General features: G+C 61.6%; 212 protein-coding genes, 1 tRNA gene and 2 pseudogenes (1 of these 215 cut by a window edge). 131 read left to right on the top strand and 84 right to left on the bottom strand.

What is annotated here, in order from left to right:
- Positions 1-14: 14 nt before the first annotated feature.
- From secD to FDM28_RS02675, 3 genes are read left to right on the top strand one after another with little or no spacing between them, the layout of a single operon-like run.
- Entirely contained in the window at positions 15-1895 is a 1881-nt protein-coding gene (gene secD, locus FDM28_RS02685; RefSeq protein WP_138512768.1) for a protein translocase subunit SecD, read from the top strand.
- A gap of 11 nt (positions 1896-1906) precedes the next feature.
- On the top strand, positions 1907-2860 hold the full coding sequence (gene secF / locus FDM28_RS02680; RefSeq protein ID WP_138512766.1) for a protein translocase subunit SecF: 954 nt from the start codon (positions 1907-1909) through the stop codon (positions 2858-2860).
- A 21-nt stretch (positions 2861-2881) separates the two neighbouring features.
- Positions 2882-5515, top strand: coding sequence for a DUF1631 family protein (locus FDM28_RS02675; protein ID WP_138512764.1), 2634 nt, complete (start codon positions 2882-2884; stop codon positions 5513-5515).
- A gap of 18 nt (positions 5516-5533) precedes the next feature.
- Here FDM28_RS02675 and FDM28_RS02670 read toward each other — a convergent pair whose 3' ends face one another.
- The 3 genes from FDM28_RS02670 to FDM28_RS18205 form a co-directional block, all read right to left on the bottom strand.
- On the bottom strand, positions 5534-6031 hold the full coding sequence (locus FDM28_RS02670; protein ID WP_138512762.1) for a Smg family protein: 498 nt from the start codon (positions 6029-6031) through the stop codon (positions 5534-5536).
- An 87-nt stretch (positions 6032-6118) separates the two neighbouring features.
- Positions 6119-7285 carry a DNA-processing protein DprA gene (gene dprA, locus FDM28_RS02665; RefSeq protein ID WP_138512760.1) on the bottom strand — a complete coding sequence of 389 codons (1167 nt, stop codon included), beginning with the start codon at positions 7283-7285 and terminating at the stop codon, positions 6119-6121.
- Positions 7286-7300: 15 nt separating this feature from the next.
- Positions 7301-8518 carry a LysM peptidoglycan-binding domain-containing protein gene (locus tag FDM28_RS18205; RefSeq protein ID WP_138512759.1) on the bottom strand — a complete coding sequence of 406 codons (1218 nt, stop codon included), beginning with the start codon at positions 8516-8518 and terminating at the stop codon, positions 7301-7303.
- A 141-nt stretch (positions 8519-8659) separates the two neighbouring features.
- Between FDM28_RS18205 and def the strand changes: the two genes are divergently transcribed.
- The 8 genes from def (at position 8660) to FDM28_RS02620 (ending at position 16593) form a co-directional block, all read left to right on the top strand.
- On the top strand, positions 8660-9169 hold the full coding sequence (def, locus tag FDM28_RS02655) for a peptide deformylase (RefSeq protein WP_138512757.1): 510 nt from the start codon (positions 8660-8662) through the stop codon (positions 9167-9169).
- A 21-nt stretch (positions 9170-9190) separates the two neighbouring features.
- Positions 9191-10198 (top strand): methionyl-tRNA formyltransferase, encoded by a 1008-nt coding sequence (gene fmt / locus FDM28_RS02650; protein WP_138514223.1) that lies wholly within the window; start codon positions 9191-9193, stop codon positions 10196-10198.
- Positions 10198-10941: an AzlC family ABC transporter permease gene (locus tag FDM28_RS02645; protein WP_138512755.1), complete on the top strand. Its 744-nt coding sequence runs from the start codon at positions 10198-10200 to the stop codon at positions 10939-10941. Before fmt ends, FDM28_RS02645 begins: the two co-directional genes overlap by 1 nt.
- Positions 10938-11297, top strand: a complete 360-nt coding sequence (locus tag FDM28_RS02640) for an AzlD domain-containing protein (protein WP_240791875.1) — start codon at positions 10938-10940, stop codon at positions 11295-11297. Before FDM28_RS02645 ends, FDM28_RS02640 begins: the two co-directional genes overlap by 4 nt.
- Before the next feature lie 227 nt (positions 11298-11524).
- Positions 11525-12718, top strand: a complete 1194-nt coding sequence (locus tag FDM28_RS02635) for a phosphoglycerate kinase (protein ID WP_138512753.1) — start codon at positions 11525-11527, stop codon at positions 12716-12718.
- A gap of 188 nt (positions 12719-12906) precedes the next feature.
- Positions 12907-14340, top strand: a complete 1434-nt coding sequence (gene pyk, locus FDM28_RS02630; RefSeq protein ID WP_138512751.1) for a pyruvate kinase — start codon at positions 12907-12909, stop codon at positions 14338-14340.
- 170 nt (positions 14341-14510) lie between these two features.
- Positions 14511-15593 carry a class II fructose-bisphosphate aldolase gene (fba, locus tag FDM28_RS02625; protein WP_138512749.1) on the top strand — a complete coding sequence of 361 codons (1083 nt, stop codon included), beginning with the start codon at positions 14511-14513 and terminating at the stop codon, positions 15591-15593.
- A gap of 94 nt (positions 15594-15687) precedes the next feature.
- Positions 15688-16593, top strand: coding sequence for a phosphoribosylaminoimidazolesuccinocarboxamide synthase (locus FDM28_RS02620; protein WP_138512747.1), 906 nt, complete (start codon positions 15688-15690; stop codon positions 16591-16593).
- A gap of 6 nt (positions 16594-16599) precedes the next feature.
- Here FDM28_RS02620 and FDM28_RS02615 read toward each other — a convergent pair whose 3' ends face one another.
- The 7 genes from FDM28_RS02615 to trxA all read right to left on the bottom strand — a co-directional run bounded on the left by FDM28_RS02615 (position 16600) and on the right by trxA (position 24917).
- Positions 16600-17646 (bottom strand): ABC transporter ATP-binding protein, encoded by a 1047-nt coding sequence (locus tag FDM28_RS02615; protein ID WP_138512745.1) that lies wholly within the window; start codon positions 17644-17646, stop codon positions 16600-16602.
- 23 nt (positions 17647-17669) lie between these two features.
- On the bottom strand, positions 17670-19871 hold the full coding sequence (locus FDM28_RS02610; protein WP_138512743.1) for an ABC transporter permease: 2202 nt from the start codon (positions 19869-19871) through the stop codon (positions 17670-17672).
- Between the two features lie 72 nt (positions 19872-19943).
- On the bottom strand, positions 19944-20969 hold the full coding sequence (locus FDM28_RS02605; protein ID WP_138512741.1) for an ABC transporter substrate-binding protein: 1026 nt from the start codon (positions 20967-20969) through the stop codon (positions 19944-19946).
- An 11-nt stretch (positions 20970-20980) separates the two neighbouring features.
- Positions 20981-22057 (bottom strand): ABC transporter ATP-binding protein, encoded by a 1077-nt coding sequence (locus tag FDM28_RS02600; RefSeq protein ID WP_138512739.1) that lies wholly within the window; start codon positions 22055-22057, stop codon positions 20981-20983.
- The gene (locus FDM28_RS02595) at positions 22054-23121 is read right to left on the bottom strand and encodes a sensor histidine kinase (protein ID WP_138512737.1); all 1068 of its coding nucleotides are present in this window, start codon (positions 23119-23121) and stop codon (positions 22054-22056) included. The genes FDM28_RS02600 and FDM28_RS02595 overlap by 4 nt, the downstream gene beginning before the upstream one ends.
- Entirely contained in the window at positions 23118-23804 is a 687-nt protein-coding gene (locus FDM28_RS02590) for a response regulator (RefSeq protein WP_138512735.1), read from the bottom strand. Before FDM28_RS02590 ends, FDM28_RS02595 begins: the two co-directional genes overlap by 4 nt.
- 156 nt (positions 23805-23960) lie before the next feature.
- A complete protein-coding gene (gene trxA, locus FDM28_RS02585) occupies positions 23961-24917 on the bottom strand; it encodes a thioredoxin (protein ID WP_138512733.1) in 957 nt (318 codons plus the stop codon).
- Positions 24918-24954: 37 nt separating this feature from the next.
- Between trxA and purE the strand changes: the two genes are divergently transcribed.
- From purE to FDM28_RS02570, 3 genes are read left to right on the top strand one after another with little or no spacing between them, the layout of a single operon-like run.
- On the top strand, positions 24955-25458 hold the full coding sequence (gene purE / locus FDM28_RS02580; RefSeq protein ID WP_138512731.1) for a 5-(carboxyamino)imidazole ribonucleotide mutase: 504 nt from the start codon (positions 24955-24957) through the stop codon (positions 25456-25458).
- A 53-nt stretch (positions 25459-25511) separates the two neighbouring features.
- A complete protein-coding gene (locus FDM28_RS02575; protein ID WP_138514219.1) occupies positions 25512-26696 on the top strand; it encodes a 5-(carboxyamino)imidazole ribonucleotide synthase in 1185 nt (394 codons plus the stop codon).
- A 26-nt stretch (positions 26697-26722) separates the two neighbouring features.
- A complete protein-coding gene (locus FDM28_RS02570; protein WP_138512728.1) occupies positions 26723-27784 on the top strand; it encodes an L-threonylcarbamoyladenylate synthase in 1062 nt (353 codons plus the stop codon).
- A gap of 44 nt (positions 27785-27828) precedes the next feature.
- Here the strand turns inward: FDM28_RS02570 and dacB are convergent, their stop codons facing one another.
- A complete protein-coding gene (gene dacB / locus FDM28_RS02565) occupies positions 27829-29325 on the bottom strand; it encodes a D-alanyl-D-alanine carboxypeptidase/D-alanyl-D-alanine endopeptidase (RefSeq protein WP_138512726.1) in 1497 nt (498 codons plus the stop codon).
- 41 nt (positions 29326-29366) lie between these two features.
- On the opposite strand from dacB, the gene tsaB reads away from it, so the two are divergent.
- The 4 genes from tsaB to pyrF are packed head-to-tail and all read left to right on the top strand — an operon-like array spanning position 29367 to position 32339.
- On the top strand, positions 29367-30116 hold the full coding sequence (gene tsaB / locus FDM28_RS02560) for a tRNA (adenosine(37)-N6)-threonylcarbamoyltransferase complex dimerization subunit type 1 TsaB (RefSeq protein ID WP_138512724.1): 750 nt from the start codon (positions 29367-29369) through the stop codon (positions 30114-30116).
- Positions 30113-30604, top strand: a complete 492-nt coding sequence (gene rimI / locus FDM28_RS02555) for a ribosomal protein S18-alanine N-acetyltransferase (protein WP_138512722.1) — start codon at positions 30113-30115, stop codon at positions 30602-30604. Before tsaB ends, rimI begins: the two co-directional genes overlap by 4 nt.
- A gap of 5 nt (positions 30605-30609) precedes the next feature.
- Complete coding sequence (locus tag FDM28_RS02550; protein WP_138512720.1) at positions 30610-31473, top strand: uracil-DNA glycosylase; 864 nt, start codon at positions 30610-30612, stop codon at positions 31471-31473.
- Positions 31474-31496: 23 nt separating this feature from the next.
- Positions 31497-32339 carry an orotidine-5'-phosphate decarboxylase gene (gene pyrF / locus FDM28_RS02545; RefSeq protein WP_138512717.1) on the top strand — a complete coding sequence of 281 codons (843 nt, stop codon included), beginning with the start codon at positions 31497-31499 and terminating at the stop codon, positions 32337-32339.
- 96 nt (positions 32340-32435) lie between these two features.
- On the opposite strand, the gene FDM28_RS02540 is transcribed toward pyrF, so the two are convergent.
- Both FDM28_RS02540 and exaC read right to left on the bottom strand, forming a co-directional pair.
- On the bottom strand, positions 32436-32810 hold the full coding sequence (locus FDM28_RS02540) for a DUF779 domain-containing protein (protein WP_138512715.1): 375 nt from the start codon (positions 32808-32810) through the stop codon (positions 32436-32438).
- Between the two features lie 263 nt (positions 32811-33073).
- Positions 33074-34597, bottom strand: coding sequence for an acetaldehyde dehydrogenase ExaC (exaC, locus tag FDM28_RS02535; RefSeq protein WP_138512713.1), 1524 nt, complete (start codon positions 34595-34597; stop codon positions 33074-33076).
- Positions 34598-34899: 302 nt separating this feature from the next.
- Between exaC and FDM28_RS02530 the strand changes: the two genes are divergently transcribed.
- The 3 genes from FDM28_RS02530 to FDM28_RS02520 all read left to right on the top strand — a co-directional run bounded on the left by FDM28_RS02530 (position 34900) and on the right by FDM28_RS02520 (position 39984).
- A complete protein-coding gene (locus tag FDM28_RS02530) occupies positions 34900-36903 on the top strand; it encodes a sigma-54-dependent Fis family transcriptional regulator (protein WP_138512711.1) in 2004 nt (667 codons plus the stop codon).
- Between the two features lie 124 nt (positions 36904-37027).
- Positions 37028-38644, top strand: a complete 1617-nt coding sequence (locus tag FDM28_RS02525; protein WP_138512709.1) for a type I restriction-modification system subunit M — start codon at positions 37028-37030, stop codon at positions 38642-38644.
- The gene (locus tag FDM28_RS02520; RefSeq protein WP_206021900.1) at positions 38641-39984 is read left to right on the top strand and encodes a restriction endonuclease subunit S; all 1344 of its coding nucleotides are present in this window, start codon (positions 38641-38643) and stop codon (positions 39982-39984) included. The genes FDM28_RS02525 and FDM28_RS02520 overlap by 4 nt, the downstream gene beginning before the upstream one ends.
- Before the next feature lie 223 nt (positions 39985-40207).
- On the opposite strand, the gene FDM28_RS02510 is transcribed toward FDM28_RS02520, so the two are convergent.
- Both FDM28_RS02510 and FDM28_RS02505 read right to left on the bottom strand, forming a co-directional pair.
- A complete protein-coding gene (locus tag FDM28_RS02510; protein ID WP_138512707.1) occupies positions 40208-40951 on the bottom strand; it encodes a DNA-binding protein in 744 nt (247 codons plus the stop codon).
- Positions 40952-40961: 10 nt separating this feature from the next.
- Entirely contained in the window at positions 40962-41852 is an 891-nt protein-coding gene (locus FDM28_RS02505) for a HipA domain-containing protein (RefSeq protein WP_138512705.1), read from the bottom strand.
- Positions 41853-41983: 131 nt separating this feature from the next.
- Here FDM28_RS02505 and FDM28_RS02500 point away from each other — a divergent pair, with 131 nt between their 5' ends.
- Together FDM28_RS02500 and FDM28_RS02495 are read left to right on the top strand one after the other, a co-directional pair.
- Positions 41984-45262: a type I restriction endonuclease subunit R gene (locus FDM28_RS02500; protein ID WP_138512703.1), complete on the top strand. Its 3279-nt coding sequence runs from the start codon at positions 41984-41986 to the stop codon at positions 45260-45262.
- 1 nt (position 45263) lies between these two features.
- On the top strand, positions 45264-45986 hold the full coding sequence (locus FDM28_RS02495; protein ID WP_138512701.1) for a M48 family metallopeptidase: 723 nt from the start codon (positions 45264-45266) through the stop codon (positions 45984-45986).
- Positions 45987-46057: 71 nt separating this feature from the next.
- On the opposite strand, the gene uvrA is transcribed toward FDM28_RS02495, so the two are convergent.
- Complete coding sequence (gene uvrA, locus FDM28_RS02490; protein WP_138512699.1) at positions 46058-49117, bottom strand: excinuclease ABC subunit UvrA; 3060 nt, start codon at positions 49115-49117, stop codon at positions 46058-46060.
- Between the two features lie 133 nt (positions 49118-49250).
- Positions 49251-49886, bottom strand: coding sequence for a hypothetical protein (locus tag FDM28_RS02485; RefSeq protein WP_138512697.1), 636 nt, complete (start codon positions 49884-49886; stop codon positions 49251-49253).
- Positions 49887-50201: 315 nt separating this feature from the next.
- On the opposite strand from FDM28_RS02485, the gene FDM28_RS02480 reads away from it, so the two are divergent.
- Positions 50202-51389 (top strand): MFS transporter, encoded by a 1188-nt coding sequence (locus FDM28_RS02480; protein WP_138514215.1) that lies wholly within the window; start codon positions 50202-50204, stop codon positions 51387-51389.
- A gap of 24 nt (positions 51390-51413) precedes the next feature.
- Positions 51414-51914, top strand: a complete 501-nt coding sequence (gene ssb, locus FDM28_RS02475) for a single-stranded DNA-binding protein (protein ID WP_138512694.1) — start codon at positions 51414-51416, stop codon at positions 51912-51914.
- Between the two features lie 100 nt (positions 51915-52014).
- Here ssb and FDM28_RS02470 read toward each other — a convergent pair whose 3' ends face one another.
- The gene (locus FDM28_RS02470) at positions 52015-53850 is read right to left on the bottom strand and encodes a TolC family outer membrane protein (RefSeq protein ID WP_138512692.1); all 1836 of its coding nucleotides are present in this window, start codon (positions 53848-53850) and stop codon (positions 52015-52017) included.
- Between the two features lie 156 nt (positions 53851-54006).
- Between FDM28_RS02470 and FDM28_RS02465 the strand changes: the two genes are divergently transcribed.
- Together FDM28_RS02465 and FDM28_RS02460 are read left to right on the top strand one after the other, a co-directional pair.
- A complete protein-coding gene (locus FDM28_RS02465) occupies positions 54007-54711 on the top strand; it encodes a transglutaminase-like cysteine peptidase (RefSeq protein ID WP_240791874.1) in 705 nt (234 codons plus the stop codon).
- 19 nt (positions 54712-54730) lie between these two features.
- Positions 54731-56659: an EAL domain-containing protein gene (locus FDM28_RS02460; RefSeq protein WP_138512690.1), complete on the top strand. Its 1929-nt coding sequence runs from the start codon at positions 54731-54733 to the stop codon at positions 56657-56659.
- Between the two features lie 79 nt (positions 56660-56738).
- On the opposite strand, the gene FDM28_RS02455 is transcribed toward FDM28_RS02460, so the two are convergent.
- From FDM28_RS02455 to FDM28_RS02425, 7 genes are all read right to left on the bottom strand, one after another.
- Positions 56739-61112 (bottom strand): retention module-containing protein, encoded by a 4374-nt coding sequence (locus FDM28_RS02455; RefSeq protein WP_138512688.1) that lies wholly within the window; start codon positions 61110-61112, stop codon positions 56739-56741.
- Between the two features lie 92 nt (positions 61113-61204).
- Complete coding sequence (locus FDM28_RS02450) at positions 61205-61774, bottom strand: helix-turn-helix transcriptional regulator (protein ID WP_206021899.1); 570 nt, start codon at positions 61772-61774, stop codon at positions 61205-61207.
- Between the two features lie 65 nt (positions 61775-61839).
- Complete coding sequence (locus FDM28_RS02445) at positions 61840-63258, bottom strand: HlyD family type I secretion periplasmic adaptor subunit (RefSeq protein ID WP_138512684.1); 1419 nt, start codon at positions 63256-63258, stop codon at positions 61840-61842.
- Positions 63258-65450 (bottom strand): type I secretion system permease/ATPase, encoded by a 2193-nt coding sequence (locus FDM28_RS02440; RefSeq protein WP_138512682.1) that lies wholly within the window; start codon positions 65448-65450, stop codon positions 63258-63260. Before FDM28_RS02440 ends, FDM28_RS02445 begins: the two co-directional genes overlap by 1 nt.
- Positions 65451-65774 carry a hypothetical protein gene (locus FDM28_RS02435; protein ID WP_138512680.1) on the bottom strand — a complete coding sequence of 108 codons (324 nt, stop codon included), beginning with the start codon at positions 65772-65774 and terminating at the stop codon, positions 65451-65453. It lies immediately after the preceding gene.
- A gap of 129 nt (positions 65775-65903) precedes the next feature.
- Positions 65904-67028, bottom strand: coding sequence for a tRNA 2-thiouridine(34) synthase MnmA (gene mnmA / locus FDM28_RS02430; RefSeq protein WP_138512678.1), 1125 nt, complete (start codon positions 67026-67028; stop codon positions 65904-65906).
- A gap of 81 nt (positions 67029-67109) precedes the next feature.
- A complete protein-coding gene (locus FDM28_RS02425; protein ID WP_138512676.1) occupies positions 67110-67616 on the bottom strand; it encodes an NUDIX hydrolase in 507 nt (168 codons plus the stop codon).
- Positions 67617-67739: 123 nt separating this feature from the next.
- Here FDM28_RS02425 and FDM28_RS02420 point away from each other — a divergent pair, with 123 nt between their 5' ends.
- The 5 genes from FDM28_RS02420 (at position 67740) to FDM28_RS02400 (ending at position 73321) form a co-directional block, all read left to right on the top strand.
- Positions 67740-68867, top strand: a complete 1128-nt coding sequence (locus FDM28_RS02420) for a Re/Si-specific NAD(P)(+) transhydrogenase subunit alpha (protein WP_138512674.1) — start codon at positions 67740-67742, stop codon at positions 68865-68867.
- Between the two features lie 58 nt (positions 68868-68925).
- Positions 68926-69246 carry an NAD(P) transhydrogenase subunit alpha part 2 gene (locus FDM28_RS02415; protein ID WP_138512672.1) on the top strand — a complete coding sequence of 107 codons (321 nt, stop codon included), beginning with the start codon at positions 68926-68928 and terminating at the stop codon, positions 69244-69246.
- A complete protein-coding gene (locus FDM28_RS02410) occupies positions 69243-70679 on the top strand; it encodes an NAD(P)(+) transhydrogenase (Re/Si-specific) subunit beta (protein ID WP_138512670.1) in 1437 nt (478 codons plus the stop codon). Before FDM28_RS02415 ends, FDM28_RS02410 begins: the two co-directional genes overlap by 4 nt.
- Positions 70680-70783: 104 nt before the next feature.
- On the top strand, positions 70784-72457 hold the full coding sequence (locus tag FDM28_RS02405) for a long-chain-fatty-acid--CoA ligase (RefSeq protein ID WP_138512668.1): 1674 nt from the start codon (positions 70784-70786) through the stop codon (positions 72455-72457).
- Between the two features lie 111 nt (positions 72458-72568).
- Entirely contained in the window at positions 72569-73321 is a 753-nt protein-coding gene (locus tag FDM28_RS02400) for a 5'-methylthioadenosine/adenosylhomocysteine nucleosidase (protein ID WP_138512666.1), read from the top strand.
- A 43-nt stretch (positions 73322-73364) separates the two neighbouring features.
- On the opposite strand, the gene FDM28_RS02395 is transcribed toward FDM28_RS02400, so the two are convergent.
- Complete coding sequence (locus FDM28_RS02395) at positions 73365-74354, bottom strand: magnesium and cobalt transport protein CorA (protein ID WP_138512664.1); 990 nt, start codon at positions 74352-74354, stop codon at positions 73365-73367.
- 196 nt (positions 74355-74550) lie between these two features.
- Between FDM28_RS02395 and FDM28_RS02390 the strand changes: the two genes are divergently transcribed.
- From FDM28_RS02390 to hprK, 4 genes are all read left to right on the top strand, one after another.
- The gene (locus tag FDM28_RS02390; RefSeq protein WP_138512662.1) at positions 74551-75768 is read left to right on the top strand and encodes an MFS transporter; all 1218 of its coding nucleotides are present in this window, start codon (positions 74551-74553) and stop codon (positions 75766-75768) included.
- Between the two features lie 169 nt (positions 75769-75937).
- The gene (gene hpf / locus FDM28_RS02385) at positions 75938-76267 is read left to right on the top strand and encodes a ribosome hibernation-promoting factor, HPF/YfiA family (protein WP_138512660.1); all 330 of its coding nucleotides are present in this window, start codon (positions 75938-75940) and stop codon (positions 76265-76267) included.
- Positions 76268-76342: 75 nt separating this feature from the next.
- Complete coding sequence (locus FDM28_RS02380) at positions 76343-76810, top strand: PTS sugar transporter subunit IIA (protein WP_138512658.1); 468 nt, start codon at positions 76343-76345, stop codon at positions 76808-76810.
- A 26-nt stretch (positions 76811-76836) separates the two neighbouring features.
- The gene (gene hprK, locus FDM28_RS02375) at positions 76837-77787 is read left to right on the top strand and encodes an HPr(Ser) kinase/phosphatase (RefSeq protein WP_138512656.1); all 951 of its coding nucleotides are present in this window, start codon (positions 76837-76839) and stop codon (positions 77785-77787) included.
- Here hprK and fur read toward each other — a convergent pair.
- Positions 77784-78218, bottom strand: a complete 435-nt coding sequence (gene fur / locus FDM28_RS02370; protein WP_138512654.1) for a ferric iron uptake transcriptional regulator — start codon at positions 78216-78218, stop codon at positions 77784-77786. The genes hprK and fur overlap by 4 nt on opposite strands.
- Before the next feature lie 83 nt (positions 78219-78301).
- Here fur and FDM28_RS02365 point away from each other — a divergent pair, with 83 nt between their 5' ends.
- From FDM28_RS02365 to FDM28_RS02280, 18 genes are all read left to right on the top strand, one after another.
- On the top strand, positions 78302-78856 hold the full coding sequence (locus tag FDM28_RS02365) for an outer membrane protein assembly factor BamE (protein ID WP_240791873.1): 555 nt from the start codon (positions 78302-78304) through the stop codon (positions 78854-78856).
- A gap of 26 nt (positions 78857-78882) precedes the next feature.
- Positions 78883-79686, top strand: a complete 804-nt coding sequence (gene dapB / locus FDM28_RS02360; protein WP_138512650.1) for a 4-hydroxy-tetrahydrodipicolinate reductase — start codon at positions 78883-78885, stop codon at positions 79684-79686.
- Positions 79683-80333, top strand: a complete 651-nt coding sequence (locus FDM28_RS02355) for a MotA/TolQ/ExbB proton channel family protein (protein ID WP_138512648.1) — start codon at positions 79683-79685, stop codon at positions 80331-80333. Before dapB ends, FDM28_RS02355 begins: the two co-directional genes overlap by 4 nt.
- Entirely contained in the window at positions 80334-80762 is a 429-nt protein-coding gene (locus FDM28_RS02350; protein ID WP_138512646.1) for an ExbD/TolR family protein, read from the top strand. It begins immediately after the preceding gene.
- 74 nt (positions 80763-80836) lie between these two features.
- Complete coding sequence (leuS, locus tag FDM28_RS02345; protein ID WP_138512644.1) at positions 80837-83617, top strand: leucine--tRNA ligase; 2781 nt, start codon at positions 80837-80839, stop codon at positions 83615-83617.
- Positions 83618-83622: 5 nt separating this feature from the next.
- The gene (locus FDM28_RS02340) at positions 83623-84123 is read left to right on the top strand and encodes an LPS-assembly lipoprotein LptE (protein WP_206021898.1); all 501 of its coding nucleotides are present in this window, start codon (positions 83623-83625) and stop codon (positions 84121-84123) included.
- A 2-nt stretch (positions 84124-84125) separates the two neighbouring features.
- Positions 84126-84605 (top strand): Lrp/AsnC family transcriptional regulator, encoded by a 480-nt coding sequence (locus FDM28_RS02335; protein ID WP_138512642.1) that lies wholly within the window; start codon positions 84126-84128, stop codon positions 84603-84605.
- A 177-nt stretch (positions 84606-84782) separates the two neighbouring features.
- Positions 84783-85835: an ornithine cyclodeaminase gene (locus FDM28_RS02330; protein WP_138512640.1), complete on the top strand. Its 1053-nt coding sequence runs from the start codon at positions 84783-84785 to the stop codon at positions 85833-85835.
- Complete coding sequence (locus FDM28_RS02325) at positions 85832-86740, top strand: arginase (protein WP_138512638.1); 909 nt, start codon at positions 85832-85834, stop codon at positions 86738-86740. The genes FDM28_RS02330 and FDM28_RS02325 overlap by 4 nt, the downstream gene beginning before the upstream one ends.
- A gap of 146 nt (positions 86741-86886) precedes the next feature.
- Positions 86887-87984 (top strand): DNA polymerase III subunit delta, encoded by a 1098-nt coding sequence (gene holA / locus FDM28_RS02320; RefSeq protein ID WP_138512636.1) that lies wholly within the window; start codon positions 86887-86889, stop codon positions 87982-87984.
- A 23-nt stretch (positions 87985-88007) separates the two neighbouring features.
- Positions 88008-88565, top strand: a complete 558-nt coding sequence (locus FDM28_RS02315) for a hypothetical protein (protein WP_138512634.1) — start codon at positions 88008-88010, stop codon at positions 88563-88565.
- Positions 88566-88610: 45 nt separating this feature from the next.
- Positions 88611-89933, top strand: coding sequence for a glutamate-5-semialdehyde dehydrogenase (locus FDM28_RS02310; protein WP_138512632.1), 1323 nt, complete (start codon positions 88611-88613; stop codon positions 89931-89933).
- A gap of 205 nt (positions 89934-90138) precedes the next feature.
- Entirely contained in the window at positions 90139-91176 is a 1038-nt protein-coding gene (locus FDM28_RS02305) for a GGDEF domain-containing protein (protein WP_138512630.1), read from the top strand.
- Positions 91177-91303: 127 nt separating this feature from the next.
- Positions 91304-92590, top strand: coding sequence for a glutamate--cysteine ligase (gene gshA, locus FDM28_RS02300; RefSeq protein WP_138512628.1), 1287 nt, complete (start codon positions 91304-91306; stop codon positions 92588-92590).
- A gap of 170 nt (positions 92591-92760) precedes the next feature.
- Entirely contained in the window at positions 92761-94629 is a 1869-nt protein-coding gene (locus FDM28_RS02295; RefSeq protein WP_138512626.1) for a potassium transporter Kup, read from the top strand.
- Positions 94630-94692: 63 nt separating this feature from the next.
- Positions 94693-95910, top strand: a complete 1218-nt coding sequence (locus tag FDM28_RS02290; protein WP_138512623.1) for a benzoate/H(+) symporter BenE family transporter — start codon at positions 94693-94695, stop codon at positions 95908-95910.
- A 60-nt stretch (positions 95911-95970) separates the two neighbouring features.
- Complete coding sequence (gshB, locus tag FDM28_RS02285) at positions 95971-96933, top strand: glutathione synthase (RefSeq protein ID WP_138512620.1); 963 nt, start codon at positions 95971-95973, stop codon at positions 96931-96933.
- Between the two features lie 170 nt (positions 96934-97103).
- A complete protein-coding gene (locus tag FDM28_RS02280; RefSeq protein WP_138512618.1) occupies positions 97104-97673 on the top strand; it encodes a PKD domain-containing protein in 570 nt (189 codons plus the stop codon).
- Positions 97674-97719: 46 nt separating this feature from the next.
- Here the strand turns inward: FDM28_RS02280 and FDM28_RS02275 are convergent, their stop codons facing one another.
- Together FDM28_RS02275 and FDM28_RS02270 are read right to left on the bottom strand one after the other, a co-directional pair.
- Positions 97720-98598, bottom strand: coding sequence for a class II glutamine amidotransferase (locus tag FDM28_RS02275; protein WP_138512616.1), 879 nt, complete (start codon positions 98596-98598; stop codon positions 97720-97722).
- A gap of 54 nt (positions 98599-98652) precedes the next feature.
- A complete protein-coding gene (locus FDM28_RS02270) occupies positions 98653-98880 on the bottom strand; it encodes a 4-oxalocrotonate tautomerase (RefSeq protein ID WP_276611854.1) in 228 nt (75 codons plus the stop codon).
- Positions 98881-98917: 37 nt separating this feature from the next.
- On the opposite strand from FDM28_RS02270, the gene FDM28_RS02265 reads away from it, so the two are divergent.
- From FDM28_RS02265 to FDM28_RS02250, 4 genes are all read left to right on the top strand, one after another.
- Complete coding sequence (locus FDM28_RS02265; RefSeq protein ID WP_170211573.1) at positions 98918-100432, top strand: ArnT family glycosyltransferase; 1515 nt, start codon at positions 98918-98920, stop codon at positions 100430-100432.
- 6 nt (positions 100433-100438) lie between these two features.
- A complete protein-coding gene (locus FDM28_RS02260) occupies positions 100439-101260 on the top strand; it encodes a phosphatase PAP2 family protein (protein WP_138512610.1) in 822 nt (273 codons plus the stop codon).
- A 277-nt stretch (positions 101261-101537) separates the two neighbouring features.
- Positions 101538-102497 carry a TerC family protein gene (locus tag FDM28_RS02255; protein WP_138512608.1) on the top strand — a complete coding sequence of 320 codons (960 nt, stop codon included), beginning with the start codon at positions 101538-101540 and terminating at the stop codon, positions 102495-102497.
- On the top strand, positions 102494-103105 hold the full coding sequence (locus tag FDM28_RS02250) for an exopolysaccharide biosynthesis protein (protein ID WP_138512606.1): 612 nt from the start codon (positions 102494-102496) through the stop codon (positions 103103-103105). Before FDM28_RS02255 ends, FDM28_RS02250 begins: the two co-directional genes overlap by 4 nt.
- Here FDM28_RS02250 and FDM28_RS02245 read toward each other — a convergent pair.
- A complete protein-coding gene (locus tag FDM28_RS02245; protein ID WP_138512604.1) occupies positions 103102-103920 on the bottom strand; it encodes a Rossmann-like and DUF2520 domain-containing protein in 819 nt (272 codons plus the stop codon). The genes FDM28_RS02250 and FDM28_RS02245 overlap by 4 nt on opposite strands.
- Before the next feature lie 44 nt (positions 103921-103964).
- Between FDM28_RS02245 and FDM28_RS02240 the strand changes: the two genes are divergently transcribed.
- Positions 103965-104831 (top strand): NAD-dependent epimerase/dehydratase family protein, encoded by an 867-nt coding sequence (locus tag FDM28_RS02240; RefSeq protein WP_170211571.1) that lies wholly within the window; start codon positions 103965-103967, stop codon positions 104829-104831.
- Here the strand turns inward: FDM28_RS02240 and FDM28_RS02235 are convergent.
- From FDM28_RS02235 to FDM28_RS02220, 4 genes are all read right to left on the bottom strand, one after another.
- Positions 104828-105496: a phosphatase PAP2 family protein gene (locus tag FDM28_RS02235; protein ID WP_138512600.1), complete on the bottom strand. Its 669-nt coding sequence runs from the start codon at positions 105494-105496 to the stop codon at positions 104828-104830. The genes FDM28_RS02240 and FDM28_RS02235 overlap by 4 nt on opposite strands.
- A gap of 93 nt (positions 105497-105589) precedes the next feature.
- Entirely contained in the window at positions 105590-106642 is a 1053-nt protein-coding gene (locus FDM28_RS02230; RefSeq protein WP_138512598.1) for a serine/threonine protein kinase, read from the bottom strand.
- Positions 106643-106663: 21 nt separating this feature from the next.
- A complete protein-coding gene (locus FDM28_RS02225; RefSeq protein ID WP_138512596.1) occupies positions 106664-108190 on the bottom strand; it encodes a bifunctional serine/threonine-protein kinase/universal stress protein in 1527 nt (508 codons plus the stop codon).
- Positions 108187-108936, bottom strand: a complete 750-nt coding sequence (locus tag FDM28_RS02220) for a metallophosphoesterase family protein (protein WP_138512594.1) — start codon at positions 108934-108936, stop codon at positions 108187-108189. The genes FDM28_RS02225 and FDM28_RS02220 overlap by 4 nt, the downstream gene beginning before the upstream one ends.
- 135 nt (positions 108937-109071) lie before the next feature.
- On the opposite strand from FDM28_RS02220, the gene FDM28_RS02215 reads away from it, so the two are divergent.
- Positions 109072-109497 (top strand): potassium channel family protein, encoded by a 426-nt coding sequence (locus tag FDM28_RS02215; protein WP_138512592.1) that lies wholly within the window; start codon positions 109072-109074, stop codon positions 109495-109497.
- Between the two features lie 61 nt (positions 109498-109558).
- Here FDM28_RS02215 and FDM28_RS02210 read toward each other — a convergent pair whose 3' ends face one another.
- From FDM28_RS02210 to FDM28_RS02185, 5 genes are all read right to left on the bottom strand, one after another.
- Positions 109559-109987, bottom strand: coding sequence for an organic hydroperoxide resistance protein (locus FDM28_RS02210; protein ID WP_138512590.1), 429 nt, complete (start codon positions 109985-109987; stop codon positions 109559-109561).
- A 56-nt stretch (positions 109988-110043) separates the two neighbouring features.
- Positions 110044-110511 carry a MarR family winged helix-turn-helix transcriptional regulator gene (locus FDM28_RS02205; protein WP_138512588.1) on the bottom strand — a complete coding sequence of 156 codons (468 nt, stop codon included), beginning with the start codon at positions 110509-110511 and terminating at the stop codon, positions 110044-110046.
- Positions 110512-110757: 246 nt separating this feature from the next.
- Complete coding sequence (locus FDM28_RS02200) at positions 110758-111519, bottom strand: ABC transporter permease (protein ID WP_138514209.1); 762 nt, start codon at positions 111517-111519, stop codon at positions 110758-110760.
- A gap of 145 nt (positions 111520-111664) precedes the next feature.
- A complete protein-coding gene (locus tag FDM28_RS02190) occupies positions 111665-112588 on the bottom strand; it encodes an ATP-binding cassette domain-containing protein (RefSeq protein ID WP_138512586.1) in 924 nt (307 codons plus the stop codon).
- A gap of 8 nt (positions 112589-112596) precedes the next feature.
- A complete protein-coding gene (locus FDM28_RS02185) occupies positions 112597-114090 on the bottom strand; it encodes an AMP nucleosidase (protein ID WP_138512584.1) in 1494 nt (497 codons plus the stop codon).
- A gap of 83 nt (positions 114091-114173) precedes the next feature.
- Here FDM28_RS02185 and FDM28_RS02180 point away from each other — a divergent pair, with 83 nt between their 5' ends.
- Both FDM28_RS02180 and FDM28_RS02175 read left to right on the top strand, forming a co-directional pair.
- Positions 114174-114500 carry a hypothetical protein gene (locus FDM28_RS02180; RefSeq protein WP_138512582.1) on the top strand — a complete coding sequence of 109 codons (327 nt, stop codon included), beginning with the start codon at positions 114174-114176 and terminating at the stop codon, positions 114498-114500.
- An 18-nt stretch (positions 114501-114518) separates the two neighbouring features.
- On the top strand, positions 114519-115742 hold the full coding sequence (locus tag FDM28_RS02175; protein WP_138512580.1) for a GGDEF domain-containing protein: 1224 nt from the start codon (positions 114519-114521) through the stop codon (positions 115740-115742).
- Here the strand turns inward: FDM28_RS02175 and FDM28_RS02170 are convergent.
- Complete coding sequence (locus FDM28_RS02170; RefSeq protein WP_138512578.1) at positions 115650-115886, bottom strand: cysteine-rich CWC family protein; 237 nt, start codon at positions 115884-115886, stop codon at positions 115650-115652. The genes FDM28_RS02175 and FDM28_RS02170 overlap by 93 nt on opposite strands.
- 60 nt (positions 115887-115946) lie before the next feature.
- Between FDM28_RS02170 and FDM28_RS02165 the strand changes: the two genes are divergently transcribed.
- Positions 115947-116405 carry a CYTH domain-containing protein gene (locus tag FDM28_RS02165; protein ID WP_138514207.1) on the top strand — a complete coding sequence of 153 codons (459 nt, stop codon included), beginning with the start codon at positions 115947-115949 and terminating at the stop codon, positions 116403-116405.
- An 83-nt stretch (positions 116406-116488) separates the two neighbouring features.
- Here FDM28_RS02165 and FDM28_RS02160 read toward each other — a convergent pair whose 3' ends face one another.
- Both FDM28_RS02160 and FDM28_RS02155 read right to left on the bottom strand, forming a co-directional pair.
- Entirely contained in the window at positions 116489-116932 is a 444-nt protein-coding gene (locus FDM28_RS02160; protein ID WP_138512576.1) for a c-type cytochrome, read from the bottom strand.
- Between the two features lie 133 nt (positions 116933-117065).
- A complete protein-coding gene (locus FDM28_RS02155; protein ID WP_138512574.1) occupies positions 117066-119282 on the bottom strand; it encodes a malate synthase G in 2217 nt (738 codons plus the stop codon).
- Positions 119283-119435: 153 nt separating this feature from the next.
- Between FDM28_RS02155 and FDM28_RS02150 the strand changes: the two genes are divergently transcribed.
- The 5 genes and pseudogenes from FDM28_RS02150 (at position 119436) to FDM28_RS02135 (ending at position 123358) form a co-directional block, all read left to right on the top strand.
- Positions 119436-119735 (top strand): Dabb family protein, encoded by a 300-nt coding sequence (locus FDM28_RS02150; protein ID WP_138512572.1) that lies wholly within the window; start codon positions 119436-119438, stop codon positions 119733-119735.
- Positions 119736-119902: 167 nt separating this feature from the next.
- Positions 119903-120721, top strand: a pseudogene (locus tag FDM28_RS02145) (SdiA-regulated domain-containing protein); the annotation flags it as partial.
- A gap of 75 nt (positions 120722-120796) precedes the next feature.
- Positions 120797-120880, top strand: a pseudogene (locus FDM28_RS18175) (PEPxxWA-CTERM sorting domain-containing protein); the annotation flags it as partial.
- A 194-nt stretch (positions 120881-121074) separates the two neighbouring features.
- A complete protein-coding gene (locus FDM28_RS02140; RefSeq protein ID WP_138512567.1) occupies positions 121075-122271 on the top strand; it encodes a CaiB/BaiF CoA transferase family protein in 1197 nt (398 codons plus the stop codon).
- A 151-nt stretch (positions 122272-122422) separates the two neighbouring features.
- Positions 122423-123358, top strand: coding sequence for a LysR family transcriptional regulator (locus tag FDM28_RS02135; protein WP_138512565.1), 936 nt, complete (start codon positions 122423-122425; stop codon positions 123356-123358).
- Positions 123359-123478: 120 nt separating this feature from the next.
- Here FDM28_RS02135 and FDM28_RS02130 read toward each other — a convergent pair whose 3' ends face one another.
- From FDM28_RS02130 to FDM28_RS02105, 6 genes are all read right to left on the bottom strand, one after another.
- Positions 123479-123760 (bottom strand): hypothetical protein, encoded by a 282-nt coding sequence (locus FDM28_RS02130; protein WP_138512563.1) that lies wholly within the window; start codon positions 123758-123760, stop codon positions 123479-123481.
- Between the two features lie 110 nt (positions 123761-123870).
- Complete coding sequence (locus tag FDM28_RS02125; RefSeq protein WP_138512561.1) at positions 123871-125088, bottom strand: DUF1501 domain-containing protein; 1218 nt, start codon at positions 125086-125088, stop codon at positions 123871-123873.
- A 37-nt stretch (positions 125089-125125) separates the two neighbouring features.
- Complete coding sequence (locus tag FDM28_RS02120; protein ID WP_138512559.1) at positions 125126-126691, bottom strand: DUF1800 domain-containing protein; 1566 nt, start codon at positions 126689-126691, stop codon at positions 125126-125128.
- Positions 126692-126764: 73 nt separating this feature from the next.
- Positions 126765-127580, bottom strand: a complete 816-nt coding sequence (gene proC / locus FDM28_RS02115; RefSeq protein ID WP_138512557.1) for a pyrroline-5-carboxylate reductase — start codon at positions 127578-127580, stop codon at positions 126765-126767.
- A gap of 115 nt (positions 127581-127695) precedes the next feature.
- Complete coding sequence (gene glpK, locus FDM28_RS02110) at positions 127696-129186, bottom strand: glycerol kinase GlpK (protein WP_138512555.1); 1491 nt, start codon at positions 129184-129186, stop codon at positions 127696-127698.
- A 36-nt stretch (positions 129187-129222) separates the two neighbouring features.
- A complete protein-coding gene (locus FDM28_RS02105; protein WP_138512553.1) occupies positions 129223-129984 on the bottom strand; it encodes a DeoR/GlpR family DNA-binding transcription regulator in 762 nt (253 codons plus the stop codon).
- 161 nt (positions 129985-130145) lie between these two features.
- Between FDM28_RS02105 and FDM28_RS02100 the strand changes: the two genes are divergently transcribed.
- The 25 genes from FDM28_RS02100 to FDM28_RS01980 all read left to right on the top strand — a co-directional run bounded on the left by FDM28_RS02100 (position 130146) and on the right by FDM28_RS01980 (position 146888).
- Complete coding sequence (locus FDM28_RS02100; protein ID WP_138512551.1) at positions 130146-131219, top strand: ABC transporter ATP-binding protein; 1074 nt, start codon at positions 130146-130148, stop codon at positions 131217-131219.
- Position 131220: 1 nt separating this feature from the next.
- Entirely contained in the window at positions 131221-132297 is a 1077-nt protein-coding gene (locus FDM28_RS02095; protein WP_138512549.1) for an ABC transporter ATP-binding protein, read from the top strand.
- Positions 132294-133187: a carbohydrate ABC transporter permease gene (locus FDM28_RS02090; RefSeq protein WP_138512547.1), complete on the top strand. Its 894-nt coding sequence runs from the start codon at positions 132294-132296 to the stop codon at positions 133185-133187. Before FDM28_RS02095 ends, FDM28_RS02090 begins: the two co-directional genes overlap by 4 nt.
- Complete coding sequence (locus FDM28_RS02085; protein WP_117178269.1) at positions 133180-133992, top strand: carbohydrate ABC transporter permease; 813 nt, start codon at positions 133180-133182, stop codon at positions 133990-133992. The genes FDM28_RS02090 and FDM28_RS02085 overlap by 8 nt, the downstream gene beginning before the upstream one ends.
- A gap of 12 nt (positions 133993-134004) precedes the next feature.
- Complete coding sequence (locus FDM28_RS02080) at positions 134005-134313, top strand: DUF2160 domain-containing protein (protein WP_138512545.1); 309 nt, start codon at positions 134005-134007, stop codon at positions 134311-134313.
- Positions 134314-134397: 84 nt separating this feature from the next.
- Positions 134398-136128 (top strand): ABC transporter substrate-binding protein, encoded by a 1731-nt coding sequence (locus FDM28_RS02075; RefSeq protein WP_138512543.1) that lies wholly within the window; start codon positions 134398-134400, stop codon positions 136126-136128.
- Positions 136129-136243: 115 nt separating this feature from the next.
- Complete coding sequence (locus tag FDM28_RS02070; protein ID WP_138512541.1) at positions 136244-137851, top strand: glycerol-3-phosphate dehydrogenase/oxidase; 1608 nt, start codon at positions 136244-136246, stop codon at positions 137849-137851.
- Positions 137852-138034: 183 nt separating this feature from the next.
- Positions 138035-138403, top strand: a complete 369-nt coding sequence (gene rplN, locus FDM28_RS02065; RefSeq protein ID WP_007861702.1) for a 50S ribosomal protein L14 — start codon at positions 138035-138037, stop codon at positions 138401-138403.
- Positions 138404-138412: 9 nt separating this feature from the next.
- Positions 138413-138733: a 50S ribosomal protein L24 gene (rplX, locus tag FDM28_RS02060; RefSeq protein ID WP_087496064.1), complete on the top strand. Its 321-nt coding sequence runs from the start codon at positions 138413-138415 to the stop codon at positions 138731-138733.
- A 2-nt stretch (positions 138734-138735) separates the two neighbouring features.
- A complete protein-coding gene (gene rplE, locus FDM28_RS02055; RefSeq protein WP_087496065.1) occupies positions 138736-139275 on the top strand; it encodes a 50S ribosomal protein L5 in 540 nt (179 codons plus the stop codon).
- Positions 139276-139283: 8 nt separating this feature from the next.
- Positions 139284-139589: a 30S ribosomal protein S14 gene (gene rpsN, locus FDM28_RS02050; RefSeq protein ID WP_087496066.1), complete on the top strand. Its 306-nt coding sequence runs from the start codon at positions 139284-139286 to the stop codon at positions 139587-139589.
- An 18-nt stretch (positions 139590-139607) separates the two neighbouring features.
- The gene (rpsH, locus tag FDM28_RS02045; protein ID WP_138512539.1) at positions 139608-140003 is read left to right on the top strand and encodes a 30S ribosomal protein S8; all 396 of its coding nucleotides are present in this window, start codon (positions 139608-139610) and stop codon (positions 140001-140003) included.
- Positions 140004-140023: 20 nt separating this feature from the next.
- Positions 140024-140557, top strand: coding sequence for a 50S ribosomal protein L6 (gene rplF / locus FDM28_RS02040; protein WP_138512537.1), 534 nt, complete (start codon positions 140024-140026; stop codon positions 140555-140557).
- A gap of 11 nt (positions 140558-140568) precedes the next feature.
- Positions 140569-140934, top strand: a complete 366-nt coding sequence (gene rplR / locus FDM28_RS02035) for a 50S ribosomal protein L18 (RefSeq protein ID WP_138512535.1) — start codon at positions 140569-140571, stop codon at positions 140932-140934.
- Between the two features lie 17 nt (positions 140935-140951).
- Positions 140952-141476 carry a 30S ribosomal protein S5 gene (gene rpsE / locus FDM28_RS02030; protein ID WP_138512534.1) on the top strand — a complete coding sequence of 175 codons (525 nt, stop codon included), beginning with the start codon at positions 140952-140954 and terminating at the stop codon, positions 141474-141476.
- A 15-nt stretch (positions 141477-141491) separates the two neighbouring features.
- Positions 141492-141674 carry a 50S ribosomal protein L30 gene (rpmD, locus tag FDM28_RS02025; protein ID WP_138512532.1) on the top strand — a complete coding sequence of 61 codons (183 nt, stop codon included), beginning with the start codon at positions 141492-141494 and terminating at the stop codon, positions 141672-141674.
- 10 nt (positions 141675-141684) lie between these two features.
- Complete coding sequence (gene rplO / locus FDM28_RS02020) at positions 141685-142116, top strand: 50S ribosomal protein L15 (RefSeq protein ID WP_138512530.1); 432 nt, start codon at positions 141685-141687, stop codon at positions 142114-142116.
- 23 nt (positions 142117-142139) lie between these two features.
- A complete protein-coding gene (gene secY, locus FDM28_RS02015) occupies positions 142140-143450 on the top strand; it encodes a preprotein translocase subunit SecY (protein WP_138512528.1) in 1311 nt (436 codons plus the stop codon).
- A gap of 130 nt (positions 143451-143580) precedes the next feature.
- Positions 143581-143694, top strand: coding sequence for a 50S ribosomal protein L36 (rpmJ, locus tag FDM28_RS02010; RefSeq protein WP_012348927.1), 114 nt, complete (start codon positions 143581-143583; stop codon positions 143692-143694).
- A 24-nt stretch (positions 143695-143718) separates the two neighbouring features.
- The gene (gene rpsM / locus FDM28_RS02005) at positions 143719-144084 is read left to right on the top strand and encodes a 30S ribosomal protein S13 (RefSeq protein WP_087496073.1); all 366 of its coding nucleotides are present in this window, start codon (positions 143719-143721) and stop codon (positions 144082-144084) included.
- A 19-nt stretch (positions 144085-144103) separates the two neighbouring features.
- Positions 144104-144508, top strand: coding sequence for a 30S ribosomal protein S11 (gene rpsK / locus FDM28_RS02000; RefSeq protein WP_029706489.1), 405 nt, complete (start codon positions 144104-144106; stop codon positions 144506-144508).
- 81 nt (positions 144509-144589) lie between these two features.
- Positions 144590-145213, top strand: coding sequence for a 30S ribosomal protein S4 (rpsD, locus tag FDM28_RS01995; protein WP_138512526.1), 624 nt, complete (start codon positions 144590-144592; stop codon positions 145211-145213).
- A gap of 106 nt (positions 145214-145319) precedes the next feature.
- Positions 145320-146309, top strand: a complete 990-nt coding sequence (locus FDM28_RS01990) for a DNA-directed RNA polymerase subunit alpha (RefSeq protein ID WP_138512524.1) — start codon at positions 145320-145322, stop codon at positions 146307-146309.
- An 84-nt stretch (positions 146310-146393) separates the two neighbouring features.
- A complete protein-coding gene (rplQ, locus tag FDM28_RS01985) occupies positions 146394-146789 on the top strand; it encodes a 50S ribosomal protein L17 (RefSeq protein WP_138512522.1) in 396 nt (131 codons plus the stop codon).
- Between the two features lie 22 nt (positions 146790-146811).
- Positions 146812-146888: transfer RNA gene (locus tag FDM28_RS01980), tRNA-Met, on the top strand.
- A 95-nt stretch (positions 146889-146983) separates the two neighbouring features.
- Here the strand turns inward: FDM28_RS01980 and FDM28_RS01975 are convergent.
- Positions 146984-147970, bottom strand: a complete 987-nt coding sequence (locus FDM28_RS01975; protein WP_138512519.1) for a sodium-dependent bicarbonate transport family permease — start codon at positions 147968-147970, stop codon at positions 146984-146986.
- Between the two features lie 90 nt (positions 147971-148060).
- On the opposite strand from FDM28_RS01975, the gene FDM28_RS01970 reads away from it, so the two are divergent.
- From FDM28_RS01970 to FDM28_RS01930, 9 genes are all read left to right on the top strand, one after another.
- Complete coding sequence (locus tag FDM28_RS01970; RefSeq protein WP_138512517.1) at positions 148061-148954, top strand: LysR family transcriptional regulator; 894 nt, start codon at positions 148061-148063, stop codon at positions 148952-148954.
- A 50-nt stretch (positions 148955-149004) separates the two neighbouring features.
- Positions 149005-149850 (top strand): ParB N-terminal domain-containing protein, encoded by an 846-nt coding sequence (locus FDM28_RS01965; protein ID WP_138512515.1) that lies wholly within the window; start codon positions 149005-149007, stop codon positions 149848-149850.
- Positions 149851-150015: 165 nt separating this feature from the next.
- Entirely contained in the window at positions 150016-151188 is a 1173-nt protein-coding gene (locus FDM28_RS01960) for an ABC transporter substrate-binding protein (protein ID WP_138512513.1), read from the top strand.
- Between the two features lie 148 nt (positions 151189-151336).
- Positions 151337-152212: a branched-chain amino acid ABC transporter permease gene (locus tag FDM28_RS01955; protein WP_138512511.1), complete on the top strand. Its 876-nt coding sequence runs from the start codon at positions 151337-151339 to the stop codon at positions 152210-152212.
- A 20-nt stretch (positions 152213-152232) separates the two neighbouring features.
- Positions 152233-153216: a branched-chain amino acid ABC transporter permease gene (locus FDM28_RS01950; protein WP_138514205.1), complete on the top strand. Its 984-nt coding sequence runs from the start codon at positions 152233-152235 to the stop codon at positions 153214-153216.
- Positions 153213-154004 carry an ABC transporter ATP-binding protein gene (locus FDM28_RS01945; protein ID WP_138512509.1) on the top strand — a complete coding sequence of 264 codons (792 nt, stop codon included), beginning with the start codon at positions 153213-153215 and terminating at the stop codon, positions 154002-154004. The genes FDM28_RS01950 and FDM28_RS01945 overlap by 4 nt, the downstream gene beginning before the upstream one ends.
- On the top strand, positions 154001-154726 hold the full coding sequence (locus FDM28_RS01940; RefSeq protein ID WP_138512507.1) for an ABC transporter ATP-binding protein: 726 nt from the start codon (positions 154001-154003) through the stop codon (positions 154724-154726). The genes FDM28_RS01945 and FDM28_RS01940 overlap by 4 nt, the downstream gene beginning before the upstream one ends.
- 83 nt (positions 154727-154809) lie before the next feature.
- The gene (locus tag FDM28_RS01935; protein ID WP_138512504.1) at positions 154810-155787 is read left to right on the top strand and encodes a Bug family tripartite tricarboxylate transporter substrate binding protein; all 978 of its coding nucleotides are present in this window, start codon (positions 154810-154812) and stop codon (positions 155785-155787) included.
- A gap of 115 nt (positions 155788-155902) precedes the next feature.
- A complete protein-coding gene (locus FDM28_RS01930; RefSeq protein WP_138512502.1) occupies positions 155903-156850 on the top strand; it encodes an AEC family transporter in 948 nt (315 codons plus the stop codon).
- A 32-nt stretch (positions 156851-156882) separates the two neighbouring features.
- On the opposite strand, the gene FDM28_RS01925 is transcribed toward FDM28_RS01930, so the two are convergent.
- Both FDM28_RS01925 and FDM28_RS01920 read right to left on the bottom strand, forming a co-directional pair.
- Positions 156883-159618, bottom strand: coding sequence for a sensor domain-containing protein (locus FDM28_RS01925; protein WP_138512500.1), 2736 nt, complete (start codon positions 159616-159618; stop codon positions 156883-156885).
- A gap of 216 nt (positions 159619-159834) precedes the next feature.
- Complete coding sequence (locus FDM28_RS01920; protein ID WP_138512498.1) at positions 159835-160752, bottom strand: LysR family transcriptional regulator; 918 nt, start codon at positions 160750-160752, stop codon at positions 159835-159837.
- A gap of 139 nt (positions 160753-160891) precedes the next feature.
- On the opposite strand from FDM28_RS01920, the gene FDM28_RS01915 reads away from it, so the two are divergent.
- The 7 genes from FDM28_RS01915 to FDM28_RS01885 are packed head-to-tail and all read left to right on the top strand — an operon-like array spanning position 160892 to position 166609.
- On the top strand, positions 160892-161602 hold the full coding sequence (locus tag FDM28_RS01915; protein WP_240791871.1) for a substrate-binding domain-containing protein: 711 nt from the start codon (positions 160892-160894) through the stop codon (positions 161600-161602).
- 32 nt (positions 161603-161634) lie between these two features.
- Positions 161635-162663 carry an amidohydrolase family protein gene (locus tag FDM28_RS01910; protein WP_138512496.1) on the top strand — a complete coding sequence of 343 codons (1029 nt, stop codon included), beginning with the start codon at positions 161635-161637 and terminating at the stop codon, positions 162661-162663.
- An 11-nt stretch (positions 162664-162674) separates the two neighbouring features.
- Positions 162675-163358, top strand: coding sequence for a 4-carboxy-4-hydroxy-2-oxoadipate aldolase/oxaloacetate decarboxylase (gene ligK / locus FDM28_RS01905; protein WP_138512494.1), 684 nt, complete (start codon positions 162675-162677; stop codon positions 163356-163358).
- Between the two features lie 10 nt (positions 163359-163368).
- Positions 163369-164295: an amidohydrolase family protein gene (locus tag FDM28_RS01900; RefSeq protein WP_138512492.1), complete on the top strand. Its 927-nt coding sequence runs from the start codon at positions 163369-163371 to the stop codon at positions 164293-164295.
- Position 164296: 1 nt separating this feature from the next.
- Positions 164297-164746, top strand: a complete 450-nt coding sequence (ligA, locus tag FDM28_RS01895; RefSeq protein WP_138512490.1) for a protocatechuate 4,5-dioxygenase subunit alpha — start codon at positions 164297-164299, stop codon at positions 164744-164746.
- A 5-nt stretch (positions 164747-164751) separates the two neighbouring features.
- Positions 164752-165645 (top strand): class III extradiol dioxygenase subunit beta, encoded by an 894-nt coding sequence (locus FDM28_RS01890; RefSeq protein WP_138512488.1) that lies wholly within the window; start codon positions 164752-164754, stop codon positions 165643-165645.
- Between the two features lies 1 nt (position 165646).
- Positions 165647-166609 (top strand): Gfo/Idh/MocA family oxidoreductase, encoded by a 963-nt coding sequence (locus tag FDM28_RS01885; protein ID WP_138512486.1) that lies wholly within the window; start codon positions 165647-165649, stop codon positions 166607-166609.
- Between the two features lie 80 nt (positions 166610-166689).
- On the opposite strand, the gene FDM28_RS01880 is transcribed toward FDM28_RS01885, so the two are convergent.
- The gene (locus FDM28_RS01880) at positions 166690-168192 is read right to left on the bottom strand and encodes a methyl-accepting chemotaxis protein (protein ID WP_138512484.1); all 1503 of its coding nucleotides are present in this window, start codon (positions 168190-168192) and stop codon (positions 166690-166692) included.
- 283 nt (positions 168193-168475) lie between these two features.
- On the opposite strand from FDM28_RS01880, the gene FDM28_RS01875 reads away from it, so the two are divergent.
- Positions 168476-168925 (top strand): DUF2721 domain-containing protein, encoded by a 450-nt coding sequence (locus FDM28_RS01875; protein WP_138512482.1) that lies wholly within the window; start codon positions 168476-168478, stop codon positions 168923-168925.
- A 40-nt stretch (positions 168926-168965) separates the two neighbouring features.
- Here the strand turns inward: FDM28_RS01875 and FDM28_RS01870 are convergent, their stop codons facing one another.
- Complete coding sequence (locus FDM28_RS01870) at positions 168966-171047, bottom strand: molybdopterin-containing oxidoreductase family protein (RefSeq protein WP_138512480.1); 2082 nt, start codon at positions 171045-171047, stop codon at positions 168966-168968.
- 76 nt (positions 171048-171123) lie between these two features.
- Between FDM28_RS01870 and FDM28_RS01865 the strand changes: the two genes are divergently transcribed.
- Complete coding sequence (locus FDM28_RS01865; RefSeq protein ID WP_138512478.1) at positions 171124-172317, top strand: M20 aminoacylase family protein; 1194 nt, start codon at positions 171124-171126, stop codon at positions 172315-172317.
- Positions 172318-172357: 40 nt separating this feature from the next.
- Positions 172358-172963 (top strand): hypothetical protein, encoded by a 606-nt coding sequence (locus FDM28_RS01860; RefSeq protein ID WP_138512476.1) that lies wholly within the window; start codon positions 172358-172360, stop codon positions 172961-172963.
- 15 nt (positions 172964-172978) lie between these two features.
- Here FDM28_RS01860 and FDM28_RS01855 read toward each other — a convergent pair whose 3' ends face one another.
- On the bottom strand, positions 172979-173758 hold the full coding sequence (locus tag FDM28_RS01855; protein WP_138512474.1) for a type III pantothenate kinase: 780 nt from the start codon (positions 173756-173758) through the stop codon (positions 172979-172981).
- A gap of 188 nt (positions 173759-173946) precedes the next feature.
- Here FDM28_RS01855 and icmF point away from each other — a divergent pair, with 188 nt between their 5' ends.
- Together icmF and FDM28_RS01845 are read left to right on the top strand one after the other, a co-directional pair.
- A complete protein-coding gene (gene icmF / locus FDM28_RS01850) occupies positions 173947-177240 on the top strand; it encodes a fused isobutyryl-CoA mutase/GTPase IcmF (RefSeq protein ID WP_138512472.1) in 3294 nt (1097 codons plus the stop codon).
- Between the two features lie 127 nt (positions 177241-177367).
- Positions 177368-180529: a bifunctional diguanylate cyclase/phosphodiesterase gene (locus FDM28_RS01845; RefSeq protein WP_138512470.1), complete on the top strand. Its 3162-nt coding sequence runs from the start codon at positions 177368-177370 to the stop codon at positions 180527-180529.
- A 75-nt stretch (positions 180530-180604) separates the two neighbouring features.
- Here FDM28_RS01845 and FDM28_RS01840 read toward each other — a convergent pair whose 3' ends face one another.
- The 18 genes from FDM28_RS01840 to dbpA form a co-directional block, all read right to left on the bottom strand.
- Positions 180605-184096: a DEAD/DEAH box helicase family protein gene (locus tag FDM28_RS01840; protein WP_138512468.1), complete on the bottom strand. Its 3492-nt coding sequence runs from the start codon at positions 184094-184096 to the stop codon at positions 180605-180607.
- A 39-nt stretch (positions 184097-184135) separates the two neighbouring features.
- The gene (locus tag FDM28_RS01835) at positions 184136-185161 is read right to left on the bottom strand and encodes a nucleotidyl transferase AbiEii/AbiGii toxin family protein (protein ID WP_138512466.1); all 1026 of its coding nucleotides are present in this window, start codon (positions 185159-185161) and stop codon (positions 184136-184138) included.
- The gene (locus FDM28_RS01830) at positions 185158-185769 is read right to left on the bottom strand and encodes a DUF6088 family protein (RefSeq protein ID WP_138512464.1); all 612 of its coding nucleotides are present in this window, start codon (positions 185767-185769) and stop codon (positions 185158-185160) included. Before FDM28_RS01830 ends, FDM28_RS01835 begins: the two co-directional genes overlap by 4 nt.
- A 374-nt stretch (positions 185770-186143) precedes the next feature.
- Positions 186144-186401: a hypothetical protein gene (locus tag FDM28_RS01825; RefSeq protein ID WP_138512462.1), complete on the bottom strand. Its 258-nt coding sequence runs from the start codon at positions 186399-186401 to the stop codon at positions 186144-186146.
- A 56-nt stretch (positions 186402-186457) separates the two neighbouring features.
- Positions 186458-186793, bottom strand: a complete 336-nt coding sequence (locus FDM28_RS01820; protein ID WP_138512460.1) for a DUF5615 family PIN-like protein — start codon at positions 186791-186793, stop codon at positions 186458-186460.
- On the bottom strand, positions 186790-187008 hold the full coding sequence (locus tag FDM28_RS01815; RefSeq protein WP_138512458.1) for a DUF433 domain-containing protein: 219 nt from the start codon (positions 187006-187008) through the stop codon (positions 186790-186792). Before FDM28_RS01815 ends, FDM28_RS01820 begins: the two co-directional genes overlap by 4 nt.
- Before the next feature lie 52 nt (positions 187009-187060).
- Entirely contained in the window at positions 187061-188251 is a 1191-nt protein-coding gene (locus FDM28_RS01810; protein ID WP_138512456.1) for a restriction endonuclease subunit S, read from the bottom strand.
- A gap of 223 nt (positions 188252-188474) precedes the next feature.
- Positions 188475-188756 (bottom strand): type II toxin-antitoxin system RelE/ParE family toxin, encoded by a 282-nt coding sequence (locus FDM28_RS01805; RefSeq protein WP_138512454.1) that lies wholly within the window; start codon positions 188754-188756, stop codon positions 188475-188477.
- Positions 188753-189232, bottom strand: a complete 480-nt coding sequence (locus tag FDM28_RS01800) for a hypothetical protein (protein ID WP_138512452.1) — start codon at positions 189230-189232, stop codon at positions 188753-188755. The genes FDM28_RS01805 and FDM28_RS01800 overlap by 4 nt, the downstream gene beginning before the upstream one ends.
- Positions 189233-189281: 49 nt before the next feature.
- The gene (locus FDM28_RS01795; RefSeq protein WP_138512450.1) at positions 189282-190841 is read right to left on the bottom strand and encodes a class I SAM-dependent DNA methyltransferase; all 1560 of its coding nucleotides are present in this window, start codon (positions 190839-190841) and stop codon (positions 189282-189284) included.
- 54 nt (positions 190842-190895) lie between these two features.
- Positions 190896-191759, bottom strand: coding sequence for an alpha/beta hydrolase (locus tag FDM28_RS01790; protein WP_138512448.1), 864 nt, complete (start codon positions 191757-191759; stop codon positions 190896-190898).
- Between the two features lie 15 nt (positions 191760-191774).
- Positions 191775-192491: an ABC transporter ATP-binding protein gene (locus FDM28_RS01785; protein WP_138512446.1), complete on the bottom strand. Its 717-nt coding sequence runs from the start codon at positions 192489-192491 to the stop codon at positions 191775-191777.
- Complete coding sequence (locus FDM28_RS01780; protein WP_138512444.1) at positions 192488-193264, bottom strand: ABC transporter ATP-binding protein; 777 nt, start codon at positions 193262-193264, stop codon at positions 192488-192490. Before FDM28_RS01780 ends, FDM28_RS01785 begins: the two co-directional genes overlap by 4 nt.
- Complete coding sequence (locus tag FDM28_RS01775; RefSeq protein ID WP_138512442.1) at positions 193261-194232, bottom strand: branched-chain amino acid ABC transporter permease; 972 nt, start codon at positions 194230-194232, stop codon at positions 193261-193263. Before FDM28_RS01775 ends, FDM28_RS01780 begins: the two co-directional genes overlap by 4 nt.
- Complete coding sequence (locus tag FDM28_RS01770) at positions 194225-195145, bottom strand: branched-chain amino acid ABC transporter permease (RefSeq protein ID WP_138512440.1); 921 nt, start codon at positions 195143-195145, stop codon at positions 194225-194227. Before FDM28_RS01770 ends, FDM28_RS01775 begins: the two co-directional genes overlap by 8 nt.
- Positions 195146-195161: 16 nt before the next feature.
- Positions 195162-196358: an ABC transporter substrate-binding protein gene (locus tag FDM28_RS01765; RefSeq protein WP_206021896.1), complete on the bottom strand. Its 1197-nt coding sequence runs from the start codon at positions 196356-196358 to the stop codon at positions 195162-195164.
- A 92-nt stretch (positions 196359-196450) separates the two neighbouring features.
- On the bottom strand, positions 196451-196687 hold the full coding sequence (locus tag FDM28_RS01760; protein WP_138512438.1) for a hypothetical protein: 237 nt from the start codon (positions 196685-196687) through the stop codon (positions 196451-196453).
- 167 nt (positions 196688-196854) lie between these two features.
- A complete protein-coding gene (gene dbpA / locus FDM28_RS01755; protein ID WP_138512436.1) occupies positions 196855-198237 on the bottom strand; it encodes an ATP-dependent RNA helicase DbpA in 1383 nt (460 codons plus the stop codon).
- A gap of 252 nt (positions 198238-198489) precedes the next feature.
- Here dbpA and FDM28_RS01750 point away from each other — a divergent pair, with 252 nt between their 5' ends.
- From FDM28_RS01750 to FDM28_RS01730, 5 genes are all read left to right on the top strand, one after another.
- Positions 198490-198966: a pilin gene (locus FDM28_RS01750; protein WP_138512434.1), complete on the top strand. Its 477-nt coding sequence runs from the start codon at positions 198490-198492 to the stop codon at positions 198964-198966.
- 250 nt (positions 198967-199216) lie between these two features.
- Positions 199217-200023 carry an alpha/beta fold hydrolase gene (locus FDM28_RS01745; RefSeq protein WP_138512432.1) on the top strand — a complete coding sequence of 269 codons (807 nt, stop codon included), beginning with the start codon at positions 199217-199219 and terminating at the stop codon, positions 200021-200023.
- 29 nt (positions 200024-200052) lie between these two features.
- Complete coding sequence (locus tag FDM28_RS01740; RefSeq protein WP_138512430.1) at positions 200053-201054, top strand: sensor domain-containing diguanylate cyclase; 1002 nt, start codon at positions 200053-200055, stop codon at positions 201052-201054.
- Positions 201055-201096: 42 nt separating this feature from the next.
- Positions 201097-202593 (top strand): M48 family metalloprotease, encoded by a 1497-nt coding sequence (locus FDM28_RS01735; protein ID WP_138512428.1) that lies wholly within the window; start codon positions 201097-201099, stop codon positions 202591-202593.
- Between the two features lie 77 nt (positions 202594-202670).
- Complete coding sequence (locus FDM28_RS01730; protein ID WP_138512426.1) at positions 202671-203813, top strand: M14 family metallopeptidase; 1143 nt, start codon at positions 202671-202673, stop codon at positions 203811-203813.
- A gap of 28 nt (positions 203814-203841) precedes the next feature.
- On the opposite strand, the gene FDM28_RS01725 is transcribed toward FDM28_RS01730, so the two are convergent.
- Entirely contained in the window at positions 203842-204282 is a 441-nt protein-coding gene (locus FDM28_RS01725) for an FKBP-type peptidyl-prolyl cis-trans isomerase (protein WP_138512424.1), read from the bottom strand.
- Positions 204283-204374: 92 nt separating this feature from the next.
- Between FDM28_RS01725 and FDM28_RS01720 the strand changes: the two genes are divergently transcribed.
- Entirely contained in the window at positions 204375-205529 is a 1155-nt protein-coding gene (locus FDM28_RS01720; RefSeq protein WP_138512422.1) for an HD-GYP domain-containing protein, read from the top strand.
- A gap of 87 nt (positions 205530-205616) precedes the next feature.
- Complete coding sequence (locus tag FDM28_RS01715; RefSeq protein ID WP_138512420.1) at positions 205617-206183, top strand: cytochrome b; 567 nt, start codon at positions 205617-205619, stop codon at positions 206181-206183.
- A 144-nt stretch (positions 206184-206327) separates the two neighbouring features.
- On the opposite strand, the gene htpG is transcribed toward FDM28_RS01715, so the two are convergent.
- The 5 genes from htpG to FDM28_RS01690 all read right to left on the bottom strand — a co-directional run bounded on the left by htpG (position 206328) and on the right by FDM28_RS01690 (position 211818).
- Positions 206328-208340 (bottom strand): molecular chaperone HtpG, encoded by a 2013-nt coding sequence (htpG, locus tag FDM28_RS01710; RefSeq protein ID WP_138512419.1) that lies wholly within the window; start codon positions 208338-208340, stop codon positions 206328-206330.
- 96 nt (positions 208341-208436) lie between these two features.
- Positions 208437-209696 (bottom strand): esterase/lipase family protein, encoded by a 1260-nt coding sequence (locus FDM28_RS01705; protein ID WP_138512417.1) that lies wholly within the window; start codon positions 209694-209696, stop codon positions 208437-208439.
- Positions 209697-209708: 12 nt separating this feature from the next.
- Positions 209709-210737, bottom strand: coding sequence for a pseudouridine synthase (locus FDM28_RS01700; protein WP_138512415.1), 1029 nt, complete (start codon positions 210735-210737; stop codon positions 209709-209711).
- A gap of 75 nt (positions 210738-210812) precedes the next feature.
- Positions 210813-211061, bottom strand: coding sequence for a DUF3297 family protein (locus tag FDM28_RS01695; protein ID WP_138512413.1), 249 nt, complete (start codon positions 211059-211061; stop codon positions 210813-210815).
- A gap of 22 nt (positions 211062-211083) precedes the next feature.
- The gene (locus FDM28_RS01690; protein ID WP_138512411.1) at positions 211084-211818 is read right to left on the bottom strand and encodes a Crp/Fnr family transcriptional regulator; all 735 of its coding nucleotides are present in this window, start codon (positions 211816-211818) and stop codon (positions 211084-211086) included.
- Between the two features lie 178 nt (positions 211819-211996).
- Between FDM28_RS01690 and FDM28_RS01685 the strand changes: the two genes are divergently transcribed.
- The 8 genes from FDM28_RS01685 to FDM28_RS01650 all read left to right on the top strand — a co-directional run bounded on the left by FDM28_RS01685 (position 211997) and on the right by FDM28_RS01650 (position 221545).
- Complete coding sequence (locus tag FDM28_RS01685) at positions 211997-213949, top strand: AMP-dependent synthetase/ligase (protein ID WP_138512410.1); 1953 nt, start codon at positions 211997-211999, stop codon at positions 213947-213949.
- A complete protein-coding gene (locus FDM28_RS01680) occupies positions 213946-214731 on the top strand; it encodes an ABC transporter ATP-binding protein (RefSeq protein ID WP_138512408.1) in 786 nt (261 codons plus the stop codon). Before FDM28_RS01685 ends, FDM28_RS01680 begins: the two co-directional genes overlap by 4 nt.
- 11 nt (positions 214732-214742) lie before the next feature.
- A complete protein-coding gene (locus FDM28_RS01675) occupies positions 214743-215672 on the top strand; it encodes a branched-chain amino acid ABC transporter permease (RefSeq protein ID WP_138512406.1) in 930 nt (309 codons plus the stop codon).
- Positions 215673-215698: 26 nt separating this feature from the next.
- A complete protein-coding gene (locus tag FDM28_RS01670) occupies positions 215699-216775 on the top strand; it encodes a branched-chain amino acid ABC transporter permease (RefSeq protein WP_138512404.1) in 1077 nt (358 codons plus the stop codon).
- Between the two features lie 58 nt (positions 216776-216833).
- The gene (locus FDM28_RS01665; RefSeq protein WP_138512402.1) at positions 216834-218162 is read left to right on the top strand and encodes an ABC transporter substrate-binding protein; all 1329 of its coding nucleotides are present in this window, start codon (positions 216834-216836) and stop codon (positions 218160-218162) included.
- A gap of 137 nt (positions 218163-218299) precedes the next feature.
- Complete coding sequence (locus FDM28_RS01660; protein ID WP_138512400.1) at positions 218300-219112, top strand: ABC transporter ATP-binding protein; 813 nt, start codon at positions 218300-218302, stop codon at positions 219110-219112.
- 87 nt (positions 219113-219199) lie between these two features.
- Positions 219200-220453 carry a phenylacetate--CoA ligase family protein gene (locus FDM28_RS01655; RefSeq protein ID WP_138512398.1) on the top strand — a complete coding sequence of 418 codons (1254 nt, stop codon included), beginning with the start codon at positions 219200-219202 and terminating at the stop codon, positions 220451-220453.
- A gap of 120 nt (positions 220454-220573) precedes the next feature.
- On the top strand, positions 220574-221545 hold the full coding sequence (locus FDM28_RS01650) for a tripartite tricarboxylate transporter substrate-binding protein (RefSeq protein WP_138512396.1): 972 nt from the start codon (positions 220574-220576) through the stop codon (positions 221543-221545).
- 34 nt (positions 221546-221579) lie between these two features.
- Here FDM28_RS01650 and FDM28_RS01645 read toward each other — a convergent pair whose 3' ends face one another.
- The gene (locus FDM28_RS01645; RefSeq protein ID WP_138512394.1) at positions 221580-221909 is read right to left on the bottom strand and encodes a DUF1840 domain-containing protein; all 330 of its coding nucleotides are present in this window, start codon (positions 221907-221909) and stop codon (positions 221580-221582) included.
- An 83-nt stretch (positions 221910-221992) separates the two neighbouring features.
- On the opposite strand from FDM28_RS01645, the gene FDM28_RS01640 reads away from it, so the two are divergent.
- Complete coding sequence (locus tag FDM28_RS01640; protein WP_138512392.1) at positions 221993-222340, top strand: polyhydroxyalkanoic acid system family protein; 348 nt, start codon at positions 221993-221995, stop codon at positions 222338-222340.
- Positions 222341-222399: 59 nt separating this feature from the next.
- Here FDM28_RS01640 and FDM28_RS01635 read toward each other — a convergent pair whose 3' ends face one another.
- Entirely contained in the window at positions 222400-222654 is a 255-nt protein-coding gene (locus tag FDM28_RS01635) for an acyl-CoA-binding protein (RefSeq protein WP_138512388.1), read from the bottom strand.
- A 140-nt stretch (positions 222655-222794) separates the two neighbouring features.
- Between FDM28_RS01635 and FDM28_RS01630 the strand changes: the two genes are divergently transcribed.
- On the top strand, positions 222795-224402 hold the full coding sequence (locus FDM28_RS01630) for a wax ester/triacylglycerol synthase family O-acyltransferase (protein WP_420852998.1): 1608 nt from the start codon (positions 222795-222797) through the stop codon (positions 224400-224402).
- Here FDM28_RS01630 and FDM28_RS01625 read toward each other — a convergent pair whose 3' ends face one another.
- From FDM28_RS01625 to FDM28_RS01610, 4 genes are all read right to left on the bottom strand, one after another.
- The gene (locus FDM28_RS01625) at positions 224403-225185 is read right to left on the bottom strand and encodes a tetratricopeptide repeat protein (protein ID WP_138512386.1); all 783 of its coding nucleotides are present in this window, start codon (positions 225183-225185) and stop codon (positions 224403-224405) included.
- Positions 225185-225841 carry a TetR/AcrR family transcriptional regulator gene (locus FDM28_RS01620; protein WP_138512383.1) on the bottom strand — a complete coding sequence of 219 codons (657 nt, stop codon included), beginning with the start codon at positions 225839-225841 and terminating at the stop codon, positions 225185-225187. Before FDM28_RS01620 ends, FDM28_RS01625 begins: the two co-directional genes overlap by 1 nt.
- A 3-nt stretch (positions 225842-225844) precedes the next feature.
- Positions 225845-227044 carry a patatin-like phospholipase family protein gene (locus FDM28_RS01615; protein WP_138512379.1) on the bottom strand — a complete coding sequence of 400 codons (1200 nt, stop codon included), beginning with the start codon at positions 227042-227044 and terminating at the stop codon, positions 225845-225847.
- 106 nt (positions 227045-227150) lie between these two features.
- Positions 227151-227626 carry the 3' portion of a phasin family protein gene (locus tag FDM28_RS01610; protein ID WP_138512375.1) on the bottom strand. The gene runs 136 nt beyond the window's last position, so only the last 476 of its 612 coding nucleotides appear in the window; its start codon lies beyond the right edge, outside the window — the gene reads right to left on this strand; the stop codon is at positions 227151-227153.

Below are 227626 nucleotides of genomic sequence, written 5' to 3'. Positions count from 1 at the left end.
AGCAAAGCGCGATCATGAACCGTTATCCGGTGTGGAAGTACGCGATCATTCTGGTCGCGCTGGTGGTCAGTGGCTTGTATGCCCTGCCCAATCTGTTCGGTGAAGCACCGGCGGTGCAGGTGTCTGCGGCCAAGTCTGCCGTGAAGGTGGACTCTGCCGTTTTGGCCCGTGTTGAGCAAGCCTTGAAGGATGCGGGGTTGGCCGCCGATGCGGTGGCTTTGGAAGGCACGTCTATCAAGGCCCGCTTTGCGGATACCGATGCTCAGCTCAAGGCCAAAGACACTATTCAGAAGGCCATCAACCCGGATGCGGCCGACCCGGCCTATATCGTGGCCTTGAACTTGTTGTCCCGTTCCCCCGCGTGGCTGACCGCTTTGCATGCATCGCCCATGTACCTCGGCTTGGACTTGCGCGGCGGCGTGCATTTCATGCTGCAGGTGGACATGCAGGCAGCGTTGACCAAGCGTGCCGAATCTCTCGCAGGGGACATTCGCACGGTGTTGCGTGAGAAAAATGTGCGCCACAGCGGCATTGCCCGCAATGCACAAACCGTAGAAGTGCGTTTCCGGGACGCTGCCACGGCGGATGCTGCCAAGCGCATCATCCAGGACCAATTTGCGGACCTCGAAACCGTGTCTGTAGCCGATGGGGCCGATGTGAAGCTGGTTGCCAGCATCAAGCCGGTGTCGGCCAAGACCATTCAGGAGCAGGCGCTCAAACAGAACATCACCACGCTGCACAACCGGATCAATGAGCTGGGCGTGGCCGAGCCGGTGATTCAGCAGCAGGGTCTGGACCGTATCGTGGTGCAGCTGCCCGGTGTGCAGGACACGGCCAAGGCCAAAGACATTCTGGGCCGCACGGCTACGCTGGAAGTCCGATTGGTGGACGAAGGCACCGAAGCACGCTCCGCCGAAACCGGCAGCGGCCCCGTGCCTTTTGGCTCGGAGCGTTACCTGGACCGCGATGGCCGCCCTGTCATCGTGAAGAAACAGGTCATCCTGACCGGCGAAAACCTCACCGACGCACAACCCGGCTTTGATGGTCAAACCCAGGAGCCCACGGTCAACCTGTCCTTGGATGCAAAGGGCGCCCGCATCTTCCGTGATGTGACCCGCGAGAACATCAACAAGCGCATGGCCATCTTGCTGTTTGAAAAAGGCAAGGGCGAAGTCGTGACGGCTCCAGTGATTCGCTCTGAAATCAGCGGTGGCCGGGTGCAGATTTCCGGTCGCATGACCACGGTAGAGGCTGCGGATACCGCGTTGCTGTTGCGCGCCGGTTCTCTGGCGGCGCCCATGGAAATCATTGAAGAGCGCACCATCGGCCCCAGCCTGGGTGCAGAAAACATTGCCAAGGGCTTCCACAGCGTAGCGTGGGGTTTCACTGCGGTAGCCATCTTCATGTGTGTGTACTACATGCTGTTTGGTGTGATTTCCAGTATTGCGCTGGCTTTCAACCTGTTGTTGTTGGTGGCGGTGCTGTCTATGTTGCAGGCCACGCTGACACTGCCTGGCATGGCCGCGATGGCCTTGGTGCTGGGTATGGCGATTGACGCCAACGTGCTGATCAACGAACGTGTGCGCGAAGAGTTGCGCAACGGCGCCTCGCCGCAGGCCGCCATCCATGCGGGTTACGACCGTGCCTGGGCCACCATCATCGACTCGAACGTCACCACCCTGATCGCCGGCTTGGCCTTGTTGGCCTTTGGTTCCGGTCCGGTGCGCGGCTTTGCCGTAGTGCATTGTTTGGGTATTTTGACCAGTATGTTCTCGGGCGTGTTCTTCTCCCGTGGTTTGGTTAATTTGTGGTACGGTCGTCAAAAGAAGCTGAAAACGGTGTCTATCGGGACCGTCTGGCGTCCGGAGTCCGGCCAGCAGGTCACCACCCCGTAAAGGAATAAGGCATGGAATTCTTCAAAATCCGCCGCGATATTCCGTTCATGCGGAATGCGCTGGTATTCAATCTGGTGTCGTTTGTCACGTTTGTTGCCGCAGTTTTCTTTTTGTTCTCACGCGGACTGCACCTGTCGGTAGAGTTCACGGGCGGCACGTTGATGGAAGTCAGCTACTCTCAGCCGGCCAATCTGGACTCCATCCGCAGCACGGTGGCCAACCTGGGCATCAATGATGTGCAGGTGCAAAACTTCGGCACGGCACAAGATGTGCTGATTCGCATGCCGGTACAAAAGGGCAGCACATCCAGCCAGCAAAGCGACAAGGTGCTGACGGCCTTGCAGGCGGCCGACAGCACGGCAAGCTTGCGTCGTACCGAGTTTGTCGGTCCCCAGGTGGGCGATGAGCTGGCGCATGACGGCCTCAAGGCATTGGCCTTTGTGGTGGTCGGCATCATGATTTACTTGGCCATGCGTTTCGAGTGGAAGTTCGCGGTCGCGGCCATCATCGCCAACTTGCATGATGTGATCATCATTCTGGGTTTCTTCGCCTTCTTCCAGTGGGAGTTTTCCTTGCCGGTGCTCGCCGCTGTGTTGGCGGTGCTGGGGTATTCGGTGAACGAATCGGTGGTGATTTTTGACCGTATCCGGGAAAACTTCCGGCGTTATCGCAAGATGAACACCGAAGAAATCATCGACAACGCCATCACATCTACCATCAGCCGCACGATCATCACCCACGGTGCAACCCAGATGATGGTGCTGTCCATGTTGCTGTTCGGCGGCGCTACCCTGCATTACTTTGCCTTGGCCTTGACCATCGGCATTTTGTTCGGCATTTACTCCTCGGTGTTTGTGGCGGCTGCCATTGCCATGTGGCTGGGCATCCAGCGCGAAGACCTGATCAAAGGTGGCAGCAAGAAAGACACCGATTCGAGCGACCCCAACTCAGGCGCAGTGGTGTAAGTAGTAAAGGTGGCTTGACTCATGGCAATCGGTCCCGTGCTCTCTCCGCGATTGCAGTTGACACGTGCGCTGCGTGAGCGTTTTCTTGCAGAGGCCGGCAAGGCCTTGCTGGAGATCAGTGGCGCAGTCCAGGAGCGCTTGACCACCTTGGTGGATGAGTTGACCAATGCGCGGGATGCCCAGTTGCGCCGCGATATCTGGATGGCCTACAAGCAAAGCCGTCCCCTGTGGATAGACGGCACCACCAAGGCCTGGCGTGAATGCCTGGAGCCGCCCAAGCAGAAAAAATCCTCGGGTCTGGAGTCTGCCGGACTGGAGCTGGTCGGCACCGAGGTGGTGGAGAACAAAATCCTCGCCTCCCGCATGGTGCTGGCAGTCAATGAGAAAGTGCTGCCTCAGCTGGAGGATTTGCGCATTCGCATCAAGTACCTAGAAGGTACAGAGGATTTGGAGGGGCATGACATCTTCCGCCCCGAGGTGTTGGTGCTGTTGCTGGTCGAGCAATGGGCGACCTCCGGTATGCCCGGCGAATCTTGGCCGATGGTCACGGAAGTGGTGCAGCGGCTGTTGATCGAGCGGTTGACGGTGGCCTACAAAAACGCCAATGACTTGCTGATCAGCAAAGGCGTGATGCCGACGATTGAGTTGAAAGACCGCGTGAAGGCTCCGGTCAGGTCTTCTGCGCCTGCTCGCCCGCCGGTTGCCCCTGGCATGCCCAATCCTCCTGATCATGGCAATAGCGCATACGGGGATGTGGGTTACGCCGACCCTGGTTATGCCCCGCAAACCGGGTTTCAGCACGGTGGCGGGTATGGCGGGAGTACGGGTTTTGCGCCTGCAACGGGTCGCGGTGGTTTACCCCCTTCAGGCGGGGGGATGCCCCAGGCTGGGGGAGCTTATGGTGTTCCTTCCGGTGCGGGTGCTTTGGGAGGCGGCGCACCGGTTGCGCGCTCTGGCGGTGGCTTTTTCAGCGGGCGCTTGGGCTGGGGTTCGGGCCCGGCTGCGCCACAGAGCGTTGGTGATGCGGTGCCTGCCTCCGGACCTCAGGCTGTGACTACAGGGGGCTCCACGCCGTTTTGGCGGCAATCGTCCGGTTCTGCAAGCGGTCCTGGACAGGTTTATGGCGCATCTGAAGAAACGCGGATGCTGACCGCCACGACCCCGCTGGCCCGTGCGCGAAGCCGCGCCCAGGGGGTGATTGGGCAAATTCGCCGCCTGTTTGTGACCCACGGCGGTGGCGACTTTGTGGGTACAGAGCACCATGCCCCATCGCCCGCGTTGGCTGCAGCGATGGCTCCTCGTCCAGGCCAGGCGTCCTACGCAGCCGGCGGAACGCTGTACGAGGATTACAGCCCGGCCGGTGTCGCCCGGGTTGCGGGAGACCTGCGCGAGAAAACAGCCGAACTCAAAAAGAAGGCCGAAACCAAGGGCGAAAAAGCCACCATCGAAATCGTGGCCTTGATGTTTCAGGCCATTCTCGCGGAAGAGCGCATACCGCCAGGCATCCGGGTGTGGTTTGCCCGCCTGCAAATGCCGGTGCTGCGTGTGGCGCTGGAAGACCCGGACTTCTTCGGCACCGCTACCCACCCCGCGCGCATGCTGATTGACCGCATGGGCTCGTGCGTCATGGGTTTTGATGCGGTCGGTGTGCATGGCAGCGCCATGGAGGCCGAAATCAAGCGGATTGTGCAAGTGGTGGAGCAGTATCCGGAAACCGGCAAAAAGGTGTACCAGATCGTCTATGACGAGTTCCAGAAGTTTCTCGCCAAGTTCCTGACCGAAAAAGGCCCGGCGCAAAAGGTGGTGGGGGTCGCCCAGCAGGTCGAGCAAAAAGAAACGCTGACGATCCAGTACACCATCGAAATGCGCAACATGCTCAAAGACATGCCGGTGCGCGATGAAATCCGGGATTTCCTGTTCAAGGTATGGGCCGAAGTGTTGGCCGTAGCAGCAGTGCGCAAGGGCCCACAACACGCAGATACGCTGGTACTCAAGAAGTCCGCCACAGATCTTGTCTGGGCCGCCAGTGCCAAGCCGAACCGGGCAGACCGGGCCCGGGTGATTCAAGACCTGCCGAATTTGTTGCTGCGCTTGCGCTCAGGCATGACGCTGTTGGCGATGGCACCCTCCGAGCAGGAAGCCCATGTCAAGCGGATCAGCGATACCCTGGCGGACGCTTTCATGTCCAAGACCCAGGCGATTCCGCAGGACAAAATTGATGCCATGGCCCAGCGCCTGGGCAACTTGGAAGACTTTGTCTCAGAAGACGGCATGGGCGACTTGCCGCTGGATGCCGAGAGCATTGAGATGATGCTGGGTATAGACGCGTCGGCCATCGAAGTGGTCGCCAACGGGGGCTCCAAGCCGACTGCGGCCATGATGGCGTGGGCGCAAGAGCTGCAACTGGGCACTTGGTACACCCTGGACCACAACCATCAAATTACCCAAGTGCAGTTTGCCTGGCGCAGCGATCGCAAACACCTGAATCTGTTTGCCTCTACATCCGGCAAGAGCTTTTTGATCCAGGGCGGGCGGTTGGCAGCCTATTTGCAGGCCGGCTTGCTTCTGCCGCAGGAAGAAGAAGCGTTGACGGTGCGCGCCACGCGGGATGCACTGGCCAAGCTGGAAGCCAACCCGGAGCGACTGCTCAGCTAAACCCGGTGGGTGCAGCCCTCAGTGGGCGATACGGTGTCCTGCATCGTCACACAGTTCGTCCAGCACCAGTGCGTTGGGCTCCTGGCCGAACGACCAGAACACCATCAGGATGATGATTTTCAAGTCCTCCAGCGCTACCGGCGCACGTGGAGTGGCCATGGCGCGGTCCATGACGACCTCGCGGATGTGAGCGGGGAGCACCCCCGCGGCGTCCATAAAACTCAGGTAGCCCAGGCATTGGGCGCCGAGGTGGTTTTGTTCGGGCACGGAATACACCCGTATGCTGCCGGGCGCGGGCAAATGCAACCATGTGCTGTGCACCACCGTCGGTAAATCCGTAGCCATGGGCCGGGCAAAGCGGGCCGCGCTGGAGAGGCCGTTCAGCCAGTCCATGGCCTCGGTGACTTCATCGGCTTCAAAGCCCACCGCTTGCAGTTTGCGCTGCAGATGTGCCGGCTCGGGGCAGGCATCTTCGGCGTAGTAGTTTTCGTAAACAAAGGCGAGGACTTCAAACATGGAAGCCAATATATCGCAGAAAAAACCGCCGCCGTCTGCGGGTCTGAACTGCCCCTCTTTTCTGGGTTTTGGCTGGCGTTTGGAGTTTCAGCAGCGTCCCAGGCGCTGAAACTTGCCGCCGGGTAGCCGTGCTAGCCAGCCGGCGAGTTCCAAGCCCATCAGCAAGGCCTGCAAGGTGGCGGTGTCCATCCCGCTGCGTGCCTGAATGGCATCCAGACCGCAGGGGTCGAAGCCCATGCTGTCCAGTAAGCCCCTCTCCAGACTGGAAAGCGAGGATTCAGCGGGCGATGGATGTGGCTCGCCATGGCCGGACGCATCAGCAGCCGGATGCGCAACCGCGCTGAGGTCCAGCTCTTCCAGAATGTCTTCTGCAGACTCCACCAGCTTGGCGCCTTGCTTGATGAGTGCGTGGCAGCCCCGGGCCTGCGTGGCGTGGATGGAGCCTGGAATCGCGAAGACATCTTTGCCTTGCTCGACCGCCAATCGCGCGGTAATGAGGGAGCCTGATTTCAAAGCAGCTTCCACCACCAATGTGCCTTTGCATAACCCGGAAATGATGCGGTTACGTTTGGGGAAATTGGCAGACAACGGTGGGGTGCCCAGCGGATATTCACTGAGCAGCAAGCCCTGGTCGCAAATCTGGTGCGCCAAGTCGCGATGGCTCTTGGGGTAGACCCGGTCCAAGCCGGTACCCACCACGGCAATCGTGGCAAGGCCGGACGATGCATAACCCGCCAAGGCGCCTTCGTGGGCCGCGCCATCAATACCCAGTGCCAGCCCGGATACGACGGTCAACCCTGCTTGCCCAAGCGCCTCGGCAAATTGCCGCGCGTTTTGCACGCCCTGGGGCGTGGGGTTGCGGCTGCCGACGATGGCAATACCGGTGCTGGCACAGCGCGCAAAGTGGTCTGCCAAGCCCTCTACCCGACCCAAGGCGTAGAGCATCAAGGGCGGGTCTTCGGTGTCCAGCAGGGCTGCGGGATAGTCTGCATCGCCCAGGGTGAGGATGCGTCGACGGCTGGGGTCGTCTTGGAGCCACTGGAGGGTGCTTTCCAGCAGATGCTTCAGCCCTTCAGGGACGCGCAAAAGTGCCTGGGTTTGCCGGGCGGTGACGCACCGGGAGAGTTCGGCTTCGGTCGCTTGAAAAATGGCTTCGGGCAAGCCAAAGTGCTGCAGCAGGGTGCGTGCGGTGACGTCACCCACGCCATCGGTCAGCCCCAGGCGGAGCCAACCTTGTAATTCCGACGCTTCCAAGGCGTTGCCTAGGGTTTAGCGGGGCGACACCAACCGGTCCCCAATGCGCACGCCATCCGTAATTTCAAGAATCAGGGCGTACGACAGGCGTTCGTAGGTGCTGAAGACCATCAACAAGCCGTTGCGCTCATCCGGCAGTTTCATCAGCGGACGGGTGGCATCCGATTTGTCCACAATGCGGGCACCGTCCTTCTGGATCGCCAGCACATGGCCGCGCTCGATGCCATCGCGCAAGCCGAGGTTGATGGCCACCACTTGGTTTTGGGAGGCATTGACGATGGACGTGCTGCCGTACACCGAGACAATGCGCCCGGCCACTTTGCCTTCCGGTGCGTGGGGGGTGTAGCTGGCGAACTGCTTGGGCGGCTCGGGCAGCAGGCGGTCGCCGACGCGCATTTCTTCTTTGGCCGAAATAATGTCGATGGTGGCGGGCACCACGGCGCTGACGGTGGTGCCCTCAGAGCCGATCACATCCGCAGTGGTCTCGCTGCGTGCCAGAGATGCTTTGCCAACGTACTGCGCCTCATAGCCCAGTACCTCTCCGGTGCCGGGATCTTTGAGCGGTGTGGCGTTGCGGAACACGCGGAATAGCTGTTCCTTGCCTTGGTTGTCCAGCAAGGGGGATTCGGTTCCGCGGGCATACGCGCGGTCACCCCGGGCAAGCAGCACGCGCTCTTCCTGGGTCGCCACGATGCGGGCGGCAGCGCTGAGTCCGGCGGCATCCACAATCATCGGCTCGGCCAAAAAGGCTTCGATCACGCTGGTGCGCAAGGCCGGCAGGGCGAAATCAGGCAGGGTCTCAAAGCGGGTGCGCGGGCTGACGCGCACGGTGTTGACGGGGGCCGGCTCATCCGTGGCGCTACCCAGCACCTTCAGGGTGGCCAGCCCGTTGGAGCGCTCCAGCACGAGGATTTGCCCCGGGTAGATGCGGTGCGGGTTTTTGATGTCGTCCAGGTTCATGCCCCACAGCTCGGGCCAGCGCCATGGGCTTTTGAGGAAGAGGGTCGAAATGCCCCACAAGGTGTCACCACTCTTGACGGTGTAGCGCTCCGGTGCGTTGGCTGCCAGCTCACTCAAAGGAACACCCTTTTGGGCGACTGCCTTGGCGGTTTCGCGTTGCCCCGCAGTGATCGGAAAATTCTGTGCCCAGGTGGCGGAAGTGGCCAGCGTGCCCGCCAGTGCAGCCAAAGCCGCAATGGCTAGGCGGGATTTCGCCATTAGGTGTTTCGTCATAGGGTGCAAATCAGAGTGTGAACTTGATAATTTACGCGCGATTTTGCGCTCAAGCCCTTGATTCAGCAACGATTTTGGCCGCCCTGTAATGCAAGCAAGCGTAAAAGTGGCGAAAATACCCACATCTCCAAGGCAGCATTCATGGCTCTACTTCCCATTCTTTGTTATCCCGATCCCCGCCTGCACACCGTGGCCAAGCCCGTCAGCAGTGTGGACGACCGCATCCGCCAACTGACCGCCGACATGTTCGAAACCATGTATGACGCCAAAGGCATCGGACTGGCCGCCAGCCAGATCGATGTCCATGAGCGCGTCATCGTGATCGATGTGTCCGAAGACCGCGATCAGCCCCTGGTCCTGATCAACCCCGAGCTGGTGTGGACCAGCCCGACCACCCACCTCAACGAAGAGGGCTGCTTGTCGGTGCCCGGTATCTACGACGGGGTGACCCGGTTCGACGCGGTGCATTGCAAGGCGCTGGACGCCAACGGGCAGAGCCGCGTGATTGAGGCAGACGGCTTGCTGGCCGTGTGCATCCAGCACGAGATGGACCACTTGATGGGCAAGGTGTTTGTGGAATACCTGTCGCCCCTCAAGCGCAACCGTATCAAAACCAAGCTGATCAAGGCCAAGCGCGAGGAAGCACGCTAAGTGCCGGCCGCGCAGCGCCCCTTGCGTGTCATTTTTGCCGGCACGCCGGAGTTCGCCCGGCTGGCCTTGGCAGAGCTGCATGCCGCCGGCCACACCATTGCTTTGGTAATGAGCCAGCCGGACCGCCCGGCCGGCCGGGGCATGAAACTGCAGGCCTCTGCGGTGAAGCAGTTTGCGCTGGAACACGGCATTCCCGTGGCGCAGCCTCGCAGCTTGCGCCTGGATGGCAAGTACCCGGAGGATGCAGCCGCCGCGCGCCGGGCGATGGCGGACGCGCAGGCCGATGTGATGGTGGTGGCCGCGTATGGCCTCATCTTGCCGCAATGGGTGCTGGACGACATGGCAGCCCCCCATGCGGATGGCCGCGCGCGCTACGGTTGCCTGAATATCCACGGCTCCTTGCTGCCGCGCTGGCGCGGTGCCGCGCCGATTCACCGTGCCATTGAAGTGGGAGATACGGATACCGGCGTCACCATCATGCAGATGGATGTGGGCCTGGACACCGGCGACATGCTGCTCAAAGAAGCGCTGCCGATCGCTGGGGACGACACCACCGCCACCCTGCACGACAAAGTGGCCGCTTTGGGTGCCCGCATGATCGTGTACACGCTGGATCTCGCCACGCAAGGCGCCTTGACGCCCGTGCCGCAGCCGGCAGAGGGCGTGACGTACGCGCACAAGATTGAGAAAGAAGAAGCCCCGATCCGCTGGACGGACGACGCGGTTGGCATCGTGCGCCGCATCCGGGCGTTCAACCCCTTTCCGGGGGCAACGGCTGTGCTGCAGGGCGAAACCATCAAGGTCTGGGGCGCCCGGGTCGGGAGTGGCGATGCTACCGGCGTTTCTGGGCAAATAGTGGCGGTAGCGCCCGATGGTATTGCGGTAGCTGCTATGAATTCCGTAGTGCTTCTCACCGAGCTGCAACGCCCCGGTGGCAAGCGCATGCCGGTGTCCGACTTCGTGCGTGGCATGCCGCTGGAGGTGGGCATGCAATTCGACGTGCTGCCCTCGCCAGCGTCTGCGGCCTGATGTTTTTCCTGCCCGCCAACCGCCGCCATCCGGAATACCGGCGTGGCTTTGCCGAGATGGCGGGTGTGGCGCCCGGCATCGCGGCCTGGGGCTTGATGACGGGCGTGGCCATGGTCAAGTCTGGCCTCAGCACCGTGGAAGCGTTGCTGATGGCCACCACCGTGTTCGCCGGCAGTTCCCAGCTCGCGGCCATGCCGCTCATCCAGGCGGGTGCGCCGATGTGGGTGATTCTGGCCACCGGGTTTTGCGTGAACCTACGTTTTGTGGTCTTCAGCGCGCATTTGCGCCCCTACCTCATGCACCTGCCGCGGTGGCAGCGCCTTATTACCGGCTACTTGTCGGCTGATTTGACCTATGTGCTGTTCACCAAGCGCTACCCCCAGCCGGGCGTGGATGCGGCGCAGAAGCAGGCGCAAATGGCTTATCTCGCGGGCAATGGCGGCATCAACTGGGCCAGCTGGGTCGGTAGCAGTGTGGTCGGCGTGGTGCTGGCGAATTTTGTGCCGACGGCGTGGGGGCTGGGTTTTGCGGGCATTCTGGCGTTGGTGGGCATGTTGGCCTCGCTGGCCAATACCCGCATGCGCTGGGTGTCGGCGGGCGTGGCCGGGTCCGCGGCGGTGGCGGCATTTGCCCTGCCGCTCAAGCTCAATATCCTGGTGGCGATTGCCGCAGCCGTGGCGGTGTGTCTGCTCCTGGAGGCGAACCGCTCTGCTGGCGCCGATACCGGGGAGGCTGCGCCATGAGTTGGTTGCTGGGCGAGACCGATAGCTGGACGCTGCTCACCATTTTGGGCCTGGCTTGTGTGACGGTAGTGGCCCGCTCGTTTTTCTTTATTCTGGACAAAGAGTGGACGCTGCCCACTTGGGCGCAGCGTGGCTTGCAGTACGCACCGATTGCGGCCCTGTCGGCCGTGATCGTGCCGGAAATTGTGATGCTGCAGGGCCAGATGATCCACACGCTGAAAGATGCGCGCCTCTATGCCGTGGCTGGCGGGCTGGCGTATTTTTTCTGGCGGCGCGGGCAAGGGCAGGCGGTATTGGGCACCATTCTGTCGGGCATGGTGGTGTACCTGCCGCTGCACATCGGCCTCGGTTGGTGAAGGCATGGCCCCCACGCTCCACCGCTGCGCGGGTCGCTGCCCCCCAAGGGGTGCGGTTTCAGCTTGGGGCGGCCCTGCGCTGAAACAGCTCCCCCGCGCCAGTGGTGTGGGCGGTACGTTGCCGTTACGAGGCGCTGGCGTGGTGGGCACTTCTACAATGCGGGCTGTTGCCGCGCCGCGCGGGCTGTGCGCCTTAATTCATTTCCACTCTTCCGAGGTTTTTCCCCATGCAAGTGATCCGTTTCTCCGATCTGGTGGCCCAAGGCCAAGTCGCTGGCAAGCGCGTGTTTATCCGTGCTGACTTGAACGTCCCGCAAGATGACGCCGGTGTTATTACCGAAGACACCCGCATCCGCGCCAGCATTCCTTGTATCGAGATGGCCCTGAAAGCCGGTGCCGCTGTCATGGTCACCAGCCACCTGGGTCGTCCCACCGAAGGCGAGTTCAAGCCCGAAGACTCTTTGGCTCCCGTGGCGAAACGTATGGGCGAGCTGATGGGCCGCGAGATCGCCGTGCTGGCGAACTGGACCGACGGCGTGACCGTGGCCCCCGGCCAATTGGTGATGCTGGAAAACTGCCGCGTCAACAAGGGCGAGAAAAAGAACAACGAAGACTTGGCCAAGAAAATGGCCGCGCTGTGCGACATTTTTGTGCACGACGCTTTTGGCACCGCCCACCGCGCGGAAGCTTCGACTTACGGCATCGCCCAGTTCGCACCGGTTGCTTGCGCGGGCCCTTTGTTGGCGGCTGAAATGGACGCCATCTCCAAAGCCCTGCTGGCGCCCAAGCGCCCCTTGGTGGCTATCGTGGCCGGCTCCAAAGTGTCGACCAAGCTCACCATCCTCAAGAGCCTGGCGGCCAATGTGGACCAGCTCATCGTGGGCGGTGGCATTGCCAATACCTTCATGCTGGCCGCCGGTTTGAAAATCGGCAAGAGCCTGGCTGAGCCTGATTTGCTGGCGGAAGCCACGGCCGTCATCGAAGCCATGAAAGCGCGGGGCGCGGCCGTGCCCATCCCGACCGATGTGGTGACCGCCAAAACCTTTGCCGCCGATGCGCCTGCCACCATCAAGGCTGCGACGGATGTGGCCGACGACGACCTGATTCTGGACATCGGCCCCCAAACGGCCCAGACCTTGGCCGACCAGCTCAAGAAGGCCGGCACCATCGTGTGGAACGGCCCCGTCGGCGTGTTTGAGTTTGCCGCGTTTGAGAACGGCACCAAGGTGATTGCCCAGGCGATTGCCGAGAGCGATGCCTTCAGCATTGCCGGTGGTGGCGACACCCTGGCCGCGATTGCCAAGTACGGCATCGAGAAGCAGGTGGGCTACATCTCCACCGGTGGCGGCGCCTTCTTGGAGGTGCTGGAAGGCAAGACCCTGCCGGCCTTTGAGATTCTGGGCAAGCGCGCAGCCGTTTAATTTGCTCCTGAAATAGGATCTGCTCGCGCAGAATTGGCGAGCGCTAGAGGCACTTTTGATGCATCATCAAAAGTGCTTTTTTGTTGGTAACTAGGTATTTACCCGCACGCGGGTATCTTGTGCCTGGCATGTAACCAAGATACATGCTTGCGTGTGAAAATAGGTAACTACCTCTAGGAGACAGATTCATGCCGCGCCGCGCCACCAAAATTGTTGCCACCCTCGGCCCCGCTTCCAGCGATGCCGCCATCCTTGAGCAAATGATCCGTGCAGGGGTCAATGTGGTGCGGCTGAATTTCAGCCACGGCAAGGCGCAAGACCATATCGACCGTGCCCGTTTGGTGCGTGAAGCCGCCCAGCGTGCCGGCCGCGAAGTGGCCATCATGGCCGACTTGCAAGGCCCCAAGATCCGCGTCGGCAAGTTCGCCGAAGGCAAGGTCTTTTTGGAGCAAGGTCAGAAGTTCATCCTGGACGCCGCCCGCACCGAGCTGGGTGACATCGATGCCGTGGGCCTGGACTACAAGTCCCTGCCCAGCGAAGTCAAAGCCGGCGATGTGCTGTTGCTCAATGACGGTTTGATCGTGATCACCGTGGACGCCGTGGTTGGCGACCAAGTGCACACCACCGTGAAGCTGGGCGGTGAGTTGTCCAACAACAAGGGCATCAACAAGCAGGGTGGTGGCCTGACCGCTCCCGCCCTGACCGGCAAGGACATGGAAGACATCCGCACTGCGATGAGCTTCCAGGCCGATTACGTGGCCGTGAGCTTCCCCAAAAACGCCACGGACATGGAAATGGCACGCCAGCTGTGCAACGTGGCTGCAGCCGAATACAACCACAAGCCCGGCCTGATCGCCAAGATCGAGCGCGCGGAGGCCATCCCCAAGCTGGAAGAAATTTTGCTGGCTTCTGACGGCATCATGGTCGCCCGGGGCGACTTGGCGGTGGAAGTCGGCAACGCCGCCGTGCCCGCCCTGCAAAAGCGCATGATCAAGCTGGCCCGTGAGCACGACAAAGTAGTCATCACCGCCACCCAGATGATGGAGTCCATGATCACCAACCCGGTGCCCACCCGCGCCGAAGTGAGCGACGTGGCCAACGCGGTGTTGGACGGCACCGACGCGGTGATGCTGTCGGCCGAAACCGCTGCCGGCAAGTACCCGCTGGAAACCGTGATTGAAATGGCCAAGATTTGCCTCGCCGCCGAAGGCAGCGAGATGGTCAAGCTGGATGCCGACTTCACCGGCAAAACCTTCACCCGCATTGACCAGTCCATCGCCATGGGTGCACTGTTTACGGCCCACCACTTGGGTGCCAAAGCGATTGTGGCCATGACCGACAGCGGCAGCACCGCGCTGTGGATGAGCCGCCATTTGATCCATGTGCCGATTTATGCCTTGACTCCCAAGGTCAGCACCCAGCGCAAGATGACGCTGTACCGCAACGTGCGCCCCCTGCTGATGAGCACCAGCGCAGACCGCGACACCGCTTTGATGGACGCCGAAAAGCACCTCAAGACCCGCAGCATTGTGCAAAAGGGCGACATTTACGCCATTACCTGTGGCGAGCCCATGGGCGCTCCGGGCGGCACCAATATGCTCAAGATTTGCGCAGTGAGCTAAGCCGGTTTTATCGGGCAGATACACAAGGGAGCTGAGGCTCCCTTTTTCATGGGCCCGTTCGGGCGATAGGACGTGGCAATCTCCGGCGGTTAGAATCCGGCAACGGTACAAGTTACCAAGCGGTTACATCAACCGCTGTTGCAGGTTATTAACTTCCTGGGGATAGAAAAATGGCACTCGTTTCCATGCGCGAGCTTCTGGACCACGCTGCGACGCACAACTATGCGATTCCGGCGTTCAACGTCAACAACCTGGAGCAAGTCCAGGCCATCATGGAGGCCGCGAAGGAGACCGGCGCCCCCGTGATCATGCAGGCCAGCGCCGGCGCCCGCAAATACGCGGGTGAGCACTTCCTCAAGCACCTGATCCAGGCGGCGGTGGAAAGCTACCCCTCCATCCCCGTGGTGATGCACCAGGACCATGGTCAGAGCCCCGCGGTGTGCCAAGGCGCCATTGACCTCGGGTTCAGCTCCGTGATGATGGACGGCTCTCTGGAAGCCGATGGCAAGACGATTGCGAGTTACGAGTACAACGTGGACGTTACTCGCAAGGTGGTGGACCTCGCGCACAAACTGGGCGTCACCGTGGAAGGTGAACTCGGCTGCTTGGGCTCGCTGGAAACCATGCAAGGCGACAAGGAAGACGGCCACGGCACCGACGCCATCATGACCCGCGAGCAGTTGCTGACCGACCCCGAGCAGGCCGCTGACTTTGTGAAGCGCACCCAGCTCGACGCCTTGGCTATTGCCATTGGTACCAGCCACGGCGCCTACAAGTTCACCCGCAAGCCTACGGGCGACATTCTGGCAATCGACCGCATCAAGGAAATCCACGCCCGCATTCCCAATACCCATTTGGTTATGCACGGCTCCAGCGCGGTGCCGCAAGAGCTGCTGGCTGCGATCAACCAGTACGGCGGCAAGATGGCCCAAACCTGGGGTGTGCCGGTGGAAGAGGTGCAGCGCGCCATTCCTTTCGGCGTGCGCAAGGTCAACATCGACACCGACATCCGCATGGCCATGACCGCTGCGGTGCGCAAGTTCATGTTCGAGAACCCGGAAAAATTCGATGCCCGCGAGTGGCTCAGGCCCGCCCGCGAAGCCGCCAAGCAGCTTTGCAAGCAGCGCTACATCGAGTTCGGTTGCGAAGGCCGTGCGGCCAGCATCAAGGGCCACAGCCTGCAGGTGGTGGCAGCGCAATACGCGCGCGGTGAGCTGGCCCAGGTGGTGCAGGAGTCCGCAGTCGCTGCCTGAGACGCTGCGGTGCCGCACGCCGGCCCGAACTTGCGATAATCCAAGGCTTCGCCTTCCATTCCGGGGGCGAAGCCTTTTTACTTATGTGGACGCCATGACTTCAGCTTTGCACACCTCCGCCTTGTCTCTTCCCTTGCTTGCCCGCGGCAAGGTGCGTGATAACTACGCAGTGGGCGACGACCGCATCCTGATGGTGGCCAGCGACAGGCTCAGTGCGTTTGACGTGATCATGGGCGAGCCCATTCCCGGCAAGGGCGCGTTGCTGACGCAGATGGCGTTGTTCTGGTTTGAGAAGCTGGGCAAGAACGGCGCCGACGTCTGCCCCAACCACCTGACCGGAGATGCTCCTGAAAGCGTAGTGACTCCCGCAGAGGTGGCGCAGGTTGCAGGCCGTTCCATGCTGGTCAAGCGCTTGAAGCCCCTGCCTGTGGAGGCGGTGGTGCGCGGCTACCTGGCTGGTAGTGGCTGGAAGGAATACCAAGAGAACAGCGCGGTATGCGGCGTGAAGTTGCCTGCTGGCCTGCAAAACGCCAGCAAGTTGCCCGAGCCCATTTACACGCCGGCGGCCAAGGCCGCGGTCGGCGACCACGACGAAAACATCACCTTCGAGAAAACCGTGGAAATGATCGGTCTGGACCTCGCGACCCAGATCCGTGACATCAGCATCCGCATCTACAAGGTGGCGGCCGAGTTTGCGCTGACCAAGGGCATCATCATTGCAGACACCAAGTTCGAGTTTGGCCTGGACAAGGACGGCACTCTGACCCTGATGGATGAGGTGCTCACCCCTGACTCGAGCCGCTACTGGCCGGTGGAAAGTTACCAAGTGGGAACCAACCCGCCCAGCTACGACAAGCAGTTCGTGCGCGACTGGCTGGAGCAGGCATTAGTGGACGGCAAGCCTTGGGACAAAACTCCACCCGCACCCCGCGTGCCGCGCGAGGTGATCGAGAAGACGGCCGACAAGTACCGCGAAGCCCTGCAGCGCTTGACGACCTGATCGTCCTCAAGCCGCTACGACGGATACGCCCCTTTGGCTGATGTTCAAGGTGACATCGTCCTGGGGGGACCAGTGGCCTTGGGCATCTGAGGCCACGACGAAGATGGGCCCCAAAACGGTATCTATCGTCAATTCCTGAAAACTCCCCAGATAGGCCGCTTTGCTCACCGTGCCTTGCAGGCCTGTGCTGTGTCCGGGATTGACGGACCATGCTTCGGGGCGAATCGCCACTTTCACCGGGCCTGCGTTCAAGCGGCGCGGTGTTGAGAGCGTCAAGGGGCCCAATTCCACCGAGCCATTCTCCAGGCATTGGCCATTGAGCAATACCGCTTCGCCCATGAAGCCAGCCACAAACTCCGTTTGCGGGTTTTCGTACAGTTCGCGCGGACTGCCTGCCTGAGCAATCTGCCCTGCGTTCATCACAATGATCTGGTCGCTGACGGCCAAGGCTTCGCTTTGGTCATGCGTCACATAAGCCACCGTCAGTTTCAGCCGCTGTTGCAGTGCCCTGATTTCTTCGCGCATGGACCGGCGTAAGCGTGCGTCCAGGTTGGACAGCGGCTCATCAAACAAGAGGACAGAGGGCTCCAGCACCAGCGCACGGGCCAATGCCACGCGTTGCTGTTGCCCCCCAGACAACTCTGCGGGGTAGCGGCTCTCGTACCCCCCCAAGCCTACGATAGCCATGGCTGAGCGGGCCCGCTCGCCCACCTCCTGTTTGGGGACGCCGCTCACGTTCAGCCCGTAGGACACGTTCTCCAGCACCGACATATGGGGGAACAAGGCATAGCTCTGAAAGACCATGCTCACGTTGCGCTCCGCCGGTCCGAGGTGGGTGACATCGCGGCCGTCAATGAAAATTTGACCGCTGGAGGGCGACTCCAGCCCGGCGATCATGCGCAGGGTGGTGGTCTTGCCACAGCCGGACGGACCGAGGATGGTGGTCAGCGTTCCTTTGGGAACATGAAAGTCAATCGCGTTGACCACCAGAGGGCTGTGGGCGCCGCCGTAGCGCTTGGAGACCTGACGGAAAGAAATGCCTGTGTTGTTCATGGAAGTCGTCATCCGTAAGTATTTCAATGGGCCGTCGCAGCATGGCGGCGGCCAAGTTTGCGTTCACCCACCAGGGCCTGTACCAAGAGGGTGCTGCAGGACATGAGCAGGATCAGCACCGTGCAATACGCCAGTGCCACGCCGTAGTCACCATTGCCGACGCGGCCGATGATGTAGGTAGTGGACAGTTCGTACTGCGCAGTAACCAGAAAGATCACGGCAGACACGGTGGTGATGGAGCGCACAAACGAATACACCAGTGCTGCTACCAGCGCCGATTTGATGAGGGGCAATACCACCAGGCGTAACGTGGTGAGGGTGTTGGCGCGTAGCATCAGGGACGCTTCGTCCAGGGAGCGATCCAATTGCTTGAAGGCGGCAGTCCCGGCACGCACCCCGACCGGCAGGTTGCGGAACACAAAGCACAAGACAATGATCAGCCCGGTACCGGTTAACTCCACCGGCGGTACGTTGAATGCCAGGATGTAGCTGACACCCAGCACCGTGCCCGGAACTGCAAAGGTCAAGAGTGCAGAGAATTCGAAGCTGGCCTTGCCCCGGAACTCTGCACGCGCCAGCAACCAGGCAATCAGCAGGCCGAGGCCCGCGCACAAAGGGGCCGCCATGGCTGCCAGCGACACGGTGGTGAACAGCGAGTTCCAGGCAGTACCTGCCCAGACCACACCGTACTCTCCCCATTGCACGTCAAAGGCCGTGCGGAAGTGATTCAGCGTGAGCGTGTAGTCACGCCCCCATGTCTGGACGAAACCACCGGCGAAGGCAAAGAGGTACACAACCAGCGTGAACACCAGCCAGGGCCCCGCCACACCCAGACATAGCTTGCGGATACCCGCGGGGAGGGGCATGGGCAGACCGGCATCGCCCTTGCCGGCAACCGTGGTGAAACTGCCTTTGCCAAGGACCCTGCGCTGGATGAAGAAGACAGCCAGCGCAAACACCGTCAGGATCAGCGACAAAGCCGCAGCCATTCCGGGGTCCAGGGACGCTCCCACGATGGCAAAAAAGATTTCTGTCGACAGCACGGCGAACTGCCCGCCGACCACGATCGGGTTCCCGAAGTCCGCCATACTCTCGATAAAGCCCACCAGAAATGCATTGGCCAAGCCCGGCTTGAGCAATGGCAGGGTGACGGTCCAAAAAGTCTGCATGCGGCTGGCACGCAGGGTCTGGGAGGCTTCCTCCATCGAAGGGCTCACGCCTTGCACCACACCGCGCATGATCATGAAGGCAATAGGGGTGAAGGCGAACAACTGCGCCAGCCAGACACCAAAGAAGCCATAAAACCAGCGCGTGGGCTCAATGCCAAAAGCCCACTCCAGATATTGATTGAAGAGCCCGGCACGCCCAAATAACAAAATCAGCCCCAAGCCCACCACAAACGGCGGCGTGATGATAGGCAACATGGCCAAAATGTTGAGCGGCTTGGCGAGTGCTTTTGCTTCCCGCTCCGCCCAGAGTGCGATCAAGGTGCCCAGGAACGTGGTCCCCGTGGCGGTGAGCAGTGCGAGACCCAGGGTGTTCCACGCCACACCGCAGCGGCCTTGGCCACTGATACATCCGAGTCCCCAGATGCGGGCAGTGCCGATCCGGTCCCACAGGGCGCTGATGGAGAATAGTCCCTCGTCATTGAGCACGCTGCCCATCAAGGACTTGAGAACCGGGTAGACCACAAACAGCGCCAGCAAGGCGGTGCAACACAACACGGCACCGGCTACGAAGGCGTCACCCTTGAATCCTCCAAGTCGGGCTACGCCGATGGAGAGCAGTGCCAGCAGGCTCACTATCAACACCATGGCGCCCCACCCCATGCCCGGCTGCGTGTAGTCCGTGGCGCCTGCCAATGCAGTGAGCCAATCCCAAGCCCACCCCACCATACCGATGGCAAATCCGCTGATCACCAGCCCGGCCAGCCCAAGGCCTGCCCCACTGCACAACAACAGACCCTGGCGGCGCGGTGTGTGGGCGAATACGGCGGAGGCTGCCAGTAGCAGTCCCCCGAGGCCTATCCCTAGCCAGGGGTGGGCATGGCTCGTCATGTGAGTCCAGCCGTTGGCACTGGCGGCGGAGCCCCAGAGGCCGGGCAGGGCCTCCCACAGGCTCCCCCGTTGAAGAAAATACCAGGGCAGCAGCACAAAGGCCGCAGCGCCCAGAGTGGCCCAAAGGGCAATGACGCGGCGTGTTCGCCACGGGTGAAAAGTGTTCATGTCATCCAGCGTGAGGCAGGGCCCTGCTTGCTGCAGAGCGCAGCGGCGGGCGGGTTAGCAGGGAATGCGGGATTAGCGGGATTGGCCGTTCACATCGCGTTCCCAACGCTGGATCAGACGCTTGCGCTCTGCGGACTGGCCATACTTCGCATAGTCGTAGTCGATCATCTTGATCTTGCGGAAGTCCGGTACGCGCGGGTCCACCTTGGTTTCGCGGTTGGAGGGCAGCTGGAATTGCAGCGTGGCAGCGCCCAGCGCCTGCGCGCCGGGCGTTAAAGCCCAGTCATAAAACTTCTTGGCTGCTTCCAGGTTGCGCGCACCGCGCACGATGGACATGGAGCCAATCTCTGCACCTGTGCCATCGGACGGTGTGATGGTCTCCAGGGGGAAGCCCTGGGCTTTTTCGCCGGGGCCGTCGTGCACAAAGCTGATGGAAATAGCGGCTTCGCCCCTTGCCACGGCCTTGATGGGGCCTACGCCGGAGCGCTGGTAGGTGGCAATGTTTTTGTGCAGCTTGGCCAGGTAGTCATAGGCCTTGTCTTCTCCCATCAGCTGCACCAGCGTGGCAATCATGGTGTAGGCCGTACCGCTGGAGGACGGGTTGGCGGATTGGATTTCGCCTTTGTATTCAGGCTTGATCAGATCCGCCCACGTCTTCGGGATGGGCAGCTTCTTCTTGGCGATCAGCTCGGTGTTGTATCCAAAGCCCAAAGGTCCGGAATAAATGCCCACCGTCTTGTAGCCGGACTGTGCGGCCTGCTTTTGCGCCCAGTCGTACAACTTCGGCAGCAGGGGCGACTTGTACTCCTGAGTCAGGTTTTGTTCGGCAGCCACCAGGTGCGGATCGCCCGTGCCTCCGAAAAAGATGTCTGTCTTGGGGTTGGCTTTTTCGGCCATGAGCTGGGCGACGGCTTCGCCCGAGCCCTTGAGGGTCATATTGACCTTGACGCCTTGGCTTTTCTCGAAGGTGACGGCAATCATGCTGCACCACGGCGCTTGGCCCGAGCAGATGATGTTGACCTCGCTGCCGGATTGGGCATACACACTGGCTTGCGAGAGCGCGATACACGCAGCAGCGATCAGGTGGGTTTTTTTCATGGAAGTCTCCTTTAGTGTTGGACCAGGGGTTCGGATGCGTTGGAAAAAACGGAGGGCAACAGCACGCTGACCCCCTGTGCTGACAAAAACAAGCTGACCGGGGCGCCGCAGGCATAGGCCGCCCCTTGTGACGGAATGAGCACCAATATCTCGCCCAAGGTGGTGTACACCCACACCTCTGTAGAGGAGCCCAAAAAGGCGCTCCGCAAGACTTTGCCCGGCAATCCGGCCGAACTGGCCGGTGCGATGCGCCAGGCGTGCGGGCGCACGACGATGCGCACCGCGCCACGGCGCAGTCCGGGGTCAGGACCGATCTGCAAGGGGCCTAGATGCACCAGACCTTGGGCGTCCACCTCTGCGTCGAAAGTGGCAGCGTCCCCCATGAAGGCGGCAACGAACTCTGACAGGGGGTGCTCATAAAGATCCCGCGGGGAACCGATTTGCACAATCCGGCCCTCTTGCATGACGACGACGCGGTCGCTGACCGACATGGCTTCTGCATGGTCATGGGTGACGTACAGCACCGTCAGTTCCAGCCTCTGTTGCAGGGCGCGGATGTCTTCACGGATATGGCGTCGCAAGTTGCTGTCGAGGTTGGAGAGGGGCTCATCCAGCAACAGGATGCGGGGCTGCAATGCGAGTGCACGGGCCAAAGCTGTGCGCTGTTGCTGGCCACCGGATAACTCGTGCGGCATACGATCTTCCAAGCCTTGCAGGCCGACCAGTGCTAGGGCCTGGGCACTGCGCTCGCGCTGGCTTGCCGCCGACAAGCCTTGCATGCGCAAGCCATAGCAGACGTTGTCTTCCACGCTCTGGTAGGGAAACAGGGCGTAGCTCTGAAACACCAGGCTGAGGTCCCGTTGTTCAGCGCTCTTGGACGTGACGTCTTCCCCGTGAAAAATCAGCTGCCCTTCGTCGGGTGTTTCCAGTCCGGCTACCAGGCGTAGCAGCGTGGTTTTGCCGCAACCGGAGGGGCCCAGAAGCGTCGTCAACCGACGATCTGGAATATGCACGTCCACGCCGTGCAGCGCCCGATAGCCATTGGCGTAGGTCTTGGTTACCCCGCGGATTTCCAGACCGGGCCTCATGCTGGCATCCTCAAGGTGGCTTCCGACAAGGCTGCATGCGGCATCGAGCGGGCTGGTACTGCGGAGTCTTGTGCCATGGCATGCGCAGGCCGGGGCCAGCGGACGACGGCATCGACGCCCACCACTGCGCCTTGTTGGATACGGTTGTAAAGGTCCAGCGTCGCGTGCATGGACACAGCAATTTGTTTGCAGATCGACAGGCCCAGGCCCACTCCGGTGCCTCCGCTGGCCGATTCGAAGGGTTGGAACAGGCGCTCCCGGACTGCTTCGTCCAACCCTCCTGCGTTGTCCCAGACTAAAAGCTCCAGTTCGTCTGGCAGGTGGCGGATGACCACGCCCAGACTGGCTCCGGTAGCGGACTGGCGGATCGCATTGGCCAACAGGTTGCGTAGCATTTCACCGACCAGCCAGCTATCGCTCATGAGCCGTACGGGTTCGGCGTCCAAGGACACTTCCAGCTGCTTGCGGGCGATCAAGGGTGCAAATTCCACCAGAATGTCGCTGGCAAGGTGGTGCATATCCACCAAGCTCCACTGCGCCTGCCGGACCTTTTGCTCCACTTTGGCCTGCGACAGCAATTGATTCGCCAGATGGCTCGCGCGATCCAGCGTGCGCAGCATTTTGGGCAGGGTGTCCGAGGCCGGTAGTTCGCCGGACGTGACACCTTGCACTTGGGTTTTCAGCACTGCCAACGGTGTGCGCAACTGGTGCGAGGCTTCCGCAATGAAGCGTTGCTGTTGCTCCAGGGCATCCCGTTGTTGTTGCCATTGCACATTCAGGGCGTGCACGATGGGTTCCAACTCTACGGCCGGTGTATGGCCCAAGGGCGTTGTTTCCTGGGGTTGACGGCTAGCTACGGTGGTCGTTAGTTCTTGTAGTGGCCGCAGACAATGCCCCGCCAGCCACCACAGGGCTGGTGCGCTAGCCAGTGCCATGCAGACAGCAAGCCACGGTGTCGTGGATCCGATGGCGCCGATCGCTCCCCCCAGTCCGGTGCAGATCACGAACATCAGTAACAACTGCTTCCGCATGGACAGCGCGGCTTTGCCGTTGGTCTGGGTCATGCCGGATCCTTGCTGTCGTGACCCAGTTCGTCCACCAGCAGGTAGCCGATACCGCGCATCGTTAACAAGGCGGCGCCACTGCCTGCCAAGCGCTTGCGCAAACGGTGCGCTAGCAGGTCAATGGCATCGCTTTGATGGCTGGCATCGTCGCCAAAGATGGCCTGGTACAGGTCGTCTTTGGACACCGGGCGGCCCGGCTTGGTGATCAAGGCGCGCAGCATCGCGCTTTCGCGAGGGGCAATGTCCAAAGGGCGTCCTGATCGCAGGAATAACCCCTGGTTCATGTCGAGCTGCAAGTGCCCGCAACGGAAGTCTTCGATGCCCTGGCTGCGGCGCATCAGGGCACGCAGGCGAGCCACCAGTTCTTCCGTGTCGAAAGGCTTGGTCAGGTAGTCATCGGCGCCGAGGGTCAGGCCGGTGACCCGCTCGCCGATGGAGGTGCGGGCCGTGACTACCAGCACCGGCAAGCGCAACCCGAGGTCCCGCATGCGTTGCAACACGTCCAGACCATCCAACCCTGGCAAGCTCAGGTCCAAGATGACCGCGTCGAAGCTGCGTTTGCGCATCCATGCCAGCGCCTCGTGCCCATCGGCACAGCACACCGGCTTGAACCCGCGCGACGCGAGTACACGCCCCAAGGCGTCCACCAGATCCAGATCGTCTTCCACCAACAACACATCCATACCGGTATCGTGCTGTCAGGGGGCTGGCCCCGCAATGGGGTTAGCGCGCAGGTTGAATGAAAGAAACTTGAAATGTGGCAGGCGTTACCTGCGTGTCCATTGGCCCGGAAACGAAAAAACCGCCATCTGGCGGTTTCTTGAGGGGTAAGCGCGGTATCAGTTCAGCGCCATGCTCAGCTTGCGGCGGTAACTGGCCACCAGCTGCGCTTGCGGGTCTTGCTCGGCCACCACCTTGCCCAGTACTTCGATGCCACCGGCTGTTTTGCCGGCAGCTGCCGAGTCCGCTTTGGGCTTGGGCGGGGTGAGCAATTCGAGAATCGCGACAAAGGTTTTGCGCGGCACTTCGCTGTTCCACGCCTTGTCGCGCATGATGATTTCCAGCAGCTCATCCATGGCGCCGGTCCAGTCTCCGCCCACCATCAGCACACGGGCCTTGGCAAGACGGGTGTCGAAGTCCCGCTTGTTGGTGGCAATCACTTCGTCAAACTGGGCGGGTGTCCACAGGCCTTTGTCGTCGGTCAGGACGAACTTGATGGCATCCAGAAACTGCGCCAGTGCCTCGAAGCGCTGCTGCTTGGGGATGTAGGCCAGCGTCGGGGCCAAAGCGGCCTCGGCGTCTTCGATCATGTCGTTCTCAATCAGCAGCTTGACGTAGTCGTAGCGGGCGTCATCGTTGCCGGGGTTCAGCGTCAGCGCTTCGTGCAGCTTTTGCAGGGCGGCGCGTGGGTCACCTGCTTGAGCCAAGGATTGGGCGTCTTCCACATCGGCTTCTGCCTCCAGCACTTCTTCGGAGGGCACGTGCTTGTCCAGAAACTCCTTGAGCTTGCTTTCGGGCACCGCGCCCATGAAGCCATCGGCCGGCTTGCCATTGATCATCAGCACGCAGGTAGGAATGCTGCGGATACCGAAGGCCTGCGCGAGCTGCTGCTCCTGGTCGGAGTCGATTTTCACCAGCTTGAAGCGGCCGCCGTAGTCGGCTTCCACCTTTTCCAGCAGTGGTCCCAGCGTCTTGCAAGGCCCGCACCAAGGCGCCCAGAAATCGACCAGAACGGGCACCTGATGGGAGGCGGCGATGACTTCGGTTTCGAAGTTTTCTAGGGTGACGTCGATCATGGGCAAGTAGCTCGGGGTGAAAAAGTAAAATTCAACAATGAAATCAATTCAAATCGGCGTCGTCATGGGTTCCAACTCGGATTGGGACACCATGCAACACGCAGTCCAGATTCTCCAACAGTTTGGTATCGGCTTCGAGGCGCGCGTCATTTCCGCCCACCGCATGCCTGATGACATGTTCCGCTACGCTGAGGCCGCCGCAGGCCGGGGCCTCAAAGCCATCATCGCCGGTGCCGGCGGCGCGGCCCACCTGCCGGGCATGCTGGCGGCCAAAACCACGGTGCCCGTGCTGGGTGTGCCGGTGCAGAGCAAGGCACTCTCAGGCGTGGACTCGCTGCACAGCATCGTGCAAATGCCCAAGGGTATTCCGGTCGCTACCTTTGCCATTGGCAACGCGGGTGCGGCGAATGCGGCCCTGTTTGCCGTGGCGCTCTTGGCCAATGAAAACCCCGACCTGCGCATGGAGCTGGACGCCTACCGCGTCGACCAGACCCAGACCGCCCGCAACATGACCCTGCCGGTGACCGGCAGCGACGCGTAATGGTGGCACAGGCAGTGGGTGGTTCCGGGATGAAGCTGGGCGGACCCAAGGAAATGACCCTGGGCGGTTCACAGGAAATGACGCTGGGCGTCATGGGCGGCGGCCAGCTCGGCCGCATGTTTGCCCACGCCGCGCAGCAGATGGGTTTTTTCACTGCGGTGCTGGACCCGGACGACAACAGCCCGGCCGGCCGCATCAGCCACCACCATGTGCAAACGGCTTACACCGATGCAGAGGGACTGGCCCGACTGGCCGCCGTGTCTGCCGCCATCACCACCGAGTTTGAGAATGTGCCGGCTGAGGCGTTGAACCAGCTGGCCCAAAGCCGGCCCGTGGCGCCCAGCGGAGCAGCCGTGGCGATTGCGCAGGACCGTGCAGCCGAAAAAGCCCACTTTGTGCAATGCGGCGTGCCTTGCGCGCCGTACGCGGTGATTGAAACCGCCGAGCAACTGGCTGCCATCGATGCCAACCTGCTTCCAGGCATTCTCAAGACCGCCCGCATGGGCTACGACGGCAAAGGCCAGGTCCGCGTGAAGACGCCCGCCGAGTTGGCCGCCGCGTGGGCCGACCTGAAGCAGGTGCCTTGCGTGCTGGAGAAGATGCTGCCCCTGCAGTGGGAGTGCAGCGTCATCGTGGCGCGCGGTGCCGATGGCGCTTGTGTGAACCTGCCGGTGCAGCGCAACTTACACCGGGACGGCATTCTGGCAGTCACCGAGGTGTATGAAGAAAATGTGCCTCCAGCGCTCGCCGAACGTGCAGTGGCTGCTGCGAAATCGATAGCGCAGGGCGTGAACTACGTCGGTGTACTGTGCGTGGAATTCTTCGTGCTGGACGAATCCCACCCCGCCGCCGCAGGCTTAGGTGGCTTGGTGGTCAACGAGATGGCCCCACGCCCCCACAACAGCGGCCACTACAGCATGGACGCCTGCGATGTGTCGCAGTTCCATCTGCAGGTGCGCACGCTGGCGGGCTTGCCCTTGGTGCAACCGCGTCAGCACAGCCCGTCCATCATGCTCAATCTGTTGGGCGACATTTGGCCCCAAGATGGTCGTAACGGCGGTGTGCCTGACTGGTCGGCCGTGCTGGCTTTGCCCGGCACCCATTTGCACTTGTACGGCAAGCTGGACGCCAAAAAGGGCCGCAAGATGGGCCACCTCAACGTCACCGGCGCCAGCATCGAGCAGGTGCGAGCCACCGCGCTGGAAGCGGCGCGCATCCTCGGCATTGCCGCATTCTGAATGCCTGTTAGCGAGTCGCCCCGCGCATGATTGTTTCTGCCTACCAATTCGCTGACGGGGTGGAGCTTGCTCCTGATTCCATAGCTTCTGCCGCAGACGCGGTGCGCGCTGGCGGCCTGATTGGCTTGCCTACTGAGACGGTGTATGGCTTGGGTGCGGATGCGTCTGACCCGGTGGCCGTGGGCCAAATCTTCACTGCCAAGGGCCGACCCTCGGACCACCCCTTGATCGTCCACGTGGCTGCGTTTGACGGCGGCATGGGCGGGGTGGCGCATTACTGCGCCCGGGTGCCTGCGTTTGCGCAGCAGCTCATGTCGGCCTTTTGGCCCGGTCCGCTCACCCTGATCCTGCCGCGCAAAGACGGCGTGGGCGAAGCCGCAGCCGGGGGGCAGAACAGCATTGGCCTGCGTTGCCCGGCCCACCCGGTGGCCCAAGCGGTGTTAGCAACCCTGCGTAAGCCTTCGGACGGCGGGCGCGAAGTCTGGGGCATTGCCGCGCCCAGCGCCAACAAATTCGGCCGTGTGAGCCCCACCACAGCCGCCCATGTGCACAGCGAATTCGGGGACGACTTGCTGATCCTCGATGGCGGCCCCTGCGAAGTGGGCATTGAGTCCACCATCATCGACTGCACTCGGGGTGCGCCGGTGCTCTTGCGCCCGGGCTCCATCACCGCCCAGCAGGTGGAAGACGCTTGCGGATGCAAATTGCTATCAAAAGAAGAGCTAGATGCGCAGCGTCAACAAGCGCCACGGGCCTCTGGGACCCTGGAGTCGCACTACGCGCCCAGCGCCACCGTGCGCCTGATGGATGCCAAAGCCTTGCAATCCGCCCTGGACTTGCTAAGCGGCACCACCCCGCCGGACAAGCGGCCCACCATCGCGCTGTACCACCGCAGCCCGCTGCATGTGCGCTCGCCGCTGGTGGCTGCGCACCGCATGCCGACGCATGCCCAGCCGGCGGCCCACGAGCTGTTTTCCAAGCTGCGGGAGATGGATGCGCAGGGCGTCACGCTAATTTGGGTCGAAACCCCGCCTGACACCCCCGAGTGGGATGGCGTGCGTGACCGTCTGACCCGCGCTGCAGCCTGAAACGGGCCACTGTCGGCACTCTTGCCGACCATCAGCCGGTTTTCTTACTGATCCCGCCCCGCCCAGTCCACCAGCGCATCCAGCGCAGGCCGGGTTTCGTTGGCATTGGCGTGGTTGATGAAGGCCACCAGCACATAGCGCTTGCCGCTGACCGCGTGTACATAGCCCGCCAAGGCCACCACGCCGGTGAGGGTGCCGGTTTTGAGGTGGGCGGTGCCGCTGGTGCGGGTTTTGATGCGCTTGAGGGTGCCGTCCACCCCGGTAATCGGCAAGGACGACATCAACTCCGGCATGAAGGGCGCTGCATAGGTGGCCTGCAGCAAGCGGCCCATGGCCTGCGCGGTGATGCGCTCCTGACGCGAAAGGCCGGAGCCGTTGTCCATGACGGGTGCGTCGTCCGTGCCGATGCGGTCCTTCCACCAGCGCTGCACCAGCGCGCGGCTGGCGGCAAAGCTGCCCGCGGGCAGGTTGGCGTCGGCCACTACATCGGCTGGCAGGCCTTGGGCGTTGCCTGCGACCCGGCCCAGGGTCAGAAACACCTGCTGCGCCATCACGTTGTTGCTGAACTTGTTGATGTCGCGGATCACCTCGGCCAGCGTGGCCGAGTTCACCACCAGCGCGGGCTTGCCGGCTAACAGGGGGGCGGGCACGCTGCCATTGCGCACGGTGCCCAGCACCTTGCCACCCATGCTCTCCCACAGGCCTTGTGCGGCACGCCCCGGATAGGACTTGGGGTCCGCGTAGGCGATGGGCCATACCTTCTCGCCACAGCTCGCGGGGTAGCTGCCGCCGAAGCGGAAGCGCAACGGGTCGGCAAAGTCGCCTTTGAGGGCGCCTCGGTAGTCGCCGCAGTCGGTCGCTGTGCTGTTGAGTGGCACAGTGGTGGGCAGGCTCACGCCAGCTAGGGGCGGGTCGTACTGCACCTGGGCCACTTTGGCGCCGAGGTCCGGGGTGAATGTCATCACTACTGACTTGAAGTTGATCAGCAGGGCGTCCGGCGCCACGTTGTAGGGGCGCAGGGGCTCACCATCGAATTTGGCAGGGTCGGGCTCCGGCAAGTCGAGGGCGCTGCGGTCCAGCACGATGTCGCCGGCAATGGTTTTGATGCCCATGCCCTGCACCCGGCGCAGCAGCAGCCATAGGCGCTCCATTACCAGTTTGGGGTCGCCCAAGCCTTTGACGTAGAGGTTGCCGTTGAGTACGCCGTTTTGCACGGTGCCGTCCACGTACACCGGGGTGGCCCAGGTGTAGGCCGGGCCCAGCAGGTCGAGGGCGGCAATGGTGGTCACCAGTTTCATGGTCGACGCGGGGTTCATGGGGCTGGCACTGCGGTGGGCCAGCCGGGGCGTGGCGCCCCCTTGGGCATCCACCACCAGAAACGACACCGCGTCGCGCGGCACCTTGGCGCGGGCCAGCGCGGCGTCCACCTCGGGGGGCAGGGTTTGGGCGCTGGCGGAGGTGCTCAAAAGCACGGCCCACAGGGCGAATGCAGCCCCGAGGGCGCGACGGGAATCAGGGGAAAGGAAGCGACGAAGATGCATGCAGGCATTATCCGGCCCGCCCCAGCGGGGATAATTCGTGCATGAACCTGTTGGCCCTGGATACCGGAACCGAATTTCTCTCGATCGCGCTGCGCACCGACGGCGCAGAGGGCACGCGCGTGGTGGAGCACCATAGCGCCGGGGGTGCCAAGGCCTCGACGGAATTGATCGCCGCCATCCTCCAGATGCTGGCCGACGCCGGTGTGCGCTTGGACCAGCTGGACGCCATCTGCTTTGGCAGCGGCCCGGGCTCGTTTACCGGTTTGCGCACCGCCTGCTCGGTGGTGCAAGGGCTGGCCTTCGGAGCGGGTGTGCCGGTGCTGGCGGTGGATTCGCTGCTCGCGGTAGCGGAAGACGCCCGTTTCCGCGTGGCGCCCGATGCGCCGGCGCTGCAAGTTATGGCTTTGCTGGATGCGCGTATGGACGAGATGTATGTGGCCCACTATGGCTACACGCAAGGCCAGTGGCAGACCCTACAGCCCAGTGCTTTGCTAAAGCCGCAAGACTTGACGACCCAGAGCGCGGACGTCGGTGTGCCGCACTTGCTAGCTGGCAATGTGTTCACCGTGTACGCGGACCGGCTGCCGGCGCAAGCTCTGCAATCCGCGCAGGTGGTGCAGGCCTTGCCTATGGCGGCTGCCATGCTGCGCTTGGCCCCCGCCATGCTCGCCGCAGGGCTGGCGGTGGATGCTGCCTTGGCCATGCCCCGCTATATCCGCGACAAGGTGGCCAAAACTACTGCAGAGCGGGAGGCTGAAAAAGCAGCCGTTTCCGCAGCAGCCGCGCCATGAGCCCGTACTCCGCAGTGCCCCCCGCTGACGTTACCCATGAGGCCGCGTTTGAACCTTTGCTCGCGGATGACCTGGACAGGGTGCTCCAGGTTGAGCAGCTGGCTTATTCGCACCCTTGGAGCCGCGCCAATTTTGTGGATGCCTTGCACAGCGGCTACCAGGCCCAGATGCTGACGGCCAACGGCCAGTTGCTGGGCTACTTTGTGGCCATGAAAGGCGTGGACGAAGTGCATTTGCTCAACATCACGGTGGCCCCTGAATTTCAGTGCCAAGGCTGGGCCCGGGTGCTGCTGGATGCACTGGCCATCTGGTCGCGCGGGCAGGGCGCGCAGTGGTTGTGGCTGGAAGTGCGCGTCAGTAACGACCGGGCTCTGCGCGTTTATGAAGCCCATGGCTACCGCCGTGTCGGGCAACGCAAAGGCTACTACCCCGCCCATAACGGCCAACGCGAAGACGCGGTGGTCATGAGCCTGTCTTTGGAGCGCTGAACACCATGGCCTTGCAACTCGACGAGCGCCAACGCGCCATGCTGCTGGAGATGGGGGTGCGCGTGTGGCTGCCCGGCACCGCATTTGCTACGGTGGCAGACGATGCGCCGGCGGACCTGGCTCCCACCGTGCCTCCACGCGTAGCGGCTGCCGCGCCCGTGCGCCCTGCGCCTGAGGCCGCGCCGCGACCTGCCGCTCCTGTTGTGCCGCCCGCCAGCCGTCCTGCTCCTCTGCAGGCGGCTCCGGTCGCGGCAGTCGTACCCGTTCACCCTTCGGCTTTGGCGGCTCTGGATTGGAATGGCCTGGCGGATACCGCCGCGGCCTGCGAGTCCTGCGGCCTGTGCGCCGGCCGCAAACACGCCACCTTGCAACCCGCACAGCAGGCGCAAGCGGATTGGATGGTGGTGGGCGACCCGCCTGAGGAAGACGAAGACAGCGCAGCCCAGGCCTTTGTGGAAGCGCCGGGCCAGCTGTTGGATAACATGCTCAAGGCCGTGGGCGCCAGCCGCACCGGCAGTGGTGCGCAAGGTGCTTACGCCACCAATGTGGTGAAGTGCCGCCCGCCCCACGGCCGCAACCCCCAGCCGGCCGACCTGGCCCAATGTGCGGCCTACCTGCAGCGCGAAATCGAGCTGGTGCAGCCGAAGGTGATTTTTGCCGTGGGGCGCTTTGCCATCCAGACCGTGTTGTCAGAGCATGGCGCCCTCGCGACCCAGCCGCTGGGCAAGTTGCGCGGCACGGTGTACCGCTACCGGGGCATTCCGGTGGTGGTGAGTTACCACCCCAAGCTGCTGCTGCGCAACAGCGCTGACAAAGCCAAGGCCTGGGCCGATTTGTGCCTGGCCATGGACACCTTGACCTCTTCTTAAAGCCGCTTTCTTAGAATAGCCCCATGACCTTTCTTGACCAGTTGCGCACCGCCGAGCGCCAAAACGGCTCCTTGTTGTGCGTGGGCCTGGACCCGGAGCCTGCCAAGTTTCCGGACCATATCCGGGGCGATGCCAGCAAGATTTACGACTTCTGCGCCGCCATCGTCGATGCCACGGCTGATTTGGTGAATTCTTTCAAACCCCAGATCGCCTACTTCGCCGCCCATGGCGCTGAGGCCCAGCTCGAAAAGCTGATGGAGCACATGCGCCGTACCGCGCCGCAGGTGCCGGTGATTCTGGATGCCAAGCGGGGCGACATCGGCAGCACTGCCGAGCAATACGCCAAGGAGGCCTTCGAGCGCTACGGTGCCGATGCGGTCACGCTTTCGCCTTTCATGGGCTTTGATTCGGTTCAGCCGTACCTCAAGTACCACGGCAAGGGGGCATTTCTGCTCTGCCGCACCTCCAACCCCGGTGGGGACGACTTTCAGCCGCAGCACTTGCGTGACGTACCCGGCCAGCCGCGCCTGTATGAACACATTGCCGCCTTGGCCCAAGGGCCCTGGAACCTCAACGGCCAGTTGGGATTGGTGGTGGGGGCCACTTACCCAGCGGAAATTGAGCGGGTGCGCGCCTTGGCGTCGACCGTGCCTCTGCTGATCCCCGGCGTGGGCGCGCAGGGCGGTGATGCGGTGGCCACGGTGAAGGCCGGGTGGCGGGCAGATGCGGGTGCCACTACGGCCCCCATCATCGTGAACTCGTCCCGCGCCATTTTGTACGCCTCGTCGGCTGCTGATTTTGCGGAGGCAGCCCGCCGTGAAGCTACGCGCACCCGCGATGTGCTACGGGCGGCCCAGGCAGCCTGATTGCTCCTGAATTGATAGCTGCTGCCGCTTGCCCTCTGTGCGCAAGCGGCTCAAAAGGCTTGTCATCCGCGCGGTGCTGAATTTGAGTGCCGTCTTTCAGACGCTGGGCTTCTCAATCCCCAACTCCGCCAACTCCGCATCCGTAAACACCCGGGAGCGGGTGTGGAACGCTTTGCCTTCGGGGCCTTCGAGCGAGAAGGTGCCGCCGTGGCCTTCGATCACGTCGATGATGAGTTGGGTGTGCTTCCAGTATTCGTATTGCGATTTGCCGATGTAAAACGGGCTGCCGCCCACGTCGCCCAGGTACACATCGCCGGCGCCCATGGTGATTTCGCCAGGCAGGTAGCAGTTGGCGGCGCTGTTGTCGCAGCAGCCACCGCTTTGGTGGAACATCAAATCGGGGCCGTGCTTGGTTTTGAGGAAGGCCACCAGCTCCAGGGCGGCGGGGGTGGCTACTACTTTGTCGACCATGGTTTTGTCTCCTGTGTTGTTGGTGTTCGCTGCGTGAGAGTGGGTGTAGGCGGCCGCCTCATACTGGAGTACCAGAAATCGGCGTCCGCCTACACCCACTCTCACGCCGGATATCTGGCGCACCACCGTGTACGCCCAAAAGCACAAAGCCAAACGGCTACCCCAAGGGTGACCACCGATTTCTGGTACTCCAGTATGAGGTGGGCGCCCTTGGGGTAGCCGCTTGGCAACCCCTCCGGCGAGAAGGGGTTTTAGATAGGGCTTTAGAAGAAGCCCAGCTTGTTCTCAGAGTAAGAAACCAACAAGTTCTTGGTCTGCTGGTAGTGGTCCAGCATCATCTTGTGGGTTTCGCGGCCGATGCCGGATTCCTTGTAGCCACCGAAGGCGGCGTGTGCAGGGTAGGCGTGGTAGCAGTTGGTCCACACACGGCCGGCCTTGATGGCGCGGCCCATGCGGTAGGCCACATTGCCGTTGCGGCTCCACACCCCGGCGCCCAGACCATAGAGCGTGTCATTGGCAATGGCCAAAGCTTCGGCTTCGTCCTTGAAGGTGGTCACGGCCAGCACGGGGCCAAAAATTTCTTCCTGGAAGATGCGCATCTTGTTGTGGCCCTTGAACAAGGTGGGCTGCACGTAGTAGCCGCCTTCCAGGTCGCCGCCCAAATGGGCTTGGCCGCCGCCTGCCAGCAGCTCTGCGCCTTCTTGCTTGCCCAAGTCCAAGTAGCTCAGGATCTTGGTCAGCTGCTCTTTGGAGGCCTGCGCGCCCATCATGCTGTCGGTGTCCAGCGGGTTCATGTGCTTGATGGCGGCTACGCGCTTCAAGACACGTTCCATGAACTTGTCGTAAATGCTTTCCTGGATCAGCGCACGGCTTGGGCAGGTGCAGACTTCGCCTTGGTTGAAGGCAAACAGCACCAAGCCCTCGATGGCTTTGTCCAGGAAGGCGTCGTCCTTGTCCATCACGTCCGCAAAGAACACGTTGGGGCTCTTGCCGCCCAGTTCCAGCGTGGCTGGAATCAGGTTGTTAGCAGCAGCTTGTGCAATCACGCGGCCGGTGGTGGTGGAGCCGGTGAAGGCGATCTTGGCAATGCGCTTGGAAGTCGCCAAAGGCATGCCGGCTTCGCGGCCGTAACCGTTCACGATGTTGAGCACGCCGGGTGGCAGCAGGTCGGCGATCAGCTCCGCCAGAATCAGGATGGAGATGGGAGTGGACTCTGCGGGCTTGAGCACCACGCAGTTACCGGCGCCCAAAGCAGGTGCCAGCTTCCAGGCTGCCATCAGGATGGGGAAGTTCCAGGGAATGATCTGGCCGACCACGCCCAGGGGTTCCTGGATGTGATACGCCACGGTGTTCTCGTCGATGTTGGACAGCGCGCCTTCTTGCGCACGCACGCAGCCTGCAAAGTAGCGGAAGTGGTCCACGGTGAGCGGGATGTCGGCGTTCAGGGTTTCGCGGATGGCTTTGCCGTTGTCCACGGTTTCGGCGTAGGCCAGCAATTCCAGGTTTTGCTCGATGCGGTCAGCAATCTTGAGCAGGATGTTGGCGCGGGTGGCCGCATCGGTCTTGCCCCAAGCGTCGCTTGCGGCGTGGGCGGCATCCAGTGCCAGTTCCACATCTTCAGCGCCGGAGCGGGCTGCCTTGGTGTACACCTTGCCGCTGACAGGGGTGATCACGTCAAAGTACTGGCCCTTGACCGGGGCAACCCACTTGCCGCCGATGAAGTTGTCGTACTGGGCTTTGTAAGTGATCTTGGCGCCAGCTGCGCCGGGTGCTGCATAAATAGCCATGGTTGTCGTCCTCTTGTGATTGGTTTGGTTTCCCGCGGAATCACTCCGGCAGGTGGCACCACCCACTCAAGAGCCGTGCCACCCGGGGTGCCCATGGCAGAGCGTTGATTTCATTGCATTTTTTCCAAACGACCCGGCCTTGAAAAGTGTCCGCCCTGCCAAGCTGTCTACCTTTGCCACAGTGACAAGTGTCACAAAATGGAACACTCGGACAGTTTTGCGGGTCTGTGCCATTGCCCCCTGTGCAGCCAACCCCCATACTGGCGCAAAGCGGGGCGGCATGACCCCGCGCAGGAGACAACGTGCGACCCAACTCCCCCTTACTGGCCTTGCGACAGGCCCGCCAACAGCTATTGGAAACCGGCCAATGCCCCAGCGGCATCGTGGACGAGCGCCTGGCCCGTTCCTGGCACCGTAGCGTGGCGGCGGGGCTCGCACCCACGGCCCGCGTGGCGCCCGACCATGCCAGCCAGCACCATCTGCGCCATGTGCTGGCCAGCAACCATGCGCTTCTGGCCCATTCGCGCCCGGTGATGGAATACGTGTTTGACCAAGTGCGCCAGAGCCAGAGCGTGGTGGTGCTGGCCGACCCCAGCGGCATGCTGATGCACACGCTGGGCGATCCCTACTTTGTGGACAAGGCGGAGCGGGTGGCGCTCACCAGTGGCGCCTCCTGGCACGAGGCGCACCGGGGCACCAACGCTATCGGCACCGCGCTGGCCGAGCGCAGTGCGGTGGAAATCCATGGCTCCGAGCACTTTCTGGAGCGCAACGGCTTTCTCACCTGCGCGGCCTCGCCCATCCTCTCGGCCACCGGCGAGCTGAGCGGCATTCTGGATATCTCGGGCGACCACCGCAACGGCCATGCCCACACGCTGGGGCTGGTGAGCACCGCCGCCCGCATGATCGAGAACCGCCTCATGGTGGCCACCTGCAAGCGCAACATCCGCCTGCATATGCATCTGCAGCCCGAGGGCATCGGCAGCGTGGCCGAAGGCATCATTGCCCTGTCGGATGACGGTTGGGTCGTGGGCGCCAACCGCGTGGGCCTGGCCCTGCTGCGCCTGAACACCGGCGACATCGGCGCCACCCTGCTGGAGCGGGTGCTGGATGTGCGGCTGGACGACCTACTCTCCCGCCACAAGCGCCGCCCCCTGCAGCCCCAGCAACTGCGCCTGCACAACGGTGCCATCTTGTTTGCCCAGGTGCAGGTGGACGCGGCAGTGCTGCCCGCCATCCCCCAGTCCCAGACTGCCCACAGCGGCGTTTGGCACGCGGTACCACAGGCGACGTTGGCCACCGCCCGCAGCGGCGACGCGCTGACCGCGCTGGACACTGGCGATGCCCGCTGGCGCAGTGCCGCGGACAAAGCCCGCCGCGTGGTGGCCAAGCCGATCCCGGTGCTGATCCAGGGCGAATCCGGCGTGGGCAAAGAGATGTTTGCGCGCGCCCTGCACGACAGCGGCCCGCGCAAAGACGGCCCGTTTGTGGCCATCAACTGCGGCGCCATTCCCGAGAGCCTGATCGAGTCCGAGCTGTTCGGCTACGTGGCTGGCGCCTTTACTGGTGCCCGCAAAGAAGGCAGCCCCGGCCGCTTGCGCGAGGCCCACGGCGGCACCTTGTTTCTAGACGAAATCGGCGACATGCCCTTGGCCATGCAAACTCGGCTGCTGCGGGTGCTGCAAGAGCGCACCGTCACCCCCGTGGGCGCGGGCAAGGCCGTGCCGGTGGACTTTGCCCTGGTGTGCGCCACCCACTGCAAGCTGGCCGAAGCGGCCGAGAAAGGCAGCTTCCGCCACGACTTGTACTACCGCATCAACGGCCTTACCGTCACCCTGCCGGCCCTGCGCGAGCGCAGCGACATGGTGGCCCTGACCGAGCGCCTGCTGGCCGACCTGAGCCCGGACTTGGCGGTGCAAGTCGCCCCCGAGCTGATGAGCCGCCTGACTGCCTACCCCTGGCCCGGCAACCTGCGCCAGTACGCCAGCGTGCTGCGCACCGCCTGCGCCATGCTGCAAGACGGCGAGGACACCCTGGACTGGACCCACATGCCCGACGATTTGCTGGAGGCACTGCAAGCCCCTGCGCCCTCTGCCACCCTTGCAAGTGCTCAAGCCCTGCAGGCCACCCAGATCGTGTTGCCCCAGCCGGCAGCGGTGCGCGAGCCCCAAAGCCTGCAAGCCCTGTCGCAAGCGGCTATCCAACACGCGCTGGAGGCGACGCGGGGCAACGTGTCCCTCGCCGCCCGCCAGTTGGGCATCAGCCGGCAGACGCTGTACCGCAAGCTGAGTGCGGCTAGTGTTTGATGCATTGAATGTCGGTTTGCTATTAAATTGGTAGCTACTCGCGCACATCCCATCTGCGCTAGAGCCCGATTTGGCTTAAAAATGAGGGGCGTGGCAGCGTACCCAAGCTGGCACAATGCCCGCCATGTCATCTGCACTCACCCTCGACACCCTAGAGAGCTGGCTCTGGGAGTCCGCCAACATCCTGCGCGGCTCCATCGACTCCAGCGACTTCAAAAACTACATCTTTGGCCTGCTCTTCCTCAAGCGCTTTAACGACGTGTTTGACGAACGCGTGCGCGCCAAGATGGCCGACGAGCACCTCAGCGCTGCCGAGGCCGAAACCGAAGTGCAAGACGCCATGGGCCAGTTCCCGCCCGAGGCCCGCTGGCCCAGCCTGATCGCCCGCACCCAAAACATAGGCGAGGCGCTGGACCAAGCCTTTGCCAAAATCGAAGAGCAAAACACCGAGCTGCAACACGTGCTCACCGCCACCCAGTACGGCGACAAACGCATATTGAGCGACGCCACCCTGCAGCGCCTGCTGCGCCACTTCAACCAATACCGCTTGGGCAACGCCGACCTCTACAAGGCCGACATGCTGGGCGACGCCTACGAATACCTCATCAAGCAATTTGCCGACGACGCAGGCAAAAAAGGCGGCGAGTTCTACACCCCCAAAGCCGTGGTGCAACTGGTGGTGCAGCTCATAGACCCCCGCCCCGGCCACAGCGTGTACGACCCCACCTGTGGCAGCGGCGGCATGCTGGTGGAAAGCGCCCACCACATCGCAGAGTTGCCCAACGGCAAGGTCATGGGCCAGCCCAACGTTCAGCTCTACGGCCAGGAGAAAAACCTGGGCACCTGGGCCATCGCCAAGCTCAACCTCTACCTGCACAACATGCACGCCAAGATAGAGCGCGGCGACACGCTGGTAGAGCCCAAGCACCTGAGCGGCGGCCACCTGCAAACCTTTGACCGCGTGATCGCCAACCCACCCTTCAGCGCCAAAGCCTGGTGGAGCCCGCTGGAGATCGAGGCCGAGACCGAGCAAAACGCCGACAGTGGCAAAAAGCCCAAAGCCCCCAACTACAAAACCATCAACGACCCCCACAGCCGCTTCCTCTACGGCACGCCCCCGCGCGGCTATGGCGACCTGGCCTTTGCACAACACATGCTGGCCAGCCTCAAGGCCGACGGCCGCATGGGCATCATCCTGCCGCACGGCGTGCTGTTCCGCAGTGGGGAGGAAGGCAAGATTCGCGACGGCCTGCTCTTCGGCACCAGCGCCGCGCAGGGCAACCAGCCGGGCGATTTGATCGAGGCCATCGTCGGCCTGCCGTCTGCCCTGTTTTACAACACCGGCATTCCGGCCTGCGTGCTCATCCTCAACAAGAAAAAGCCCAAAGCCCTGCAAGGCAACGTCATCATCATCGACGCCAGCCGCGACTTTGCGGAGGGCAAAGCCCAAAACAGCCTGCGGCCTGAGGATGTGCAACGCATCGTCGCCACCCACCGCGCCGCGTTTGAAGCGCAAGCCGAGGTAGCCCACTACTGCCGCGTGGTGCCCCTGGACGAAATCCGCGCCAACGACGGCAACCTCAATATCGCCCGCTACATCGACAACGGCCAGAAAGAAGACGTGGTGGATGTGCCCGCCACCCTGGCGCTGCTGCGCGAACTGGCCGAGGAAGAGAAGGCGGTGGATGCGCGGCTGAATGGGTATCTGGCGGAGCTGGGGTTGGTGGAGGGCGGGCTGTGAGCGTGGCAGGCAAGCCGGGGTACAAGGAAACGGTAGTGGGGTGGATTCCGGTGGAGTGGACGCTTGGCAAGCTGGGGGACTTTGTTGCTGCACTTCAAGCAGGCGTGAGCGTTAATGCAAACGAGACTGAAGCAGGCTGTCTGGATGGTCAGGTGGGCGTCTTGAAAACCAGCGCCGTATTGGGCGGTAAGTTCTTCGCGCACCAGCACAAGGTCGTTGTTCCGGAAGATATTGACCGCGTCGCTTCGCCTGTTCTCGCGGACCGCGTTGTGATCAGCCGCATGAACACGCCCGCACTTGTGGGTGAGTCCGGGTATGTGCCTTCAGCGCAACCGCATCTGTTCCTGCCGGATCGGCTGTGGCAAACAGTTCCCTCTGATCGCCCGCACTCGCAACGCTGGTTGTCGTACTGGCTTCAATTGCCCGCCATCAAAAGTTTGATTGCTGCTGGTGCAACGGGAACGAGCAACAGCATGAAGAACATTTCCAAAGATGTTTTGCTCACGCTGCCTACGCCGCATACACCCTTCCCCGAACAACAAAAAATCGCCGCCATCCTCACCGCCGTTGACGACAAGCTGGACCTGATCGCCCGCCAGATCAGCGCCACCCAGACCCTCAAACAGGGCCTGATGCAAACCCTCTTCACCCGCGGCGCAGGCACCCCCGACGCCCAAGGCCGCTGGCACCCGCACACCGAGTTTCAAGATAGCCCAATTGGGCAAATTCCGCAGAATTGGGAAGCGCGAAAGCTTGAAGAGCTAGCCACAGAGAACATCACCTATGGAGTTGTTCAGCCTGGAGAGGTCAGTGCAGGCGGCGTGCCGCTTGTTCGAGGTGGTGACATCAAGAACGGAAAGATTGCAGCCAACCTGCGTACGGTTTCGCAAGAAATATCCGTCCAATTCAAGCGCACAGTGCTGCAAGGTGGCGAGTTACTTGTCTCGCTCGTCGGCTACCCAGGGGAAACGGCGGTAGTGCCAGAAGAGCTTGCTGGAGCAAACATTGCGCGCCAAGCGGGAATGATAAGAACGAGCAGCTTGGCAATGTCCAAGTTCATTCATTGCTATCTTGCATCTACTACAGGTAGAGCGTGCCTACTTGGCGGAATGATCGGTTCTGCTCAACAGGTGATTAATTTGAAGTCTCTGCGAGAGGTGTACGTGCCAATGCCTGCGGAAGCCGAGAGAGATCAAATTAGTACCATTTGTGAGGAGGTTTTTAACAAGTTGAATGTCCTCACCACCCAACAAACCCACTACCAATCCCTCAAACGCGGCCTCATGCAAAAGCTGCTCACCGGGGAGTGGCGGGTGCGGGTGGAAGCTGTAGCCGCCTAAGCGGCCTGCTTTTTCAGCCGGTCAAGCTTGGGTTGCACCGCTGTGGCGAATTCCTTTTGCACGTAGGCGGAGATGGATCTCTTGCCCTGCCTTAGCGACTCTATTTCGGAGCTCGTCAGCGGTACGGAAGCTGATGCCGCATTTGGCGTAGTGGGCATGGGGTGCACAGGCTCCGATGCCAAAGATGTCGTTGATTTCATGCACGTGCCCCTGCAAACAGCACCTAAACCGGCAAGACGCTGTATTCCTTGGAGGTCATTGGCTCAAAGCCTGCCGGTACGCCCCCTTGCAGCTCAATGAGCACGCGGCGAGCAAACGGTGCACCCATGCGGTTGATACGGCGCACTGTCGCTGTGATGGTGGAGTGCTCCAGCAGGGCGGCGCGCAAGTCATTGACCAAATAGCGCGGAGCCCAGCCAATCAGGTGGCAGTCTTCGGTTTGCAGTTGTACGGCGTAGCCCGTGGCGGGGTTGTTGACTTCAATAGCGACTTGCAGGGTTTCGCCTTCCGTCAGCGCATCCGCGCGGGCGCGCGCTGCGTCAGAGACATGACGCAGGCCATGTAAAAAGAAACGGCAACTGATGGTGCCATCCGCCATCTTGCGAACTTGCGGAAACACTTCCAGGCTGTCGGTTTGGCGTTCGCCGCCCGTGAGGCTGAGAATTTCAATAGGGTCTGCGTGAGCGGGGTCCAAGTCCAGCCAGTTCAGGTATTCCGCAAAGTCTTTGCGGTTGGGTTCCAGAATGCGGTTTTTGAACAGCGGGAATAGCTCGCTCGCTTCGTAGCGACGCTCAAACTCAGGAAAGGCGAGCAGGGGCGAAAATCCGGCTCTTTCTTGGGCTTGCAGTGCACCATGGGTGTACTGAAATACAAAGTCGTGTCGGCCTACTGACGCATCTAAGCGGCCAATGGGAAACCATGCCCTAGTGGGGCTGGGGGCTTGCCATGCAACGAAGAGGGTACTCATGTCGGGGTACTCATTTCAACAAATCTAACAAGGTGAGGCGGGCGCTCAATGCCATGGCCTCTGCAAACCGCTTGGCGGGTTCTGCCGCGCGTTCGGGTGGTATGCGCTCGAATATCTCATGCAGCACTTGTGGGTCTAAGGCCGCCACCCGCTCAATGGCGGGTCTGAAGTACGTAGGATACGCCCTCGCCGCTACCTGTACCAGCCGGAGAGGGTTTTCGCCATGTGCTTGCTCGGCGTCGCGGAAGATGCCTCCTCGCCCTTTGCTGATGTAGCGCTCTACCTGTCTATTGGCGAGTAGCTCTGTCCTGCGCGCGTCCAACAACTCTCTACCCAAAGACGAAGCATGGTCAAAACTTGGGGCGGCGCTGAGCACGCGAGTTTGGTGGGCCACAGGGCTGTGCAAGCGCAAGCCCCAGTTCTCATGGTGGCGATCTGTGTTGCCAATCAAGGCGTCCAGCACTATGTAGCCTGCCAATTCCGTGAGCACAACATCTGTGTCGGCAAAGTCTGACAGTGCGCGAATGGCTAGTTGGATGTTTTCGATGGTGTGGTCTGCTTGCCTGAAAATTTTGGTCTTGTCATAGCCCGTGACTTTCCAAGCCATGATTTCATTGCCGTGCACCAGTGCCTCACCAGCGTCTACGTCAATGAAATTGCAGGAGATACAGCCAACTTTGCCGTTGTATTCCGCAAGCTCCACCTTGGCTGCATTAATGCCCATAGCACCTGCAATCTCTGCCGCAGCTTTCTCCGCCCAGTCTTCCCCAGTATTGGGGCGGGCCTCCTTAAACAACCAACGCTGCCCATCCATCAATACCCAGAATTTGGGCTTGCTGCCCAACTGCTCGGTGTCTTCTCGCGCTTCAAGCGGGATGCTGACAATTGCGTAATGTGGCATTCGAGGGCGGTTGGGTTAAGGTCTGGACCAAGCATGATTATGGCGCTGGGCTATTGGCCGGAAAATACATGAAAAGTGCGTATTGCTGAACGAGGCGGCACGTAGGTTATTCAAGATACACAGGGAGACGCATGAGCGCAGAACATGAGGGCGTAGAACTGCCCGCTATTGCCTGGTTGCAAACGCTGGGCTACACCCATCTGCCGGGCAGCGCAGTCCACGTGGCCCTGCGCCATTTGGCGCCTGTGCTGGAAGACGTGTTGCGCCCGCGCCTGCTGGCACTGAACCCTTGGCTGGCCACGGCGCCGGGTGGGGTGGATGCTGCGCTGCTGGAGCTGCGCAAGCGCGTGGCTACCGACCTGCTGCCTGCCAACCAGGCGTTTTGGCAGCAGGTGCTGCACCGCAGTGACATCCAACTGGCCGACGCGCAGGGGCGCATGCGTAGCGTGCATTTTCTAGATGCTTCGGATGCCAGCCGCAACGACTTTCATGTGGTGAGCCAGTACGTGGGCCGCAGTGCGGATGGCGATGGTTTTCGGCCCGACTTGCTTGTATTCTTGAACGGGCTGCCGCTGGCCATCATCGAGTGCAAGGCCAGCCACCACCGGCTGGAAGAGGCGCTGGCGCAACTTGACGGCTACCAGCGCAGCTTTGCGCCGCAGTTTGTGTTCAACCAAGTGTGTGTGGCGCTCAATGCCCGCGCCGGGCGCTATGGCGCGGTGGGCAACAAGCCCGAAGCGTATGCGCGCTACCGCCTGCAGCCCGACGAGCTGGCCACAGTGGCGGCGCTGCAAGGTTTGCCGTCAGGGGAAGCGCCTACCGAACAAGACCAGTTGCTGTGGGCGCTGTTGGAGCCCAGCCGCTTTTTGCAACTGGTGACGCACTTTGTGCTGTTTGAAACGCGTGAGGGCAAGACGGTGAAGAAGCTGCCGCGCTACCAGCAGTGGCGCGCGGTGCGCAAGGCGGTGCAGCGCCTGACGGCCCCACAGCCACAGGGCGGCGTGGTGTGGCACACGCAGGGCAGCGGCAAGTCGCTCACCATGGCGCTGCTGGCGCGCATGCTGCGCTCCGACAGCACGGGCCTGGGCAACCCCACGGTGCTGGTGCTGACGGACCGCAAGGACCTGGACAAGCAAATCTTCGAGACCTTCCACGCCGTGGGCATCAAGGCGGTGCAGGCGGTGTCGGTGGACGGGCTGGTGAAGCTGCTGGGCAACGACTATGGCAGCGTGTTTACCAGCACGGTGCAGAAGTTTCAGGAAGGGGACACGCCTGCCGACCCTGCCAAGGCTGATGCCGAGCCGGAGCTTTCGACAGATGCCGATGCGGAAGATGCAGACCCTGGCCAGCAAGAGCGCCACCGCCGTGTGCGCGAGGGCAAAGACTTTTTCATGCTGCACGAGCGCAATGTGCACCACGGGCAGGTGGACGCCGATGGCGTGCTTAAGCCTGCGCACTGGGTGGAGCTGGCGCGGGAAAAGGTGCACTTCCGCGTGTTGAGCAGCAAGCCCAATTTCTATGTGCTGGTGGACGAGGCGCACCGCAGCCAGTACGACTTTTTGGCTGCATTCATGCGCGCCAGCCTGCCGCAGGCCAAGTTCATTGCGTTTACCGGCACGCCGCTGCTTCAAGACGACAAGCACACGCTGGGCGAGTTTGGTGGGGGTGCGTATATTGACGAATACCGCCTGCACGAGGCCGTGGCCGATGGGGCCACGCTGCCCATCAAATACATCGACGCTTGGGTGGCGCTGGCGACCGATGCGGGGCTGGACCAGGCCTTTAAAGACCAGTTCGCTCACCTGCCCGAAGCCAAGCAGCTCGCTTTACAGCGTGAGCTGCTGCGCCGCTGGCGCGAGGCCAGTGGTCGCATGGAGCAGGTGGCGGCGCATTTGGTGGAGCACTTCGTCAGCAACGTGCAGGCCAAGGGCCTAAAGGGCATGCTGGTGTGCGACGGGCGTGACCAGGCCGTGGCCTACAAAGACTTGCTGGACGCGCTCATGACGCAGCGTGTAGCGCAAGGCCTGCCCACCTTTGAGAGCCGGGTGGTGGTGTCGTTGGCGGGCATGACGGCTGCGCGCACCGGGCTGTCGGTGCAGGAAGAAGCGGCGCAGTACAAGGTAGATGTCAAAAAGGTCATCACCATTGAAGAGCGTGTGCGGGATGAGATCAAAGCGGGCAAGCAGCCAGTGGCTATGCCTGCTGATCAGATTGCCAACTTTGTGGGCAAGCTGTTCCCGCAGGCGGATAACCCGGTGGGGCTGATTATCGTGTCGGACATGCTGCTCACCGGCTGGGACGCGCCCATTGTGGGCACCATGTACTTGGACAAGCCCATCAAGGAACACACGCTGCTGCAAGCCATTGCGCGGGTGAACCGCACGCTGCCGCCGCACAAAAATGCGGGCTACATCGTGGACTACCACGGTGTGGTGGACGAGCTGGATGCGGCGCTGAAGCTTTATGGCGGCGACGTGACGCCCCAGCAGGTGTGGCAAAGCGTGGAGAGCGAGCTGCCCAAGTTGCAGGCCACGCTGGAGCGCATCTTGCGGCTGCTGCCGCGCCAGCACGACCCGGTGCGTGAGCGCGAAGCCTACAAGCTGGACGCCGAGCGCCACCTGGACCCAGCTACGCGGCTGGACGCGGTGGAAGACTTTTTGGAGCTGGTGAAGCAGTTCAACCGCAGTGTGGACATCATCTTGCCCGACGTGCGCGGCGTGCCGTTCAAGCCGTACTTCACACTCTTTGCTGAAGTGCGCCTGATGTTGCGCGACAAGCTACCCGAGGGCGCGCAGCGCGAGCGTATTACCCGGCTGGAGAGCGTGCTACTGCAGCGCTTGTTGGACGAGTATGTGGACGCCAGTCCGGCGCGCAGTTTGTTGGGCAAGGAGGTGTCCATCCTGAACGCCGGCGACATGGCGCGCCTGCGGGCGCTGGCCAACCCTGGCAGCCAAGCGCTGGTGATGAAGAACCAGCTCAAGCACACCATTGCCACCGGGCGCGACAAAGACCCCGGCTTTTTTGACAAGCTGGCCGAGGAGCTGGACAAGCTGTTGGCTGAAGAAAAAGCGGGCCGCATCAGCCAGGCGCAGTTTTTGGAGCAGTTGGATCTGTTTGGGGCGCGCATTCGCGACAAAGACAACACGGGCTTTGCCACAGCGGCGCAGTCTGCCGTGTACCACTACCTGACTACGGCGCTGGACCCTGACACCGCCAAGACGGCGACCGAGCAACTGTTTGCCGACCCGGAGCTGGCCCGCACCTTGGCGGCGAACTGGAAGCACATGCCCCAGCTGCACCCGGATGTGAAAGACCTGCTGCGCAAGCTGCTGATGCCGCTGGCAGGCTGGGAGCGCAGCGTGGCGCGCGACCACGCGGGGCGCATTCTGGACATGTTGCTGAAGAACTGAAATGGCTACCGCAACACACACCCTGCAGTACGGGCAGACGCGAATCGAGTGGTGCTTTCGGGCGGACTCGCGCCTCAAGCGCCACTACGTGACGGTGGAGCGCGGCCAGCCGGTGCTGCTGCGCGGCCCGCGTGTGGGGTTGGCGGAGCAAGAGGCACTGGTGCGCCAGCGCGCGCGCTGGATACGCGAGAAGCAGGCGCTGGTGGCGCAGCCGCAAACACAGGGTGATGTGGTGACAGGCAGCCGTTTGCGATATGCCGGTCGCACCTACTTTGTGGAGGTGCGCCATGTGCCCACCCTGCCGGTGGCACGCCTTCGGTTTACCGCCGCACGCTTTGTGCTGGAGTGTCCCACCGGCCGCAGCATGGCGCAGCAGGTGCTGGCGCCTTTGCTGGAAGACTTTTACCGGCATCGCGCACAAGATAAATTGTTGCAGCGTGTGCGCCACTGGGAGCGGCAAACCGGCTTGCAGGCCACGCTGGCCCGCATTCGCACTTTCCAGAGCCGTTGGGCCAGCTGCAATGCGCACAACGTGCTGGAGTTTCACCCCCGCGTGATGGAGCTAGCTGCCAGTGTGCAGGACTATGTGATCGTGCATGAGTTGTGCCACACCGTAGAGAAGAGCCACACCCGCGCCTTCTGGGCGCTGGTGGCGCGCCACATGCCGGGTTGGCAGCTGCACCACGCCGCGCTGGAGCAGGCAGCGTTTGGTGCCTCGATTTGAGTGGTGGAGTTTGCTATAAAGTTAATAGCTGCTAGCGCATATTCCACGTGCGCTAGCAGCTATTTAGGCACTCAACCCTCCAGCAGCGGCTTCAAGTACCGCCCGGTGTGGCTCTCCGGGTTGGCGGCAATGTCTTCCGGCGTGCCCACCCCCACCACCGTGCCACCGCCCGCGCCGCCCTCGGGGCCGATGTCGATCAGCCAGTCGGCGGTTTTGATCACGTCCAGGTTGTGTTCGATGATGACGATGGTGTTGCCCGCATCGCGCAGCTGGTGCAGCACCTTGAGCAGCAGCGCAATGTCGGCAAAGTGCAGGCCGGTGGTGGGCTCGTCCAGGATGTAGAGCGTGCGGCCGGTGTCTTTTTTGGACAGCTCCAGCGCCAGCTTCACCCGCTGGGCCTCGCCGCCGGACAGAGTGGTAGCGGCTTGCCCGAGGCGGATGTAAGACAGGCCCACGTCCAGCAAGGTTTGCAGCTTGCGCGCGATGGTGGGCACGGCCTGCAAAAACTCGTAGGCGGCCTCCACCGTCATGTCCAGAATCTGCGCAATGTTCTTGCCTTTGTAGAGCACTTCCAGCGTTTCGCGGTTGTAGCGCATGCCGGCGCACACGTCGCAGGGTACGTACACATCGGGCAGAAAGTGCATCTCCACCTTCACCATGCCGTCGCCCTGGCAGGCCTCGCAGCGGCCACCGGCCACGTTGAAGCTGAAGCGGCCCGGGCCGTAGCCGCGTTCGCGTGCCGTGGGTACCTCGGCCATCAGCTCGCGGATAGGGGTGAACAGGCCGGTGTAGGTCGCGGGGTTGGAGCGCGGTGTGCGGCCAATGGGCGATTGGTCGACGTTGATGACCTTGTCGAAATACTGGATGCCGTCAATGCTCTCGTGGGCCGCCGGTTCGTCGTGCGCACGGTAGAGCTGGCGCGCCACGGCGGCGTAGAGCGTGTCGTTCACCAGCGTGCTCTTGCCCGAGCCGGACACACCGGTCACGCAGGTTAGCAGGCCCACGGGGAAGTCCACATTCACGCCCTTGAGGTTGTGGCCGGTGGCGCCGGTGATGCGGATGGCTTGCAGGTCGCCCTGGTTGGCAATGTGCTGCGCCTGGCGCTCTGCCCACGCCAATGCCGCTTTGCTGGGGGCACCTTTGCCGCCCGCCGCCTTGGCGACAGGGGTTTTTTCAGCCACCACCGGCAGCCAGGGTGTGCGGCGCTTGGGCACTTCAATTTGCAGTGTTTTGGCCAGGTACTGGCCGGTCAGTGAGTCGGGGTTGGCCTTCACCTCGTCAAACGTGCCTTGGGCAATTACTCGCCCGCCGTGCACCCCAGCGCCCAGGCCCATGTCAATCACATGGTCGGCGGCGCGCATCATGTCTTCGTCGTGCTCCACCACCAGCACGCTGTTGCCGATGTCACGCAGGTGTTGCAGGGTGCCGATCAGGCGGTCGTTGTCGCGCTGGTGTAGGCCGATGCTGGGCTCATCGAGCACATACATCACGCCGGTCAGGCCGGAGCCGATTTGCGACGCTAGGCGAATGCGCTGGCTCTCGCCGCCACTCAGCGTTTCGGCGCTACGGTCCAAGCTCAGGTAGTTCAGGCCCACGTCGTTCAAAAACTTCAGGCGCAGGCCGATTTCGCGGATCACTTTGGAGGCAATTTCGCCGCGCGCGCCGGGCATTTGCAGGGTACTGAAGTAGGCAAAGCTCTCGCGCAGGGTGATGTGGCTCACCTCAAAAATGGCGCGGGCTTGGTCGCCTTCGCCAATCTTGACGTGGCGCGCTTCCTTGCGCAGGCGCGAGCCGAAGCAGTCGGGGCAGGGCTGGGTGCTGCGCAGGCGGCCGAGGTCTTCGCGCACCAGGGCGGAGTCGGTCTCGCGGTAGCGCCGCTGCATGTTGGGGATGATGCCTTCGAAGGGGTGCTTCTTGGTGACCTTTTTGCCTTGCGAGGCACCCGAGTCCATGATGTAGCTGAACTTGATGTCTTCCTCGCCCGAGCCATGCAGGATGGCGTGTTGCACGCTCTCCGGCAGGCTCTCGAAGGCCGCTTCAATGTCAACCGCATAGTGTTTGGCCAGGCTCTCCAGCATGCTGAAGTAGTAGCCGTTGCGCCGGTCCCAGCCCTTGATGGCGCCGCTGGCCAGGCTCAGCGTGGGGAAGGCGACCACGCGTGCGGGGTCGAAAAACTCGTGGTTGCCCAGCCCGTCGCAGGTGGGGCAGGCGCCTACCGGCGAGTTGAAAGAGAACAGGCGCGGCTCCAGCTCGGCAATCGAGTAGCTGCACACCGGGCAGGCAAACTTGGCGTTGAATAAGTGCTCTTTCGGGCCCTGGCGCCCGTCCGCATTGCGCGAGGTGCTATCATTTTTGATGTCAGACGGGGCATCCATCTCCAGCGCAATGGCGCGGCCATTGGCAATGCGTAGCGCGGCCTCAAAGCTCTCCGCCAAGCGCTGCTTGAGATCCGGGCGCACCTTGATGCGGTCTACCACCACGTCGATGTCGTGCTTCTCGGTCTTTTTGAGGGCGGGCAGCGCGTCGGCTTCAAAGGCTTGGCCGTTGATGCGGAAGCGGACATAGCCCTGGGCTTGCATTTCGGCAAACAGGTCCTGGAACTCGCCTTTTTTCTCCCGGGCCACCGGGGCCAGGATCATCAGGCGGGTTTCCTCGGGCAGGGCAAGCACGGCGTCCACCATCTGGCTCACGGTTTGGCTTTGCAGGGGCAGGTCGTGGTCGGGGCAGTAGGGGGTGCCGGCGCGGGCGTAGAGCAGGCGCAGGTAGTCGTGGATCTCGGTCACGGTGCCCACGGTGGAGCGCGGGTTGTGGCTGGTGGCCTTTTGCTCGATGCTGATGGCGGGCGACAGGCCTTCGATCATGTCCACATCGGGCTTGTCCATGAGCTGCAAAAACTGGCGCGCGTAGGTGCTCAGGCTTTCTACATAGCGGCGCTGGCCCTCGGCATACAGCGTGTCAAACGCCAGGCTGGACTTGCCGGAGCCGGACAGACCCGTAATCACCACCAGCTGGTTGCGCGGGATGTCGAGGTCAATATTCTTCAGGTTGTGGGTCCGTGCGCCCCGCACGCTGATGGTTTGCTGCTGCAGGGCCCGGGCAAGGTAGGTGCCGTTGTCGGTAGGAGTGTTCAAGTTCGTGGCCGCCAGAAGAGTAACCCGCCATCATAGTTAAGCACGGACTGACGTCGCTCTATGCTGTCTTTCACTTTCGGTGGAAAAACTCGATGCCATTTTTCGCGTAATCAAATATTCGCGCGATGCATCTTTATCGTTGTGCCGATACTGAGATCGGGCAATCTGAGGTTTTTCTGAAGGATTGAGTTAAGACGCCATCGTAGTCGACCACCTTCTCTACTGGGCGATCAAGAAAGCCTTTTTTGGCTAAGCCGCGAACTAGTTGAACAACCAGTGCTCCATTGTCATCTGCCATGGATGAAAGAGGATATGTCACGGACAACAGCGATTTCCCTGTATCGCGCTCATAAAGAGTTCCCTCTAACGTTAACCCGATAGTGTGTGCAATAACAGAACCTGATGTGTAGCGCGCTTTGGCGTTGTTCAAAATCAAAATGAATTTTGCGTTACTCGCCGTGTTGTTCACGGTCGCTAAAGGCCTTCTCTCCGCAGTAGCTACGTAACCATTCCGTTGAAAAGTTTTGACTAAAAAATCATTAGTGCAGGCTTCGAAACGTTGCGAATACGTTCCGTTTTGGTTGAGCGCATTGTGGATTTCTGGAGAGCCGGAAAAAATACCAATGTCCCAAAATATGCTAACGCCATCGTCTGGCTTAATGGTGCGCGTTTCATGCAGTGTGGTCTTTGCACTTGGAGCCGAACATGCGGCGAGTTGTAGCGTGCAAACGGCGAGAAACACTACAGATAACAGTCGGTTGTATGACATGGCGTTTTTTACTGTTGTTTGAGTTGATATATCTTAGTGTTCGTTACTAACGTGATTGGGTACTTGCACATATAGGCATCGACTCTCGCCAGTGAACATCGATATCAGCGTGCGCCCCGCACGCTGATGGTTTGCTGCTGCAGGGCCCGGGCAAGGTAGGTGCCGTTGTCGGTAGGAGTGTTCAAGTTCGTGGCCGCCAGAAGAGTAACCCGCCATGATAGACAATGTCGTGTTGCGGTGTCACCCCCCGGTTTTCGCCGCCCTTATTGCTTGAGAGTGACTGCTGTGTCCGCCCCCACTGTTCCCGATACCTCCATGACGCCGCAAGAGCGGCGCTCCAGCGCCTCGTTGGCGCTGATTTTTGCCTTGCGCATGCTGGGCCTATTTCTTGTGCTGCCGGTGTTTGCGCTGGAGGCGCGCAAATACCCCGGAGGCGATGACGCCGCGCTGGTCGGGATGGCCATGGGCATTTATGGGCTGACGCAGGGCCTGTTGCAGATTCCCTTTGGTGTGGCCTCGGACAAGTTCGGCCGCAAGCCGGTCATGGTGTTGGGCCTGCTGATATTTGCCGCAGGCAGCGCGATTGCCGCGTGGGCGCCGACTTTGGCGTGGCTGGTAGGCGGTCGTGCCTTGCAAGGTGCGGGCGCTATTTCCGCCGCCGTCACCGCTTTGCTGGCAGACCAGACGCGCGATGTGGTGCGCACCAAGGCCATGGCGCTGGTGGGCGCCAGCATCGGGCTGATGTTTGCGGTGTCGCTGGTGCTGTCGCCCTTGTTGGCGGCGCAGATCGGGCTGCATGGCCTGTTTGCCATGACGTCGGCCCTCGCCGTGGGTGGGGTCGCGGTGGTGCTGTGGTGGGTGCCGCCTGAGCCGGCGCAGCATGTGGACCAGGCGCGGGGTGGGGTGCTGTCGGTGTTGCGGCATCCGGCCCTGCTGCGTCTGGATTTCGGGGTGTTTGTGTTGCATGCGGTGCAACTCTCCATGTGGGTGGCATTGCCGGCTCTGCTGGTGCAGGCCGGCTTGCCGCGCGAGCTGCACTGGGAGGTGTATTTGCCTGCCGTGCTGGCATCTTTCTTCGTGATGGGGGCCACGCTGTTTCCGCTGGAAAAGCGGGGCTACCTGCGTGCAGTGTTTCTGTCGGCCATCGGCTTGATTGCCCTGGTGCAACTGGCCTTGTGGGGTCTGTTGCACACCGAGCCCACGGTGTTGCCGATTGCCTTGGTGCTGTTTGTGTTTTTCTGCGGCTTCAATGTGCTGGAGGCCAGCCAGCCTAGCTTGGCCTCGCGGGTGGCGCCGGCGGCGTCCCGTGGCGCGGCGCTGGGGGTTTACAACACGCTGCAGTCGCTGGGTTTTTTTGCCGGTGGCGCTGTGGGCGGTTGGCTGGTGAAATCGGCCGGCCCACAGGCTTTGTTTTTGACTAGCACCGTGGCGATGCTGCTGTGGCTGGCCGTGGCCTGGGGCATGGAGGCGCCTGCGCCGAAAGTGGCTGCAAAGGCAGGATAATCAGCGACTAATCTGGAGAAAACCATGGCATCCGTCAACAAAGTCATTCTGGTCGGCAACTGCGGCCGCGATCCCGAAATCCGCTACTTGCCCTCCGGTCAGGCGGTGGCGAACGTCAGCGTGGCCACCAGCAGCCGCCGCAAAGACCGCAACACCGGCGAAACGGTGGAAGACACCCAGTGGCACCGCGTCACCTTTTACGACCGCTTGGCTGAAATCGCCGGGGAGTACGTCAAAAAAGGCCGCCCGATTTATGTGGAAGGCCGTCTCAAGTACGGCAAGTACACCGACCAGTCCGGTGTCGAGAAAAACACGGTAGATATCGTGGCCACTGAGCTGCAACTCTTGGGCGGTCGTGAAGGCATGGGTGGTCCGTCCGATGGTGGCGATGAAGGTGGAGCCCCCCCTCCCCGCCGCATGGCACCCCCTCCGCGCGCAGCGGCGCCGGCGCCTGCCCCCCGCCAAGCCCCGGCTCCTCGCCCGGCCAGTGGGTTTGACGATATGGATGACGATATTCCGTTTTAAAAACGACCTTCTCTGTGGCGAGACCGGCGGTGCTGCCGGTCTGCCATCCGAGCAATAAAAAAGCGACCCGAGGGTCGCTTTTTTATTGGGGTCACCGGGTTTAGAAGGTGCGGCCTTTGGTGACGGTTTCTTTCAGGATTTTCCAGCCGCCGTTCACGTATTCCATGGAGAGGGTTTTCTCCACGGTGTCGCGGTAGTCGTCAGAGCCGTATTCCTGGGTGAAGGACACATCGGTAGTCTTGCCGGTGCACTGGGCCGGGGTGATGTTTTTCAGCACGGTGGAGATGCCACCCTGCTTGTTCACCCGCTTCTTGCGCAGGCTTTCCCACTGGGCGCGTGTCAGGCCTTGGGCGGGGACGAAGTTGTCCGCATATGCGTCCAGGTAGCCATTGATGTTTTTACTGTTCCAGGCGGCAATCCATTTCTCTACTGAAGGCGCGACGGATTCGCACACGGCGGGCGTAGCCGGAGGTGCCGCGGGTGCCGGCGCTGGTGCGGGCACGGGTACTGGAGCAGGCGCGGTGGCCAGCGTGGGTTTGGGCAGGCTGGATTTGTCCAAGACGACTTGTGGAGCCAAATCTGCAATGCATTGCATGGCGTCGTCGTTGGTTTCTGCACCTGCTGCTTGCTCGGGGGCCTGGGTTTCAATGGGGCGCAGTTGCAGGGCGCTCAGCAGTGTGCCGTTGGCGCCCAATACGCGGGCTTTGGCCAGAGAGAGATCGTATTCCGCATTGACCAGCGCACGGCGTGCCTGGAAGTATTCGTTTTCGGTGTCCAGCAAGTCGAGCAGGGAGCGCTGGCCGATATCGAACTGCTGGCGGTAAGCTTCGCGGGCCTTGGAGGTGGACAGCTCGTGCTGGCTTAAAAAGCCGATCTGGCTTTCCAGTTTGCTCACGTCGTTGAAGGCAATCAGAGCCGTCTGGCGCACGTCGCGGCAGACTTTGTCGCGCAGGTCGTAGGTGGCATTCAGCTTGTCTACGTACTGGCGGATGCGCGCTTGGTCGGAGCCGCCGCGGTAGAGGTTGTAGTTCAGTACCAGTTGTACGGCGGAGTCACGGTAGTCGCCGGTTACAGCAGAGCGGTTGGTTTCCATGCTTTGCGACGCACGGAATTCCACCGTAGGGTAGTTGGCCGCTTTGCGCAACTCGGCATCTGCCCGGAATGCGCGGATGTTGGATACCGCGCTCAAAAACTCCGGATTGCCACGGACGGTGTTGCCCACATAGTTTTCACGTGCCGGCAAAAACGATGCGAGGTTGGGCGCTGCATTCAGCTCATTGGCGGGCAGCTCACCCACCAGGCGCTGGTAGCGCGCTGTGACGTCGTGCAGGTTGCTCGCTTCGGTCAGCCAGTTGGACTCGGCCAGCGCCATGCGGCCAGCTGCTTGCTCCAAGTCCACGCGGCGGCCTACACCTGCTTTGACGCGGGTTTCCAGCCGGTTGTAGACGTCGGCGTGGTTGGCGTAATTTTCTTTGGCGAGCTCGACCAGTTCGCGGTAACGCTGCACATCCAGAAACGCGCGTGCTGCCTCCAGGCCAATGTTGTCGCTGGTAGCCAGCAAGTCATAGTAGGCCGCCATGCGGGTGTGCCCCAAGCGGCGTGCTTCGCTCAAAGTAGCAAAGCCATCAAACAGTGTTTGGCGCAATTGCAGTGTGGCCGTGGTGTTGGAGTAGCCTTTGTCTGTTTTCATGCCCGGGGAAAATGTGGACTTTTCCCCGGCAGTGGCCTCTAAGTCGATGCGGGGGCGCCAGGCGCCCTCTGCAACGGCTTGCTCATTGGTGCTGGCCATCAAGTTCTTGTGCTTCACCTTGACTTCAGGGTTCTCAAGAATGGCCTTCTCGACGGCAGCTTTCAGCTGTGTGATGGGCTGGGCATGACCGGCGGTGGCGATCAAAAGGGTGGTGACAGCGATGGCTAGTGGGGTGCGAGTAATCATTCTTGTATGCTGTGGATGCGTCTGGTTGTACGGGATGCGGCGATAAGGTTCGTCGACTTGTGTCGGCGACGGTACAAACTGCCTCAATTTTAGGCGGCCTCTCTATTTTTGTAGCCGCGATATTGTGACGAATTTCCGTTTTCGCTTCTTTTCTGTGTGAAAAACATCACCTTTGCCAATTTGATGCATTTCGGGCTTAAAGCGGCTGTGCGCTGCCGTTTGCCGCTTTTGGCCTTGTGTGTGGTGGTGGCTGCGGTGTCGCATTCCGCCGCCAATCTCGATGGCGTGCAGGCCTCCTTTATGCAGCGCTGGGGGGCGGCGGCCCTGCCCAAATATGAAAATTGGCGCAAGCTGGTGAATAGCCTGACCGACAGCACTGATACCGAGCGCATCAAGCGTGTGAACGCTTTTGTGAACCAGCAGGTGCAGTTCGGCGACGACACCGTGATTTGGGGGCAGGCTGACTACTGGGCCACTCCAGTGGAAACCTTGGGCCGCTCCGCCGGCGATTGCGAAGACTTTTCGATTGCCAAGTATTTCACGCTCATTCAAGTGGGGGTGCAGCCGGACAAACTGCGCCTGATTTATGTGCGGGCCAAAACTGGTACGTCGGATGCCACCCAGGCCCATATGGTGCTGGCCTACTACAGCACGCCCGATGCTGAGCCTTTGGTGATGGACAACTTGATCGGGGACATACGCCCTGCATCGCGCAGGCCGGATTTGGTGCCGGTGTTCAGCTTTAACAGTGCGGGTGTATTCACCGGTGTTGCGGGGGGAGGGCCTGCGGCCGGTGGTACCGGGCGCCTGTCTCGTTGGGAAGATTTGCTTCGGCGCGCCAAGGCCGAGGGATTTGAATAAATTGGAGTGAGGAGACTGTATGTCTATGTACCGACAGCTGTGGCTGGCCATCATTGTCAGCATGTTGCTGGCTCTCGGCGGGGGGCTGCTGGCATCGCTGTTGTCTGCGCGCAGCTATCTGGAGTCGCAGTTGGCGATCAAGAACACGGACAACGCGACCGCGTTGGCGCTGTCTTTGAGCCAAAGCAATCCGGACCCGGTGACGGTGGATTTGGTGACCGCATCGCTTTTTGATGGCGGGCACTATGAGCTGGTGCGTATCGTGGATCCGAAAGGGGTTGTGATTTCGGAACGGGCAGCCCCGGAGGGGGAATGGGATGCGCCTGCGTGGTTCGTGCGCCTGCTGCCGATTCAGTCCGCACCGGGGCAGGCCCAAATCAGCAATGGCTGGAAACAGTTCGGCACGGTGACCTTGGTCAGCCACAGCCGCTTTGCATATGGGGCCTTGTGGAAGAGTGCCTATGAGATGGCGTTAGCACTTTCTTTGGCCGGTTTGGTTGGGGGCTACTTGGGGAGTTTGGTGCTCCGGCGCTTACGCAAGCCGCTCAACACGGTGATTGAACAAGCGGTGGCGATCACCCAGCGCCGTTTTGTCACGGTGGAGGAGCCCCAAGTTCCGGAACTGCGCCAACTAGCGGTGGCGATGAATGCCACGGTAGGGCGTTTGAAGTCGATGTTTGACGATGAGGCGACCCGTTTGGAGCAGGTCCGCCAAGAAGCCAACTTCGACGCGTTGACCGGCTTGGCCAACCGCACCCACTTCATGGCCCGCTTGCGTCAAGGGTTGGATGCCGAGGACTCGGTGGGCGGGCTGTTGCTCATGGTCCGGCTGGTGGACTTGGCAGGGATTAACCGGCGCTTGGGCCGATCTGCTACGGACGATTTGTTAAGGCTGGCGGCCAAGCTGATATCAGGCGCTGCAGCGCCCCATGCCAAAGCGGTGGCCGCTCGCTTGAATGGTGCCGATTTCGCATTGGTTCTGCCAGGCGCGAGCGATGCCCAGCCTATCGCACAGGCGTTGATGCAGTCGCTGGTCCGGGAGGCTGCACCCTTCGTGGAGTCGGGCGCCACCGCGTGCATTGGTGTGGGACGCTTCCTCCGTGGCGATGACGTCGGCAGTTTGCTCGCGCGGGTAGACGGCGCTTTGGCCGCAGCCGAAACGTCGCAAGCGAACAGTGTGCAAGAGGCGGTGCTGGAGTCGGGGGATGATTTGCCCCGTACTGCAGACCAGTGGGCGGTGATGATTCGGCGCGCGTTGGAGCATGGGTGGGTGCGTTTGATTTCCTTTCCGGTGATGACGAGTCAAGGGCGACTTTCTCACCGGGAGTGCCCGTTGCGCCTGATGTTTGACGAGAAGGGCGAGTGGCTGCCTGCCGGCCGGTTTTTACCGATAGCGGAGCGCCTGAAGCTGACAGCAGAGCTGGATATGACCGCGGTAGAGCTGGGGTTACAGGAGCTGGCACGCCAGCCCGATTTGCCTGGGCTGGCGATTAACTTGTCTGCAAGCTCTCTGGAAGATCCCGTATTCCAGCCCAAACTTTTGGCCCTTATGAAGCATCACGGTGCAGCGTCGCAAAGGTTGTGGCTGGAGGTGGCGGAAGACGGTGCGTTCAAGCATTTAGAGGCGTTCCGCGCCTTGTGCCCAAGCGTCAAAGCTTTGGGCTGCCGCGTGGGCTTGGAGCATTTCGGCCACCGATTCAGCCAAATCGGACAGCTGCATGACTTGGGCTTGGATTACTTGAAGGTGGATTCGAGTTTTGTGCGTGGAGTGGATGGCAATGCCGGCAACGCAGCGTTTTTGAAAGGCTTGTGCGCGATTGCTCACAACATTGGCTTGCAGGTGCTGGCAGAGGGCGTATCTACACGCCAAGAGTTAGATGCTTTGGGGGCTTTGGGCTTTGATGGTGCGACAGGCCCGGCGGTGAAAGATGGTGTGTCCGCTATGTAATTTACAGGGTGCGGCATAAGTAAAAAGAGCTCAAAGGCACTTGGCCTTTGAGCTCTTTTTTTGTGGGCTCGTCGTCCGCTCAATCCATGATCAGCTTGCCGCGGTTGATCAACTCTTGAATGATCTGCGCGTCCGTCGCAGCGGTACCCAATCCCAAAGAGTCGCCAAGATTAGTCACTCCCTGGAATACGATTTGCTGATCCGTGGCTGCAGCGCTGTAAGTGCCACCAGTGAAACCACCGGTAGAGCTGATTCGAAGAACGGTATTTCCACCTGTGACGTTGAAGTCCAAGTAGTTCACCAGGCTGTTGGTTCCCAGCTGGTCTGGTAGCAAATCACGGAGATCGAGCACATCTCCACCGGATTTCGCTGCAGCCGAGTCAAAGTCAGTGATAGTGTCCACCGCAGGCTGGCCTGTGATGCCCCGGTCAGACAGTTGCCAACGGAAGGTGTCGGACCCAGCACCACCCGTTAAGGTGTCGTTGCCGCGACCACCTTCCATCCAGTCTGCGCCTGTGCCGGCGTTGATGACGTCGTTGCCATCGCCGCCATGAATCCGATCCCGTCCTGCACTGCCAGTGATGGTGTCGTTAGACCCGGATCCGGTGACTTCCTGTCCGGTACGGATGACGTACTGGCCATTCGTGGAGCTCTCCACAATATCTTGCAGGTCTGTCAAGGTAGGCAGTTCCGTGCTTTGGAACATGGCCAGGTTGTCCAGACTCAGGTTTAAGTAGGTAGCGCTTGAGCTGAGTTTGTAGCCTACCTGCAGCTCTGCATTCCCGCCTTGTTCCCAGTAAAGAATTTCAATAGTGTGGAGTCCTTCGCCGATGGCGATGGAGGACGAGGTACGGGTGGTGGGGGATTGAATGTCGTTGAATTCGAAAACCGTTACACCGTCAATGCGGATGCTGAAACCATCATCGGCACGCACCCGGAAGTCGTAGTTGCCTGCGGCGAAATAAGCAGAGCCCGCAAAGCGCAGCATGGAGTCGGTGGTGGTTCCGAAGCTACTGGTCGTTTTGAGGGAGCTTGCATTGTTGCTTGTATTCGCTGCGCCCAGGAAGTTGTACAACGCACCGGATGTGATCGCGGTGTCTGCCGCCACGATGTTGGGGTTGGTGCCCAGATTGCCAGTGACGGTGGGTGACACACCGTAGTTGATGTTGGTGGCGTTCCAGGTGGCGTCCGATGCAGCTGCGCTGGCAGAGGTGCCGGAACCCACAATCGTGCTGCCTTGGCGGAGGTTGATGATGGTGTTCAGGTCTGCCACGCGGTCTGCGTTGCCAACTGTGGCGTCGCCGGCTTGGTAGTTGTTGCCAGAGATGCCGTTGGTTTCGTTGTAGCCGAAGAACTCACCATGCAGACCGGAGGTGGTGACTGCCGTGGTGGATGTGGTCAGAGTCAGGTTCAGCCCTGTATCGATACCGGTGGCAGGCGCAGTTCCAGGCGGATTGACGGTGATGGTCAGGGTGTTGGAGGCAGAGTCCCCGTCTTTGTCGATCAACGAGAAGCCAATCGACTCGTTAAATGTGGCGCTGGTCGAAACTGGTGGTGTGTAGGTATACAAACCACTGTCCATGTCGATGACCAATTTACCACCCGCTGTGGTCGTGATGGTCATGGTGTTTTCGGTGGTATCAAACACGCCGCGGTTGGTTCCGGTCGTGGTGATGCTTCCTCCTGCTGCCGAGTTGTAGGCATAAGTGGTACCGTTTACCGTGACGGATGCCAATTGACCGCCATCTGCGCCCATGCCTGAGCCTGCGCCTAAGCCACCGGTCACGATGTCACCACCGGTGGGTACCAAAATGGAGTCACGCAAAATCGGTGGCAACTGGGTTACATCTGCCACTACGGTCGATGTAGTGTTTGTGCCTGCACCGATGCCGTTGTAGGCAATTGGATCCATGTTGGCCGCCGTCGCACCTGTACCCATTCCGTAAGCGTACGAGTTGATTTCGTTACGGTTCAGGAAGTCTGTCCAGATGGTTTCGTCTGCAGTTTGTATTTCAAAGCCTGTGTTTGGAGCGCCGTCGGTGAGGAAGTACGACACATTCTGTGCGTTGGTCATCTTGCCGGGAGTTGTCCACGCAGTTTGTGCCGTGGAAATAGCGGCGTCATAGTTGGTGCCGCCATTTGCAGTCAACGAGTTCACATACGCTTTGGCGTCTGCCACGCTGACCCAGCCTGCACTGTTTGCAGTCGCTGTGCTGGAGAAGGCGACGATGCGCACTTTGACGTCTCCCAGGTTGTCGTACTGATCCAGCATCAGCGCGACGGAATCTTTCATGATCTGCAAGCGTGTTGAGGTGCCTACTGCGTCGCCCATACTTCCGGATACGTCCAAGATCAGTTCGATATTGGTGTTGATGGAAGGTAGCGTTACTGTCTTGGTGCTGGCTACTGCAGTGGGTGAATCATCTTCAATATTCAGTGTGATCGTTCCGGTTGCCGCTGGTGCGACACCGTCGCTGGCATTCACTCCAAATGTCAGCGTACGTACGTTTTCACCATTGCCGGTGACATGGTCAATCGGTTTGGAGAGGGTGATGTTGTAGGTGCCAATGCTGTTCACACTGGCGCGAAGGACTTCAACGCCACCCGCCGATCCAATTAATGGATTCGCTTCTGTGCCTGTTCCGCTCCAAGTGACGTTGACGCCGCCGGAAGTCAGAGTCCCACCGGGAGCGGTGAGTGTGACAGTCAATGCGCTGTCGGGATCCGTGGCGATGGAGCCTGAAACGCTCACCGCATTCGTCGTGTCAGCACCCGCTACGTTGCCGGTGGTGTCTGCTATGCCACCTGCCAATCCTTCCTCGGATACCGCAGTGGTGACATTGGTAACGACCGGAGCGTCATTCACAGGGGTGACGGTAACGGTGACGTTAGCGATCTCGGTGACGCCGCCGGAGGTGACGGTGTAGGTGAAAACAGGCACGGTACCGTTGAAGTTGGTCGCCGGGGTGAAGACCAGCTGACCGCCCACCAAGGCGACGGAGCCGTTGGTGACGGCGACAGAGGCGCCGCCGTCGGTGATGGCAGAGCCATTGACGGCGGTGATAGTGCGAACTGCATTTTCGAAGGAATCGTTAGCCAGCACATTGATGGTGACCGGGCTGTCTTCGGCAGTGGTCGCCGTGTCATTTTTGATGTGGTCGTTATCGGTGATGCCGCCGGTAGCGGAGACGCCGCCGATGGTCAGGGGCAGAGTCTCGCGGGAAGCGGAGTCGACCACGGTGTCATCGTTGGTGGAGTAGGTGACGGAGAAGGAGGAGACACCTGCGGGGACGGTGATCTGGCCGGTGGTGCTGTTGTAGGTCACGCCGTTGGAGAAAACCGGGGTGGCGTTGTAGTCGCCGGTGGTGGCAGTGCCAGCGGTGGCAGTGCCGGAGCCCACAGCGAAGGTGTAGGTGGAGGCAATGGTGGTGGTGGCAGAGAGGGTGACGTTGTAGACCAGGGCAGCGCCCTCGACCACGTTGTCATCGGTCGCACCGGGGTTGCCGACTTCGACGCCGGTGATGGAAGGCTGGTCGTTGTCGGTGATGCCGCCGGTAGCGGAGACGCCGCCGATGGTCAGGGGCAGAGTCTCGCGGGAAGCGGAGTCGACCACGGTGTCATCGTTGGTGGAGTAGGTGACGGAGAAGGAGGAGACACCTGCGGGGACGGTGATCTGGCCGGTGGTGCTGTTGTAGGTCACGCCGTTGGAGAAAACCGGGGTGGCGTTGTAGTCGCCGGTGGTGGCAGTGCCAGCGGTGGCAGTGCCGGAGCCCACAGCGAAGGTGTAGGTGGAGGCAATGGTGGTGGTGGCAGAGAGGGTGACGTTGTAGACCAGGGCAGCGCCCTCGACCACGTTGTCATCGGTCGCACCGGGGTTGCCGACTTCGACGCCGGTGATGGAAGGCTGGTCGTTGTCGGTGATGCCGCCGGTAGCGGAGATACCGTTTGCGATAACCGGTGTCGAGCCACTAATAGTGTTTGTTTCTGAAGTGGGAGTCGTGTTTTCCCGGTCGATCGCGAGGGGGCTCACCCCTTCGCTGATACGCATAACCCGCACAAAGCTATGCGAATCACTGGCATCCCCACCTGAAAGGCCCGCGGCGGTGGCTTCCAGCTCGGTAGACAGATCGCCACCGGTGGCGATGACTCGTGCAATGGCGGCGGCCCCGCTGTTGAGGTCTTTGAGTGCTGCGTTGGTGGCGTCTTCTGGTGCGAACCCCAGCAAGTTGGCATCTATCAGCAATTCCCGGCCAGATTCCAAGCTGATTTCTTTGCCATTAGGGAGTGCCAACTCCAGCCGGGTGCCATCTTCCGTGAGGACAACCTGGCCTTCCTGGATTTCATCGCCCAGCTTGATCGCACGCTTGTTACCGTCGGAGGAAACCACCCATGCATTACCTTGCAGGATGACAACAACGCCTCGGGCTTGGGCAGAAATTTGGGAAGTGGCCATATAAAAACTCCAAAGTCAGCAAAACTAGCTGAACACTGTAGTGATTAGCGGCCTCTTCGCCTATTGGCCTCAAGTACAGGTTGTGTGATGGATTACTGGATTCCGTGTACTTTGAGTGCCAGTTGCAGGCGGTCACTCACGCCAAGTTTTTCGAAAACTGCACTCAGATGGGCTTTGACGGTGCGTTCCGTGATGTCGCACTGCTCTGCGATAGTCGAGTTGGAGGCGCCATGTGCTGCCAACTTGGCGACTTCTCGTTCCCGGAGCGTTAATGCGTCATCCCACGACGGAGTTGGGAATATGTCCTGCGGTTTTGCCCGGTTTGCTGCTTGAATAAGCTGCTGCATCAGGTGCTGGCCGATCCATACGTGGCCCGCAGACGTGACTTGATGGACTTGAAGAAGCGTGTCCGGATCCGAAAACGCATGGCAATAACCTGCACAGCCAGCATCCAGAGCGGCAATTGCGTCCGCATCTTTGGGGTATGAGCTGGCAGCTACCAATCGGATGTGCTTGTCCCGAAGTAACTCTCCCCAGTCTTGGGCGTCCCAAGGCGGTACATCACCTACGCTGAGATCGAGCCACACGACATCGTTAGTGCGGCGTGCCAGTTGTTGTAGTGCGGAAAAACTGTGAAGTTCGATAGGTGCTTTGAGATGCAAAGCTGCCTTCCAATGTTTCAAGAGCCCGGGGTCTTTGCTGACGAGCAATGGCGCTGCATTCCGTTTCATCGTTCCGACATCGCCCTTGATTTCGCGCGCAGTATGGGTTTCATCAAATAAGCCAGTACAGACTTTTTGCCAGTCAAAATATCTACTTCGGCGACCATGCCCGGAATGATGGGCAGCTTTTGTTGTCCGATGGTGGTGGACAAGGTCCGTACCCGGACAACAAAGAAGGCGTTGCCTTTTTCGTCGACCACGCTGTCTGCCCCAATTTGCTCCAGGGTGGCCTCCAAGCCGCCGTAGACGGCAAAGTCATAGGCCGTGAATTTGACCAGTGCTTTCTGCCCCGGGCGGAGAAACGCAATGTCTCTGGGGAGCACCCGGGCCTCCAGAAGCAATGCGTCGTCCGAGGGAACCAGTTCAATCAGATCCTTGCCCGGTTGCACAACACCACCCACAGTATTCACCCGCAGCTGTTTCACGGTGCCGTTTACCGGGGACCGGATTTCGGTTTGCTTCACCCGGTCCTCCAAGGCGGTGCTGCCTTCCGACAGGGCATTCAATTTGGCATTGGTTTCGCTCAATTCAGAGCGAGCGATGTTCCTGAAGGTGAGCTCCACCTCTTGAATTTTTCGGTTGGATTCCGCGACGGCAGATTCCAGTCGTGGAATGTCGGAGTTCGCGCTGTCCCGTTCACCGCGGTAGCGGGCAACATCGCGCTCCAAGCGCAGCAGCTCCACATCGGACACCGCACCGGTTTTTACCAGGGGGCGCGTCAGCTCCAATTCTTTGGCCGTCAAGGTGTAGCTTTGGGCTGCTTGTTCGCGGCGTGCGCGCACGGAAATCAATTCTTGCGACCGCTGGGAGGACTGTTGCCGGGCAACGCCAACCGTTGCATCCAATTCCGCCCGGCGCGATTCGTAGAGCGCACGCTCCTGCTCCACAATTTCCGGAGCTTGTTTTAAGACCTCTTCCGGGGGTACGAAGCGAGATCCCTCGGCCAAAGCGCGCAGGCGTGCGGCTTTTGCGAGGAGGGATAGATACTGAGATTGGTTTTCCCGCAAGGAGGACACCATGCGCGTGGGGTCTACCTTCAGCAACAGATCGCCGGTTTTTACTATCTGACCTTCGCGCGCGAGAATTTCGGAGACGATGCCTCCATCCAGGCTTTGCAGAATTTGAATTTGCCGCGAGGGTATGACTTTACCCTCGCCCCGGGTGACCTCATCCAGCTCTGCAAAGGCAGACCACAGCAACAGCACGAAAACCGTGATGGCGCTGAGCCATACCAGAACGCGCGCGCCTTGCGGGGTTTGCTCGGCGATGGCCCAGTCGGCACTCGCATCGAAGTCGCTGTCCAACTCTTTTTGCTTGCCGGTGACCAGCAGTAGCAAGCGATCCAGCACGGTGGAACTGCGTGCGTATAACTTGTCCCAGATCTTCGCCAGTTTTGTTTTTTCTGGAGGGGTGTCGACTTGCATCACGAAGCCCTCCCGATGCGGCCGCTCTGCAGTGCCTCGACCACCTGGGCCTTGGGTCCATCTGCCACGATTTGTCCGTTGTCGATCACGATCAATCGGTCAATCAACTCCAACAGCGACGTGCGGTGGGTGACCAGAATCATCGTTTTGCCGGTTGCAAAGCGGCGCAACCGGCTCTTGAGGGCATCTTCACTTTGGTGGTCCATCGCGCTGCTGGGTTCGTCCAGCAACAGCATGGGGGAGTCATTGAGCACCGCGCGGGCAATTCCGACCGCTTGGCGCTGACCGCCCGAGAGGGACTCGCCCCGCTCGCCGATGGTCATGTCAAAACCTTTGGGGTGGCGGTTAACAAATTCGGTCACGCCCGCAATCTCTGCGGCGGCCAAAATGTCCTGGTCGTCGGCAAAGGGGGCGCCTAGTGCAATGTTTTCTTTCAAGGTGCCGTAAAACAAACTCACATCCTGTGACACAAAGCCGGCTGCGCGCCGCAACTCCGCCGGGTCAATCTGGCGGGCATCTATGCCATCAATCAGGATGGCGCCCTCGCTGGGCTGATGCAAACCCAGAATCAAGCGTTGGATGGTGGACTTGCCCGAGCCTACCCGCCCGATGAATGCCACTTTTTCACCCGCGTGGATTTTGAACGATACCTTGTTCAACACCGCCTGTTGTTGGCCCGGGTAGGTAAAGCTGACATTTTTGAATTCAATCGTGCCTTGAAACCCCGAGCGATGCAGATACGAAGACTCCTCGGATCGCTCTGGCTGCTGTTTCATGTGGGTGTCCACCGAGGCCAAACCGCTTTTGGCGCTGTGGTACTGCAACAAAAGTCCGGCGATCTGTCCGAAAGGCGCCATCGCCCGGCCCGCCAGCATGGAGGCCGCAATGATGGCACCCATGCTGACTCTGTTGTCCATGAGCAGGTACACGCCCACGATCACGCTGGTCACCGATACCAGCTGCTGCATGGCTTGCGCAAAGTTCATGGTGCCATTCGAGAGCAACTTGAGCTTGGTGCTGGTTTGCGCCAGAAAGATGGTGTTTTGCTCCCATTTCCGTTGAAAGCTGCTTTCGGCCACCATGAACTTGATGGTTTCGATGCCCACCAGGCTTTCCACCAAGGTGGCATTGCGTTGCGATGTGGCCCGCGAGGACACCTCCACCAGTTCTTGCATCTTGCGCTGGGTGACCAGGGACACGACCAGCAGCAGCATGATGCAGACCAAGGGCGGCAAGGTCAGCCAAGGCGAAATCCAGATCAGTGCCAGAAAGAACACCAACACAAACGGCAGGTCGACCAGAGTGGTGATGGTGGCGGATGCCACAAAGTCACGTACGGATTCAAATGCCCGCAAATTCGCGGCAAACGACCCCACGGATGCAGGGCGGTCGGCCATCCGCAGCCCCAGCACGCGCTCCATGATGCGGGCGGACAGCGTCACATCGATCCGTTTGCCGGCGGTGTCCAGGATGTACGCGCGCAAGGTGCGCAGCATGGTGTCAAACACCATCATCAGCAGTACACCAATCGCGAGCACCCACAGCGTTTCTTCCGCCCGGTTGGGCACCACGCGGTCATACACCGTCATGGAAAACATGGGCATGGCCAGCGCAAATATGTTGATTAACAAGGCTGCGAGCAGGCTGTCCCGGTACAAGCGCCAGTTCTGAAACACCACGCTCCAGAACCAGTGTTTGGACTTCAACTCCCCGGTAGCTGGTGTGCGCGGGTCAAACTTGAAGACCGGGCGCACAAAAAACACAACACCGGCAAACAAGGCTTCTAGGGCTTCTTGGGTAACGACGTCCCCGGACTCGCCACTTTCCGGAAAGCGTACACGCGCTTGGCCGTCCTCGGTCCACTCCAGCAACAGGCAGGCCTGCTTGTCTTGCAGCATCAAGATCACGGGCAGCAGGCCAGGTCGCAAATCGCTCAGCTTGCGTCGCGCAATCCGGGCGGTCAGGCCAGCGCGCGCCGCTGCCCGGGGTAGCAGGGCAGGGGTGAGCAGGTTGTTTTCCAGCGGCAGACCGGCCGACAACGACTCCTGGGTGGTAGCAATGCCATACACACGGGCAATCGACACTAGGCTGTCCAGCAGGGGGTCGAAGTGGGTACTGTGCTCGCCAAGCCGCCAGGCGCTTGGCTTGGGTGCGGAAGGGGCAGGGCCGGAAGGGGGCAAAGTCTCTGTCATTTAAATAATACGTTGATCGCCGCCCAGCAGATTCAGCGCGCCCTGCATGCGGTTGCGCAAACCTTTGCGTTTGCTGATTTTCTGTTGTGCTGCCACGGGCAAATCCGTGTGCCTGATCACGTTTTTGATGATCAGGGTGTCGATCAAGTCTTCCAAAACCCGCACGAACTCGGCGTCGGCTTCATTAAAGCCTGTGGAGCCGGCAGAGCGCCCGAGAAAGGCCTGAATATCCGGGTGGTCGTCGCCCAGCAACTCCCCGCCCGCCCGCTCTGCGCGGGACAGTGAAGCAATCGATCCGTCCTCATTGCGCAATACGTGGAACATGGCGGGGCACTTTCAATCCGGACTCGGGCAGGCCCTATCGCCTGCGCTGTGGAATGCTAGCACCGCATCGCGAAAACCGGATGCCAAAAATGCCATGTTTTCCATGAAAATTTGTTGCAACCACCACGTTCAGGTGCCTGCCAAGGCCGATGCCTGGTGGATGATGCCTCCACCCAGGCAGACCTCCCCGTCGTAGAGCACCGCCGATTGACCGGGGGTGACGGCCCACTGGGCTTGCGGGAACTGCAGCGCAAACCGGTCCGCGTCTACTGAAGTGATGTGGCAAGGGGCGTCGGATTGGCGGTAGCGCGTTTTGGCTGCGATGGTTGCTGCAGGCGGCGCTGTGCCCGCGACCCAGCTGGCATTCAGCGCCTCCAGCCGCTCGGAGAGCAGCCATGGGTGGTCATGGCCTTGCACGACCCACAGGGTGTTGTTCTGCAAGTCCTTGCGGGCCACGAACCACGGAGTGTGCTCGCCGCCGCCGCGTTGTGCCCCTTTGGCTTTGATGCCGCCAATGCCCAGCCCTTGGCGCTGGCCCAGCGTGTAAAACGACAAACCTACGTGCTCCCCAATGGTGTGGCCCTTGGGGTTTTTGATGGGGCCGGGCTCTTTGGAGATGTAGCGGTTCAAAAACTCCCGGAACGGGCGCTCGCCAATAAAGCAGATACCGGTGGAGTCCTTCTTTTTGGCGTTGGGCAGGCCAATTTCATCCGCAATGCGGCGCACTTCGGTTTTGTGCAGCTCACCGACGGGGAACAGGGTTTTGGACAGCTGTGCCTGGTTCAGGCGGTGCAAAAAGTAGCTCTGGTCTTTGGCCGGGTCGAGGCCTTTGAGCAGCTCATAGTTGGCAGTTGTGTCGTTATGGCGCACCCGCGCGTAATGTCCGGTGGCAATTTTTTCGGCGCCCAGTCGCATGGCGTGGTCCAGAAAGGCCTTGAACTTGATTTCGGCGTTGCACAGGATGTCCGGGTTCGGGGTGCGGCCCGCTTGGTACTCCTGCAGAAACTCGGCAAACACCCGGTCGCGGTACTCGGCCGCAAAGTTGACGTGCTCAATCTCGATGCCCAGCACGTCGGCGACGGCGGCGGCGTCTACAAAGTCGATGTTGGAGGAGCAGTACTCGCTGTCGTCGTCATCTTCCCAGTTCTTCATGAAGATGCCGACCACCTCGTGACCCTGCTGTTTCAAGAGGTGCGCGGTGACGGCCGAATCCACGCCCCCGCTCAGGCCCACTACGATGCGTTGCTTGCTCATGCTGCAATTTTAGCCCTGCGCAGGGGGCGCTGCTTGATGTGCCAAATTGGCCTTTGGCGCTCGTGGAATGTGCGCGAGTAGCTATGATTTTGGTAGCGTTGTTCGCGGTGCCCAAACACTGGCATCGGTCTGCACCAGCTCCAGGGGATAGCGCTGCCCGCGCAGGTAGTCTTCCATGCATTGCAACACCAGCGGGCTGCGGTGCCGATCGCGGCTGGCACGGACTTCGTCCGGCGTGAGCCACACGGCACGCACGATGCCGTGGTCCAGCACCCACCCGTCAATCGCTTGGCCCGCAGCGCCGCAAAAGGCAAAACGCAGATAGGTGATGTCTTCCGGCCCATGGGCGCGCTCTCGTACCGACCGGGACAGGTAGATGCCCACCAGCGCTTCCGGGGTGAAGGGATGGGCCGTTTCCTCCAGCACCTCCCGGATGCAGCCCTCGGCCGGGGACTCGCCGGGGTCCAGGTGCCCGGCGGGGTTGTTGAGCTGCAGGCCCTCGGCCGTACGCTCTTCTACCAGCAAAAAACGGCCGTCCCGCTCAATCACCGCGGCTACGGTCACGTGGGGTTTCCATCGGTGGGTCATGTTGGATTATGTGTATTTCATGCAAAAGTCTTTGCCGTCAACGCCTACTTTAGCCCCATGGAATGCAGGGAAACTCATGTAAGCTAACAGACAGCTTGTTTTCCAACTCTATAGGAGTGCCCCATGCACATAGGCGTACCCGCTGAAACCTTGGCGGGAGAGACCCGAGTTGCCGTGACCCCGGAGACAGTCAAAAAACTGAAATCCCAGGGCCACACGGTGCGTGTTCAATCCGGTGCGGGCATCGCTGCCAGCGTGACCGACGAGGCCTATGTCGCTGCCGGTGCCGAAATCACCGACGCTGCTGGCGCATTCGGCAGTGAATTGGTGCTCAAGGTCCGCACGCCGGTGGATGCCGAACTCGCCCAGATGCGCCCGGACAGCACCGTGGTGGGCATGCTCAACCCGTTTGACGCCGAAGGCCTGCAACGCCTGGCCGCCGCCCAACTCAACGCCTACGCGCTGGAAGCGGCACCCCGCACCACCCGCGCACAAAGCATGGACGTGCTCTCCAGTCAGGCCAACATCGCCGGTTACAAGGCCGTGATGATGGCGGCCGATAAGTACCAACGCTTTTTCCCCATGCTGATGACGGCTGCCGGCACTGTCAAAGCGGCGCGCGTTGTCATTCTCGGCGTTGGCGTGGCCGGTTTGCAGGCCATCGCCACCGCCAAGCGCTTGGGCGCAGTGATCGAAGCCTCGGATGTGCGTCCCAGCGTGAAGGAGCAAGTCGAATCCTTGGGTGGCAAGTTCATTGACGTGCCCTACGAAACCGATGAAGAAAAAGAAGCCGCTGTCGGTGTGGGCGGCTACGCCAAGCCCATGCCCCAGAGCTGGCTGGACCGCCAGAAGGCTGAGGTTGCCAAGCGCGTGGCGCAGGCTGATGTGGTGATCAGCACCGCGCTGATTCCCGGTCGTGCGGCCCCCACGCTGATTACCGAAGACATGGTCAAGTCCATGAAACCCGGTTCGGTGATTGTGGACATCGCGGCGGGCAAGGGCCCCAACGGCGGCGGCAACTGCCCGCTATCCGAGGCCGACAAAACCGTTGTCAAACACGGCGTCACGCTGATTGGTGAGACCAATCTGCCGGCGCTGGTCGCGGCAGATGCCTCGTCCCTCTATGCGCGCAACGTGCTGGACTTCCTGAAGTTGATCATCAACAAGGAAGGTGCCTTGCACGTGGACCTGGAAGACGACATCGTGGCAGCCTGCCTGGTGACGCAGGGCGGCGAAGTGCGCCGCAAGTAAACCGCGCACCTCACCTCACGCCCCACTTCATTCACTTACCCCTTCAAGGAGCGACACCATGGAAATGGTTTCCCCCACCATACTGAACCTGATCATCTTTGTGCTGGCCATCTATGTGGGTTACCACGTGGTCTGGACCGTGACCCCCGCACTGCATACGCCGCTGATGGCCGTGACGAATGCCATTTCTGCCATCGTCATCGTGGGCGCCATGCTGGCTGCGGCACTGACAGAAACCACCCTGGGTAAATCCATGGGCGTGCTGGCCGTGGCCTTGGCGGCGGTCAATGTGTTCGGCGGCTTCATGGTCACCCGCCGCATGCTGGAAATGTTCAAGAAGAAAGAAAAGAAAGCATCCACTGCAGGAGCCAAAGAATGAGCCTGAACCTCGTTACCCTGTTGTATCTCTTTGCCAGCGTCTGCTTTATCCAGGCGCTCAAGGGCCTGTCCCACCCTACCACCTCGATCCGCGGCAATGTGTTCGGCATGGTGGGTATGGCAGTGGCCGTGTTCACCACCGGCGCTCTGATTTTCAAGCTCGCAGGCCAACTCGGTCAGGACGGCATGACCGGCATGGCCTGGGCGCTGGGCGCCTTGCTGGTAGGCGGCACCGCCGGCACTGTGATGGCCAAGCGCGTGGAGATGACCAAGATGCCGGAGCTGGTGGCCTTCATGCACAGCATGATCGGTTTGGCAGCAGTATTCATTGCGGTGGCTGCAGTGGCCGAACCTTGGGCCTTCAGCATTGCGGAAAAAAGCGGTGCCATTCCCGGTGGCAACCGGATTGAGTTGGCCTTGGGCGCGTTCATTGGCGCGGTGACCTTCAGCGGCTCGGTGATTGCCTTTGGCAAGTTGTCCGGCAAGTACAAGTTCCGCCTGTTCCAGGGCGCCCCGGTCACCTTCCCCGGCCAGCACAAGCTCAATCTGGTGCTGGGCCTGGCGTCTGTCTTCTTTGTGTTCGGCTTCTGGCATTCCCAGAGCCCTGTGGACTTCGCCTTGATTCTGGCGCTGGGCTTTGTGATGGGTGTGCTCATCATCATCCCCATCGGCGGCGCCGACATGCCGGTGGTGGTGTCCATGCTCAACAGCTACTCGGGTTGGGCGGCAGCAGGCATTGGCTTCAGCCTGAACAACAGCATGCTCATCATTGCCGGCTCACTGGTGGGCTCCAGCGGCGCCATCCTGAGCTACATCATGTGCAAGGCAATGAACCGCTCGTTCTTCAATGTGATTCTGGGCGGTTTCGGTGGCGACGCGTCTTCGGGCCCGGCGGGTGCTGCGGTGCAACGCACCGTCAAGAGCGGCAGCGCGGACGATGCCGCCTTCGTGCTGGGCAATGCTGAAACCGTGGTGATCGTGCCCGGCTACGGCCTGGCCGTGGCCCGTGCGCAGCACGCCGTGAAAGAACTGGCTGCCAAGCTCACCGAGAAGGGCATCACCGTCAAGTACGCCATTCACCCGGTGGCGGGCCGTATGCCCGGCCACATGAATGTGCTGCTGGCCGAAGCCGAAGTGCCTTACGACCAGGTGTTTGAGATGGAAGACATCAATGGCGAATTCGGCCAAGCGGATGTGGCCATCATCCTGGGAGCCAACGACGTGGTGAATCCTGCAGCCCACACCAAGGGCAGCCCGATTTACGGTATGCCTATCTTGGAGGCCTACAAGGCCAAGACCATCATCGTGAACAAACGCTCCATGGCCGCAGGCTATGCCGGCTTGGACAACGAGTTGTTCTACATGGACAAGACCATGATGGTGTTCGGCGACGCCAAGAAGGTGGTGGAGGATATGGGCAAGGCTATCGAATAGGTGCAGCTGCCTAAGGTGGGCCCCCTAAAGGTAAATACCGTGGGCGGGCCTGCCCCGCTGCATAAGAATAGCGGGCTACACGAAAAATACCGGAGACACAGGACATGACAGAACGCGTTTGGCTCAGCAGCTACCCACAAGGTGTGCCTGCCGATATCGATCCCGCCAAATACCCTTCTTTGGTGGCGTTGTTGGAAGAGAGTTTCCAAAAGTACGCCAGCCGGGTTGCCTACAACTTCATGGGCAAGGATGTCACTTTCGGCCAGACGGACAGTTTGAGTCTCGCCTTCTCCGCGTATTTGCAAGGCTTGGGCCTGGTCAAGGGCGACCGCGTGGCCATCATGATGCCCAATGTGCCCCAGTATCCGATTGCAGTCGCAGCCATTCTGCGGGCTGGCTTTGTGGTGGTGAATGTGAACCCGCTGTACACCGCGCGCGAGTTGGAGCATCAGCTCAAGGACTCTGGTTCCAAAGCGATTGTCATCATCGAAAACTTCGCCCATACCCTGGAGAAGTGCATTGCAGCCACCCCCGTGAAGCATGTGGTGCTCTGCTCCATGGGCGATCGCCTGGGCCTGCTCAAGGGCACGCTGGTGAACTACGTGGTGCGCAACGTCAAAAAAATGGTGCCCGCGTTCAACCTGCCCAACGCAGTGCGCTTCAATGAAGCGGTGGCGCGTGGCACCAAGGCACCGTTCAAGAAAGTGGACATCAAGGCCGACGACGTGGCGGTGCTGCAGTACACCGGAGGCACCACGGGGGTCTCCAAAGGCGCGGTGCTCCTGCACCGCAACGTGATTGCCAATACCTTGCAGTCCGAGGCCTGGTACGCACCCGCCATGGCCAAGGTGCCGGCGGAGCAGCAACCCACCACGGTGTGTGCGCTGCCGCTGTACCACGTGTTTGCCTTTACGGTGGGCATGATGTTGTCCATGCGCACGGGCGGCAAACTGATCCTGATCCCCAACCCGCGCGATATTCCCGGTGTGCTCAAAGAGCTGTCCAAGCACACCATCCACAGCTTCCCTGCCGTGAACACCTTGTTCAATGGTTTGGCGAATCACCCCGACTTCAACACCGTGGACTGGAGCCACCTGAAAGTGGCGGTGGGCGGCGGCACGGCGGTGCAGAGCGGTGTGGCCAAGCTGTGGTTTGAGAAAACCGGTTGCCCTATTTGCGAGGGATATGGCCTCAGCGAAACCTCGCCTACGGTGAGCTGCAACCCCATCACCTCCAACGAGTACACCGGCACGATCGGCGTGCCCTTGCCCAGCACCTCCATGAAGTTGCTGGATGACGACGGCGTGGAAGTGGCGGAAGGCCAGAGTGGCGAAATTGCCATCAAGGGCCCCCAAGTCATGGCCGGTTATTGGCAGCGTCCGGATGAGACCGCCAAGGTCATGACGCCGGATGGCTACTTCAAGACCGGCGACATCGGCGTGGTGGATGCCCGTGGCTTCTTCAAAATCGTGGATCGCAAGAAGGACATGATTTTGGTGAGTGGCTTCAATGTGTTTCCTACCGAGCTCGAAGACGTGGTCACCCAGATGCCGGGCGTATTGGAGTGCGCATGCGTGGGCGTGGTCGATGCCAAGTCCGGCGAGGCGGTCAAACTGGTGATTGTCAAAAAAGATCCCAACCTCAGTGAAGAAGATGTGCGCAACTTCTGCAAGGAAAACCTGACCGGCTACAAGCAGCCGAAGGTGGTGGAGTTCCGTGCCGATCTGCCCAAAACCCCGGTCGGCAAAATTTTGCGTCGGGAGCTGCGCGAGAAGTAAGCGAGCCCAAGGAGCTACCCGGGCTCCAACGCTACAAAAAGCGGCCTGCGGGCCGCTTTTGTTTTGCTCCGCTTGCTAAGCTTGCGGTGATTCCAATGACTGCTACCTCTCATGACACCACCTGCTCCTATCGCCATCTTGAGTGCCCTTGCCGAGGAGCAAGAAGGGCTGTTGGAGTGCATGACCGACGTGCAGCGGGTGGTGCATGCCGGGCGGGTGTTTTGGTGTGGCCGTCTGCAGGGTGTACCGGTGGTGCTGGCGCTCTCCCGCATCGGCAAGGTGGCGGCCGCTATCACGGCCACGGCACTGATTGCCCATTTCGGTGTGCAGCAGCTGGTGTTTACCGGGGTGGCAGGTGGCGTGGGTGCGGGCGTGCAGGTGGGAGATGTGGTGGTGGGTAGCCAGTATGTGCAGCACGACATGGATGCGTCGCCGCTGTTTCCCCGTTATGAAATCCCTCTGACCGGGCGCGCGGTATGGGATGCCGATGCCTCGCTGCTTGCGCAGGCCTGCGAGGCGGTGCGCCGTGTGCAGCCGGCCCTGTGTACAGGCGTATTCAGTGCCACGCTGCACCAGGGTCTGATTGCGAGCGGAGACCGCTTTGTCAGCAGTGCGGCAGAAGTCGCCGCGCTTTTGGCGGGCATGCGGGCGGTTGGCTTCCATCCGATGGCGGTTGAGATGGAGGGGGCGGCTGTGGCGCAGGTGTGCGCCGACTATGGTGTGCCGTTTGTCGCCCTGCGCACTATCTCAGACCGGGCCGATGACAGCGCACATGTCGATTTCCCGCGTTTTGTGCAGGAAACCGCCAGCGTGTATGCCAAGGCCATCGTTCTGGAAATGCTTGATTTGCTATCAAACAAATAGCTGCTCGCGCATATTCCACGAGCGTTACAGCCCTAAATAATGCTCAACGCAGCCAGCCGCGCTTGTAAAAGTACCACATGGGCACCAAGGCACTGGCGACCATCAGCGTCACGGTGTAGGGGTAGCTCCAGCCGCCCAAGAACTCCAGCTCCGGGAACTTGAGGTTCATGCCATAGACGCTGGCTACCAGTGTCGGCGGGAGCAGGGCCACGCTGGCCACCGAGAAGATCTTGATGATCTTGTTCTGGTTGATGTTGATGAAACCTACCGTCGCATCCATCAAGAAGTTGATCTTGTCGAACAGGAAGGCGGTGTGCGAGTCCAGCGAGTCAATGTCGCGCAAAATTTGGCGCGCTTGCTCGAACTGTTCGGCATTGAGCATCTTGCTGCGCATCATGAAGCTCACCGCGCGGCGGGTGTCCATCACGTTGCGGCGAATGCGGCCACTCAAATCTTCGTGGCGGGCAATGGCGCCCAGCGCTTCGCCGGCGATGGCATCCGTCACGTTGCCGGAGAGCACTTTTTTACTGACTTTTTCCAGCTCGTCGTAAATGCCTTCCAGCGTGTCGGCGGAGTATTCGGCGTCCGCGTCAAACAGCTTAAGCAGCACTTCTTTGGCGTCTTCAATCAGGCCGGGTGCGCGGCGTGCGCGCATGCGCAGCAGGCGGAACACTGGCACGTCTTCATCATGAATCGAGAAGAGTACGCCCTTGCTTTTGAGGTTGTCATTGACCAGGTTCAAGATGAACGCGGCGCGCACCGTGCGGGGCTCGTCGTCGTCCGCAATCAAAAAGTCGCTGCGGATATGCACGTCGCCGTTGTCTTCGGCGTAAAAGCGGGCAGATTCTTCGATGTCCTCGTCCATCGCATCGTCGGGGATGGACAAGCCGTAATACTGTTTGACCCAGCGCTTTTCTTCGAGCGTGGGGGATTCCAAGTCCACCCAGATAGGCTGGAATTTGGAAAGCTCTTCAAGCGACTCGATTTCTTCCTGAAAAAGTCGGCCATTGGCGAGCGTAAAGATGTTGAGCATGGCTCACTCCCAAATAAGATGGCTGCAGGCGGGGTTTGGGTGCTTTCAACCCCGATGCAGTGGTGGGAGTTGAAAGCTACCGACTAGGGTAGGTTTCCAAGGAGCGTTCTCCGGTAATTCAGAAGCGGAAATTATCGCACTGCGCCGGGTGATAGAGTGATTGCCCGCCTTCCGGGTTCCCCACTTTTATCCATCCATGCCCATTTCATTGAGTCCCCAGCGCGAGCGCTGGCTGCTGATCACGCTGGCCGGTATCCAGTTCACCCATATTCTGGATTTCATGATCATGATGCCGCTGGGGCCGGCGCTCACAACGCTGTTCCGCATCAGCGATGCCCAGTTCGGCATGCTGGTGTCCGCCTACACCTTGGCCGGGGGCGCGTCTGGCTTGCTGGCCTCTACGTATATCGACAAGGTGGATCGCAAGCGCCTGCTGCTGGTGCTGTATGGGCTGTTTGCACTTTCCACCCTGGCCTGTGGTCTGGCTCCCACCTATGAAACCTTGATGCTGGCGCGGGTCTGCGCCGGGGTATTCGGTGGGGTGTTGTCCGCGTTGAGCCAAACCATTGTGGGGGATGTGATTCCTTTCGAGCGTCGGGGGCACGCCATGGGCATTGTGATGACCTCGTTCTCCGTGTCTACCGTTGCAGGTGTGCCGCTGGGCTTGTTTTTGGCCGCCCACTTCGGCTGGCACATCCCCTTCTTGTTGATTGCGGCGGTGTGTGTGCTGTTTGCGGTGTTTGCTTACCTGACGCTTCCGGCCATGAGTAGCCACTTGCAGGCGCACGCTGCGGTGTCCGCCTGGAGCCGGATTGCCGAGGTGCTGCGCGATCGCAATCATTTGCGCGCCTTTGTGTTTTCTGCCTTGCTGATGTTCTCCGGCTTCACGGTCATTCCTTACATCACCATCTTCATGCAGGCCAACGTCGGCCTGCGCGCGGACCAGGTGCCGTATGTCTACTTGTGCGGAGGCGTGGGCACCCTGATCACCGCGCGCTGGTTCGGGAGCCTGGCGGATAGCTGGGGCAAGTTCCAGACGTTTCGGGCCATTGCGCTGGTGTTCTTGTTGCCCTTGGTGGGCCTCACCTTGTTAGGCAACGTGGGCTTGGTGGGGGCCTTGGCGGTGTCGACGCTGTTTTTTGTGTGTGGCAGCGGCCGCATGATTCCGGGCATGGCCATGTTGACTTCGGCTGCCAATCCGGCGTTGCGCGGGACGTTCATGACCTTGAATGCCTCCGTGCAGTCTGCGGCCATGGGGCTGGCGGCTTTGGCGGGTGGCGCCATCATCAGCCGGGATGCTGCGGGCTTGGTGCAACACTATTGGGGCTCTGCGCTGATCGGTGCAGTTGCCAGCGTGTTGGCGGTGCTTGTTGCGAGTAAATTGAACCTGCACCAGGCAGGTGCAAAGCCCTGAAAAAAGAAGCCATTATTTGCTGCAGTGCATTACAAAAAAGACTTTGCAATTGCCCTCAAACGGGCGCATAGTGGATTCATAGAGAGCGCAAATCGTTTAACAAGTTTGAGTGCCAACTGCCCGTAAAGCAGAAGGCTTTTTCAACCCTGAGAGCAACTGGAGGCTATTTATGAATTTGACGATCAGCGGTCATCACCTTGAAGTTACCCCGGCCCTGCGTAGTTATGTCACGACCAAGCTCGATCGCATCATGCGCCACTTCGATCAAGTGGTAGACGTTAAAGTGCTGCTCACCGTTGAAAAGCAAAAGGAAAAAGACCGACGACAGCGCGCGGAATGCAACATCCATGTCAAAGGCAGCGACATGTTTGCAGAAAGCGCCCACGAAGATTTGTACGCTGCCGTGGATGACTTGGTCGACAAGCTCGATCGCCAAGTGGTCCGCCACAAAGACCGTTTGCAAAACCACCACCATGAGGCCCCCAAGCGGTTGATGTAATTCCGCAGTAGGGACAACAACCCAAAAACCGCCCTGACATGGGCGGTTTTTTTATGTGCATAATCCGTTCGTACCATGAACCGTCTCGCGTCCATCCTCCCTTCCGCGCAAGTGCTTGCGCATGTCGATGTCACCAGTAAAAAGCGTGCTTTCGAAGAGGCCGGGTTGCTGTTCGAAAACCTGCACGGCTTGAGCCGGGCCCTAGTGACCGACAGTTTGTTCTCCCGCGAGCGCTTGGGTTCCACCGGTCTGGGTCACGGGGTTGCCATCCCGCATGGCCGTATCAAGGGCCTCAAGTCTCCCATGGCTGCGGTGTTCCAGTTGGTCCATCCCATCGGGTTTGACTCCCCGGACGACGTGCCCGTCAGTCTGCTGATTTTCTTGCTGGTGCCCGAAGCCGCAACGCAAAAGCACCTCGAAATCCTGTCCGAAATTGCCGAGCTCTTGAGCGATTCCGGCTTGCGTGAGCAAATCACCAGTTGTGGTGATGCCGCCTTGCTGCACTCCTTGATTGCCGGCTGGCAATCCGCCCGCGCCGCCTGAGCGCAGGCACGCTCTGAGGTCCTGCATTGAAACCCACCGCTGTCAGTGCCGATGCTCTCTTTGAGGAGTTTCGGGCGCATCTCCGTTGGGAGTGGGTGGCAGGCTTAGGTGCCTCCGAGCGCCGTTTTGATGAAGTTGCCATCAAGGCGGCCCGCTCTGGCGCGGATCTGGTGGGCTACCTGAATTACATCCACCCGTATCGCGTGCAAATTCTCGGCGAGCGGGAAATCACCTACATCACCAATGCGACACCGGAAGACTGCGCGCGCCGTATTTCCCGCATCGTGACCTTGGAGCCGCCGGTACTGGTGTTGGCCGATGGCCAAGTGGCGCCGCAGGCCTTGTTGGCCATGTGCGAGCGGGCGCAGATTCCCATGTTTGCGACCAAAGAGTCTTCCGCCTTTGTGATCGATGTGCTGCGGGCGTATTTGTCCAAGCATTTTGCCGATCGCCTGTCCATGCATGGCGTGTTCATGGACATTTTGGGGCTGGGCGTATTGATCACCGGGGAGTCCGGGCTGGGCAAGAGCGAGCTGGGCCTGGAGTTGATTTCCCGGGGCAATGGCCTGGTCGCTGACGACGCAGTGGATTTGTTCCGCATCAACCAGACCACGATCGAGGGGCGCTGCCCTGAGCTGTTGCAGAACCTGCTGGAAGTGCGCGGCATCGGCCTGCTGGATATTCGCGGCATCTTCGGTGAAACCGCTGTGCGCCGTAAAATGCGCCTCAAACTGATTGTGCATCTGGTACGTCGCGAGACCTTGGAGCGCGAGTACGAGCGCATTCCCTATGAGCCCCTTACCCAGGACGTGCTGGGCATTCCGGTGCGCAAAGTGGTGATTCAGGTGGTTGCAGGACGCAACATCGCGGTGCTGGTGGAGGCTGCCGTGCGCAACACCATTCTCCAGCTGCGCGGTATCGATACCTACCAGGAATTTGTCGAGCGCCACCGCAAGGCGATGGCACAAGGCCACTAGTTGTTGGTGTTGCGGTGCGGGCAATCGCCCTTGGTGCAGTTGGCGTATAAGCTCAATGCATGGTCAGAGATGGCGAAGCCCTTGGCCTTGGCCACTGCGTGCTGGCGCTTCTCAATTTCGGCGTCGTAAAACTCTTCCACCCGTCCGCAGTCCAGACACACCAAATGGTCATGGTGTTGGCCTTCGTTGAGCTCGTACACGGCCTTGCCACTCTCGAAATGGCTGCGGCTCAGAATGCTGGCTTGTTCAAACTGGGTCAGCACGCGGTAGACGGTGGCCAAGCCCACGTCCGAGCGTTCTTGCAGCAGCACGCGGAACACGTCTTCGGCAGTCATGTGACGTTGTGTGCCGCGCTGGAAAACCTCCAGGATTTTGAGGCGGGGCACAGTGGCCTTCAGGCCCGTATTTTTTAATTCTTCGATATTGCTCATCGGCACATTCCCGGCATGGTCATCAAACAGGCCAACAGGGGCCAACCGCTACAATGCCACGATCATATCGCCCTTCAATTTTCATGCCACTTACCACCCGCTATCGCCTTCGTTTTGTTGCTGCAGGCCTGCTTGCCGCCGCGTTGGGGGCCTGCAGTTCGGTGGGGCCAACCGGCGATCAGGTAGCCCGGGCAGTCACCCCGTACAAGATTGATATCGTCCAAGGGAATGTGGTGACCCGTGAGCAGCTGGCGGTGTTGCGCCCCGGCATGCCACGCGCCATTGCGCAGGATGTGCTGGGGACGCCGCTGTTGACCAGCGTGTTTCATGCTGACCGGTGGGACTATGTGTTCACCCTCAAGCGCCAGGGCAGTGAGCCACAAGCACGCAAGGTCACCGTGTTTTTTGCCAACGACGCGATCAGCCGCATTGAAGCGGACGATTTGCCCAGCGAGACTGAGTTTGTGTCCACTCTGCGCTCCGGTGTGAAGTTGGGGCCTGCACCTGCGTTGAAGGCATCTGAGGAAGCGCTGAAAAAATTCCCGGCGCCTAAAAAGCCGGAGGCGCCGGTGGCACCTGCGCCGGCCAGCGCCGCATCCGCAACTGCCTACCCCCCGCTGGAACCCGGCGGACTTTGATTTTTCCTATTTCACTTCTTTAGACCATGACCCATTCCATCGCCATTGCAGGCGCTTCCGGCCGCATGGGCCAGATGCTGATTGACGCCGTCCAAGCTGCAGACGATTGCACGCTGGCCGGCGCGCTGGATATTGCCGGCAGTCCTTCCCTGGGTCTGGACGCCGGCGCCTTCTCTGGACAAGCTACTGGTGTGTTGATCACTGCAGATGTGCGCGAAGGCCTGAAGAACAGCCAGGCGCTCATTGACTTCACCCGCCCGGAAGGCACGCTGGCCCACTTGCAGGTGTGCCGCGAATTGGGTGTTGCGGCCGTGATCGGAACCACCGGATTTACCGACGAGCAAAAAGCCGAAATCGCCGAGATTGCCAAGTCCATCCCCATCATGATGGCGCCCAACATGAGCGTTGGGGTGAACGTGACCTTGAAGCTGCTGGAGATGGCGGCCAAGGCGCTTGCCACCGGCTATGACATTGAAATCGTGGAAGCCCACCACCGTCACAAAGTGGATGCGCCTTCTGGCACCGCACTCAAGATGGGTGAAGTGATTGCCGACGCCTTGGGCCGCGACTTGAAGGAATGTGCTGTCTACGAGCGCTACGGCGTGACTGGCGAACGCGGCCCTTCCAGCATCGGCTTCGCCACCATTCGCGGAGGCGATATCGTGGGTGACCACACCGTGCTATTTGCAGGCACCGGCGAGCGGATTGAGATCAGCCACAAGTCGTCGAGTCGCGCCACGTATGCCCAGGGCAGCTTGCGCGCTGTGCGTTTCCTGGCCGGTCGTGCGCCGGGGCTGTATGACATGTTTGACGTCCTGAATTTGAAATGACCCCGCTACAGCTGCTTTTCCAGGGAGATGCGGTTCATACCGCCGTGGCGTTGATATTGCTCTGCATGTCCATCGCCGCTTGGTTTGTGATTTTCTGGAAAAGCTGGTTGCTGCAGCGCGCGCTGACGGACGTGTCGCGCAGCACAGCGGCCTTTTGGCAAGCGGCGGATGTGAATGCCGCTTTGGCGGCGCTACCCGCATTTGACCGGGAGGGCCTGGTCTTGCCCCTGGTCCAAGCCACGCAGACCCAAGGTGCTGGGACGCTGGCAGCTGCCGGTGACAGGGGCCAACAACTCACCCGCGTCCTGCGTGACGCGTTGCACGGCGTGTTGCAACGCTTACAGTCCGGTCAGGTATTGCTGGCTACTGTGGGATCGACTGCCCCCTTCGTGGGACTGTTGGGCACGGTATGGGGCATCTACCATGCGCTCATCAGCATCACCGGTGGCGGGCAAGTCAGCATCGACAAAATCTCCGGCCCGGTGGGCGAGGCGCTGATCATGACAGCGGCTGGCTTGGCCGTGGCGATTCCCGCTGTGTTGGCCTACAACGTGTTCGGCCGTCTGGTCGCCCGTCTGGAGGCCGATCTCGAGGGCTTTGCCCTGGACCTGCGCGAGCTGCTGCTGAGCAGCCCCAAGGCGGACTGAATGGCATTCGGCCGCTTGGAACGCCCGTCCGGCGCGCAGCCGATGAGCGACATCAACATGACGCCGCTGATTGACGTGATGCTGGTGTTGCTGGTGATCTTCATCATCACTGCTCCCCTGATGGTGAGCGCTGTGAAGGTGGATTTGCCTCAGGCGCAGGGCACGCAAGCGACGGACGCTCCCAAATTTATAGCGGTCACCATTGATCCTGCAGGGCAGACCTATGTGAACGATGCGCCCATGGACAAGCCCGCTTTGGCCAATGCTTTGGCCGACGCTGCCAAGCGCAACCCGAATACCGAAGTCCGTCTGCGCGCTGACTCCACCGTGCCTTACGGCCGCGTGGTGGAGGTCATGGGTTTGGCCCAAAAAGCGGGCTTGAGCCAGATTGGATTTGTGGCCGAACCCGAGGCGTCCGCCTCTCCCTGAACCCCGCGCGCAGTGCAGCGCCTAAAATCGCACCAAGCCTCTCTTCACGGCAGCGTGACCGCTGCCCATTCCCCATGCAAGACAAGTACCAGCACCTCGACGTAGAACAAGCCGCGCAAGCCCATTGGGCACAGCCTTTGTGGAATGGCGATACCGCCTACCGTGTCACCGAAAACGCCGTGGGCGTGGACGGCAAGCCCAAGAAGAAGTTCTACGCCTGCTCCATGCTGCCGTACCCCAGCGGCAAGCTGCACATGGGCCACGTGCGCAACTACACCATCAACGACATGCTTGCCCGCTACCTGCGCATGAACGGTCACAACGTGCTCATGCCCATGGGCTGGGATGCATTTGGCTTGCCTGCCGAAAACGCGGCACTCAAGAACAAGGTGCCACCCGCCAAGTGGACCTACGAGAACATCGCCTACATGAAGGGTCAGATGCAGGCCATGGGCCTGGCCATCGACTGGAGCCGTGAAGTCGCCACCTGCGATCCCGATTACTACCAATGGAACCAGTGGTTGTTCCTGAAGATGCTGGAAAAAGGCATTGCCTACCGCAAGACCCAGGTGGTGAACTGGGACCCGGTGGACCAGACCGTGCTGGCCAACGAGCAGGTGATTGACGGCAAGGGCTGGCGCACCGGTGCGGTGGTCGAGAAGCGCGAAATCCCCGGCTACTACCTCAAGATCACCGACTACGCGCAAGAGCTGCTGGACCACGTGCAGATGGGCAACGACAAGGCCACGCTCACCGGTTGGCCCGACCGCGTGCGCCTGATGCAGGAAAACTGGATCGGCAAGTCGGAGGGCGTGCGCTTCGCGTTCACCCACGACATCCAGGATTCGACGGGTGCGCTGATCGGCGACGGCCGCATGTACGTGTTCACCACCCGTGCGGACACGGTGATGGGTGTGACCTTCTGCGCCGTGGCGCCCGAGCACCCCCTTGCTGCGCACGCTGCAGCCTCCAACCCTGCACTGGCCGCCTTCATTGAAGAGTGCAAGACCGGTGGCACCACCGAGGCCGAGCTGGCCACCCAAGAGAAGAAGGGCCTGAACACCGGCTTGTTCGTGACCCACCCGCTGACCGGCGCCCAGGTGCCGGTATGGGTCGGCAACTATGTGTTGATGGGCTATGGCGATGGCGCCGTGATGGGCGTACCTGCGCACGACGAGCGTGACTTTGCGTTTGCCAAGAAATACGGCATCGAGATCAAGCAGGTCGTCACCGCAGACGGCGAAACCTTCTCGCTAGACGCTTGGGCCGATTGGTATGGCGACAAGCAGCGCGCCGTGACGGTGAACTCCGGCAAATACGACGGCCTGGCCTACAAGGCAGCGGTCGATGCCGTGGCTACAGACCTGGCTGCCCAAGGCTTGGGCGAGAAGAAAACCACCTGGCGCCTGCGTGACTGGGGCGTGAGCCGCCAACGCTATTGGGGCACGCCCATCCCGATCATCCATTGCGATGAACACGGCGCTGTGCCAGTCCCTGAAAAAGACCTGCCCGTGGTGCTGCCGCAGGATTGCGTGCCCGATGGCTCCGGCAATCCGCTGCACAAGCACGAAGGCTTCCACGCCGGCGTGGTCTGCCCGGTGTGTGGCAAGCCCGCACGCCGCGAAACTGACACCATGGACACCTTTGTGGACTCGTCCTGGTACTTCATGCGCTATTGCGATCCGAAGAATCCGGACGCCATGGTGGCGGGTGGTACCGACTACTGGATGCGGGACCAGAATGCCGAGGCCTTGGGTGGCAAGGGCGGCAGCGGCATGGACCAATACATCGGGGGTATCGAACACGCCATCCTGCACTTGCTGTACGCCCGCTTCTGGACCAAGGTCATGCGCGACCTGGGCCTGGTGAAGGTGGACGAGCCCTTCACCAAGCTGCTGACCCAAGGCATGGTGCTCAATCACATCTACAGCCGCCGCACCGCCAAGGGCGGCAAGGAATACTTCTGGCCCAAGGATGTGGAGCATGTGCATGACGCGGCCGGCAAGGTGGTGGGCGCCAAGCTCATCGTCGAAGTCGACAGTGCCGATGGCTTGCTGCCCGTGGGCACGGCCATCGACTACGAGGGCGTGGGCACCATGTCCAAGTCCAAGAACAACGGTGTGGACCCGCAGGAGCTGATCGCCAAGTACGGCGCAGACACGGCCCGCATTTACACCATGTTCACCTCGCCACCCGAGGCCACGCTGGAGTGGAACGACTCGGCCGTGGAAGGCAGCTACCGCTTCCTGCGCCGCGTCTGGAACTTTGGCTACAAACTGTCTGCTATGGATTCTGTAGCTGCTCGCGCAAGCGTGGCGGGCGCCAAGGGCCTGAATGATGTGGAATTCGGCAAGGAGGCCAAGGCGCTCCGGCTGGAAATGCACACCGTGCTCAAGCAGGTGGACTTCGATTACCAGCGCATGCAATACAACACGGTGGTGTCGGGTGCGATGAAGATGATCAACGCGCTGGAAGGCTTCAAGGCCATGGACAGCGCCGGTGCACAAGTGGCCCTGATCGAAGGTTTCGGCATCCTGCTGCGTTGCCTGTACCCCGCTACGCCACACCTCTCGCACGCCTTGTGGTCCGAGCTGGGCTATGCCTCAGCATTGGGCGATCTGCTGGATGCGCCTTGGCCCCAGGTGGACGCGGCGGCCCTGGTGCAAGACGAGATCGAACTGGTGCTGCAAATCAACGGCAAGCTGCGGGGTGCGGTGCGTGTGCCGGCAGGCGCTGACAAGGCCGCCATCGAAGCCGCTGCGCTGGCCAGTGAGGTGTTTGTGAGCCATGCCGCAGGCGCGCCCGCCAAGAAGGTCATCGTGGTGCCGGGCCGCTTGGTCAACATCGTCGTCTGAGCATCATGCTGAACCGCCGCCACCTGTTTGCCCTGTCTGCCGCCGCGTTGTTGGAGGGCTGCGGCTTCAAGCTGCGCGGCAAGCAGACCTTTGCGTTTGAGACGATTGCCGTGACGCCGGAGCGTGGCGGTGCCGTTGCCTCCGAGCTGGCGCGTTATTTGGGCGCCATGGTGCGCCCGGTTGCGCCCGCTGCGGGCGGGCAGCCGCCGGACGTGATTGTGGACATCCTCGGCGAGACGCGTGAGAAGGTGGTGGTGGGCTTGAACGCCTCCGGCCAAGTTCGGGAATACCAGTTGCGCCTCAAGATACGCTTTCGCATGCGCACGTCTGCGGGGCGCGACCTGATTGAGCCCTCCGACATCCTGCAGGAGCGCGACATCAGCTTCAACGAGTCTGCGGTGTTGGCCAAAGAAACTGAAGAGGCGCTGCTCTACCGCGACATGCAGTCGGACATCGTGCAGCAGTTGCTGCGCCGTCTGGCCGCCATCAAAACCCTGGAGCCCTGACGATGGCCCTGGACCGGGTGGACCAGACCTTGCTGGAGCTGCTCCAGAAGGATGGCCGCATGAGCGCGCAGGCCCTGTCTGAAGCCGTCAACCTCTCGGCCCGTGCCACGCTCAACCGCATCCACAAACTGGAAGACGAAGGGCATATCGAAGGCTACCGCGCCCTGCTCGCGCGCCAGAGCATAGGCGAGCATGTGTCAGTGTTTGCCGAAATCGCGCTCAAGGACCAGCGTCAGGCCACCGTGCAGCGCTTCGAGCAGGCCATGGTGGCCTGCCCGGAGGTGATCGCCTGCTACTTGGTGAGCGGCCGTTACGACTATCTGGTGCGCCTAGCCTGTCGCGATCTGGCGCATTACCGGGACCTGACCAACACCTGGATTGACGATGTGGGGCTGGGCATCGACAAGGTGGTCACCAGCACCGAGCTGCAAACGGTCAAGGAATTTGCGGGCTTCCCGCTCATGGTGCGCACCACGCGCTGATGCAGGCACTTCCGTTTCGGAAGTAAAGTGCATGCGGAGCAGCCGTTTGCTGCGTTTTGAGCCCTCTGCTTCGTCGCTAACTTCCTCTGTGCTGAACCTAGACTTCTTGCACAGCCCGGCGATGCGGTAGGTGCGGATTCCGCATCCCCTCCCGGCGCATGCCCCGAGGAGAACCCCATGACCCGCTATATCGACGTGCACGACATGCAGCAGCTGGTGCGCCAGCACGGCCTGGCCCCCATGATGTCCGAGATGGCCCAGACCATCTGCGAAGACTTTTTGCGCTGGGAAGACTTTGACAAATCCCCCCGCACCGCCAACCACAGCACCAATGGCGTGATCGAGCTGATGCCGGTCTCTGACAGCGCGCTCTATGCCTTCAAGTACGTGAACGGCCACCCCAAGAACCCGCTGCAGGGCTTGTCCACCGTCATGGCCTTTGGCGTGCTGGCCGATGTAGCGACCGGCTACCCCGAGCTGCTCAGCGAGCTGACCATCACCACCGCGCTGCGCACTGCGGCCACCTCCGCCATGGCCGCCAAGGTGCTGGCCCGGCCCGAGAGCAAAACCATGGCCCTGATTGGCAATGGCTCGCAAAGCGAATTTCAGGCGATTGCCTTCATGACTCAGCTGGGCATCACCACGTTGCGCGTGTTTGATGTGGATGCCAAAGCCACCGACAAACTCGTCGCCAACCTGCGCCCCTACACCGATGCGGGCAGCTTGACGATCGTCCGCTGCGCCTCCACCCGCGAGGCCGTGCGCGGTGCCGACATCGTGACCACGGTGACGGCCGACAAGACCAATGCCACCATCCTCACGGCCGACATGATCGAGTCCGGCATGCACCTGAATGCGGTGGGCGGCGACTGCCCCGGCAAGACCGAGCTGCAGGCCGAGATCCTGCACCACGCCAAGGTGTTTGTGGAGTTCGAGCCGCAAACCCGCATCGAGGGCGAGTTGCAGCAGATGCCGGCCGATTTTGTGACGCATCCGCTCTGGAAAGTGCTGGCCGGTACAGCTGTGGGGCGCGACAACGCCGCGCAAGTGACCTTGTTCGACTCGGTGGGTTTTGCGCTGGAAGACCTGTCGGCCCTGCGCTATGTGCATGCCTTGTCCCAGAAGCTGGGCGTGGGCAGCACGGTGCAGCTGGTGCCGGACATGCCAGACCCCAAAGACCTGTTTGCCTGCGCTACGGCAGCCCGACCCGTGTTGCGCAAAGCAGCATGAGCGACCACGTCCTGCACATCATCGGCGCGGCCGTCGGTGAGGGGGCCAGCGATGGCGGTTGCAAATGGGGTGCTGCGGCGCTCAAAGACCACGGCATGGCTCGCGCCCTGTCTGCCACCGGGCGCACCGTGACCTGGGGCGACACGGTGAGCGCGCAGCCCATGTCGGCGACCAGCCGGCTGCACGCCATCGAGGTGTTTTCGGATCGTCTGTCTCTGGCAGTGCAGCAGGTGCTGCGCCATGGCCAGCAGCCGCTGGTGGTGGGCGGCGACCACTCCTGCGCCGTTGGCACCTGGAGTGCGGTGGCTGACCATGTGCGCCTGCAAGGCGCTTTGGGGCTGGTGTGGATCGATGCTCACCTGGACGCCCACACCCCGGATACCTCTGACACCCAAGCCCCGCATGGCATGCCGCTGGCGGCCTTGTTGGGCCATGGCGCGCCGGGCATGACAGACCTCTTCGGGTGGCGCGGCAAATTGCACCCGGAGCATGTGGCCATCATCGGTGCTCGCAGCTATGAGCCGGCCGAGCAGGCGCTGCTCGCTCGCTTGGGCGTGCGCGTGATGTACATGCCCGAGGTGCAGGAGCGCGGATTCGCTGCCTGCTTCGCCGAGGCGCAAGCCATTGCGCACAGCGGCACCGCGGGCTGGGGCATTAGTTTCGATCTGGATGGCCTGGACCCGCGCGACGCTCCGGGCACCGGCACACCAGTGGAGCAGGGCATCCGCTTGGCAGATGCTTTGGCGGTGCTTGCCGGTTGCCAGCAACAGCCCGGTTTCGTGGCTATGGAACTCACGGAGTACAACCCGCTACGCGACTTTGGTGGCCGCACCGCCCAGGCTGCTACCGATCTGGTGTGTGCGGTATTGGCTCCCGAGCGGGCAGCGATGGAGCTGGCAGCTTGAACTGCCCGTGAAGCGTAGGGGCCTTGGTTTCAGCGCCGGGCCGCCCCAAGCTGAAACGAGCCCCACGGTTTCGTAGGAACCCCTTCGGTAGTTGGGGCAGCGACCCGCGTAGCGGCAGAGCGTGGGGGCCTTAAACTCATGCCCCTATGCAACTCGCAGCGAATCAACTCAGCAACCACCTGCAGCGCGGGCTCAAAAGCTTGTACACGGTGCATGGCGATGAGCCGCTTTTGCAGCAAGAGGCGCTGGACACCATTCGCGCCCACGCCCGCACCCAGGGCTATACCGAGCGCACTTCGCACACGGTCGCCGGTGCCCACTTCGACTGGAGCGAGGTGCTGGCCGCCGGTGGTTCGCTGAGCCTGTTTGCAGACAAGCAAATCGTGGAAATCCGCATTCCCAGCGGCAAGCCCGGCAAGGACGGTAGCGTCGCTTTGCAGCAGCTGGCCGAGGGTTCGCAGGGCAATGACTCCACGCTCACCATCGTGCTCTTGCCCCGGCTGGACAAGATGACCAAATCCGGCGCCTGGTTTTCCGCGCTGGAGAGCTATGGCATCACCCTCCAGGTGGACCCGGTGGAGCGCAATGCTTTGCCGCAATGGATCGCCCAGCGACTGGGGGCGCAAGGGCAGCGGGTCGAGGCGGGGGAAGACGGGCAGCGCACCCTGCAGTTTTTTGCGGACCGGGTGGAAGGCAACTTGCTCGCCGCGCACCAGGAAATCCAGAAACTCGGCTTGCTCTACCCGGCAGAGGCCCATGGCGGCATCTTGACGCTGGCGCAGGTGGAAAGCGCGGTGCTCAATGTGGCGCGCTATGACGTGTTCAAGTTGTCAGAAGCAGTGCTCGCCGGCCAGGCCGGGCGCGTGCAACGCATGCTCGATGGTTTGCAGGCCGAGGGAGAAGCCGAAGTGCTGGTGCACTACACCCTGGCCGAAGACATCCGGGCCCTCAAGCGCGTCAAAGACGCCATGGGCCAAGGCCGCCCCTTGCCGATGGCGCTGCGCGAAAACCGCATCTGGGGCGCCAAAGAGCGCCTGTTTGAACGGGTGTTGCCCAAGTTGTCCGAGCGCACCTTGGCGGAGCTGTTGCAGTCCGCCCATGTGGTGGACGGGATTGTCAAAGGCCTGAAGCAGCCGGACTGGCCCGTCTCCGGCTGGCAGGCGCTGCACCGCCTTGCCTTGCAACTGTGCGCGCTCTGCGCGGCGCCCGCCAAGGCTGTGCCACCGGGCGGTCTGCGCCGCTGACACTTCCACACGGTGTCGCGCTGATGGATGCCACCCCCGCCCAGCGGCATGTGCAGCGGCACAATCCCATTTCCATCCGCCTGCACTTGGCGCTGGATGGTGACTGGCACCGCATCGAAGCCCGGCAATGGAATGCGCGTGGTTTCTGTTTTTTCCACAGCACCCCCCTGGCCACCGGGCCCACCGCCTTCAAACGCAGCCTGCAGCACTTTGAGGGAGACATCGTCTGGAGCCGTGCCAGCCACGACGAAGCCCAGGTCACCGAGATGCTGCTCAACGAGGCGATTCACCGCCACGCGGGCAGCTCGCAGGTTCAGCCCGAGACGCAACAGCGCCTGCTCAAACTTATGCGCGTGCAAGGCATGCCAGAGGCCAAGCAGCGGGTGCTGAGCGCACTGGGCGGCATGCCGCAACCGCAGGAATGGCAAGACCACGTGGCCCGGCGCATGGCGCAAGCGATGTACCAGTTTGGCGTGCGGGTGGAGGCCCCGGCCTGGCAGGCCGTGGTGACTGAGGCCATGGCCTTGGGTGGAGTGGTGCAGGATTTGGAGCGCTGGTCCGGCAGCCTGGCGGGTGGCTGAAGCCCTGTCAGAGCCTGTGCTTCCGGCTTCTGCGAAAATCCCTGTATGAACGCGACCTCTACCCTCGACACCACCCTCGCCCTCGGTTCTCAAGCAAAAGTGGCTTCTGCGCTGATGGCGCGTGCGCCAGCAGCTATGAAAAACAGAGCGCTGCGCCGCCTGGCCGAGTTGCTGCGGGAGAACACCCAAGCCCTGCAGGTGGACAACGCCAAGGACATAGAGCGCGCCGTGGCCAACGGCTTGTCCGCCCCGATGGTGGACCGCCTCAAGCTCACGCCCAAGGTGCTGGACACCTGTGCCGAAGGCTGCGAGCAGCTGGCCGCCATGGCGGATGTGATTGGCGAAATCATCGGCATGAAGCAGCAGCCCAGCGGTATCCGCGTGGGCCAGATGCGGGTGCCTATCGGCGTGTTCGGCATGATTTTTGAGAGCCGCCCGAATGTGACGATTGAGGCGGCCAGCCTGTCCATCAAGAGTGGCAACGCCTGCATTTTGCGTGGCGGCTCCGAGGCGATTGACTCCAACAAGGCGTTGGCCAAGTTGGTGCAACAGGCCCTGGTGGAGAGCGGCCTGCCGGCGGACGCGGTGCAGCTCGTCCAAACCACCGACCGCGAGGTGGTCAGCCAGCTGATTGCCATGCCACAGTATGTGGATGTAATCATCCCGCGCGGCGGCAAGGGCTTGATTGAGCGCATCAGCCGCGATGCCAAGGTGCCCGTCATCAAGCACCTGGACGGCAACTGCCACACCTACGTGGACGACCCCTGCGACATCGCCATGGCCGTCAAGGTGGCCGACAACGCCAAAACCAACAAGTACAGCCCCTGCAACGCCACCGAAGGCCTGCTGGTGGCGCGTGGCGTGGCGGCCGAGTTTTTGCCGCGCATCGGCGCGGTTTACGCCGCCAAGGGCGTGGAGATGCGTTGCGACCCCGAGGCGCTGGCTATTTTGAAGTCAAATATGCCGCTAGCGCCCGTGGATTCTGCGCAAGAAGCTCCTGATTTGGTAGCAAAACTGGTGCCCGCCACCGAGCAGGACTGGTACGAGGAATACCTCGCCCCCATCGTCAGCGTGAAGGTGGTGGCCGGGGTGGATGAGGCGATTGCCCACATCAACCAGTACAGCAGCCACCACACCGACGCCATCCTCACCACCAACCACGTGCACGCGCAAAAGTTTCTGCGTGAGGTGGATTCGGCCAGTGTCATGGTCAACGCCAGCACCCGCTTTGCCGATGGATTTGAGTACGGCTTGGGGGCCGAAATCGGCATCAGCACTGACAAGTTCCACGCGCGCGGCCCGGTTGGCATTGAAGGCCTGACCTCGCTGAAATACGTGGTGCTGGGCGAGGGCGAAGTGCGCGGCTAAGCCCCGCCCGCCGCGAGGGTCGCCCTGTGGTGGCCCCGCCTGTCAGTCGCCTTCAACGCCTCTTTGGGGTGTGCACAGGTGCGCCAAATGCGCAATATTTCCTTGATCTGCGTCTATTCCCGGTGTAATTTCAGCAGCAAGCAAGACGCTACAACACAAAACAGTGCGCCCAGACGTGCCGTTGGAAACAGGAAAGTACAAAAACGTGAGCATCTCGCTTCTCTCCAAACTGGAAAAAATCACCGCGACCCGCGATTTCGCCGCCATCGAGCACAGCCTGCTGCGCGCCATCGGCTCCACCGTGAATGTGGACGACCTCTCCCTCTGGACGCTGGATAGCAGCCACGAAGTCACCAAAGTGCTGCATTACCACCGGCAGATTGAGGTTCGCGGCGGCAGCATGGGCCGCGACACCGAGCAGGTCGACACGGTGTACACCCATATCGATGTGCCGGAAGACGTGCGCAGCCTGGCCCAAACCGTGGTGCTGAGCCTGAAGCCCGCCGCCCGCCGCACCGCCACCGGGGGGGTGCAAATGTTTCCCCTGATGGGCTCGCAAGGCCTGAGCGGCTTGGTGAGCATGCGCCTGAGCCAACCCATGGGTGACCACGACCAGGCGCTTATCAACGGCATCTTGCGGGTTTACTCCAACTACCACGCGCTCTTGGACGAGAGCCAGCGCGACCGGCTCACCGGCCTCTACAACCGCCACGCCATGGACCTGAACATCGACCGCATGTGGTCGGTGCTGGGCCGGGAGTCCACCCAGACCGATGCGCGGCGCAGCAGCGTGATCCAGATGTATTCGCTGGCGGTGATCGATATTGACCACTTTAAAAAGGTGAACGATACCTACGGCCACATCCTGGGTGACGAAATCCTGCTGCTGATCTCCCGCCTGATTTCGAGCTGCTTCCGCAAGAGTGACCCGGTCTATCGCTACGGCGGTGAAGAGTTTTTGGTGGTGGCCGGCGCCGATACGCCGGAGGTTACCCGCGCGCTGTTTGAGCGGGTGCGCAGCAAGGTGGAGTCGCACTACTTCCCGCAGGTGGAAAAAGTCACGGTCAGCGTGGGCTACACCATCATTGACCCGGTGTTGTCGCCCTCCGAGAACATCGGCCGGGCCGACCGGGCGCTCTACTGCGCCAAAGAGCAGGGGCGCAACCAGGTGCAGTCGTTTGATGACCTGTTGCAGCGCGGCCTGCTGCAAGACATGCGCTACGGCTCGACCGAGTTGTTCTGAACGCCGGCCTTCGGGCGAGGCAGGGGCGCTTTATGGCCTGTGGGTGTGCTTGTATTCGGGCGGGATGGCCCCATGTACACGTGCACTTCTAGAATGTCGCTCTACCCCCCCATAGAAAGCCACGCGCATGGTTCCGCACCTCATCACCGCCCTCACAGGCCCCATCAATGAACTCGAACAGCGCATCCTGGACTCGATGCCCGCCATCGAGCGCTGGTTCCGCCTGGAGTGGATGGAGCACACGCCGCCGTTTTACACCGCCGTGGATGTGCGTAACGCCGGCTTCAAGCTGGCGCCGGTGGACACCAACTTTTTCCCCGGCGGCTGGAACAACCTGACCCCCGCCATGCTGCCCTTGGCGGTACAGGCGGCCCAGGCGGCGATTGAAAAAATCTGCCCCGAAGCGCGCAACCTGCTCATCGTGCCGGAGAACCACACCCGCAGCACCTTTTACCTGAGCAATCTGGCCCAGCTGCGCCGCATTTTCAATATGGCCGGCCTGAATGTGCGTATCGGCTCCATCAGCCCCGACATCAAGAAAAGCACCACCATCGAGCTGCCGGGGGGCGAATCCATCACCCTGGAGCCGGTGGTGCGCACCAAGGGCCGCCTGGGGGTGAAGGACTTTGACCCCTGCACCATCCTGCTCAACAACGACTTGCGTACCGGCGTGCCCGGCATTCTGGAAGACCTGCACGAGCAGTACCTGCTGCCCCCGCTGCACGCCAGCTGGACCACCCGCCGCAAGAGCACCCACTTCCGCTGCTATGAAGAAGTGGCCAAGCGCTTTGGCAAGCTCATCGGCGTGGACCACTGGCTGATGACCCCGATGTTCGAGAAATACGGGGTGGCCGACCTGCGCACGCCCGAGGGCCTGGCCGACCTGGCCGGCCGCATCGACGGCATGCTCACCAAGGTGAAGAAAAAGTACAAGGAATACGGCATCAAGGAAAAGCCCTTCCTCGTCATCAAGGCCGACAATCGCACCAGCGGCAACACCATTTTGTCCATCCGCGACACCAAAGACCTGGAGGCCAAGCTCCGCACCATGGGCGCTGGGGTGGACGATGCTCCCGATCCGCTGGAGCTGATTCTGCAAGAAGGGGTGCAAACCAACGAGCGCGTCAACGACGCCGTGGCCGAGCCGGTGGTCTACCTGATGGACCGGTATGTAGTGGGCGGTTTTTACCGCATGCATGCTGAGCGTGGGGTGGATGAAAACCTCAGCGCCCCCGGCTCCAGCTACGTGCCCTTGGCTTTCGCCGAGAGTACGCACTTACCTCAGCCCGGCGTGCGCCCCGGCGCCAGCGCGCCCAACCGCTTTTATATGTACGGCGTTATCGGCCGCCTGGCCATGCTGGCCGCCAGCTACGAGCTCGAAGCGACCGATCCCGACGCAGAGCGCTACGACTGAGCCCCGTCAAGCCCGCAGCACCGCCCGCAGGGGTGCAGTTGCTGCAGTGCAACACGCTTGCAAAAACCCCGTAATTTGAAGATTTGCTACTTGCCCGCGCACAGACGAAGAGCAAAATAGCGATCCCTTCAGGAACGGAACCCGGCGCCCTTCGCAGGCCGGGGGTTTTTGTGTCAGCATCCAAATCGTCTCTCGCGGCACTCACGCTCGGTGCCATTGGCGTTGTGTACGGCGACATCGGCACCAGCGTGCTGTACGCCATGAAAGAGGTCTTCGGCTCCGGCCATGTGCCTTTTACCGAAGACAACGTCTACGGCATCCTCTCCATCTTCTTCTGGACGCTCACCGTCATCGTCTCCATCAAGTACGTGGTACTGGTGTTGCGCGCCGATAACCATGGTGAGGGCGGGCTGGTCGCCATGCTGGCGCTGGCCTCGCAGTCGGTCAAAGACCGGCCGGACCTGCGCCGGGTGCTGCTGATCATCGGCATATTCGGCACCTGCCTGTTTTATGGCGATGGGGTGATCACCCCGGCCATTTCGGTGCTGTCGGCGGTGGAGGGCCTGGAGGTCATCTCCCCCGGCTTCAAGCGCTATGTGATTCCGCTCACCCTGGTCATTTTGTTTTGCCTGTTTGCGGTGCAAAAGCGGGGTACGGCCGGCATCGGCAAGTTCTTCGGCCCGATCACCGTGGTCTGGTTCATGGTGATTGCGGTGTTGGGGGTGAGCCACATCATCGACCAGCCGCGCATTCTGTGGGCCATCAGCCCGCATTACGCCCTGGGCTTCATGTGGGAGAACCCGGGCACCACCTTCATCATTTTGGGTGCCGTGGTGCTCTGCGTGACCGGGGGCGAGGCCCTGTATGCGGACATGGGGCATTTCGGCAAAAAGCCCATCCGCCTGGCTTGGTTCTCGGTGGTCATGCCCGCGCTCACGCTCAACTACTTCGGCCAGGGCGCTTTGCTGCTGGACCACCCGGAGGCGGTCAAAAATCCCTTCTTTTTGATGGCACCGGACTGGGCCTTGCTCCCCTTGGTGGGGCTGGCCACCATGGCGACGGTGATTGCTTCTCAGGCGCTGATCTCGGGCGCTTTTTCTGTGACTAAGCAGGTGATCCAGCTCGGCTACCTGCCGCGCTTGCAGGTGACGCACACCAGTGTCAAAGACACCGGCCAGATCTACCTGCCCTTTGTGAATTGGGGTTTGTTCGTGGCGATCGTGCTGGCGGTGGTGATGTTCAAGTCCTCCAGCAACCTCGCTGCCGCCTACGGTATTGCGGTGTGCACTGACATGCTGATCACTACGGTGCTGACGTTCTACGTTATCCGCTACGGTTGGAAGTACCCGCTGTGGTTGTGCATTTTGGCGACCGGGTTTTTCTTTGTCGTGGACTTCGCGTTCTGGGCGTCCAACCTGCTCAAGCTGTTTGACGGCGGCTGGTTCCCGCTGATGATCGGTGGCGCCATCTTCACCCTGATGCTCACCTGGAAGGATGGCCGGCGCCTGCTCAATGCCAAGTTGCGTGCGGATTCTCTGGATTTGCCGAGCTTTCTGGAAGCCGTGTTCGTCAGCCCCCCTGCACGGGTGGAGGGCACTGCGGTGTTCTTGACCGCAGACGCGGGCACGGTGCCGAATGCGCTCTTGCACAACCTCAAACACAACAAGGTGCTGCACGCCAACAACCTGTTTGTGACCGTGCGCAACCACGAAGTGCCGTGGATCGGGCTGGACAAGCGCTTGCAAATTGAATCGCTGGGCCACGATTGCTGGCAGGTCACCATCAACTACGGCTTCAAGAACGACCCCGATGTGCCCAAGGCCTTGGAGCAGATGCGCGGCCGTGGCTGTGCGCTGGATGCCATGTCCACCAGCTACTTCCTCTCGCGCGACACGGTGGTGCCCACCTTGGGCGAAGGCATGGCGCCGTGGCGTGAAAAGCTGTTTGCCCAAATGCACCACAACGCTAGTGCGGCAGCCGACTTTCTGAACTTGCCTAATAACTCGGTGGTGGAGCTGGGCTCCAAAATCGAAATCTAGGGACTCACGCCCCCACGCTCCTCCGCTGCGTGGGGCGCCTCCCGCATCGCTGACAATGGCGCCATGCGATTTTTCAAAGACCTGAGTCTCTCGGCGTTCACCGCCGGTTTTGTGGCGGTGCTGGTGGGGTTTACCAGCTCGGTCGCCATCGTGTTTCAAGCAGCCCTGGCGCTGGGGGCCACTCCGGAGATGGTGGCCTCGTGGATGTGGGCGCTGGGCTTGGGCATGGGGCTGTGCTCCTTGTTGCCCTCGCTGTGGTGGAAGAAGCCGGTCATGGTGGCCTGGAGCACGCCCGGCGCGGCGGTGCTCGCCACAGCGGCGACGGCGGGCGGCTTCACCATGGCCGATGGCGTGGGCGCTTTCATGCTGTGCGCTCTGCTCATCACTGTGGCGGGAGCCACCGGCTGGTTTGAGCGGGTGATGAACCGCATTCCCCTCGCGCTGGCGTCTGCCTTGTTGGCCGGGGTGTTGGCCCGCTTCGGTTTGCAGGGCTTCGGGGCTGCGCAAACGGCGCTGCCTCTGGTGGGGTTGATGCTGGTGACCTATCTGCTGGGCAAGCGCTGGGTGCCCCGGTATGCGGTGCCGCTCACTTTGCTGGTTGCTATTATTTTTGTAGCTAATCGCGCACAATTCACGGGCGCTAGCATTCATTTTGGCTTGACAATGCCGGTCTTCGTGGCGCCTGCGTTCTCGCTGGCGGCGTTCATCAGCATGTCCTTGCCGTTGTTTGTGGTGACCATGGCCTCGCAGAATTTGCCCGGTGTGGCCGCCATTCAGGCCGCCGGTTTTGCAGACCGCCGCGCCCAGGGGGGCGATGCTGGCATTCCCATCTCCAAGGTCATCACGCTCACCGGGCTGGTGACGCTGGTGCTGGCCCCGTTTGGCGCTTTTGCCCTGAACCTGAGTGCTATCACCGCCGCCATTTGCATGGGGCCGGAAGCGCATGCCCAGCCGGAGCGCCGCTACACCGCAGCCGCCTCGTGCGGCGCGATTTACGTGGTGATCGGCCTGTTCGGTGCGGCCATTACCGGCGTGCTGACCGCCTTCCCCAAGGAGCTGGTGGCGGCGATTGCCGGTTTGGCCTTGATGGGCACTATCGGTGGTGCCATGCATGCGGCCTTGCAGGACGAGCGCAACCGCGAGGCCGCGCTCATCACTTTTCTGGTCACGCTCAGCGGGGTGGTAATAGCCGGTGTCGGCTCGGCCTTTTGGGGCGTGGTGGCCGGGGTGTTGGCGCTTTTGGTGCAACATGTAGGTCGTGCCCCGCACGCCAAGGGCTAGCCCGGGTTAGGGGCGGCAACGGTGCCCGCATCGGCACCTCATTTTTTGCAGAGAAACACCATGCACATTCTTTTCGTGGCCGACCCGCTGGAGTCGTTCAAGATTTACAAGGACACCACCTTCTCCATGATGCGAGAGGCCCAGAAGCGGGGCCACCGCATCAGCGCCTGCGAGCCCAAAGACATCATGTGGCAGCGCGGCGGTGTGGTCACGGCCTATGTGCGCGACATCACACTCACCGGTGCGCCCGATGTGTGGTTTACCGCCGCCCAGAGCAAGCCCGACGAGCGGCCCCAGGCAATGAAGGACTTCGACTGCGTGGTCATGCGCAAAGATCCGCCGTTTGACAGCGAGTTTTTCTACGCCACCCACCTGCTGGAGCAGGCCGAGCGCGAAGGCGCCAAGGTGTTCAACAAACCCCGCGCTTTGCGCGACCACCCCGAGAAGCTGGCGATTCTGGAGTTCCCCCAGTTCATCGGCCCCACGCTGGTCACCCGTGACGCGGACGATGTGCGCCGCTTCCATGCGGAGCACCGCGACATCATTCTGAAGCCTTTGGACGGTATGGGCGGCATGGGCATCTTCCGCGTGAAAGACGACGGCTTGAACCTGGGCGGCATCATCGAGACGCTCAACAAGGAAGGCGCCCAGACACTGATGGTGCAGAAGTTTCTGCCTGCCATTAAAGATGGAGATAAACGTGTGCTGGTGATTGGCGGCAAACCCGTGCCGTTCTGCCTGGCGCGCATTCCCCAGGGCGGGGAGGTACGCGGCAATTTGGCGGCCGGTGGCAAAGGCGTGGCCCAGCCGCTGACCGACAGCGACCGCGCGATTGCGGAAGCCTTGGGGCCCATCCTCGCCGCGCGTGGTTTGCTGCTCGTGGGGCTGGACATCATTGGCGACAGCCTGACCGAAATCAACGTGACCAGCCCGACCTGCTTTCAGGAAATCACCGACCAGACGGGCTTCAATGTGCCCGCCATGTTCATCGACGCTTTGGAGGCTGCCCAGGCAGCGGCGTGAGGTAGGTAGTCCCCGAGTGAGGGGGCCGGCAATTCTTCACGCTTGGGGTCTTTTTTGTGCCCCGGCTTGATCTGGCCACGGGGCAAGCTGCGTCGCAAGGCGCAAAATCCGGTTCACATGGTCCGCGGCCAGCGCTGGCGCAGCGGCATGCCTACTGGAGATGACTTGCTATGAAACTTCGTACTTCCCTCTTCGCAGCGACCGCTGCCGCTTTGCTGGCCACCGCCGCTCAAGCCCAGGTGCTGGGCACCATCACGGCTTCCAGCACCAACGTCAAGGTGGGTGAGCCTGTCACCATCACCGCCAATATCGACGTGATCAATGCCAACTACTGCGGCTTCGTGGTGGGCTTTGGCGATGGCACCTTCAAAGACGCGGTGAGCGATGTGAGTACCCCTGTGCCTTTGGTGGTGACGCGCACCTACGACAAGCCCGGCAGCTACCACGTGACCTTGGGCGGCAAAAATGTGCAGAACCACCCCAACTGCGGTGGCCCTGAGCGCGCCGTCGACATCACCGTGACCGGCGCGGCCAAAGCGGCAGCTCCAGCCGCACCCGCCAAGCCTGGTGATGTGTGCGAAAAGCCCTGGAAGCTCTCTGGCAAGTTCAACGCCAAGACCGGCGCCTTTACCTGTGCCGCCAAGCCGGGTACGGCATTGCCCGCTGCCAAGCCGGAGTGCAAGGGTGACTTGAGCTATTTCGAGAACACCAAGAAGGGCCAGTTCGGCTGCAAGCTCTGAAAAGGGCAGTGAGGTCGCGCCCCGCACTGAGGCGGTGCGTGGGGGCTTAACCGGCCAGGGCTGCGGCCTTGGCGGCCTCTTCAGCTTCCCGCTGAGCAGCCGCTGCAGCGGCGGCTGCCGTCAAGGTGGCCTTGCACAGGGCGCGGGTGAGCGGGCGGCCATCGACAAAGGCCTGCAGCTCGCCGGACTCCATGGCAACCCATGGTTCGTTGGTGGTGAGAGGTTCGGTCACCACAATCACCTGCCGGTCTTCGGGGCCGTTCAGGTTCGACAAATCCACCGTGATGTCTTCGTCCTTGAGCTGCACTTCCGGGAAGGGGTGTTGGCGCAGCACATAGCAGAGCTTGGTGCTGGCGTGGGCCCACAAAGCCTGGCCGTTGCTCATCAAGAAATTGAAGGTGCCGTGCTTGGCAATTTGGGGCACCAGCTCGGTCAGGGTGCAGGTCAGCTCCTCCACCGAGGGTACCGAGGCGTGAGACTTGTTGAGCTCCTGCAGCAGCCAGCAAAACGCCAACTCGCTGTCGGTGTTGCCCACGGGCTTGAAGCTGCCGTGCAGCGGCGGGTTGAACTCTTTCAGGTCGCCGTTGTGGGCAAACACCCAGTAGCGGCCCCACAGCTCGCGGGTAAAGGGGTGGCAGTTTTCCAGTGTGACGGCGCCTACCGTGGCCTTGCGCACATGCGCCACTACGTTATGGCTCTTGATCGGGTAGCTCTTGAGCATGGCCGCAATCGGCGAGGTCGAGGCGCTCTCCTTGTCCACAAAGTGCCGTGCTGCTTTGCCCGGAAGGTCGCCCTCACTCTCGAAGAAGGCAATGCCCCAGCCGTCCGCATGGTGGTCGGTGCAGCCGCCGCGCTGCGAAAAACCGGTAAAACTCAGCGTCAGGCTGGCCGGCAAATGGCTGTTCATTCCAAGCAATTGGCACATGGAAACAGTTTACTCCGCAGGGGGGGTGGCGAGAAATGCGAAAACGCTCTGAGCTTATGCGCGCGGCTCGGACCAGAGCTTGCCGCCGGTGGACCAGTTTTCGCGTTTGACTTCGGTGATGATGATGTCCACCGCCTCGGGCGAGCAGCCCAGGGTTTCGGCGGTAACGCGGGTCACTTCTTCCACCAGCTGCTTCTTTTGCTCGGGGGAGCGGCCTTCAAACATTTCAACATGGTAGGTGGGCATGGTCTTCCTTGGGGTGTGGAGATAGGGCGCGCAGATTAGACTGCGGGATTGCCATTTTCCTCCGACTCGTCCCTTGCAAGTTTTGTTCCCGTCCCGCTCTCCCGCCGATGCGCACACGGTGTCTTACCGGGTGCTGCTGTGGCTGTTTGTGTTGCACGCGGTGCTGGGCGCGGTGCTGGGCCTGTCGGTGGACGAGGCGCACTACCTGCTCTACGCCGCCCACCCGGCCCTGAGTTACTTTGACCACCCGCCCCTGGTGGGCTGGGTGCAAATTCCGCTGGTGGCCCTGGATGCGCCGGTGGCCGTGCTGCGGCTGGTGCCGGGCTTGTGCTGGCTGCTCACCGTGTGGGGCGTGCACCGGCTCACCCTGCGCCTGCTGGCCGGACGGCCCTTGGCACCCCAGGCTGCGTTGGCCGCCGTGATGGCGCTGGCGCTGGCGCCCTTGCTGCACATCCTGGGTATCGGCTTGTTGCCCGACACCTTGTTGATGGCATTGACGGTCGCCTTGATGCACCAGACCTGGACCCTGATGCAGCCCGGCGCCACTACGCGCACCGCGCCTTGGCTGGTCATGGGCGTGCTGCTGGGCCTGTCGGGTTTGGCGAAATACACCGCCGTGTTCACCGCAGTGGCTGTGGCTGTCTGCATCGTGGGTGCACAGGGCTGGCGGGTGCTGCGCTTGCCGGCACTCTGGGGTGGCGTGGGTCTGGCCGCAGTGCTGATTGCGCCGGTGCTGGTGTGGAATGCGCAAAATCACTGGATATCGTTCACCTACCAGTTGGCCCACGGCAAGGGCAGTGTGTGGCAAGCCGCGCATGTGGGGCGCTTTCTGTTGACGCAGCTGGTGGTCTTTGGCCCGCTGTTGCTGTGTGCGGTGCCGGGTTGGCGCAGCGCGCCCGTCGCTTTGCGCCCCTTGGTCTGGCTGTTTGTGATTCCCTTTGCGATCTTCACCTACATGTCCGGCGGTGGTACGGCGTTGCCGCACTGGACGGCGCCGTCCTGGGTGGCGCTGGCGCCCCTGGCCGGTCTGGGTGTGGCGCGGCTATGGCGCGGTGCGGCGCGCGGGTGGCTGGTCGCGGTGGCAGCGCTGCAGGCACTGGTGTGCGCGGGGCTGCTGGGGCTGATGAGCACAGCCGGTTGGCCGGTGGTGCCGGGCAGCGACGCTGCCGTGGCCCCGCAGCCCAACCCGTTTGCGGATTTGCACGGCTGGGACGTGGCCGGCGCCCGTGCCCACACGCTCGCGCAGCAACGTGGTTTACTCCGCGTTGCCGTGCAGAACTGGACGCTGGGCAGCCGCTTGGGCTGGTACGCACGGTCCTTGCCGGTGGTGGTGCTGGAAGATGGCGACTCGCAATTCAAGCTCTGGGCGGGGGAGGTGCCGGCAGGTGAGGGCGCTTTGCTGGTGGACTGGTCGCACATGGCGTATGACCCGCCGCTCGGTGCCCATGGCTTTGCGTCCTGCACCTTGCTGGAGAGCCTGCCGGTGCAGCACTGGGGCCTGCCGCTGGCGAGCTTCCGCTTTTACGATTGCCGGGGCTGGTCCGGCGCCACGCCGCAGCCACGGCTTACACTCGCGCCCACCTTCTGAATCCCCATGCCCATGTTGCCTGCCCCGACCACGCCCCACGCCCTTGCCAGCCCGGTGTCCGCCCGCAGTTGGTGGTGGCCGCTGGTGATTTTTGTGCTCGGCGCCCCGCTGTGGTTGCAGGTGTGGGAGCCGGGTATGTTCCTGGTCATCAACCAGTGGTGCGCGCCGGTGGCGGCGGAGTTCTGGACCGGTTTGTCGCTCCTGGGCAATGGCTGGGGCTTGCTGGCCGTGACCGCGCCTTTGCTGGTGCTGGCGCCCCGGCTGATGGTGGCCTGGCTGTGTGCCGCGCCCTTTGCGGTGCTGTTTGCGCGCACCGGCAAGTTTTTCATCGAGAGCCCGCGCCCTGCTGCGGTGGTGGACAACGCGCAGATGCGGGTAGTGGGCGAGTTGCTGCACAACGTGTCCATGCCCTCCGGCCATACGCTGACGGCGTTTGCGGTGGCGTCCGGCATCTACTTTGCGCTTACCGTGGCCCAGCGCCGGCGTCACTGGTGGCTGCTGGTGCTGGCGGCGGGTACCGGCCTGTCCCGCATCGCAGTGGGCGCGCACTGGCCCGGTGATGTGGCCGTGGGGGCGAGCCTGGGGTTGCTCTCCGGTTTGTTGGGGCACCAGGTCTGGATACGTTTGCCTGAAAAGCAGTTTGCGCCCTCCGCATGGGGCTTGCGCATAGCGGCGGTGCTGGTGGCCTTGTCCGTGTACCACCTGCTGACCGAGGAGCTGGACTTTGCGGAAAACCACCCGGCGCAAATGGTGCTGGCGGTGGTGGCGGTACTCAGTTTGCTGGCCTACCTCTGGCGTCTGTTGCAGACACGGTTCTTAAAGAAATAGGCCTCTGGCGCCCGTGGAATATGCGCAAGAAGCTATCTATTTGATAGCTAATGTCCCCGGGGAAAGCAGGCCTACTGATGGAATTTCATTTTTTCTGTCATGATCCGCCCACCTTTAGGGGAGTAGCAAGCCCGGCGCGCAGGTGCCGGGTTTGCATGTTTCGTCAGTACGTCGCGGGTGGTTTTCATTGCCCCGGCCGGAACATGCAGAGGCGCCACCAGTGCGCTCTCCCGCAAGACCTACAGGGAATGTTTCAACCATTTTCTGGGTCTTGCATATGCAAACAATTGCACCGCTGTGGCTATGGGCCACTTTCATCGGCATCGTTCTGGTGTCGCTGTTCATCGACTTCGTGGTCCTCAAAAAACAGGGCTCGCACGACATCGGCGTCAAAGAGGCGCTCAACTGGTCGCTGGTCTGGATTGCCTTGAGCTTTTTGTTCAACGGCTTGTTCTGGTGGGCGGTCAAAGACAGCACCGGCTCGACCGAGATCGCGAACACCAAGTCGCTCGAATTCCTCACCGGCTACCTCATCGAGAAGTCGCTGGCGGTGGACAACATCTTTGTCTTCCTGCTGATATTCACCTACTTCGCGGTGCCCACGCACTACCAGAAGCGGGTGCTGATGATCGGCATCATCGGGGCCATCGTGCTGCGCTCGCTCATGATTCTGGTGGGCGGCTGGTTGCTGGCCGAGTTCCACTGGATTTTGTATGTGTTCGGCGCCTTCTTGATCCTCACCGGTGTGAAGATGTGGTGGGCCGCGGGCCAGGAGCCCAGCCTGGACGACAACCCCGCTCTCAAGCTCTTGCGCAAGGTGCTGCCTGTGAGCAAGCAGTTCGATGGTGAGAAATTCTGGACCGTGGAAAACGGCAAAAAAATCGCTACCCCCTTGTTCATGGTGATCTGCCTGGTGGCCCTGACCGACGTGATTTTTGCGGTGGACTCCATCCCCGCGATCTTTGCCATCACCAGCGACCCCTTCATCGTGCTGACCAGCAACGTGTTTGCCATCCTGGGCCTGCGTGCCATGTACTTCCTGCTGGCGGCAGTGGCCAACAAGTTCCACTTGCTCAACTACGGCTTGGCGGTGATTCTGGTGTTCATCGGATCCAAGATGTGCCTGATCGACATTTACAAAATCCCGGTGGGCGTGTCCCTGGGCGTGGTGGTGGGCATTCTGGCGGCCACCATGTGGTTGAGCGTCCGCACGGCCAAGTCACCGGAAGCCACATGAGCGTGGCCCGCACCCAGGCCGAGCGCCTCCGGGCGGCCGCGCAGGCCTTGCCCGACGTGCCCATGAGCCTGCAGCAGCTGTTTCGCTTGCATGGCTCCTCGGGGGCCGGCGGCCTGCTGGTGGTCCTGACCGTGCCTTGCCTGCTCCCCGTGCCCGGTGCGGGGTCTTTGATGTCGGTGGGCCTGCTCGCGCTGGCCTGGATGATCTGGCGCTACTTTCCCCGCGTGGTCATGCCCCGGCGCGTGGGGCGTTTCATGTTGTCGGCGCCCATGGCGCGCCGCGCCCTGAATGCCTTGGCCTGGATGTATGAGCAAGCCTCGCGGGCCCTGCGCCCGCGCATGGCTTGGTGGGTGCAGGCGCGGCACCGGGTGTGGCTGGCGCCATTGGTGGCCTTGATGGCTGTGCTGATTTTTTTGCCCATTCCCTTGGGCAATATCGTGCCGGCCATTGCCCTGCTGTTGATCGGGCTGGGGTGGGTGTTTGAAGACGGCCTGGCGCTGTTGGCCGGTGCGGCAGTGGGGCTTGCGTTGCTGGGGGCCATGGCCATGCTGGCAGGTGGCCTGTGGCAGGTGTTGCCTGCGTGGTGGGGCAGCGCCCTGCCGGTTTAGTGCCCCGCCAGGCGCAAAGCCAGCGCACTGAGGGCTTGGTAGGCCTCGCCGCTGGGTGCGTCCCACGCCTGCACCACGGCGGCCTGCCGTTCAATGGCTGCTACATCGCCCCGCGCTGCTGGTCCGGTCAAGGCACCGGCGGGCCCGAGGCGGGTAATGTTGTCCACCGCGTTGCGCAGCAGGTTGGCGCGCAGTTGAGGCAGCAAGTGCGTGGGCACACCGGTGCGGGTCCACGCCGCTTCTGCGACTGACTGCAGCACAGGCAAAAAGTTGGTCGCAAACACCGCCGCAGCGTGGTACAGCACCTTGTCTTCTCCGGCCACCCGGAAGCACTGGCCGCCAATGGTTTGGAAAGCAGGCTCGAGCACCGCGCATACTGTGGCATCGCCCTCGAGCGCACAGGCCGTGCCAGCAAATTGTTGCACCGCCGCCTCGACCTGGGTAAAACTCAGGATGCAGTGCGCGCTGGCCGTGCGCCAGCCCAGGTTGGCCAAGGGCTGCAAGCTGCCGGCGTTCTGGGCGCCGCTGCAATGAAAGACGATGGGGCGGGTGGCCCCGGATGCTTGCGTGGCAGCCAGTGCACGGGCGACTTCCGCAATCCGGGCGTCCTGCACCGCCACCATCCACACATCGGCCGGGCGCATGGCCTGCAAGCTACCTACTGCTGTGCCTGCGCCCATCGCGGTACAGGCTTCTCGGGCACTCGCCAAGCGGCTGGCCAGCACATCTTGAATCTCGAACACGCCATGTCGTGCCCACAAGGTGGCCAATGTGCGGCCGACCCGGCCGGCACCAATCAGGTTCAGGGTTGTCACGCGCGCTTCACTCCGGAAACAGTGGGCGCCGCTACCATGGCGCCATGAAAAAAATTCTGGTTACAGGCGGCACAGGTGCCGTCGGCAAATACATTGTGGACGATCTGGTGCAGCACGGGTACACCGTGGGTGTGCTGGATCTGGCGGCCCCCGCTCGCAGCGACGTGGCGCACCATGCCGTGGACGTGCTGCAGCTGGATGCGGTGCTGCAGGCCATGGCCGGGTACGACGCTGTTGTGCATGTGGCGGGCATTCCGCACCCGCTCAACGATCCGGCCAAGCGGGTGTTTGACGTGAATGTGAACGGCACTTTCAACGTGCTGGAATCCGCCGCCCAGCATGGCATTGCCAAAGTGGTGTTCACCTCCAGCGAGTCGACCATGGGCTTCGCCTTCGCGACACACCGCTTGGCGCCTTTGTACATCCCGGTGGATGAAGACCACCCGGCCCGCCCGCAGGACCCGTATGGTCTGAGCAAAGTGGTGAGCGAGCAGATTTGCAAAACCTACACCGAGCGCTATGGCATGCGCACCGTCTGCCTGCGCATGCCCTGGGTATGGCTGCCGGACGAAGCGCAGCGCCCCTTCTACCGCACGCTGGTGGCGGAGTACCCCCACTGGTACAAAAACATCTGGACCTTTGTGGATGCACGGGATGTGGCTACCGCGCACTGTCTGGCGCTGGAAGTCGATCTGGAGCACAAGCACGAAGCCTTTTTCATCACCGGCCCGCACAACTGGACGGGCCGCGATGGCCGTGCGCTGATGGCCGAGTTCTGGCCGGAGGTCACCCAGTTTGCCCCCGGCTTTGCAGGCACCGCCCCCCTGATTTCGCACGCCAAAGCGACGCGCTTGCTGGGCTATGCGCCGCGCTACGGGGTGGACGAGGTGCTGAACCCTGCGTGGGCCTAGGGCCCCGCTTTGAGGGCTGGCGGGAGGGCCGGCCGGCCGCTGTGCAGGTGATGGCGCATGAACGGTTTGCCTTGCCCGGACACCCAGAGTGCGAGGCGAACCTCAATGTCGTGGGTGGGCAGGTAGGTCGCGCTGCCGGTGTGAAACGCCAGCAGCAACACCAGCGGGGCGAGCTTGCTGGCCCAATGTGTCAGCTGCGTGCTGCCCAGCGCGCGCAAGGTGGGCCAGCTCACGGTGGCGCCCAGTAGCCAGCCCGCAACGACTTCGCTCACACTGTGGGCATTCACTATCACCCGGGAAACACCGACCGCCAAGGCCAGCGCCCAGCCGGCCGCCGCGCCCCAGCCACGGGCTTGCAGCGCCGGCCACGGAATGCCGCGCAACAACAGTGGCAGGATGCTGGTGGCCAATAGCGTGTGGCCGCTGATGCCGGTGAAGTCCAGTGCGGCAATGCCGATGCCCCAGCCGAAGAACAAGCACTTGCTGATGACGGTGATCGTCACCGCCACCAGCATGCGCAGCAGGTATACGCGGGCCACGGTGCGTGCGCCACTCTCCCACATGCCACCCAGCACCAGCACGAACGCAGGCAGTAGCAGGCTGGATGCACCCATGTGGGTGATGACCCACCAGGTCGTGGTGCTCAGGGGCAGGGTGTCGGGCATGGGGAAATGCGGCAGTGCAAAAGAGGCGCCAGTGTAGTCGCGCTGCGGTGAGCTGCTCCTGTCGCCGGGTGGGTCGAACGGGCTAAGCCGGGCCTAGACGATCAGCGGGTCCTCGCCCATGGACTCGATCTGGTCTTCCAGCATCTGGATCTGGCCTTTCCAGTAGTCGCTGCTGCCGAACCACGGAAAGTTGGCCGGAAAGGTCGGGTCGCTCCAGCGCCGGGCCAGCCAGGCGCTGTAGTGAATCAGGCGCAGGGTGCGCAGGGGCTCGATCAGTGCTAGCTCGGCGCGGTCGAACTCGCGGAACTGCTCGTAGCCATCCACCAGCATGCCGAGCTGGCGGGTTTGCTGCTGCCGGTCGCCGCTGAGCAGCATCCAGAGGTCTTGCAACGCCGGGCCAGTGCGGGCGTCGTCCAGGTCCACAAAATGCGGGCCGGGGCCTGCGCTGGCCGCCACGTCGGTCGGCGTCCAGAGAATGTTGCCGGGGTGACAGTCGCCATGCAGGCGCAGCTGGCGTATACCACTGGTATTGGTCTTGTTTTTGCCTGTAGCGCTCGCCATATCTGCGCGAGCAGCTATCAAATCAATAGCTTGCTGGCAGCGCTCGCTCCACAGGTTTTGCACATCCAGCGGCACCATCTGGTTCGCCAGTAGCCACTGCATGGGCTCGATGGCAAAGGTCTGCACGTCCAGGGCCGGGCGGTGCACAAACGGGCGCTGGGCCCCCACGGCATGGATGCGGGCCAGAAAGCGGCCAATCCACTCCAGCACCTCGCCATCGTCCAGTTCGGGCGGGCGGCCACCACGGCGGGGGCTCACCGAAAACGAGAAGCCACCGAAGTGGTGAAGGGTCTGACCATTAAGCACTAGTGGCCCGACTGCGGGGATCTCGTCGGCCATCAGCTCGGCGGCAAAGTCGTGCTCTTCCTGGATCTGGGCATCGCTCCAGCGCTCCGGGCGGTAAAACTTGGCGACCACCGGGGCGCCGTCTTCCAGTTGAACCTGGTACACCCGGTTCTCGTAGGACGAGAGGGCGGTCAGCCGCCCGTCGCCCCGCAGGCCCACGCTGTCCAGGGCGTCGAGCACCAGGTCAGGGGTGAGGGATTCGAACGGGTGCGCTGCGCTAGGCGCGGTAGGTGGAGTCATGCGGGGATTGTCCCCCGCTTTTTAGCCCAGTGGGCCGAGGTCGTTGCCGTAGCCGGAGGTGCCGCCGGAATCCGCATCGGCATCCGAGTCCGAATAGCCGCCTTGCGCAGACGCCGCGCCCGCGCCACCCCCCAGGTGCTCAAACGGCAGTGCCTGCTTGACCAGAATGATGGTGCACGGCGCCTCCATCGCTACCTTGATGGGCACGGTGGCCACAAAGCGCTGCGTCATCAGCCCGTGGGTAGCCGCGCCCATGACGATCACGCTCACGTTGTTGCCGCGGGCGTAGTCCAGCAGGGCCTGGGCCACGTCGCCACTCTCCAGCACGTGGCAGGAGATCTGGTGGCCGGGGTAGTCCAGCGGCTGGGCCCATTGGCGCAGGGCATTGAGGTAGCGGCGGTGCACATTGGTTTCGCTGCGGTCCTCGTCCGACGCGCTGGTCTGGCTGCCGGAGATGACGGTGACACAGGCCAGGCGGGCGCCGGGGCGGGTGCCCAGCGAGCGAGCCACGGCTTGGCGCAGGCTGTAGAGGGTGGCGTCGCTGGCGTCCTTGTGCGGCACTGCCACCATGACGATGGGCACCTCTTCCACCTGCTGCGAGGGCACGGGGCTGGGCTGGTAGTGCATGCCGGCCGCCTTGATCCAGCGCTTGAAGTGAGTGCGAAACGGCGTGCCTTCGAGGTTGGTGCCCCGTCGCGTGACATGCACTTGGGTCGGGTGGGCCAGGTCAAAGGCCAGGTGGGCGGCCGACGGGTAGCGCTTGGCGGCCTCCGGCTCCAGGCAGCGCAGCACCACTTCCTGTAGCCAGGCGGGCACATCCGAGCGGCGTTTGCGGGGGGGCACCGGGTCCATCCACAGGCGCTGGCGCAAGCCGGCATTGGTTTGCGGCTCGCCGAAAGGCAGCTCCTCTGTGCAGAGCTGGTAGAGCATGACACCGATGGCAAATACATCGCTGCGCGGGTCGCCGCGCACGCCCACCACCTGTTCGGGGGCAATCCAGGCGGGCGAGCCCACGGCCTTGCGCAACTGCTCGGCCAGCAGGTCCGGAAAGTGGGCGTGGCAAGAGAGCCCGAAGTCCAGCAGCACAGCGCTGCCGTCATCGCGCAGGAGCACGTTGGCAGGCTTCAGGTCCAGGTGCGCGGTGTTTTGCTGGTGCAGGGCATGGGCGGCCCGTGCCACCGCCGCGCCCAGGCGGGTGATCTCGGCAATGTCCAGCGGCTGCGGCGCATCCAGCCAATGCTGCAGGGTGCGGCCGTGCACATATTCCATGACCAGGTAGGGCACGTTGAGCAGGTCGCCGGCTGCCACAAAACGCGGCGTGTGCGGGCCGCTCAGGGCCTGCATGATTTGGCACTCCACCTCGAAGCTGACGATGTTTTCGGCCCCGTCACCCGCCGTCATGCGCGGCACCTTCATGGCCATGTCAAAGCCCGGGCCCGGCCGGCCGTCGGCATACACCACCTCGTAGATGTGGGCCATGCCACCGGAGTGGATGCAGGCCTGGATCAGGAAGCCGTCCAATACCTCGCCGGGCTCCAGCAGTTTCATCGGCCTTCCTCCAGGCGTTGGGCAAAGAACTCGGGCAGGCCTGCACGGCGGATGGCGCTCGCCGCCGCGTAGTGGTCGTAGGGCACGCGGTGGAAGGTGAGCTGCTGGCGCTCTGTGTCCAGCAAGGCATACATGGCTTGCGGGTTGCCATCGCGCGGCTGGCCTACCGAACCCACGGTGCTGAGCCACTGGCGGTGCTTGGGCACCGGCACAGCCACGCCGGCCTGCGGGGTGAATTTCATCAAGCCATCGGTGCCGCGGTAGTAGAGGCTTTGCAAGTGCACGTGGCCGCCGAATACGTAGCGCACATCCGGCAGGGCGCTGGCGGCGTTGAGGCTCTCCGTAGCGCTGCGCTGGTCGTACACATAGCGCCAGAGTTCGGGTGCATCCACGCTGGCGTGGACCAGCATCACGCTGTCCATGTGGTGGGTCAGGGGCAGGGCGGCTATCCAGGCGCGCTGGCTGGCGCTGAGTTGCTGGTGCGTCCAGCTGGCGGTGCTGTCGCCGATGGTTTTGGTCACGGTGGGCGGTGTGACCGCCATCTCGTCATGGTTGCCCTTGAGCACGATGGCCCCTTCTTCGGTGAGCAGCATGATGCGCTCCAGCACCTGCGCCGGTTGGGCGCCATAGCCCACCATGTCGCCCAGAAAGGCAAAGCGTTGCACCCGCTGCGCGCGCGCGTGCGCCAGGCAGGCTTCCAAAGCCTGCAGGTTGCCATGAATGTCGGACAGCAAAGCCAGTCTCATCCGGTCTCCGAAATGATTTTATAGTGGAGTGCACATCATGCCGCGCCCGGCTGACGGCAAGTTTGCAGGCCGTCGCCTGGGAGGCAATTGATGCACGTCAAAAATCTGCCCAGCCGCCGGCCGTAAAGTGAAATCATGCGCAAAGTCAAACTGCACAAACTCGTCATCGGCCGCCGGGGCCTGATTTATTCGCTGGGCCTGTGCATGCTCATACTGGGTTTGGGCGGGCTCGGGTTTTGGGTGCTGGAGCCGCAGGCGGAAACCTTTTCGGATGGCTTGTGGCTGGCCTTCACCACCGCTGCGACGGTGGGTTACGGCGATATCGTGCCCAGCACCCATGCCTCGCGCACATTTTCGGTTTTGGTGGTGTTGATGGGGCTGGCGGTGTTGTCGCTGGTAACGGCATCAGTGGCCGCCATGCTGGTGGAAGTGGAGGAGCGTGCGGTGGACAGCGAGTTGCTGCGCGAAATCCATGCGCTGCGCCTGGAAGTCAGGCACCTGCGCGACGAGGTGCACGGGGCCGTGCCAGCGACAGACAAAGAAAAAGCCGGCGGCGCATAGCGCGGGCCGGCTGGGGACATCGCTTGGGGCGCGGTGCTTGCGCACCGCGCCGCCGCGGCGATCAGACCACGGTGATGGTCACTTCAATGTTGCCGCGGGTGGCGTTGGAGTAGGGGCACACCTCGTGGGCCTTGGCGACCAGGGCTTCGGCGGCTGCCTTGTCCATGCCGGGGATGCTCACTTGCAACGCCACTTCAATGCCGAAGCCTTGAGGAATCTGGCCGATGCCCACCGATGCGTTGATGCTGGTGTCTGCGGGCAAGGCGATCTTCTGGGTGCCGGCCACGAATTTCATGGCGCCGATGAAGCAGGCGCTGTAGCCGGAGGCAAACAGCTGCTCGGGGTTCACACCACCGCCGGCGCCGCCCATTTCTTTGGGCACTGCCAATTTCAGGTCCAGCAAGCCGTCCGAAGTGCGGGTGGTGCCGTCACGGCCGCCGGTGGAGGTGGCGTGGGCGGTGTAGATGACTTTTTCGATTTTGTTGACCATGGTGCTTCCTTTGAAAAATGCTGCGGACGCAGCGGGGGGGGGGGTAAACGTGGGTATCAGGCCTGCCCGGCAACCAGCCGGTTGCGCAGGGTTTGGATTTGGCTGGTGAGGCTCATCAGCTCCGGCACGGGGCACTCGCTGGCCGCCACTACACAGGCGGGAATGCCGAGGGCTTTGGATTTGAGCGCCAAACCTGCGGGGCTCAGAAAGACTTCTACGCGGCGCTCGTCTTCTGCGCTGCGCTGACGCTGCAACAGACCTGCGGTTTCCATGCGCTTCAGCAGGGGCGTGAGGGTGCCGGAGTCCAGAAACAAACGCTCGCCCAGCGCTGAAACCGTCAGGCCATCGGTCTCCCACAGCACCAGCATGACCAGGTACTGCGGGTAGGTCAGTTGCAAGGCGTCCAGCAAGGGCTTGTAGAGCTTGGTCATGGCCAGGGAGGCTGAGTACAAGGCAAAGCAGAGCTGGTTGTCCAGCCGCAGCATGGCGTCGTTGGCAGGGAGAGCGGTGTGTTGACTTGGCATGGGGTGAATTGTAGTTCGCAATTAAATTGCATGCAATTTAATTGCGAAAACCTTATCTCCTTGAGGGTCTCAGGCCGGCTGACTACGTGTTGTCGCTGCGTGCTGTAGGCGGCGGAGCCCCGCTCGGCGTCATGTGACGTGGTGGGGGGGCGAATGGTCTGTTTTGCTATAAAAACAGGAGCTGACTGCGCTTTGTGTATCTGGGCTAGGTGCCTAAAACATGCATATTTCAGGCACCTGGCGGTGCTATTTGGCGAACCGCCGGCGCGTGAGCGCCAAAGCCACCCAGAACGACGCCACCGCATAAGCCGCCAGCACCGTCAGATGCCGCACTTCATCCGACGGCCATTGGTCCATGAACAAGGGGCGCACCAGCGCAACGGCGTTGGACAGGGGCAGCCAGTCGGCCACCACGCGCACCGCTTGGGGCAGCTGTTCCAGCGGGAAAAACACCCCACTCAAGAACATCATGGGCGTGAGAAACAGCGTGAAGTAGTAGGTGAAAAAGTCGTAGCCCCTGGCCAGTGCGTTGAAGATCAGCGCAATGCAGCTGAAGGTAATGCCCACCCCCAGCAGAATGGGCCAGGCCACCAGCAGTTTGGGGCTGTGGCTGATGCCCAAACCCAGCATCACCCCCATGATGGCCGTCACGGTGAATAGCGACTTGAACGCCGCCCACAGCATCTCGGCGAGCACCACGTTGTCCAAACTCACCGGCGCATTCATGATGCCGTCCCAAGTCTTTTGCACGTGCATGCGGCTGAAGGCAGAGTACAGCGCCTCAAACGAGGCCGATTGCATGGCGCTCATGCAAATGGAACCGCTGGCCAGAAAGAGGATGTAAGGCACCTGCTGCCCGTTCACCGTGATCTGGCCCACCAATGCGCCCATGCCGTAGCCGAAGGCGACCAGCCACATCAAGGGCTCGGCAATATTGCCCACCAGGCTGGGTATGGCCAGCTTGCGCCAGACCAGCAGGTTGCGCAAAAACACCGGCCAGAAGCGCATGGACAGCTCGGGTGCGCGCCAGATAGATTGTGGGCCCCTACGCTCGGCACTGGCGTGTCCTCGCTGCCCCCCGGGGGGGCTCTCGGGCCTTGGGGCGGCCCGGCGTTCCTCGTGGGGCTTGTTGTCGTTGTTTTGGGTGCTCATATCAGGCGTCCTCCCGGATCTGGCGTCCGGTCAATTTCAAAAACAGGTCTTCCAGATTGGCCGGGCGGTGCAGCGTGCGCAACTGGGGGTAGGTGGACAGCGCTTGCAGCAGCAGGACGGAGTCCTGGGTGTAGAAAAACACGGTCTCGCCGCTGACTTCCACGCGCGCGGCCAGGGCGCGCAAAGGGCTGTCCACCAAGGCATGTGCGCCGACTCCAAATACCTCGACCACATCCGGCTCCAGGTGGGCCGCAATCAGGTCGCGTGGCGTGCCCTCTGCAATTTTTTGTCCATGGTCGAGCACCAGCAGGCGGTTGCACAGGCGTTCGGCTTCGTCCATGAAGTGGGTGGTGAGCAGAATGGACTTGCCTTGCTGCAGCAACACCTGCAGCCGCTCCCACATGAGGTGGCGGGCTTGCGGGTCCAGGCCGGTGGTGGGCTCGTCCAGTAGCAACAACTTGGGGTCATTCACCAGCGCGCGGGCCAGGCTCAGTCGCCGTCGCATACCGCCGGAGAGCTCGCCCGGTTTGGCGTCTGCCTTGTGGGTGAGTGCCGCGAATTCCAGCAGTTGCGGAATGCGCGCCTTGATGGCGGTGTCCTTCATGCCGAAGTAGCGGCCGTACACCAGCAGGTTTTCTGCGCAGCTGAAGTCCGGGTCCAGCGTATCGAACTGCGTGACCACGCCCAGCTGGGCCTTGATGGCCATGGCCTCATGGGGCATGGGCAGGCCCATGGCGGTGATGCTGCCGCCGTCTGGCAGGGTATGGCCCAAGCACATGCGGATAGTGGTGGTCTTGCCGGCACCGTTGGGGCCGATGACGCCCAGGCATTCGCCGGGTGCGATGCTGAAGCTCAGGTCTTTGACGACCTCGGCATCGCCGTAGCGCTTGTGCAGGTGCTCGACCTGAAAAAAAGTCTGGTTCATGGCTGCCTTCACTGAAAAGCCACTTCGGCAAAGCTGCGCAGCTTGCGGCTGTGTAGCTGGTCAATGCCTTGCGAGCGCAGCAACTCCAGCGCGCGGATACCGATGCGCAGGTGCTGGTCTACCCGCTCGCGGTAAAAATGGTTGGCCATGCCGGGCAGTTTGATTTCGCCATGCAGCGGCTTGTCGCTCACGCACAGCAAGGTGCCGTAGGGCACGCGGAAACGGAAACCGTTGGCGGCGATGGTGGCGCTTTCCATGTCCAGCGCCACGGCGCGGCTTTGGCTGAAGCGGCGCTGGGGCTGGTTGTCGGGCAGCAGCTCCCAGTTGCGGTTGTCGGTGCTGGCCACGGTGCCGGTGCGCATGATGCTTTTAAGTGCCGCACCGCTGACCTGAGTGACATCCGCCACGGCTTGCTCCAGCGCGACCTGAATTTCTGCCAGCGCCGGAATCGGCACCCACAGCGGCAGCTCTTCGTCCAGCACATGGTCTTCGCGCACATAGCCGTGGGCGAGCACATAGTCGCCCAGCTGCTGGCTGTTGCGCAGGCCGGCGCAGTGGCCCAGCATGATCCAGGCATGCGGACGCAGCACGGCAATGTGGTCGGTGATGTTTTTGGCGTTGGCCGGGCCCACGCCGATGTTCACCATGGTGATGCCGGCGTTGTCGGCGCGCACCAGGTGGTAGCCGGGCATCTGGGGCAGGCGGGGTGGCTCTTTGCCCAGGGCGTCTGCCGCCTCGGCAGGCAGACCCACACGGCGGGTGACCATGTTGCCGGGCTCCACGAAGGCGATGTATTCGCTGTCCGGGTCTTGCATCGCCTTGCGGCCCAGCGCGATGAACTCGTCAATATAGAACTGGTAGTTGGTGAAAAGCACAAAGTTCTGGAAGTGCTCCGGGCCGGTACCGGTGTAGTGGCGCAGGCGGTGCAGCGAATAGTCCATGCGCGGCGCGGTAAACAGCGACAACGGCAGGGGCTCGCCCGGGCGAGGCTGGTAGGTACCGTTGGCAATGCCGTCGTCCATGGCGGCCAGGTCGGGCAGGTCGAACACATCGCGCATCAGGGTGCGGCGCTCGGTGCTCATTTGGCCTTCCACATGGTCGTGCTCGGCGAACGAAAAGTGCACCGGAATCGGCTGGTTGCTGGTGGCCACCTCAATCTCGCCGCCATGGTTTTGTAGCAGCAGGCGGAACTGTTCCAGGTAGTAGTGGTGGTACAGGTCCGGCCGGGTGAGTGTGGTTTCAAACCGGCCGGGGCCGGCCACAAAGCCGTAGCTCAGGCAGGCAATGTCGGCCGCCGCTTTGCGCGACACCGTGTCAGTGTGGATGCGCACCAGCGGGTAGCAGGCGCGCACATGGCCGCCCAACTCGTCACCGGCCACAAAGCGCTGCATGGCCTGGCGCAGGTGGGCGATGCTTTGGTCGTAAATGGTGTGCACCTGGGCCAGGGCTTGGGCCGGGTCGGTGAAACGGGTGGGGGCGATGAAGGGGGGGAGGCTGCTCATGTCCCCATTGTGCCGCCGGAATAAGCAGGTGTAAGGCAAGGGCTTGGAGTAGAGTGTGGGCAATCTCACAGAAGCGCGCCCCGGTGACCGACCCTAAAGACTCCCGTTTTACTGAAACCGGATTTCCCTCTTTGCAGTGGGAGGATGAGGATTTGGATACGCGCCCCTTGCCGCTCAATGAGCGCCCTTTGCAGGCGCGCATTGACCATGAGATGGCCATCGTCGCGGAGCACCACATCCGCATTGCGCTGGCGATTGAAAAGTTCTGGGGTCACCGGGATTGTGTGGAATACATCCGCACGCTGATTCTGAGCGGTGGCTACTCCGATGGCGCGACCAACCGGGTGGGTTTCAAGCCCGAGGTGATTTCAGCGCTGATCAATCTGGCAGCCATGCACCAGGTGGAGTAGATAAGCGGGGCGCCGACTATGAACCTCTCTCACCTCGTCGGGATTCAACTGTTTTTGTATGCGGTGTTGTGGGCCTTGTGTGCCCGCATTCTGGTGACCGAGCGCCGCGCTGTGCTGCACTATCTGGCGTATGCGTTTTCGGCGGGCGTGGCTATTTTGTTCATCAGTTGGAGGCCGGAGGGGCCGGCTTGGTGGACGCACACCTTCTCCAGCATCGTCAACATGGTCAGCCTGGTGTGTGCCCGCCGTGGTGCCGAGGTGTTTTTGCAAACGCGCCCCCGAGACACCGAGCATGTGCTCACGGTGGTGCTGGGTAGCGCCGTGTTTGCGTGGATCGGGCCGGACGATACTTCTGCCCGCGTGGCGCTGGGCGCGGGCTTGGCGGGAGCGATTTTGCTGGGCGCGGTGTCAAGTTGCTGGCGGCCGCTGCGGCGGGAGTTCGGGCTGCGCTTTACGCTGATGGCGGCGGTGCCTTTGGCGGCGATGCTGTTTATCAACCTGGAGCTGGGCCTGAGCGCGTGGCGCGGACAGGTTGTGCCCGTAGAGGGCAGCGGCATGCCGCAAGCGATCACCTGGACAGTAACGCTGGTATCGGCAGCGGTATTTAACTTTTTGTTTCTGTTTTTGCTCGGCCTGCGCATGCACCACAACCTGCACCGCCTGGCTACGCAGGACCCGCTGACCGGCCTGCTCAACCGGCGGGGTATGCAAGCGGTGCTGCAAAAGGAGTGGATGCGCGGCAAGCGCTATGGCGATCCGCTTGCGGTGATCTCGCTGGATGTGGACCACTTCAAGCGGGTTAACGACCAGCATGGCCACGACGCGGGCGACCGGGTGTTGATCGCAGTGGCCGAGGTGTTGAAAAGCCATGCCCGGGCCTCCGACCAGGTGGCGCGCATGGGCGGCGAGGAGTTTTTGGTGCTGATGCCGTCCGCGCACGCCGAAACCGATGGCGTGGCCCTGGCGGCGCGCTTGCGTGAGGCCGTGAACCGGACGGTGGTACTGGCCGATGCCACCGTGCGCATTCCGGTCACGGTGAGCTGGGGTGTCTCTGGCATCCTGCCGCAAGACGTGTCGCAAGAAGATGTGCTGCGCCGCGCTGATGAGGCCCTCTACCAGGGCAAGCGCAGCGGGCGCGACCGGGTGGTGCTATTCGGGCTGCACGACATCACGCCCGGCAGTGGCGCAGGCGGCGCAGACGCAAGCCACGCCCCGGGCCGGCGTGGGGATGCGGCTCAGTAGATCGGCACTGAAATCCATCTGCGTACACCAGCACGGCCCTTGGGGCTGGCCGGTGGCTTTCTCCAATTCCATCGCGCACTGATTGGCGTGGCCGCATAACGGGCACACTGTGGGGTTGACGGCAGGGGCAGAAGTAGCAGGCATGGGTCTGCAGTGTAGCGATGGCTACTTGCTGCGCTCCGCATGACAGGACAGGAGAACACAGTGGCTGTAGAGATTGAACGCAAATTCTTGGTAACGGGCGACGCCTGGCGCAATGGCAGCGGTGTGCTGTACCGGCAGGGCTACCTCAACCGCGACAAGGCGCGCACGGTGCGGGTCCGCATTGCGGGGGATGCAGCCTTTTTGACCATCAAAGGTAAGAGTGTGGGGGCTACCCGCGCCGAGTTTGAATACCCGATTCCTGTGGCGGATGCCCAGGCGCTGCTGGCGCTGTGCGATGGCCCGTTGATTGAGAAAACCCGCTACCTCGTGCCGCATGCGGGCCACCAGTGGGAGGTGGACGAATTTGCCGGCGACAACGCCGGCCTGGTGGTGGCCGAGCTGGAGCTGGTGTCGGAAGACGAGGCGTTTGAGTCTCCGGCTTGGCTGGGCGAGGAAGTGACCCATGACGCCCGCTATTTCAACTCCAACTTGGCTACGCAGCCCTACGCTTCATGGTGAGGTGGTTTGCGCGAGTTTTAAGCATAAAATCGGCCTGTAGCGCCCGTGCAATATGCGCAAGTAGCTATCAAAAATGTAGCAATTTATTGTCCGGGCGCTGCCGGTGGCAGCGACATCACCCACTGCGCCATCTGCCGCGCTTGCGCTTCGCTCCAGTGCGGGTGGCGCGGCATCAGGGCCCGGCCCCACTCGCCGGCGCCCCCGTTGCGTATCTTGCCGGCCAGGTAGTCCACCGCATCTGCTCGGCCCTGGTAGCGCGCAGACACTTGGTTGAATGCGGGGCCGACATAGCGCCTGTCTACCCCGTGGCAGCGAATGCAGTCGGAGGCGTTGACGGCGGCCATGCCGGCTGCCAGTGCGGCAGTGGGGGCCGTCGGGGAAGCTGCAGCCACGGAGGTGCTGCTGCCCGCCTGCAGCGTACGCCAGCCCACCGTCAGCATGCCTGCAACGACCACCACCACCGCCACGGTGAGTGCCGCTGCAAGCCAACGCGGCCGTTGAGGTGGAGTGTCGTCGTCCGGGTGCATCTTGGAGGTCTCGTGAGAAAGGTGGCCTGAGTGTCGCGCGAAAGCCATTGCAAGGTGAAGTACAGGCCTTTTCAAAATCCGACTTCACCAACAAAAACGGCACCCGAAGGTGCCGTTTTTCCGAAGGGTTGGCTTAGGCCGCCTTCACCTTCAAGCGCCATGCATGCAGCAACGGCTCGGTGTAGCCGCTGGGCTGCGCCAAGCCCTTGAACACGAGCTCGGTCGCCGCCTGGTAGGCCGCACCCTTGAAGTTGCCCACCATGGGGGTGTAGAGCTTGTCGCCGGCGTTTTGCTTGTCCACCTTGGCGGCCATGCGTTGGAAGGTTTCTTCCACCTGGGCCTTGGTGACGACACCGTGGTGCAACCAGTTGGCCATGTGCTGGCTGCTGATGCGCAAGGTGGCGCGGTCTTCCATGAGGCCGATGTCGTTGATGTCGGGTACCTTGGAGCAGCCCACGCCTTGGTCCACCCAGCGCACCACGTAGCCCAGAATGCCCTGGGCGTTGTTGTCCAGCTCGGCTTGTTTTTCGGCGTCCGTCCAGTTGGGCGTGGCCGTTACCGGGATTTGCAGCAGGTTGTCCAGAATGCCGGGGCGGGCCTTCTCGTAGTTGGTCTTTTCCAGTTCCTTCTGCACGTCGCTGACCAGCAACTGGTGGTAGTGCAGGGCGTGCAGCGTGGCGCCAGTGGGGCTGGGCACCCAGGCGGTGTTGGCACCGGCTTTGGGGTGGCCGATCTTCTGCTCCATCATCGCCTTCATCAGGTCGGGCATGGCCCACATGCCCTTGCCGATCTGCGCCTTGCCGCGCAGGCCGGATGACAGGCCCACCAACACGTTGTTCTTCTCATAGGCGGCAATCCAGGCGCTGCTCTTCATGTCCGCCTTGCGGATCATGGCGCCGGCTTGCATGGCGGTGTGCATCTCGTCGCCGGTGCGGTCCAGGAAACCGGTGTTGATGAAGGCTACGCGGCTTTGGGCGGCGGCAATGCAGGCCTTCAGGTTCACGCTGGTGCGGCGCTCTTCGTCCATGATGCCCAGCTTCACGGTGCTGTCCGGCAAGCCCAGCATCTGCTCCACGCGGGTGAACAGCTCGGCGGCAAACGCCACTTCAGCAGGGCCGTGCATCTTGGGTTTGACGATGTAGACCGAGCCTTTGCGCGAGTTGCGGATGGCGTCTTTCTTGGTCTTCTTGAGGTCATGCAGGGCGATGGTGGTGGTGACCACGGCGTCCATGATGCCTTCGGGGATTTCTTGGGTGCTGCCGTCCGCTGCGGTGTAGGTGATGGCCGGGTTGGTCATCAGGTGGCCCACGTTACGCACAAACATGAGGCTGCGGCCGTGCAGCTTGACTTCCTTCTTGCCGTCGGGTGCGGTGTAAACGCGGTCACCGTTCAGGCCACGGGTCAGCGTCTTGCCACCCTTCTCGAAACTCTCCACCAAAGTGCCTTGAAGAATGCCCAGCCAGTTGCCATAGGCCAGCACTTTGTCTTCGGCGTCCACCACAGCCACGGAGTCTTCCAGGTCCAGGATGGTGGAGAGGGCTGCTTCAAGCACCAAGTCGCTTACACCTGCTGCATCGGTTTTGCCGATGGGCGTGGCGCGGTTGATGATGATGTCCAAGTGCAGGCCGTTGTGAATCACCAGCACGCTGGAAGGATCTTTGGCAGAGCCCTGGAAGCCCACGAACTGGTCCTTGTCGGCCAACTTGGAGGTGGAGCCGTCCTTCAGGGTGACGACCAAGTCACCGCCCTTGATGGCGTAGCCGGTAGAGCCTACGTGTGAGCCTTTCTTGAGCGGTGCGCAGCGGTCCAGCACGTGGCGCGCGTATTCAATGACCTTCTTGCCGCGCTTGGGGTTGTAACCCTTGGGGCCCACTTTTTCGCAGCCCTTGTCTTCGCTGATCACATCCGTGCCATACAGGGCGTCGTACAAAGAGCCCCAGCGCGCGTTGGCAGCGTTCAAGGCATAGCGGGCGTTCAGCACGGGCACCACCAGCTGCGGGCCGGCTTGGGTGGCCAGCTCGGCATCCACGTTTTTGGTGGTGATCTTTACCTTCTTGGGGCTCTCGACCAAGTAGCCGATTTTTTCCAGAAAGGCCTTGTACGCAGGCATATCAGTGATGGGGCCGGGGTTGGCCTTGTGCCAAGTGTCCAGCTCGGTTTGCAGGCGGTCGCGCTCGGCCAGCAGGGCGATGTTCTTGGGGGCCAAGTCGGCCACGATGGCGTCGAACCCTTTCCAGAACGCCTCGGGCGCAATGCCGGTGCCCGGCAGTACTTTGGACTCGATGAAGCTATGCAGGCTGGTTGCTACCTGAAGGCGGTGCTCAGTAGTGCGGGGTGTCGTTGTCGTCATGGTGGGCCTTTCAAAGGAAGGGGCGGTCAACAAAGAGAAAACAGATCGCGCGAGGGGGAATGCCCTCAGGCTATAGATGTACTGTATTCCATCCTTTGCAGATTACTATATGGAAGAATATCAATCGATTTGTGACAATTTAGGATGTAGTTCATGCCCATACGCCATCTGGTGCTGCTGAAATTTAAAGTCGATACGGCGCCCGCACAGGTGCAGGCCATAGAAGCCGCGTTCGCAGCATTGGCAAGCAAGATCAGCGCCGTGCAGAGCCTGGAGTGGGGCACCAATAACAGCCCCGAAGGCCTGGCCAAAGGCTTTACCCACTGCTTCAACCTCACCTTCGCGGATGAGGCCGGCCGCGCAGGCTACCTGCCACACCCCGATCACTTGGCGTTTGTGGAGATTTTGAAACCCACGTTGGACGACGTGCTGGTGTTGGATTACGCCGTGTAATTGCTTGGTAGGTGGTAGAAGAAGCGGGCTGCGATAGTCCGTTCGGCTTACGTGAAGCGGCGCGTGCGACACGGCGTTGTCACACACCATTTTTAGCATGGGCGCTCAGCCTCCCTGGACCGTGTGTCTGCGTCGGAGGCCTTGTTTTTTCTCCAACAGGTAAGCCCATGCAATTCAAATCCACACTGTCAGCCATCGCTTTGGCGCTGGTATCCGTCGCTGCATCTGCGCAGACGTTCAGCCTTAACAACTACACCGTTCAAAACACCTATGGCCTTGATCTGAGCGTGGGTGGCGTTTCCGGCCTGGAAGGCTCTGCCATCACGTATGCGCAGGACCGTGGCACCTTGTTCTTCATTGGTGACGAGGGCAAGGGGGTGATTGAAATCTCCCGCACCGGTACTTCGCTGGGTTCCATGGCCTTCACCGGTTGGGGCGGCAAAAGCACCAAAGACGGCAACGATTCCGAAGGCCTGGCTTACCTGGGGGGCGGAGTGCTCGCAGTGGCTGAAGAGCGTTTGCAGAATGTGTACAAGTTCAACTACACGGCCGGTGGCAGTATCGACCTGGGCACCGTGCCAGTCGCCTCGGTGGGCCCGACCACTAGCAACATCGGTATTGAAGGCTTGAGCTACGACGCCCGCAACGGCAACTACATCACCGCCAAGCAGGACAACCCGGCCACTCTGAGCATTTTCAACAGCTTGTCGTTCTCTACGGCCACGGCACCGGATGCGGTGGCCACCACCACGTTTAGTGGCGCGACGGGTTTGTTTGGTTTGACGCAGCTCTCCGACGTGCAAGCGCTGTCTATTTTGGGTAACAACAATCTGTTGGTTTTGAGTACCGGTACGAACAGCGGCGACTCCCGAGAGTTGATTGAAGTTACCCGTAGCGGCACAGTTGTTAGTCGTCTGGACTTGACCCACATCGTTCCGCGCAACGCCATTGAAGGTGTCACGGTTGACGAGCGCGGCACGATCTACTTGTTGGCCGAGCAAGACCAACTCAGTGGTGCGCCTGCGGGTTCCAAGTCCCAACTGATTGTGTTGACCGCACCGGTGCCCGAGCCGGAAACCTATGCCATGCTGCTGGCTGGTTTGGGTTTGATGGGTGCCGTGGCCCGCCGCAAGCGCGCCGCCTGAGTGACTCTTTAGTAGGTGTCGTGCAGGCCAAGGTGCCGCCTGCACGATGCCAGTGGCGTGGCTGCATAGCACGCCACTCAGCGTTGTCGATAATTGACGTAAAGTTTGCGGCCTGCCCGCTACCGTGAGGTGGCAGGCAGGCCCCTTTATTTTGGCCCTGCCCTCACAGGGCATGGCGTTATTGACAGCACCGCATGACCACCGACACCCGTTCACCTTCAGCCCTTCCCCTCGCGGGCATCCGCGTCGTCGAATTCACCCACATGGTCATGGGCCCTACCTGCGGCATGACGCTGGGCGACTTGGGGGCGGACGTGATCAAGGTCGAGCCCCTGGCCGGCGACAGCACCCGCAAGCTGCTGGGCAGTGGCGCGGGCTTTTACCCGCTGTTCAACCGCAACAAAAAGAGCATTGCGGTGGACCTGAAAAGCGCGAAGGGCCGCGAAATTGTGCTCAAGCTCATCGCCACGGCCGACATCGTGAGCGAGAACTTCAAGACCGAGACCATGCAGAAGCTGGGCTTGGACTACGCATCTTTGAGCAAGCTGGACCCGCGCCTGATCTACGTGAGCCACAAAGGCTTTTTGCCCGGCCCCTATGACCACCGCACCGCGCTGGACGAGGTGGTGCAAATGATGGGTGGTCTGGCCTACATGACCGGGCGCCCTGGCGACCCGCTGCGTGCAGGCAGCAGCGTGAACGACATCATGGGTGGCATCTTCGGCGCGGTGGGTGCCATGGCCGCGCTCATGCAGCGCCAGCAGACCGGTAAGGGCCAGGAGGTGCAAAGCGCGCTGTTCGAGAACAACATCTTCCTCGTGGCCCAGCACATGATGCAGTTCGCCGTAACCGGCAAGGCCGCCGCGCCTATGCCCGAGCGCATTTCACCCTGGGGCATTTATGACGTGTTCAGCGTCAAAGACAAGGAGCAAATTTTTCTGGCCGTGGTGGGCGATGGGCAGTGGAAAACCTTTTGCGAAGCCTTCGGCTACGCCGACCTGTTTGCCGACCCGCGCGTGACCACCAATAACGATCGCGTGCTGGCCCGCAGCTGGCTCATCCCCGAGCTGCGCACCCGCTTGACCCTGTTCAGCCGGGCGGAGCTCTCGCAGCGCTTTGAGCACGTGGGTCTGCCGTTTGCGCCCATCACCGATCCGCAGCATTTGTTTGACGACCCGCACCTGCAAGCCACGGGTGGCTTGGCCCCCATGGAGCTGCCCGATGGCCGCCAGACACAAGTGCCGCTGCTGCCGCTGACGCTAGGCGGCGAACGCCTGGGCTTGCGGCTGGACCCGCCCAAGCTGGGCGAGCACACCGACGCGCTGTTGCAAAGCCTGGGCTACAGCGCGGACGAAGTGGCTGCACTCCATGCGCAAGGCGTGGTGCTATGAAAAATATAGCTGCTTGCGCATATTCCACGAGCGCTAACTGGCAAAAAGAGCTGAATGGGAGCGCGTTTTTCTCCGTGTCCCCCGCCCGCTACGCGGGCTCCTCCTTGACCTACGCAAAACGCACTCCCCTTCAGCTTCGGGCGCGCTAACCATGGACAAGCTCAAGCAACTCGAATCCTTCGTCTCCGTCGCCACCCGCGGCAGTCTGACCGCAGCCGCCAATGCCGAAGGCGTGGCCCCCGCCATCATGGGCCGGCGCCTCGACGCACTCGAGGAGCGCCTAGGCGTGAAGCTGCTGATCCGCACCACCCGGCGCATCACCCTCACGCACGAAGGCAGCGCGTTTCTGGAGGACTGCCAGCGCATCATCGCCGACGTGACCAACGCCGAGGCCAGTGTGAGCGCAGGGGGGGTGAAGGCCGCGGGTCATTTGCGCATCACCGCACCGGCCGGCTTCGGCCGCCGCCATGTGGCGCCGCTGGTATCCAAGTTTCGCGAGCTGCACCCGGACGTGACGATCTCCCTCAACCTCAGCGACCGCGTGGTGGACATCGCGGGCGAGGGCTACGACTGCGCGGTGCGTGTGGGCGACATGCCCGACTCATCGCTGGTGAGCGTGCGCATGGCTGACAACCGGCGCTTGTGCGTGGCTACACCGGCCTACCTCAAGCGCCACGGCACGCCCAAAACGCCGGCCGACCTGAGCCGCTTCCACTGCCTCACGCTGTCCAGCGACGCCTCACAAACAAGGGGCTGGGCTTTCAAGTTGCCCGCGGCCAAAGGCGAGCGCTCAGATGCCGGCGAAGTGATTTATCTCAAGCCCGCCGGCCCGCTGGACTGCAGCGACGGGCAGGTGTTACACGACTGGTGCCTCGGTGGCTACGGTATCGCATGGCGTAGCACCTGGGAGGTGGAAAACGAAATCGCCGCAGGCCGTTTGGTCGCGGTGCTGGAAGACTATGCCGCCCCGCCCAACGGCATTTACGCCGTCTTCCCCCAGCGCAAACACCTGCCCTTGCGGGTGCGTCTGTGGATCGATTTCATTAAAGAACGCTACAGCGCGCCGGGGTATTGGCACGGGGCCTAGCGAGAAATTTGCTATTGAATTGATAGCTGCTTGCGCAAATAGCGCGTGCGCTAGGGGCAAAAAACCGGCCTATCTGCATAGAGCCGGTTTTGCGTGGAGCTGGCAAGGCCAGCGCGAGGCTTATTGTGCGTCGTCAGACGGAATGTCAAACGGATCGTCCAAGCTGTCGCTTTCCATCATGGCGATCTCGGCGCACTGCACGCCATTGAGCTGGTGGCGGTAGGCCAGAAAAGCGTGGCGGGCGTTGGCTTCGTCGTCACCCTCGTCATCGGCCGCGGCAGCAGCTAGGTGGTGCTTGGCGGCGGCCTGGAAGTGGTGGGCGGCCATGCGGTGGTAGTCGCCAATGGTCTCAAAGTCTTCGTCCATCAGGTCGTCCGCCACGGGGGATGTGTCTTGGGTCATTCTGGGCTCGCTTATTCGTGAAACACGGCAACATGCCGCGTCCCGCAGATTGCGCCCTTGCCGTGAACCCTGTGTGACAAGCGCGTGAGGCTTTTAAGACGCGCTTCTGCTTACACCAGGCCCCAGTCCTTGGGGCCTGCGTAGCCCGGAAATACGCTTTTGAGCTGCCCGTCGCTCAGGCCCCACTGGCGCTTGAAGATGCCGCCCAGCACGCTGCGGTATTCATTGAGCACCGCGTAGTCGCGGTTTTGGAACAGGGTGGCCGCCGTCATCTGCACCTGCTCGCCGACCACCTGCTTGCCGTGCACCGCGCCGCCCAGCACCCACATCACACTGCCGTGCCCGTGGTCGGTGCCGCGGTTGCCGTTCTGGCGGAAGGTGCGGCCGAACTCGCTCATGACCACCACCACGGTGTTGCGCCAGGCGCTGCCCATTTCTTGCGCGTAGGCAGACAAACCTTGGCCCAGCTCGTCGAGCCGGCTGGCGAGATAGCCGGTGGCGGCACCTTGCGCCACGTGGGTGTCCCAGCCGCCCACATCCACAAAGCCCAGGGCGTACTGGTTGCGCATCAGGCGGGCAATGCGGCGAGCCTCCAGCTCAAAGCCCTTGGCGGTGATGGCGCCGCGGCTGGCGGCGTCCATCTCGGCGGACATTTCGCGCATCACCTGGTCGCGCACCGCAAAGCCGCTTTGCACCGTGGTTTCCATGGCGGTGCCCTTGTACATGCCGGCGATGATGCCGCTCTGGCGGTTGTCCACCGAGGGCTTGGAGAGGTTGCGCAGGCCGGTGTTGGGCACCCGCAGGCTGCCCTGCATGGCAATGGGTAGCTGGTCAGTAAATGCCATGGGTTGGGCCGCTTTGTTGCCCTGCAGCTGCGTGGCCAAGCGGTTCAAAAAGCCCGAACCGTACTGGATGCTGCCGTTGTTCAACTGACCCAGCTCGATGCTGTCTTGTGTTTCGAAGTGGCTGCGCGAGAGGTCGTCGGTGCCGCTAAAGGGCACAAAGGCTAGCTCGCCTTGCTGGTAGAGCGGATAGAGCGATTCGCGCAGCGCGGGGTGCAAGCCCCAGTCGGCCGTGAGGGGCAGGGCACTGGCCAGGTCGGACGAGGGTTTGGCAATGGCAATCTCCGGCCGAGCCTCGTAGTAAAAGCTGCTGCCCGTGGGTACCAGCAGGCTGGCCGCGTCCATGCCCCCACGCAGAAAGACGAACAAAAACTTGGGCGCTCCTGTAGCCGCCGCCGTGGCGGCATGTAGCCGCACACCCGGCAGCGCCAAGGTGGCAGCTGCGGTTGTGTGCAGGGCAGAGCGCAAAAACTGGCGACGTTGCATGGCGGACTCCGGTGGGTGGCCTTGAGGGGCGTGGCGCTCAGCGGCGCATGGATTCGGGGGCGGCCAGCAGGAAAGTGTTCCACTCCTGCGGCGAGTTGGCCTGCTCCAGCGCGCTGCGGGTGGCCGGGCTGAGCGTGCCCTGGATGGCCTGGTAATACAGCGCATTGGCCAGCTGGGGGAAGGCTGCTTTTTCGGTGGGCTGTGGGCCCTCGGTTTTGAAGAGGCCGGCGCTGCCCGAGCCGATGGCTTTGGCAATCTCGAAGCGGGTGGTGAGCTGGCCGGCACTGTCCCAGCCCGAGGCCACCAGCGGGTAGCCGTCCGGTGTCTGGCGGCCATACAGTGGTTCGCCCATGCGGTTGATCCAGTTCAGCATGGGCCCGACGTTGAGCACCACCTTGTCGTCATACGCCAGTCGCACTGACGACACCACGTAGCGCACCGGGTCCTTGAACTTGGTGGCGGGCGCATTCACAAACTCGGGCGCGGTGAACAGGGTTTCCAGCACTTTGGCGATTTGGCCGTCGGTGGCTTTCCAGGTCGCGGCCATGCGGTCAATCAGGGCCTGGGGCGGGTTGTCGGAGAGCCAGTAGGTGGCCAGCTTGCGGCTGATGAAGCGGGCGGTGGACGGGTGGCGGGCCAGCATGTCCAACGCGGCATCCACCTCGCCCAGGCCCTCGCCAGGCACGGTGGCGCCCAGCAGGGTTTTGGGCGCCATGTCGTGGCGCTGGGGGTTGAACTCAAACAGCCCTTTGCGCACGTACAGCCGGTTGAGCTCTTTGCGCATGCTCGGGTTGCCGGTGTTGAGGTTCACGCCCACGCCGGTGAGCACGCGGGCCAGCTCTTGCACGTCTTTCTGGCTGTAGCCTCCATCCACGCCCAGGGTGTGCAGCTCCATCAGCTCGCGAGCAAAGTTTTCGTTGATGCGGCCGGCCGCGTTTTGCTCGTTGTCCAGGTAGCGCAGCATGGCCGGGTGGTAGGTCACGGTACCCAAAAGGTCGCGGAAGCGGCCCAGCGCGTGGTCGCGCAGGGCATGGTCTTCATAGTCGCCCAGCATGGCGCGCAGGTTGTGCTTGTAGAGGTGCACATTGAAGTGGTTGAGCCAGAACCAGGTCATCTGCTCCTGCACCTGGGCCGGGCTGTAGAGCGCGCGCAGCAGGTGGCGGGTGGCGGCCTCGCGGGAGAGGCGGGTCAGCTCATTCTGGTAGGCCTGCTGGGCCGCTTTTTTCTCGGTGTCGTCCTTGAGGGTGTCCGAGTCTTTGCGCTGCTGCTCCATTTTGAGCACCAGATCGGTCAGGCCGGTCTGGCTGATGGTCATGGCCCGCACGGTGCCCTGGGCCGGCTCGGGCAGCTTGGCATCCTGGGGCTGGAGTTGTTGTTGCAGCCAACGGGCTTGGCCGAGCTGCTCCAGCTGGCGGGCCGCCGAGGTCGTGGCGCCCCAGGTGACTCGGTTGAGCCAGGCGTATTGCGCCGGGCTATTGGCAGATGGTAGACCACTGCCCGTGGCGCCTGCAGGTGGCAGGGGGGCACAGGCGCTGAAGGTCGTCAGCGCGAAGCCCACAAGCAGGGCGATCTGGAGGCGGTAGGGGCAGAGCGGGCGGTTCATGCTGCGCATGGTAGCCGCGCCCCGACCTGGGGGGGGCAGATTGTTACGTTTGTAAAGCGCGGAGCCTGTCGGCTCAGGCTTTGCCGAACTCTGCACCCAGCTCGCCGGCCCGGTGGTGGGCGGCAAACAGGGCTTTGGCAAACAGGTCTTTGATGCCGCTTTCGTCCATGGAGGTGATGGCGGCATAGGTGGTGCCGCCTTTGGATGTGACCTTGGCGCGCAGACTCTCGGGTGGCTCGGTGGAGGCCCGGGCCAGCTCGCCTGCGCCGATAAAGGTGGCCACCGCCAGTTGGTAGGCCTGTTCGCGCGCCAGGCCCATGCGGGCACCGGCCTCGGTCATGGCTTCCATGAAATAGAACATGTAGGCCGGGCCGGAGCCGCTGATGGCGGTCACCGCATCCAACTGCTCTTCCGCGGTGAGCCAGACGGTGGCGCCGGTGGTGGCGATCACTTGGTCCGCCCAAGTTTTGTCCTCAGCGGTCACGGCCGGGCGGGCAAACAAAGCGGTGATCCCTTTGCCAATGAGCGCCGGCGTATTGGGCATGGTGCGGATGATGCGCTCGCTCCCCAGCCACTGCGCAATGCTGGCGCTGGTAATGCCGGCTGCCACGCTCAGGTGCAGGGCGGTGTGGTTATGCGCGCGCACAGCCGCAGCGGCGTCTTTGAAGGTCTGGGGTTTGACGGCCCAGACGATCAGGTCGGCGGCGGCCAGAAAATCACCGGCTTCGGCGCGGGGCTGCAGGCCGAAGTCTGCCGCCAGGCGGGTGCGGGCTTCGTCCCAGGGCTCCACCACATCGATGTCGGCGGCCGGAATGCGTTGGCGGATCAGCCCGCCGATGATGGCGCTGGCCATATTGCCGCCGCCTATGAATGCAATGCGCTTGCCCATGGTGTGTCGTCCTCTGTGTGGGGTGGGTTGGAGCGCGCAAGTCTAGCCAATGCCGTGGCTGCCAGCCCAACGGCGGCTGACAACCGCGCCCAAGCCGCCGCCTGTGGCTGTTGGTTTACAGCGTGGTCTGGCGCACCGCGTGCTCCCAGCGGTCCATCAACTCCTTGGCGCGCGCGGGGGCGAGGGTGGGCAGGAAGCGGCGCTCGGCCTTCCACAGGTCGCTCAACTCGTCGGTGCTGCGGTACACGCCGGTGGTCAGCCCGGCCAGGTAAGCCGCACCGAGGGCGGTGGTCTCGGTGACGGCCGGGCGCACCACGGGGATGCCCAACAGGTCTGCCTGGAACTGCATCAGCAGGTCATTCACACACGCTCCTCCGTCTACCCGCAGCTCCGACACCGCTGCTGCGCCCGCACTCACCGCGTCGCGGCTCATGGCTTGCAGCAGGGCGGCACTTTGAAATGCTATGCTTTCGAGAGCAGCTCGCGCAATGTGGGCGAGCGTTGAACCCCGGGTGAGGCCTGTAATGGAGCCGCGCGCATCAGGCTTCCAATACGGTGCACCCAGGCCGGTAAAGGCGGGCACCACGATCACGCCGCCCGAGTCGGGCACGCTTTGCGCGAGGCTTTGCACTTCGCCACTGCCCTGGATGGCATGCAGCCCGTCGCGCAACCACTGCACCACGGCGCCGCCCACAAACACGCTACCCTCCAGAGCGAACTGGGGCTGGGTCGAGGTTTGTGCCGCGCTGGTGGTGATGAGGCCGTTGTGCGAGGTTTGGAAGTTACCGCCGGTGTGCATCAGCATGAAGCAGCCTGTGCCGTAGGTGTTCTTCACCATGCCGGCCTTGAAGCAGGCTTGGCCGAAGAGCGCGCTTTGCTGGTCGCCCGCCACGCCGCCAATCGGGATCGCATGACCCAGTAGCGCGGGCGCCACTTCACCAAACAATGATGCCGAGGGCTGCACCGTGGGCATCAGGCTGGCGGGAATGTCCAGCGCGGCTAGCAGGTCCTCGTCCCACAAATTGGTGTGCACATTGAAGAGCATGGTGCGCGAGGCATTGCTCACGTCCGTCACGTGTACTTTGCCCTCGGTCAGTTGCCAGATCAGCCAGCTGTCGATGGTGCCAAAGGCCAGTTCACCATTTGCAGCTTGCGCGCGTGCGCCGGGCACGTTGTCCAGAATCCATTTGAGTTTGGTGCCGGAGAAGTAGGCGTCCACCAGCAGCCCCGTTTTCGCTTGGATGGTGTCGGCCAGCCCGCGCGCGCGCAGGTCGGCGCAGGTGGGTTCGGCGCGGCGGTCTTGCCACACGATAGCGTGGTGGATGGGCACGCCGGTCTTGCGGTTCCACACCACCGTGGTTTCGCGCTGGTTGGTAATGCCCACGGCCTTCACCTGCGCGGCCGTGATACCGGCTTTGGCTAGGGCGTCGCGTGCAGTGGCGAGCTGGATGCGCCAGATTTCCAGCGCGTCGTGCTCCACCCAGCCGGGTTGCGGGTAGATCTGTGTCAGTTCCAGTTGGGCCACGGCTACGGTGTGGCCGGTTTCGTCAAACACAATGCTGCGGGAGCTGGAGGTACCCTGGTCGAGGGCGAGCAAGTAGGTCATGGGGAGCAGTTTCTCGTTACGGCAGGCAGATGAAGATTACGCCACGTCCAGGCGCACCTGGGCTTCGGCGAGTAGCGCGGCAAAGGGCTCGGGCGGGGGGGCGTCGGTGAACAGCCGGTCGATCTGCGACAGCGTGGCCACCTCCACCATGGCAGGGCGGTTGAACTTGCTGATGTCGGCCGCCAGCCAGACTTCGCGCGCATGCGAAATGATGGTTTGCGCCACCTTCACCTCGCGGTAGTCGTAGTCGCGCAGGGTGCCGTCGGCCTCAATGCCGGAAATGCCGATGAGCGCCAGGTCCACCTTGAACTGGCGGATGAAATCCACCGCCGCTTCGCCCACGATGCCCTGGTCCCGCCCGCGCACCACGCCGCCTACCACGATCACCTCGCATTGCGGGTTGGTGCTCAGGATGCTGGCCACGTTCAAGTTGTTGGTAATCACGCGCAGGCCGCTGTGGTGTAAGAGCGCGCGCGCAATCGCCTCGGTGGTGGTACCGATGTTCAAGATCAGGGAGCAGTCATTGGGCACGGCAGCGGCTACCGCGCGCGCAATGCGCGATTTGCCTTCTGCATTCAGGCTTTCGCGCTGTTGGTGGGCAATGTTCTCGGTGGTGGAGCTGGGCACTCGCACGCCGCCGTGGAAGCGGGCCAGCAGGCCCTCGTCGGCCAGGCGCTGCACATCGCGCCGCACGGTTTGCAGTGTCACGCCCAAAGTCTCTGCCAGTTGCTCCACGGTGACGGAGCCCTGTGCCTGGACGACGGAGAGCAGGGTGAGTTGTCGGGGGTTGGGGTGCATGGTGTATTTGTACCCCGAACGGTGGGGCCGGCCAGACTGTAAAACGAATCAAAAGGAATGCGGATAGGGTTAGTACCGAGATAAAACGAATCGAAACGAACAATAATTCGCGAATTCGAAAATTCATCTGGGTTCTCAATGCAACAAAAAAAGGTGGCGTGATGCAGTTGACTCTGGAAGGCATCAGCAAAAAAGTAGGGCCACAGACTTGGCTGTACGACATGAGTCTGGCTCCGCGCAGTGGGGCTGTAACCGTGCTGTTGGGCGCAACCCAGGCAGGCAAAACCAGCCTGATGCGCGTCATGGCGGGCTTGGATGCACCCAGTGCCGGTAAGGTGCGGGTGGATGGGGGGGATGTGACGGGCGTGCCGGTGCGCGAGCGCAACGTGGCTATGGTCTACCAGCAGTTCATCAACTACCCCTCGCTCAAGGTTCGCGACAACATTGCTTCGCCGCTGAAGCTTCGCGGCGATAAGCAGGTGGACCAGCGCGTGCGCGAGCTGGCCGAAAAGCTGCACATTGAAATGTTTCTGGATCGCTACCCGGCAGAGTTGTCGGGTGGCCAGCAGCAGCGCGTTGCCTTGGCCCGTGCGTTGGCCAAAGGCGCACCGCTGATGCTGCTGGACGAACCGTTGGTGAACCTGGATTACAAGTTGCGCGAAGAATTGCGCGATGAGTTGACCGCCCTGTTTGCCGCAGGCGACTCCACCGTGATTTATGCCACCACCGAACCCGGCGAAGCCCTGCTGCTGGGCGGCTACACCGCTGTGCTCGATGCTGGTGAGCTGCTGCAGTACGGCCCGACGGCTGAAGTGTTCCACGCACCGCAATCGATCCGCGTGGCGCGCGCCTTCAGCGATCCACCCATGAACCTGTTGGCTGCCAGCGTGGCGCCCACCGGTGTGCAAATGGTGCAAGGGCCACTGTTGCCACTGGCTTTGCCACCCACCCCGTCTGCTGCACTGACCGTGGGCATGCGCGCCAGTGCACTGCGCGTGCGCGCCCAGGAAGGCGATGTAGCGTTGGTAGGCACGGTGGAGCTGGCCGAGATTTCGGGTACCGACACCTTTGTGCACTTTGAGACACCGCTGGGTGAGCTGGTGGCGCAGCTCACCGGTGTGCATCACTTTGAGCTGGGCCAGCCTTGCACTTTCTTCTTTAACCCGGCGCAGGTCTACGTGTTTGATGCGCAGGGCATGTTGCTGCTGGCGCCAGTGCGCAGCAAAGGACGCTGATATGGCACGCATAGAACTTGACTTAGCCCACGCTTATCGGGCCAATCCGCAGCAGGACAGTGACTACGCGTTGCTGCCTTTGAAGATGACCTTTGACGACGGTGGTGCCTACGCGCTGCTGGGCCCTTCGGGCTGCGGCAAGACCACCTTGCTCAACATCATGTCGGGCTTGGTCACACCCTCACAAGGCACAGTGCGCTTTGACGGCCAGGACGTTACCCGGGCCACGCCTCAGCAACGCAACATTGCGCAGGTGTTCCAGTTTCCGGTGATCTACGACACCATGACGGTGGCCGAAAACTTGGCTTTCCCGCTGCGTAACCGCAGGATGCCTGCGGACCAGATCAAGAAGCGTGTGGGCGCGATTGCTGAAATGCTGGAAATGAGTGGCCAGCTTAATCAGCGCGCCGCCGGGTTGGCCGCCGACGCTAAGCAGAAAATCTCGTTGGGCCGAGGCCTAGTCCGGCCCGATGTGTCCGCCGTGCTGTTTGACGAGCCACTGACCGTGATCGACCCGCATCTGAAATGGCAGCTACGTCGCAAGCTCAAGCAAATTCACCATGAGCTGAAGCTCACGCTGATTTATGTGACCCACGACCAGGTGGAAGCACTCACCTTTGCCGACCAGGTGGTGGTGATGACGCGCGGCCGTGCCGTACAGGTGGGCTCGGCGGCCGATTTGTTTGAGCGGCCCCGCCATACCTTTGTGGGCCACTTCATTGGGTCACCTGGTATGAATTTTTTGCCGGGCCGCAATACCGATGGGGACTTTCACACTGCAGGTGCGGTGGTGGCGCTACCGCACTCCCGGCCCTTGGCCAACGGTGACTTCAAGCTGGGTGTGCGCCCGGAGTACGTGAGTCTGGCGGCTGCCCAGGCCGACGGAGCCCTGTCCATGACCGTTACCCAGGTGCAGGACGTGGGCACGCATGTGATCGTGAGTGCGACCCGCGAAGGCCACACCATCAAGGCGCGCTTGGCGGCCGATGCCGCGCAGCTTGCCGTGGGTGAGCGCGTGTGGCTGCAGGTGGTGGGCGAACACACCTGCTTCTACCAAAACGAGGAGATCGTGGCATGAGCACCACCACCAAACCGGTGAACCAGAAGGCCTGGTTCTTGATCCTGCCGATGCTGATTTGCGTGGCTTTTTCTGCCATCTTGCCGCTGATGGTGGTGGTGAATTATTCGGTGCAAGACATCATTTCGCCGGAGCGGCGTGTGTTTGTGGGCACGGAATGGTTCGCCGCAATCATGCGTGACGAAGAGTTACATGGAGCGCTCTTGCGCCAAATCACCTATTCGTTTGCGGTGCTGGCAGTGGAGTTGCCTTTGGGCATTCTGCTGGCTTTGTCGATGCCTGCGCAGGGCTGGAAGTCGTCCGCTGCGCTGGTGATCGTGTCGCTCTCGCTGCTAATCCCTTGGAATGTGGTGGGCACCATCTGGCAAATCTTTGGCCGTACTGACATCGGCCTCATGGGTGCTGCCCTGCAAGGCATGGGCATTGAATACAGCTATACCGGAAATGCAGCGCATGCATGGCTGACCGTATTGCTCATGGACGTGTGGCACTGGACACCGTTGGTGGCGCTGTTGGGCTACGCCGGTTTGCGCTCCATACCTGACGCCTACTACCAGGCGGCCAGCATTGACGGGGCCAGCAAGCTCGATGTGTTTCGCTATGTGCAGCTGCCCAAGATGCGCGGCGTGCTGATGATCGCGGTGCTGCTGCGCTTTATGGACAGCTTCATGATTTACACCGAGCCCTTTGTGCTTACGGGCGGTGGTCCGGGTAACTCCACGACCTTCCTCTCGCAGTTCCTCACCCAAAAGGCGGTGGGGCAGTTCGATCTGGGGCCAGCCGCCGCGTTCTCGCTGATCTATTTCCTGATCATTTTGTTGATGTGTTTTATTTTGTACAACTGGATGCAGCGGGTCGGCACCCAGGCGAAGGAAGGTGGCCATGAATAAGCCCAAGTTTCAAAAGCGCTCGCTGTTCATGCTGGCGTACATCGTGTTTGCGTTGCTGCCCATCTATTGGATGGTCAACATGTCGTTCAAGACGAACAATGAAATCCTCGCAGGCTTCACGCTGTTCCCGGACCACTTCACCTGGGACAACTACAAAACCATCTTGACCGACCCCGCTTGGTACTCGGGTTACATCAATAGCCTGATTTATGTGGGTATCAACACGGTCATCTCGTTGATCGTGGCCTTGCCGGCTGCCTATGCGTTTTCGCGATACAGCTTTCTCGGCGACAAGCATGTGTTCTTCTGGTTGCTGACCAACCGCATGACGCCACCTGCCGTGTTTCTGTTGCCGTTTTTCCAGCTTTACACCTCGGTGGGGCTGATGGATACGCACATTGCGGTGGCATTGGTACACCTGCTGTTCAACGTACCGCTGGCGGTGTGGATTCTGGAGGGCTTCATGAGCGGTATCCCGCGGGAGATTGACGAGACCGCTTACATCGACGGTTACTCCTTTCCTCGCTTCTTTATTCGCATCTACATCCCGCTGATCAAGGCGGGCGTGGGCGTGGCCGCGTTCTTCTGCTTCATGTTCAGCTGGGTGGAGTTGCTGCTGGCTCGCACCTTGACTAGCGTGAATGCCAAGCCGATTGCCGCCACTATGACCCGTACGGTTTCTGCTTCGGGCATGGACTGGGCCACGTTGGCTGCGGCAGGTGTGTTGACCATTGTGCCGGGTGCCATCGTCATTTGGTTTGTTCGCAATTACATCGCCAAGGGTTTCGCGATGGGTCGCGTTTAAGAGGAAATCATCATGTTTGATTGGATGGCTTGGACCACGCCCGTGGCAGTATTTTTCTGCTGTATTGCCCTGATGCTGGTGGGCATGACGGTGTGGGAAATCAAATCCCCCACGACCATGCGCAAGGGTTTTCTACCGATGGAAACCACCCGGGGTGACCGCTTGTTTGTGGGGTTGTTGAGTGCGGCCTACGTGAATCTGGCGTTTGTAGGCATTAGCGGTCGCTTGGTCGAGTGGATGAGCCTGGAGGCAGAGCCCTCGATCTGGATCAGCTTTGTGCTTTCCATGGCTCTACTAGGGTTGGTGATGCGCAAGGGCTGATGGTGTGTCTCAAGGTTCGGCTTATCTCCCCTGGGGCCGCACCATTCGTTCAAACAGGGGTTTATTAGACCGAGGAGATAGACAATGAAATTGAAGTATTCCGTATTGGCCGTCGCCATGGCGTGCGCCGTGGGCAGCCAGACATGGGCCGACGAAGCGGCCGCCAAGAAGTGGATTGACAGCGAGTTCCAGCCGTCCACGCTAAGCAAGGCACAGCAAACCGCCGAAATGAAGTGGTTCATCGATGCAGCCCAAAAACTGCAGGCCAAGGGTGTGAAAGAAATTTCTGTGGTGTCCGAAACACTGACCACCCACGAATACGAATCCAAGACCTTGGCCAAGGCCTTTGAAGAAATCACTGGCATCAAGGTCAAGCATGACTTGATCGGCGAAGGCGATGTAGTCGAAAAACTGCAAACCTCCATGCAGTCCGGAAAATCCATTTACGACGGCTGGATCACCGACTCCGACCTGATCGGTACCCACTACCGCTACGGCAAGATCATGAACCTGACCGACTACATGGCCGGTGCGGGTAAAGAGTGGACCAACCCTGGTTTGGACCTCAAGGATTTCATCGGCACCAGTTTCACCACAGCCCCCGACAAGAAGCTGTACCAGTTGCCCGACCAGCAGTTTGCCAACCTGTACTGGTTCCGCGCAGACTTGTTCGAGAAGCCCGAGCTGAAAGCCAAGTTCAAGGCCAAGTACGGCTACGAGCTGGGCGTGCCTCTGAATTGGAGTGCCTATGAAGACATCGCGGCCTTCTTCAGCGAAGACGTGAAGACCATCGACGGTAAGCCGATTTATGGCCACATGGACTACGGCAAGAAAGATCCTTCCCTGGGCTGGCGCTTCACCGATGCATGGCTGTCCATGGCCGGTTCGGCTGACGTGGGTATTCCCAACGGCAAGCCCGTGGACGAGTGGGGCATTCGCGCTTCTGCTGACGGTTGCACACCCCAAGGCGCGTCTGTGTCCCGTGGCGGTGCGACCAACTCGCCCGCCGCCGTCTACGCGCTGACCAAGTACATCGACTGGATGAAGAAGTACTCGCCCAAGGAAGCCATTGGCATGACCTTCGGCGAAGCCGGCCCTGTGCCTGCGCAAGGCCAGATCGCCCAGCAAATCTTCTGGTACACCGCCTTCACTGCCGACATGATCAAGCCCGGTCTGCCCGTGGTGAATGCCGATGGCACACCGAAGTGGCGCATGGCCCCCGGCCCCAATGGCCCGTACTGGAAGCAAGGCATGCAAAACGGCTACCAAGACGTGGGTTCGTGGACCTTCTTCAAGGACCACGATGCCAACAAGGTCGCCGCCGCCTGGCTGTACGCCCAGTTCGTGACCGCCAAGACCACGTCGCTGAAGAAGACCACCGTAGGCCTGACACCGATCCGCGAGTCCGACATCCAGTCCAAGGCCATGACCGACATGGCGCCCAAGCTGGGTGGCTTGGTGGAGTTCTACCGCAGTCCGGCACGAGTGGCGTGGACACCTACCGGTACCAACGTGCCCGATTACCCCAAGTTGGCTCAGCTGTGGTGGAAGAACGTGGCGGTTGCTGTGACGGGTGAAAAGACTCCGCAAGCCGCCATGGATAACCTGGCCGAAGAGATGGATGGCGTGATGGGTCGCCTGGAGCGCTCGGGCATGGCCGTGTGCCCACCGAAGCTCAATGCCAAGAGCAGCCCTGACAAGTGGTTGAGTGACAAGGGTGCGCCATGGAAGAAGCTGGCAAATGAAAAGCCCAAGGGTGAGACTATTGCGTACGACACCTTGTTGAACGCATGGAAAAACGGAAAGGTCCGCTAATTCGCGGTTACTGAAAGTGCGGCCTGCAGGAGTTTTTCTGCAGGCCGCTGTAAATTGAAATACACGTAGCGAGGTGGATGGAACAATCTGCGCGCTGCTCATTTAAAAGATAGTCATGGCCTTTGATGCTCACCCTCTACCCACCCGCCGGGAAGACCTGCTGAACCGCTTGGCTGAGCCCAGGGTTTACGACATCGCGGTGGTGGGTGGAGGCGCTACCGGGCTGGGGGTTGCGTTGGATGCGGCGTCGCGTGGTTTCAGCGTGGTGCTAATCGAATCCCACGACTTTGCCAAAGGCACATCCTCCCGCGCAACAAAGCTGTTGCACGGAGGTGTGCGTTACTTGGCCCAGGGCAACATTTCTTTGGTGCGTGAGGCGCTGCATGAGCGGACCACCTTGTTGCGCAACGCCCCGCACCTTGCGCAACCCTTGGCATTTGTGATGCCTTCCTATAAGTGGTGGGAAACGCCGTTTTACGGAGCAGGATTGACAGCGTATGACCTGTTGGCGGGCAAAGCCGGGTTGGGGAAAACCGAGTTTCTAGGGGCGAAGGACACCCAGAAGCTGATTCCGCAAGTGGCAACCGGGGGGCTCAAGGGCGGCGTCAAGTACTGGGATGGCCAGTTCGATGATGCGCGTCTGGCCTTGTCCCTGGCCCGTACCGCAGCTGCCAAGGGTGCCTTGGTGGTGAACTACTGCAAAGCGACCCAGTTGCAGTACGAGGCGGGCAAAGTGTGTGGGGTTCTGTGTGAGGACACGATAGGCGGGCGCAAGTTCTCCATTCAGTCCCGTTGCGTGGTGAATGCGACCGGCGTGTGGGTAGATGGTTTGCGCGAAAAAGATGGTGAGGCCAATTCTGCTGATGGCCGCAGCAAGACCAAGCCTATGGTGGCGCCCAGCCAAGGCGTGCACATTGTGGTGGACCGGGAGTTTTTGGGGGGCGATACGGCCCTGATGGTTCCCCAAACCCAGGATGGTCGGGTACTTTTTGCGGTGCCGTGGCTTGGAAAGGTCATTCTGGGCACCACGGACACCCCTCGGCACGACCTGGATCGGGAGCCCAGGCCCTTCAAGGAAGAGGTTGCCTTCATATTAGAAGAGGCTGCGCGCTATCTGAAGAAAGCGCCCACCGCAAAAGACATTCGGAGTATCTGGGTGGGCTTGCGTCCCCTCGTAAAGCCTCAAGAAGACGATGGCGAAAACACCAAAGCCATCAGCCGGGAACACACGGTGTTGGTGAGTCGTAGCGGACTGGTGACTGTCACGGGAGGGAAGTGGACCACCTATCGGGCCATGGCCGAAGACGTACTCGCCAAATGCGTCGAGAAGAAATTGCTGGAGCGCCGCCCGGCAGGGGGCACAGTGCATTTGCGTTTGCAAGGGGCTGACGGAGAGGGTGTGCAGCAAAGTGCCATGTCCATTCCTCAAGGTGCACACTCTTATGGACTGGACTACCCGGCTGTGCATGCATTGCCCGGGAGTGGAGTGGAGCTGGCACCGGGGCTGACCGAGGCGATGGTTCGCTTTGCGGCACGCTATGAATATGCGGTGACGGTGGAAGACGTGCTGGCCCGCAGGGCGCGCGTATTGTTTCTGGATGCCCGCTTGTCCGCTAGTTTGGCGCCCCAAGTGGCTCAAGTTTTGGCCGAAGAGACGGGCTTGCCCTCGCAAGAGGCGGAATTTGTTGCTTTGGCGGCGCGATACACCGAAATTCCTGCATAAAAGTAGTTGACGCCAGGAAGTTGTACTGGCACAATAGTGGGCTTCGCTTGAAAAAGCTGAAGGTTCTGCCCAAATAGAAATCGTGCAAGTGGTTTGTGCGACGGATAGCGGGCCCAAGACTGACTTGGTTTTGTAGTTGCCAGTGTGGCAAAGCAGTTCCAGGTGCAAGTTGGGAATAATGAAATGATCCAAACTGAATCTCGACTGGAAGTTGCCGACAACACCGGCGCGAAATCCGTTCTCTGCATCAAGGTGCTGGGCGGGTCGAAGCGTCGCTATGCAAGCGTCGGCGACATCATCAAAGTTTCCATCAAAGAAGCTGCTCCCCGTGGACGCGTCAAAAAAGGCGAAGTCTATAGTGCTGTAGTGGTTCGTACTGCCAAGGGCATCCGCCGTGGCGACGGTTCTTTGGTGAAATTCGACGGCAACGCAGCTGTGTTGCTCAACGCCAAGTTGGAGCCTATTGGCACCCGCATCTTCGGACCAGTGACCCGCGAATTGCGCACTGAAAAGTTCATGAAGATCGTGTCCTTGGCTCCTGAAGTTTTGTAAGGACCCGCCATGAACAAGATTCGCAAAGGCGACGAAGTCATCGTTATCGCAGGTCGCGATAAGGGTAAGCGCGGAGTGATCTCCTTGCGCGCTGACGACTCTCACGTAGTCGTCGAGGGCATCAACTTGGTGAAAAAGCACACCAAGCCAAACCCCATGAAGGGCACAACCGGCGGCATCGTTGAAAAGACTATGCCTATTCACCAGTCCAACGTTGCCATCTTCAATGCGGCAACCGGCAAGGCTGACCGTGTTGGTATCAAGGTGCTGGCTGACGGCAAACGCGTTCGCGTTTACAAGTCCAGCGGCGAAGAAATCAAGGTGGCATAACCATGGCACGTCTACAACAACACTACCGCGAAAAAGTGGCGCCCGAGTTGACAGCCAAGTTTGGCTACACCTCGCCTATGCAAGTGCCACGTTTGACCAAGATCACCCTGAACATGGGTGTAAGCGAAGCCGTTGCCGACAAGAAGGTAATGGATCACGCAGTGTCCGACCTGACCAAGATCGCTGGCCAGAAGCCCGTGGTGACCAAGTCCAAGAAAGCTATCGCTGGTTTCAAGATCCGCGAAGGCCAGGCTATCGGTTGTATGGTGACTTTGCGCGGCGTGCAGATGTACGAATTCCTGGATCGTTTCGTGACCGTGGCTTTGCCTCGCGTCCGTGACTTCCGTGGTATTTCTGGTCGCGCTTTTGATGGCCGTGGTAACTACAACATCGGCGTCAAAGAGCAGATCATTTTCCCTGAGATTGAATATGACAAGGTTGATGCCTTGCGCGGCCTCAATATCAGCATCACCACGACGGCAAAGACCGATGAAGAGTGCAAGGCACTGCTCGCCGGCTTCCGTTTCCCGTTCAAGAACTGAGGTGACCTGTGGCTAAAATGGCTTTAATCGAGCGCGAGCTCAAACGTGATAAGTTGGCTGCCAAGTACGCAAAAAAATATGCGGAACTGAAGGCCATCGCAGGTGATGCAAAACGTTCTGACGAAGAACGTGCGGCAGCCCGTCTAGGTCTGCAAAAGTTGCCCCGCAATGCAAACCCCACTCGCCAGCGTAACCGCTGCTCCATCACGGGTCGTCCCCGTGGAACGTTCCAGCATTTTGGTCTGGGTCGTGCGAAGATTCGTGAAATGGCTTTTGCCGGAGAAATTCCTGGCATTACCAAGGCCAGCTGGTAAGCGATAGGAGAACTAAACATGAGCATGAGTGATCCCATCGCCGATCTGTTGACACGCATCCGCAATGCACAAATGGTTGCTAAGACAACTGTTTCCGTGCCTTCTTCCAAAGTGAAGATTGCGATCGCACAAGTGTTGAAAGACGAAGGCTACATCGACGGTTTCAAGGTTTCTACCGAAGACGGTAAATCTGAATTGCAAATCGCTTTGAAATACTACGCCGGTCGCCCTGTGATTGAGCGTATTGAGCGCGTGAGCCGTCCCGGCCTGCGCGTCTACCGCGGCAGCGATGCCATTCCCCAAGTTCAAAACGGCTTGGGCGTTGCCATCGTGACTACACCCCAGGGTGTTATGACAGATCGCAAAGCGCGCGCTTCCGGTATCGGTGGCGAAGTGCTGTGCTACGTCGCTTAACGCTACAGGAGTAAGAAACAATGTCCCGCGTAGGCAAACTCCCCGTCACCGTACCTGCAGGTGTTGAAGTGTCCATCAAAGCTGACCAAATCAGCGTGAAGGGCGCTGGCGGCACTCTGCAACTGGCTCAAAACAGCCTGGTGAATATTCAAAATGAAGCTGGCAAGCTCAGCTTCCAACCTGCTAACGACTCTCGTGAAGCTGACGCAATGACTGGCACTATCCGCCAGTTGGTCAACAACATGGTAGTTGGTGTAACCAAGGGCTTTGAGCGCAAGCTGAGCCTGATTGGTGTGGGCTACAAGGCGCAAGCTACAGGCACCAAGTTGAACTTGGCTGTTGGTTACTCGCACCCTGTGAACCTGGAAATGCCCACTGGTATTTCTGTGGCTACTCCCACTCCTACTGAAATCTTGATCAAAGGTGCTGACCGCCAACGCGTAGGTCAGATCGCCGCTGAGATCCGTGCGATTCGTCCCCCAGAGCCTTACAAGGGCAAGGGCATCCGTTATGCGGATGAGAAGATCACGATCAAAGAAACGAAGAAGAAATAAGGAGCTGCAACATGTTGACCAAAAAAGAGCAGCGTCTTCGTCGGGCACGTCAGACCCGAATCCGTATTGCAACGCAAGGCGTCGCACGCCTGACCGTTACACGCACCAACTTGCACATCTACGCCAGTGTTATCTCTGGCGACGGCGGCAAGGTCATTGCTTGCGCATCGACTGCTGAAGCAGAAGTTCGTAAGTCTTTGGGTGCAACTGGTAAAGGCGGCAATGTGGCTGCAGCCCAGATCATTGGTAAGCGTGTCGCCGAAAAGGCGAAAGCTGCCGGCATCGACAAAGTGGCGTTTGACCGCTCCGGTTTCGCCTACCACGGCCGCGTCAAGGCGTTGGCAGATGCCGCGCGTGAAGCTGGCTTGCAGTTCTAAGCAGATCGGAAATTAAGATGGCTAAAGTTCAAGCAAAAATGCAAGGTAAGGCCGAGGGTCCTGAGGACGGTCTGCGTGAAAAAATGATCGCGATCAACCGCGTGACTAAAGTCGTGAAGGGTGGCCGTATTCTCGGTTTCGCTGCACTGACTGTGGTTGGTGACGGTGAAGGTCGTATCGGCATGGGTAAAGGCAAATCCAAGGAAGTTCCTGCAGCAGTGCAGAAAGCCATGGAAGAAGCCCGTCGCAACATGATCAAAGTAACTTTGAAAAACGGCTCTATTCACCACAAGGTGATGGGCCACCACGGTGCGGCAAGCGTCATGATGGCGCCTGCTCCAAAGGGTACTGGCATCATTGCTGGTGGTCCCATGCGCGCTGTTTTCGAAGTTGTGGGCATCACAGATATCGTGGCAAAGAGCCATGGTTCCTCTAACCCTTACAACATGGTTCGTGCAACCCTGGATGCCCTGTCTGTGTCTACGACACCTGCAGAAGTTGCAGCCAAGCGTGGCAAGACAGTTGAAGAAATCTTCGCTTAATCGGGGACTTCAAGAATGACAACACAACAAACTGTGAAGATTCAGTTGGTGCGTAGCCCAATTGGAACGAAAGAGTCCCACCGCGCCACAGTGCGTGGATTGGGTCTGCGCAAGCTCAACAGTGTGAGCGAATTGCAGGATACGCCTGCTGTGCGCGGCATGATTAACAAGATCAGCTACCTGATCAAGGTACTGTAAGAGGTCAATGATGGAACTGAATAACATCAAGCCCGCTGACGGTGCCAAGCACGCCAAGCGCCGTGTTGGCCGTGGTATCGGCTCTGGTCTGGGTAAAACTGCTGGCCGTGGTCACAAAGGTCAAAAGTCCCGCTCTGGTGGCTACCACAAGGTTGGCTTTGAAGGCGGTCAAATGCCTATGCATCGCCGTTTGCCCAAGCGTGGTTTCAAGTCACATCTGCTGAAGTTCAACGCAGAAATCACTTTGACAGCCTTGGAAGCACTGGGTTTGGCAGAAATCAACTTGGTTGCTTTGAAGCAAGCTGGCGCAGTCGGCGAATTGGCCAAGGTGGTGAAAGTTATCAATACGGGCTCGATCACTAAAGCAGTGAAATTGAGTGGTATTGGTGCAACTGCTGCTGCTAAGGTTGCTATCGAAGCTGCCGGTGGCGTTGTCGCTTAACTTGGTTTTGCGAAAGTAATCGAGTGGCAACTACCGCAGCTCAAACAGCCAAGGCAGGCAAGTTCGGCGACCTGCGTCGTCGACTTGTTTTCCTGTTGTTGGCGCTGGTGGTCTATCGCCTAGGAGCACACATACCTGTTCCTGGCATTGATCCCGCCCAATTACAGCAACTGTTCAAAGGTCAGCAAGGCGGCATATTGAGTTTGTTCAATATGTTCTCTGGCGGAGCTTTATCCCGGTTCACGATCTTTGCGTTGGGCATCATGCCCTACATTTCTGCTTCGATCATCATGCAGCTGCTGACCTATGTGTTGCCGGCTTTTGAGCAGTTGAAGAAGGAAGGTGAGGGCGGTCGTCGTAAGATTACGCAGTACACACGCTACGGTACCTTAGGTTTGGCTTTGTTCCAGTCGTTGGGTATTGCTGTTGCGTTGGAAGCGTCTGCCGGATTGGTGATTGCTCCAGGTTTCGGTTTCCGGATGACAACCATCGTTACGTTGACCGCAGGAACCATGTTCTTGATGTGGTTGGGTGAGCAGATTACAGAGCGCGGCCTCGGAAACGGTATTTCGATACTAATTTTCGGCGGAATTGCGGCCGGTTTGCCAAATGCAATTGGTGGTTTATTGGAGCTGGTTCGTACTGGTTCGATGAGCATCATTGTGGCTTTGCTGATCGTGATTGTTGTTGCTCTGGTAACTTACTTCGTCGTATTCGTTGAGCGCGGGCAACGCAAAATTTTGGTGAACTATGCACGTCGTCAGGTGGGCAACAAGGTGTATGGCGGACAATCGTCCCATCTGCCGCTGAAGCTCAATATGGCTGGTGTGATTCCTCCGATTTTTGCGTCTTCGATCATATTGTTGCCTGCAACTATCGCTAATTGGTTCAGCACGGGGGAATCGATGCGCTGGTTGAAGGACATTGCCAGCACTTTGAGCCCTGGACAACCTGTTTACGTGATGCTGTACGCAGCGGCAATCGTGTTTTTCTGCTTTTTCTACACGGCGTTGGTGTTCAACAGCCGAGAAACTGCGGACAACCTGAAGAAAAGCGGTGCGTTCATTCCGGGCATTCGGCCTGGTGATCAGACTGCTAAATACATCGACAAGATTTTGGTACGCCTGACTCTGGCTGGTGCGATTTACATCACTTTTGTGTGTTTGCTGCCTGAGTTCTTGATATTGAAGTACAACGTTCCGTTTTACTTCGGTGGGACTTCGCTGTTGATTATTGTTGTTGTCACTATGGATTTCATGGCTCAGGTTCAGAACTACATGATGTCGCAGCAGTATGAGTCGCTACTGAAGAAGGCGAATTTCAAGGCTTCTTGATTCAAGCAAGTCATCGGGTAAATGGGCGCGGACTGGATAACCAGGTCGAGCTTCGTTTTGATAGCAAGTTAGAGCGCATGTTCCGCGCGATTCAAAGTCGGAACGAAGCGAAGAGTTTTAGGAGAAGAAAATGAAAGTTTCGGCTTCGGTCAAGAAAATTTGCCGCAACTGCAAAATCATCCGACGCAAGGGCGTTGTGCGCGTGATCTGTACAGATCCACGCCACAAGCAGCGTCAGGGTTAATTGCAAGAGTTTTAGAGGACGAAAATGGCACGTATCGCTGGCATCAACATTCCGCCGCACCAACATTCCGAAATTGGCCTGACCGCTATTTTTGGTATCGGACGCACCCGCGCACGCAAGATCTGTGAGGCCTGTGGCATCGCATATTCGAAGAAGGTCAAAGACTTGACTGACTCCGATCTTGAAAAAATTCGCGACCAAATCGCTCAGTTTACAATTGAGGGTGATTTGCGCCGTGAGACCACCATGAACATCAAGCGTTTGATGGACATTGGTTGCTACCGCGGATTCCGTCACCGCCGCGGCTTGCCGATGCGTGGTCAACGTACTCGCACAAACGCACGCACACGCAAAGGCCCTCGTAAGGCAGCTGCGTCCTTGAAGAAATAATAGGGATTGAGAGACCACTATGGCAAAGGCTCCCGCTAATAACGCAGCTCAGCGCGTTCGCAAGAAGGTTCGCAAGAACGTTGCCGATGGCATCGCTCACGTGCACGCTTCTTTTAACAACACCATCATCACCATCACAGACCGCCAAGGCAATGCATTGTCTTGGGCTTCTTCTGGTGGTCAAGGTTTCAAGGGCTCTCGCAAGTCCACTCCATTTGCAGCGCAAGTTGCTTCTGAAGTGGCTGGGCGTGCAGCTCTGGAACAAGGCATTAAGAATTTGGACGTCGAGATCAAGGGCCCAGGTCCAGGTCGCGAGTCGTCGGTTCGTGCCTTGGCAGCACTGGGTATCCGCATCAACATGATTGCTGACGTTACCCCCGTGCCGCACAACGGTTGCCGCCCTCAAAAGCGTCGCCGTATTTAATTTAACCCAAGCCCACCGCCACCAACTTTTGTTGGTGGCTCGCGCGTTTCTACGCGTTAGATGACATAAAAGGAAGATCAAGTGGCACGTTACCTCGGCCCTAAGGCCAAACTATCCCGCCGCGAAGGCACAGACTTGTTCCTGAAGAGCGCTCGTCGTTCTATTGCAGACAAGGCTAAATTTGATTCCAAGCCAGGCCAGCACGGCCGCACTTCAGGTGCGCGTACGTCGGACTACGGTCTGCAATTGCGTGAAAAGCAAAAAGTTAAGCGTATGTACGGTGTTTTGGAGCGTCAGTTCCGCCGTTACTTTGCCGAAGCAGATCGTCGCCGTGGTAACACCGGCGCTAACTTGATGGTTCTGCTGGAGTCCCGTTTGGATAACGTGGTTTACCGTATGGGTTTCGGCTCCACACGTGCTGAATCTCGTCAATTGGTTTCCCACAAGGCAATTACCGTGAACGGTAGCCCTGTCAACATTCCTTCCTACATGGTCAAGGCTGGTGACGTGATTGCTGTGCGTGAGAAGTCCAAAAAGCAGAACCGTATCGCTGAAGCGCTTCAGCTGGCCCAACAAGTAGGTTTGCCAGCTTGGGTTGAGGTGAATGTTGAAAAGGCCGAAGGCACTTTCAAGTCTGTTCCTGACCGTGACCAGTTCGGTGCTGACATCAACGAATCTCTGATCGTTGAGTTGTATTCCCGCTAATCGTTTCGGGTTTTTGTAATCGTTCCTTTGCTGCGGGGCACTGCGGCAAAGGTACTTCACCAGCCTTACCGATGTAACGAGTCGGGGGTATTGAGAGGAAGTCTGCATGCAAAACAATTTGTTGAAGCCTAAGTCGATCAGCGTTGAGCAACTTGGCCAAAATCGTGCCAAAGTTGCATTGGAGCCGTTTGAGCGCGGATATGGCCACACACTCGGTAACGCATTGCGCCGTGTGCTGTTGTCGTCTATGCCAGGCTTCGCTGCGACTGAGGTAACAATTGCGGGCGTGCTGCATGAGTATTCTTCTATCGATGGTGTGCAAGAAGATGTGGTGAACATTTTGCTGAACCTTAAAGGCGTGGTCTTTAAGTTGCACAACCGTGAAGAAGTGACACTGAGCTTGCGCAAGGACACCGAAGGTGTCGTTACAGCCGCTGATATCCAGACGCCGCACGATGTCGAGATCATCAATCCTGATCATGTCATCGCCAACTTGTCGCACGGCGGCAAGCTGGATATGCAAATCAAGGTTGAAAAGGGTCGTGGTTACGTGCCCGGTAGCATGCGCCGTTACGCGGATGAGCCTAACAAGTCCATTGGCCGCATCATTCTCGATGCCTCTTTTTCACCGGTTCGTCGCGTAAGCTACACCGTTGAGAGTGCTCGTGTTGAGCAGCGGACAGATTTGGACAAGTTGGTGGTCGAAATTGAAACCAACGGTGCAGTGACCGCTGAAGATGCAGTTCGCGCCTCGGCTAAAATCTTGGTGGAGCAGCTGGCAGTATTCGCGCAGTTGGAAGGTAGTGAGTTGGATGCATTCACTGCGCCCGCTCCGCGTGGTAACACCCAGTTTGATCCCATCTTGTTGCGCCCCGTTGATGAGTTGGAGCTCACAGTACGTTCTGCGAACTGCTTGAAGGCTGAGAACATCTACTACATCGGTGATCTGATCCAGCGTACTGAAAACGAGCTCTTGAAGACGCCTAATTTGGGTCGCAAGTCTCTGAATGAAATCAAGGAAGTGTTGGCCTCTCGCGGTCTGACTCTGGGCATGAAGCTGGAAAGCTGGCCCCCAGCTTCTTTGGAAAAGCGTTAATACATGATTGAACCCGTCACAGGGTTCCGTGCCAAGGGCAGTACCTGATACGGCTGCCTTTTTATAAAACTGAAGGAAATTAACATGCGCCACGGACACGGTCTTCGTAAATTAAATCGCACTAGCTCACACCGCTTGGCTATGTTGCGCAACATGATGAACTCGTTGATTGAGCACGAAGTCATCAAAACCACTGTACCTAAGGCCAAGGAATTGCGCCGTGTAGTGGAGCCCATGATCACTTTGGCTAAAGAAGCCACTGTGGCTAACCGTCGTTTGGCATTTGACCGTTTGCGTGACCGCGATAGCGTTACCAAGTTGTTCGACGTGCTGGGCCCTCGCTTCAATGCACGCCCAGGTGGTTACACGCGTATTTTGAAGATGGGTTTCCGCGTTGGTGACAATGCGCCTATGGCCTTGGTTGAGCTGGTTGATCGGGGTGAAGAAGTTTCTACAACTTCTGAAGAAGCCAAGGTTTAATAGGTTATAATTTAGTTCTTGACGCGGAGTGGAGCAGCCTGGTAGCTCGTTGGGCTCATAACCCAAAGGTCGTTAGTTCAAATCTAGCCTCCGCAACCAAAAAAATGTGATGTATCACTACAAAAAAGGCTCACTTCGGTGAGCCTTTTTTGTTTCTACCTTTGGTTCTGAGCCCGAAGGTCACCCCGCTGGCATCACCATGGGCCCAGTGTCCTAAATGCCACGCCAACGTAAAGAGGAATTCCCACTACCAAGTTGAGCGGTAGCGTGATTCCGAGGGACATGCCAAAGTAAAGCGCAGCATTCGCCTCCGGCATGGAGTGTTTCAATACGGCAGGCACTGCGATATAGGATGCGCTAGCGGCCAACACCATCAAGAGTGCCATGTCGCCGGGTGGCAGTTGGAAGAGGCGTGCCAGGCCAAACGCGAGGCAGGCATGCAGTAAGGGCGCGGCGATCGCGTAGGCATAAATCCAGGGTGTTTGTCCTTTGAGTTTGGGTAGGTTGCGCGCAGCGCTCAATCCCATGTCCAGCAGGAAGAACGCCAGCATTCCCTTGAAAAGTTGACCGGTGAATGGCTCCATTGCCAGCTTTCCTTCCTGCCCCGTGAGCAAGCCGATCAGCATGGAGCCCAACAGCAGAAATTGCGCGCCGTCGGTCAATGATTCGTGGAGCAGGGACGTTGCACTTGTCGGCTTCGTAAGGCTCGGCGACCCCCCCTGTGGATTGTTGAATTGCTTGCGCACCCGCGCGGCGATCGCGATCGCAAAGATGATGGCGGGTGACTCCATCAGGGCCATGGCGGCGGCCATGTGACCACCGAAGGCTAAGCCTTGGTTTTCCATGTACTGCACCGCTGTAATGAAAGTGACCGCGCTGACCGAGCCATAGGTTGCAGCAACCGCCGCCGCATCAAATGGCTGTAAGAGCCTGCGGAGCAACACATAGCCCAGGGCGGGGATCAGCACCGCGAGAAGCAGGGCAAGCGCCAAAGTCAGCCCAACCTCCGCTGTAAAACCTGATTTGGCCAGTGCAAACCCGCCTTTAAGGCCCAGCGCCATCAACAGATACAGCGCTAAAAAGCGCGAAATTTGCGGTGGTACTTCCAGGTTGGACTTCAAAAAACCGGCAGATACGCCGAGCAGGAAAAACAAGATCGCAGGGTCAAGTAGGGCTTGCATAGATATTCGCGTAGTGAGTAGCCCGATCCTAAAAAAGCAGATGCATTAAGTAAAATCAAAAATAATGCGGTGCAACATAGATAAAAGTCAATGAATATCACTTTCCGGCAATTGCAGACTTTTCTGGCCTTGGCGGAGCAGGGCAGCATCACGGCGGCCGCGCGCGCCATGCATGTCACGCAACCCACGGTGTCCATGCAGCTCAAAGACATGGCGGACACTATCGGCCTGCCCTTGTACGAAGTCACCGGTAAAAAGCTGCAACTCACCGATGCGGGCCGCGAGTTGGAGGCCACTGCACGGGCGATGCTGTTGGAGTGGGATCGCCTGGAGCAACGCATCGCCGCCCAGCGCGGGCTCACGGCGGGTCGCCTCCGGCTGGCGGTTGTCAGCACGGCCAAGTACTTCACGCCACGGTTGCTGGGAGACTTTTGCCGCATGCACCCGGATGTGGAAATCTCTCTGGAAGTCTTGAACCGCGATGGCGTGGTCCAACGCTTGCGCGACAACGTGGACGATCTCTACATCATGTCCAAACCCCCGGCGGACATCGATGCGGTGGCACATGCGTTTTTGCCCAACCCCTTGGTCTTGATCGCCCCTCTGGCGCACCCGCTGGCTGCGCACCGCGGCATTGCCTTGGCGGACTTGCATGCCGAGCGTTTTGTGCTGCGCGAAAAAGGTTCCGGGACCCGTTTGAACACCGATGCCCACTTTGCCACCCAGCGCTTTGTGCCCCGCTTGCGTCTCGAAATGGGCAGCAACGAAGCGCTCAAGCAAGCGGTGGCCGGTGGGTTGGGCATGTCGGTGGTGTCCCGGCATGCTCTGGGGCCGGACGTGGCGGGTCAGGGCCTCGTGGTGCTGGATGTGGCCGGCTTTCCGATTACCTCCAACTGGTACACGGTGCATTTGCAGGGCAAGCGACTGTCGCCCCTGGCGCAGGCTTTCATGGGCTATCTCAACCGCTTTGCGGCAGCGGTTTGACAGCGGGCGGGCGCCTACAATCCAGCCCTTTTGCCCGCATCACACCCCGTATGGACATCATCGTTAACGAAGCGCTCAAGGCGTACATCGATCCGCTCACTCCTGAAGAGCACGCCGCCCTGGAGCGCAGCATCCTGACCGAAGGCTGCCGCGATGCTCTGGTGCTGTGGGGCGATGTGCTGGTGGATGGCCACAACCGCTACGGCATCTGCAAAAAACACAATGTGCCTTTCAACACAGTGCAAAGCACCTTGTTCCAGTCCATGGACGATGTGCATTTGTGGATGATTGACCAGCACCTCGGCCGCCGCAGTGTGTCGGACTTCCAGCGTGGGGTGTTGGCCTTGCGCAAACGCGAAATTCTGGCGGCCCGCCAGCAACAGGCCATTGCAAACACCGCCGTGGCGGACGCTGCGGCCCCTGCCGCTGCGGATGATGGTGCAGCTTCTGCACCTGCGGTGGATGCCCCTGCCGCCCCCGCATTCAAAAGCCGTGAAGACCTGGCCAAGGCAGCGCGCCTGAGCAGCAGCCAGGTGGTGATGATCGAGAAAATCCAGAAGCAAGCAGCGCCCGAGCTGGTGGCAGCAGTCAAGTCGGGGGTGATTTCCATCAACGCGGCCGCGGCAGTCGCTACCTTGCCTGCCGAAGAGCAAGTGGCAGCGGCCAGCGCGGGCAAAGACGAGCTCAAGCAAGCCGCCAAACGGGTGCGCGATGCCAAGCGGGCCGCCCGCGAAGCCATGGCCGACCACGCGGTGCCCGCATTTGCACCGGAAGACGGCGCGGGGCAGGATGCCGACCCCCAGGCCATGATTGCCGCCCTGCAGCAACGGGTTGCCGCGCTGGAGGCGGAAAACGCCGCATTGCGGCAGCAAGTGGCCGCGCTACAGCAGGGCTAGCTGCGGGGTTGCCGTTTATCGAGGAAGTGCAACTCCCACTGGCAAACCCCGTGGAGCTATTGCAAAATGGAATAACTAAGTGTGCATATCCGGCGTTGCAATGGGTGTTGCAAAGGGCGATAGTCGCACGCAGTGTGATTCTAAAAACCGTTCAGGAGACAACACATGAACAAACGCCACTTCCTCCGTGCAACCGCATTGGCCTCGTTGGTATTCGCAGGCACCGCCGTGCTGGCACAGGACAATGTTTTCAAGATCGGTCTGGTTTTGCCCATGACCGGCCAGCAGGCCACCACCGGCCGCCAGATTGAGGCTGCGGCCAAGCTGTACATGGCCCAAAACGGCGACACCGTGGCCGGCAAGAAAATCCAGCTCATCATCAAGGACGACACCAGCATTCCCGATGTGACCAAGCGCATGGCGCAAGAGCTGATCGTGAATGACAAGGTCAACGTATTGGCTGGCTTTGGCATCACCCCGTCTGCCTTGGCGACAGCGCCTTTGGCCACCCAGTCCAAGACTCCCCAGATCGTGATGGCAGCGGCGACTTCCAGCATCACGGAAGCGTCTCCTTATATCGTGCGCACCAGCTTCACCCTGCCCCAGGCAGCGGTAGCGATTGCCGATTGGGCACCCAAAAACGGCATCAAGAAAGTCGTGACCCTGGTGTCTGACTACGGCCCCGGCATTGATGCCGAAAAGTTCTTCAAAGACCGTTTGACCTTCAACGGCGGCACCATTGTTGACAGCCTGCGCGTGCCCATGCGCAACCCGGACTTCGCGCCTTTCCTGCAGAAAGTGCGTGACCTGAAGCCGGATGCCCTGTTCGTGTTCGTGCCCTCCGGCGCGGGTGCAGCGGTCATGAAGCAGTTTCTGGAGCGCGGCATGGACAAGGCCGGCATCAAGCTCATCGGCCCCGGTGACATCACCGATGACGACCAGTTGAACGACATGGGCGACGGCGCCCTGGGCGTGGTCACCTCGCACCATTACTCGGCAGCCCACCCCTCGGCGCTGAACAAGAAGTTTGTGGAGTCCTTCAAAAAGGCCAACAACAACCTGCGCCCCAACTTCATGGCCGTGGGGGGGTATGACGGCATGCGCGTGATTTTTGAGGCGCTCAAGGTCACCAAGGGCCAGGGTGGTGGCGATGCCTTGCTGGCCGCCATGAAGGGCCAGATTTTCGAGAGCCCCCGTGGCCCGATTTTCATCGATGCCCAGACCCGCGACATCGTGCAAAACGTCTACCTGCGCAAAGTGGAAAAGAAAGACGGCCAGCTTTACAACGTGGAATTTGACGTGATCAAAGACGTCAAAGACCCCGGCAAGGCGCGTTAATCCCGCCTCCTGACCGCTGACGATGGCCTGCGGTTCGGCACATGTCTGAAATCAAAAAAGCGATGGCAAACCCCTCGCTTTTTTGTTGCCCGGGCGCTGTGCCCCGCCGCGCCTGCAATATCGTTCCCCTGACCCGGATCATTCCTTTATGTTGACCATTCTTTTCGACGGCATTGCCTACGGCATGTTGTTGTTCATTCTTGCGGTCGGCCTGGCCGTCACCATGGGGTTGATGAACTTCATCAACCTCGCCCATGGTGCCTTTGCCATGGTGGGCGGCTACATCACCGTGCTGCTCATGCAGCGCCTGGGGGTGCCTTTTCTGGTGTGCCTGCCGCTGGCGTTTCTCGGCTCGGCCCTGCTGGGTGCGGTGCTGGAGCGCACGCTCTACCGCCCGCTGTACCACAAGCCCCATTTGGACCAGGTGCTGTTCTCCATCGGTTTGACCTTCATGGCAGTGGCTGCGGTGGACTACTTTGTGGGCTCTACCCAGCTCATCATGCAACTGCCCGAATGGCTCAAGGGCCGCACCGAACTCGGTGATGGCGCCTGGATGCTGGGCATGGGCCACTACCGCCTGTTCATCATTGCCGTGTGCGCAGCGTTGACCGTGGCGCTGCAGTACATCCTCACCAAAACCCGCTTCGGCAGCCGCCTGCGGGCTTCGGTGGACGACCAGCGTGTGGCTGCCGGCCTGGGCATCAATGTGAATGTGGTGTTCCTCACCACCTTTGCGGTGGGCTCCGGCCTGGCCGGTCTGGGTGGGGCCTTGGGCGCGGACGTGCTGGGCATGGACCCTACCTTCCCGCTCAAGTTCATGATTTATTTCCTGATCGTGGTGGCCGTGGGCGGCACCTCCAGCATCACCGGCCCGCTGCTGGCCGCGCTGTTGCTGGGCATTGCCGACGTGGCCGGCAAGTACTACATCCCCAAACTCGGGGCCTTCATTGTGTACAGCCTCATGATTGTGATTCTCGTCTGGCGCCCCCAAGGCCTCTTTGTGCGCAAAGGAGGCAAGGCATGAGCTTCGTGAACTCTTCTTCCATGAACAACACCAATCTTTTGCTACAAGCCGGTCGCTGGCGCTGGTGGGAGCTGCTGCTGTGGGCCGCCGCCCTGGCTTCGCCTTGGCTGCTGGGCAGCCATGCCCTCATCATCAATGAAATTGCCATCGTGGCGCTGTTCGCCCTGTCGCTGGATGTGATCCTGGGTTACACCGGCATCGTGTCGCTGGGCCATGCGGCGTTCTTCGGCATGGGTGCTTACACGGCGGCGCTGTTTGCCAAACACATCTACCCCGATCCTCTGGCGGGCCTGGCGGTGGCCATGGTGGTGGCCACATTGCTGGGCGCCCTGTGCAGCATCACCATCCAACGCGGCACCGATTTGACGCGCCTGATGGTGACCCTGGGCGTGGGCCTGATCCTCATGGAGCTGGCCAACAAGCTGGATTGGCTCACCGGTGGTGCCGACGGATTGCAGGGCGTGGTCATGGGGCCGCTGCTGGGCCGCTTCGAGTTCGACCTGTATGGCCGCACGGCTGCGACCTACTCCATCGTGGTGCTGTTCGTCATGTTTGTGCTGGCGCGCCGCTTGGTGAATTCGCCCTTCGGCGGCACGCTCAAGGCCATTCGCGACAACCGCTTGCGTGCCATGGCCATCGGCATTCCGGTGACCAGCCGCATCGCCGTGGCTTACACCGTGGCGGCCGGTGCGGCCGGCATGGCCGGAGCCCTGCTGGCGCAAACCACCGGGTTTGCCTCGCTGGATGTGTTTGAGTTCCACCGCTCCGCAGACCTGATGCTGCTGCTGGTGATTGGCGGTGTGGGCTGGCTCTATGGCGGCGTGATGGGCGCCATTGTGTTCAAGCTGATGCAGGACTTCATCTCCAGCATCACCCCGCAGTACTGGACCTTCTGGATCGGCCTGTTCCTCGTGGTGCTTGTGCTGGTCGGCCGCGAGCGCCTGGTACGCCCCTGGACCTGGTTCGGCGCACGTTCCAAGCACAAGACAGGAGGTGCGGCATGAGCAACACCCCATCGACCATGACCCCAGACACCGTACTCAGCGCGCAAGGTCTGGTGATGAAGTTCGGCGGCATTACCGCTACCAACAACGTCACCCTCAACCTGCAAAAAGGCGCACGCCATGCGCTCATCGGCCCCAACGGCGCCGGTAAAACCACGCTCATCAACCTGCTGACCGGTGTGCTCCAGCCCACCGAAGGCCGCATCGTGCTTGAAGGCGAAGACATCACCCGCCTTGCGCCCCACCAGCGGGTGCGCCGGGGCATGGTGCGCACCTTCCAGATCAACCAGTTGTTTGACACCATGACCCCGCTGCAAACCCTGGCCATGGTGGTCAGCCAGCACCAGGGCCTGGGCGGCAAATGGTGGCAGCCGTTGGGCGGCCAGCGCAAGGTGGTGGAGCGCTGCGAGCAGCTGCTGGAGCAGTTCCACCTCAGCAGCGTCATGCACCAGGAAACTCGGGTGCTGGCCTACGGCAAGCGCCGCTTGCTGGAAATTGCGATTGCGCTGGCCTGCGAGCCGCGCGTGTTGTTGCTCGACGAGCCGGTGGCCGGTGTGCCTGCCGGTGAGCGTGAAGAGCTGCTGCAAACCGTGGCAGCCCTGCCGTCGGATGTGTCCATCCTTTTGATTGAACATGACATGGATCTGGTCTTCAGCTTTGCAAACCGCATGACGGTGCTGGTCAACGGCACCATGCTCACCGAAGGCAACCCCGAAGAAATCGCCAACGACCCGCAGGTCAAGGCGGTGTATTTGGGCCACGCCGAAGGTGAAGGAGCCCACGCATGAGCACTTTGCTAACGGTTGAAAACCTGTCCGCCGGTTATGGCGAGGCGGTGGTGTTGCACGGCGTGTCGGTGTCGATCAACGAAGGCGAAACCCTGGCGCTGCTGGGCCGCAATGGCACCGGCAAAACCACCTTCATGAACACCCTGGCCGGCGCCACCCGGCAACACGGCGGCACCATCCAGTTGGGCGGCGCCGAGTTGCACAAGCTGCCGCAGCATGAGCGGGCGGCTGCCGGTATCGGCTGGGTGCCGCAAGAGCGCAACATCTTCAAGTCGCTCACGGTGGACGAAAACCTCACCGCGGTGGCGCGCCCGGCCCGTGCCGGCCGCAAGGCGGCCATGTGGACACCTGAGCGGGTGTACGAGCTGTTCCCCCGCCTGGCTGAGCGCAAGACCAACCTGGGCACGCAGCTCTCGGGTGGCGAGCAGCAAATGCTGGCTGTGGGCCGTGCGCTGGTGCTCAACCCCACCATCCTGTTGCTCGACGAGCCTTGCGAAGGCCTGGCGCCCATCATCGTGCAGGAGCTGCTGCGCGCGATCCGCCGCATCACCCGCGAAGAGGGCCTGAGCGCGATCATCGTGGAGCAGCATCCGCAAGCCATTCTGGCCATCAGCGACACGGCGGCGGTGCTGGACCGTGGCACTGTGGTGCACAGTGGCACCGCGCAAAGTCTGCGGGAGCAGCCCGAGTTGCTCGACAAGCTGTTGGGTGTGGCCCGCTGAGCGATAATTTGCTATCAAAAACAGAGCTGCTTGCGCATATTCCATAAGCGCTAGCAGCTCTTTTTATTCCAAGGGAGCTTTCTATGAGCCGTTTGACCCGCCGCAGCGCATTGGCTGCTGTTGCCCTGTCCACCCTGGCGCTGGCCTTGCCCGCCGTGGCCGATACCTTTCCCAGCAAACCCATCCGCATCGTGGTGCCCTTTGGTGCCGGTGGTGTGGCCGACCTCACGGCGCGCACCGTGGCGCAAAAGCTCTCGGAGTCGCTGGGGCAGCCGGTCATCATCGACAACAAGCCCGGCGCTGGCGGCGTGGGTGCGGGCGAGGCGGTGGCCAAGGCGGAGCCCGATGGCCACACGCTGCTGCTCATGTCCAACGGCACGGCGGTGAGTGCGGGCTTGTTCAAGAGCCTGCCGTTTGACGCCCAGCGCGACTTTGCGCCGGTGTCCACCCTGGGCTACTTCGACTTGGCGGTCCTGGCCTCGGCAAACGCGCCTTACAAGAACCTGGGCGAGCTCATGGCCTTTGCCAAGGCCAACCCCGGCAAGCTCAATGTGGGCACCATCAACATTGGCAGCACCCAGCATTTGGCGGCCGAGTTGTTCAAGTCGCGCACCGGGCTGGACTTTTTGATCGTGCCCTTCAACGGCACACCTGCGCTCACCACGGCACTGCGCGGTGGGCAGGTGGATGTGGCTATCGAAATCCTCGGGCCCATGATGGGCCAGGTGAATTCCAAGGCGGTGCGCCCGTTGGCCATTCTGGGGGACGAGCGCGCGGCCCAAGTGCCGGACGTGCCCACGGTCATGCAGAGTGGCGTGGCGAACTTTGATGTGTCGTCGTGGAACGCACTGGCTGCGCCCGCCAAAACGCCCAAGGAGGTGATCGCCCGGCTCAACAAAGAGGTGCAGGCGGCGCTCGTCCACCTCGATGTGAAGAAAAAGCTGTTTGAGCTGAACGTGAGCGCCCGTGGCTCCACCCCCGAGAAATTGGGCGAGCTGCTGGGTAGCGAGATCAAGCGCTGGGGCGAGGTCATCACCAAAGCCGGTGTGCCGCGCCTGTAGAATTTGCTATGGTTTTAGTAGCTGTTGGCGCACATTCTGCGAGCGCCAGGGGCACTTTTGATCCAAATTTCGCCCTGTTTCTTTCTTTGAGGGCCCTGCCGATGGGGCACTGCTGATGCTTGATATTCTGGCCATTACCGGCCCCATTTACCTGTGCATTGCCGCAGGCTTTCTTGCCACCCGCGCCGGCATCTTCAGCAAACCCGACCTGCGGGTATTCGGCAAGTTTGTGCTGAACTTTGCACTGCCTGCTTTGGTGTTCAACGCAATTGCCCAGCGCCCCTTGCGCGATGTGATGCACTTTGACTACCTGCTGGCCTACGGCATCGGCTCCTTCGTTGTGCTGGCCGGCGGCTATCTGTGGGCCCGGTATGTGCACCAGAGCGCGCCCAGCTACCGCGCCTACTTTGCCATGGGCATGAGCTGCTCCAACAGCGGCTACATGGGCTATCCGGTGACGGCGCTGGTGCTGGGGCCGATTGCCGCGGTGGCGCTGGCGCTCAACATGGTGTTTGAAAACCTCTTCAAGTTGCCCTTGCTGCTCACGTTGGCAGACCGCAGCACCGCGCGCGAGCCCCGGCACTGGCTGGCGACGGTGCAAGGCATTGTCATGGGCTGGGTGCGCACGCCCTTGCTGGCGGTCATTCCCGTGGCGCTGCTGGTGTCTGCCATGGGCTGGACGCTGCCCGGCCCGCTGGTCCGCACCGTGACCCTGTTTGCCCAGGTCACCACCGGGCTGGCGTTGTTTGTCATCGGTGGCGCTTTGGTGGGGCTGCAGCTCAAGGGCAAGCGCCGTCTGGTCGCGCAAATTGCCTTCGGCAAACTGCTGTTGCACCCCTTGTGCGTGTACCTGGTGTTTACTTTTGTGGTGCCGATTGCCGACCCCCAACTGCGCACCGCCGCCTTGCTGTTTTCTGCCATGCCCATGTTGGGCGTGTACCCGATTCTGGCCCTCAAGCACGGGCATGAGGAGGTGAGCGCCGCGGCGCTGCTGGCCACCACCATCGGTTCATTTTTTACACTCAATGCCTTGCTCTGGGCCTTGAGGCACTACCCCCTGTAGACGTAGACGCCCACCCGGGTTGGTCTGCGCGTTCACGCGGCGCGTTCGCACCAGGCCGGATCGGGCCGCCAGGCCTGGTGCCAGGCGGCCAACTGATCGGCCGGCATGGGGCGCGCAATGCCGTAGCCCTGGCCCTCGTCGCAGCCCATTTGCAAGAGCAGGGTGCCGTGGGCCACGGTTTCTACCCCCTCTGCAATGATGCTGCGCCCGAATGCCTTGGCCAGCCCGATGACGCCACGCAGAATGGCCTGGTCGGCCTCGTTGTCCAACATGCCGCGCACAAAACTCTGGTCAATTTTGAGCACCGACACCGGCAACTGCCGCAGGTAGGTGAGCGAGGAGTAACCGGTGCCGAAGTCGTCCAGCGCAAACTCCAGCCCGAGCGCTTTGCACGCATTGATGGTGTCGGTGGCTTTGGACATGTCTTGCAGCGCGCTGGTCTCCAGAATTTCCAGCTGAAAGTGTTTTGGCTGAACCCGGGGGTGGTGCGCCAGAATGGCCTGCAGGCGGCCCACAAAGTCGGCCTGCTGCAACTGCAGCGCGCCGATGTTGACGCTCACCGGAATCACCAAGCCCTGGTCCAGCCAGTGCTCGTGCTGCTGCAGCGCGGTCTCCACCACCCATTCCCCCAGGTCGATGGACAAGAGGCTGCCCTCAATCGACGGCAAAAACGACCCCGGCGCCTGCAGCCCCTGCTCCGGGTGGTTCCAGCGGATCAAGGCTTCGGCCCCGATGACCTGGCCGGTGCGCATATTCACCTTGGGCTGGTAATACAGCACGAACTCCTGCTGGTTCAGAGCCAGCCGCAGCCGCGCGCTGGCTCCATGTTGCTCGCGCACATGGGTGTCGTGTTGGGTGTCAAAAATATGGAAGCGGTTTTTGCCGGCCAGCTTGGCCTGGTACATGGCCTGGTCCGCTTGCCGCAGCAGTTGCTCGGCATCCAGCGGGCCATCTTGCGGGTACAGGCTGATGCCGATGCTGGTGGAGGTTTGGATCGTCAGGCCGTTCAGCTCAAACGGCTGGGCAGTGGCCTCGATGATGCGCTTGACCAGCGGAATCACTGCGTCCACGCTGTCGAAATCCGCCAGCACTGCCACAAACTCGTCACCACCCAGGCGGGCGAAGGTGTCTTCCTCGCGCAGGTAGCCTTTGATGCGGTGCCCCAAGGCCACCAGCAGCTGGTCGCCCACGGCGTGGCCGGATTGGTCGTTGATGCTTTTGAAGCTGTCTAGGTCAAAGTAGGCCACCACCACCTTTTTGCCCCGGCGCTCGCAGTGCGCCATCGACTGCTCCAGCCGGTCCGCCAGCAGCAGCCGGTTGGGCAGGCCGGTCAGGGCATCAAAGTGCGCCAAGTGCTCCAGCTCAAACTGGTATTCCTTGATGGGGGTGATGTCCGAGAACAGCGCCACGTATTGCATCACCTGGCCCTGCGCATCGCGCACGGTGCTGATGGTGAGCAGCTCGGCGTATTCGCTGCCGTCCTTGCGGCGGTTCCAGACCTCGCCGTCCCAGTAGCCGGACTCATTGAGCTTGGCCCACATGGCGCCGTAAAACTCCCGCGTCTGCCGCCCCGAGCTCAGGAAGCTCGGGTTCTTGCCAATGACCTCGTTGCGGGCATACCCGGTGACGTGGGTGAAGGCCTCGTTCACATCCACGATGCGGGCCTCGGCATTGGTGATCATGATGCCCTCGCGCGAGTGCTGAAACACCCGGCCCGCCAACTCCAGCTGGCGCTCGGTTTCAAACCGCTCGGTGATGTCGCGGGCGATGCAGATAAACCGCTGCGCTCCGTCTGTGCCGTGTGCCATGGGGGCCATCGACAGGTCAAACCAGTGCAGCCCGTTCGGCAACTCCAGCGAGTAGCGCAGCCCGGAGGAAAAGCCCTTGCTCTTTGCCTCGCCGATGGCGGCGTCCACCACGGCGCTGGCCGCAGCGGGCAGGATATCGGCCACCCGCTTGCCCAGAAACACCTCGGGTGGCGCAGCCAGCAGGTCGCCGCGGTGGGTGTGGTACTGGTGGATGTAGCCGTCTTCCCCGATTTCAAACAGCAGGTCGGGCAGCGCATCCAGTGTGGCGGTGAGCTTGCTGTTGGCCTCCATCAGGCTTTCCTGCGCCCGCTTGTAGGCGGTAATGTCTTGCAGCGTGCCGCGTATGGTGCGGAGCTGGCCGCTGCTGTTGGCGACGATTTCGCCCAGCGCCCGTATCCAGCGCTCCTGGCCATCCAGCCGGCGCAGGATGCGGTATTCCAGCGCAAATGGCTCCGGGGGGCCGCGCATGGCGTCGCTCAAAAACTGGAGCAGCCGCGCCTGGTCGGCGGAATGGATCAGGCTTTTCCAGCCCTCAATGTCGCGCACAAAGCCGGCATCAATGCCCAGCACCTGGTCGCACACCTCCGAGGTGGTCCACAGCCCGCTGCGGATATCGAGCTCGTAGGTGCCCAGGCCGGCGGATTGTTGGGATTCGAGCAGCAGGCGGCGGCTCTCGATCAGCTCGTCCTCCCGCTGTTTGACGGTGGCCAGCGCCCGCTGGAAGTTGCCAATCAGCCGCTGGATCAACACAAACAGCAGGGCCGATGTCACCCCGATAAACGCCCCGCCTTTCCACGAGCTGGCCTGCGCGAGGGACTCCACATCGCTGAAGAGGCGCATCAGCAACCGGTCCGACAACCAGATCCACGTGCTGGCGACCACGGCATACAGACCGACAATTTTCCATGCGGAGTCGGTGCGCCGGGGTGTGGCGTAGGGCATCGGGGGTTGAGAGTCCATGGAAGGGGCGCCTTCGGTCAAGTGCACTTCAGGGTGAATCTGCCGGGTGATTGTGCCGCGATTTTGACAAATGTTATTTCAATTATGTTGATTTAAACCCCGGGCCGGCCCCTCGCCTGGAGAAGGTGATTTGGATATCAAAAGTGCCTCTGGCGCACGTGGATATTGCGCAAACAGCTCCTAATTTAGGAGCGATATGCGGCGGGGCTCCCCGGGTCATGCGCGGTGGATGGCCTGCAGCACCACTTTGCTCACCACGTCCATGGCCTTGCGCTGGGTTTGGGTGGTGGGCCGGCGGGCGGACCACACCAGCATCAGCTGGCTCATGATGCGCGGGCTGTGGATGGACTGCACGGTGAAGGTCTCGGGGTTGTCGAAGTTGCTCAGGGTGTAGCTGGGCAGCACCGCGTGGCCCATGCCTTCTTTCACTAAATTCAGGATGGCGTTGAGCCCATCCACCTCCAGCAGCACTTCGGGGCGGCGGCCCAGCGTCATCATTTCGCCTTCGAGCAGGATGCGAAAGGCATTGGGCCGGCTCGGCAAGATCAAGGGCAGCTCGGCCACTTCTTTGAGGCTGATGGCGGGGGCCACCTTGCCCTTGCCTTTTTTGCCGCCGGCGGGGTTGTGCGAGATGAGGGAGAGCTCGTCCTCGTCCAAGGTGCTCATTTCCAGGTCGCTGCTTTGGCCGGGGTTGTAGAGCACGGCCATGTCGAGGTTGCCCAGGCGCAGGCCCTCGTGCATTTGCACCGAGAAGCCCTCCGTCAGGGTCAGGTGGGCGTGGGGCAGGGCTTCGCGGAAGGCTTTTACCAACGGTACCGTGATCAGCTTGGAGAGGCTGGGCGGCAGGCCGATGGACACGCGCCCGGCCAGTGCGCCGCGCGCCGCGCCCAGCTCCTCACGGGTGAGCTGCACCTGGTGCAGGATGCCGCGCCCGTGCTCCAACAGCAACTTGCCGGCCTCAGTGGGCACGGCGCCTCGGCCGTTGCGGGTCAGCAGGTTCTGGCGCAGCTCCACTTCGAGCAGGCGAATCTGGCGGCTCAGCGCAGGCTGGGCCACGTCCAGCGAGATGGAGGCGCGGGTGAAACTGCCCATCTCGGCCACGCGCACAAAGTATTCCAACTGTTTCAAGTCCATAGCAACAAGTCCATAGCGGCTTTCCGGATTGACGGAGTTTCGTCTGAGAATAGCTGCGCGTCAATTATGCCGATATGTGATAGCTGCTAGTTTTTCCCTTGGCTTAACAAACCAGGCCCGCACCACCAGAATACCCAGCATGCAAACCCCTGCCTCCCATGCCGCGACCCCGTTGAACGCCATTTCGTCCATGGCCACCCGCCAGGTGCTGACCGAGTTGGCCGAGGCCTACCGTGCCGCCACCGGCGTGGTGCTGGCGCTGGAGTCGGTGGGCGGTGTGGATGCCGCCAAGCGCGTGCAGGCCGGAGAGGCGTTCGACATCGTGTTTCTGGCCTCGGACGCCATCGACAAACTGCTCGCCGCAGGCCATCTGGCCGCCGGGAGCCGGATGGACCTGGTGCATTCCGGCGTGGCCGTGGCCGTGAAAGAGGGCGCTGCGGCTCCTGACATCAGTTCTGAGGTTGCAGTGCGTGCGGCGGTGCTGGCCGCCCCCACCCTGAGCTACTCCACCGGCCCGAGTGGCGTGGCGCTGGCCAAGCTGTTTGAGCGTTGGGGTATTGCGGACGAGATTCAAAGCCGCATCGTGCAGGCGCCTCCGGGCGTGCCGGTTGGCACCTTGGTGGCACGCGGCGAGGTGGCGCTGGGCTTTCAGCAGCTCAGCGAGCTGATCCATGTGCCGGGCATCCGCATCGTGGGTCCGCTGCCGCCCGAGATTCAAATCACCACCACCTTCTCTGCCGGCGTGGGCGTGCACAGCAAGCAGGGCGCCGCCGCGCGTGCGCTCCTGGACTACATGCGCTCGCCCCAAGCCCATGGCGCCAAGTTGCGCCAAGGCATGGAGCCGGCTTAACCCCCATATCTACAACATCACCGGAGACACGCATGATCATCGACTGCCACGGCCACTACACCACCGCGCCCAAGGCGCTGGAAAACTGGCGCAACGCCCAGATTGCCAACCTGTCCACGCCCGAGCTGGGCCCCAAGGTCGCCGACCTGAAGATCAGCGACGACGAGCTGATCGAAACCATCGAGCAAAACCAGTTGCGCCTGATGAAAGAGCGCGGCTCCGACCTCACTATCTTCAGCCCGCGCGCCAGCTTCATGGCCCACCACATCGGAGACTTCAACACCAGCGCTACCTGGGCGGCTATCTGTAATGAGCTGTGCTTCCGCGTGAGCCAGCTCTTCCCCGACCACTTCATCCCCGCCGCCATGCTGCCGCAAAGCCCTGGCGTGGACCCGGCCACCTGCATCCCCGAACTGGTGAAGTGCGTGGAGCAGTACGGCAACGTAGGCATCAACCTCAACCCCGACCCCAGCGGCGGCCACTGGGCATCGCCCCCTTTGAGCGACAAGTCGTGGTTCCCCATCTACGAGAAGATGGTGGAGTACGACATCCCCGCGATGATCCACGTCAGCACCAGCTGCAATGCCTGCTTCCACACCACCGGCGCCCACTACCTGAACGCCGACACCACCGCTTTCATGCAGTGCCTGACCAGTGACCTGTTCAAGCAGTTCCCCACGCTGAAGTTTTTGATTCCGCATGGCGGCGGCGCCGTGCCTTACCACTGGGGCCGTTTCCGTGGTTTGGCGCAGGAGCTGAAGAAGCCCTTGTTGGAAGAGCATTTGCTCAACAACATCTACTTCGATACGTGCGTGTACCACCAGCCCGGCATCGACTTGCTCAACACCGTGATCCCGGTGAAGAACGTGTTGTTCGCCTCCGAAATGATCGGCGCGGTGCGCGGCATCGACCCGCAGACCGGTAACTACTACGACGACACCAAGCGCTATATCGAAGCGTCCAAGATCCTGAGTAACGAGGACCGTTACCAGATCTATGAAGGCAACGCGCGCCGCGTGTTCCCGCGTCTGGATGCCGCGCTCAAAGCCAAGAATAAATAAGGAGACACCGCATGTACGAACTAGGCGTTTGCTACCGCAACATTACCCGCGCAGACCGCGCGTCCGCTGACGGCTTGGCCGCTCTCGGCTCTGCCACCGTGCACGAGGCCATGGGCCGCGTGGGCTTGCTCAAGCCCTATATGCGCCCCATCCAGAGTGGTGTGCAGGTGTCCGGCACCGCCGTGACCGTGCTGCTGCAACCCGGCGACAACTGGATGATGCACGTGGCGGCCGAGCAGATTCAGCCCGGCGATATCGTGGTGGCCACGGTGACGGCGGAGTGCACCGACGGCTTCTTCGGCGACCTGCTGGCGACCAGCTTCCAGGCACGCGGTGCGCGCGGCCTGATCATTGATGGCGGTGTGCGAGACGTGAAAGAGCTGCAGCGCATGGGCTTTCCCGTGTGGAGCAAAGCCATCAGCAGCAAGGGCACCATCAAGGCGACCTTGGGCTCGGTGAATATTCCTATCGTGTGTGCCGGCATGCTGGTCACCCCCGGCGATGTGATCGTGGCGGATGACGACGGCGTGGTCTGCGTGCCCGCCGCCAAAGCCGCTGCCACCTTGGCCGCTGCCCAGAAGCGTGAGAGCTTTGAAGGCGAGAAGCGCGAGAAACTGGCCGCCGGTGTGCTGGGGCTGGACATGTACAAGATGCGCGAGCCGTTGGCGGCCGCGGGCTTGAAGTACATCGATTAAGAGGCTCCCCATGACCAAACCTACTTCTGGCGATTTCACCAAGACTGCGGGCTGGATGGACTGGTACACCGGCCCTGCGAAGCCCACCTTCAAGCTGCCCGCAGGCGCGGTGGATGCGCACTGCCATGTGTTCGGCCCTGGTGCCGAATTCCCCTACGCCCCCGAGCGCAAGTACACGCCGTGTGACGCTTCCAAGCACCAGCTGTTCGCCCTGCGCGACCACCTGGGTTTTGAGAAAAACGTCATCGTGCAGGCTACCTGCCACGGTGCGGACAACCGCGCCATGGTGGATGCATTGGTTGCCAGCAATGGCAAAGCACGCGGCGTAGCCACGGTGAAGCGCAGCGTGACCGATGAAGAAATCCAGGCCATGCATGACGCCGGTGTGCGCGGCGTGCGCTTCAACTTTGTGAAGCGCCTGGTGGACTTCACGCCCAAGGACGAGTTGATGGAGATTGCCGGCCGCATCGCCAAGTGGGGCTGGCATGTGGTCATCTACTTCGAAGCGGTGGACCTGCCCGAGCTGTGGGACTTCTTTACTGCGCTGCCCACCACCGTGGTGGTGGACCACATGGGTCGCCCTGATGTGTCGCTGCCCGTGGACGGCCCGCAGTTTGCACTGTTTGAAAAATTCATGCGCGAGCACCAGAATGTGTGGAGCAAAGTGAGTTGCCCCGAGCGCCTGAGCGTGAGCGGCCCCAAGGCGCTGAACGGCGAGCAACATGCGTACCGCGATGTGATTCCGTTTGCCAAGCGCATCGTGGAGCAGTTCCCCGACCGCGTGCTGTGGGGCACCGACTGGCCGCACCCCAACCTGAAGGACCACATGCCTGACGATGGCCTGCTGGTGGACTTCATTCCCCACATCGCGCCCACTGCCGAACTGCAACGCAAGCTGCTGGTGGACAACCCCAACCGTTTGTACTGGAAAGACTGATATGGCACTCGATAAACCCTACCAGGACATTCCCGGCACCATCATTTTTGATGCCGAGCAAAGCCGCAAGGGCTACTGGCTCAACCAGTTTTGCATGAGCCTGATGAAGCCCGAGAACCGCGCCCGTTTCAAGGCGGACCAGCGCGCCTACCTCAACGAATGGCCCATGAGCGAAGAGCAGCGCCAGTCGGTGATCGACATGGACCTGAACCGCGCCATGCAGCTGGGCGGCAACATCTACTTCCTCGCCAAGATTGGTTCCACCCACGGCCTGAGTTTTCAGCAGATGGCGGGCAGCATGACCGGCATGTCGGAAGTGGAATACCGCGCCATGATGATGGCCGGCGGCCGCTCGGCCGAAGGCAACCGCTACATCGGTGAAGACGGCGACGCCCAGGCCCACCGCCAGCCCCAAGGCCAACACGCCGCAACTGGCGGCAAGAAAGACTGAACACCATGGCCAAAATTACCGCCTCTGTATTCACCTCCCACGTGCCGGCCATCGGCGCCGCTATGGACCTGGGCAAGACCCAGGAAGACTACTGGAAGCCGCTGTTTGCGGGCTACGACTTTTCCAAGCAATGGATGAAGGACAACAAGCCCGATGTCGTCTTTCTGGTCTACAACGACCACGCCACCGCTTTCAGCCTGGACCTGATCCCCACCTTCGCCATCGGCACCGCGGCCGAGTACACCCCGGCGGACGAAGGCTTCGGCCCCCGCCCCGTGCCCAAGGTGCAAGGCCACCCCGACCTGGCCTCGCACATTGCCCACTCGGTGATCCAGCAGGACTTCGACCTCACCATTGTCAACAAAATGGATGTGGACCACGGCCTGACCGTGCCCCTGAGCCTGATGTGTGGTGAGAAAGACCCTGTCAAGGACGTCTGGCCCTGCCCGGTGATTCCGTTTGCGGTCAACGTGGTGCAGTACCCGGTGCCCAGCGGCCAGCGCTGCTTCAACCTGGGCAAGGCCATCCGCAAGGCGGTGGAGAGCTATGACGAAGACCTGAACGTGCACATCTGGGGCACCGGCGGCATGAGCCACCAGCTACAGGGCGCGCGCGCAGGTCTGATCAACCGCGAGTGGGACAACGCCTGGATGGACAAGCTGATTGCCGATCCGGCCGCCTGCGCCGCCACGCCGCATATCGACTATGTGCGCGAAGCCGGCAGCGAAGGCATTGAGCTGGTGATGTGGCTGATCGCCCGGGGCGCCATGTCCGATGTGCCCTACGATGCTACAGATTTGGAAGCGGCCCGCGCACATTCCGTCAGCGTCAAGCACCGTTTTTACCATGTACCTGCCAGCAACACGGCGGTGGGCCACCTGATCTTGGAGAACAACTGATATGAGCAAAACCATCAAAGTCGCTCTGGCGGGCGCGGGCGCTTTCGGCGTCAAACACCTGGACGGCATCAAGAATATCGAGGATGTGGAAGTCATCTCCCTCATCGGCCGTGATCTGGAAAAAACCCAGGAAGTCGCCACCAAATATGGCGTTGGTCACGTGACCACGGAGCTGTCCGAGAGCCTTGCCATTCCGGAGCTTGATGCCGTCATTTTGTGCACCCCCACCCAGCTGCACGCCGAGCAAACGCTAGCCTGCCTGAAGGCTGGCAAGCACGTGCAAGTGGAAATCCCCCTGGCTGACAGCTGGGCCGGCGCGGACGCCGTGGTGGCCGAGCAGAAGAAGACCGGCCTGGTCGCCATGTGCGGCCACACCCGCCGCTTCAACCCCAGCCACCAGTACGTCAACCAGCAGATCACGGCCGGCAAGTTCAACATCCAGCAGATGGATGTGCAGACCTACTTCTTCCGCCGCACCAACACCAACGCATTGGGCCAAGCCCGCAGCTGGACCGACCACCTGCTGTGGCACCACGCTGCCCACACCGTGGACCTGTTCGCCTACCAGGCCAACAGCCCCATCGTGCAGGCCAACGCCATCCAGGGCCCCATCCACCCGGTGCTGGGTATTGCCATGGACATGAGCATCCAGCTGCGCGCGGCCAACGGCGCCATCTGCACGCTCTCCTTGAGCTTTAACAACGACGGCCCCCTGGGCACCTACTTCCGCTACATCGGCGACACGGCCACCTACATCGCCCGCTACGACGACTTGTTCACCGGCAAGGAAGAGAAGATTGACGTGAGCAACGTGGCCGTCAGCATGAATGGTATTGAGCTGCAAGACCGCGAGTTTTTCGCTGCCATCAAGGAAGGCCGCGAACCCAACTCCAGCGTGGGCCGCGTGTTGGACTGCTACCGCGTGCTGCATCAGCTGGAGCAGCAACTGGCGCAGCAGAAGTAAAACGCTGTTTCCAACCCAGCCCCCGCCTGTCGGGGCTCAGGGCAAGCCTGTTACCGGCTTGCCCTTTTTTATGTGTGGCGTCAGTCCTCGCGCAGCCGGTTGGAGTCAAAGCCCACGCGCACCGCGCCCCAGTGGCGGCCGCCAATGACGATGGGGATGGACAGGTCGTTGATGACCTCGCCCGTGTCGCGCATGTAGGTTTGAAACAGGAAGGGCTTGGTGTTTGCCGCCAGCTTCTTGCCCACCGGGTCGTCAAAGATGCGCTTGTGGCGGCACTTGAGCAAATCGACTTCCGGTTGGCCCGAAGGCGGGTGCGAGAAGGCTTTGTTGTGTGCCGGCGCGTAGCCCTTGTTGTCCACCGCCAGGGCGTACACGCAGCCGGGCAGCTGGGCGAGGACGTTGTCGTACAGCGCTGTCAGGGTCTGGTCCACCAGCGCGTCGTATTGCGTGGTGTAGCGCGGCGGGTTGGAGTCGGGAATGCGCTGGAAATTCTGGTCAAACACGCTGATGCCGGATTTCTTCTCGGCGTTGGCGAGGACCTGCCCGGTGTCTTTGCACAGCTTTTGGGTGGCCCGCAGCAGCTCGTCAAACACGGTGCCGCCGGTGCGGAACTCTGCCAGCACGCCCTGAATGTCTTCGGTGTTGATGCGCAGGTCGTCCACCTGCCGGGCGGACTCGGCCATGGCGTCGGACACCTCCTCGGCTGACGAGGCTACGCCGTGAATCCGGGTGTTCATGGTGCGGTTGATCTCGGCCAATTCCTGCATGGAGGCCACGATGTCGTTGACCGTGCCGGTCATGGCGCGGAAGTCCTGCACAAAGGTTTCAAACCGGGCGGTGGTGCTGCCCACCTCTTTGACCGAGAGAGAAATGTCGGAGCTGATGGCCTTGGTGCCCGCGCTGGTGGTGCTGACCAGATCGATCATCTCGCGGCTGCGCTCGCTGATTTCGGTGGTTTCCGCGTTCACCCGCGCGGCCAGTTTGCGCACCTCTTGCGCCACCACCGAGAAGCCGCGCCCGGCTTCACCGGCCCGCGCCGCCTCGATGGCAGCGTTGAGCGCCAGCAGGTTGGTCTGCATGGCAATGCCCTGGATGATGCCGCCGATCTCACCAATCGCCTGCGCGCCCTTGGCGAGCTGCTCGACGGTGAGCGAAAAGCTGGCCAGGGTGTTCTCCATTTGCAGCATGCGCGCGCGCATGCTCTCCAGCTCGCTCATGGAACTGACGGCGGCCTGCAGGTTGCTGTCGGAGGTGTGGGAGATGTGGTTCGCACCGGTTTCCACCGTGTGGGAGAGCTGGGTCACCCGCGCAGCCTCCTGGGCGAGTTGGGCTGCCTGGTCGCGCTGGTGGCTGGCTTTTTGGGCGCTGGCATCCACCTGGCGCTTCAGGTGTGCAGCGGCAATCGCGGTGCGTATGCTGCCGGCGCGGGCGCTCACCACCAGCATGCGGGTGCGATGCAGAAGGGTGGCCGCCGCGCGGGCGAGCGGGGTGATGCGCAGCACGGAGACATCGAGGTCTGCGGTGCCCCGGTTGATGGCCTGGATGACCCCACGGGTGGTGCGTGGCTTGAAGATGGAGGGCATGGCGGGCAACGACGTTGGAATGGGGGCTTGAATGATGCCGGAGCGGGCCGTAAGACAGCTGTCAAGTTGATGGGGATTTACCCTGCCGCCAGCCAGTAGCGGCGGGCATCGGCTGGCGCTCTGCGCGGCCGCTGATAGCGGAAATATGCTCATAAATTAATAGCTGCCCGCGCATATTCGACGGGCGCTAGCGCCCGATTTTTCACTCAACTGCCGCGCTGGCGCCCTACAATGCAGGCCGTAGCGGCGGTGTGCCGCAGGTTTGTGAGAGAAGAGGTGTGTGATGGTGTTTCCCATGGACCCCGATACGGTGTCGCACGGTATCCAGTTGGCGGTGGCGCCGGTGTTTTTGCTCACCGCGGTGTCGGGCATGATCGCGGCCGTGGCGCAGCGGCTGGCCCGCATCATTGACCGCGCGCGCAATGTGGAGAGCCGCATCAAACAAGGCACCCACCCGGCGGATGACGCCGATGGCTATGCCGAGCTGGCCGAGCTGCGTACCCGTGGCTTGCTGGCCAACAGCAGCATTGCATTGCTGACCTGCTGCGCGTTTTTAATTGGCCTGACCATCGTGGTGCTGTTTCTGGGCGAGACCATCGATTTCCCCGGCCTGCGCATCTCCATCTTCAGCTTTCTGGGCGGGGTGGTGTGCTTTTTGAGCGCGCTGATTTGCTTCATGGTGGAGACGTTCATCGCCACCCGGTTGCTCAATTTCGGGCGCAAAAAGCGCTGATGAATTGCGATAAATCGCAGTGCTGATCCCCAGCACTGCATCAGGCTTTTTTCACTTCCACCGCGCAATCGTAAAACGTGGGCGCCCGGCCGATATCGGTCAGGCGCTGGCTGGTCAGCTCGTTCACATTGGTGCCGTCGCGGCCCAGCTTGCGCCACCAGATGCCCAAACCGTTGACCACGCCGGGGCGTGCACGCGGTGACACGCGGGCTAGGCAGCGGTGGGTGCCGCGGTCATTGAACACCGCCACCTCGTCCCCATCCGCAATCCCACGTGCTGCTGCGTCGGTGGCATGCAGTTCCACCAAGGGCTCGCCCTCGATGTCGCGCAGGCTTTTCACGTTCACAAAGGTGGAGTTGAGGAAGTTGCGCGCGGGTGGCGAGATCATGGCCAGCGGGTAGCGCGGGTCTGCGCCGGCCGGCTCGTAATTGGGCACATGGTCGGGCAGGCCATCGGCCCCCCGGGCGGCCAGGCGTGCGCTGTAAAACTCGCATTTGCCGCTGGGGGTCGGGAAGCCGCCGTCGGCAAAGGGCGCATCGGGCATGGGCAGCGGGGCGTAGCCCTGGCTGAGCAATAGCGCAAAGTCCACCTTGTCGCCAAAAGCAGTGCGGCACAAGCTCTCATCGGACTCCGCAAACACGTCTTCGGTGAAGCCCATGCGCCGTGCCAGGTCGCGGAAGAACTGGGCGTTGGTGCGCGCCTCGCCCAGCGGGGCGATCGAGGGGCGGTTGAGCAGGATGTCGGTGTGGCCGTAGCTGCTGTGCACGTCCCAGTGCTCCAGCTGGGTGGTGGCGGGTAGCACGTAGTCGGCGTAGTCGGCGGTGTCGGTTTGGAAGTGCTCCAGCACCACGGTAAACAGGTCTTCGCGCGCAAAGCCTTGCACCACCTTGGCGGACTCCGGTGCCACGGCAACGGGGTTGCTGTTGTAAACAATGAGGGCCTCAATGGCCGGGCCGAACTCCGGGCTGGCGGGGCGCAACAGGTCGTCGCCAATCGTGCTCATGTTGATGGTGCGCGGCGTGCGGCCGGCCAGCAACTCGGGGCGCTCCAGGGCCGCTGTTTGCACCGGCACATAACCCGAGCTGGAGAGCAGCACGCCCCCCGCCCGGTGCCGCCAGGCACCCACCAGCGCCGGCAGGCAGGCAATGGCCCGCACCGCGTTGCCCCCGCCATGTACCCGCTGCAGCCCGTAGTTCATGCGGATGGCCACCGGCTCGCCGGCGCGTGCCGTTTCGCCGTATTCGCGAGCCAGCGCGCGCACTTCGTCGGCGGTGATGCCGCACACTTCCGCAGTGCGTTCTGGCGTCCACAGCAGGGCGCGTTCGCGCAAGCCTTCCCAGCCCAGGGTGTGGCGGGCGATGTAGTCGTGGTCCAGCCAGTCGTGGGTGATCAGCTCGTGCATCAGGCCCAGCGCGAGGGCCGCATCGGTGCCGGGCAGCAGGGCGATGTGCTGGTGGCATTTTTCGGCCGTCTCGGAGCGGCGGGGGTCTATGCAGATGATGCGTGCGCCATTGCGTTTGGCGGTTTGCACATGGCGCCAGAAGTGCACATTGCTGGCAATCGAGTTGCTGCCCCAAATGATGATCAGCTTGCTCTCTGCAAAAAACTCGACCTTGATGCCGACCTTGTTGCCCAGGGTGAGCGTCATGGCCTCTGCGCCAGCCGAGGCGCAAATGGTGCGGTCCAGGCGGGCGGCACCCAGCTTGTTGAAAAAGCGGGCGGCCATGCCTTCGCCCTGCACCCGGCCCATGGTGCCCGCGTAGCTGTAGGGTTGGATGGCCTGCGGGTCACGGGCGGCAATGTTGTGGAGTCGCAGGGCGATGTCGTCCAGCGCCTCGTCCCAGCTCACAGGCACGAACTGGCCCGACCCTTTGGGCCCCACGCGCTTGAGCGGGTGCAGCAGGCGCTCGGGGTGGTAAGTGCGCTCGGTGTAGCGCGATACCTTGGTGCACAGCGCGCCGTTGGTGGCCGGGTGGTCCGGGTTGCCCTGGACCTTGATGGCCACGCCGTTCTGCACGGTGACCAGCATGGAGCAGGTGTCGGGGCAGTCGTGCGGGCAGGCGCCCAACACCTGGGTCGTAGGGGCTGCGGAATCGGGTGTCGCTGGTGTGTCTGGATGCATGTACCGACTTTACCGAATTGCGTATCCTCTGGCGCTTCTGGAGGGCACAATCCTCCTCTTGCAGAGGACATTTGCCATGAAATTGCTAGACCCCATTGTTGCCAATACCCCTGAAATTGCGGCGCTGCGCAAAGAAATCCACGCCCATCCCGAGCTGTGTTTCCAAGAGGTGCGCACCGCAGACCTGGTGGCCGCCAAGCTGACGGAGTGGGGCATTCCCGTGCATCGGGGCATGGGCACCACCGGGGTGGTGGGCATTGTGAAAGCCGGTACCTCCAGCCGCGCCATCGCCTTGCGGGCTGACATGGACGCCTTGCCCATGCAGGAGTTCAACACATTCGCCCACGCCAGTAAGCACACCGGCAAGATGCACGCCTGCGGTCACGACGGCCACACGGCCATGCTGCTGGCGGCGGCCCAGCATTTTGCGAAGCATCGTCACTTTGACGGCACGGTGTACCTCGTGTTCCAGCCCGCGGAAGAAGGCGGTGGCGGGGCGCGCGAGATGATCAAGGACGGCTTGTTTACGCAGTTCCCGGTGGAGGCGGTGTTCGGCATGCACAACTGGCCGGGCATGGCAGCGGGCACCTTTGCCGCCAGCGCAGGGCCGGTGATGGCGTCCAGCAACGAATTCAAAATCACCATCAGCGGCAAAGGCGGCCACGCGGCCATGCCGCACAACGCCATCGACCCGGTGGTGGTGGCCTGCCAGCTGGTGCAGGGCTTTCAGACCATCGTCAGCCGCAATGTGAAGCCGATTGATGCCGGCGTGATTTCGGTCACCATGATCAATGCGGGCGAGGCCACCAACGTGATTCCCGACCACTGCGAATTGCAGGGCACGGTGCGTACCTTCTCGATCGAGGTGCTGGACCTGATTGAGCGCCGCATGCGCGAGATGAGCGAGAGCCTGTGTGCTGCGTTCAACACCCGGGTGGCGTTTGAGTTTGTGCGCAACTACCCGCCCACCATCAACTCCGCCAAGGAGGCGGCATTTGCAGCCAAGGTGATGGAAAGCATTGTGGGCGCCGACAAGGTGTACACCCAGGAGCCCACCATGGGTGCGGAAGACTTCTCCTTCATGCTGCAGGCCAAGCCGGGTTGCTACGCCTTCATCGGCAATGGCGATGGCGACCACCGCACCCTGGGCCATGGCGGGGGGCCTTGCACTTTGCACAACCCGAGCTATGACTTCAATGACGACTTGCTGCCTCTGGGCGCCACCTTCTGGGTGCGCCTGGCCGAAGAATGGCTCGCGTCTGACATCTGATGCCGCTATCATCATTTTGGATACGTGAACGGGAGCACCCATGACACAGTGGAGCGAAATCAACCCGCGCGAGCGCCCCGGCGGCCTGCAGGTGGCGATGCGCCGCCAAACCCGTCCCGGCGAGTACCGCTACACCTTTGTGCACGACGAGCTGGAGATTGATGACCCCGCGCTCGACACCACCGGCCGCTTTTTTGCCTCCCCCCGGGATTACGGTTTTGCGATCCGGGGTTTTGACGGCGGCAAGACGGCCTGGGCCCGGGACTTTGCCAACGGCACCATGCTGGTGGTGAATGCCGAGGCGCAGTCCCATGTGCTCTCACCCAAGGCGCGGGCGCGCATTGTGTTCATCGGGGAGGACGGCCGAATCCTGCAAGACACGGGCGGGACCAGCCGCCCCGCGCATGTGCCCGAGTTGGCCACGGTGCGCCTCACGCTCACCGCCACGGTGGATTTGAATGGCCTCTCGCAAGAGGCGGCCCGTGCGCAGCTGATCCGTCTGGTCGACCGGGCGGTGCTGGCGGCCCAGACCGGGCAGGGCGACGGCGTGCGGGTCATGGACCACGCGTTTGACTCTGCGGCCGTGGTGTCCGGGGAGACGCCCGGCTCCAGCGAAACCAACTTCTCCCAGCTGCTGGACTTGTAACGCCGCCGGTGCCGCTCAGGCCGCTTGGGCAGCCGCGAAGCGCACCTGCGCCATGCGCAGCAGGCCGTCAAAAATCAGGTTGTCCACCAGCTCAAAAGGGCGCGTCATGCTGGGCGCCATCTTCCAGCCGGCGCCGCCGGTCATGATGCAGGCAGGCTCCGCACCGCAGTGGGCGCGCACATGCTGCACCATGCGCTCCACCGCGCCGGCAATCGCAAAGGTGCCGCCGCTGGTGAGGGCGTCGCTGGTGTTGGTGGGGAATTCGCGCACCTCGCCGGTTGGCACATGCAGGCCGGCTGTGCCGGACTCCAGCGCCCGCAGCATGATGCCGTGGCCGGGCAGGATGAGCCCGCCGAGGAACTTGCCATCGGCATCAATCGCCTCCACCGTGACCGCTGTGCCCACCATCACCACCACCATGGGGCGGGGCGCGCCCTGCGCCAGCATGTGGTGGTAGGCACCGATCATGGCCACCCAGCGGTCGGCGCCGAGTCGGGTCGGGTGGTCGTAGCCGTTGCGCAGGCCGGCTTCGGCCTCGCTGGCCACCACCCACTGGGGCACGACATCCCACAGGTCCATTTGCTCTTGCACGCGGCGCTTGAGGGCGTCCCCCGCCACCACGCAGCCCAGCACCTGGGCCGGTGCGGGCAGGTTACGCCAGGCGCCATCGGCCAGCTTGTCGATGTTTTCGAGAAATTCGGCGCCTTGGGCCAGCAAGGCTGCGCCGGGGCGGGGAGCGGCGTAAAACGCCCATTTGAGGCGGGTATTGCCGATGTCCAACGCGAGAAAAGTCATGGTGCCGAAAGCTCTGTCTTGATGGCTCGCACTCTACCGGATTCGGCGCCCCTAGCCGCCGGAAATCCGGCGCCGGACTAGGTAGTTACCCCCATGCAGCTTGTAAGGCGGTGTCAGGCTGCTTGGTTTACAGTTGACGTTTACGTAAACGTCAATTCATCCGTCCCCGTTTCTATTGCGAGTGCCCCATGACCGACCTGTCTGCCGACTTCCAAGCCCTGGCCAACTACCGCCCCACCCACAAGGTGCGTTTTGTCACGGCAGCCAGCCTGTTTGACGGGCACGACGCGGCCATCAACATCATGCGCCGTATCCTGCAGGGCATGGGCGCCGAGGTCATTCACCTGGGCCACAACCGCAGTGTGGACGAGGTGGTGACGGCGGCGCTGCAGGAAGACGTGCAAGGCATTGCCATCAGCTCCTACCAGGGCGGGCATGTGGAGTATTTCAAGTACATGGTGGATTTGCTCAAGAGCCGCGGCGGCGCGCACATCCAGGTGTTCGGCGGTGGCGGTGGCGTCATCGTGCCGGCTGAAATCCGTGAGCTGCATGCCTACGGCGTGGGCCGCATCTACAGCCCAGAAGACGGCCAGCGCATGGGCCTGGCCGGAATGATTGGCGAGATGGTGATGCGCTGCGACAAGGACATCACCGCGCTGGCGCCTACCGACTTGTCTGCCATCCAGGGCCATACCGAGGCCAGTTGGCGCGCATTGGCCCAGTTGCTGACCGCCATTGAGGCTTCCAAGCTCAATCCGGCCCTGGCGCAGGAGATACGTGCGCAAGCAGCTACTAAAAAGATAGCAACTATCGGCATCACCGGCACCGGTGGTGCGGGCAAGTCCAGCCTGACAGACGAGCTGATCCGCCGCCTGCGGCTGGACCAGAACGACGCCTTGCGCGTAGCGGTGATCTCCATCGACCCGAGCCGCCGCAAGAGCGGGGGCGCTCTGCTGGGCGATCGCATCCGCATGAATGCTATTTCGCCTTGGCAGCAGGGAAGCCGTGTGTTCATGCGCAGTTTGGCGACGCGCGACTTTGGTTCCGAGATCAGCGCTGCGCTGCCGGATGTGATTGCTGCGTGCAAGGTGGCCGGCTTTGATCTGGTGGTGGTGGAAACCTCGGGCATCGGCCAAGGCGATGCAGCCATCGTGCCGCATGTGGATGTGCCTCTGTATGTGATGACACCGGAGTTTGGCGCGGCCAGCCAGCTGGAAAAGATCGACATGCTGGACTTTGCCGAGTTCGTGGCCATCAACAAGTTCGACCGCAAAGGCGCCAGTGATGCGCTGCGCGACGTGGCCAAGCAGGTACAGCGCAACAAAGAGGCCTGGACCACACCTACCGAGCAGATGCCCGTGTTCGGCACCATGGCAGCACGGTTTAACGATGACGGTGTCACTGCGCTCTACCAGGCGCTGGTGCCCCGCTTGCAGGCGCTGGGCGTGCCACTGCAGGAAGGTAGCCTGCCGCGCGTGAACGTGCGCCACAGCAGCAACCAGACGCCGGTGGTTCCCGCAGCGCGCACCCGCTACCTGGCCGAGATCAGCGATACGGTGCGGGGCTACAAGAAGCGCGCCCGGGAGCAGGCGCGCCTGGCGCGCGAGATGCAGCAGCTGCGCGAATCCGGCCGCATGCTCACGGAGAGCAACCCCCACAAGGCCAATGCGGTCTCTGCGGTCATGGAGCTCGCCGCCGCGCGCGAAGAGCGCATGGGCGCGGCCGAGCGCAAGTTGTTAGCCCAGTGGCCCGAGATGCAGAAGGCCTACGCGGGCGATGAGTACGTGGTGAAGATCCGCGACAAGGAAATCCGCACCGCACTGACCACCAAGTCTTTGAGCGGCACCACCATCCGCAAAGTGGCCTTGCCGCAGTACGAGGACCATGGCGAAATTCTGAAGTGGCTGATGCTGGACAACGTGCCCGGCAGCTACCCCTACACCGCCGGTACCTTTGCCTTCAAGCGCGAGGGCGAGGACCCGACCCGCATGTTCGCGGGTGAGGGCGACGCCTTCCGCACCAACACCCGCTTCAAGCTGCTGAGCAATGGCATGGCGGCTAAGCGGCTGTCCACCGCTTTCGACTCGGTCACGCTTTACGGCAACGACCCTGACCCGCGCCCGGACATCTACGGCAAGGTGGGTAACAGTGGCGTGAGCATCGCCACGCTAGACGACATGAAGGTGCTCTATGGTGGGTTCGATTTGTGCAGCCCGAGCACCAGTGTGTCCATGACCATCAACGGCCCGGCACCAAGCATCCTGGCCATGTTCATGAACACGGCCATTGACCAGAACATCGACAAATTCAAGGCAGACAACGGGCGCGAGCCTACCGACACCGAGGTCGCCAAGATCAAGGAATGGGTGCTGGCCAATGTGCGCGGCACGGTGCAAGCCGACATTTTGAAAGAAGACCAGGGCCAGAACACCTGCATCTTCAGCACCGAGTTCTCCTTGAAGGTGATGGGCGACATTGCCGAGTACTTTGTGCATCACGACGTGCGCAACTTCTACAGCGTGTCCATCAGCGGATACCACATTGCCGAGGCCGGGGCCAACCCCATCAGTCAGTTGGCCTTCACGCTGTCCAACGGCTTCACCTTTGTGGAAGCGTATCTGGCGCGCGGCATGCACATTGACGACTTCGCGCCCAACCTGAGTTTCTTCTTCAGCAACGGCATGGACCCCGAGTACACGGTGATGGGCCGCGTGGCACGCCGCATCTGGGCGGTGGCCATGAAAGAGAAATACGGCGCCAACGAGCGTTCACAAAAACTCAAGTACCACATCCAGACCAGCGGCCGCAGCCTGCACGCGCAGGAAATCCAGTTCAATGACATCCGCACCACGCTGCAGGCTTTGATCGCCATCTACGACAACTGCAACAGCCTGCACACCAATGCGTTTGACGAAGCTATCACCACACCCACCGAAGACTCGGTGCGCCGCGCCATGGCCATCCAGCTCATCATCAACCGCGAGTGGGGGCTGGCCAAGAACGAGAACCCGTCGCAAGGTGCCTTCATCATCGAAGAGCTGACCGAGCTGGTGGAAGAAGCCGTGTTGGCCGAGTTTGAGCGCATTGCGGAGCGCGGCGGCGTGCTGGGTGCTATGGAAACCGGCTACCAGCGCGGCAAGATTCAAGATGAGAGCATGCACTACGAGATGCTCAAGCACACCGGCGAGCTGCCCATCATCGGCGTCAACACCTTCCGCAACCCGCATGGCGATCAGGTGCTGGAAAAGCTGGAGCTGGCCCGCAGCACCGACGACGAGAAGCAAAACCAGCTCAAACGCCTGCAGGACTTCCACACCCGCCACGCGGCCGAGGCGCCGGCCATGCTCAAAAAGCTGCAGCAGGCCGTGATTGACAACCAGAACGTGTTCAACGTGCTGATGGACGCGGTGCGCGTGTGCTCGCTGGGGCAGATCACCAACGCCCTGTTTGAGGTGGGTGGGCAGTACCGGCGCAATATGTAGGCCCGCGCAGGCAGGGCCTGGCCCGGTGTGCACCCAAATGGGGCGCATCTGGTGCGTTTATTGCTTGCAGCTGTGCAAGCCGTTGGAGCCCGCATCCGCGGGCGGCTCTGGAGATCGGGCCTTGCACATGTTGTCAAAAATTCCGCTGTGGTTGGGGCGCTTGAGCGTCGGGCGCAAGCTCACCCTGATTTACCTTTTGGACCTGACGGCCGTGATCTACGTGTCCGGCATCCTGATCCACGAAAAATACCTCGCCATCGACTTTGCCCGCAAAGAAATCGTGGGCGCCAGCTACACCGAAGCGGTGCGCCGCAATGTGATGGACACCATTTTGCTGCCCCGGGAGAGCACCGGCCCGGCAGCGCTGGCGGAGCTGGACCAGGCCCGGCAGGCGTATGACACGCAACTGAACACCGCCGCCGCCTCGCAGCGCTTGCACGATCTGCTGCTGGCACCCCGCACCGAGGCAGAGCGCAGCCGCCTGTTGGCGCAGACGCGCGATCTGCTCACGATTGTGGGCAACCAGTCCAACCTGATTCTGGACCCCGACCTCGACAGTTACTACGTCATGTCGCTCACGCTGCTGCGCTTGCCGGAGCTGCTGCAGGTGCTGTTGGACACCCACGATTTCATGCGGCAGTGGGGTACGCGGGTGCCGGGCTTCAACCCCCAGGCCCAGATGCTCACGCTGCTGGGCCGGTTGGACGCGGTGCAGCAGGGGTTGGAGTCAGACTATGAGCAGACCTGGCTCGCCGGCTCCCCCGCGCTACAGGCCGCGCTGGGGCCGGGGCGGGAGTCCTTGCGGGCGTCGCTGGAGGTGTTTTCCAAAGTGGTTCGGGGGGTGAACAACACCAGCCTGTCCGAGGCGCAGAGGGCTCAGCTCGATGCGGCCTACCGCATGGCCTTGCAAGACCTGTCGGCCACCTGGCGGGTGGGCATTGATCAACTGCAGCTCTTGTTGCACCACCGGGTGGACCAGTTGTTCCAGCGCATGTGGTTGCACTTGGGCACGGCGCTGATTCTGCTGGGCTGCATCTTGAGCTTGGTGTACCTGGTGGCCAGCCAGATCGCCAAGCCCTTGCAGGGGCTGGCCAAGGTTGCGCACGATGTGCGGCGCAATGCCGACTATGGCCTGCGCGCCGAGTGGCACAGCCGCGATGAAATCGGCCAACTCTTTACCGCCTTCAACGGCATGCTGGAGCAGCTGGACCGCGACCGCCTGGTGCAGCAGGAGCTGGCAGCCAGCGCCCGTGCCGCCGAAGCGCAACGCGAGTTGGTGGAGGCCTTCCCCATACCCATGGTCGTCACTTCGGTGCCTGACCACGAGGTGCTGCACGCCAACACCCCGGCCCGGCCCTGGCTGGGCGGGCGCACCGGCGACCCGTGGCGCCAAGGGCTGGAGCCCGGCGTGCGCGGGCGCTTTTTCCAGCGCCTGGCAGACTTTGACGCAGTGGACGAGTTTGAGGTGCGCTGGCATGGCGGCGCCACCCCCTCGTGGGCGGTGCTCTCGGCCCGCCGGCTGAACTTTCAGGGGCGCGATGCGGTGCTCACCGCCTTCACCCCCATCAACAAACTCAAAGTGATGGAGCAGCGGCTTGAGCTGTGGGCCAAGGTGTTTGAGGCCTCCAGCGAGAGCATCATCATCATGGACGAGGCCCGCAAAATCATCAGCGTGAACCAGGCCTTTTGCCGCAGTACCGGCTACGACTTTTACGAGGCGCTGGGCCGCGACCTTGGCTTTTTGACGGACACCCCGCAAGACACGGTGTGGACGGAGCTGGAAGAGACCAACGACTGGCAGGGTGAGGTGCATTTCCGCAAACAAAATGGCGATACCTATCCGGCCTGGTTGATGGTGTCCTCGGTGCACAAAAGCGCCACCAGCGGCGAGGTGGTGAACTACATCGGCATCTCGATTGACATCACCGACCGCAAAGCCAAGGAAGAGCGCATCCGCTTTCTGGCCCAGCACGATGTGCTCACCGAGCTGCCCAACCGCGCGCTCTGCCAGCAGCGCTTGGGCGAGGCGATTGCCAGCGCCCGCCAGACGGGCGAGAAGGTGGCGGTACTGTTCATTGACCTGGACCGCTTCAAGCTCATCAACGACACGCTGGGCCACCACATTGGCGACGGCTTGCTGCGCACGGTGGCCCGACGCCTGACCAGCGCGGTGCGGGCGGACGACACCGTGAGCCGCCTGGGGGGGGATGAGTTCGTCATCATCCTGCGCCATGTGAGTGATTTGCCCGAGCTGACCGCGCTGGTGAACGACCGCCTGATTCCCACCATCCGCCAGACCGCCACGGTGGATGGCCATGTGCTCACCGTGTCCTGCAGCGTGGGCGTGGCCCTGTTTCCGGAAGATGCGACGGACCAGGACGAGCTGATGCGCCGCGCCGATGCGGCCATGTACGAGGCCAAGTCAGCCGGGCGCGACACCGCCCGCTTTTTCTCCCCCGAGACCGACCAGCGCGTGCTGGCTCGCCAGGCGCTGGAAACCCAGTTGCGCCAGGCCTTGGCGAATGAGGAGTTCAGCCTGCATTTCCAACCCCGCCTCAACGCCCGCACCCGCCAGGTGCAAGGCGCCGAGGCCTTGCTGCGCTGGAAAAATCCGGTGCTGGGCCAGGTGCCGCCGGGTGAGTTCATCCATGTGGCCGAAGAGAGCGGCCTCATCAAACCTATAGGCGCCTGGGTGCTGCGCGAAGCCTGCCACCGCTGGATGGAAATGGAAGCGCAAGGCATCTGCAAGGGGCTGGAGCTGTCGGTCAACCTGTCGGTGGCGCAGCTCGCCGACCCCGAGCTGGTCGACCAGCTCAGTGCCGTGCTGCGTGACACCCGCATGCCCCCCGCGCAACTGGAACTGGAGCTCACCGAGTCCCACCTGATGGACAACCCGGTGGCGGCCCAGCAGCAGGTGGCCGCGCTCAAAGCGCTGGGTGTGAAGGTGGCGATTGACGACTTCGGCACCGGCTACTCCAGCCTGGCCTACCTCAAGCGCTTTGATATCGACAAGCTCAAGGTCGACCAGTCTTTCGTGCTGGGCATGCTGGAGGACAGTGCAGACGCCGCCATCGTGCACGCGGTGATTGCACTGGGCCACACGCTGGGCCTGAAGGTGGTGGCAGAAGGGGTGGAGAACCTGCCTACCGCCCAGACCCTGACGGCGTTGGGCTGCGACGAGCTGCAAGGCTATTGCTTCAGCCGCCCGCTGCCCTTGGCCGAGTGGGTGAGCTACCTGCGCAGCCACGCGCTGCGGGAAGACCGTCGCCGCCCGCCGCTGGTAGGGTGATTTGCTATGATTTTAGGAGCTGCTTGCGCATATTCCACGTGCGCTAGAGGTTGATTTGGCTTGTAATCTGGCGGGTCAGGCCGCCAGTGCTGTGGCCTTGATGTGGTCCAGCACGCCAAACAGCTCGTCCACTTGGGCAGAGGTGAATAACGCGTCCGGCCCCTGTGGCGCGTAGCTGGTGAATGGCGGTTCGTACAGCAGCCCTACATCCATGACACCGCGCTCAGTCAGGTGGGTGACGATCAGGTTCACAAACTCCAGCTGGTTGGCACTCAATGTCTTGTCCGCCACAAAACTGTTCAGCGCTTGGGTAGCTGCTTCACGGTCCAGGCCCACCAGCCCACGTACAAACAGGCCCAGCCCGTGGGCCTCTTGCCCGGCGCGGGCCACGTCTTCTGCGGTGGCGGTGCCGCTGTCGATAAGCAGGCGCTCCAGTTCGGCCAAGTCGGTCGCGGTGAGCGGCTGGTTGCGGCGCAGCTTGTGCAGGGTGATGTGATTTTCGTGCGTGCGCAAAAAGGCTCGCACCTTGAGCCGGAAGCGCTCAAAGTCGCCCGCACTGCCGCCCAATGGCAAGGCTACTTCAGTGGTTTCGCCCACCGCATCCTCAAAGTCGGTGTAGACCACCTTGCGCCGCGTTTTCTCCAGCAGCTTGATAAGTCCACGCAGGTGGCGGCGCGCCTGCTCCAGCATGGGCAGGGTTACGTCCTGCCACCACTCCTCGCCCGCGACTGCCTCAATCAGCACCATGTGCTTCTTCACATCCGGAATGCTGCCCAGATCGCTTAAAGCCTCGGCCAGCGCACGCACTTGCTCGCGCAGGCGGGCAAAGCCCACGTCGCCGCGCGCGCTGCCCAGCTGGGTGCGCAGCATCAGCAAATCAAAACGCTTGGCTTCTTCATCGTCATCGCGCACGGCGCTAGGCAGGCCGGAAACGTGTTGTGCCAAGTCAGCCAACTGGTCGCCGGTGACCTTGTGCCACGCGTCTGCCTGGCTCCAAGGCTCCACCCAGCGGCGCTGCGGACGTACCACAAAGTTGTCCAGCCGCATCCCCGCCACCACCGTGTGCAGGTGGTGGGCCGTGTCAGCGCGCATGGCGGCATTGGTCAGGCCATAGCCCGCTGCAGGCTCGGTCACCCTGGCGTCGCCCTGCTCCTGCGCCAGCTGCTCGTCGAGCACGCTCAACAACTCCAGCCGCGCCTTGAAGGTGCGCTGGCTCAATGGCTCCGCCACATTGCCTTTGCTGCCCTCCAAGTTCTGGCTAAAGAACTCCAGGTTCTGGCAGAAGTCGAAGATCACAAACTCTTGCTTGTGCTGATCCGGCCCGAACAAGTCTTTGCACAGGCGCGTGCCGCGCCCCACCATCTGCCAGAACTTGGCTTTGGACCGCACGATCTTGAAGAACACCAGGTTCACCACCTCGGGCACGTCAATGCCGGTGTCCAACATGTCTACCGAAATGGCAATGTGCGGCGCCTTCTCTTTAATGGAGAAGTCGTCAATCAAGCTCTGCGCATACTCGGTCTGGTAAGTGATTACGCGGGCAAACTGCCCCGCGTAGTGCGGGTAGTTGGCGTTGAAGCGGTCTGCAATGAAGTTGGCATGCGCATTGTTTTTGGCAAACACAATGGTCTTGCCCAAGCGGTCGCCGCCCGCCACTTTGTGGCCGCGGGTCATCAGCAGCTCCAGCACCTTGTCTACGGTGTCGGTGTTGAAGAGCCACTTGTTCACCGCCTCCGCGCCCACCTCGTCGGGGGCGTGGCCTTCACCATCGTCATCTGACCAGTCCAGTTCGTCCCATTGTTCGCGCTCGTCCTCGCTCAACTCGGCGTACTTGATGCCCTCGCGCTGAAACTTCAGTGGCACCGACACCGCGCGCGGCGGCACCAAGTAGCCCTCGGCAATCGCATCTTCCAGGCCGTAGGCATCGGTAGGCACACCGTTTTCCAGCTCAAACAGGCTGTAGGTGTTGCGGTCAATCTCGTCTTTGGGCGTGGCGGTCAGGCCCACCAGCAGGGCGTCAAAGTAGGCAAAGATCGCTTTGTACTTTTGGTAGATGGAGCGGTGCGCTTCGTCCACGATGATCAGGTCAAAGTGCCCCACACCAAAGCGGCGTAAGCCCTCATTCGTTTCGTTGATCAACCCCATCATCGTGGGGTAGGTGCTCACAAACACGCGGCCTTCGGTTTCCTTGTCGGTCACCAGGTTCACAGCCGCTGCATCTGGCAAATGCGCTTTAAATGCGTTGGCCGCCTGGTTCACCAGCGCCACGCGGTCGGCCAGAAACAGGATGCGCTTGGCCCAGTTGGCGCGTTGCAGCAGGTCCACCAGCGCAATCACGGTGCGCGTCTTGCCCGCGCCTGTGGCCATGACTACCAGGGCTTTGCGCTGGCGGTCGCGCTCAAAGGTTTCGCCAATGCGGCGAATGGCGCGCAACTGGTAGTGCCGCTCCACGATTGTCGAGTTGATGGTCACACCCGCTAGTGGCTTGGCAGACGTGCGGCGCTGCACCAGCAGCTGCAGCTCGTCCTTCTTGTGAAAGCCCTGCACCGGGCGCGGCGGGTAGGTGCTGTCGTCCCAAAACCAATGCTCGTAGCCGTTGGTGGTGTAGATCAGCGGGCGCTGGCCGAACTGGGTTTGCAGGCAGTCGGCATACAGCTTGGCCTGCTGCTGGCCCACGCGCGCGTCGCGCCGGGTGCGCTTGGCTTCCACCACGGCCAGCGGCTTGCCATCGTCGCCCCACAACACGTAGTCCACATAGCCCACGCCCTCCAGCTTTCCTTGCGTATTGGGCATACCCTGCACTTCAAATTCGCGGTCGCGTGCTTGGTCCAGCTTCCAGCCCGCTTCTTTGAGTAGCAGGTCGATATAGAGATCGCGCGTTTCGGCTTCGTTGTAGTCGTGCGTGTCGGGCGTGGCGGTGTTGGCGGCTTTGGCGGCGGCTACTTCGGCGCGCAGCTGGGCCAGCTCGGCATCCAGTGCGGCGGTTTTTTGCTGGGCGGCGGCCAAGGCGGCATCGCGTGCGGCCAGCTCGTCGGCTAGGCTGGCCAGCTTCTGCAATGCGGCCTGCGTGGCTTGCGCGCTGGCCTGAGCGGCAGCTTGTTCTGCTACGGCATTGGTGGGGCGAGGCAATAGCTCTGCGCGGAACTGCAACGCCGGATCGGGCCGCGCCGCCACATTGCGCCCGTAGTTGCGCGCCAGCCAAAAGGCCACTTGAAACAACTCACGCAGCACGGCGGTGGCGTCTGCGGCAGTGATGGGCCGCGCGCTGTGCACGGCGTTGTTGCCCTGCTTGCGCACCACGTCCATCTTGGCGTGCAGCGCCGGGCCTACCAGCACCTTGAAACTGGGCTCAAACAAGAAGGCCGATAGATCGGGCTTGTAGGGCATCTGCAGCCGGCCACCGCGCCCGCCTTCGGCTTGGAAGAGCCACGCCACCGCCAACTCCAGCGTGCGCCGGGCATAGAAGCAGGCGGTGCGCGGGTCGGTCAGCGCAGCCTGCTCGGCTTTGGTGGCCTCGGCAAACAGCGCGGGCCATTCGGCTTGTAGAAATGAGAAATTGGACGCCATCAAACTCCCTGTTGTTTGTTGCTCTAGCTTGCCTCGCGTCTATTGCGCGTTCAAAGCAGCTTCGGCCTCTGCCAGCCGTTGCATCAGTTCTGCAAACGGTGGCGGCTCGGTCATGAACATGGGGCGCATCGTCGCATAGTCTTGTGCCAAGTCGGCTTGGCGTTGTGGCGCTGGAGTCAGACGAAACGTGCCGTGCGCGGCCAGGTCATAGCGCGCCCAGCCGCGCGCAAACACGCGGCTCTTCCAATCCACCACGCGCTGGCACTGGGCCTTGTCGGCCAAGTACTGTGTGGCATGGGCGTGGCCAAGTAGCTTGGCCATATCGAAATAGTGCCGCGCATATCGCGTGGGTGTTGGCGACTCTGCCGGGCGGTGAAACTCGGCGTGCAGAATGGTGGCCTTTTCCCAAAACGTGCGTTCCAGCTCCAGCGCCGTCACGCGGCAGGCCCAACCATCAAACAGCTTGGGGAAGGCGTCCGCCAGCAAGGGCTTGATGGCATAGCTGCCCGTGGGCTGCTGGTCTGTGAGCGTACCCAACTCCAGCTTGACCTCGCGGCGCAGGTAGTCAAACCCGCCGCCCTGGGTGCTGGGGTAGGCAAAGTACACGATGGGCGACTTGGCATCGGCATCCACCTCAAAACGCAACCAGCCGCCCGTAGTGGATGCGCCCAACGCTTTGGCAATGGCGGCCTCCAGTGCAGGCATCAACACCTCTTGCGCCTTGGCACTGCACAGGGCCTGCATCTCCATCACCGCTGCATCGCGCTTGCCCCGGCTGGTGAGCGCGTCAAACCCCGCCGCGTCTGCACCCACAAACTCGGGCACCAGGCACAGATCGATGTCTTCCGAAAACCGGTCAATCACCCCAAACACCTTGGACAACGACGTGCCACCCTTGAACACCAGATGCGGCGCAATCTCTGACAGGGTAAACAACACGCCCAGCAGCCAGCTCACCCAGAAGTCTTTTTCCAGAATGACCGCCTCCGTCTTGAGCGTGAGCGCAGCATTCTCGTAGGCCAGCTTTTGATCGGCTTGCGATACAGACAGAAATTGGTGAATCATGGCTGGGCAATCTCCTTCAGGTGTGCGTGCATCCAAGCGGGAGCCAAGGCCAGATCCTCCAGAACCTTGGTCCGCTCCTCTGCAGGAATGCGGCTGCGCAAAAGCTCGATGTGCTTTGGCATGACGTGTTTCACGCCCATGCTCCGAAGCCCTTGAATCAGCAAGCCGCTCAACCGACCGGCGGCCGCCATTTGGCGCGGTGTGGTGCGTTTGAACACAATTTGGGTGGGGCCCACTTTGACGGTACGCGTAGCGCCGTCGGTGAGGTACACCGCCTGTGCGGGCACTTGCTCGGACAGACCCAGCAAATTGGCGGCATACACCCCAATGGGCTGCAGACGCAAACCGTCCTTGCGCGCTACCGCCTCAGCTACATGCGCAATCGACGGCCACAGCGTGCCGAACAACTCGTGCTGGCGTGGCACGTCGTACAACCCGCGCCCGAGCAGCCGAATGGTGCCCGCAGCCTTGTGCCGCTTGAGCGCGGTGGCTACCGCATCGCGACTGCCAAGATCGACGAAATCAGCAGGCGTAAACACCCACCCCTCCTCATACGACCGGATGCGCTGCAGAACCTGCGTATCAGTGGATGCTTCGTGTTTGCCCATATTTGCCACGAAAAATAGCAGCTATTTGTGGCAAAAACAAGCTGCCTAGGAGGCTTTGGCTATTTTTGCCACAATAAATATGCATTATTTGTGGCAAAAACTGCGGGCTACAACTCCCCCGCAAACGCCCGCTGCTGCAGCTTGGGCGTTCAGGGCGTCTAGCTGGGCCAGGGTGGCGCGGTGGGTGACTTTGAGGGCATGGAGCATTAGTTGCCCAATGGCTGTTGTCGTTGCCGATACCAGCGCTGAATACGGATTTCGCCCTTCACAACCCGGTAGTCAACGCTCTGCCGCCAGCGGGTCTTCGTCAGTAATGTGTGCAAGACTGGCCAGCAACTGGCGGCGCGCCTGCGCCGACCAGATGACGGGCAGCGTCATGCAGCCGCGCGCGCGCTGCGTTTGGCTTGGCGAACCAGCTTTTGGGCATCGGCCATCACATCCGCGTGTGAGGCTGTGGCACCCGCCGCAAACTCGGCATCCGCGTTGGCATTTTCCTGAATGCTGCGCTCTACCGCGTCAAACCCGTCACGCAACACAAAGCGCAAGGTCGCCGCCGGGCTGCGCCCAGACGCCTGCGCCAGCCGGGCAATGCGGTTCTGAGTGACTTTGGGCAATTGAATGTCGGTGGTCATGCGGTCGATTCCCTGAAAATTCAAACGTTTTGATTGCGTGGAACATTTTCCGCAAATCAAGGAACAATTTCCACCGATGCCAGACCGTTGGTCAGCAACGATTCAACGATCAGTTCCCGGTTATCAATCAGCACCTTCAACGTGGCAGCACGCGTCTGATTCAGGGTGCGCAGCCGGACCACTTTGGGTGGCTGGCCCCATACCAGCGAGAGCTCCTGAAAATCCGCGTCGCGGGTCACGATCACGTAACCGTCATCCTTGGCTTTTTGCCACACCACGCGGTCCGATGCTGACTCCAGCCCCAGCAACACCACTTGGCTGGTGCCGGGGTAATCGTGCTGCAGAAAGGGCACCAGGCGGCGCGACAGGTTTTCGTCCAGCAGGAGCTTCATTGCGCTTTGAGCGAATACACCTGATGCTCACGCTCCGCCGCAAACGCCAACACGGCCATGATGTCCTGCTCGGTGAGTTCCGGGAAGTCGTCCAGAATTTCAGCAGTGGACATGCCGCTGGAGAGCATGGACAGGACGTCGTACACCGTGATGCGCAGGTCGCGCACGCAGGGCCGACCGCCGCGCTTGCCGGGTTCCAGGGTAATTCTGTCCATGGTGTTCTCCTGAAAATGGGATTTGAGCGTAGATTGTGCCGCTTGTTGCGTTTCAAAGCTCCCCCGCAAACGCCCGCTGCTGCAGCGAGGCGAACAGGGCGTCTAGCTGGGCCAGGGCGGCGCGGTGGGTGGCTTTGATGGCTTCGATGGCTTGGATGCGGGTGGCGAAGGTTTGTTGGAGGGCTAGTGGGGGCAACGGGAAAGCGAACGACCGAATATCTTTTGGCGATATGTGCGGAATCGTCGTCTCTGTGGGTTTGCAATGGCGAGTGAATGCCACATGACTCAGCACAGCGAATAGATATTCATTGGTTAAATCGTCTTTCGGTCTGATCCGAGCCACACGTTGCACAAGAAGCATTGGGCAATCAGCGGTGTCAACTTGCGCAAGTTTGAAGCCCTCAGAAATCCAAGGACGGTCCATTGCCATAACGATGTCGCCTGGTTGCAAGTGAAACGCCTCGGCCTCTTTCACTTTAGCGTGCGGCCAACATGCCATGTCACGCCAATCAAGCCGCCCCGGTAGAACATTTGCACCACGGCAGAGCTTGATACCCTCACCAAGATTTACGTATTCCTCGCTGCGAAACGGATAGCCGGTTACCAAATCAGCGACCTTATCCAATTGCGTCTTGGGCCACTTGGACGCTTCATCGGCAGGGTCGCCAAACATGTCGAGAAAGAGGGACTGGGTGAGGGTGTCGAGGTGGGCCAGGGCTTGGCGGCGTTGGGTTCGGAGGGTTTCGGCCTGGTCCAGGATGGCGGCGATGCGGCGTTGCTCTTCCAGCGGTGGCAGCGGAACACGCAGGTCTGACAAAAAGCTCGCAGGCACACGCCTCTGCCCACCGCTACCCGTCATGCGCCGCTGGCCCTCGGTTCGCACTGTGTCTTGCCGCAAATAGTGATGCAGGTAGCGAGCATCCGAAACATCCGGGCGTGCACGGACAACGTGAAACTCCGTGGAGCCGAAGCCATTTCTCCGGGGCAACAGAGCTTGCGCGATCTTGCCGTTCTCAAAGCATGGCGTGATCTTGGCGACAAGAACATCACCGCTCAGAAACGGTGTGAAGCCTTTAGCCACTTCTGAGTAAGGCCGATCTTGTGTTGTCTCGATCTTTGCCGTTTCTGCATTCAGGGACGCCATGGGTACGAAAGAGACAAGATCGTCGTCGGGCAAGCGTCCGCCCAACGTCGGGTTCAGGAAAGCAGCGTCAGAGAGCTTGGCGTAGGGCACCGCGCTCACGTCAACATCCCCTTCAACGCCTTCATCCCCGCCGCAATCTCCCAAACCATTTCTGTCTTCATATCACTCTCATTTTGATAGCTGCCCACGCCCATTCCACGAGCGCCAGAAGCCTTGGAGGCAGGGCGTTCTGCGTAGGTTAAGGAGGAGCCCGCAACGCGGGCGGGGGACACGAAGCAGAACGCTCTGCCTCCAAGGCGCCCACCACAAAAAGACGCATGCGTCATGGGTATTGCCGGGCAACGTGCATCACCGCCAGCGCAGTCACGGTGGTGTCGGTTTGCTGGAGCAGCACGATGTAATTGGAATGGGCCACCAGCTCCAGCGTGCCGGCAACGCGGCCTGGGCGGCGGGGAAAGTTGGGGTCGGCGAGGCTATCCACCTGGCTATGAACGTGTTGCTCCAGGTCCATAGCGGCAAGCACGTTGTCTTGCGCAATAAACATCACCACGTCTTCCAAGTCGGCCAAGAATTGGTCCGTCTTAATGACCCTTAACGCTTTCATTCAGCAGAAGGCGCAGTTTGCATAGCCTGCAGGCGTGCGCGCAACGCCGCACGGCGGGCTTGCACTTCTTCGTCTGTGAGCAAGCGGTTGCTGCCATCAGCCAGTCCGTCGATGGCGGCTTGGGCCTTGGCGCGGAACCAGCGGTCGTAATCGGCATCGGCTTGCGCGGCCTCATGCGCGGCTTTGAGGGCGGCGCTGCGGTCGGGGCGAGCTACCTTTTCGGCGTCACGTGCTTCGGGTCGCCATTGCGTGGCGTCGATCCGGCATTCATTCCAGCCTGTCGCGCGCAGCACTTGCAGGGCTTTGCGGGGGTCGGCAAAGCGGCGGGGCTGCTTTTTGGAGGTGACCAAAATGCCCTCGTCGCGCTGGGTTTGCACGCTGACCACAAAGGCCGCGCCATCACCGCGCAGGGTGATGCCGATGACGCCACCGGCAGCGGTGGCGGCTTTGAGCTGTTCGAGGTTGAGGTTTTGCATGGCTTGAAGTTTAACTTTTATTGAAATTCAAACAATAGTTATTTGAAGTTCAATCTTCCTTTACCAGCATCCCCTCCAACGCCTTCATCCCTGCCGCAATCTCGTCCCCCAGCTTGGCCAGCTCGGCCAATATCTCCTGCGGCGCGCGGTGCTGCACTTGCGCGTGCACCACTTCCTTGTAGCGGTTGATGCTTAGGTCGTAGCCGTTGGCGGCAATGTCGGCTTTGGGTACGCAGAAGCTTTGGGCGGTGCGGCTGCGCTCGCGCTCCGCGCCCTCCCGCTGCGCCCAGCGGGCCAGCACGTCGGGCAGGTTGTTTTTGGCATGCTCTTCTTTTGATAGCTGCTCGCGCACATCCGACGTGCGCTGGAGGCCTAAAAGATGCTCAGGCAAGAGCGGCTGGCGTTTGTCGTCCAGGCTGTAGCCGTCGGCCTGCATGTCGTAGAACCACACCTGGTCCGTGCCGCCGCTGTTGGTCTTGGTGAAGAACAGGATGGCAGTGCTCACCCCCGCGTAGGGCTTGAACACGCCGCCGGGCAGGCTGACGATGCCGTCCAACTTTTGGTCTTCCACCAGCATTTTGCGCAGCGCTTTGTGCGCGGTGCTGCTGCCGAAGAGCACGCCGTCGGGCACGATGACCGCCGCACGGCCACCGGGTTTGAGCAGGCGCAGGAACAGGGCCAGAAACAGCAGCTCGGTCTTTTTGGTCTTGACGGTTTGCAGCAGGTCTTTGGCGACGTTCTCGTAGTCCAGGCTGCCCGCAAAAGGCGGGTTGGCCAGCACCAGGCTGTAGCGGTCTTCCTCCAGCCCGTGCTCCTGGCCCAGCGAGTCGCGGTAGGTGATGGCGGGGTTGTCCACGCCGTGCAGCATCATGTTCATGCTGCCGATGCGCAGCATGGTGTTGTCAAAGTCGTAGCCATGGAACATGCCATGGTTGAAGTGCTGGTTGGCCTTGGCGTCGTGGAACAGCGCGGGGTGCGCCTCGCGCAAGTATTCGCCCGCCGCTACCAAAAAGCCGCAGGTGCCGCTGGCCGGGTCGCAAATGGTGTCGGTGGGCGTGGGGGCGGTCATTTCCACCATCAATTGAATGATGTGGCGCGGGGTGCGGAACTGGCCGTTTTGACCGGCGCTGGCGATCTTGCCCAGCATGTATTCGTACAGGTCGCCCTTGGTGTCGCGGTTGTCCATGGGCACGGCGTCTAGCAGGTCCACCACCTTGGCCAGCAGCGCGGGCGTGGGGATGGTGAAGCGGGCGTCCTTCATGTGGTGGGCGTAGGTCGAATCGTCTGAGCCCAGCGTGCGCAGGAAGGGGAAGACATGTTCACCCAGGATGACAAACATCTCGCTGGGCGCTTCGTTTTTGAAGCGGCTCCAGCGCAGGGTGTCAAACGCGCGGCCACGCGAATCTAGGCCCTCGGGGAAGATGCGGCGCTCTATGGGCCTCTTCAGGCGGGTGGCCTTGTTTTCTTCCAGGGTGTGCAGGTCGTCCAGGCGGCGCAGGAAGAGCAAGTAGGTGATTTGCTCGATGACTTCGATGGGGTTGGCGATGCCGCCGGACCAGAAGGCGTTCCAGATCTGGTCGATTTTGCTTTTGAGGTCGCCGGTGAGCATGGGGCTTTCGGTAGGTAAACAGGGAGAGCGCGCGGCAGTGCGCCGCGTATTGGGTCAGGCAGTCAGCTTCTGGTGCAGCCAGCGGCACACAGGGCTGTGGGCGTCCTCCAGCCCTTGCAGCACGGTGAAGTGGTCAGCGCCGTCGATGGCGCTCAGCTCCACCGGGTTGCCCAGAGCCACTGCGGCATCGCGGTAGCCGGTGGACTGGCGGGCGAATTCACCCGACTCAGCGCCGCCCCAGATGACCCAGGTGGGAGTGGTGCAGGCGCGCAGGTTGGGCGTGGGAGATTGGCGGCGGATGACGCCGTCGTCCAGCTGGATCAGGGGCTGCAGGTAGCTGTAGCGCAGGGGAGCCAACTCGTAGAGTCCACTGAACAGGACAGCCGCTTTGAGCGGGTCGCGCGGCAGGCCGTAGTCGGTGTCCCACGCGGTTTGCAGGCACATGGCACCCAGGTGGCCGCCGGCAGAGTGGCCGCCCACACCCACGCGGGTCGGGTCGCCGCCGTAGTGCTGGATGTTGCGCAACGTCCAGGCCACGGCTGCGCGGCACTGGCGGGTGATTTCGTCAATCGTCACAAAGGGTGCCAGCGCGTAGTTCACCACCACGGTGGTGATGCCGGCTGCGTGGGGCCCCAGGGCTACGCCGTTGAAATCTTTGCTGCTGAACGCCCTCCAGTAGCCACCGTGGATGAACACGAAGACCGGCGCGTTGGGGACGTCCGCGGGAAAGATGTCCAGCGTCTCGTGCACCGTAGGGCCGAAAGGAATGTCCAAGTGGCAGCGGATGCTGCTGCGCGCCTTGTCGGCCAGCGCGGCAAAGTGGCGGCCGGGTGCGGCGGGGTCGGCGAGGCCGAGGGAGGGGTTGTACTGCGCGTCAATTTGCGCCTGAGTGTCAAAGTCGCGGTAAAGCTTGGGCATGGGGTGTCCTTGAAATCAAATGCCGACGTAGCGGTGCCAGAGTTCGGGTTGTGCGGCCAGGGTGGTCGAGTCGCCACTCCAGACCGCGCGGCCGCGCTCCATGATGGTGTGGTGGCCGGCCAGCGCAATCAGGCGCTGCACATATTTGTCGATGACCAGCACGCTCTGGCCTTGGGTGCGCAGGGTGTCCAGGCAGCGCCAGATGTCTTCACGGATGAGTGGCGCCAGGCCTTCGGTGGCTTCGTCCAGGATCAGCAGGTGCGGGTTGGTCATCAGCGCGCGGCCTATGGCCAGCATCTGCTGCTCGCCGCCGGAGAGCTGGTTGCCCATGTTGCGCGCGCGTTGCTCCAGCACCGGGAAGAGATGGTAAATCCGCTCCAGCGTCCAGGGCTCGGTACTGGCATTGCGCCGCGCGGCAAAGGCAATCAGGTTCTCTTGCACCGTGAGGTTGGGGAAAATCTGCCGCCCCTCGGGCACCAGAGCCACGCCCATGCGGGCAATCCGGTCGGGGCTCAAGCCCTCAATGCGCTCCCCCCGGAAGCGGATGCTGCCGCTGCGTGGTGGTGTCAGCCCCAGGATGCTGCGCACCGTGGTGGTTTTGCCCATGCCGTTGCGGCCCAGCAGGGTGGAGGTGGTGCCGGCCCGGAGCTGCATGTCCAGCCCGAACAGCACTTGGCTGTTGCCGTACGCTGTTTCTAGGCCCTGAATGTCGAGCAGGGTCTCGGTGCTCATGGGTGGGCCTCCGGCAAAGCTTCGTCGCCGAGGTAAGCGCGCTTCACGTCGTCACTCTGGCGAATGGCATCGGGCTTGCCACTGGCAATCACGCGGCCGGCCACCAGTACCGAGATGGTGTCGGCGAGTTGGAACACGGCGTCCATGTCGTGTTCCACCAGCAGCAGCGTGGTCTCGGCGCGCAAAGACTGCAGCAGTGCCACCATGCGCTGGGATTCGTCCGGCCCCATGCCGGCCAAGGGTTCGTCCAGCACCAGCAACTGCGGGCGGCTGGCCAACGCCAAGCCGACTTCCAGCTGCCGTTGCTCGGCGTGCGACAAGGCGCCCGCGGTGCGTTGCAGTTGGGCCTGCAAACCTACACGCGCAGCCACATCTGCTGCCGCCTGCATACGCTGGGTCTCGGTGTGCACCGGGCGCCAGAAGCGCATGCTGCTGCCCGCCACTGCCTGCAGGGCGAGGGCCAGGTTGTCCTGCACGCTCAGGCGCAAAAACACGTTGGTGATCTGGTACGAGCGGGCCAGACCGCGCTTTACCCGGGCGTGCATGGGCAGGCGGGTGATGTCTGCCCCGTTGAGTAACAGGCGCCCAGAATCCGGCTGCAGCGCGCCCGAAATCTGGTGGATCAGCGTGGTCTTGCCTGCGCCATTCGGGCCTATCAGGGCATGGACATCGCCCTGGTGCACTTGCAGGCTGGCGTGGTCGGTGGCGGTGAGCGCGCCGAAGCGCTTCACCAGTGTGTCGATCTGCAGCAAGGGGGTGGCGCCGGTGTTCATGCCTGACTCCGCGTCCACACGCTGCGCAGGCTGGCCAAGCCGCGCGGTGCTAGCAACACGACGGCCAGCAACATGGCGCCCAGGCCCAGCTGCCAGTGTTCGGTGTTGTGGCCCAGCACTTCTTCGAGCAGCAAGAAAGCGGCAGCACCCAGCACGCCGCCATACAGGTGGCCCACGCCACCCAGAATCACCATCACCATCAGCATGCCGCTCTGGCTCCACTGCATCATGGATGGGCTGACAAAACCGCCCTGGTTGGCCAGCAAAGTGCCGGCCAGACCGGCCATCGCGCCCGCCAGGGTAAAGGCGGTGAGCTGCGTGCGCAGCACCGGAAAACCCAGTGCCTGCATGCGCACCGGGTTTTCGCGCAGGCCTTGCAGCACCTGGCCGAAGCGCGCGTTGAGCAGGCGCTGGGTGAACAGCAGGCACAGGGTGAGCGCACCGAGGGCCAGGTAATAGAGCGCTGTGTCGTCGGGGGCGATGCCGGCCCAGGTGTTGCGCCCGGCCAGGGGCAGGCCGTCGTCCCCGCCGTAGGTTTTAAGGGAGACGGCCAGGTAGTACAGCATTTGCGCGAAGGCCAGCGTGATCATGATGAAGTACACGCCTTGGGTACGCAGGCTGATAAAGCCGATCAGGCAGGCCAGGGCCGCGCTTACTAGCATGGCAGTAGGCCAGGCGATAGCAGCAGGCACGGTGCCATGCTGCATCAGGATGCCCACGGTGTAGGCGCCCGCGCCCACAAAGGCCGCATGCCCGAAGCTCACCAAACCGCCAAAGCCCAGAATCAGGTTCAGGCTGCTGGCCGCAAGGGCAAAAATCGCAATGCGGGTGGCCAGCGTGACGTAGAACTCGGCGTGCAAAGCGGCCGTGATTTGCGGCAGGGCCAGCAGCACCAGAAACACCGGGAGTGCAGCCCGCAGGTGCAGTGTGTGGTGCAGCGAGGTGCGGGTGTTGTTCGAATCAACCATGGGCAGGGAACAGGCCGCGCGGCTTGAAGAACAGCACCGCAGCCATCAACACATAAATCAGGATGGAGGCCACCGCCGGTGCCGCATCAGCCGCCAGCGCTGCGCCGAACAGCGACTCGAACACCATGGGCAGCAGGGTGCGCCCGCCGGAGTCCACCATGCCCACCAGCAGCGCGCCCACCAGTGCACCGCGGATGGAACCGATGCCGCCGATCACGATGACCACAAAGGCCAGAATCAGAATGCTCTCGCCCATGCCCACCTGCACCGCCAGCAGCGGCCCGAGCATGCCGCCGGCCAGCGCGCATAAAGCGGCGCCCAGCCCGAACACCGCGGTGAACAGGCGCTGCACATTGGTGCCCATGGCCAGGGCCATGTCGCGGTTGGAAGCGCCGGCACGCACTTGCATGCCCAGCCGTGTACGCGTCACCAGCAGGTAGAGCAGCAGCGCAGTGGCCAAGCCGACCACGATGATGAGCAAGCGGAAAGCCGGGTAGAAAAAGCCGGGCAACAACTCCACCGGGCCCGAGAGTGCGGCCGGCGGGTTGAGCGACAGGGGTTGTGAGCCCCAGATCATGCGCACGGTTTCATTGCACATCAGCAGAATGGCAAAGGTGCCCAGCACCTGGGTGACGTGGTCGCGCCGGTAGAGCCTGCGCAGGACGGACACCTCCAGCAGCACCCCGAAAAGGGCGGTGCCCGCCACACCCGCAGCCAAGCCCCACCAGAACGATCCGCTGGCTTGGGTGGCTGTGGCAATCAGGTAGGCACCCACCATGTACAGCGAACCATGGGCCAGGTTCACCATGTCCATGATGCCGAACACCAGCGTCAACCCGGCTGCCAGCAAAAACAGCATCAGGCCGAGCTGCAGGCCGTTCAGGGCCTGCTCCAGCAGCAGAATTCCGCTCATGCGCGTGCTTCAGGCCTTAGAGGCCGGGCATCTTGCAGTTGGCGGCGTAGGCGTCGGCGTGGTTTTTGAACACGGTGCCCAGGGTGCGGTTGGTGACGCGGCCCTTGGCGTCGCGGGTGATGACGCGCAGGTAGTAGTCCTGGATAGGGAAGTGGTTGGTATTGAACTTGAAGGCGCCACGCACCGAGTCGAACTTGGCGGCTTCCAGTGCCTTCTTGACCGCGGCCTTGTCGTCCAGTTTGCCCTTGCTGTCGCGCACGCCGGCGTCCATCAGGCGGGCGGCGTCATAGCCCTGGGCTGCGTACAGGGTGGGCAGGCGGCCGTATTCTTTTTCAAACTCGGCCACAAACTTTTTGTTGGCCGCGTTGTCCATGTCGTGGCCCCACTGGGAGGTGTTGAACATGCCCAGCATGGGGTCACCCACCGCCTTGATCACGTCCTCATCGCCGGAGAAGCCGGGGCCGAACAGCGTGATGTCCTTGGAGAGGCCGGCGCCTACAAATTGTTTGATGAAGTTGATGCCCAGGCCGCCGGGCAGGAAGATGTACACCGCGTCCGGCTTGGTAGCGCGCAGCTTGGAGAGCTCGGCGCCGTAGTCCAGCTGGTTGAGGGCGGTGTAGGTCTCGGAAGCAATCTCACCCTGGTAAAAGCGCTTGAAGCCGGTGAGGGCGTCTTTGCCCGCGGGGTAGTTAGGGGCGATCAGCGCCACGCGCTTGAAGCCTTTGTCGGTGACCGTTTTGCCCACCGCCTCGTGCATGTTGTCGTTCTGGTACGAGGCACTGAAGAAGTAGGGGTTGCACTGCTCGCCTGCGTACTGCGAGGGGCCTGCGTTGGCGCTGATGTAGAAAGTTTTGGACTGGAAGGTGGGGGTGCCTACAGCCAGCATCACGTTGGAGAACACGATGCCGGTCATGAAGTCGACCTTGTCGCGTTTGATCAGCCGGTCTGCGGTTTGGCGACCCACTTCGGGGTTGGCCTGGTCATCGGCAACGATGACCTCGGCAGTGCGGCCGCCGAGTTTGCCGCCGTTCAATTTCACAGCGAGTTGGAAGCCGTCACGGATATCCACGCCCAAACCGGCACCGGGGCCGGACAAGGTGCTGAGCAAACCGACACGAACAGGTTCGGTGGACTGGGCCCAGGCACCTGCAGTCGCGGCAGCCAAAGCGGCGGTCAAAACCAGGCGGGAGGGGGCAAAACGGGGCAGGTGCATTGCAAACTTTCCTTGTGGAGGGTTGGACCGTTTCATTATCGGCCCAACACCCCTGCTTTCCGCTGCACCGTTGCAGAAAGCGCAAGCCCCGTTCAGTTCAGCAGGTAGCTCTCGGCGTTGGCTTCGAAGTCTTCTGCGTCAATGGCTGCATCAAAGGCAGCGCGGGCGGCCAAGGCTTCCTTGGTGTAGGGGATCAGCGGCTTGTCCAAGGGGCGCAGCTTGTGGCGGCGCAGGCCGCGCAATTGCTGGGAGCGCTCCATGGTTTGCAGAACCAGCTCGGGCTCCATCATCAGGCTGAAGGGGTTGAGTTCGGTAGCAGTGGTTTTCATGGCAGTCCTCCGGTGAAAGTTTGCGCCAACTGAATACTTTGGCGCTTGGAGGAACTGTAGCCACGCACTCCAAAAAATGGAGTCAGGCAAGCGCTGGAAAACGTGTAGGAATTTCCCTTACAAAGCCGGATAAACCGGCTTCTTGCCTGCCACTACCCGCCGTCTGTTTACAGCAAACGTGCTCGCACGCTCTTGCCCTTGACGCGCCCCGCGTTGAGCTTGTTGCACGCCGCCTGGGCCACATCACGGGCCACACCGACAAAGGTGCAGAACTCGGTGACCTGGATCTTGCCGATCTGCTCACGGTTGAAGGCGGGGCCGCCCTCGTCGTTGGTGAGCGCACCCAGCACGTCACCGGGGCGGATTTTTTCTTTGCGGCCACCGGCGATCTGCACGGTGACCATGGGGGGCAGCAAGCGGCCTGATCCTGTGGCAGTCAGCTCGTCGAGCTTGTGCCACACCGAGGGCGCGTTCTGGTACTGCTCGATCTTGCCGACCGCGCCCATCTCGCGCATGCTGGCCAGACTCACGGCCAGCCCTTTTTCGCCCGCGCGGCCGGTGCGGCCGATGCGGTGCACATGCACTTCCGGGTCGGGCGTGATGTCCACGTTGATGACGATGTCCAGCTCTTTCACATCCAGCCCGCGCGATGCCACGTCGGTCGCCACCAGCACCGAGCAGCTGCGGTTGGCAAACTGGGCCAGCACCTGGTCGCGCTCGCGCTGGTCCAGGTCGCCGTGCAGGGCTTGGGCGACGAAGCCGTCAGCCACCAGCTTGTCCACCAGCTCGTTGCACTGCTGCTTGGTGTTGCAAAACGCAATCGTGCTCACCGGGCGGAAGTGGTTGAGGATGCTGCTCACCGCGCTGAAGCGGGACTCGCGGTCCACCTCAAAAAAGCGCTGCTCAATGGTGTTGTCGGCCACCGGGGCTTCCACCTTGATTTGCTGCGGGTCTTGCATGAACTGCTTTGCCAGCTTCTCGATGCCTTCGGGGTAGGTGGCCGAGAACAGCAGGGTCTGGCGCTCTTTGGGGCATTGACGTGCCACGGTCACGATGTCGTCAAAGAAGCCCATGTCCAGCATGCGGTCTGCTTCGTCCAGCACCAGGGTGTTCAGGCCTTCGAGCGTGAGGTACTCGCGCTCCAGCAGGTCCATGATGCGGCCGGGCGTGCCCACCACGATGTGGGCGCCGTTTTCCAGCGAAGCGCGCTGGCCGCGGGTGGCCACGCCGCCGCACAGGGTCACGACCTTGATGTTGTCTTGCGCGCGGGCCAAGCGGCGGATTTCCACCGTCACCTGGTCGGCCAACTCGCGGGTGGGGCACAGCACCATGGCTTGCACCGCAAACCAGCGGGGGTTGAGCTTGGCCAGCAGGGGCAAGGCAAAGGCGGCCGTCTTGCCGCTGCCGGTTTTGGCCTGGGCAATCAGGTCTTTGCCGGCCAGGGCCACGGGCAGGCTGGCGGCCTGGATGGGCGTCATGGCATCAAAGCCCAGCTGTTGCAGGTTGGCCAGCGTGGCAGGTGCGAGGGGAAGGGTGGAGAAAGCTGTCATCCCCCGATTATCGGCGCTGGGGCTTGCATCTAGTGGGCTGGCGGGTCTAGTTGCTATAGTTTTTGTAGCTGCTTGCGCTTATTCTGTAAGCGCTATCGGTTTGTTTAATGTGCAAGTAGCGTCGCTTGGCGTGGAGTGCACCACCTGCTGCGTCGTCTGCGTGCTCCCGCCTTGTAGCGGGCGGGTTGGCTATATTTTTTCCTTGATAATAGGAAAAAAATGTTGGCAGCGAGGTAGGGAGTGGCAAAGTCAATGGCTATGCGGCAACGAGGTTTTACGTTAATCGAACTCGTTATGGTGGTTGTCATTCTTGGCGTTTTGGCCGCTGTTGCGTTACCCAAGTTCGTCAACTTGGGGTCGCAGGCGCGCATTTCCGCAGTTCAAGCCACCTCGGGCGCCGTGGGTGCGGCAGTGTCGCTGGCTTCGGCCAAATGTAGGCTGGTTGCAAGCTGCAATGTGGCTACATTTTCGGGCCCCGTAACTGGGCCTCAAGGGCTGGTAGGCACGATGTACAACGGCTATCCGACCGGCCAATCGCGAGTGCCCAGCTATTTCGGTATCAAAGACTGGGTCAGCGTCCAAGGCGTTGGTGTGTACGAAGTGAACACCGCCGTCACGCAGTTTCGGGTGGATACGGCTCCAGACCCCATGAATTGCATGGTGATTTATCACCAAGTGGATACCTTCGGGTTGACGCCAGACATTACGTCACTTACCAGCGGTTGCTGATCCTGCACAAAGTAGGGCCAACACCCCGGTACAAGCCTAACGCCACGGAAACCAGGCGGCCCAACGTCCTAAGTCTCTTGCTCGTCCGTCTGATGCTTGGCGCCTCAATAACCCTGAGGGAAGGGTATTCGGGGTGTGGCGGTGGACTGCGTGACGGAGGCAGGTTTTTGAGGGAACTTGCGCTTGCCGGATGTTCGGCTTTTGACCTAGACTGGCAACGCATTCATTCGGTGCTACCGGGGCCTTGTCCATGAGTATCCTCAAACGAAACAACGTCCATGTGACGGGCGAAGGCGACAAGGTGTTGCTGTATGCGCATGGCTTCGGCTGCAACCAGCACATGTGGGCGCAGGTGGTGCCCGCTTTTGCAGATGGGTACCGCCAGGTGCTGTTTGATTACGTGGGCAGCGGGCAGTCCGATGCCTCCGCCTTTGACAGCCGCCGCTACAGCACCCTGAATGGCTACGCACAAGACGTGCTGGACGTGTGCGATGCGCTGGGCCTGCGCTCGGGGGTGACGTTTGTGGGCCACTCGGTGAGCTGCTCGATTGGCATGTTGGCCTCCATCGCCCGGCCGGGCTTGTTTGATCGCATGGTCATGGTGGGCCCGTCGCCCTGCTTTTTGAACCAGCCACCCGACTACGTGGGCGGCTTTGAGCGCACAGACCTGGAAGGCCTGCTCGCGCTGATGGACCAAAACTTCATTGGCTGGGCGGACTACCTCACGCCGGTGCTGTCGGGCGAGCAAGGTGGTGGGCCGGTGGCCAGCAGCCTGTCGGAGAGCTTTTGCTCCACCGACCCGGTGATTGCCCGCATCTTCGCCGAGGCTACTTTTTTTGCCGATAACCGGGCAGACCTGCCCCAGGTGCGCTGCCCCAGCCTGATCCTGCAGCACCGCTACGACGCTCTGGCGCCGGTAGAGGTGGGCGAATACCTGCACCAGCATTTGCGCAACAGCACCTTGCAGGTGCTGGATGTGGTGGGGCATTGCAGCCACATGTCGCACGCCCCCTTGGTGGTAGACGCCATGAAGGCCTACCTGGCCCGGCCCCTTTGAGCTTCATTCAATACCAGGGAGACCCATTGATGGATCACCTGGACCTGCTTCCCAGCCCAGTGCTCGTGACCGATGCGCGCGGCCACATCCTGACCGCCAACAGCGACCTGCTGGCCCTGGTGGGCGGTGTGGCAGAACAGTGGCGCGGCCGCTACCTGGACTGCCTGCTGCCTGCACCCAGCCGTATTTTTTTGCAGACCCATGTGTGGCCGCTGATGCTGCGCCACGGCGCGGTGCAAGAGCTGTACTTGCACCTGCACAACGCGGCAGGTGAGCGGGTGCCGGTGATGGTGAATGGCCGGCGTGGCTTGTGGGACGAGCAGGACTGCATTTTTTGGGTGTTTTTTGTAGCCCTGGAGCGCAGCCGTTTTGAGGCGGAGCTGGTGGAGGCGCGGGGGCGTGCACAACGGCTGGCTGCAGAGCTGTCCCAGGCGAATGCGGAGCTGCGCTCGGTGCACCACCAGCTGTCACAACACACCCAGAGCATCGAGTCGGAAAACCGCGAACTCTCGGCCCTGAGCCTGACCGACCCGCTCACCCGCCTTGGCAACCGTCGTGCCCTGGAGCGTGCGGTTGCGCAGTGGCAAGCCCAGTCGGAGCCGGGCGCCACGGCTGCCTTGCTGATGGTGGATGTAGACCATTTCAAGCGGGTCAACGACAAGTACGGCCATGAGGAGGGCGACCGCGTCTTGCAAGAGCTGGCCCACCAGTTGCAAGCCAGCAAGCGCGCCAGCGATGTGGTGGTGCGCTACGGCGGCGAGGAGTTTGCGCTCTGGTTGCCCGATGCCGGGCCTGAGGGGGCCGGCGCAATCGCGCAGCGGGTGCACCAGCTCATGAAAAATGTGACGGTGCACAAAAAGCCGGTGACGGTGAGCATCGGCGTGTCATGCGCCCAACAGACGCTGCTCCATGGGCAAGATAGTGTGTTGTTGACCCGGCTTTTGCACGAAGCCGATGTGGCGCTGTACCGCGCCAAGTCAACCGGCCGCAACCGCACCGAGTGGTACAACGACGTGCCGTCCCGCTCCTAAAATTGGTGCAAAGCGCTGCGGCGCGTCAACAGAGGGTTTTTCATGCGTTTCTGGTGGAGTGTGGCGCTGGTGTCCAGCGCGTTGTTGGTGGCCTGCGGTACCCAGGTGGTGAATCCGGTCACGGGCCAGACCGAGCGTTCGGCCATGAGCGAAGAGGCCGAGCTGGCCGAGGGCGCCAAGGGCCATCAAGAGGTGCTGCGGGAATACGGCGTGGTAAACAACCCCGCGCTGCAGACCTATGTGAACACCTTGGGTCAAAAGCTGGCGGCGCAAAGCCACCGCACGCAGCTGGAGTGGCACTTCACCGTGCTCGACAGCCCCGAAATCAACGCCTTCGCCCTGCCCGGCGGCTATGTGTACGTCACACGCGGCATCATGGCCTACATGGAGAGCGAGGCCGATTTGGCCGGCGTCATCGGGCACGAGATCGGTCACGTCACCGCCCGCCATGGCGCGCAGCGCGCCACCAGCCAGCAAAACGCGGGGCTGGGCGTGTTTGCCGCCAGCATTCTGGGTGCGGTGGCTGAGGCGTATGGAGTCACAGGTGCCGGCCAGCTGGCGGGCCAGGTGTCGCAAAATGTGGCGGCGGGCTACATCGCCTCGTACGGGCGCGAGCAGGAGCTGCAGGCAGACGGGCTGGGGGCCGAATACCTCTACCGCACCCGCTACGACCCGCGTAACATGATTGACGTGATCAAGGTCCTGAAAAACCAGGAGCTGTTCGCTGCCGACCAGGCCCAGGCCGAAGGCCGCCCCGCACCGGCCAAGGGGGACTGGTTGTCATCCCACCCCAGCAACGACCAACGGCTGGAGACCATCACCCGCCTGGCCGCCCAGTACCAAAGCAAAGACCGCTACAACGACGAAGGCCGCGCCCGCTACCTGCTGGCCATTCGCGGCCTGAACTTTGGCGACAGCCCGGCGCAAGGCCTGGTGCGCGGCCAAAACTTCTACCACGAGCCCCTGGGCCTGGCGCTAACGGCGCCGGCCGGCTGGTACATCCAGAACGACAGTGAGCAGCTGGCTTTCATCAACACCGCCCGCGACGCAGCCTTGCTGGTGCGGCTGGTGCCGGCGCAGGCCGGCAAGACGCCAGCGGATGTGGTGCGCAACCTGCTCAAGCCCACCCAAGGCAAGCTGGAGCCCACCACCATCAACGGCTTGCAGGCCTCGCGCTTTACCGGCGCCCGCGCCAATGCCAACGGCAGCACCGTGGCGCTGGAAGCCACCGTGATTACCGGCCCCGGCGAGCGGGTGTACCTGCTGCAAACCAGCGCCAAAGATGCCAACGCCCTGGCCCGCGCACGCGCAGGGCTGCGTGAGGCCGAAGGCAGCTTCCGCGCCCTGACTGCGCAAGACCGCAGCGCTGCCCGGCCTTGGGTGCTCAAAACGGTGAACTACCCCCGTGGGGGTTTTGCCGAGTTGGCCAAAGCCTCTCCCTTGGCGCGCGCCGAGCAGCAGCTGCGCCTCATCAATGGCTACTACGGCGGGGGTGAGCCTGCTGCGGGGCAGGCGGTGAAGGTGGTGGAGTTGCAGTAACTCCATCTGCCTGCTGTTTGCTATATTTTTAATAGCTGCTCGCGCAAATGGCGCGGGCGCTAGAGGCCTAAAACACCATGAATACACTCTCCATCTCCAGCCAGTTCGACTCCGGTGCCATCGAGGTGCTGCGCCTGGAGGCCGCGCATGACATCCAGCTGCGCATCCGCCGGGATACGGCCGCCGAGTTCGCCCAGTGGTTTCACTTTTGCCTGCACGGTGCAGCCGGGCAGGCGGTGACGGTGAAGTTCATGAACGCCTCTGAGTGCGCCTACCCCAAGGGCTGGGATGGCTACCGCGTGGTGGCCAGCCACGACCGACAGCACTGGAGCCGCATCGACACCCATTACGACGGCACGGTGCTCACTGCACAGGCCACGCCCCAGGGCAACGCCATGTACTTTGCGTACTTTGAGCCTTATTCGTATGAGCAGCATTTGGATTTGCTGGCCTCGGCCGCCGTATCCTCGCTGGTGACGCTGCAGCGCCTGGGCGCCACGGTGCAGGGGCGGGACATGAGCGTGCTCCACATTGCCGACCCGCACAGCCCGGTCGCGCAGGAAGACAAAAAGCATGTGTGGGTCATGGCCCGCCAACACCCCGGCGAGACCATGGCGGAGTGGTTTGTGGAAGGCTTTTTGGAGCGCCTGCTGGACGCCGACGACTCGGTCAGCCGTACCCTGCTGCAGCGTTGCATCTTCCATGTGGTGCCGCACATGAACCCCGATGGTGCGGTGCTGGGCAACCTGCGCACCAATGCGGCGGGCGCCAATCTCAACCGCGAGTGGGCGGCGCCCAGCATGGAGCGCGCGCCTGAAGTGGCTCTGGTGCGCGCCGCCATGGAGGCGACCGGTTTGGACCTGTGTCTTGATGTGCACGGCGATGAAGGCCTGCCCTACAACTTTGTGGTCGGGTCGGAAGGCACGCCGGGCTACACCCCCCGCATTGCCGAACTGGAAGACGACTTCAAAGCCGCCTGGATGAACGCCTGCCCGGACTTTCAGGACACCGAGCACTACCCGCGCGCGGCCGCTGGCCAGGCCAATATGACCCTGGCCACCAACTGGATCGCGCAGCGCTTTGGTTGTCTGGCGCTCACCATTGAAATGCCTTTCAAAGACAACGCCAACCTGCCCGACCCGGTGGTCGGTTGGAGCGGCCAGCGCTCCAAAAAGCTGGGTGCCAGCGTGCTGCAGCCGCTGCTGCAGTGGTCGGTGTAGTTAGCGCTGGCGGCTAGCGGTAGGTTGCCTACTTGCCGTTGACGGCGACCAGCTCCACTTCAAACACCAGCGTCGCGTTCGGAGGGATCACACCGCCTGCGCCACGTGCGCCGTAGGCGATGTCGGGTGGGCAGGTCAGCTTGGCCTTGCCGCCGACCTTGATGCGTTGCACACCTTCCGTCCAGCAGGGGATCACACCGTTGAGCGGGAAGTCGATGGGTTGGCCGCGCTTGTAGGAGCTGTCGAATTCGCGTCCGTCGGGGAAGGTGCCTTTGTAGTGCACGGTGACCTTGTCGCTGGCTTTGGGGCTGGCGCCGCTGCCTTCTTTCAGACTGCGGTACACGAGGCCACTGCTGGTGACGACCGCGCCGTCTTCTTTGGCGGCCGCTGCGGTCACGGCGTTCTGCGCGAATGCGCTGTGGGCGGCCAGAGCGAGGGTGAGGCAGGCGAGTCGGGTACAGGTTTGCATAGTGTGTAAAACGTGAAATGGCAGGAATGAATGCCGTAGATTGTGTCAGGCTATAGCGTTTGCAGTGCGGAGATTGGTTAACAATGCAGCCCATGACTGCTTCACCGTCCGCAACTTCTGCCGTACCGGCATTGCGCACCTCCAGTGCCGATCTGGAAACCCAGTTGCGCATGATCCATGGGCTGATCACGGCCCGCTTTTCCCAGGTCGACCGGGTGGCGGTGGTGCTGTACGACGCGGTGAGCGGCATGCTCAAAACCTTTGTCAGCAGCACGGTGGGGGACGACACCTTGCAGAACTACGAGGTGCCTCTGTCCCGCGTGCCCTCTTTGCAGGCCTTGGCCGAGAGTCGCCGCAGCCGGGTGGTGGGTGAAATTGCAGAGGCATTTGGTGCCCCCACCGAGCACACCCGCTGGCTTAAGCACCAGCATTACCGCGCCAGTGTGACCTCGCCGGTATTCCAAGGGGATGCACTGGCGGGCTTTTTGTTTTACGACTCCAAAACACCGCATGCCTTCACCGAAGAGCATGCAGATTTGCTGCACGATTTTTCAGAGCTGATTTCCCACCTTTTCCTGATGCAGCGCCGTCTGGTGCATGGCGTGGTGAGCACCATTCAGGTGGCCGTGGACCTGGCCCGCACCCGCGACTTTGAAACCGGACAGCACTTGGAGCGCATTGCCTACTACTCGCGCATCATGGCGCGGGCCTTGGCGCCGGTGTATGGCCTGAGCGATGAATATGTGGAGTACGTGCAGTTGTTTGCGCCGCTGCACGACATCGGCAAGGTCGGCATCCCTGACCATATTCTGTTAAAACCCGGCCGGCTGGATGCTGCCGAGTACGAGGTGATGAAGCGGCATGTGGCACTGGGGGTGGACATCATCCAGCGCATCAGCACCGACCTGGGGCTCAAAGGCAGTTTTCAGAAGCAGGTGATGTGCAACATCGTCTCCACCCACCACGAGCGGGGCGATGGCTCGGGCTACCCGCGGGGCCTGACCATGGAGCAGATCCCGCTGGAGGGCCGCATTGTGGCGGTCGCCGATGTGTACGACGCCTTGAGCAACCGCCGCGCTTACAAAAGCTCATGGGATGACGCACATGTGTGTGCCGAGCTGCGTGCCGAGGTGGTCGCCGGCCAACTCGATGGCGATTGCGTGGAGGCCTTGTTGGAGGCCAAGGAAGCGCGCATGGCCATCAAGCTGCGCTTTGCGGATGCTCGCGAGCCTGGCGACTACGCCTGAGTGGCTCCGCCCGGGCCGTGTCGGCCTGCGTTAACCGCAGCTTCACACGGCGGGTTTACAGTGGGTCTTCCCTGTGAGGAGGACTCTATGCCGTACCCATCCAAAACCCGTTATGACCGCGTGAGCCAAGTGTTTCATTGGCTCACGGCTGTTGCCGTGCTGATTGCCTTCGTTCTCGGGCCGGGCGGCTTCGGCCGTTTGATGCGCAATGGCGTAGACCCCGCGACCCGGCTGGACATCGTGTGGCACGAGTCGCTGGGTATCACCGTGTTGGTGCTCACGCTGCTGCGGCTGTTGTGGGTGCTGGTGCGCCCGGCTACGCCCCACTTCAATATGGCTACCTGGATGACGCTGGCCTCCAAGGGCGTGCACGGGCTGCTCTGGTTGCTGCTGTTGGCGACGCCGGTCACCGCCTTGTTGGCCTTGGGCACAGAGGGGCACCCCGTGACCCTGCTGGGCGGCATCCGCATCAATGAGCTGCCGTGGATCAAAGCCCTACCGATAGCCGATCTGGCGGATTGGGGCGATGTGCACGAATTTCTGGGCGATGCCATCATCTGGCTGGCCGGACTGCATGCCGTGGCGGCTCTCTACCACCACGTGGTGTTGAAAGATGGCGTGTTGAAGTCGATGCTGCCTGGGGGCAAGCGCTGAGCACAGCCGTTCGTATTTGAAAAAAGCCCCGCAGTCGTGAGACTTGCGGGGCTTTCTGTTTGCGTAATTTGCTACTGATTTGATAGCTTCTTGCGCATGTAATACGGGTGCTAGAGGCCAATTTGGCCCCTGGCGCCCGAGTTTTTACACCAGCAGTGCGTTCACCCGCTTTACATAGGCTGCCGGGTCCGCTGGCAAGCCGCCTTCGGCCAGCAAGGCCTGGTCAAACAGGATGTGGGCCAGGTCGTGGAAGTGCACCGAGCCGTCCAGCTTTTTCACCAGGGCGTGGTCGGCGTTCACCTCCAGCACGGGCTTCACTTCGGGCGCGCTCTGGCCGGCTTGCTTGAGCAGGCGTGCCAGTTGGGTGCTCATGCCGTCATCTTGCACCACCAGGCAGGCAGCGCTGTCGACCAGACGGGTGGTCACGCGCACATCGTCGGCTTTGTCCTTGAGCGCTTCCTTGAGTTTGGCCAGCACGGGCTTGAAGGCTTCAGCCGCTTCTTCAGCGGCTTTTTTCTCAGATTCGTCTTGCAGCTTACCCAAGTCCACTGCGCCCTTGGCCACGGATTGCATGGGGGTGCCGTCGAAGTCGTGCAGGTAGTTCAGGGCCCACTCGTCCACGCGGTCGGTCATCAAGAGCACTTCAATGCCCTTCTTCTTGAACACTTCGAGTTGCGGGCTGTTCTTGGCGGCGGCCAGGGTTTCGGCGGTGATGTAGTAGATGGCCTCTTGGCCTTCCTTCATGCGGGCCTTGTAGTCGGCCAGTGCCACGCTGGTGGTGTCGCTGCTGGTGGAGGCAAAGCGCAGCAGCTTGGCCAAACGTTCCTTGTTGCCGAAGTCTTCGCCCAAGCCTTCTTTGAGCACCGCGCCAAACTCGGCGTAGAACTTGGTGTACTTGCCCAGGTTGGCTTCCTGCTCGGCCTTTTCTTCAGCGCTCAGCACGTCGGTGACGCCATCTGCGGGCTGGCCTGCCCCTTCGGTAGCGTCCGGCAGCTTGTCGTTCTTGGCCAGCGCTTCCAGCATGGAGAGCACGCGCTTGGTGTTGCCATCGCGGATGGCCTTCACATCGCGGCTTTCCTGCAGCAGCTCACGGCTCACGTTCAGGGGCAGGTCGGCGGAGTCCACCACGCCCTTCACAAAGCGCAGGTAGCCGGGCAGCAGAGCTTCGGCGTCGTCCATGATGAACACGCGCTTCACATACAGCTTCAGGCCGCCCTTGTGGTCGCGGCTGTACAGGTCTTGCGGCGCTTTGCCGGGGATGTACAGCAGCTGGGTGTATTCGGTACTGCCTTCCACGCGGTTGTGGGTGTGGGCCAGGGGGGCTTCGAAGTCGTGGCTGATTTGCTTGTAGAAATCGTCGTACTGCTCTTGGGTCACGTCTTTCTTGGCGCGCGCCCAGATGGCGTTGGCCTTGTTGACGGTTTCCCACTCGCCGGTCTTGACCATGCTGCCGGGTTGGCGGCCGCCGTTCTCGTCGGACGGGTTGATCAGCTCGCCGTCTTTCCACTCTTCCTTTTCCATCAGGATGGGCAGGCTGATGTGGTCGGAGTACTTGTTGATGATGCCCTTGACCTTCCAGGTCTGCAGGTAGTCGGAGGCGTCGTCGCGCAGGTGCAGGATCACGCTGGTGCCGCGGGCTTCGCGCGAGATGGCTTCCACCTCAAAGGCACCGCCACCGCTGGCGCCGCCATCGCTCACCCAGCGCACGGCTTCATCGGCCTTCAGTCCGGCATGGCGGGATTCGACGGTGATCTTGTCAGCCACGATGAAGCCGGAGTAAAAGCCCACGCCGAACTGACCGATCAGGTTGCTGTCGGCCTTCTGGTCACCGGTCAACTTGCTCACAAAGTCTTTGGTGCCGCTCTTGGCGATCGTGCCCAGGTTGTCGATGGCTTCTTGCATGGAGAGGCCAATACCGTTGTCGGTGATGGTCAGCGTCTTGGCGTCCTTGTCGAAGGTGACCTTGACCTTCAGCTCGGAGTCGTTCTCGTAGAGTCCGCTGTTGTTGATGGCCTCAAAACGCAGCTTGTCGCAGGCGTCAGAGGCGTTGGAGATCAACTCACGCAGAAAAATCTCTTTGTTGGAGTACAGGGAGTGCGTCACCAGGTGCAGCAGCTGGGCGACTTCGGCCTGGAAATTCATGGTTTGCTTGGTCATAGTTCAGTCTCTGAGTCTCAAAAAAGCGGTGTGCGCCGCAAGGCAAAAAGCACCTGCGGCGCGGGCAACCCTCAATTATGGGCGACGGGGTGGGTTTCAAGAGGGGGCGAGCCACTCCAACAACAGCTCGCGCACCACCGGGCTGCTCAGCAATTCCATGTGGTTGAGGCGGTAGACCACAGCTTGCCGGTCTTTGGCGAAGTGCAGCGTGCGGGCCGCATCGTCGTGTCGGCCCAAAGCGCTGTGTAGCGGCACCAGTCCGTCGCCTACCAGGCGCTCGGCCAGCAGGCTGCGTGGTTTGGCCACGGTGGCTGCTACGGTGTAGCAGGCCACACCCTCGGGCAAGGGCAAATGGGTGCGCCGGTCGGGTTGGCGGTGGAAGCGGTCGTGGCCTAGCCAGTCCGACGCTTGCACCAAGCCGTAGCGCAGGTCAGTGATGCCGGCACTGCGCAACTGCCCCAGCTTGGCCAGCGGGCGTGAATACGGTGTGCTGCCCAGCACTACATCGACCCAGTTGCCTGCCCGCTCCAGCGGTGCCCCGTGGTGGGGCGTGCCCAGAAACACCATGGCCTTGAGCAGGGCTCGCCACGGAGCTGCGTTGACCTCTGCGGTGGCACAGGCACTGCGTGCCACCAGTCCGCCCATGCTGTGCGCCAGCACGGTGATGCTCTCCACCGCCACAGGCCACTGGGCCACCAGTTGGCTGAGCTTTTCTGACAGAGCTGCGCCATTGATCGAGATATGCAAGCCGGTGTTGTAGCGCACAAAAACAGGGGTGTAGCCATGGGCTTCTGCCAGTGCGGCGGCGTGGCTGGTGGGTTGGCCGTCGGCCGCTGCATGTTTCCACTGCAGGTCGTTCATGCACAGGCCGTGCAGCACGATCAGCAGCTTGTTGTTGAAGGCCGCCGGGGCTGGCATGTGGCCAGCTTCCAGCACCCGGCCGTGGAAGCGCAGCGTCATTGGCGTAGCCAGCGGGTTGCCGGTGGCGGCCAAGTGGTCGCCCAGCACGCCGTTGAGTGCGGCCACCACGGCAGCGCGTTGGGGCGATTCGGGGGGCTCGGTGTCTGCGCTTTCCAGCAAAGGGGTGAGGGCACGCAAGGCGGTGTCTGCGGTTTTGCCGACCAGGGTGGTGATGCCACGCACCGCGCTGTACACCAGGCCCGTGAGGCCGGTGGTTTGCAGCGGGCGGCCTATTGCGGTGGCGCCCTTGGTGCCCAGTGTGCCGAGCACCGATTGGTGCACGCCCTCAGCCATGCGCGCTACGCCCAAGGTGGCCTGGGTGGCCAGCTGGGCTGCGCCCCGCAGGTCTGTGGCGATGGCTTTGGCAGAGACCTTGGTGCGGGGCGGTGTGGGCATGGGTGCCTTGGTTTAGAACTTTTCGTGCGGCTGCAGATAGCGCCACTGGCCTACCGGCAGGTTGCCCAGCATGACCTTGCCGACGCGCACGCGCTTGAGGCCCACCACCTTCAGGCCGACTAACTCGCACATGCGGCGGATCTGGCGCTTTTTGCCTTCGGTCAGCACAAAGCGCAGTTGCTCGGGGTTTTGCCACTCCACTTTGGCGGGCTTCAAGCGCTGGTCGTCCAGGCTTAGGCCGTGGCGCAGCAGTTGCAGCTTCTCGGGGGGGAACACACTTTGCACATCGCTGGTGACCGGGTCGTCATCGTCCAAGCGGATGAGCTGTTGAGGTTTGCCGCGTCCGGCCAGTGCCGGGTAAGTGGCCGCAGGCGAGTTGGCCGCCCCGGGGTTTTCCACGCCGGTGTAGGCCACGCGCACCAGGTATTCCTTTTCCATCACCGAGTCCTCGCCGATCAGCTGGCGGGCCACGCGGCCGTCCTGGGTCAGCACCAGCAGGCCGGTGGAGTCAATGTCCAGCCGGCCGGCGGGCACCAGGCTCTTGAGCTGGCTGCCGTGGAAGAAGAAACGGGCGTTGTCATCGCGCCAGCGGTTCTGGGGCTGGATGAGCTTGATGGCGGGCTCATGCCCGTCCTCGGCCTGCCCGCTCACAATCCCCAGCGGCTTATTCAGCAGGATGGTCACTTGGTTGGCCTGCTGGCCCTGGGCCTGCTTGTCGATTTCGATGCGCACATCGGGCAGCACCTGCATGCCCATCTCGGCCACTTTACCGTTGACTTTGACCCAGCCCTTGGCAATCCAGTCATCCGCCTCACGGCGCGATGCCATGCCGAGGTCAGCCATGCGTTTGTTCAAGCGCACAGTGCCACCGGCGCCGTGGGCGGCGGTATTGCTTTGGCCTTGGGGAATGGCACGGTTGCCCGGCGCGCGCGCGGATGCTGCGGGTGGCGGAGCACGCCGTGCGCCGGTGGGGGCTGCAGCGTCTTGGGCGGGCGGTGGCGCGCGGCGCAGGACGGGGCGGGGAGGAGTCTGGTCGGTCATGGTGCGTTTGCTATTGTTTTGAGAGCTGCTTGCGCACATTCCATGGGCGCCAGGGGCTGATTGGGTTGATAACTATCAGCGGTAAAAGGCTTCGACCTTGCCCTTGAGCTTGATCAGCAAGGGGCGGCCTTTGCGGTCTACGGTTTTGCCAGCGGGCACTTTGATCCAGCCTTCGCTGACGCAGTATTCCTCGACGTCTTGGCGTTCTTTGTCGTTGAAGCGGATGCCGATGTCGTGCTCGAACACGGCAGCCACATGGTGGGGGCTGCGCGGGTCGATGGACAGGTGGTCGGGCAGGGCGGGGCGTTCGGTAGTGTTGGTCATGAGGCGTATTTTCTCACTGTCGCTACCGCGTAAAAATCCGCGAGCGCAGGGCCTGCAAATCCAGCACGCGCAAGCCGCCGTATTCCACCTGGATGCAGCCCTGAGCCTCCAGGGCGTTCAGTGCTTCATTTACCCGCTGGCGCGAGAGGCCGGCCAGGTACGCCAGCTCCTGCTGGGTGATGCGTAGCACTTCACCCACGCCGGGGTAGAGCACCGGGTTGAAGAGCGAGGCCAGGCTGCGTGCCACCCGGATGTCGGGGTTGGTCATGCGGTCGATTTCGCGGGCGGCAATGAACTGACCCAAGCGCTCGTTGAGCTGGTTCATCACAAAGCGGTTGAAGGCAATCGAGTGGTCCAGCAGCCAGTGAAAGGTGTCTACATGCAGGCCGGCCACCATGCTGGTGCGCAGGGCCTGGATGTTGTAGCGGTAGGTCTCGCGTTTGAGGGCGGTGCCCTCGCCAAACCAGCCGCCGGGTGGCACACCGGTGAAGGTCATGGTTTGGCCCTCTGCGTTGTCGCTGCTCATCTTGAGCAGGCCATCGATCACGCCGAACCAATACGTCACCGGGCGACCCATGCGGCACAGATATTCGCCCGGCTCCGCCTCGGCAATGCGCAAGTCATCCACTGCGCGTTCTCGGTCACCCGGGGCCAGCAAATGCAGCCACGGAATGGCCGCCAACTCGGCTTCGGTCAGTGGGCGGCGGCGCTGGTGCAGCGTGGCGTCTACAGGGGCAGGGGTGCGTGCGGTGGGCATGGTGAAAGCTTCATGTAACCCGTGTGTAAGTTGGTGTTCAGCGAAGGGAAAACACCTACCGAGAATCGTGCGAATTGTCGTCCAAACGACAACTTGGCGTCAAATGCAGTCCTACCATTCGCTCCATACCAAAGCCCCGTTGCCAGCCATGCAAGGGGTTACAACGAGGTGACACGCAATGGGTACGCACACGACATTTCCGCAGCTTCTGCTGCAACACGCCAGTCAGCGCCCGCAGGCCGCTGCCATGCGCGAAAAGGAATACGGCATCTGGCAATCACTGAGCTGGGGTGACCTGGCCGTGATGGTGGAGCATTTGGCCGCCGGGCTGCATCAAGCAGGTTTGCAGCGTGGTGACCACATGGTGGTAGTGGGCGCCAACCGCCCCCGTCTGTACGCCACCATGCTGGCCGTCCAAAGCTTGGGCGCTGTGCCGATTCCGCTGTACCAGGACGCTGCAGCCCCTGAGTGCGTGTTCCCCATCAACAACGCTGAAGTGCGCTTTGCATTCGCTGAAGACCAGGAGCAGGTCGACAAGCTGCTGGAGGTGCGCGAGCAGTGTCCACAGCTGCAGCACATCTACTTTGACGACCCGCGCGGCCTGCGCAATTACGACCAGCCGGGGCTGGCCGGTATGGACGAATTGCAAGCGGCCGGCAAAGCCTTCGCGGCGATTCATCCGGCATTCTTTCGGGGTGAAGTGGCCAAGATTGCTCAAACCGATGTGGCGGCCATGTTCTTCACCTCCGGCACCACCGGCAACCCCAAGGGCGTGGTGCATACGCACGACTCCTTGCTCAACCGTGCGCGCGCTGGTGCCGAGTTCGACAAGCTCACGAGTGCCGAAGAGGTGTTGGCCTATATGCCTCCGGCGTGGATCGGCCAAAACATCTTCAGCTACGCCCAGTGGTTGTCGTGTGGCTATGTGGTGAATTGCCCTGAGAGCAGTGCCACCGCCACGATCGATCTGAAGGAGATCGGCCCGACCTACTACTTTGCACCACCCCGCGTGTTCGAGGGCATGTTGACTAGTGTGATGATCCGCATGGAAGACGCGGGCAGCATCAAGCGCAACATGTTCCATTACTTCATGAACGTGGCCAAGCGGGTGGGCCCGGCGTTGATGGACGGGCTGGAGGTGTCGGGTGCAGACCGTGCCTTGTATGCCTTGGGCAATCTGTTTGTGTACGGCCCCTTGCGCAACACCTTGGGCCTCAGCCGTGTGCGCGTGGCCTACACCGCCGGTGAGGCCATCGGCCCGGACCTGTTTACTTTCTACCGCTCCATCGGCATCAACCTCAAGCAGCTCTACGGCTCTACCGAGACTGCGGTGTTTGTGTGCCTGCAGCCGGACAACCAGGCCCGCGCAGACACAGTAGGTATTCCTTGCGAAGGCGTGGAGATCAAAGTGGCCGAGAACGGCGAGATTTTGGTCAAGTCGCCCGGCTTGCTCAAGGAGTACTACAAGAATCCAGCGGCGACTGCCGAGGTGTTGACGGCTGACGGCTGGTACCACACCAGTGACGCAGGCTTCATCGATTCGCACGGCCACTTGAAGATCATCGACCGCGTCAAAGACGTGGGCCGCCTCAAAGGTGGTGCGTTCAACGATGCGATGTTTGCCCCCAAGTACGTGGAAAACAAGCTCAAGTTCTTCCAGCACATCAAGGAAGTGGTGGCTTATGGCGATGGCCGCGAGAAGGTGTGTGTGCTGATCAACATCGACTTTGATGCCGTGGGCAACTGGGCCGAGCGCCGCAACCTGCCTTACGCCGGCTACACCGACCTGGCCCAGAAGCCACAGGTGTATGAGCTGATCAAAGAGTGCGTGGAGAAGGTCAATGCTGACCTGAGTGCGGATGCGCTGTTGGCTGGCAGCCAGATCAGCCGCTTTCTGGTGCTGCACAAAGAGCTGGATGCAGACGATGGCGAATTGACCCGCACCAACAAGGTCCGCCGCGGCTTCATTGCCGAGAAGTATCAGGTGTTGGTGGATGCGCTGTACGAGGGCAAGACCACCCAGTTCATTGAGACCGTGGTGAAGTTCGAAGACGGCCGCACCGGCAGCGTCAGCGCCACGCTGCGCATCGAAGACACCAAAACCTTTGCCCCTGTGAAGGCTGCAGCATGAGCGATAAAAAGATAGGCGACGTCATTTTGGACGTCAAAAACATCTCCCTGCGTTTCGGCGGCGTGAAGGCGCTGACCGACATCAGCTTCGATGTGCGGGAACATGAGATCCGCGCCATCATCGGCCCCAACGGCGCCGGCAAAAGCTCGATGCTGAACTGCATCAACGGGGTGTACGCGCCGCAGGAAGGTGCCATCACCTTCCGCGGGCAACAGTTCAAACACATGGACAGCCACCAAGTGGCCACCATGGGCATAGGCCGCACCTTTCAGAACCTGGCCTTGTTCAAGGGCATGAGCGTGTTGGACAACATCATGTCCGGCCGCAACCTCAAGATCAAAAGCGGCATCCTGAAACAGGCCTTGCGCTGGGGGCCTGCCGAGCGCGAAGAGATTGCCCACCGCGAGGCGGTGGAGCGCATCATCGATTTCCTGGAAATCCAGGCCTACCGCAAAACCCCTGTGGGCCAGCTGCCCTATGGCCTGCAAAAGCGGGTGGACCTGGGCCGCGCGCTGGCGATGGAGCCGCAAGTGCTGTTGCTCGACGAGCCCATGGCCGGCATGAACGTCGAAGAAAAGCAGGACATGTGCCGCTTCGTGCTCGATGTGAATGACGAGTTCGGCACCACCGTGGTGTTGATCGAGCACGACATGGGCGTGGTCATGGACATCAGCGACCGCGTGGTCGTGCTGGACTACGGCAAAAAAATCGGCGATGGCACCCCGGACGAAGTGCGCAACAACCCAGACGTGATCAGCGCCTACCTCGGCACCAGCCACTGAAAGAAAACACCATGGCTTTTTTCCTAGAAACCTTACTCGGCGGCCTGATGGCCGGCATGTTGTATTCGCTGGTCGCGTTGGGCTTTGTGCTGATCTTCAAAGCCTCAGGCGTCTTCAACTTCGCCCAGGGCGCCATGGTGCTGTTTGCGGCATTGGCCATGGCGCGCTTTGCGGAGTGGATACCGGTGCACCTGGGCATCACCTCACCCGTAGCGGCCAACGTGTTGGCCTTTGTGGGCGCCGGTGTGGTGATGTTTGCTGTGGCCTGGATCATCGAACGCTTGGTGCTGCGCCATCTGGTCAACCAGGAAGGCACCACCTTGCTGATGGCCACCCTGGGCATTACTTACTTCATGGAAGGCCTGGGCCAAACCATCTTCGGCAGCAGCATCTACAAGATCGATATCGGCATGCCCAAAGACCCGGTGATGATTCTGGAGAGTGCTTTTGAAGGCGGCATCTTGATCAACAAGGAAGACTTTTACGCCGCCATCATTGCTGCCGCGCTGGTGGCCCTGCTGAGTGTGTTCTTCCAGAAAACGGCCACCGGCCGGGCTCTGCGTGCCGTGGCCGATGACCACCAGGCTGCGCAGTCCATCGGCATACCACTCAACCGCATCTGGGTCATCGTCTGGTGCGTGGCCGGTGTGGTCGCCTTGGTCGCCGGAATGATCTGGGGCAGCAAGCTGGGTGTGCAGTTCTCGCTGACCACCGTGGCCTTGCGTGCGCTGCCGGTAGTGATTCTGGGGGGGCTGACGTCTGTTCCCGGCGCCATCGTGGGCGGCTTGATCATCGGTGTTGGCGAGAAGCTGTCCGAGGTGTACCTCGGGCCTTATGTGGGTGGCGGCATCGAAATCTGGTTTGCCTATGTGCTTGCGCTCGGCTTCCTGCTGATCCGGCCCCAAGGCCTGTTCGGCGAAAAAATCATTGATCGCGTTTGAACCCGTTACAACGATAAGAGACAACCATGTTCTACAGAGAAAACGGCCAATTCAAAACCACCTACCGTGCGGACCAGCAGATATTCCCCATTCTGCAAGACCGCATGGCCATCGTGGCCCTGTTGCTGGTGGGCTTTGCGCTGGTGCCCATGCTGGCCAGCGACTACCTGTTCCGGGCGATCCTGATTCCCTTTTTGATCTTCTCGCTGGCAGCCGTCGGTGTGAATATTTTGGTCGGCTTTTGTGGCCAGATTTCGCTGGGCTCCGGCGCCTTCATGGCAGTAGGCGCGTATGCGGCCTACAACTTCTTTGTGCGTATTGAAGGCATGCCCTTGTTGGTGGCTCTGCTGCTCGGCGGCGTGAGCTCCATGCTTTTTGGCATGGTCTTCGGCCTGCCCAGTTTGCGCGTCAAGGGCTTGTACCTGGCGGTGGCCACGCTGGCCGCGCAGTTCTTTGCCGACTGGATGTTTTTGCGTATTCAGTGGTTCACCAACAACTCACCTTCGGGCTCGGTGTCGGTGTCCAACTTGCAGGTGTTCGGTCTCTCGCTGGAGAGCCCGGTCGCCAAGTACCTGTTCTGTTTGAGCCTGCTGGCCGTGATTGCACTGTTGGCCAAAAACCTGGTCCGTGGTGCGGTAGGTCGGGAGTGGATGGCGATTCGCGACATGGACGTGGCCGCGGCCGTGATCGGCATCCGCCCCATGTACGCCAAGCTCAGTGCGTTTGCGGTCAGCTCCTTCATCGTGGGTGTGGCGGGCGCGCTGTGGGGCTTTATCTACCTGGGTGCTTGGGAGCCTGCCGCATTCTCGGTGGACCAGTCGTTCAAGCTGCTGTTCATGGTGATTATTGGTGGCATGGGTTCCATCATGGGCAGCTTCTTCGGCGCTGCCTTCATTGTGGTGTTGCCCATCTTCTTGAGCCAGTTCCTGCCTGCGTTGGCTGGTCTGTTCGGTTTTGAGATTTCCACGGCGGCGGTGTCACATGCCGAGCTCATGGTGTTCGGCGGCTTGATCGTCTGGTTCCTGATCGTGGAGCCGCATGGCTTGGCCAAGCTCTGGTCTATCGGTAAACAGAAATTGCGTTTGTGGCCCTTCCCCCATTGAGGGCAGGCCAGGTTCCGTGTTTTCCCCGTGCTTCAACCACTTATTACAGGAGAGACAAATGAAGCTATCTAAACTCGTACTCGCAAGCACTCTGGTGGCTGCCGGTGCATCCGGCCTGATGGCGGGCAACGCCTTTGCGCAAGCCAAGGAGCAGTTCATTCCGGTGCTGTCCTACCGCACCGGGCCTTATGCGCCCAACGGCGTGCCGTGGGCCAACGGCTATGTGGACTACATCAAGCTCACCAATGCGCGTGGTGGCATCAACGGGGTGAAGTTCAGCTTTGAAGAATGCGAAACCGGCTACGACACCGCCCGCAGCGTGGAGTGCTACGAGCGCTTGAAGAGCAAGGGTGCCTCTTTTGTGCAGCCCCTGTCTACAGGCGCTACTTTTGCGATTACCGAAAAAGCCCCTGCCGACAAAATCCCCGTGGTGACCGTGGGCTACGGCCGCAGCGAGAGCGCAGACGGCTCGGTGTTCAAGTGGAACTTCCCCATCGCCGGCACCTACTGGGTGGCGGCTGACGCCATCATGCAAGCCATCGGCAAGAAAGAGGGCGGTCTGGACAAGCTCAAGGGCAAGAAGATTGCACTGGTCTACCACGATAGTCCATTTGGCAAAGAGCCCATTCCCCTGTTGCAAGAGCGTGCCGCCATGCTCGGCTTCAACCTGACCCTGCTGCCCGTGACCGCGCCCGGCGTGGAGCAAAAAGCCACTTGGCTGCAAGTGCGCCAGAACCGTCCTGACTATGTGGTGCTGTGGGGCTGGGGCGTGATGAACTCCACCGCCATCAAGGAAGCGCAAGCCACCGGCTACCCCCGCGAGAAGATGTACGGCGTGTGGTGGGCCGGTGCGGAGCCCGACGTGAAAGACGTGGCGGACGGCGCCAAGGGCTACAACGCGGTGACTATGCAGCATGGTGCCGAGCCCAACTCCAAGCTGGTGAAGGACGTGATGGCCATGGTGCACGGCAAGGGCCAGGGCACCGGACCGAAGGAAGAAGTCGGCCAGGTGCTCTACATGCGCGGAGCCATGAGCGCCATGCTCGCGATCGAAGGTGTGCGTGCTGCGCAAGACCGCTTCGGCAAGGGCAAGGTCATGACGGGTGAGCAAGTGCGCTGGGGTCTGGAAAACCTGAACCTCACCCAGCCCAAGCTGGATGCGCTGGGCTTTGCCGGCGTGATGCGCCCTATCAGCACCTCGTGCATGGACCACATGGGCGCATCCTGGGCCCGTATTCACACCTGGGACGGCGCCAAGTGGCAGTTCACCTCCGACTGGTTGCAAGCGGATGAGCAGATCTTGAAGCCTTTGGTGAAGACCACCGCAGCCAAGTACGCCGCCGAGAAGAAACTGACCGCCCGCACCCCTGCTGATTGTCAGTCTTGAGTGAGTAGCAGGCCGGGAAGCGGAGCACTCCGCTCCGCGAATGTCCCCCGGCCTGCGGCCTCCTCCTTGATTTCGCTGCGCAGAGCGCCCCGCATCCCAAGTAGCGTGTCTGCGCAACTTGCTTAGAAAGTACGGTCATGAGTGAACCGAAAAACATCGTTCTCAACGTGAATGGCATCGAGGTCATTTACAACCACGTCATCCTGGTGCTCAAGGGGGTGTCGCTGCAGGTGCCGGAAGGTGGCATTGTGGCCATCCTGGGCGGCAATGGCGCGGGCAAAACCACCACGCTGCGGGCCATCTCCAACCTGCTGGCAGGTGAGCGGGGCGAGGTCACCAAGGGCAGCATTGAGTTGCGGGGTGAGCGCATTGAAAACCTGAGTCCCGCCGATTTGGTGCGCCGCGGCGTGGTGCAGGTGATGGAGGGGCGGCATTGCTTTGCCCACCTCACCATCGAGGAAAACCTGCTCACCGGTGGCTATACGCGCCACAGCAAAGCCGAGGTGGCTGCCAACCTCGAGAAGGTTTACAACTACTTTCCCCGTCTCAAAACCCGCCGCGCCAGCCAGGCGGCTTACACCTCCGGCGGTGAGCAGCAGATGTGCGCCATCGGCCGCGCGCTCATGGCCAACCCCAGCATGGTGTTGCTGGATGAACCCTCCATGGGCCTCGCGCCACAGATCGTGGAAGAGGTGTTTGAGATCGTGAAAGACCTCAACGCCAAAGAGAAGGTCACCTTCCTGCTGGCCGAGCAGAACACCAACATGGCCCTGAAGTACGCCGACTACGGCTACATCATGGAAAGCGGCCGCGTGGTGATGGACGGTGCGGCGGAAGACTTGCGCAGCAATGAAGACGTCAAGGAGTTCTACCTCGGTGTGGGGGGCGGTGAACGCAAGAGCTTCAAAGACGTGAAGAGCTACAAGCGCCGCAAGCGCTGGTTGGCCTGAAATTTTTATACAAAATGTGCTGCTGGCGCCCGTGGAATGTGCGCAAGCAGCTCCTGAAATAATAGCAATCAAGCCGACGGAGAGCCTATGATCCCTGCCTACGACGCCCTGGAAACCCGTTCGCAGGCCGAGCGTGAAGCTGCCCATATGGCGGCACTGCCCCGGCAGGTGGCCCACGCCCAGCAGCACAGCCCTGCCTTCGCAGGCATCTTGCAGGGCGTGGAGGCCACCCGCATCGTGGACCGTGTGGCCCTTGCGGGTTTGCCGGTTACCCGCAAGTCCGAGTTGCAGGCACTGCAGCAGGCAGCGCGTCAGCAAGGCGGCAATGCGTTTGGTGGTTTCAGCGCGATCGGCTTCGGGCAAGCCATGACGCGTGTGTTTGCCAGTCCCGGCCCCATTTACGAGCCGGAAGGCACCGCGCGTGACTATTGGCGCATGGCACGGGCCATTTATGCCGCAGGCTTTCGCCCCGGCGAGTTGATCCACAACAGTTTCAGCTACCACTTTGTGCCGGCCGGCTCCATGATGGAAACCGGCGCCCATGCTTTGGGGTGCACCGTATTCCCCGGGGGCACGGGGCAGACCGAGCAGCAGGTGCAGGCCATGGCCGAGCTGCAGCCGGCAGGCTATATCGGCACGCCCAGCTTCTTGAAGATCATTTTGGAGAAAGCGCTGGAGATGGGGGTGGCTCTGCCCACCGTGCGCAAAGCCATGTTCGGCGGCGAGGCGTTTCCGCCTTCACTGCGCGACTGGTTCACCGCCCACGGGGTGGATGGCTACCAGTGCTACGCCACCGCCGACCTGGGGCTGATTGCCTACGAGACCAGCGCCCGCGAGGGCCTGGTGCTGGATGAGCAGGTGATTGTGGAAATCGTGCGGCCCGGCACCGGCGACCCTGTGCCCGAAGGCGAAGTGGGCGAGCTGGTGGTGACCAGCCTGAATCCGGACTACCCCTTGATCCGCTTCGGCACCGGCGACCTCTCGGCGGTGCTTCCCGGCCCGTGCCCCACCGGCCGCACCAACACCCGCATCAAGGGCTGGATGGGCCGTGCCGACCAAACCACCAAGGTGCGCGGAATGTTTGTGCACCCCAAGCAGGTGGACGAGGTGGCCAAACGCTTCCCCGAGGTGCGCAAGGCCCGCCTGGTGGTGAGTGGCGAGATGGCCAATGACCAGATGACCCTGAAGCTCGAAGTCGAGGGCGCGCCGGAGGGCCTGGCCCAGCGCGTGGCCGATGCCGTGCGCGACGTGACCAAGCTGCGCGGCGATGTGCAGTTGTTGGCGCCCGGCAGCTTGCCCAATGACGGCAAGGTGATCGAGGACGCACGCAGCTACCGCTGAGTGCAGGGCCCGCATGGCCGGGCCCTCAGGGTTTTCCCGAGCTGTTGAACACCACAGTTAGCAGGGACTTTCAGTCGCGGTAACCTTCACACCGCTCAACCAAAAACAGGAGACAAATCCATGAAAAAACTACTCGTTGCGACCGCGGCCGTGATGTCGATTTCTGCGTTCGCGCAGGCCTATCCGTCCAAGCCGATCACCATCGTGGTGCCCTTCACCGCTGGCGGCCCTACCGACCGTGTGGCCCGCGACCTGGGCGAAGCCCTGCGCAAGCAGCTGGGCGATGTGAGCATCATCATCGACAACACGGCGGGTGCAGGCAGCTCCATCGGTACCGGCAAAGTCGCCAAGGCCGCGCCGGATGGCTACACCCTGCTGCTGAACCACATTGCCATGGGCACCATGCCCGGTTTGCTGCGTAACATGACGTTCAAGGTGGAGTCCGACTTCGAATACCTGGGCATGATCAACGACGTGCCCATGACGCTCATCGGCCGCCCCGACCTGCCTGCCAAGAGCTACAAAGAGCTGTCCACCTGGATCGGCCAGAACGTCGGTAAGATCAACCTGGGTAACGCCGGTATTGGTTCCGCATCGCACCTGTGCGGTTTGCTGTTCCAGAACGCCGTGAAGGTCGACATGACCACTGTGCCCTACAAGGGCACCGCACCCGCCATGACCGATTTGATCGGTGGCCAGATCGACCTGATGTGCGACCAGACCACCAACACCAGCCAGCAAATCGAAGGCAAAAAGGTGCAGGCCTACGCCGTAACGACCGCCAAGCCTTTGACCACCGCCGCTTTGAAGACGCTGCCCACTCTGCAAAGCCAGGGCTTGTCTAACTTTGAGGTCACCATCTGGCACGGCCTGTACGCCCCCAAGGGCACACCTGCCGATGTGCAAACCAAGCTGAACACTGCCTTGAAAGCCGCGCTGAAAGACGCCGACTTCATCAAGAAGCAAGAAGCCTTGGGCGCTGTGGTTGTCACCGACAAGCGTGTGGAGCCCGCCGAGCACAAGAAGTTTGTGGCGGCCGAAATCGCCAAGTGGACGCCCATCATCAAAGCAGCTGGCGTCTACGCTGACTGATCCAGCCTGAAACCCGTCTGACCCGCTGGCCGGGTCAGACGCCCCAAGTAATGTCTTTGCCCGCAGCCATGCTGCGGCGGGCCATGTCCAACAAGGGCGCAGCCCGCTGGCGCAGCGTCACACCCGCAGGCAAGGTGTCTTCCCCCCTCTCTTGGGCCTCAAGCGCCGCCTGAATGCGCTGGGCCTCCTCGTGGGCAATCGCCTCTTCGAGTGCGCTGATGGCCGCCGGCATGTCGGCGGCTTGCAAAATGCCTTTGCGCAGGCCGGCCTCATCGGTGCGGCCCCAGAGCATCAAAATCTGACGTCCATTGGGTTCCAACATGATGACGTCGCTGGCGACTTTGGATTTGAATTTGTAGAGCATGTTGCGGCCTGCGGTGGTTTTATGATGCGGTGAACTGCGGATGCAGCCCTACCCACAGCATACTGATGAGAGGACCCTCCCCCATGGCCGATTTACACATCCAGCGTGAACACAGTCTGGGCTTTGCCGCCGCCCGCAAAGTGGCCTTCGAGTGGGCCGAGCAGGCCGAGCAGGAGTTCGATATGGAGTGCACCTATGTGGAGGGCGACGATCTGGATGAAGTGGTCTTCCAGCGCTCCGGGGTGAGCGGTGTGCTGCGGGTGAGCCAAGACCGCTTCGACCTCACCGCCAAGCTCGGTTTTTTGCTGGGAGCGTTTAAAGACAAGATTGAGGCCGAGATTGTCAAAAATCTGGACGCCTTGTTGGCCGCCAAGCCTGCCAACAAGGCAGCGAGCAAAGCAGCGGTGAAAACCGGGACGAAAAAAAAGTAGCACGCATGCTACTCTTTTGATAGCTGCCCGCGCACATTCGGCGGGCGCTAGGGGCTGATTTAGCTCAAAGACTCGATCAGGTCGATGTACTGTTGCATCGCATCGTCGCTGCTGGTGCCCTTGAAGCCATTCCAGGCGTCCCACTTGGCACGGCCCACCATATCAGCAAAGCCGGGCTTCTTCTCGGCGTTGTCGCCGGCAGTGGCTTGCTTGTAGAGCGCGTAGATTTTGAGCAGGGTGCCGTTGTCGGGCCGCTCGCTCAGGTTTTTGGAATTCGCAACAGCGGCTTCAAAAGAGGCTTTCAAATCGGCCATGGTTTTCTCCGTTCGGGGTGTGCTGGAAACTGAAACTAGGGGGAACACCCGATGCAAGCAGGTGCTTCACCCGTATCTTAAGCGGCGTTTTACCCGCAGAATAGGCAGCTACCCCCAACCCTGTTGAGTCCGGAGCATCCATGGTCACCCGCGTCATTGCCAAGAACGTTGTCAAGCAGGCCCGCCGCAAAGTCGCCGATACCGTGGCCCCGGTCACACCAGTAGCCAAAAAGGTCACCCGGCGCGCACGCAAAGCCGTGGGTGCCGCGCAGAAAAATGTGGCAGACGCCGTCATCGGCACGCTGGGTTTGCAGGGTGAGCGCATGTCCAAGGTCGACACGGCCTGGCTGCGCATGGACTCGGACTTCAACCTGATGATGATCGTTGGCGTCTGGGTGACCAAGCCCGGTCTGCCTTTGGCGGACTTGAAGCAGCGGGTGGAAGACCGTTTGTTGAAATATCCGCGCTTCAAGCAACGCGTGGTGGAAGACGCTGCCGGAGCCAGTTGGGTGGAGGATGCGGCGTTCGATATCGACCGCCATGTGGTCATCGAAACCTTGCCCAAAAAACCGCGTGGCCGTGAGCAAGAGGCACTGCAAGACCGCCTGGCCGCACTGACCATGGAGCCCTTGGACCGCAGCCGCCCCCTGTGGCAGTTGCATTTGGTGGAGAACTACAAAGGTGGCTCGGCCCTGATGGTGCGCATTCACCACTGCATTGCCGATGGTATTGCGCTCATCTCGGTGACCCAGTCGCTGGTGGATGGTGGCAGCCCGCCCCCGCAGCGCCGCAGCAAGGCCGAGCGTGCGCAAGGCATGGAGGGCGCAGAAGCCTGGCTGAGTGACGCCTTGCTCAAGCCACTCACCCACATGGCTGTGAAGGCCCTGGGGGCGGCGGGCGATGGCGCTGTCAAATCCATGGGCTTGCTGATGGAGCCGCAAAAAGGTGTGGAGTCCGGGGTGAGCAACTCGGTGGACATGGCCAAGATGGCTTACCAAGTGGTGAGCGATTTGGCGTCCTTGGCGCTGATGCCCGACGACTCACCCACCCGCCTCAAAGGCCAGCCCGGCACGTCCAAGCGGGTGGCTTGGTGCAAGCCCTTGCCTTTGGCCGAAGTAAAGGCGGTGGGCAAGGCGCTGAACTGCTCGATCAACGATGTGCTGCTGAGCTGTGTGGCGGGTGCCATTGGCGAGTATCTGCGCGAGCAGGGTGATGAGGTGTCCGGCAAAGAAATCCGCGCCATGGTGCCGGTGAACTTGCGGCCGCTGGAGCACGCCTACAAGCTGGGGAACCAATTTGGCTTGGCGCCGCTGGTGCTACCCATTGGCGTGGACAACCCGGTGGAGCGGGTCTACGAGGTGCGCACCCGCATGCGGGGCCTCAAGGGCAGCATGCAGCCCTTGCTGGCGTTTGGCTTGCTGGCGGTGGCGGGTTTGCTGATCAAACCCGCGCAGGACGCCTTGCTGAACCTGTTCTCCAAGAAGACCACGGCGGTGATGACCAATGTGCCCGGCCCGCGCGAGAAGCTCAAAATCTGCGGCGCCACGATTGAAGAGAACCTCTTCTGGGTGCCGCAGAGTGGTTCGGTGGGCTTAGGCGTGTCGATCCTGAGCTATGGCGGCGGGGTGCAGTTCGGGGTAGTGTCGGATGCCACCCTGTGCTCGGACCCGCAGCAAATCATCGACCAATTCGAGCCGGAGTTCGCCAAGCTCTCGATGCTGACGCTGATGTTGCCTTGGGGCGATTGATCAGTTGGCCAATTCGGCTTGCACCTGCAGCACGCCCAGGTGCTCCATCGCATCCAGCGGGGTAATGGTAGCGGCCTGCTCGTACAGGCACAAGGCTTCGGCGTCGTACGCGTCTGCGTCCAGCATCATCAAGCCACGTGCGTATTCTGTGAGCGCAAGGGCCGCACGCGGAATGAGCGCAAGGCCGGTGCGGAAGTGCTGCAGTGCCGTTTCCCGCTTCGCGCCATACGTCATGCTGCCGATGAGCGGCCCCACTTTGTCGATGACTTCGGCGTGAAAGGTGCCCAGCGCAAGGTGCGCGTCCGCATGGCGGGGTTGCAGCGCGATGGCGGTTTCAAACGCGGTTTTGATTTTGTCGCCATACCCCTGTGCCAAGGCTTTGGCCACACTGGTGCCTTGGCTGTAGCGGCCTAGGGCGTAGCCATACAAGTAGTGGGCATTGGGGTTGCCGGGTTCGGCATTGATGTGGGCGCGGGCCCGCTCTGCGGTGTCAAAGTAGAGTTTGAGTTTGCCGGTTTCACCTTGCTCCAGGTAGTCGGCTTGAATCAGGCTGGCCTTGTTCATGAGCGTGTAACCCGCCGTGCCCAGCAGGCGCCCGAGCTGGAAGGCGGCTTCAAACTCACCCCGGTGGTAGAGCGCCCAGGCCTCCTGCAACTCGGGGTCTTGCGGCAGGGGTTCCTGATCGCCGGCATGGAGCTGAGGCCACGCGGCCATCAAGCGGGCGTTGTCCCACGTGTGCAATTTCACATACGGGTAGGGGGCCCAGGTCGGTGTGCCGTGCATCAGGGGGTGTTGTAGGCGCCGGTGAGTTGCATCAGATGCTGGCGTTGCTGGGCCTCCAGATAAGGCACCAGCAGGTTGAGCACATGCTGCCCGCCGCGTAGCAGGGCGGCTTGGGCACTGGCGGGCTCCAAGGCGTTGCGCGGATCGCGCACATATTCAAAGCTCAACCAGTAGGTGAGCACCACCACCATGCTGGTGGCGGTAGGCTCCATCTCGCGCACGTCCATGCGCAGAGCGCCGGCGCGGGCCATGCATTCGAGCATGGCGCGGATGGAGCGGGTTTTATTTTTCAGCACGCTCTGAAAATGGGTTTCCAGGCGGCGGTTTTTGCTCAGCAGGTCGTTGAGGTCGCGGTACAAAAAGCGGTACTGCCAAATCAACTCAAACAGGGTGTGCATGAAGAACCAGGCGTCTTCCACGTCGCGCACGTTGTCGCTGGCGTTGAGCACTTCGTTGAGAGAGCGCTCATAGCGGTCAAACAGCGAGTTGATCAGCTCGTCTTTGGCGGGGTAGTGGTAGTACAGGTTGCCCGGGCTGATGCCCAGTTCGGCGGAGATCAGCGTGGTCGATACATTGGGCTCTCCGAAGCGGTTGAACAGCTCCAGGGTGGTTTCGAGAATCCGCTCGGCGGTACGCCGCGGCGCTTTTTTAACCATGCGTCAGTGCCTCAGCCGAGTTTCGTGGCGGACCACGTGTGAAAGATCATCCATGACATCCTGCAATGTACCCAAAGCCTGCCCCAGGCGGGATGGGAGTTTCCTAGGGGCGCATAAGTGGCGCTTGCTGTCGTTCAGCACATCATGCCGCAGTTGAATGCCGTGGCGCTGGAGTGAGGCCGTGAGGCTGGTATCGCCTGCTCGCAGTAGCTGGCGGGTTTGCTGGTACGCGTGCTCGGCGAGTTGCCTGCGTTGGGCGTAGCTGAAGGTGTTGGCGAGATACAGCTCGGGGTCCCGGTGGTCGGGTTCGATCAGCACGATGTCCGTGTCCGGGTAGGCGTGGGCGTAGTGCTTCATGCCCAGCTCCATGCGGGAGTGGATCATGGCGCGGAAGGTTTGGCTCATCACCGCCGGCAGGCCGCCATCCACGATGCGCGGTATCTGCGGCGCGGTGGCGTCAAAGGGCACGAGCGGGTTCAGGCAGATCAGCAGGTCCACGCCTTGCTCCAGCGCCACGGAGGCGTGCATGGTTTTTTTCATCGCGCCGTCTACGTAATACTCGTCGTCGATGGCAACGGGCGGGAACAACCCAGGGAGCGCAGAGCTGGCTTGCACGGCTTTGGAGATGGGCACGTGGTCCCAGCCCTGGCTACCGAAAGCGACGGCTTCTGCACTGTCCAGATGGGTGGCAACCAGGGTGAGCTGGCAGCGCAACTTGCGGAAATCGTTGGTACGCCCCGCCTGGTTGAACAGGCGGGCGAGTTGGGTGTCTACCTGCCGGTTGGAAAACACGCCGGTGGGCAAGGCAGGCGCCAGGCGTTCCAGCGCGCGCAGCGCCGAGGTACGGCCACGCAGCACGCCCCACCCCACGGACGCCAAGAGGCCCGGCAGCATGATGCCGCGGCGCACGAATTCGTCGTAAGCGGGCTCCATCAGCCATGCGGGATCGAAGTAATCGGCCGTGCCGGGACTCCCTTCGATAAAGGCTTTGCAGAGTTGCCGAGGGGTCATGCCGTTGGCCAGTGCTGCGGCAATGAAGCCACCCGCAGATACGCCCACGTAATGGTTCAAATGGGTGAAGTCCACCCCGGCCAACGACTCATCCAGCGCGCACAAGGCGCCGACCTCATAAATCGCCCCCAACGGGCCGCCACCGGCGAGCGCCAAGGCGATGGTGGGCGATGTTTTTTTGTCTGCCTTCATGAGAGGGAGTGTAGTGTTCTAGTCGTGGTGCGCATGTTGCGTTGCAGCAGTGTGGCAAGGCGTAAAAAAGGGCGCTTGCGCGCCCTGATGGACAGGTGGCTGCTGCTTAGTTTTGCGCAGCAGGTGCGTCGCCAACGGTGGGGGTTGATGTTTTTGTGGCTGTAGCGCTCTTGCTTACGGCTTTCTTTGCTGCAGTTTTGGTAGCGGTTGTTTTTTTGGCGGGAGCCTTCTTGGCGACGGAGGGGGTGGGCGCAGGTGCCGCTTTCTTTGCCACGGCCTTGGTGGTCTTGGCTGTAGCAGGCGCTTTAGGTGTCAGTTTCTGGACGGCTTGATGGAGCTCGTCGATACGGGCGATCAGGGCGTTGACGTCCTTGGCGGAGGGCACACCCAGTTTGTTCAGGGCTTTGGCGACGCGCTCTTCAAAAATGTTTTCCAGCTTGTCCCATTGGCCGGTCGCTTTGTTAGAGATGTCGTTGGCCATGGTGGACATTTTGGCGGTGGCTTCATTGATCTTGCCTTCAGCTGCAGCCTGCGTTTTGCGCTGGATGCTGACACCTTCTTTCACCAGGGCTTCAAAGGCCT

The organism is Rhodoferax bucti, from assembly GCF_005876985.1.
GTDB classification, from domain to species: Bacteria; Pseudomonadota; Gammaproteobacteria; order Burkholderiales; family Burkholderiaceae_C; genus Allorhodoferax; species Allorhodoferax bucti.
This window is presented reverse-complemented; position numbering and strand designations above follow the sequence as displayed.

Coding starts and splice junctions, on each gene's coding strand:
- secD (WP_138512768.1), top strand. CDS start 15: ATGAACCGTTATCCGGTGTGGAAGTACGCGATCATTCTGGTCGCGCTG.
- secF (WP_138512766.1), top strand. CDS start 1,907: ATGGAATTCTTCAAAATCCGCCGCGATATTCCGTTCATGCGGAATGCG.
- FDM28_RS02675 (WP_138512764.1), top strand. CDS start 2,882: ATGGCAATCGGTCCCGTGCTCTCTCCGCGATTGCAGTTGACACGTGCG.
- FDM28_RS02670 (WP_138512762.1), bottom strand. CDS start 6,031: ATGTTTGAAGTCCTCGCCTTTGTTTACGAAAACTACTACGCCGAAGAT.
- FDM28_RS18205 (WP_138512759.1), bottom strand. CDS start 8,518: ATGACGAAACACCTAATGGCGAAATCCCGCCTAGCCATTGCGGCTTTG.
- def (WP_138512757.1), top strand. CDS start 8,660: ATGGCTCTACTTCCCATTCTTTGTTATCCCGATCCCCGCCTGCACACC.
- FDM28_RS02645 (WP_138512755.1), top strand. CDS start 10,198: ATGTTTTTCCTGCCCGCCAACCGCCGCCATCCGGAATACCGGCGTGGC.
- FDM28_RS02640 (WP_240791875.1), top strand. CDS start 10,938: ATGAGTTGGTTGCTGGGCGAGACCGATAGCTGGACGCTGCTCACCATT.
- FDM28_RS02635 (WP_138512753.1), top strand. CDS start 11,525: ATGCAAGTGATCCGTTTCTCCGATCTGGTGGCCCAAGGCCAAGTCGCT.
- pyk (WP_138512751.1), top strand. CDS start 12,907: ATGCCGCGCCGCGCCACCAAAATTGTTGCCACCCTCGGCCCCGCTTCC.
- fba (WP_138512749.1), top strand. CDS start 14,511: ATGGCACTCGTTTCCATGCGCGAGCTTCTGGACCACGCTGCGACGCAC.
- FDM28_RS02620 (WP_138512747.1), top strand. CDS start 15,688: ATGACTTCAGCTTTGCACACCTCCGCCTTGTCTCTTCCCTTGCTTGCC.
- FDM28_RS02615 (WP_138512745.1), bottom strand. CDS start 17,646: ATGAACAACACAGGCATTTCTTTCCGTCAGGTCTCCAAGCGCTACGGC.
- FDM28_RS02610 (WP_138512743.1), bottom strand. CDS start 19,871: ATGAACACTTTTCACCCGTGGCGAACACGCCGCGTCATTGCCCTTTGG.
- FDM28_RS02605 (WP_138512741.1), bottom strand. CDS start 20,969: ATGAAAAAAACCCACCTGATCGCTGCTGCGTGTATCGCGCTCTCGCAA.
- FDM28_RS02600 (WP_138512739.1), bottom strand. CDS start 22,057: ATGAGGCCCGGTCTGGAAATCCGCGGGGTAACCAAGACCTACGCCAAT.
- FDM28_RS02595 (WP_138512737.1), bottom strand. CDS start 23,121: ATGACCCAGACCAACGGCAAAGCCGCGCTGTCCATGCGGAAGCAGTTG.
- FDM28_RS02590 (WP_138512735.1), bottom strand. CDS start 23,804: ATGGATGTGTTGTTGGTGGAAGACGATCTGGATCTGGTGGACGCCTTG.
- trxA (WP_138512733.1), bottom strand. CDS start 24,917: ATGATCGACGTCACCCTAGAAAACTTCGAAACCGAAGTCATCGCCGCC.
- purE (WP_138512731.1), top strand. CDS start 24,955: ATGAAATCAATTCAAATCGGCGTCGTCATGGGTTCCAACTCGGATTGG.
- FDM28_RS02575 (WP_138514219.1), top strand. CDS start 25,512: ATGACCCTGGGCGGTTCACAGGAAATGACGCTGGGCGTCATGGGCGGC.
- FDM28_RS02570 (WP_138512728.1), top strand. CDS start 26,723: ATGATTGTTTCTGCCTACCAATTCGCTGACGGGGTGGAGCTTGCTCCT.
- dacB (WP_138512726.1), bottom strand. CDS start 29,325: ATGCATCTTCGTCGCTTCCTTTCCCCTGATTCCCGTCGCGCCCTCGGG.
- tsaB (WP_138512724.1), top strand. CDS start 29,367: ATGAACCTGTTGGCCCTGGATACCGGAACCGAATTTCTCTCGATCGCG.
- rimI (WP_138512722.1), top strand. CDS start 30,113: ATGAGCCCGTACTCCGCAGTGCCCCCCGCTGACGTTACCCATGAGGCC.
- FDM28_RS02550 (WP_138512720.1), top strand. CDS start 30,610: ATGGCCTTGCAACTCGACGAGCGCCAACGCGCCATGCTGCTGGAGATG.
- pyrF (WP_138512717.1), top strand. CDS start 31,497: ATGACCTTTCTTGACCAGTTGCGCACCGCCGAGCGCCAAAACGGCTCC.
- FDM28_RS02540 (WP_138512715.1), bottom strand. CDS start 32,810: ATGGTCGACAAAGTAGTAGCCACCCCCGCCGCCCTGGAGCTGGTGGCC.
- exaC (WP_138512713.1), bottom strand. CDS start 34,597: ATGGCTATTTATGCAGCACCCGGCGCAGCTGGCGCCAAGATCACTTAC.
- FDM28_RS02525 (WP_138512709.1), top strand. CDS start 37,028: ATGTCATCTGCACTCACCCTCGACACCCTAGAGAGCTGGCTCTGGGAG.
- FDM28_RS02510 (WP_138512707.1), bottom strand. CDS start 40,951: ATGAGTACCCTCTTCGTTGCATGGCAAGCCCCCAGCCCCACTAGGGCA.
- FDM28_RS02505 (WP_138512705.1), bottom strand. CDS start 41,852: ATGCCACATTACGCAATTGTCAGCATCCCGCTTGAAGCGCGAGAAGAC.
- FDM28_RS02500 (WP_138512703.1), top strand. CDS start 41,984: ATGAGCGCAGAACATGAGGGCGTAGAACTGCCCGCTATTGCCTGGTTG.
- FDM28_RS02495 (WP_138512701.1), top strand. CDS start 45,264: ATGGCTACCGCAACACACACCCTGCAGTACGGGCAGACGCGAATCGAG.
- FDM28_RS02485 (WP_138512697.1), bottom strand. CDS start 49,886: ATGTCATACAACCGACTGTTATCTGTAGTGTTTCTCGCCGTTTGCACG.
- FDM28_RS02480 (WP_138514215.1), top strand. CDS start 50,202: ATGACGCCGCAAGAGCGGCGCTCCAGCGCCTCGTTGGCGCTGATTTTT.
- ssb (WP_138512694.1), top strand. CDS start 51,414: ATGGCATCCGTCAACAAAGTCATTCTGGTCGGCAACTGCGGCCGCGAT.
- FDM28_RS02470 (WP_138512692.1), bottom strand. CDS start 53,850: ATGATTACTCGCACCCCACTAGCCATCGCTGTCACCACCCTTTTGATC.
- FDM28_RS02460 (WP_138512690.1), top strand. CDS start 54,731: ATGTCTATGTACCGACAGCTGTGGCTGGCCATCATTGTCAGCATGTTG.
- FDM28_RS02455 (WP_138512688.1), bottom strand. CDS start 61,112: ATGGCCACTTCCCAAATTTCTGCCCAAGCCCGAGGCGTTGTTGTCATC.
- FDM28_RS02445 (WP_138512684.1), bottom strand. CDS start 63,258: ATGCAAGTCGACACCCCTCCAGAAAAAACAAAACTGGCGAAGATCTGG.
- FDM28_RS02440 (WP_138512682.1), bottom strand. CDS start 65,450: ATGACAGAGACTTTGCCCCCTTCCGGCCCTGCCCCTTCCGCACCCAAG.
- FDM28_RS02435 (WP_138512680.1), bottom strand. CDS start 65,774: ATGTTCCACGTATTGCGCAATGAGGACGGATCGATTGCTTCACTGTCC.
- mnmA (WP_138512678.1), bottom strand. CDS start 67,028: ATGAGCAAGCAACGCATCGTAGTGGGCCTGAGCGGGGGCGTGGATTCG.
- FDM28_RS02425 (WP_138512676.1), bottom strand. CDS start 67,616: ATGACCCACCGATGGAAACCCCACGTGACCGTAGCCGCGGTGATTGAG.
- FDM28_RS02420 (WP_138512674.1), top strand. CDS start 67,740: ATGCACATAGGCGTACCCGCTGAAACCTTGGCGGGAGAGACCCGAGTT.
- FDM28_RS02415 (WP_138512672.1), top strand. CDS start 68,926: ATGGAAATGGTTTCCCCCACCATACTGAACCTGATCATCTTTGTGCTG.
- FDM28_RS02410 (WP_138512670.1), top strand. CDS start 69,243: ATGAGCCTGAACCTCGTTACCCTGTTGTATCTCTTTGCCAGCGTCTGC.
- FDM28_RS02405 (WP_138512668.1), top strand. CDS start 70,784: ATGACAGAACGCGTTTGGCTCAGCAGCTACCCACAAGGTGTGCCTGCC.
- FDM28_RS02400 (WP_138512666.1), top strand. CDS start 72,569: ATGACACCACCTGCTCCTATCGCCATCTTGAGTGCCCTTGCCGAGGAG.
- FDM28_RS02395 (WP_138512664.1), bottom strand. CDS start 74,354: ATGCTCAACATCTTTACGCTCGCCAATGGCCGACTTTTTCAGGAAGAA.
- FDM28_RS02390 (WP_138512662.1), top strand. CDS start 74,551: ATGCCCATTTCATTGAGTCCCCAGCGCGAGCGCTGGCTGCTGATCACG.
- hpf (WP_138512660.1), top strand. CDS start 75,938: ATGAATTTGACGATCAGCGGTCATCACCTTGAAGTTACCCCGGCCCTG.
- FDM28_RS02380 (WP_138512658.1), top strand. CDS start 76,343: ATGAACCGTCTCGCGTCCATCCTCCCTTCCGCGCAAGTGCTTGCGCAT.
- fur (WP_138512654.1), bottom strand. CDS start 78,218: ATGAGCAATATCGAAGAATTAAAAAATACGGGCCTGAAGGCCACTGTG.
- FDM28_RS02365 (WP_240791873.1), top strand. CDS start 78,302: ATGCCACTTACCACCCGCTATCGCCTTCGTTTTGTTGCTGCAGGCCTG.
- dapB (WP_138512650.1), top strand. CDS start 78,883: ATGACCCATTCCATCGCCATTGCAGGCGCTTCCGGCCGCATGGGCCAG.
- FDM28_RS02355 (WP_138512648.1), top strand. CDS start 79,683: ATGACCCCGCTACAGCTGCTTTTCCAGGGAGATGCGGTTCATACCGCC.
- FDM28_RS02350 (WP_138512646.1), top strand. CDS start 80,334: ATGGCATTCGGCCGCTTGGAACGCCCGTCCGGCGCGCAGCCGATGAGC.
- leuS (WP_138512644.1), top strand. CDS start 80,837: ATGCAAGACAAGTACCAGCACCTCGACGTAGAACAAGCCGCGCAAGCC.
- FDM28_RS02340 (WP_206021898.1), top strand. CDS start 83,623: ATGCTGAACCGCCGCCACCTGTTTGCCCTGTCTGCCGCCGCGTTGTTG.
- FDM28_RS02335 (WP_138512642.1), top strand. CDS start 84,126: ATGGCCCTGGACCGGGTGGACCAGACCTTGCTGGAGCTGCTCCAGAAG.
- FDM28_RS02330 (WP_138512640.1), top strand. CDS start 84,783: ATGACCCGCTATATCGACGTGCACGACATGCAGCAGCTGGTGCGCCAG.
- FDM28_RS02325 (WP_138512638.1), top strand. CDS start 85,832: ATGAGCGACCACGTCCTGCACATCATCGGCGCGGCCGTCGGTGAGGGG.
- holA (WP_138512636.1), top strand. CDS start 86,887: ATGCAACTCGCAGCGAATCAACTCAGCAACCACCTGCAGCGCGGGCTC.
- FDM28_RS02315 (WP_138512634.1), top strand. CDS start 88,008: ATGGATGCCACCCCCGCCCAGCGGCATGTGCAGCGGCACAATCCCATT.
- FDM28_RS02310 (WP_138512632.1), top strand. CDS start 88,611: ATGAACGCGACCTCTACCCTCGACACCACCCTCGCCCTCGGTTCTCAA.
- gshA (WP_138512628.1), top strand. CDS start 91,304: ATGGTTCCGCACCTCATCACCGCCCTCACAGGCCCCATCAATGAACTC.
- FDM28_RS02290 (WP_138512623.1), top strand. CDS start 94,693: ATGCGATTTTTCAAAGACCTGAGTCTCTCGGCGTTCACCGCCGGTTTT.
- gshB (WP_138512620.1), top strand. CDS start 95,971: ATGCACATTCTTTTCGTGGCCGACCCGCTGGAGTCGTTCAAGATTTAC.
- FDM28_RS02280 (WP_138512618.1), top strand. CDS start 97,104: ATGAAACTTCGTACTTCCCTCTTCGCAGCGACCGCTGCCGCTTTGCTG.
- FDM28_RS02275 (WP_138512616.1), bottom strand. CDS start 98,598: ATGTGCCAATTGCTTGGAATGAACAGCCATTTGCCGGCCAGCCTGACG.
- FDM28_RS02260 (WP_138512610.1), top strand. CDS start 100,439: ATGCCCATGTTGCCTGCCCCGACCACGCCCCACGCCCTTGCCAGCCCG.
- FDM28_RS02255 (WP_138512608.1), top strand. CDS start 101,538: ATGCAAACAATTGCACCGCTGTGGCTATGGGCCACTTTCATCGGCATC.
- FDM28_RS02250 (WP_138512606.1), top strand. CDS start 102,494: ATGAGCGTGGCCCGCACCCAGGCCGAGCGCCTCCGGGCGGCCGCGCAG.
- FDM28_RS02240 (WP_170211571.1), top strand. CDS start 103,965: ATGAAAAAAATTCTGGTTACAGGCGGCACAGGTGCCGTCGGCAAATAC.
- FDM28_RS02235 (WP_138512600.1), bottom strand. CDS start 105,496: ATGCCCGACACCCTGCCCCTGAGCACCACGACCTGGTGGGTCATCACC.
- FDM28_RS02230 (WP_138512598.1), bottom strand. CDS start 106,642: ATGACTCCACCTACCGCGCCTAGCGCAGCGCACCCGTTCGAATCCCTC.
- FDM28_RS02225 (WP_138512596.1), bottom strand. CDS start 108,190: ATGAAACTGCTGGAGCCCGGCGAGGTATTGGACGGCTTCCTGATCCAG.
- FDM28_RS02220 (WP_138512594.1), bottom strand. CDS start 108,936: ATGAGACTGGCTTTGCTGTCCGACATTCATGGCAACCTGCAGGCTTTG.
- FDM28_RS02215 (WP_138512592.1), top strand. CDS start 109,072: ATGCGCAAAGTCAAACTGCACAAACTCGTCATCGGCCGCCGGGGCCTG.
- FDM28_RS02210 (WP_138512590.1), bottom strand. CDS start 109,987: ATGGTCAACAAAATCGAAAAAGTCATCTACACCGCCCACGCCACCTCC.
- FDM28_RS02205 (WP_138512588.1), bottom strand. CDS start 110,511: ATGCCAAGTCAACACACCGCTCTCCCTGCCAACGACGCCATGCTGCGG.
- FDM28_RS02200 (WP_138514209.1), bottom strand. CDS start 111,519: ATGCGCTTCTGGCCGGTGTTTTTGCGCAACCTGCTGGTCTGGCGCAAG.
- FDM28_RS02190 (WP_138512586.1), bottom strand. CDS start 112,588: ATGAACCAGACTTTTTTTCAGGTCGAGCACCTGCACAAGCGCTACGGC.
- FDM28_RS02185 (WP_138512584.1), bottom strand. CDS start 114,090: ATGAGCAGCCTCCCCCCCTTCATCGCCCCCACCCGTTTCACCGACCCG.
- FDM28_RS02175 (WP_138512580.1), top strand. CDS start 114,519: ATGAACCTCTCTCACCTCGTCGGGATTCAACTGTTTTTGTATGCGGTG.
- FDM28_RS02170 (WP_138512578.1), bottom strand. CDS start 115,886: ATGCCTGCTACTTCTGCCCCTGCCGTCAACCCCACAGTGTGCCCGTTA.
- FDM28_RS02160 (WP_138512576.1), bottom strand. CDS start 116,932: ATGCACCCGGACGACGACACTCCACCTCAACGGCCGCGTTGGCTTGCA.
- FDM28_RS02155 (WP_138512574.1), bottom strand. CDS start 119,282: ATGACGACAACGACACCCCGCACTACTGAGCACCGCCTTCAGGTAGCA.
- FDM28_RS02150 (WP_138512572.1), top strand. CDS start 119,436: ATGCCCATACGCCATCTGGTGCTGCTGAAATTTAAAGTCGATACGGCG.
- FDM28_RS02140 (WP_138512567.1), top strand. CDS start 121,075: ATGACCACCGACACCCGTTCACCTTCAGCCCTTCCCCTCGCGGGCATC.
- FDM28_RS02135 (WP_138512565.1), top strand. CDS start 122,423: ATGGACAAGCTCAAGCAACTCGAATCCTTCGTCTCCGTCGCCACCCGC.
- FDM28_RS02130 (WP_138512563.1), bottom strand. CDS start 123,760: ATGACCCAAGACACATCCCCCGTGGCGGACGACCTGATGGACGAAGAC.
- FDM28_RS02125 (WP_138512561.1), bottom strand. CDS start 125,088: ATGCAACGTCGCCAGTTTTTGCGCTCTGCCCTGCACACAACCGCAGCT.
- FDM28_RS02120 (WP_138512559.1), bottom strand. CDS start 126,691: ATGAACCGCCCGCTCTGCCCCTACCGCCTCCAGATCGCCCTGCTTGTG.
- proC (WP_138512557.1), bottom strand. CDS start 127,580: ATGGGCAAGCGCATTGCATTCATAGGCGGCGGCAATATGGCCAGCGCC.
- glpK (WP_138512555.1), bottom strand. CDS start 129,186: ATGACCTACTTGCTCGCCCTCGACCAGGGTACCTCCAGCTCCCGCAGC.
- FDM28_RS02105 (WP_138512553.1), bottom strand. CDS start 129,984: ATGCACCCCAACCCCCGACAACTCACCCTGCTCTCCGTCGTCCAGGCA.
- FDM28_RS02100 (WP_138512551.1), top strand. CDS start 130,146: ATGCAGTTGACTCTGGAAGGCATCAGCAAAAAAGTAGGGCCACAGACT.
- FDM28_RS02095 (WP_138512549.1), top strand. CDS start 131,221: ATGGCACGCATAGAACTTGACTTAGCCCACGCTTATCGGGCCAATCCG.
- FDM28_RS02090 (WP_138512547.1), top strand. CDS start 132,294: ATGAGCACCACCACCAAACCGGTGAACCAGAAGGCCTGGTTCTTGATC.
- FDM28_RS02085 (WP_117178269.1), top strand. CDS start 133,180: ATGAATAAGCCCAAGTTTCAAAAGCGCTCGCTGTTCATGCTGGCGTAC.
- FDM28_RS02080 (WP_138512545.1), top strand. CDS start 134,005: ATGTTTGATTGGATGGCTTGGACCACGCCCGTGGCAGTATTTTTCTGC.
- FDM28_RS02075 (WP_138512543.1), top strand. CDS start 134,398: ATGAAATTGAAGTATTCCGTATTGGCCGTCGCCATGGCGTGCGCCGTG.
- FDM28_RS02070 (WP_138512541.1), top strand. CDS start 136,244: ATGGCCTTTGATGCTCACCCTCTACCCACCCGCCGGGAAGACCTGCTG.
- rplN (WP_007861702.1), top strand. CDS start 138,035: ATGATCCAAACTGAATCTCGACTGGAAGTTGCCGACAACACCGGCGCG.
- rplX (WP_087496064.1), top strand. CDS start 138,413: ATGAACAAGATTCGCAAAGGCGACGAAGTCATCGTTATCGCAGGTCGC.
- rplE (WP_087496065.1), top strand. CDS start 138,736: ATGGCACGTCTACAACAACACTACCGCGAAAAAGTGGCGCCCGAGTTG.
- rpsH (WP_138512539.1), top strand. CDS start 139,608: ATGAGCATGAGTGATCCCATCGCCGATCTGTTGACACGCATCCGCAAT.
- rplF (WP_138512537.1), top strand. CDS start 140,024: ATGTCCCGCGTAGGCAAACTCCCCGTCACCGTACCTGCAGGTGTTGAA.
- rplR (WP_138512535.1), top strand. CDS start 140,569: ATGTTGACCAAAAAAGAGCAGCGTCTTCGTCGGGCACGTCAGACCCGA.
- rpsE (WP_138512534.1), top strand. CDS start 140,952: ATGGCTAAAGTTCAAGCAAAAATGCAAGGTAAGGCCGAGGGTCCTGAG.
- rpmD (WP_138512532.1), top strand. CDS start 141,492: ATGACAACACAACAAACTGTGAAGATTCAGTTGGTGCGTAGCCCAATT.
- rplO (WP_138512530.1), top strand. CDS start 141,685: ATGGAACTGAATAACATCAAGCCCGCTGACGGTGCCAAGCACGCCAAG.
- rpmJ (WP_012348927.1), top strand. CDS start 143,581: ATGAAAGTTTCGGCTTCGGTCAAGAAAATTTGCCGCAACTGCAAAATC.
- rpsM (WP_087496073.1), top strand. CDS start 143,719: ATGGCACGTATCGCTGGCATCAACATTCCGCCGCACCAACATTCCGAA.
- rpsK (WP_029706489.1), top strand. CDS start 144,104: ATGGCAAAGGCTCCCGCTAATAACGCAGCTCAGCGCGTTCGCAAGAAG.
- FDM28_RS01990 (WP_138512524.1), top strand. CDS start 145,320: ATGCAAAACAATTTGTTGAAGCCTAAGTCGATCAGCGTTGAGCAACTT.
- rplQ (WP_138512522.1), top strand. CDS start 146,394: ATGCGCCACGGACACGGTCTTCGTAAATTAAATCGCACTAGCTCACAC.
- FDM28_RS01975 (WP_138512519.1), bottom strand. CDS start 147,970: ATGCAAGCCCTACTTGACCCTGCGATCTTGTTTTTCCTGCTCGGCGTA.
- FDM28_RS01970 (WP_138512517.1), top strand. CDS start 148,061: ATGAATATCACTTTCCGGCAATTGCAGACTTTTCTGGCCTTGGCGGAG.
- FDM28_RS01965 (WP_138512515.1), top strand. CDS start 149,005: ATGGACATCATCGTTAACGAAGCGCTCAAGGCGTACATCGATCCGCTC.
- FDM28_RS01960 (WP_138512513.1), top strand. CDS start 150,016: ATGAACAAACGCCACTTCCTCCGTGCAACCGCATTGGCCTCGTTGGTA.
- FDM28_RS01955 (WP_138512511.1), top strand. CDS start 151,337: ATGTTGACCATTCTTTTCGACGGCATTGCCTACGGCATGTTGTTGTTC.
- FDM28_RS01950 (WP_138514205.1), top strand. CDS start 152,233: ATGAACAACACCAATCTTTTGCTACAAGCCGGTCGCTGGCGCTGGTGG.
- FDM28_RS01945 (WP_138512509.1), top strand. CDS start 153,213: ATGAGCAACACCCCATCGACCATGACCCCAGACACCGTACTCAGCGCG.
- FDM28_RS01940 (WP_138512507.1), top strand. CDS start 154,001: ATGAGCACTTTGCTAACGGTTGAAAACCTGTCCGCCGGTTATGGCGAG.
- FDM28_RS01935 (WP_138512504.1), top strand. CDS start 154,810: ATGAGCCGTTTGACCCGCCGCAGCGCATTGGCTGCTGTTGCCCTGTCC.
- FDM28_RS01930 (WP_138512502.1), top strand. CDS start 155,903: ATGCTTGATATTCTGGCCATTACCGGCCCCATTTACCTGTGCATTGCC.
- FDM28_RS01925 (WP_138512500.1), bottom strand. CDS start 159,618: ATGGACTCTCAACCCCCGATGCCCTACGCCACACCCCGGCGCACCGAC.
- FDM28_RS01920 (WP_138512498.1), bottom strand. CDS start 160,752: ATGGACTTGAAACAGTTGGAATACTTTGTGCGCGTGGCCGAGATGGGC.
- FDM28_RS01915 (WP_240791871.1), top strand. CDS start 160,892: ATGCAAACCCCTGCCTCCCATGCCGCGACCCCGTTGAACGCCATTTCG.
- FDM28_RS01910 (WP_138512496.1), top strand. CDS start 161,635: ATGATCATCGACTGCCACGGCCACTACACCACCGCGCCCAAGGCGCTG.
- ligK (WP_138512494.1), top strand. CDS start 162,675: ATGTACGAACTAGGCGTTTGCTACCGCAACATTACCCGCGCAGACCGC.
- FDM28_RS01900 (WP_138512492.1), top strand. CDS start 163,369: ATGACCAAACCTACTTCTGGCGATTTCACCAAGACTGCGGGCTGGATG.
- ligA (WP_138512490.1), top strand. CDS start 164,297: ATGGCACTCGATAAACCCTACCAGGACATTCCCGGCACCATCATTTTT.
- FDM28_RS01890 (WP_138512488.1), top strand. CDS start 164,752: ATGGCCAAAATTACCGCCTCTGTATTCACCTCCCACGTGCCGGCCATC.
- FDM28_RS01885 (WP_138512486.1), top strand. CDS start 165,647: ATGAGCAAAACCATCAAAGTCGCTCTGGCGGGCGCGGGCGCTTTCGGC.
- FDM28_RS01880 (WP_138512484.1), bottom strand. CDS start 168,192: ATGCCCTCCATCTTCAAGCCACGCACCACCCGTGGGGTCATCCAGGCC.
- FDM28_RS01875 (WP_138512482.1), top strand. CDS start 168,476: ATGGTGTTTCCCATGGACCCCGATACGGTGTCGCACGGTATCCAGTTG.
- FDM28_RS01870 (WP_138512480.1), bottom strand. CDS start 171,047: ATGCATCCAGACACACCAGCGACACCCGATTCCGCAGCCCCTACGACC.
- FDM28_RS01865 (WP_138512478.1), top strand. CDS start 171,124: ATGAAATTGCTAGACCCCATTGTTGCCAATACCCCTGAAATTGCGGCG.
- FDM28_RS01860 (WP_138512476.1), top strand. CDS start 172,358: ATGACACAGTGGAGCGAAATCAACCCGCGCGAGCGCCCCGGCGGCCTG.
- FDM28_RS01855 (WP_138512474.1), bottom strand. CDS start 173,758: ATGACTTTTCTCGCGTTGGACATCGGCAATACCCGCCTCAAATGGGCG.
- icmF (WP_138512472.1), top strand. CDS start 173,947: ATGACCGACCTGTCTGCCGACTTCCAAGCCCTGGCCAACTACCGCCCC.
- FDM28_RS01845 (WP_138512470.1), top strand. CDS start 177,368: ATGTTGTCAAAAATTCCGCTGTGGTTGGGGCGCTTGAGCGTCGGGCGC.
- FDM28_RS01840 (WP_138512468.1), bottom strand. CDS start 184,096: ATGGCGTCCAATTTCTCATTTCTACAAGCCGAATGGCCCGCGCTGTTT.
- FDM28_RS01835 (WP_138512466.1), bottom strand. CDS start 185,161: ATGATTCACCAATTTCTGTCTGTATCGCAAGCCGATCAAAAGCTGGCC.
- FDM28_RS01830 (WP_138512464.1), bottom strand. CDS start 185,769: ATGGGCAAACACGAAGCATCCACTGATACGCAGGTTCTGCAGCGCATC.
- FDM28_RS01825 (WP_138512462.1), bottom strand. CDS start 186,401: ATGACCACCGACATTCAATTGCCCAAAGTCACTCAGAACCGCATTGCC.
- FDM28_RS01820 (WP_138512460.1), bottom strand. CDS start 186,793: ATGAAGCTCCTGCTGGACGAAAACCTGTCGCGCCGCCTGGTGCCCTTT.
- FDM28_RS01815 (WP_138512458.1), bottom strand. CDS start 187,008: ATGGACAGAATTACCCTGGAACCCGGCAAGCGCGGCGGTCGGCCCTGC.
- FDM28_RS01805 (WP_138512454.1), bottom strand. CDS start 188,756: ATGAAAGCGTTAAGGGTCATTAAGACGGACCAATTCTTGGCCGACTTG.
- FDM28_RS01800 (WP_138512452.1), bottom strand. CDS start 189,232: ATGCAAAACCTCAACCTCGAACAGCTCAAAGCCGCCACCGCTGCCGGT.
- FDM28_RS01795 (WP_138512450.1), bottom strand. CDS start 190,841: ATGCTCACCGGCGACCTCAAAAGCAAAATCGACCAGATCTGGAACGCC.
- FDM28_RS01790 (WP_138512448.1), bottom strand. CDS start 191,759: ATGCCCAAGCTTTACCGCGACTTTGACACTCAGGCGCAAATTGACGCG.
- FDM28_RS01785 (WP_138512446.1), bottom strand. CDS start 192,491: ATGAGCACCGAGACCCTGCTCGACATTCAGGGCCTAGAAACAGCGTAC.
- FDM28_RS01780 (WP_138512444.1), bottom strand. CDS start 193,264: ATGAACACCGGCGCCACCCCCTTGCTGCAGATCGACACACTGGTGAAG.
- FDM28_RS01775 (WP_138512442.1), bottom strand. CDS start 194,232: ATGGTTGATTCGAACAACACCCGCACCTCGCTGCACCACACACTGCAC.
- FDM28_RS01770 (WP_138512440.1), bottom strand. CDS start 195,145: ATGAGCGGAATTCTGCTGCTGGAGCAGGCCCTGAACGGCCTGCAGCTC.
- FDM28_RS01765 (WP_206021896.1), bottom strand. CDS start 196,358: ATGCACCTGCCCCGTTTTGCCCCCTCCCGCCTGGTTTTGACCGCCGCT.
- FDM28_RS01760 (WP_138512438.1), bottom strand. CDS start 196,687: ATGAAAACCACTGCTACCGAACTCAACCCCTTCAGCCTGATGATGGAG.
- dbpA (WP_138512436.1), bottom strand. CDS start 198,237: ATGACAGCTTTCTCCACCCTTCCCCTCGCACCTGCCACGCTGGCCAAC.
- FDM28_RS01750 (WP_138512434.1), top strand. CDS start 198,490: ATGGCTATGCGGCAACGAGGTTTTACGTTAATCGAACTCGTTATGGTG.
- FDM28_RS01745 (WP_138512432.1), top strand. CDS start 199,217: ATGAGTATCCTCAAACGAAACAACGTCCATGTGACGGGCGAAGGCGAC.
- FDM28_RS01740 (WP_138512430.1), top strand. CDS start 200,053: ATGGATCACCTGGACCTGCTTCCCAGCCCAGTGCTCGTGACCGATGCG.
- FDM28_RS01735 (WP_138512428.1), top strand. CDS start 201,097: ATGCGTTTCTGGTGGAGTGTGGCGCTGGTGTCCAGCGCGTTGTTGGTG.
- FDM28_RS01730 (WP_138512426.1), top strand. CDS start 202,671: ATGAATACACTCTCCATCTCCAGCCAGTTCGACTCCGGTGCCATCGAG.
- FDM28_RS01725 (WP_138512424.1), bottom strand. CDS start 204,282: ATGCAAACCTGTACCCGACTCGCCTGCCTCACCCTCGCTCTGGCCGCC.
- FDM28_RS01720 (WP_138512422.1), top strand. CDS start 204,375: ATGACTGCTTCACCGTCCGCAACTTCTGCCGTACCGGCATTGCGCACC.
- FDM28_RS01715 (WP_138512420.1), top strand. CDS start 205,617: ATGCCGTACCCATCCAAAACCCGTTATGACCGCGTGAGCCAAGTGTTT.
- htpG (WP_138512419.1), bottom strand. CDS start 208,340: ATGACCAAGCAAACCATGAATTTCCAGGCCGAAGTCGCCCAGCTGCTG.
- FDM28_RS01705 (WP_138512417.1), bottom strand. CDS start 209,696: ATGCCCACACCGCCCCGCACCAAGGTCTCTGCCAAAGCCATCGCCACA.
- FDM28_RS01700 (WP_138512415.1), bottom strand. CDS start 210,737: ATGACCGACCAGACTCCTCCCCGCCCCGTCCTGCGCCGCGCGCCACCG.
- FDM28_RS01695 (WP_138512413.1), bottom strand. CDS start 211,061: ATGACCAACACTACCGAACGCCCCGCCCTGCCCGACCACCTGTCCATC.
- FDM28_RS01690 (WP_138512411.1), bottom strand. CDS start 211,818: ATGCCCACCGCACGCACCCCTGCCCCTGTAGACGCCACGCTGCACCAG.
- FDM28_RS01685 (WP_138512410.1), top strand. CDS start 211,997: ATGGGTACGCACACGACATTTCCGCAGCTTCTGCTGCAACACGCCAGT.
- FDM28_RS01680 (WP_138512408.1), top strand. CDS start 213,946: ATGAGCGATAAAAAGATAGGCGACGTCATTTTGGACGTCAAAAACATC.
- FDM28_RS01675 (WP_138512406.1), top strand. CDS start 214,743: ATGGCTTTTTTCCTAGAAACCTTACTCGGCGGCCTGATGGCCGGCATG.
- FDM28_RS01670 (WP_138512404.1), top strand. CDS start 215,699: ATGTTCTACAGAGAAAACGGCCAATTCAAAACCACCTACCGTGCGGAC.
- FDM28_RS01665 (WP_138512402.1), top strand. CDS start 216,834: ATGAAGCTATCTAAACTCGTACTCGCAAGCACTCTGGTGGCTGCCGGT.
- FDM28_RS01660 (WP_138512400.1), top strand. CDS start 218,300: ATGAGTGAACCGAAAAACATCGTTCTCAACGTGAATGGCATCGAGGTC.
- FDM28_RS01655 (WP_138512398.1), top strand. CDS start 219,200: ATGATCCCTGCCTACGACGCCCTGGAAACCCGTTCGCAGGCCGAGCGT.
- FDM28_RS01650 (WP_138512396.1), top strand. CDS start 220,574: ATGAAAAAACTACTCGTTGCGACCGCGGCCGTGATGTCGATTTCTGCG.
- FDM28_RS01645 (WP_138512394.1), bottom strand. CDS start 221,909: ATGCTCTACAAATTCAAATCCAAAGTCGCCAGCGACGTCATCATGTTG.
- FDM28_RS01640 (WP_138512392.1), top strand. CDS start 221,993: ATGGCCGATTTACACATCCAGCGTGAACACAGTCTGGGCTTTGCCGCC.
- FDM28_RS01635 (WP_138512388.1), bottom strand. CDS start 222,654: ATGGCCGATTTGAAAGCCTCTTTTGAAGCCGCTGTTGCGAATTCCAAA.
- FDM28_RS01630 (WP_420852998.1), top strand. CDS start 222,795: ATGGTCACCCGCGTCATTGCCAAGAACGTTGTCAAGCAGGCCCGCCGC.
- FDM28_RS01625 (WP_138512386.1), bottom strand. CDS start 225,185: ATGCACGGCACACCGACCTGGGCCCCCTACCCGTATGTGAAATTGCAC.
- FDM28_RS01620 (WP_138512383.1), bottom strand. CDS start 225,841: ATGGTTAAAAAAGCGCCGCGGCGTACCGCCGAGCGGATTCTCGAAACC.
- FDM28_RS01615 (WP_138512379.1), bottom strand. CDS start 227,044: ATGAAGGCAGACAAAAAAACATCGCCCACCATCGCCTTGGCGCTCGCC.